General features: G+C 37.4%; 193 protein-coding genes, 6 tRNA genes, 1 other RNA gene, 2 pseudogenes and 3 CRISPR repeat arrays (1 of these 205 only partly in view). Of the genes and pseudogenes, 117 read left to right on the top strand and 85 right to left on the bottom strand.

Annotated elements, in window-relative coordinates:
• The first annotated feature begins 305 nt into the window (after positions 1–305).
• Both ACGH46_RS01815 and ACGH46_RS01810 read left to right on the top strand, forming a co-directional pair.
• Positions 306–516, top strand: a pseudogene (locus ACGH46_RS01815) (type II toxin-antitoxin system RelE family toxin).
• Positions 500–760 (top strand): helix-turn-helix domain-containing protein, encoded by a 261-nt coding sequence (locus ACGH46_RS01810; protein ID WP_267379425.1) that lies wholly within the window; start codon positions 500–502, stop codon positions 758–760. The pseudogene ACGH46_RS01815 and the gene ACGH46_RS01810 overlap by 17 nt, the downstream one beginning before the upstream one ends.
• Positions 761–923: 163 nt before the next feature.
• Here the strand turns inward: ACGH46_RS01810 and ACGH46_RS01805 are convergent, their stop codons facing one another.
• Positions 924–1,340, bottom strand: coding sequence for a hypothetical protein (locus tag ACGH46_RS01805; protein ID WP_065557897.1), 417 nt, complete (start codon positions 1,338–1,340; stop codon positions 924–926).
• A gap of 111 nt (positions 1,341–1,451) precedes the next feature.
• Positions 1,452–2,153: a CRISPR direct-repeat array (repeat unit 29 nt).
• Between the two features lie 470 nt (positions 2,154–2,623).
• A CRISPR array of direct repeats spans positions 2,624–3,508; the repeat unit is 29 nt; unit sequence CGGTTTATCCCTGTGTATACAGGGAACAC.
• A 234-nt stretch (positions 3,509–3,742) separates the two neighbouring features.
• Positions 3,743–4,411 (bottom strand): helix-turn-helix domain-containing protein, encoded by a 669-nt coding sequence (locus ACGH46_RS01800; protein ID WP_411603776.1) that lies wholly within the window; start codon positions 4,409–4,411, stop codon positions 3,743–3,745.
• Positions 4,412–4,649: 238 nt separating this feature from the next.
• On the opposite strand from ACGH46_RS01800, the gene ACGH46_RS01795 reads away from it, so the two are divergent.
• The 39 genes from ACGH46_RS01795 to ACGH46_RS01605 all read left to right on the top strand — a co-directional run bounded on the left by ACGH46_RS01795 (position 4,650) and on the right by ACGH46_RS01605 (position 33,622).
• Positions 4,650–4,862: a helix-turn-helix domain-containing protein gene (locus ACGH46_RS01795; protein WP_411603773.1), complete on the top strand. Its 213-nt coding sequence runs from the start codon at positions 4,650–4,652 to the stop codon at positions 4,860–4,862.
• Positions 4,863–4,873: 11 nt separating this feature from the next.
• Positions 4,874–6,844: a transposase domain-containing protein gene (locus ACGH46_RS01790; protein ID WP_411603770.1), complete on the top strand. Its 1,971-nt coding sequence runs from the start codon at positions 4,874–4,876 to the stop codon at positions 6,842–6,844.
• Between the two features lie 3 nt (positions 6,845–6,847).
• Complete coding sequence (locus ACGH46_RS01785; protein ID WP_411603767.1) at positions 6,848–7,753, top strand: AAA family ATPase; 906 nt, start codon at positions 6,848–6,850, stop codon at positions 7,751–7,753.
• Positions 7,754–8,034: 281 nt separating this feature from the next.
• Positions 8,035–8,325 carry a hypothetical protein gene (locus tag ACGH46_RS01780; RefSeq protein ID WP_411603764.1) on the top strand — a complete coding sequence of 97 codons (291 nt, stop codon included), beginning with the start codon at positions 8,035–8,037 and terminating at the stop codon, positions 8,323–8,325.
• A gap of 242 nt (positions 8,326–8,567) precedes the next feature.
• Positions 8,568–9,215 carry a DUF3164 family protein gene (locus ACGH46_RS01775; RefSeq protein ID WP_411603762.1) on the top strand — a complete coding sequence of 216 codons (648 nt, stop codon included), beginning with the start codon at positions 8,568–8,570 and terminating at the stop codon, positions 9,213–9,215.
• Between the two features lie 4 nt (positions 9,216–9,219).
• Entirely contained in the window at positions 9,220–10,044 is an 825-nt protein-coding gene (locus ACGH46_RS01770) for a hypothetical protein (RefSeq protein WP_411603758.1), read from the top strand.
• Between the two features lie 12 nt (positions 10,045–10,056).
• Positions 10,057–10,641 carry a gp16 family protein gene (locus tag ACGH46_RS01765; RefSeq protein ID WP_411603756.1) on the top strand — a complete coding sequence of 195 codons (585 nt, stop codon included), beginning with the start codon at positions 10,057–10,059 and terminating at the stop codon, positions 10,639–10,641.
• A complete protein-coding gene (locus ACGH46_RS01760; RefSeq protein ID WP_411603753.1) occupies positions 10,638–11,150 on the top strand; it encodes a hypothetical protein in 513 nt (170 codons plus the stop codon). The genes ACGH46_RS01765 and ACGH46_RS01760 overlap by 4 nt, the downstream gene beginning before the upstream one ends.
• Entirely contained in the window at positions 11,140–11,589 is a 450-nt protein-coding gene (locus ACGH46_RS01755; RefSeq protein ID WP_411603750.1) for a Mor transcription activator family protein, read from the top strand. The genes ACGH46_RS01760 and ACGH46_RS01755 overlap by 11 nt, the downstream gene beginning before the upstream one ends.
• Positions 11,590–11,659: 70 nt before the next feature.
• The gene (locus ACGH46_RS01750) at positions 11,660–12,022 is read left to right on the top strand and encodes a D-Ala-D-Ala carboxypeptidase family metallohydrolase (RefSeq protein ID WP_411603748.1); all 363 of its coding nucleotides are present in this window, start codon (positions 11,660–11,662) and stop codon (positions 12,020–12,022) included.
• A gap of 328 nt (positions 12,023–12,350) precedes the next feature.
• Positions 12,351–12,518, top strand: coding sequence for a hypothetical protein (locus ACGH46_RS01745; RefSeq protein ID WP_411603745.1), 168 nt, complete (start codon positions 12,351–12,353; stop codon positions 12,516–12,518).
• A complete protein-coding gene (locus ACGH46_RS01740; RefSeq protein WP_411603743.1) occupies positions 12,502–12,876 on the top strand; it encodes a hypothetical protein in 375 nt (124 codons plus the stop codon). The genes ACGH46_RS01745 and ACGH46_RS01740 overlap by 17 nt, the downstream gene beginning before the upstream one ends.
• 152 nt (positions 12,877–13,028) lie before the next feature.
• Positions 13,029–13,250, top strand: a complete 222-nt coding sequence (locus ACGH46_RS01735) for a TraR/DksA C4-type zinc finger protein (protein ID WP_411603740.1) — start codon at positions 13,029–13,031, stop codon at positions 13,248–13,250.
• Positions 13,247–13,573 (top strand): DUF2730 family protein, encoded by a 327-nt coding sequence (locus ACGH46_RS01730; protein WP_411603737.1) that lies wholly within the window; start codon positions 13,247–13,249, stop codon positions 13,571–13,573. The genes ACGH46_RS01735 and ACGH46_RS01730 overlap by 4 nt, the downstream gene beginning before the upstream one ends.
• A complete protein-coding gene (locus tag ACGH46_RS01725; RefSeq protein ID WP_411603736.1) occupies positions 13,570–13,869 on the top strand; it encodes an ArsR family transcriptional regulator in 300 nt (99 codons plus the stop codon). The genes ACGH46_RS01730 and ACGH46_RS01725 overlap by 4 nt, the downstream gene beginning before the upstream one ends.
• Positions 13,862–14,431, top strand: a complete 570-nt coding sequence (locus tag ACGH46_RS01720; RefSeq protein WP_411603734.1) for a DUF3486 family protein — start codon at positions 13,862–13,864, stop codon at positions 14,429–14,431. The genes ACGH46_RS01725 and ACGH46_RS01720 overlap by 8 nt, the downstream gene beginning before the upstream one ends.
• Positions 14,431–16,008, top strand: coding sequence for a terminase large subunit domain-containing protein (locus ACGH46_RS01715; RefSeq protein WP_411603731.1), 1,578 nt, complete (start codon positions 14,431–14,433; stop codon positions 16,006–16,008). The genes ACGH46_RS01720 and ACGH46_RS01715 overlap by 1 nt, the downstream gene beginning before the upstream one ends.
• A complete protein-coding gene (locus tag ACGH46_RS01710; RefSeq protein WP_411603730.1) occupies positions 16,008–17,558 on the top strand; it encodes a DUF935 domain-containing protein in 1,551 nt (516 codons plus the stop codon). Before ACGH46_RS01715 ends, ACGH46_RS01710 begins: the two co-directional genes overlap by 1 nt.
• Positions 17,551–18,855 carry a phage minor head protein gene (locus tag ACGH46_RS01705; protein WP_411603727.1) on the top strand — a complete coding sequence of 435 codons (1,305 nt, stop codon included), beginning with the start codon at positions 17,551–17,553 and terminating at the stop codon, positions 18,853–18,855. The genes ACGH46_RS01710 and ACGH46_RS01705 overlap by 8 nt, the downstream gene beginning before the upstream one ends.
• Positions 18,856–19,008: 153 nt before the next feature.
• A complete protein-coding gene (locus tag ACGH46_RS01700) occupies positions 19,009–19,482 on the top strand; it encodes a phage virion morphogenesis protein (RefSeq protein ID WP_411603725.1) in 474 nt (157 codons plus the stop codon).
• Between the two features lie 171 nt (positions 19,483–19,653).
• Positions 19,654–20,874, top strand: a complete 1,221-nt coding sequence (locus tag ACGH46_RS01695; protein ID WP_411603722.1) for a phage protease — start codon at positions 19,654–19,656, stop codon at positions 20,872–20,874.
• Complete coding sequence (locus ACGH46_RS01690) at positions 20,864–21,745, top strand: Mu-like prophage major head subunit gpT family protein (protein WP_411603719.1); 882 nt, start codon at positions 20,864–20,866, stop codon at positions 21,743–21,745. The genes ACGH46_RS01695 and ACGH46_RS01690 overlap by 11 nt, the downstream gene beginning before the upstream one ends.
• A gap of 10 nt (positions 21,746–21,755) precedes the next feature.
• Positions 21,756–22,280, top strand: a complete 525-nt coding sequence (locus ACGH46_RS01685) for an HI1506-related protein (protein ID WP_411603718.1) — start codon at positions 21,756–21,758, stop codon at positions 22,278–22,280.
• A 1-nt stretch (position 22,281) separates the two neighbouring features.
• A complete protein-coding gene (locus ACGH46_RS01680; RefSeq protein ID WP_411603715.1) occupies positions 22,282–22,731 on the top strand; it encodes a gp436 family protein in 450 nt (149 codons plus the stop codon).
• Positions 22,731–23,282, top strand: coding sequence for a phage protein Gp37 (locus ACGH46_RS01675; RefSeq protein WP_411603713.1), 552 nt, complete (start codon positions 22,731–22,733; stop codon positions 23,280–23,282). The genes ACGH46_RS01680 and ACGH46_RS01675 overlap by 1 nt, the downstream gene beginning before the upstream one ends.
• The gene (locus tag ACGH46_RS01670; RefSeq protein ID WP_411603711.1) at positions 23,275–23,451 is read left to right on the top strand and encodes a DUF2635 domain-containing protein; all 177 of its coding nucleotides are present in this window, start codon (positions 23,275–23,277) and stop codon (positions 23,449–23,451) included. Before ACGH46_RS01675 ends, ACGH46_RS01670 begins: the two co-directional genes overlap by 8 nt.
• Complete coding sequence (locus tag ACGH46_RS01665) at positions 23,451–24,917, top strand: phage tail sheath C-terminal domain-containing protein (protein ID WP_411603787.1); 1,467 nt, start codon at positions 23,451–23,453, stop codon at positions 24,915–24,917. Before ACGH46_RS01670 ends, ACGH46_RS01665 begins: the two co-directional genes overlap by 1 nt.
• 12 nt (positions 24,918–24,929) lie before the next feature.
• On the top strand, positions 24,930–25,277 hold the full coding sequence (locus tag ACGH46_RS01660) for a phage tail tube protein (protein WP_411603709.1): 348 nt from the start codon (positions 24,930–24,932) through the stop codon (positions 25,275–25,277).
• Positions 25,278–25,616 carry a phage tail assembly protein gene (locus ACGH46_RS01655; protein ID WP_411603706.1) on the top strand — a complete coding sequence of 113 codons (339 nt, stop codon included), beginning with the start codon at positions 25,278–25,280 and terminating at the stop codon, positions 25,614–25,616.
• 4 nt (positions 25,617–25,620) lie between these two features.
• Positions 25,621–25,761, top strand: coding sequence for a hypothetical protein (locus ACGH46_RS01650; RefSeq protein ID WP_411603703.1), 141 nt, complete (start codon positions 25,621–25,623; stop codon positions 25,759–25,761).
• On the top strand, positions 25,745–27,568 hold the full coding sequence (locus tag ACGH46_RS01645; RefSeq protein ID WP_411603700.1) for a hypothetical protein: 1,824 nt from the start codon (positions 25,745–25,747) through the stop codon (positions 27,566–27,568). The genes ACGH46_RS01650 and ACGH46_RS01645 overlap by 17 nt, the downstream gene beginning before the upstream one ends.
• Positions 27,568–28,899 carry a DNA circularization protein gene (locus ACGH46_RS01640; protein WP_411603697.1) on the top strand — a complete coding sequence of 444 codons (1,332 nt, stop codon included), beginning with the start codon at positions 27,568–27,570 and terminating at the stop codon, positions 28,897–28,899. The genes ACGH46_RS01645 and ACGH46_RS01640 overlap by 1 nt, the downstream gene beginning before the upstream one ends.
• On the top strand, positions 28,892–29,959 hold the full coding sequence (locus ACGH46_RS01635; RefSeq protein ID WP_411603696.1) for a phage baseplate assembly protein: 1,068 nt from the start codon (positions 28,892–28,894) through the stop codon (positions 29,957–29,959). Before ACGH46_RS01640 ends, ACGH46_RS01635 begins: the two co-directional genes overlap by 8 nt.
• Complete coding sequence (locus ACGH46_RS01630) at positions 29,950–30,516, top strand: phage baseplate assembly protein V (protein WP_411598806.1); 567 nt, start codon at positions 29,950–29,952, stop codon at positions 30,514–30,516. Before ACGH46_RS01635 ends, ACGH46_RS01630 begins: the two co-directional genes overlap by 10 nt.
• 4 nt (positions 30,517–30,520) lie before the next feature.
• Entirely contained in the window at positions 30,521–30,937 is a 417-nt protein-coding gene (locus tag ACGH46_RS01625; protein ID WP_411598807.1) for a phage GP46 family protein, read from the top strand.
• A gap of 11 nt (positions 30,938–30,948) precedes the next feature.
• Positions 30,949–32,007 (top strand): baseplate J/gp47 family protein, encoded by a 1,059-nt coding sequence (locus ACGH46_RS01620; protein ID WP_411603693.1) that lies wholly within the window; start codon positions 30,949–30,951, stop codon positions 32,005–32,007.
• Positions 31,998–32,579 carry a YmfQ family protein gene (locus ACGH46_RS01615; RefSeq protein ID WP_411603690.1) on the top strand — a complete coding sequence of 194 codons (582 nt, stop codon included), beginning with the start codon at positions 31,998–32,000 and terminating at the stop codon, positions 32,577–32,579. The genes ACGH46_RS01620 and ACGH46_RS01615 overlap by 10 nt, the downstream gene beginning before the upstream one ends.
• Positions 32,579–33,220 (top strand): hypothetical protein, encoded by a 642-nt coding sequence (locus tag ACGH46_RS01610; protein WP_411603687.1) that lies wholly within the window; start codon positions 32,579–32,581, stop codon positions 33,218–33,220. Before ACGH46_RS01615 ends, ACGH46_RS01610 begins: the two co-directional genes overlap by 1 nt.
• 6 nt (positions 33,221–33,226) lie before the next feature.
• Positions 33,227–33,622, top strand: a complete 396-nt coding sequence (locus ACGH46_RS01605; protein WP_411598810.1) for a tail fiber assembly protein — start codon at positions 33,227–33,229, stop codon at positions 33,620–33,622.
• 627 nt (positions 33,623–34,249) lie between these two features.
• Here ACGH46_RS01605 and birA read toward each other — a convergent pair.
• The 3 genes from birA to murB are packed head-to-tail and all read right to left on the bottom strand — an operon-like array spanning position 34,250 to position 37,343.
• Positions 34,250–35,203, bottom strand: coding sequence for a bifunctional biotin--[acetyl-CoA-carboxylase] ligase/biotin operon repressor BirA (gene birA, locus ACGH46_RS01600; protein WP_411603684.1), 954 nt, complete (start codon positions 35,201–35,203; stop codon positions 34,250–34,252).
• Entirely contained in the window at positions 35,178–36,320 is a 1,143-nt protein-coding gene (locus ACGH46_RS01595) for an MFS transporter (protein ID WP_411603681.1), read from the bottom strand. The genes birA and ACGH46_RS01595 overlap by 26 nt, the downstream gene beginning before the upstream one ends.
• A 12-nt stretch (positions 36,321–36,332) precedes the next feature.
• Positions 36,333–37,343: a UDP-N-acetylmuramate dehydrogenase gene (gene murB, locus ACGH46_RS01590; protein ID WP_411603785.1), complete on the bottom strand. Its 1,011-nt coding sequence runs from the start codon at positions 37,341–37,343 to the stop codon at positions 36,333–36,335.
• A 598-nt stretch (positions 37,344–37,941) separates the two neighbouring features.
• Between murB and ACGH46_RS01585 the strand changes: the two genes are divergently transcribed.
• From ACGH46_RS01585 to ACGH46_RS01540, 10 genes are all read left to right on the top strand, one after another.
• Positions 37,942–39,171, top strand: coding sequence for a phosphopentomutase (locus ACGH46_RS01585; protein ID WP_411603678.1), 1,230 nt, complete (start codon positions 37,942–37,944; stop codon positions 39,169–39,171).
• 41 nt (positions 39,172–39,212) lie between these two features.
• On the top strand, positions 39,213–39,929 hold the full coding sequence (deoD, locus tag ACGH46_RS01580) for a purine-nucleoside phosphorylase (RefSeq protein ID WP_267379417.1): 717 nt from the start codon (positions 39,213–39,215) through the stop codon (positions 39,927–39,929).
• 199 nt (positions 39,930–40,128) lie between these two features.
• A complete protein-coding gene (locus tag ACGH46_RS01575) occupies positions 40,129–41,394 on the top strand; it encodes a nucleoside permease (protein WP_411597096.1) in 1,266 nt (421 codons plus the stop codon).
• 339 nt (positions 41,395–41,733) lie between these two features.
• Positions 41,734–42,921, top strand: coding sequence for an adenosine deaminase (gene add, locus ACGH46_RS01570; RefSeq protein WP_411603676.1), 1,188 nt, complete (start codon positions 41,734–41,736; stop codon positions 42,919–42,921).
• Between the two features lie 9 nt (positions 42,922–42,930).
• Positions 42,931–44,907: a bifunctional 2',3'-cyclic-nucleotide 2'-phosphodiesterase/3'-nucleotidase gene (locus ACGH46_RS01565; RefSeq protein ID WP_411603673.1), complete on the top strand. Its 1,977-nt coding sequence runs from the start codon at positions 42,931–42,933 to the stop codon at positions 44,905–44,907.
• 29 nt (positions 44,908–44,936) lie between these two features.
• Positions 44,937–45,332 (top strand): cytidine deaminase, encoded by a 396-nt coding sequence (locus tag ACGH46_RS01560; protein ID WP_267351102.1) that lies wholly within the window; start codon positions 44,937–44,939, stop codon positions 45,330–45,332.
• Between the two features lie 176 nt (positions 45,333–45,508).
• Positions 45,509–46,810 carry a pyrimidine-nucleoside phosphorylase gene (locus ACGH46_RS01555; protein ID WP_411603671.1) on the top strand — a complete coding sequence of 434 codons (1,302 nt, stop codon included), beginning with the start codon at positions 45,509–45,511 and terminating at the stop codon, positions 46,808–46,810.
• Between the two features lie 29 nt (positions 46,811–46,839).
• A complete protein-coding gene (gene ushA / locus ACGH46_RS01550; RefSeq protein ID WP_411603669.1) occupies positions 46,840–48,525 on the top strand; it encodes a bifunctional UDP-sugar hydrolase/5'-nucleotidase UshA in 1,686 nt (561 codons plus the stop codon).
• A 55-nt stretch (positions 48,526–48,580) separates the two neighbouring features.
• Positions 48,581–50,128, top strand: a complete 1,548-nt coding sequence (locus tag ACGH46_RS01545) for a YjjI family glycine radical enzyme (protein ID WP_411603666.1) — start codon at positions 48,581–48,583, stop codon at positions 50,126–50,128.
• Positions 50,103–50,972, top strand: coding sequence for a YjjW family glycine radical enzyme activase (locus tag ACGH46_RS01540; RefSeq protein ID WP_411603664.1), 870 nt, complete (start codon positions 50,103–50,105; stop codon positions 50,970–50,972). Before ACGH46_RS01545 ends, ACGH46_RS01540 begins: the two co-directional genes overlap by 26 nt.
• A gap of 230 nt (positions 50,973–51,202) precedes the next feature.
• Here the strand turns inward: ACGH46_RS01540 and ACGH46_RS01535 are convergent, their stop codons facing one another.
• Positions 51,203–52,654, bottom strand: coding sequence for a hypothetical protein (locus ACGH46_RS01535; RefSeq protein ID WP_411603661.1), 1,452 nt, complete (start codon positions 52,652–52,654; stop codon positions 51,203–51,205).
• A 763-nt stretch (positions 52,655–53,417) separates the two neighbouring features.
• Positions 53,418–55,590, bottom strand: a pseudogene (locus ACGH46_RS01530) (Tex family protein); the annotation flags it as partial.
• 44 nt (positions 55,591–55,634) lie between these two features.
• On the opposite strand from ACGH46_RS01530, the gene greB reads away from it, so the two are divergent.
• From greB to ACGH46_RS01515, 3 genes are all read left to right on the top strand, one after another.
• Positions 55,635–56,117, top strand: a complete 483-nt coding sequence (gene greB / locus ACGH46_RS01525; protein ID WP_411603659.1) for a transcription elongation factor GreB — start codon at positions 55,635–55,637, stop codon at positions 56,115–56,117.
• Between the two features lie 40 nt (positions 56,118–56,157).
• A complete protein-coding gene (locus tag ACGH46_RS01520) occupies positions 56,158–56,730 on the top strand; it encodes a hypothetical protein (RefSeq protein ID WP_411603656.1) in 573 nt (190 codons plus the stop codon).
• A 96-nt stretch (positions 56,731–56,826) separates the two neighbouring features.
• Positions 56,827–57,933, top strand: coding sequence for a YcbX family protein (locus ACGH46_RS01515; RefSeq protein ID WP_411603654.1), 1,107 nt, complete (start codon positions 56,827–56,829; stop codon positions 57,931–57,933).
• A 373-nt stretch (positions 57,934–58,306) separates the two neighbouring features.
• Here ACGH46_RS01515 and ACGH46_RS01510 read toward each other — a convergent pair whose 3' ends face one another.
• Both ACGH46_RS01510 and ilvC read right to left on the bottom strand, forming a co-directional pair.
• Positions 58,307–58,876: a cell division protein ZapC gene (locus ACGH46_RS01510; RefSeq protein WP_267351085.1), complete on the bottom strand. Its 570-nt coding sequence runs from the start codon at positions 58,874–58,876 to the stop codon at positions 58,307–58,309.
• A 310-nt stretch (positions 58,877–59,186) separates the two neighbouring features.
• Entirely contained in the window at positions 59,187–60,665 is a 1,479-nt protein-coding gene (gene ilvC, locus ACGH46_RS01505; RefSeq protein ID WP_411603651.1) for a ketol-acid reductoisomerase, read from the bottom strand.
• A 177-nt stretch (positions 60,666–60,842) separates the two neighbouring features.
• On the opposite strand from ilvC, the gene ACGH46_RS01500 reads away from it, so the two are divergent.
• The 7 genes from ACGH46_RS01500 to ruvC all read left to right on the top strand — a co-directional run bounded on the left by ACGH46_RS01500 (position 60,843) and on the right by ruvC (position 66,141).
• Entirely contained in the window at positions 60,843–61,079 is a 237-nt protein-coding gene (locus tag ACGH46_RS01500) for a YhdT family protein (RefSeq protein ID WP_267379389.1), read from the top strand.
• Positions 61,080–61,086: 7 nt separating this feature from the next.
• Positions 61,087–62,538 (top strand): sodium/pantothenate symporter, encoded by a 1,452-nt coding sequence (panF, locus tag ACGH46_RS01495; protein ID WP_411603648.1) that lies wholly within the window; start codon positions 61,087–61,089, stop codon positions 62,536–62,538.
• Positions 62,513–63,379, top strand: a complete 867-nt coding sequence (prmA, locus tag ACGH46_RS01490) for a 50S ribosomal protein L11 methyltransferase (RefSeq protein ID WP_267351078.1) — start codon at positions 62,513–62,515, stop codon at positions 63,377–63,379. Before panF ends, prmA begins: the two co-directional genes overlap by 26 nt.
• Before the next feature lie 36 nt (positions 63,380–63,415).
• Positions 63,416–64,423 carry a tRNA dihydrouridine synthase DusB gene (gene dusB / locus ACGH46_RS01485; RefSeq protein WP_267351076.1) on the top strand — a complete coding sequence of 336 codons (1,008 nt, stop codon included), beginning with the start codon at positions 63,416–63,418 and terminating at the stop codon, positions 64,421–64,423.
• A 7-nt stretch (positions 64,424–64,430) separates the two neighbouring features.
• Positions 64,431–64,727, top strand: a complete 297-nt coding sequence (gene fis / locus ACGH46_RS01480; RefSeq protein WP_025315996.1) for a DNA-binding transcriptional regulator Fis — start codon at positions 64,431–64,433, stop codon at positions 64,725–64,727.
• Between the two features lie 182 nt (positions 64,728–64,909).
• Positions 64,910–65,653 carry a YebC/PmpR family DNA-binding transcriptional regulator gene (locus tag ACGH46_RS01475; RefSeq protein ID WP_065557873.1) on the top strand — a complete coding sequence of 248 codons (744 nt, stop codon included), beginning with the start codon at positions 64,910–64,912 and terminating at the stop codon, positions 65,651–65,653.
• Complete coding sequence (gene ruvC, locus ACGH46_RS01470; RefSeq protein WP_065557872.1) at positions 65,653–66,141, top strand: crossover junction endodeoxyribonuclease RuvC; 489 nt, start codon at positions 65,653–65,655, stop codon at positions 66,139–66,141. Before ACGH46_RS01475 ends, ruvC begins: the two co-directional genes overlap by 1 nt.
• Before the next feature lie 287 nt (positions 66,142–66,428).
• Here the strand turns inward: ruvC and ACGH46_RS01465 are convergent, their stop codons facing one another.
• Together ACGH46_RS01465 and ACGH46_RS01460 are read right to left on the bottom strand one after the other, a co-directional pair.
• Complete coding sequence (locus tag ACGH46_RS01465) at positions 66,429–69,641, bottom strand: efflux RND transporter permease subunit (RefSeq protein WP_411603645.1); 3,213 nt, start codon at positions 69,639–69,641, stop codon at positions 66,429–66,431.
• Positions 69,642–69,660: 19 nt separating this feature from the next.
• The gene (locus tag ACGH46_RS01460) at positions 69,661–70,857 is read right to left on the bottom strand and encodes an efflux RND transporter periplasmic adaptor subunit (RefSeq protein WP_267351066.1); all 1,197 of its coding nucleotides are present in this window, start codon (positions 70,855–70,857) and stop codon (positions 69,661–69,663) included.
• Between the two features lie 410 nt (positions 70,858–71,267).
• Between ACGH46_RS01460 and zipA the strand changes: the two genes are divergently transcribed.
• The 4 genes from zipA (at position 71,268) to ACGH46_RS01440 (ending at position 75,269) form a co-directional block, all read left to right on the top strand.
• Positions 71,268–72,227: a cell division protein ZipA gene (gene zipA / locus ACGH46_RS01455; RefSeq protein WP_411603644.1), complete on the top strand. Its 960-nt coding sequence runs from the start codon at positions 71,268–71,270 to the stop codon at positions 72,225–72,227.
• Between the two features lie 192 nt (positions 72,228–72,419).
• Entirely contained in the window at positions 72,420–74,492 is a 2,073-nt protein-coding gene (gene ligA / locus ACGH46_RS01450) for an NAD-dependent DNA ligase LigA (RefSeq protein ID WP_267351062.1), read from the top strand.
• A gap of 63 nt (positions 74,493–74,555) precedes the next feature.
• Positions 74,556–75,071, top strand: a complete 516-nt coding sequence (gene luxS, locus ACGH46_RS01445; protein ID WP_267379371.1) for an S-ribosylhomocysteine lyase — start codon at positions 74,556–74,558, stop codon at positions 75,069–75,071.
• Positions 75,072–75,080: 9 nt separating this feature from the next.
• Entirely contained in the window at positions 75,081–75,269 is a 189-nt protein-coding gene (locus ACGH46_RS01440; protein ID WP_267351059.1) for a 2-hydroxymuconate tautomerase, read from the top strand.
• A gap of 208 nt (positions 75,270–75,477) precedes the next feature.
• Here the strand turns inward: ACGH46_RS01440 and ribA are convergent, their stop codons facing one another.
• Positions 75,478–76,083 (bottom strand): GTP cyclohydrolase II, encoded by a 606-nt coding sequence (gene ribA / locus ACGH46_RS01435; RefSeq protein ID WP_411603642.1) that lies wholly within the window; start codon positions 76,081–76,083, stop codon positions 75,478–75,480.
• A gap of 102 nt (positions 76,084–76,185) precedes the next feature.
• Between ribA and ACGH46_RS01430 the strand changes: the two genes are divergently transcribed.
• The 6 genes from ACGH46_RS01430 to ACGH46_RS01405 all read left to right on the top strand — a co-directional run bounded on the left by ACGH46_RS01430 (position 76,186) and on the right by ACGH46_RS01405 (position 82,025).
• A complete protein-coding gene (locus tag ACGH46_RS01430; protein WP_267379366.1) occupies positions 76,186–76,911 on the top strand; it encodes a phosphatase PAP2 family protein in 726 nt (241 codons plus the stop codon).
• A 127-nt stretch (positions 76,912–77,038) separates the two neighbouring features.
• A complete protein-coding gene (locus ACGH46_RS01425; RefSeq protein WP_267351055.1) occupies positions 77,039–77,344 on the top strand; it encodes a LapA family protein in 306 nt (101 codons plus the stop codon).
• Positions 77,345–77,356: 12 nt separating this feature from the next.
• Complete coding sequence (gene lapB / locus ACGH46_RS01420; protein ID WP_267379363.1) at positions 77,357–78,535, top strand: lipopolysaccharide assembly protein LapB; 1,179 nt, start codon at positions 77,357–77,359, stop codon at positions 78,533–78,535.
• Between the two features lie 12 nt (positions 78,536–78,547).
• The gene (locus tag ACGH46_RS01415) at positions 78,548–79,330 is read left to right on the top strand and encodes a YchF/TatD family DNA exonuclease (protein ID WP_411603638.1); all 783 of its coding nucleotides are present in this window, start codon (positions 78,548–78,550) and stop codon (positions 79,328–79,330) included.
• On the top strand, positions 79,323–80,432 hold the full coding sequence (locus ACGH46_RS01410) for a cupin domain-containing protein (protein WP_267351050.1): 1,110 nt from the start codon (positions 79,323–79,325) through the stop codon (positions 80,430–80,432). Before ACGH46_RS01415 ends, ACGH46_RS01410 begins: the two co-directional genes overlap by 8 nt.
• Before the next feature lie 351 nt (positions 80,433–80,783).
• Positions 80,784–82,025, top strand: a complete 1,242-nt coding sequence (locus ACGH46_RS01405; protein ID WP_411590703.1) for an MFS transporter — start codon at positions 80,784–80,786, stop codon at positions 82,023–82,025.
• Between the two features lie 100 nt (positions 82,026–82,125).
• Here ACGH46_RS01405 and ACGH46_RS01400 read toward each other — a convergent pair whose 3' ends face one another.
• The 4 genes from ACGH46_RS01400 to ACGH46_RS01385 all read right to left on the bottom strand — a co-directional run bounded on the left by ACGH46_RS01400 (position 82,126) and on the right by ACGH46_RS01385 (position 85,314).
• The gene (locus ACGH46_RS01400) at positions 82,126–82,485 is read right to left on the bottom strand and encodes a hypothetical protein (protein ID WP_411603635.1); all 360 of its coding nucleotides are present in this window, start codon (positions 82,483–82,485) and stop codon (positions 82,126–82,128) included.
• A 413-nt stretch (positions 82,486–82,898) separates the two neighbouring features.
• A complete protein-coding gene (locus tag ACGH46_RS01395) occupies positions 82,899–83,429 on the bottom strand; it encodes a hypothetical protein (protein ID WP_411603632.1) in 531 nt (176 codons plus the stop codon).
• Between the two features lie 139 nt (positions 83,430–83,568).
• Entirely contained in the window at positions 83,569–84,456 is an 888-nt protein-coding gene (locus ACGH46_RS01390; protein ID WP_267351044.1) for an SDR family oxidoreductase, read from the bottom strand.
• Between the two features lie 405 nt (positions 84,457–84,861).
• A complete protein-coding gene (locus tag ACGH46_RS01385) occupies positions 84,862–85,314 on the bottom strand; it encodes a hypothetical protein (protein ID WP_411603629.1) in 453 nt (150 codons plus the stop codon).
• 470 nt (positions 85,315–85,784) lie between these two features.
• Between ACGH46_RS01385 and ilvG the strand changes: the two genes are divergently transcribed.
• The 6 genes from ilvG to ACGH46_RS01355 all read left to right on the top strand — a co-directional run bounded on the left by ilvG (position 85,785) and on the right by ACGH46_RS01355 (position 93,406).
• Positions 85,785–87,461: an acetolactate synthase 2 catalytic subunit gene (gene ilvG / locus ACGH46_RS01380; RefSeq protein WP_411603626.1), complete on the top strand. Its 1,677-nt coding sequence runs from the start codon at positions 85,785–85,787 to the stop codon at positions 87,459–87,461.
• A 3-nt stretch (positions 87,462–87,464) separates the two neighbouring features.
• Complete coding sequence (gene ilvM / locus ACGH46_RS01375; protein ID WP_267351038.1) at positions 87,465–87,698, top strand: acetolactate synthase 2 small subunit; 234 nt, start codon at positions 87,465–87,467, stop codon at positions 87,696–87,698.
• A gap of 167 nt (positions 87,699–87,865) precedes the next feature.
• On the top strand, positions 87,866–88,795 hold the full coding sequence (locus tag ACGH46_RS01370) for a branched-chain amino acid transaminase (RefSeq protein ID WP_267351037.1): 930 nt from the start codon (positions 87,866–87,868) through the stop codon (positions 88,793–88,795).
• 137 nt (positions 88,796–88,932) lie between these two features.
• Complete coding sequence (ilvD, locus tag ACGH46_RS01365; protein ID WP_411603622.1) at positions 88,933–90,783, top strand: dihydroxy-acid dehydratase; 1,851 nt, start codon at positions 88,933–88,935, stop codon at positions 90,781–90,783.
• Positions 90,784–90,785: 2 nt separating this feature from the next.
• The gene (gene ilvA, locus ACGH46_RS01360) at positions 90,786–92,324 is read left to right on the top strand and encodes a threonine ammonia-lyase, biosynthetic (RefSeq protein WP_411603620.1); all 1,539 of its coding nucleotides are present in this window, start codon (positions 90,786–90,788) and stop codon (positions 92,322–92,324) included.
• Positions 92,325–92,425: 101 nt separating this feature from the next.
• Positions 92,426–93,406, top strand: a complete 981-nt coding sequence (locus tag ACGH46_RS01355; protein ID WP_411603617.1) for a Gfo/Idh/MocA family protein — start codon at positions 92,426–92,428, stop codon at positions 93,404–93,406.
• A 128-nt stretch (positions 93,407–93,534) separates the two neighbouring features.
• On the opposite strand, the gene ACGH46_RS01350 is transcribed toward ACGH46_RS01355, so the two are convergent.
• Together ACGH46_RS01350 and ACGH46_RS01345 are read right to left on the bottom strand one after the other, a co-directional pair.
• The gene (locus tag ACGH46_RS01350) at positions 93,535–94,455 is read right to left on the bottom strand and encodes an L-lactate dehydrogenase (protein WP_220215396.1); all 921 of its coding nucleotides are present in this window, start codon (positions 94,453–94,455) and stop codon (positions 93,535–93,537) included.
• A 373-nt stretch (positions 94,456–94,828) separates the two neighbouring features.
• Positions 94,829–95,761: a WYL domain-containing protein gene (locus ACGH46_RS01345; protein WP_411603614.1), complete on the bottom strand. Its 933-nt coding sequence runs from the start codon at positions 95,759–95,761 to the stop codon at positions 94,829–94,831.
• Positions 95,762–95,873: 112 nt separating this feature from the next.
• Between ACGH46_RS01345 and ACGH46_RS01340 the strand changes: the two genes are divergently transcribed.
• From ACGH46_RS01340 to ACGH46_RS01320, 5 genes are all read left to right on the top strand, one after another.
• Entirely contained in the window at positions 95,874–96,047 is a 174-nt protein-coding gene (locus tag ACGH46_RS01340; protein WP_411603612.1) for a hypothetical protein, read from the top strand.
• A gap of 194 nt (positions 96,048–96,241) precedes the next feature.
• A complete protein-coding gene (locus ACGH46_RS01335; RefSeq protein ID WP_411603609.1) occupies positions 96,242–97,267 on the top strand; it encodes a CBASS cGAMP-activated phospholipase in 1,026 nt (341 codons plus the stop codon).
• Positions 97,268–97,295: 28 nt separating this feature from the next.
• The gene (locus ACGH46_RS01330) at positions 97,296–98,480 is read left to right on the top strand and encodes a CBASS cGAMP synthase (protein ID WP_411603606.1); all 1,185 of its coding nucleotides are present in this window, start codon (positions 97,296–97,298) and stop codon (positions 98,478–98,480) included.
• Position 98,481: 1 nt separating this feature from the next.
• The gene (locus ACGH46_RS01325) at positions 98,482–98,964 is read left to right on the top strand and encodes a Mov34/MPN/PAD-1 family protein (protein ID WP_411603604.1); all 483 of its coding nucleotides are present in this window, start codon (positions 98,482–98,484) and stop codon (positions 98,962–98,964) included.
• Positions 98,965–98,966: 2 nt separating this feature from the next.
• Positions 98,967–100,799, top strand: coding sequence for a ThiF family adenylyltransferase (locus tag ACGH46_RS01320; protein WP_411603601.1), 1,833 nt, complete (start codon positions 98,967–98,969; stop codon positions 100,797–100,799).
• 475 nt (positions 100,800–101,274) lie between these two features.
• A CRISPR array of direct repeats spans positions 101,275–102,341; the repeat unit is 29 nt; unit sequence CGGTTTATCCCTGTGTATACAGGGAACAC.
• Between the two features lie 566 nt (positions 102,342–102,907).
• Here the strand turns inward: ACGH46_RS01320 and ACGH46_RS01315 are convergent.
• The 21 genes from ACGH46_RS01315 to tssB form a co-directional block, all read right to left on the bottom strand.
• Positions 102,908–103,525, bottom strand: a complete 618-nt coding sequence (locus ACGH46_RS01315; RefSeq protein WP_411603599.1) for a hypothetical protein — start codon at positions 103,523–103,525, stop codon at positions 102,908–102,910.
• Positions 103,526–103,586: 61 nt separating this feature from the next.
• Positions 103,587–103,772, bottom strand: a complete 186-nt coding sequence (locus ACGH46_RS01310) for a helix-turn-helix domain-containing protein (protein ID WP_411603596.1) — start codon at positions 103,770–103,772, stop codon at positions 103,587–103,589.
• Positions 103,773–103,920: 148 nt separating this feature from the next.
• A complete protein-coding gene (locus tag ACGH46_RS01305; protein ID WP_411603594.1) occupies positions 103,921–105,036 on the bottom strand; it encodes a hypothetical protein in 1,116 nt (371 codons plus the stop codon).
• Positions 105,037–105,168: 132 nt separating this feature from the next.
• The gene (locus tag ACGH46_RS01300) at positions 105,169–106,326 is read right to left on the bottom strand and encodes a hypothetical protein (RefSeq protein WP_411603591.1); all 1,158 of its coding nucleotides are present in this window, start codon (positions 106,324–106,326) and stop codon (positions 105,169–105,171) included.
• Positions 106,326–107,339 (bottom strand): hypothetical protein, encoded by a 1,014-nt coding sequence (locus ACGH46_RS01295; protein WP_411603590.1) that lies wholly within the window; start codon positions 107,337–107,339, stop codon positions 106,326–106,328. Before ACGH46_RS01295 ends, ACGH46_RS01300 begins: the two co-directional genes overlap by 1 nt.
• Positions 107,340–107,345: 6 nt before the next feature.
• On the bottom strand, positions 107,346–109,952 hold the full coding sequence (locus tag ACGH46_RS01290; protein ID WP_411603587.1) for a type VI secretion system Vgr family protein: 2,607 nt from the start codon (positions 109,950–109,952) through the stop codon (positions 107,346–107,348).
• Between the two features lie 25 nt (positions 109,953–109,977).
• Positions 109,978–110,403: a type VI secretion system baseplate subunit TssE gene (gene tssE, locus ACGH46_RS01285; protein WP_267350477.1), complete on the bottom strand. Its 426-nt coding sequence runs from the start codon at positions 110,401–110,403 to the stop codon at positions 109,978–109,980.
• Complete coding sequence (gene tssJ / locus ACGH46_RS01280; RefSeq protein ID WP_267360663.1) at positions 110,404–110,919, bottom strand: type VI secretion system lipoprotein TssJ; 516 nt, start codon at positions 110,917–110,919, stop codon at positions 110,404–110,406.
• A gap of 2 nt (positions 110,920–110,921) precedes the next feature.
• A complete protein-coding gene (gene tssG, locus ACGH46_RS01275) occupies positions 110,922–111,983 on the bottom strand; it encodes a type VI secretion system baseplate subunit TssG (RefSeq protein ID WP_267350481.1) in 1,062 nt (353 codons plus the stop codon).
• Positions 111,947–113,710, bottom strand: a complete 1,764-nt coding sequence (gene tssF / locus ACGH46_RS01270) for a type VI secretion system baseplate subunit TssF (protein WP_267350483.1) — start codon at positions 113,708–113,710, stop codon at positions 111,947–111,949. The genes tssG and tssF overlap by 37 nt, the downstream gene beginning before the upstream one ends.
• 97 nt (positions 113,711–113,807) lie before the next feature.
• On the bottom strand, positions 113,808–115,424 hold the full coding sequence (gene tssA / locus ACGH46_RS01265) for a type VI secretion system protein TssA (protein WP_267350485.1): 1,617 nt from the start codon (positions 115,422–115,424) through the stop codon (positions 113,808–113,810).
• Between the two features lie 21 nt (positions 115,425–115,445).
• Positions 115,446–118,787, bottom strand: a complete 3,342-nt coding sequence (locus tag ACGH46_RS01260; protein ID WP_267360661.1) for an ImcF-related family protein — start codon at positions 118,785–118,787, stop codon at positions 115,446–115,448.
• A 19-nt stretch (positions 118,788–118,806) separates the two neighbouring features.
• Positions 118,807–119,931 (bottom strand): hypothetical protein, encoded by a 1,125-nt coding sequence (locus tag ACGH46_RS01255; RefSeq protein WP_267350488.1) that lies wholly within the window; start codon positions 119,929–119,931, stop codon positions 118,807–118,809.
• 4 nt (positions 119,932–119,935) lie between these two features.
• A complete protein-coding gene (locus ACGH46_RS01250) occupies positions 119,936–120,202 on the bottom strand; it encodes a PAAR domain-containing protein (protein ID WP_267350490.1) in 267 nt (88 codons plus the stop codon).
• Between the two features lie 585 nt (positions 120,203–120,787).
• The gene (gene tssH, locus ACGH46_RS01245) at positions 120,788–123,658 is read right to left on the bottom strand and encodes a type VI secretion system ATPase TssH (RefSeq protein ID WP_267350491.1); all 2,871 of its coding nucleotides are present in this window, start codon (positions 123,656–123,658) and stop codon (positions 120,788–120,790) included.
• Positions 123,659–123,728: 70 nt separating this feature from the next.
• Positions 123,729–124,217, bottom strand: coding sequence for an Hcp family type VI secretion system effector (locus ACGH46_RS01240; protein ID WP_065559516.1), 489 nt, complete (start codon positions 124,215–124,217; stop codon positions 123,729–123,731).
• 35 nt (positions 124,218–124,252) lie between these two features.
• Complete coding sequence (locus tag ACGH46_RS01235) at positions 124,253–126,013, bottom strand: OmpA family protein (protein ID WP_267360659.1); 1,761 nt, start codon at positions 126,011–126,013, stop codon at positions 124,253–124,255.
• Positions 126,014–126,024: 11 nt separating this feature from the next.
• Positions 126,025–126,690 (bottom strand): type VI secretion system protein TssL, short form, encoded by a 666-nt coding sequence (tssL, locus tag ACGH46_RS01230; protein ID WP_267350495.1) that lies wholly within the window; start codon positions 126,688–126,690, stop codon positions 126,025–126,027.
• 9 nt (positions 126,691–126,699) lie between these two features.
• Entirely contained in the window at positions 126,700–128,052 is a 1,353-nt protein-coding gene (tssK, locus tag ACGH46_RS01225; RefSeq protein ID WP_267360657.1) for a type VI secretion system baseplate subunit TssK, read from the bottom strand.
• Between the two features lie 52 nt (positions 128,053–128,104).
• Complete coding sequence (gene tssC / locus ACGH46_RS01220) at positions 128,105–129,637, bottom strand: type VI secretion system contractile sheath large subunit (RefSeq protein ID WP_267350500.1); 1,533 nt, start codon at positions 129,635–129,637, stop codon at positions 128,105–128,107.
• A 71-nt stretch (positions 129,638–129,708) separates the two neighbouring features.
• Positions 129,709–130,209 carry a type VI secretion system contractile sheath small subunit gene (tssB, locus tag ACGH46_RS01215; RefSeq protein ID WP_065559521.1) on the bottom strand — a complete coding sequence of 167 codons (501 nt, stop codon included), beginning with the start codon at positions 130,207–130,209 and terminating at the stop codon, positions 129,709–129,711.
• Between the two features lie 601 nt (positions 130,210–130,810).
• Between tssB and ACGH46_RS01210 the strand changes: the two genes are divergently transcribed.
• The 4 genes from ACGH46_RS01210 to ACGH46_RS01195 are packed head-to-tail and all read left to right on the top strand — an operon-like array spanning position 130,811 to position 134,321.
• Positions 130,811–131,731: a metal ABC transporter substrate-binding protein gene (locus tag ACGH46_RS01210; protein ID WP_267360655.1), complete on the top strand. Its 921-nt coding sequence runs from the start codon at positions 130,811–130,813 to the stop codon at positions 131,729–131,731.
• Positions 131,731–132,627, top strand: a complete 897-nt coding sequence (locus ACGH46_RS01205) for a manganese/iron ABC transporter ATP-binding protein (RefSeq protein WP_267350505.1) — start codon at positions 131,731–131,733, stop codon at positions 132,625–132,627. Before ACGH46_RS01210 ends, ACGH46_RS01205 begins: the two co-directional genes overlap by 1 nt.
• Positions 132,628–133,488, top strand: coding sequence for a metal ABC transporter permease (locus tag ACGH46_RS01200; protein WP_267350507.1), 861 nt, complete (start codon positions 132,628–132,630; stop codon positions 133,486–133,488).
• Between the two features lie 2 nt (positions 133,489–133,490).
• Positions 133,491–134,321: a metal ABC transporter permease gene (locus ACGH46_RS01195; RefSeq protein ID WP_411603583.1), complete on the top strand. Its 831-nt coding sequence runs from the start codon at positions 133,491–133,493 to the stop codon at positions 134,319–134,321.
• Positions 134,322–134,397: 76 nt separating this feature from the next.
• Here ACGH46_RS01195 and dnaB read toward each other — a convergent pair whose 3' ends face one another.
• From dnaB to ACGH46_RS01180, 3 genes are all read right to left on the bottom strand, one after another.
• Positions 134,398–135,807 carry a replicative DNA helicase gene (gene dnaB / locus ACGH46_RS01190; protein WP_411597208.1) on the bottom strand — a complete coding sequence of 470 codons (1,410 nt, stop codon included), beginning with the start codon at positions 135,805–135,807 and terminating at the stop codon, positions 134,398–134,400.
• Between the two features lie 62 nt (positions 135,808–135,869).
• The gene (truA, locus tag ACGH46_RS01185; protein ID WP_411603580.1) at positions 135,870–136,661 is read right to left on the bottom strand and encodes a tRNA pseudouridine(38-40) synthase TruA; all 792 of its coding nucleotides are present in this window, start codon (positions 136,659–136,661) and stop codon (positions 135,870–135,872) included.
• Positions 136,648–137,667 carry an aspartate-semialdehyde dehydrogenase gene (locus ACGH46_RS01180; RefSeq protein ID WP_267350513.1) on the bottom strand — a complete coding sequence of 340 codons (1,020 nt, stop codon included), beginning with the start codon at positions 137,665–137,667 and terminating at the stop codon, positions 136,648–136,650. Before ACGH46_RS01180 ends, truA begins: the two co-directional genes overlap by 14 nt.
• Positions 137,668–137,844: 177 nt before the next feature.
• Here ACGH46_RS01180 and ACGH46_RS01175 point away from each other — a divergent pair, with 177 nt between their 5' ends.
• On the top strand, positions 137,845–138,894 hold the full coding sequence (locus tag ACGH46_RS01175; protein ID WP_411597196.1) for a LacI family DNA-binding transcriptional regulator: 1,050 nt from the start codon (positions 137,845–137,847) through the stop codon (positions 138,892–138,894).
• Between the two features lie 71 nt (positions 138,895–138,965).
• Here ACGH46_RS01175 and truB read toward each other — a convergent pair whose 3' ends face one another.
• The 11 genes from truB to ACGH46_RS01120 form a co-directional block, all read right to left on the bottom strand.
• Complete coding sequence (gene truB / locus ACGH46_RS01170; protein ID WP_267360646.1) at positions 138,966–139,880, bottom strand: tRNA pseudouridine(55) synthase TruB; 915 nt, start codon at positions 139,878–139,880, stop codon at positions 138,966–138,968.
• A 67-nt stretch (positions 139,881–139,947) separates the two neighbouring features.
• On the bottom strand, positions 139,948–140,325 hold the full coding sequence (gene rbfA, locus ACGH46_RS01165; protein ID WP_411603577.1) for a 30S ribosome-binding factor RbfA: 378 nt from the start codon (positions 140,323–140,325) through the stop codon (positions 139,948–139,950).
• Between the two features lie 69 nt (positions 140,326–140,394).
• Positions 140,395–143,061, bottom strand: a complete 2,667-nt coding sequence (infB, locus tag ACGH46_RS01160; RefSeq protein WP_411589987.1) for a translation initiation factor IF-2 — start codon at positions 143,059–143,061, stop codon at positions 140,395–140,397.
• A gap of 17 nt (positions 143,062–143,078) precedes the next feature.
• The gene (nusA, locus tag ACGH46_RS01155) at positions 143,079–144,554 is read right to left on the bottom strand and encodes a transcription termination factor NusA (protein WP_411603574.1); all 1,476 of its coding nucleotides are present in this window, start codon (positions 144,552–144,554) and stop codon (positions 143,079–143,081) included.
• Positions 144,555–144,570: 16 nt separating this feature from the next.
• On the bottom strand, positions 144,571–145,032 hold the full coding sequence (rimP, locus tag ACGH46_RS01150) for a ribosome maturation factor RimP (RefSeq protein WP_065559534.1): 462 nt from the start codon (positions 145,030–145,032) through the stop codon (positions 144,571–144,573).
• Between the two features lie 189 nt (positions 145,033–145,221).
• A tRNA-Met gene (locus tag ACGH46_RS01145) sits at positions 145,222–145,298 on the bottom strand.
• 236 nt (positions 145,299–145,534) lie between these two features.
• On the bottom strand, positions 145,535–146,341 hold the full coding sequence (trpA, locus tag ACGH46_RS01140; RefSeq protein ID WP_411603572.1) for a tryptophan synthase subunit alpha: 807 nt from the start codon (positions 146,339–146,341) through the stop codon (positions 145,535–145,537).
• Positions 146,338–147,531 (bottom strand): tryptophan synthase subunit beta, encoded by a 1,194-nt coding sequence (gene trpB, locus ACGH46_RS01135; RefSeq protein WP_411603569.1) that lies wholly within the window; start codon positions 147,529–147,531, stop codon positions 146,338–146,340. The genes trpA and trpB overlap by 4 nt, the downstream gene beginning before the upstream one ends.
• A 22-nt stretch (positions 147,532–147,553) precedes the next feature.
• Positions 147,554–148,936, bottom strand: coding sequence for a bifunctional indole-3-glycerol-phosphate synthase TrpC/phosphoribosylanthranilate isomerase TrpF (gene trpCF / locus ACGH46_RS01130; protein ID WP_411603566.1), 1,383 nt, complete (start codon positions 148,934–148,936; stop codon positions 147,554–147,556).
• Between the two features lie 13 nt (positions 148,937–148,949).
• Complete coding sequence (trpD, locus tag ACGH46_RS01125; RefSeq protein ID WP_267379267.1) at positions 148,950–150,581, bottom strand: bifunctional anthranilate synthase glutamate amidotransferase component TrpG/anthranilate phosphoribosyltransferase TrpD; 1,632 nt, start codon at positions 150,579–150,581, stop codon at positions 148,950–148,952.
• Positions 150,581–152,143 carry an anthranilate synthase component 1 gene (locus ACGH46_RS01120; RefSeq protein ID WP_267361042.1) on the bottom strand — a complete coding sequence of 521 codons (1,563 nt, stop codon included), beginning with the start codon at positions 152,141–152,143 and terminating at the stop codon, positions 150,581–150,583. The genes trpD and ACGH46_RS01120 overlap by 1 nt, the downstream gene beginning before the upstream one ends.
• Before the next feature lie 361 nt (positions 152,144–152,504).
• Between ACGH46_RS01120 and ACGH46_RS01115 the strand changes: the two genes are divergently transcribed.
• Positions 152,505–153,422 carry an SPFH domain-containing protein gene (locus ACGH46_RS01115; RefSeq protein ID WP_065559539.1) on the top strand — a complete coding sequence of 306 codons (918 nt, stop codon included), beginning with the start codon at positions 152,505–152,507 and terminating at the stop codon, positions 153,420–153,422.
• Between the two features lie 95 nt (positions 153,423–153,517).
• Positions 153,518–153,979 (top strand): NfeD family protein, encoded by a 462-nt coding sequence (locus ACGH46_RS01110; RefSeq protein ID WP_267350526.1) that lies wholly within the window; start codon positions 153,518–153,520, stop codon positions 153,977–153,979.
• 508 nt (positions 153,980–154,487) lie between these two features.
• Here the strand turns inward: ACGH46_RS01110 and ACGH46_RS01105 are convergent.
• The 6 genes from ACGH46_RS01105 to dapD form a co-directional block, all read right to left on the bottom strand.
• Positions 154,488–156,638, bottom strand: a complete 2,151-nt coding sequence (locus ACGH46_RS01105; protein ID WP_411589998.1) for a carbon starvation CstA family protein — start codon at positions 156,636–156,638, stop codon at positions 154,488–154,490.
• A gap of 292 nt (positions 156,639–156,930) precedes the next feature.
• On the bottom strand, positions 156,931–157,650 hold the full coding sequence (gene btsR, locus ACGH46_RS01100) for a two-component system response regulator BtsR (protein WP_411603563.1): 720 nt from the start codon (positions 157,648–157,650) through the stop codon (positions 156,931–156,933).
• The gene (locus tag ACGH46_RS01095) at positions 157,650–159,344 is read right to left on the bottom strand and encodes a sensor histidine kinase (protein WP_267361046.1); all 1,695 of its coding nucleotides are present in this window, start codon (positions 159,342–159,344) and stop codon (positions 157,650–157,652) included. The genes btsR and ACGH46_RS01095 overlap by 1 nt, the downstream gene beginning before the upstream one ends.
• Before the next feature lie 54 nt (positions 159,345–159,398).
• On the bottom strand, positions 159,399–161,672 hold the full coding sequence (gene bglX / locus ACGH46_RS01090; RefSeq protein ID WP_411603561.1) for a beta-glucosidase BglX: 2,274 nt from the start codon (positions 161,670–161,672) through the stop codon (positions 159,399–159,401).
• A gap of 225 nt (positions 161,673–161,897) precedes the next feature.
• On the bottom strand, positions 161,898–162,389 hold the full coding sequence (locus ACGH46_RS01085; protein ID WP_267350533.1) for a YajQ family cyclic di-GMP-binding protein: 492 nt from the start codon (positions 162,387–162,389) through the stop codon (positions 161,898–161,900).
• Between the two features lie 102 nt (positions 162,390–162,491).
• Entirely contained in the window at positions 162,492–163,316 is an 825-nt protein-coding gene (gene dapD / locus ACGH46_RS01080) for a 2,3,4,5-tetrahydropyridine-2,6-dicarboxylate N-succinyltransferase (RefSeq protein WP_411597185.1), read from the bottom strand.
• 219 nt (positions 163,317–163,535) lie between these two features.
• Here dapD and ACGH46_RS01075 point away from each other — a divergent pair, with 219 nt between their 5' ends.
• From ACGH46_RS01075 to ACGH46_RS01060, 4 genes are read left to right on the top strand one after another with little or no spacing between them, the layout of a single operon-like run.
• Positions 163,536–164,015 (top strand): prepilin-type N-terminal cleavage/methylation domain-containing protein, encoded by a 480-nt coding sequence (locus ACGH46_RS01075; RefSeq protein ID WP_411603558.1) that lies wholly within the window; start codon positions 163,536–163,538, stop codon positions 164,013–164,015.
• Complete coding sequence (locus ACGH46_RS01070) at positions 164,009–164,569, top strand: prepilin peptidase-dependent protein (RefSeq protein WP_411603555.1); 561 nt, start codon at positions 164,009–164,011, stop codon at positions 164,567–164,569. The genes ACGH46_RS01075 and ACGH46_RS01070 overlap by 7 nt, the downstream gene beginning before the upstream one ends.
• On the top strand, positions 164,556–164,987 hold the full coding sequence (locus ACGH46_RS01065; protein ID WP_411603553.1) for a DUF2509 family protein: 432 nt from the start codon (positions 164,556–164,558) through the stop codon (positions 164,985–164,987). Before ACGH46_RS01070 ends, ACGH46_RS01065 begins: the two co-directional genes overlap by 14 nt.
• On the top strand, positions 164,974–165,300 hold the full coding sequence (locus tag ACGH46_RS01060; RefSeq protein ID WP_411603551.1) for a prepilin-type N-terminal cleavage/methylation domain-containing protein: 327 nt from the start codon (positions 164,974–164,976) through the stop codon (positions 165,298–165,300). The genes ACGH46_RS01065 and ACGH46_RS01060 overlap by 14 nt, the downstream gene beginning before the upstream one ends.
• A gap of 3 nt (positions 165,301–165,303) precedes the next feature.
• Here ACGH46_RS01060 and ACGH46_RS01055 read toward each other — a convergent pair whose 3' ends face one another.
• A complete protein-coding gene (locus ACGH46_RS01055; protein WP_411603548.1) occupies positions 165,304–166,059 on the bottom strand; it encodes an alpha/beta fold hydrolase in 756 nt (251 codons plus the stop codon).
• A 130-nt stretch (positions 166,060–166,189) separates the two neighbouring features.
• Between ACGH46_RS01055 and ACGH46_RS01050 the strand changes: the two genes are divergently transcribed.
• From ACGH46_RS01050 to ACGH46_RS00985, 14 genes are all read left to right on the top strand, one after another.
• Entirely contained in the window at positions 166,190–168,133 is a 1,944-nt protein-coding gene (locus ACGH46_RS01050; protein ID WP_411603545.1) for an exoribonuclease II, read from the top strand.
• Between the two features lie 228 nt (positions 168,134–168,361).
• The gene (locus ACGH46_RS01045; protein WP_065559551.1) at positions 168,362–168,598 is read left to right on the top strand and encodes a YecH family metal-binding protein; all 237 of its coding nucleotides are present in this window, start codon (positions 168,362–168,364) and stop codon (positions 168,596–168,598) included.
• Positions 168,599–168,748: 150 nt separating this feature from the next.
• Entirely contained in the window at positions 168,749–169,414 is a 666-nt protein-coding gene (locus ACGH46_RS01040) for a hypothetical protein (RefSeq protein WP_267361060.1), read from the top strand.
• 18 nt (positions 169,415–169,432) lie between these two features.
• Positions 169,433–170,995, top strand: coding sequence for a glucan biosynthesis protein G (locus tag ACGH46_RS01035; protein ID WP_411603542.1), 1,563 nt, complete (start codon positions 169,433–169,435; stop codon positions 170,993–170,995).
• Between the two features lie 10 nt (positions 170,996–171,005).
• Entirely contained in the window at positions 171,006–173,363 is a 2,358-nt protein-coding gene (gene mdoH, locus ACGH46_RS01030) for a glucans biosynthesis glucosyltransferase MdoH (RefSeq protein ID WP_411603539.1), read from the top strand.
• A gap of 62 nt (positions 173,364–173,425) precedes the next feature.
• Positions 173,426–174,400, top strand: coding sequence for an elongation factor P--(R)-beta-lysine ligase (gene epmA / locus ACGH46_RS01025; RefSeq protein ID WP_267361064.1), 975 nt, complete (start codon positions 173,426–173,428; stop codon positions 174,398–174,400).
• Between the two features lie 2 nt (positions 174,401–174,402).
• Positions 174,403–175,770: a DNA recombination protein RmuC gene (gene rmuC / locus ACGH46_RS01020; RefSeq protein WP_411603536.1), complete on the top strand. Its 1,368-nt coding sequence runs from the start codon at positions 174,403–174,405 to the stop codon at positions 175,768–175,770.
• A gap of 130 nt (positions 175,771–175,900) precedes the next feature.
• On the top strand, positions 175,901–176,146 hold the full coding sequence (gene xseB, locus ACGH46_RS01015) for an exodeoxyribonuclease VII small subunit (protein WP_065559557.1): 246 nt from the start codon (positions 175,901–175,903) through the stop codon (positions 176,144–176,146).
• Positions 176,136–177,008, top strand: a complete 873-nt coding sequence (ispA, locus tag ACGH46_RS01010) for a (2E,6E)-farnesyl diphosphate synthase (RefSeq protein ID WP_411603533.1) — start codon at positions 176,136–176,138, stop codon at positions 177,006–177,008. Before xseB ends, ispA begins: the two co-directional genes overlap by 11 nt.
• A gap of 15 nt (positions 177,009–177,023) precedes the next feature.
• The gene (dxs, locus tag ACGH46_RS01005; protein WP_411590082.1) at positions 177,024–178,886 is read left to right on the top strand and encodes a 1-deoxy-D-xylulose-5-phosphate synthase; all 1,863 of its coding nucleotides are present in this window, start codon (positions 177,024–177,026) and stop codon (positions 178,884–178,886) included.
• A 7-nt stretch (positions 178,887–178,893) separates the two neighbouring features.
• The gene (gene zapA / locus ACGH46_RS01000; RefSeq protein WP_065559560.1) at positions 178,894–179,187 is read left to right on the top strand and encodes a cell division protein ZapA; all 294 of its coding nucleotides are present in this window, start codon (positions 178,894–178,896) and stop codon (positions 179,185–179,187) included.
• Between the two features lie 56 nt (positions 179,188–179,243).
• Positions 179,244–179,426, top strand: a non-coding RNA gene (ssrS, locus tag ACGH46_RS00995) — 6S RNA.
• Positions 179,427–179,450: 24 nt separating this feature from the next.
• Complete coding sequence (locus ACGH46_RS00990; protein WP_411603531.1) at positions 179,451–179,996, top strand: 5-formyltetrahydrofolate cyclo-ligase; 546 nt, start codon at positions 179,451–179,453, stop codon at positions 179,994–179,996.
• A 294-nt stretch (positions 179,997–180,290) separates the two neighbouring features.
• The gene (locus ACGH46_RS00985; RefSeq protein WP_267361072.1) at positions 180,291–181,751 is read left to right on the top strand and encodes a catalase; all 1,461 of its coding nucleotides are present in this window, start codon (positions 180,291–180,293) and stop codon (positions 181,749–181,751) included.
• A 270-nt stretch (positions 181,752–182,021) separates the two neighbouring features.
• Here ACGH46_RS00985 and rlmB read toward each other — a convergent pair whose 3' ends face one another.
• The 12 genes from rlmB to ACGH46_RS00925 all read right to left on the bottom strand — a co-directional run bounded on the left by rlmB (position 182,022) and on the right by ACGH46_RS00925 (position 198,159).
• On the bottom strand, positions 182,022–182,774 hold the full coding sequence (rlmB, locus tag ACGH46_RS00980) for a 23S rRNA (guanosine(2251)-2'-O)-methyltransferase RlmB (RefSeq protein WP_411603528.1): 753 nt from the start codon (positions 182,772–182,774) through the stop codon (positions 182,022–182,024).
• Positions 182,775–185,204: a ribonuclease R gene (rnr, locus tag ACGH46_RS00975; protein WP_411603525.1), complete on the bottom strand. Its 2,430-nt coding sequence runs from the start codon at positions 185,202–185,204 to the stop codon at positions 182,775–182,777.
• Positions 185,205–185,403: 199 nt separating this feature from the next.
• A complete protein-coding gene (purD, locus tag ACGH46_RS00970) occupies positions 185,404–186,696 on the bottom strand; it encodes a phosphoribosylamine--glycine ligase (RefSeq protein ID WP_411603523.1) in 1,293 nt (430 codons plus the stop codon).
• A 45-nt stretch (positions 186,697–186,741) separates the two neighbouring features.
• Positions 186,742–188,334, bottom strand: coding sequence for a bifunctional phosphoribosylaminoimidazolecarboxamide formyltransferase/IMP cyclohydrolase (gene purH, locus ACGH46_RS00965; RefSeq protein WP_411603521.1), 1,593 nt, complete (start codon positions 188,332–188,334; stop codon positions 186,742–186,744).
• Between the two features lie 384 nt (positions 188,335–188,718).
• Positions 188,719–189,624, bottom strand: a complete 906-nt coding sequence (era, locus tag ACGH46_RS00960) for a GTPase Era (RefSeq protein WP_411603518.1) — start codon at positions 189,622–189,624, stop codon at positions 188,719–188,721.
• On the bottom strand, positions 189,621–190,301 hold the full coding sequence (rnc, locus tag ACGH46_RS00955; RefSeq protein WP_267361084.1) for a ribonuclease III: 681 nt from the start codon (positions 190,299–190,301) through the stop codon (positions 189,621–189,623). The genes era and rnc overlap by 4 nt, the downstream gene beginning before the upstream one ends.
• Positions 190,302–190,306: 5 nt before the next feature.
• A complete protein-coding gene (lepB, locus tag ACGH46_RS00950; protein WP_411603516.1) occupies positions 190,307–191,308 on the bottom strand; it encodes a signal peptidase I in 1,002 nt (333 codons plus the stop codon).
• A gap of 20 nt (positions 191,309–191,328) precedes the next feature.
• The gene (gene lepA / locus ACGH46_RS00945; protein WP_267379205.1) at positions 191,329–193,125 is read right to left on the bottom strand and encodes a translation elongation factor 4; all 1,797 of its coding nucleotides are present in this window, start codon (positions 193,123–193,125) and stop codon (positions 191,329–191,331) included.
• Between the two features lie 155 nt (positions 193,126–193,280).
• Complete coding sequence (locus ACGH46_RS00940) at positions 193,281–194,267, bottom strand: MucB/RseB C-terminal domain-containing protein (RefSeq protein ID WP_411597168.1); 987 nt, start codon at positions 194,265–194,267, stop codon at positions 193,281–193,283.
• Positions 194,268–194,273: 6 nt separating this feature from the next.
• Positions 194,274–194,834 carry an RseA family anti-sigma factor gene (locus ACGH46_RS00935; RefSeq protein WP_267350581.1) on the bottom strand — a complete coding sequence of 187 codons (561 nt, stop codon included), beginning with the start codon at positions 194,832–194,834 and terminating at the stop codon, positions 194,274–194,276.
• A gap of 43 nt (positions 194,835–194,877) precedes the next feature.
• Positions 194,878–195,450: an RNA polymerase sigma factor RpoE gene (gene rpoE / locus ACGH46_RS00930; RefSeq protein WP_267350583.1), complete on the bottom strand. Its 573-nt coding sequence runs from the start codon at positions 195,448–195,450 to the stop codon at positions 194,878–194,880.
• 216 nt (positions 195,451–195,666) lie between these two features.
• Entirely contained in the window at positions 195,667–198,159 is a 2,493-nt protein-coding gene (locus ACGH46_RS00925) for a class I adenylate cyclase (RefSeq protein WP_411603514.1), read from the bottom strand.
• A gap of 90 nt (positions 198,160–198,249) precedes the next feature.
• Between ACGH46_RS00925 and ACGH46_RS00920 the strand changes: the two genes are divergently transcribed.
• The 3 genes from ACGH46_RS00920 to ACGH46_RS00910 all read left to right on the top strand — a co-directional run bounded on the left by ACGH46_RS00920 (position 198,250) and on the right by ACGH46_RS00910 (position 201,726).
• On the top strand, positions 198,250–198,861 hold the full coding sequence (locus ACGH46_RS00920; RefSeq protein ID WP_411603512.1) for an NUDIX hydrolase: 612 nt from the start codon (positions 198,250–198,252) through the stop codon (positions 198,859–198,861).
• A gap of 337 nt (positions 198,862–199,198) precedes the next feature.
• Positions 199,199–199,999 carry a YdgH/BhsA/McbA-like domain containing protein gene (locus ACGH46_RS00915; RefSeq protein WP_267350588.1) on the top strand — a complete coding sequence of 267 codons (801 nt, stop codon included), beginning with the start codon at positions 199,199–199,201 and terminating at the stop codon, positions 199,997–199,999.
• A gap of 233 nt (positions 200,000–200,232) precedes the next feature.
• Positions 200,233–201,726 carry a hypothetical protein gene (locus ACGH46_RS00910; RefSeq protein ID WP_411603511.1) on the top strand — a complete coding sequence of 498 codons (1,494 nt, stop codon included), beginning with the start codon at positions 200,233–200,235 and terminating at the stop codon, positions 201,724–201,726.
• A gap of 212 nt (positions 201,727–201,938) precedes the next feature.
• Here ACGH46_RS00910 and ACGH46_RS00905 read toward each other — a convergent pair.
• The 7 genes from ACGH46_RS00905 to ACGH46_RS00875 form a co-directional block, all read right to left on the bottom strand.
• Positions 201,939–202,013 (bottom strand) — tRNA-Gln (locus ACGH46_RS00905).
• 26 nt (positions 202,014–202,039) lie between these two features.
• Positions 202,040–202,125: transfer RNA gene (locus ACGH46_RS00900), tRNA-Leu, on the bottom strand.
• Positions 202,126–202,200: 75 nt separating this feature from the next.
• Positions 202,201–202,275, bottom strand: a tRNA-Gln gene (locus ACGH46_RS00895).
• Between the two features lie 25 nt (positions 202,276–202,300).
• Positions 202,301–202,385, bottom strand: a tRNA-Leu gene (locus tag ACGH46_RS00890).
• A 37-nt stretch (positions 202,386–202,422) separates the two neighbouring features.
• Positions 202,423–202,499, bottom strand: a tRNA-Met gene (locus tag ACGH46_RS00885).
• Between the two features lie 96 nt (positions 202,500–202,595).
• On the bottom strand, positions 202,596–203,714 hold the full coding sequence (locus tag ACGH46_RS00880; RefSeq protein ID WP_411603509.1) for a multifunctional CCA tRNA nucleotidyl transferase/2'3'-cyclic phosphodiesterase/2'nucleotidase/phosphatase: 1,119 nt from the start codon (positions 203,712–203,714) through the stop codon (positions 202,596–202,598).
• A complete protein-coding gene (locus tag ACGH46_RS00875) occupies positions 203,715–204,329 on the bottom strand; it encodes a TIGR04211 family SH3 domain-containing protein (protein ID WP_267350594.1) in 615 nt (204 codons plus the stop codon). It abuts the gene before it with no gap.
• A 234-nt stretch (positions 204,330–204,563) separates the two neighbouring features.
• On the opposite strand from ACGH46_RS00875, the gene ACGH46_RS00870 reads away from it, so the two are divergent.
• Complete coding sequence (locus ACGH46_RS00870; protein WP_411603507.1) at positions 204,564–206,681, top strand: alpha-galactosidase; 2,118 nt, start codon at positions 204,564–204,566, stop codon at positions 206,679–206,681.
• Between the two features lie 427 nt (positions 206,682–207,108).
• Positions 207,109–208,113, top strand: coding sequence for a substrate-binding domain-containing protein (locus tag ACGH46_RS00865; RefSeq protein ID WP_267379188.1), 1,005 nt, complete (start codon positions 207,109–207,111; stop codon positions 208,111–208,113).
• Between the two features lie 93 nt (positions 208,114–208,206).
• Here ACGH46_RS00865 and ACGH46_RS00860 read toward each other — a convergent pair whose 3' ends face one another.
• Genes ACGH46_RS00860 through ACGH46_RS00840 form a run of 5 tightly spaced genes read right to left on the bottom strand, consistent with a single transcriptional unit; the run spans position 208,207 to position 212,517 of the window.
• On the bottom strand, positions 208,207–208,929 hold the full coding sequence (locus ACGH46_RS00860; protein ID WP_411603505.1) for a hypothetical protein: 723 nt from the start codon (positions 208,927–208,929) through the stop codon (positions 208,207–208,209).
• The gene (locus ACGH46_RS00855) at positions 208,929–210,080 is read right to left on the bottom strand and encodes a beta-ketoacyl synthase N-terminal-like domain-containing protein (RefSeq protein ID WP_267361100.1); all 1,152 of its coding nucleotides are present in this window, start codon (positions 210,078–210,080) and stop codon (positions 208,929–208,931) included. Before ACGH46_RS00855 ends, ACGH46_RS00860 begins: the two co-directional genes overlap by 1 nt.
• Before the next feature lie 4 nt (positions 210,081–210,084).
• Positions 210,085–210,351 carry an acyl carrier protein gene (locus tag ACGH46_RS00850; RefSeq protein ID WP_267350604.1) on the bottom strand — a complete coding sequence of 89 codons (267 nt, stop codon included), beginning with the start codon at positions 210,349–210,351 and terminating at the stop codon, positions 210,085–210,087.
• A 35-nt stretch (positions 210,352–210,386) separates the two neighbouring features.
• Positions 210,387–211,598, bottom strand: coding sequence for an ABC transporter permease (locus ACGH46_RS00845; RefSeq protein ID WP_411603501.1), 1,212 nt, complete (start codon positions 211,596–211,598; stop codon positions 210,387–210,389).
• Positions 211,579–212,517, bottom strand: a complete 939-nt coding sequence (locus ACGH46_RS00840) for an ABC transporter ATP-binding protein (protein WP_411599138.1) — start codon at positions 212,515–212,517, stop codon at positions 211,579–211,581. Before ACGH46_RS00840 ends, ACGH46_RS00845 begins: the two co-directional genes overlap by 20 nt.
• A 118-nt stretch (positions 212,518–212,635) precedes the next feature.
• On the opposite strand from ACGH46_RS00840, the gene ACGH46_RS00835 reads away from it, so the two are divergent.
• Genes ACGH46_RS00835 through ACGH46_RS00820 form a run of 4 tightly spaced genes read left to right on the top strand, consistent with a single transcriptional unit; the run spans position 212,636 to position 216,253 of the window.
• Positions 212,636–213,556 (top strand): dialkylrecorsinol condensing enzyme, encoded by a 921-nt coding sequence (locus ACGH46_RS00835; protein ID WP_267350610.1) that lies wholly within the window; start codon positions 212,636–212,638, stop codon positions 213,554–213,556.
• A gap of 17 nt (positions 213,557–213,573) precedes the next feature.
• A complete protein-coding gene (locus ACGH46_RS00830; protein WP_411603498.1) occupies positions 213,574–214,749 on the top strand; it encodes a beta-ketoacyl-ACP synthase III in 1,176 nt (391 codons plus the stop codon).
• A gap of 5 nt (positions 214,750–214,754) precedes the next feature.
• Complete coding sequence (locus tag ACGH46_RS00825; RefSeq protein WP_267379166.1) at positions 214,755–215,186, top strand: hypothetical protein; 432 nt, start codon at positions 214,755–214,757, stop codon at positions 215,184–215,186.
• 41 nt (positions 215,187–215,227) lie between these two features.
• Positions 215,228–216,253, top strand: a complete 1,026-nt coding sequence (locus ACGH46_RS00820; protein WP_411603496.1) for a BtrH N-terminal domain-containing protein — start codon at positions 215,228–215,230, stop codon at positions 216,251–216,253.
• Positions 216,254–216,377: 124 nt separating this feature from the next.
• Here ACGH46_RS00820 and ACGH46_RS00815 read toward each other — a convergent pair whose 3' ends face one another.
• Positions 216,378–218,090 carry a carbohydrate porin gene (locus tag ACGH46_RS00815; RefSeq protein WP_411603493.1) on the bottom strand — a complete coding sequence of 571 codons (1,713 nt, stop codon included), beginning with the start codon at positions 218,088–218,090 and terminating at the stop codon, positions 216,378–216,380.
• 428 nt (positions 218,091–218,518) lie between these two features.
• On the opposite strand from ACGH46_RS00815, the gene ACGH46_RS00810 reads away from it, so the two are divergent.
• Positions 218,519–220,710, top strand: the 5' portion of a protein-coding gene (locus tag ACGH46_RS00810) for a beta-galactosidase (protein ID WP_411603490.1). The gene runs 898 nt beyond the window's last position; 2,192 of the gene's 3,090 nt are visible here — the first part of the coding sequence; its start codon is at positions 218,519–218,521; its stop codon lies beyond the right edge, outside the window.

Genomic DNA, 220,710 nt, shown 5'->3' with positions numbered 1-220,710 from the left:
ACCCAATAACCGAATATTTACAAGCCAAACCAGACGATAGTTTTGCAGAAGGACGATTAAAAAACAGCTTAGAAGGATTGTTAGTAGGCGGCTTAGCCGAACCCTTAACCCGTTCACTACGCTTATTAAAATACGCCCGCATCAAAATAACTGGCACTGAAGTCAGAGCGAAAGTACATCATAAAATTGAAGCGGTAGAGGTTGAATTAAAAAAATTAGATTTAAATAATACTGGAAATAATCAGATTATTAATGGATATGAACATCTTGAACTTTCTGATAGACATTTGTTAGATAGACTAAGTATTCCTAAAGCAACAGGTAACTCGCTTTTTACAGGGACAAGAGCTGAAGCATTAGCTGATATGCCTAATTGTGCTAATGTAAAGGCGCTGACTAATCATAAATATCAATACAGATTGCGAGTAGGAAATTATCGAGTTTTTTAATTTTGATGGTGTTATCCTTATTGTTTCTGTTGAAGAGGAGAAAAAGCTCGATGAACGCACGTACTAATATACAATTTATTAATAATGAACTCGGGCAACCTCAATTTGTGGTTATGCCGTATACTCAATATTTAGAGTTATCAAAATCCAAGCAGATTGACACTGAAGCAGGCGTACCAAGTGAGGTGGTAAACATGGTTTTTGATAATAACTATTCACCAGCTCAAGCATGGCGTAAATATTTGAATTTATCCCAAGTTGATGTTGCGAATAGGATTGGCATCAGCCAATCGGCGTATTCTCAATATTAAAAAATCCAAAAGTTAAGGAAATCAACGCGAATTAAAATTGCTGAGGCCCTACAAATTAAGCCTGAGCTACTAGATTTTTAAATAAAACCCTCTTAAAGGGTTTTATTTACTTTCTCCTTTTGAATAACTTTTTATACCATTTTCCTATGGTTGATTAGTCCATTTAAAACGCTGTTCTATAAATACCATATCCACCATTTAAAGAATGAGCAATCCTATATGTTAAAACTTGGTTTTTCTCAACATCCCCTTCAACCTCAACCAGACCACCACCACAAATGTTATTAGCTATCATGCTAAAAACTCTCTTCCCAATCCGAGGATAAATTGTGATTTTTTCAGATGGGTTTAAATCAGCAATTTTAACACCATCAACATAAAGAGAATCGGAACATGCGCTACTTACAAAGCCTTTATCTCTTTTTATAATAACTGTTCCTGAATCTTCTTTTTTTTCAAAAATGTTTTGGTTGTATATTCGCTTTTGAGGAACGTTTACCGCTTCATCATTAGACACCGGTGACGATGAACACCCTACCAACATAAAACCAATTATCCCAAACAATACAATTTTTTTCATACTATCTCCTTGATTTTTGGATAATGGTATGAAATTCATGCTTTTAAATCAACGTTTATTTAGTAGCCCTTCCAGTCACTGCTCATATTGAATTTGAAAGAGGATTGCTACCGGTTTATCCCTATGTGTATAGGGAACACACTCGAATAACATTTTTAATTACCTGTAATCGCGGTTTATCCCTATGTATATAGGGAACACTTTAAAACTCAGATTGTCTGGTAATCTATCGTCGGTTTATCCCTATGTATATAGGGAACACATGATTTTGACGTTTTTTTTATTTAACACAGGAGGTTTATCCCTATGTATATAGGGAACACAAATTATGAATTTGGTTATGATCTGGTTGATACGGTTTATCCCTATGTATATAGGGAACACGATATGGTCATTGTTATGTATAAATAAACAGTACGGTTTATCCCTATGTATATAGGGAACACTTCACGTAAGCTATTGGTCATTTCATTAAAACCGGTTTATCCCTATGTATATAGGGAACACATTTATCAAAATTTTCGTTATATTCGGCGTCACGGTTTATCCCTATGTATATAGGGAACACGCTAATTCCAGTTTAACCGCTGTTAATTGAATATGGTTTATCCCTATGTATATAGGGAACACATGGTTTCAATTGGTAGTTTATATCCCCTCGCCGGTTTATCCCTATGTATATAGGGAACACAATTTGCTTCTAATTTTTAAAGTTTAACTTATCGGTTTATCCCTATGTATATAGGGAACACCAGCACGGTAAATTCAGTGTTTGGCTCAAACTCGGTTTATCCCTATGTATATAGGGAACACTCTAATTATAACCTATTGTTTATTAATTAAAATAGGGAGGTGTAAAATTCTACCGATTTTTTGTTGTTTTTTTAGGCAATTTAGTTTAATACACATTAGGAATGTAATTTTATAATTATCATATACTTACTTGCAATCATGGAGTTTTTTTAACGGAAACTCTTTTGCAATTTTTACTGCGCACCGAGCAATTCTTGAGAACAAGATAACATGTTACTTTTTGGTAGATGATTTTAACGAACGACTTTATATTGATCTTACCTTTAGCTTCTTGTTTTATTCGGCTTTATGCCGAATGTTATAACCATTAATACGTAGACAGACGTTATAACAATAGTTAGAAGTTTTATAACAGAAAAAATAATTAGGAGTTTGAACAAAGCATTAATTTTTAGATCTTTGAAAATAATGGCTATCCCTATGTATTTAAGGAACACAATAATTTTAAAGATAACCCTATTTGAGGGGGAACGATTTATCCCTATGTGCATAGGGAACACGCACATCTAAGAATTTCGGCGTTTAATTCTATTCGGTTTATCCCTGTGTATACAGGGAACACAGTGTTGCTAAAGTGTATGCTGATTGAATATCCGGTTTATCCCTGTGTATACAAGGAACACACTGAGCGTCGGGCACCGGCTGATCTGTCAATCGGTTTATCCCTGTGTATACAGAGAACACCTTTTCGGCAATATCGGATTCTTCGGAATCGGCGGTTTATCCCTGTGTATACAGGGAACACAAATTGGGTGACGGGATTATACCGGTTAAATGCGGTTTATCCCTGTGTATACAGGGAACACATTTGTGGTCGCAGGTTGCTTCATGATAAGTACGGTTTATCCCTGTGTATACAGGGAACACGTGTATTTGCCTCACGCCTAGCTTTGCCTAACCGGTTTATCCCTGTGTATACAGGGAACACCGCATCAAAAAAATTACGTAACTGACGTATTTCGGTTTATCCCTGTGTATACAGGGAACACTCTGCTATAGAAACATTCGGACCCAATCCAAACGGTTTATCCCTGTGTATACAGGGAACACATAATTGTATTTGGATTTTAGCAGTTAGGTCTCGGTTTATCCCTGTGTATACAGGGAACACATCAAAAATAGAATCAACAATATACCGATCCCCGGTTTATCCCTGTGTATACAGGGAACACAATTAACGCTGGGGAATCTATTATCTAAATATCGGTTTATCCCTGTGTATACAGGGAACACAGGCTGAGGATATTGCAGCATATGCGACCGCCCGGTTTATCCCTGTGTATACAGGGAACACCATTTTTTCCACCTTAATAACAAGTTCTAATTCGGTTTATCCCTGTGTATACAGGGAACACGCGCAGTGTAATGAACCACTAATAATGAAAATATCGGGATTAAATAAAAATTTGCGGGAATAAATGGGACGGATATTGGTGGAAACTGGGATTGTAGAAATTAAAAAAATAAAATGTCAAAAAAACCAAAATGAAAATAAAAACACAAACCGGCTCGAAATTTTCGTTGAGCACGATAACGCCGGTTAGCCGTTTAAATTGAATTTAAAAAACGTTTAAAAACTCCTCCCTCTTTTATTTTTTTGATAGCACGCGTTCCAATTTTGCGATGACCCTAAATGTGGGTTCGTCTTTAGGGGTTATCGTAAACGACTGATATTGTGCGTTATCACTGATAATGTTGTACGATGCTGTCACGGGGTTGTATTGCAGTCGTTTAACCATTAATACATTGTTAAATAAAATTACGTAGATGCCATCCAGCGGTCGTTGTAGTTCGGTTTCATTATAGACGCTAACCATGAGAGTATCACCGTTGTTAATCGTGTCTGTCATGCTGTCGTCGGTTGCTGTAAATGTTGCTAGTTGTGCGTTTGCCAATCCTTGTTGCTCCACGAAATCCTTGGCTAATATAATTCGTGCTATACCGTTCGTCTTAACGTTTAAATCACCATTATCAGCAGTTTCAACACTCAGATCTCCAACCATAACATAGTTATCAAAAAAATCATTATTGACTGGTATTCTATTGTATTTGGCTGAAGGCTCCTGCAGCTTGTTGTCGAAATCTTTATCCTTATTAAGAATGCTCGAAACTTCGTATTCATATACGCGCCCCTTTACCCCCAAGACTCTCCTGCGCTTCCAATTTTCGGTTTTCGCCTTATAGGTTACGCCTTGAATTGTTGACGGCATTCCATTCGTGGCAACAATGTCCTTTAATTGCACCCATAATTCTTTCATTCAAACCTCTCAGATTTAAAAATCACTTTAAATTAAAAAACAAATCTTTAAACTAAAATTAATTAATATATATCAATTGCTTAAATTAAAAACTAAAAATAAATTAAATTTTTTGATTTAAAGAGTATTGACTTAAAAACCAGCTTGATTTAAAGTAACTTTAAATCAAGACGTAACGCAATCTTAAAAACTTGCGAACTAACTTTATATATTTACATAAAACGACGGAGAAATAAATATGAATCGACAGGACTGGCACCCAGAGGATATTAAATGTGCGCTTCGCAAAAAACGAATTACCCTGAGAGGTCTTTCAGTTGGGGCTGGGTTAGCCCCGTGCACGTTAAATAACGCCCTTAGAGTCTCTTACCCTAAGGCTGAGCGCATAATCGCTAGCGCGCTTGGACTTGAGCCGAGAGACATTTGGCCGTCTCGTTATCAATATAAATAATGAGGTGCGCCATGTGGCTTACAGCACAGGAATTGAGTCAAATTTCAGGTATGCCAAATACTGTTCAAGGTGTTTTGTATAAGGCTAAAACCGAAAATTGGAAGCGTAGGAGAGTCTTGGGGGTAAAGGGGCGCGTATATGAATACAACCTCTTCTCTTTATCTATACACGATCAGGCTCGCATATTGAAATCGAAAAACAAAATGCTGGTCGGTGGTAATCAGATCGTGGATAGACCTAATTCAACAGAAAAAAATTATTGTGCAGAGGCGTTGTGGACGCGCTGGGAACGCGTAACTGACAGGCAAAAATCCGACGCCAAAAAACGAGCTGCTGCAGTTATCGACGTCCGTCAATTGGTTGGTTCGGGAACTAAAACGACCGAGGCGATCGAGACTGTTGCCAACGCCCACGGGGAGGCTGTTGGTAGCGTGTGGCGCTGGTATTTCAGAACGAGAAAATTAGATCAGTCTGATTTGTTGCCAGCGTTAATATCCGGTCACGCAACACGTAATAATACCTCTCGACATTTTGATATGACGGCCGATGCGTGGGATTTTTTTGTGGCCAGTTATTTCAGACCCGAACGCCCTGCATTTAACACGTGTTATCAATTATTGTGCGACGTCGCCAGCGAGCGGGGTTGGAAAATCCCGTCATTATCCAGCGTTCGCCGTAAAATTGAGCGAGAAATTACCCCGCAACAACGCGTACTGTGGCGTGAGGGTGAATACGCATTGATGCAATTATACCCTGCTCAGCAACGCAGTGTTGAGGAGTTGAGTGCGCTAGAGTGGATTAATGGGGACGGCTATTTGCATAACGTGTTTGTTCGCTGGCACAACGGCGAGATTTTGCGTCCTAAAACGTGGATTTGGCAGGATGTTCGCACCCGTAAAATACTGGCGTATTACTGTGACGTTTCAGAAAACAGCGATTCAATTCGATTGTCGTTGGCTGACGTTATTGAGCGGTATGGTGTTCCTCGGCACGTCACCATCGATAACACGCGGGCGGCAGCCAATAAATGGTTGACTGGGGGCGTGCCAAACCGCTACCGATTCCGAATTAAACCCGACGAGCCGCTGGGTATTATTCCTCTGCTGGGTATCCAATTGCACTGGTCTAGCGTAATGCTGGGTCGTGGGCACGGTCAGGCTAAACCAATTGAGAGAGCATTTTCACACGGTGGGCTGGGTGAATTGGTTGATAAACACCCGCTGCTGGCTGGTGCATATACAGGTGCGAACGTGCTCGAAAAACCGGACAACTACAACAGCAAAAATGCCGTCGACGTTACCGTTTTCCTCCGTGCACTCGAACAGGGTATTGCAATGTTTAACAGTAAACCTAATCGTAATACTGAGGTCTGTGGTGGTGTAATGTCGTTTGATGACGCGTTTAACGCGGGCTACCAGTCCAGTGTGGTTAGGCGAGCTACAGCTGAACAGCGTCGGCTGTTGCTGCTCCCGTCCGAGGCTGTCACGGTTCGTCACGACGGCACGTTTACAATTGACGCGGGGGGTTCAATCCGTGGTGCTAAAAACCGTTATTACAACGAGCGGCTGATTGGTATCAGACCGAATAAAATCGTTGTCCGATTCGATCCTCGCAATTTGCACGAGCATGTTCTGGTTTACACGCTCGACGGGCGGTTTATCTGTGACGCCAAATGTCTGGATAGGGTTGCGTTCGGCGACACCCAGTCAGCCCGAGAACATAAACGCGAACGCACGCAATTTGTTAAACGACACAAAGAGGCGGCTAAAAATCAAAAACGTATGTCGATTTTAGAGGTTCAGGCAATGATGCCAAACGTTGAGTTGTCCGAACGCACAGAATCTGGAGCGATTGAGATTCTACAGGCAGTGAATGCGGAAACGGTGGCAGATTCTGATAACGACAATTTGGCTGACGTGATTGATTTTGAATCTGCATTCCAATTGGGACTAAAAAAACTAACAGAAATGAGCGAGGAATGATGAATGTTTACTGATATCAGAAACGAGGTGCGGTCAACTGTTGAGGGGGGTGAAAAATATAGCGTTATAGCTAAACAGTCCGGCATATCACCCACAACCCTCAGTCAGTTTATTAACGGTTCGTATGCTGGGGATAATCAGCGTGTTGCGGATAAATTGGCGGTTTGGCTGGCGGATAGACGCACAGCAGGCAGTCTGAGAGTAGCACCGAATTTTGTTAGAACGCCAACCAGTAAAAAAATTTTCAGCGCACTGGATTACGCAAAAATCTCTGGGGTTTTTGTGGTTATCTACGGTAACAGCGGGGTTGGAAAAACGAACGCAATCACTGAATACGCAAAAAAACCGAACACGTGGTTGATTACCGCGCGCCCATCGTCATCTCGGCTGCTTGAGTGTCTGAGCGACATTGCGTACGCGCTCGAACTGGATTACGCGCCCAAACGTGTTGGCGCACTCAGTAGTCACATTTGCCGAAAATTACGAGGCACTCAGGGGCTGCTAATTGTTGACGAAGCTGACCACCTGCCCTACGACGTTTTGGAGGAAATTCGGCTAATTCAGGAAATGACAGGCGTCGGAGTTGTGCTCTGCGGTAATCACCAGATTTATTCAAAATTGTCAGGGGGAGGTACACGTAAAACTGATTTTGCACGACTGTTTTCGCGTATCGCAAAAAAATTAGCGATTCTCAACGTTACTGCCGATGATATCGACGCTATCGCCGACGCGTGGGGTATTGACGGCGAACGTGAGCGCAAATTGGTGCACGAATTAGGGCGACGAGCAGGGGCGTTACGTATTATTAAAACAACCCTCTCACTAGCTGCAATACTGGCAAATAGTAGTAATTCGGCAATTAGCGAGGTGCACATTAGTGCGGCAATTAGGGATTTGGAGGGGGTTTAATCATGGGTTCGAATAGCGAAATAGCGTCAACAATGAGCACCGTTTCTCAGGTGGTGTCTCAGCTCACCAGTGACGGTTTTTTGGTTAACAGGGTGATTGTTGGAAACGCTCAGCGCCCCACTATTTTTTTATTTGTTAACGACAGGTGTCGGGCGCTGATTAGTTCAGGTCGGGCACACTATCGGTATATAGGGAATCACTGCCGGATTAAACAGGGTGCGTTCGAGTTCGGTGGTTGTTGTGTTGTTTGGTCTGAGAATTTAATTAATTAGGAGGTCATTATGTTTGGATCCAGTGGGGGCTGGCGTCAGTATACCGCCGGTGAAATTGCCGCGGCGTTAATCGACGTTTCGGCGGTTGCGTTAAAAATGGCGCGAGAGGGGTTTGCGATTCAAAAAATCAGTGTTACTCAGGGCGGTTGTGCGCCAGAGATTCAACTATTTAACAATGACGCGTGTCAGCAATTGTTGCGGACAGGTGTTGCGAGTTTGGGGTGGGCTGACAGTGATGGTTTGCATCGTAACGGTTTTTTTTATCAGCACGGTTGTAGATTTGTGTGGAGCGAGAGGTGATTATGAGAGTTTCAAAAAAAACAGATCGACTAATAGGCGTCTTTAGCGTTGCGTTAACCCGTAATGCTGCTGACGACGGGTTTGACGTTTATGTGACCGGCGAGTCATTTGGTGGAGAGCACAGGGGCACGGCGGATCTGATACGGCGCTGTATAGTAGACGCCCTAACAGAATTCAGTCAGGGTCACATCAACACTGACAATCACAGTACTACACATTAATCAAATTGAGGAGTGATGAATATGAATAACGAAAACGAATTTTATAAACAGTACACTAGCGAACAGGTGGTTGCAGGCTACTGGCGAGACGCGAGAGGTACCCTAGTCCCAGAATCAATGATTAGAGGGATTGACAGGGAGCGCGAGCAGGTTGTGGCTGAAATTATTGAGCACGCAAAAATGCTTAACAGGGAGTTGTCACTTTTCAAGGGGAAAATTTTGGGGGACATTGAGGCTTTTGTTGAGTTATCTGCCGAGCAGTATAATGTTAACGTTGGAGGTGCTCGGGGCAACGTGACGCTATTTAGTTTTGACGGTAGATACAAAGTTCAGCGCGCAGTTTACGATTGCGTTGCACCTGACGAGCGCGTTTTGGCTGCAAAACAGCTGATTATTGATTGCGTTAATAGCTGGGCTGAAAACGCCAGACCTGAGCTAAAAACCGTGGTGAGTAGAGCGTTTGCCACTGATAAAAACGGCAGTTTGAGATTGGGTCGATTACTGGAATTACGACGACTGGATATTCAGGACGAACGCTGGTGTCGCGCAATGGTCGCGCTGGACGTGTCGTTGCAGGTTGTGGGTAATCGCACCTATGTTCGAATCTACGAACGAGTCGGAGATAGCGACGAATATCGCCCGCTATCGTTAGGTGTGTCGGGGGTTTGATATTATGCAGTTGTCCAGAACCTTTAGTAGCTATACCCCTGTTCGTCTCAATGTTTTATCGTCAGGCGGAGGTGTGCAGTCTAACGCAATAATATGTTTAATGTTTACGGGAGCGCTGCCGCGCGCCGACCTAGTTGTTATGTCGGACACTGAGAGGGAATCGTCAGCCGCGCTGGATTACCAGCGCGAATATATGCAGCCTATTTGTGATGAAATGGGTATTCCATATCACATTGTCAAAAAATCAGATTACACGGACGTTGATTTGTATCAGCCTAGCAATGGTGCAGTATTAGCTGGATATTTTTCCGAGCTCAACGGTAGAAAATTCGACGGAACCTGTTACGGCAAACAGCCATCATATTGCTCAACTAGGTGGAAACGCGAGGTGGTCGAGCGATTTCTGAACGATAAATTTGGTACTGACGAGCTGACGCGTCGGGGGGGGGGGGATATGTGGATGGGGATATCGATTGATGAGATTCGCCGCGTAAAAATAACCACAGGCAAATGGCGCAGAGTTTACCCGTTGTGCGAAATGTTATTGAGTCGTCGAGACGCAATCCAAATAGTTGAAAATTGTGGGTTGCCCACCCCGCCACGCTCTGCGTGCTGGATGTGCCCCAATCGTCACGATAGCGAGTGGCTGTGGATGAGGAATAATTGTCCGGAGGATTTCAGGCGGGCATGTGAACACGAGCGAGAAATACAAATCGAGCACCCTCATTTGTGGCTAACCAAATATGGCGTGCCATTGGAAACGGCGCCATTTGACCAAAACAGCCCTCAGCTAGATTTTTTTTGCAATTCAGGCATGTGCCACAATTAACGGGGGTTTGACGTGACTAAAAATCAATTAATTCAGTTGATTCATATAGCCCAGTCCCAGTTGGGACTGGACGACGAGACGTATCGCGCCCTGCTCGTTACTGAGACTCAAAAACGCTCGTGCGCTAAAATGGCAAAATCCGAACTGGAACGTGTTTATGAGGCACTGAAAACTCGCGGGTTTAAATATACAGGTGTGAAAAAACGACATCCTGCGCCAGCTGTCAGGGTGTCTGACAGGCGGGGTGATATAAAAAAAATTCGCGGGATTTGGATTACTATGGGGCATCAGGGATTTATTTCCGATTCCCGAGATGCTGCGCTCGATGTGTTTGTCGAGCGTATGACCAGAAAATTTACGGGCGGATTGGGCATTAAAAATCACGCGTGGCTGGATCCCAATTTGGCGGCGCATGTTTTGGAATCGCTAAAAAAATGGCACACTCGTGAAATTGTTGAACGGTTATCACTGGTTAGCGGGGTGCGGTATAATAACGGTGTTTTATATCTGCCAGACAACACCTCGTACAATGGGTACGACAAAATCACTCAGCTATACGAGGCAGTAATTAATCAGAAATACAGGAGGGGCAAATGAAGTTAGGACGCTGCCCAATCTGTCACTCCGACCTGCATCTAGATGCCCTCATTGAGGACGCGGCGGGTCGTGAGGTGCTGGCCATGCTGCTCAAATTTACACACAGCTGCGCCCGCCCTCTCGTTGCCTATCTCGGGCTATTTCGCCCCGCCAAATCTAACCTGAGTAATTCTCGAACAGCAAAATTAATGGGCGAGGTATTAGATCAGTTTAAACCGAGTCGGCATCTCGCGCACGCACTCAGTGAGACTGTCCGGCAGATTCAAAAAAAACGTGCTGGTAGCGGTGACGTTAAACCGCTATCGAATCACAATTATCTAAAAACGGTATACGATTCAACTAGCAATTTGTTTTTGTACTCAGAGGCTGGTGGGGAGGCTGCCCCCGTCAGAGAGGGTAACGAGGTTTATTTTGAACAAATGTACCGTGCCGGTGCTGATTTTTCCAAAATTCAGGTTGCCGGTGCGCAGGAGTGGTTGGCAAACAGGAGACAAAAAAATGACGGATGATAGAACTAATAATTTGCAATTGTTCGATGACGACCACGCGGAATTTGGTGCAATGCTCGATACGCTGGACGGTATACCCGACGTTGTGGCGCTCAGAAAAAACTGGCCTAAATTGTTGTCAGAATTTGTGGATTTATTCTATTCTGAGCTACGCAGGCAGGGGTTGTCTGAGGCGCAGGCTATCGTGGCAGCGCCAAAATTGGCTGGCGTTCTGGGTAATTATTTTGGCGGTCGTGTTTGTTATATCCCCAGTGGTGAGCGGTTACAACAGGCAATTCGGGATAATCGGATTTTTCTGGATTATCAGGTTGGTAACGGTGATATTATTCCACTGGCCAAAAAATACCGGTTAACAGACAGTCACATTTATTCTATTATACGTGAGCAGTTGGCGCTGCACAGACGACGAAATCAGCCTGACATGTTCGAAAAATCTTAGATCCGCCACAAACCCAATCAACCTACCATATCAACTACCCTATCAATATCAATCATTGATAGGGTAAAAAATGAAACAACAATTATCATCCCATTTTAAACGCAGTGAATTTGTGTGTCGCTGTGGGTGCAGCGGGTTCCTGTGCGCATACGAGTTAATAGATGTTCTGGAAAACGTCCGCATGCATTTTAATTCACCGGTTGTTGTCAATAGTGGTTTTCGTTGTGTTCAGCACAATAAAAATGTCGGGGGGCAACCGAATAGCCGGCACCTGCGTGGTGACGCGGCAGATATAACTGTCAGGGGGGTTGCACCCAAATTGGTCGCCGATTATCTGGAGTCACAGTACCCAGACAAATACGGTATTGGACGTTATCGTACGTTTACTCACATTGACGTGCGCCCTACTCTCAGTCGTTGGGGTCGCAATTGATGATTGAATCAGCGTACACAATTGCTGAGTACACAAAAATGTACCCAATATTGCGCAACCCTCGATTTTTGGCGGTATTCGAATTTGCTCGCGAGTTCGCCATGAGCCGTGCGTTACACGGCGAGGACTGTCGGAACGTGCCAATATATAGCCACGACGCTACCTATCAATCGGTTTTTACCCGTGGGTGGCGTAGCGTGAGTGCGCAGGACGTCAGGCTACAACGAGCGTTAAATGAGGTCAAAAAATGAAAAAAATTCTTGAATTAATCACGAATCCGGCAACGGGTCGTTTGTCGTCGTCAGACTGTGCTGTGTGTCTGGCGTTCGTGGTGTCAACAATTGTTGTGCTGTGGCAGGCTGTCAATTATCAACCCAACGAGTTACTGCTGGGTGCGTATCTGGCGGCGTGGGTTACGCAGTCACAGACGAGTAAACGTGCTGCAATAAAACGAGACGCTAACAGTCGACGAGGTGGAGATGGGTATTTTGATTAGCACGCTGAGAAAAATTCCGACCTCTCTATTTGTTATCGCTCTCCTGTCGCTCATTAGTTTCTACTGGATGCAGCGGAGTGTGAATTTGGAAAACGAATTAGCGCAAATGTCTGAGCGTCACACTGCTGAGCGACTGGTCGCGGCTAACGCGTATAACGCCGAATTGCAACGGCAGGCTGCTCTTAATGACGAATTGACGAGGCAGTTAATTGATCGGCAAAATCAGATTACAACACAGTTACAACAATTGGAGAGTTCAATAGATGGTGCGATTAAAAACGATGGCAATATTTATAACGGCATTGGCGCTGACAGCCTGTGCGTCTATAGACGGGCGTACGGTTACAATTGCAAATAGCCAGCCACCAACATCGGCGCTGGTATTGCCGGCTAAACCAGCACCACCGACAAACGGTCAGCCGGCGGAGCTGCTGAGGTTTGCAACGCAATACGGCGCATACTGTCAGCGGTTGGAGAACAATATAAAAACGATTGCAGAATGGAGTGAGAATGGCGGATTTAGTGGACAACGGCGGTGAAACAGAACAGCTGTTGAGAGACATTGAAATTAATAATTGTATTAACAAAACGCTACCACAGCGTATTGGTGATAATTGTGTTGATTGTGACGAGCCAATACCGTCTGAGCGACTGAACGCGGGCGGCCACATCGTTCGCTGTATTGATTGTCAGCATGCATATGAGTTACTGAAAAAACGGGGGCGGTTGTGATTGATTTTTTGCGTCAACATTGGTCAACAATCAGTTCAATTGGGGCATGCTCCGTTTCAGTATTAGTGGCGTTTTTGGCAACAAAATTTGCCAGACGTGAGGAGTTGAACACTGTTGCTGAGGACGTGTCCAGACTAAAACGGGACGTCTCGGTAATTCAGGGGCAACTTGAGTCAATGCCGACCAAAGACGATATCCACAAGCTGAATCTTGAAATATCAGGGTTGCGTGGCGACATTAAAGAAATAAAACCGGAACTTGCTAGCGTCAAACGTATCAGTAATTTGTTGCTGGAAAATGAGCTGAAGGAAATTAAAAAATGAGTTTTAGGCAATTATTAGATGAAGATCGGCGGTTGGTTGCGCTCCGTGCTTTATGTGATTGTGGTGGTTCAGCAAACGAATCCGTGTTGCAGACCTGCCTAGATCAGTACGGGCACCGCATTAGTCGAGATTTGATGCGCTCGTATATGGGTTGGCTGGCGGAGCAAGGATTGATTAAGTTGCAAGATATCGCTGGGTGCTATGTTGCTGATATCACGGGGCGCGGGGAAGATGTTGCGACAGGTCGGGCAACTGTTGTTGGTGTAAAAAAACCACGAGCTAGTGATTATGACTAAAACTACACGCGGGCGACCATCAAAAATAGATTTGTTGCCACAGTATATTAGGGATGAGCTGCACAAATTATTGCGTGACAGGGGGTTGACGCAGCAGGATATTCGTGCCGCCGTTAATGAGTTAATAGATGAGCACGGATTGAGCGCCGACATGAAGCTCTCCCGCACCGGACTGAATCGCTACGCAACCAGAATGGAGGAGATGGGTGCAAAAATCCGACAATCGCGAGAGGTGGCCGAGGCGTGGACAGCCAAATTAGGGGACGCTCCTACGTCTGACGTAGGGAAACTACTGCAGGAAATTGTCAGGACATTGGCGTTTGAAACATCAATGCACATGAGCGAATCGGATAAAGCAGCGGAACCTAAAGCGCTCGCGCAAATGGCGCTTGCGATTCAAAGAGTCGAGCAAGCGGCAATGGCCAGTCACAAACGAGAGCGGGAAATTAGAGAGGCATTTGCCGCAGAGGTTGCTGAATCGACTGAGCACGCAGTTAGATCCGCCGGTATGAGCGCAGAAACAGCACAAAGTATTAAGCAGATGATTTTAGGTATTGCGTAATGAGTGAGTTTAGGACTGATTTAACTGATATTTCAGCCTCCGTTAACGCTATTTTAAATAGTGAGTTTAGCCCTGAGGATGTGCTGCTCGGTTATCAAAAGCGCTGGATTGCTGATGATTCGATTTTAAAGGTCGCTGAAAAGTCTCGACGTACGGGTCTTACATGGGCGGAGGCTTGCGATGCAACATTGACGGGCGCAATGAGTCGTGATGCTGGCGGACGCAACACGTTCTATGTCGGCTCATCAAAAGATATGGCTCGCGAGTTTATTGATGCGTGCGCAATGTGGGCAAGGGCGTTTAATTATGCTGTTAGTGAAATTGTTGAAGAATCGTTGATTATTGAGAACGAGCGCACTGATATTTTAACGTTCGTGGTCTATTTCTCAAGTGGTTTTAAAATTCAGGCGCTTTCGTCAAACCCCAAAAATTTGCGGGGTATGCAGGGTAATGTGGTTATCGATGAAGCTGCATTCCACGAGTATCTGCCGGAACTGCTAAAAGCAGCCATGGCGCTCACAATGTGGGGTGCAAAAGTTCGTATCATCTCCACTCATAATGGAACGGAAAATGATTTTAATGAGCTGATTCAGGAAATCAGGAAGGGTGTTCGCAAAGGCTCGGTGCACACAATTACGCTCGATAGTGCATGCAAGGACGGGCTTTATCGCCGAATTTGTCAGATTAATCATGCTCGGTGGTCACAGGCAAAGGAAGATGAATGGAAAGCCGATTTATTAAAAGGTTGCTTTACTGAAGATGACGCGCTTGAAGAGTATTCTTGTGTGCCAAAAAATGGCGCAGGTGCATACATTCCGCGTGTGCTTATTGATAACGCGGCTCGCGCTGAGCATAGCGTTATACGTTATGAGATGCCTGAGGGGCATATGCTTTGGACAGAGCCGGCGCGAACAACGGAAGTGATAACTTTCTTCAATGAAAAAATTAAGCCGCTGCTTGATGAGCTCGATAAAAATGTTCGACACGCGTACGGGCAGGACTTTGCGCGAAGCGGTGACCGCTCAACAATTGCAATCGAAAGCATCGAGCAAAATACAGCTCGTAAGATGCGATTAACAATAGAGCTGCATGACGTGCCGTACAATCAGCAGCGTGAGCTTGCTTTTTTAATTATCAATAGCACGCCGCGGATAACCGGCATTGCGATAGATGCAACCGGTAACGGCGGGTACCTCGGCGAAGCATTGCTGCTGCAATACGGTCAATCCATGGTTGATGCTGTGCACACTACGGAGAATTTTTATCGGGAATGGTCACCGAAATATAAATCGCTCTACGAGTCAGGCTATATCGAAATACCCAAAGACGAGGACATTATTGTTGATCAGCGGCACCTGAAGATAATTCAGGGTGTACCAAAAATTGATAAGTCACGGGATAAGGGTCGTGACGGCAAAAAGCGGCATGGTGATAGCTGTGTTGCCTACATTATGGCTGTTCGCGCAAGTTACTTGGAGGGTTTTGTCGCTGAGTTTATTGCGTTGCCTAATAAGCACGAAAAGCACAATTATGATGAAGATGATGACTATGGAAAATATGAAAGAGGATGCTGGTAATGAATGAGATGATAAAGGTGATGAAAAGCGATTTACCGTCCCAGCAACAAACAAAAAGCGATGCGCGTATTATTCAGATTCAACAGCGATTTAGTGAGCACCCGTCCAGCGGACTAACGCCATTTCAGGCGGCGGTGATTCTGAAAGAAGCCGAACAAGGCAACATTATGGCGCAGTGCGCGCTGGCAGAAGATATGGAAGAAAAAGACACGCATATCCTGTCTGAATTAGCCAAACGCCGTCGAGCTGTGCAGCGATTAAGTTTTAGTGTTGTGCCACCGCTGAACCCGTCCAAAGAAGAGCAGCGCGATACTGACATGCTGAATGAAGTCCTTGACTCGTTCACGTGGCTTGACGATTTCATCTTTGACGGCACTGACGCCATTTTGAAGGGATTTAGCTGTCAGGAGTTCACGGGCTGGGAACGTGCTGATGATTTAATTGTGCCGTCCGGCATTGAGTGGATTGACCCGAGCACATTTCAGGTTAACCCCAACAATCGCAACGAACTGCGACTATCTGACGGCAGCTATGAGGGGGTTGAGCTGCAACCATTTAATTGGGTCAGACATATTTCACGTTCTAAATCGGGGTATTTGGCTCGTACAGGGCTGGTTCGTACGCTGATATGGCCATTCATTTTTAAAAACTATTCAGTCAGAGATCTGGCTGAATTTTTGGAAATTTATGGTATACCGATTCGATTGGGTAGCTACCCAGCCGGTGCAACAGAGGATGAGAAACGCACTCTGTTGCGGGCTGTCATGTCGATTGGGCATAACGCAGGTGGTATTATACCGAGCGGCATGTCAATTGATTTTCAATCTGCCGCTAATGGAACATCTGACCCGTTTTTGGCTATGAATAATCTGATGGAACGAGCGCAGTCAAAAGCTATTCTGGGGGGCACCCTGACTAGTCAGGCGGACGGAGCGACCAGCACCAACGCGCTCGGCAATGTGCATAATGAGGTGCGCGTTGAGGTTTGTTATAGTGATGCCAAACAACTAGCAGCAACAATTACTCGTGATTTGATTCAGCCTCTTTACAGCCTAAATGGCGTGTCGTTCTCGAATCCGCGCAGGCACCCTCGTTTTGAGTTTGATATCACGCAGGCTGAGGATATTGCAGCGTATGCGACCGCTCTCCCCGCGCTGGTTGGTCTGGGTATGAGGATACCGCGCTCATGGGCGCACGATAGACTGCAAATACCTGAGGCGCAGGACGGAGAAGAGATATTGCAATCGGTTCAGTTACCATCCTCAGCCTTTTTGACTGCCAATCACAGCAACGGAATCGCTGCATTAAATGCAGAGCGTCAACCTGCTGACCCGTTGAGCGCAGCCCCTGCTGCTATTACCGGCGACGAGTGGCGACAGGCTGTCGACCCTATTTTGCAGCCAATCGTCGATATTATTATGCAAAACGATTTGGCGACAGCTAAATCCCAAATCGAGGCGCTCTACAGTAATTTGGATGACGAGCAGCTACAGGATATTATCGCCAGAGGGGTTTTTGTTGCTCAGATGTGGGGGCGACTGAATGCCTGATATCGATTTAGGTTATGCAATGAAATTGGAGCCCAAATTAGCTGTCGACTATTTTCGCAGTAAAGGGTACCAATTCTCGTGGAATTGGCAGGAGATGTCAATGCAGGCGCACTCTCAGGCATTTACAGTCGCCAAGGCGACCTCGCTGGATGTATTGGAGTCGGTTCGTTTGGAACTCGACAGAGCGTTAGCAACAGGAACAACTGAGCATGAGTTCAAAAAAAATCTAAGGCCGGTTTTAGAAAAGCTCGGCTGGTGGGGAAAAAAAATTGATATTAATGGCGAGGTGCAGCTCGGCAGTCCGCGGCGTCTGAGTGTTATTTATCGCACTAACCTCGCCACTGCATATCAGGCTGGGCGTTATCAGCAACAGCTAGCTAGTAGCGAGACGCATCCGTACTGGCAGTATGTTGCAACAATGGACAGCCAAACACGGACAGCTCATGCTGCGTTGCATTTGCGGGTATTTCGATACGACGACCCAATCTGGCAAAAATTATACCCGCCCAACGGCTGGGGGTGTCGTTGCCGTGTTCGTGCATTAACTCGGGCGCAGGTGGAGCGTGAGGGTTTGATTATTGAATCTAGCGCAGGAAAATTGGACACGTACAACGTAAATTCAGGTGTTGATGACGCAACTGGCGAGATTTACCAGTCAGAGGTTACGGAATTTAAATCGGGTGGTCAGACAACTAGAACTGATGCCGGATGGTCGGGTAATGTTGGTAGCGCCGCAATGGGTTCGGATGTCAACATTGCCAAAAAGCTCACAATATTACGCAATAGAAAATTGCGCCAGCAGGTCATTCAATCATTAAATAATGCGCCTGCTCGTCGTGACGCGTTTGCGCAGTGGGTTGGCAATATTTTAACGACGAGGCGAGCGGGTAATGCACTGCAACCGCTCGGTTTTATGACCGACGATGTAGCTGAGCGGGTTAGAGCGATATCGGGCGTAGAGCCGGCTAGATTGTTTGTGATGAGTGAAAAAAACGTACTGCATGCTGATAGTATGAAACACCGGAAAACAGGTGTCGGATTGACACTGCGGGATTATCAGTCATTGCCCGAGTTAATTAATAACCCTCAGGCTGTTTTGTGGGATGTGAAAAAAAATAATCTACTATATATATCAAGTGGCGACAGTCTAATGAAGGTGGTCGTTAATGCGCCGTACAAATTGAGGGGGCAGCAGGACGTCCTAGATGTAATTATCAACGCCTACAGGGTTAATCTGACCGATTTGAGGCGAGGTATTGCTGGCGGTTTGTATCAGATCCTGAGTGGGGGTATTTAAAAACGCCTCCGTCAAAAAAATGGAATGAAATACTGAACAGAGGCGTACTGTGGTGGGAGTCGAACCTACATAAACGTGTGACGCTATGCGTTTACGCCGAATTACCGTTATTCGTACACAGATGATGACTAATATAAAACGAAATCAGATAATATGCAACTTGATTATAAATTTAGTGACGAGGCGATACAGGCTAGCATAAAACGTCTGCAGGGGCTCGGGGCAGACATGACGCCAATTACCCGAGGAGTGGCAGCTGTTCTGGCTAGTGAGGCTGAGGTCTCATTTCAGCACGAGCAGGATCCAACTACGGGGCAAAAATGGCGTCCCCTCACCCCTCAATATGCCGAAAAATTGGCGGCACGAGGATTGACTGGGAAAATGCTCAATCGCACAATGGGCGGGCTCGCAACCTCGTTAACCACGGATTTCGATGCTGTTAGTGCTGTTATCGGTTCAAATAAAATTTATGCGGCAATTCACCAATTGGGTGGCACCCCTGACATGTCGGCCGCTCCTGCAGCTGTTCCTGCGCGCCCGTACATGGGGTTGTCTCAATACGGCATCAGGGATATTATCGATATAATTAATACAACGCTCTCTAACGCAATCAACACCAAAACGTGAGCGTAGATATTCCCCAAATTATTTAAACGTTTTTGGTGTTTTTTAAACGGGTTTTAAATTAGGTTTGTACCCTCTATCTCTGCAATATCCCCCTCTCCTATATATTGTCTGTTAAAAAATATTTGAAACACCACAAATCCAAAAAAAAATCACACCCGCTATTCTGGCGTTATGAAAACGAAAAATAACCAAACAAAAACAAAAAATAGTGTTGCCATTTTATCGGCAGACCTGAATTTATCGTCAGATAACGACGGCTGGTATCAACTGCTGCCGGCTGGAAAATTCAAGGCTCGTGACGGCAGACCGTTTGACGTACCTGACGGACACTGGTATCTGGATGAGGCTGTGGCAGCAGCGTTTATTCAGAAAACAATTGTTGAGAGCAACAACAAACCAATTTTAATTGATTATGACCATTTAACGCTGCATAGGCAGGAACACGGGCAGAAGACGCCTGCTGCTGGCTGGATTGCGCACCCGTCCGACGACGTAAAATGGCGCTCTGACGGTATTTATATACGCCCACACTGGACACCAATTGCCAGAGCTGAGATTGATAATCGAGAATTTAACGAGTTGTCGGCTGTATTTGAATACGATAGGGAGACGGGACAACCAATATATTTGAGAATGGCGGCAATCACAAACGATCCGGGCCTGCTCGGTATCCAATCGCTGGCCGCACTCACTGCTGAATTTATTAATAATGACCAACTGGAGGGGGATGTAATGAATGAATTGTTAAGAACAATTCTGCAATCGCTAGGCGTGATTTCGTCAGACAACGATATTGATATCACTGCCGATAATGTTCAGCGCTATGCGGAACAGGCCGTTGAGGCTATTGCTAATTTGAAAACGACGGCTGAGGCGGCTGTAAATATTAAGGAGGTGGTCGATACGACAGAGGGCTCTAGTGCAATCGCCGAGCGGGCACAGGATATTGTAGCGGAAAACGCTGACGAAATCGCCGAAACTGAAAAACTGATTGCGGAGGCGGAATTGTCCAGTATTGACCTGAGCAAATATGTGCCGGCACCAACGTACCGAGCTGCAATGCGCCAGCTGGCCGCATTGAGCGCAAATAACGCTCAGCTATCAGCGGAGCAGTTAATTAATAACGCACGCAATCAGGGAAAAATTCTGGCTAGCGAGGTGCCCTACTATCATGGAGTGGCTCGCCAGCAGGGTATAGCTGCGCTCAGCGCGCTGATTGACGGACGCCGCCCTCTAGCTGCACTAACCGCGCGTCAAACCAGCACAGTCGCGGTACGTAAATCAAATTCGCAGGCGGAATTGACAGCGTCTGATTTGCAGGTGATTGCGGCGACTGGGGTCAATCGGGACGATTATTTGAAAACCAAACAGGAGATGATTAATGAAAATTAACCCGCAGAATTTGCGTTCAATTTATACAGCTGTTAATACCGCATTTAATGGTGGTCGGGACTCGTATCAGCAATTGTATCGACAAATAGCGACCGTTGTGCCGTCAAATAATCTGACCGAGGATTACAGTTGGATCGGTGAATTTGCTCGATTTAGAGAGTGGGTTGGTGAGCGTGACGTAAAAAAAATGTCGGCCAACCGGTACACGTTAACTAATATTAAATTTGAGGCGACCGAGGGGATTCCTGCTGAATACGTTGAGGACGATAACTACGGGTTATTAATGCCCAAATTCCAGGACATGGGATATGCAGCCGCAACACATCCGGACGAGCTGACGTTCGGATTAATCAGTCAGGGTTTTGAGCGACAATGTTACGATGGGCAGAATTTTTTTGACGCAGATCACCCCGTCGGTGATGCAAGCGTATCGAATATGCAGGCTGGTAGCGGGGCACCGTGGTTTTTACTCGATACACGCCGACCACTAAAACCGCTAATTTTTCAGAATCGACGTGAATATCGTCTGCAACAAAAAAATGACCCCGCAACCAGTGATAGGGTTTTTATGACCGATGAGCTGCTCTATGGTGTTGACGCTCGTGTTGCGGCAGGGTTTGGGTTTTGGCAGCAGGCGTTTGGTTCACGGGCTGAGCTCGTTGAGGATAATTTTAATGACGCGATTTCAGCAATGATGGGGTTCAGATCTGAGCAGGGGCGAAAACTGGGTATTAATCCTAATCTATTGGTTGTTGGCCCTAAAAATCGTGCTGCAGCCAAACGAGTAGTGGATGCTGAAAATAAAGTTCATGGCGAGAGCAATATCAACTATCGAGCTGTTGATGTGCTGGTTGTGCCGTGGCTGGACTAGGAGGGTTTTAATGGGAAACATAAACAGCATTGCGGGTGTTGAGATTGTTAATGCTCGCCATGACGGCTATCGACGTGCGGGACTGGCTCTCAGTCGAGGTAAAAATAGATTTACGAATTTGACGGTTGAGCAGATTAATGCGCTGCAAGCGGATTCTGCTCTGACCGTGACAATTATTGAGGGGGGAGATATTAATGAAATATTTGATGATGCTGGTCGCCCTGCTACTGACGCTACTGGTAATTCAGCAGGTCTGGAATCGCGTGGTGCCAGCGGAAAAACTGCGGGTGCGGCTGAGGATTCAGGAGGCGCTGACGAGGACGATGCTAAAATTCCGTCAATTTCTCAACCGCATATTGAACTGTCTCAGGCGGTTGTGGTTGCCCTAGCAGAAAGTGACGAGGCTGTTTATTTCAATAGCGATGGCTCACCCAGAATCACAAAATGGCGCGAAGTAACTGGTAACGTTGAGTTAACTAAGGGTGACGTCATCGAAGCGATTGAGATGTTCGAAACCGCAAAATCTGGAGAATAAAATGGCGTACGCAACAGTGCAAGACGTATACAGTAGATACAGTAAAACAGTTATCAATCAGTTAGCTGACAGTAAAATTGACATTGATGAGGCAACTGGCGAGCCGTTGCAAACGCGTGAACAAATTATTAGTAATGCGATTCTGGATGCGTCGGCCGCGATTGACGGCTATATCAGTGGGCGAGTTTCGCTACCCATTGACAAAATCCCCGCTGTATTAGTCCGCGCTGCGTGCGTACTGGCGTATTACAATCTGGCTGACAATGTTGCAACGGAAAAAGCCGAGAAAGATAAAGATGATATCATCAGATTCCTTGAAAAAGTTGCTGCAGGTCAAATCAGTTTAGGGTTGTCGATTGATAACTCGAAATTGGATGAAGTTGGTGAGGTTGCAGTAATCACCAGCGCCGGCTCGGTCTGGGCTCGCGGTCGTTCGAGGGGGTTTATCTGATGAGGCGGCTATCCCCTACTGCTGCGCTGGAGCGGGAATTAATCGATTGTGTCAGAGAGCATTTTACCGGTGAAATAAAAACGGTTGAGGCGCTCGGTGGTGCGTGGACTGACGAGACACTGCGTACGTTGTTGAGGGTGGCACCTGCAATTTACGTCGCGTTTATCGGTAATTCCCAGAGCGATCTACGCGATTGCGTGCGTCAAACGTGGGCGTTATTCGTGTCAGTTAACGTGCTAAACGGGGTTCGAATTGAGCCTGAACGAGCGTTTTTAATTCACGACTATCTGATTAGGCTGCTCAATAATCGGCGATTCAATTGTGCTGCGCGTGCAATGCGTTTTGCTCAATCGGCGAATTTGTTCAGCGATTTATCAGCAAAACGGGGGTTATTTGTTTACGGCGTTTATTTCACGGTCGACGTGCCATTGCCGTCAGATGACGAGCACCACACAATCGACAATTTTGTTACCTATTATCACAAATTTATATCAGTAGCGCCCAATTGGGAATTGCTAAACACATTACCACAGGATGATAAAGATGATTGAATTTTGCATTAAACCGGCTAACGGCGTCACAGTTCGTGACCCTGAAACGCTGGTGCCACTAGCACAGGCTGGTGAGTATAAACCGAAAAATAGTTATTGGTTACGCCGATTAAACGATGGTGATGTCATTGTCGTTGATCAGATAGCTAAAAAGAAAAGAGGCGAATGATGGCAGTTTCATTTAATACAATACCCAACACGGTGCGTGTACCGCTGGCGTACGTTGAATTTGATAATTCACAGGCGATTACAGGAACACCGGTTAAAAATAATAAAACGTTGGTGCTAGGTCTGCGTCTGCCGACAGGGAATATTGCTGCCGGTCAACCTGTTCGTATAACACGTAGCGAGCAGGCCGTGACGGCGTTTGGTCGGGGGTCGATGCTCGCTGAAATGCTGTGTGCGTTTATGCGCGCAAATCCCTACAGCGATTTATATGCACTGGCGCTCGACGACGTTGCCGACCCAGTGTGTTCGACGGGGAAAATAACCGTTACTGGCACGTGTAGCGCTGCTGGACAAATTGCGCTACTAGTTGCCGGTGTGCGGGTTCCCGTGACCGCTCGTGCAAACGATACGTCCGCAACAATTGCAAATAAAATTGCTACAGCGGTTAACGCTAATGCCGCCCTGCCCGTTACAGCCAGTGTGTCTGGCTCTGAGGTGACACTGACGTGTCGCTGGGGTGGTATCACGGGTAACGACGTGGACGTTCGTGTTAATTATTTTACGGGTGAAACGGTGCCGGCAGGAATTGCGGTTGACGTTTCAGGTATGGCTGGGGGTGTGGGTAATCCGGACGTATCGCAGGCTATTGCGGCGTTGGGTGACACGTGGTGGACAGATATTGTTAATCCGTTTACAGACACCAATAACCTGAATTTGCTCAGTGAGGAGCTGCAATCGCGCTGGGGCGGTATTCGTCAAATTGACGGTTTATGCTGGATTGCGTATCGTGGCACACACGCACAGGCCAGCACATTTGCGTTATCACGCAACGATTATCTGTTTACCTGTATACCGACCAATATATCGCCAGAGCCGCCGTATATCTGGGCGTCTGTTAACGCTGCGGTGTGTACGTACGCGCTAAATATTGACCCAGCACGACCTGTCCAAACATTGGAGTTGACCGGTATTAAACCGCCAGCGGTCGCCGATCGCTGGCAGTGGAATGAGCGAAACCTGCATTTATTTGACGGGCTGAGCGCGTATAACGTTAACGCCAACGGGGCTGTTCAGTTAGATCGGGTTATCACGATGTATCGCGTGAATAAATATAACGTCGAGGATCCGAGCTATCTGGACGTTGAGACTATTAAAACGTTGTCGTATATACGCTACGCAATACGGGCGCGCATCACGCAGCGTTTTCCACGTCATAAATTGGCTGACGACGGTACTCGGTTTGGTGTTGGTCAGGCGATGGTCACGCCGTCAGTTATCAGGGCTGAGCTAATTGCGCTATTCACCGAATTGGAATCGGCAGGGTTGGTCGAAAATTTTGACGCGTATAAAAGTTCGTTGATTGTGGAACGTGACGCTAATGACAGAAATCGAATTAACGTACTGAGCAATGACGATCTGGTTAATCAGTTCAGAATCTATGCGCATTCAATTCAATTTTTATTGTAACTAGGGGGAATTATGCAATTTCAGGGTACTGCGGTTATTAGAATCAACGGGCGTGAAATTAAATCACTGACTGGTGCAACATTTACAACTGGCGGATTTACACGTCAACCGGTTCGGGGAGCGCGGGTATACGGTTTTAATCAGACACCGACAGAGGCAGTGGTCAATCTGACAATCCCCAATAGTGCGGATACCTCAGTTGACGAGCTGAATAACATAACTGACGCGACAATCACTATCACGCCTGACGCCGGCAGACAATGGTTAATGCCGAACGCGTGGTCGAACGGTAACGCCAGTATTAACAGTGAGGGGAATATCAGTTGTGGTTTTTCGTCGTGCGAGGCAAAGGAGATTTAAATGGAGATTAAATTAACGAGCGGTTTACAAATCGGAGATGAGCGTGTCACTACGTTAACGTTACGCAGATTAACTACGGGTGATCTGCTCGATAGTGAGATGGCGGCAGAACAGGTTAGGTTAACGCCACAGGGGCACCAGCTCATTGCGAGCGCTGCGGTTATGTCCGCTGAATTGTACCGCCGTAGTGTTGCAAAAATTGGTGATTTGGATGGCCCGCTATCAATGGGCCAACTCAAATCGTTATCACTGACCGATTACAATTTGCTGAGAAACGCGTACGACGCACTCAATAATTCGGTTGTAGAGGTGGCTGAATATAGCGCTGAGGGGCGATAAGCTAATGCTCGTTCGCAGGCTCGAACGGGCAGCGCTCGCGCTCAGCGCTCGTGTAAATGCAGCCCCAGATTGGGTGTTGGGGTTGCCGTTAAATCGGTTTTATCGGTATTTAATGTGGACGTTTAAAAATGACAGTGCAAAATAAGGCTCAATTTGTTGTTGATTTAACTGGTAACGTTGCACAGCGAGCCAAATCGTTTGGTAGCTCAATTTCAGCGATGGGCCGGACGGGCTCCCGTTCAATGCAAATGTTGTCGTCAGCAATGTCTGCGTCAAACAGGATGTTAGATAAATTTGACAATAGATTGGTCGGATTTGCAACAGGCGGCGGTTTAGTCATGGCTGCCAAACGAGTTGGCGACTGGCAACAACAACTCACAGAGCTCGGCACGAGCTACAACCTGACCGCAAAACAGTCTGACGAATTTTTAAATGCTGTATATGCAGCGGGTACAGTATACAAAATGCCGTATCGCGACGTTATCACCGCATTAGATAAAATTCTCGAACGCACCAACGATGTGTCGGGTAGTGTCAGTAATGTTGATAATATCGCTAAAGCAATCAGGGGGCTCGGTTTAAGTGCTGACGAAGCCGGAGCTCATGTCGCACAATTGATGAATAAAGGCTTCACGCCTGACGGCATTAATCAATTATTTAACGGTGTTGCATCGGCGTCGAAAATTGGCACAGGGAATATTAGGGAGCAATTTGCAGGCGTTGTTGAGCTGACAAAAAACACGCAATGGCAATCGCCAGAGCAGTTAATGCAGTTGTTGGCAATCCAGCGTCTAAGTGATTCGCAACTCGGTAATAGCGCCGATGCTGCGTCAGCGTTAAAATCGTTTGCCGACACCATCAGAGATAAGAAGGCTCAGCAAATATTAAAATTAAACGGAATTGATGTTTATTCAGATGCGAATAAGTCGCAATTTAAAGATCCTACGCAACTACTACTGGAAATCGGCAATCGCTCCAGATTCAAGGATCACAATTTAAAAACCGTATTTCCAGAAAAACTGATAAAAACAACTCAGGCATTTGCAAATTCTGAGCAGCAACAAAAGCTGTTGGCCGGTGTGAAAATTGAGGGCGATTTGCTCGATGAAAAAGTGAGTAAAAACGTCAATACATTCAATGGTGCGTTGACGTCACTAACTAACGCTGGAGAGCGCTGGGCTCAATTGAAATTAGCTAAACCGATCCAGGATCTGGCTGATGCGATTAATTCCCTCACCCCCGAACAGTTGGACGCGTACACCAGCAAACTCGAAACGGGTGTCAAAATTATTGGTGGAGCGATTGCTGCGAGATACGTCTATAGGGGGTATCGAGGTGTTAAAAATATGCTGGGTGGACACAAATTAGGGGGCGCTATTGATTCGGCGGTGTCGTCAGCTGGTGCGACACCTGTGTTCGTAACCAACTGGCCCAGTGATTTTTCGGGCGCTGGTGGTAATAATCGGGGGAAAGGTTTTGGTTTTGGGCGAAATAACGCAAAATCACTCAATGTCGTTGCAGCTGCTGCCGAATTACTGATAAACAGACCGTCGATTGACGAGCTGCCGGAGACCCACCAGTTGCGACGATTGCAGGAAATGCGTGAGCACCCTGAGAGGTTTTACGATTTGGGTAACGAGCAAACATGGCGCAGGCACCTGTTTAATCCTGAGATAGATAATTCGCTGCAAAATTTTGACAGAAAATTAACTCACGCGCTCACGTCGGCAATCGACGCTGTAGTTCCGACAGAGGCTAGCGCGAACAGAGCGGTTAACGGCAATATCCCAATTCTGGCTGGTGCAAATAACGGTCGTTCAGAAATTGTACTGAAAATCGAGCCCGCCAACGGGCTGACGGTTAAAACAAAATCGGTCGATAATATTGCCAGCACTGATATTGTTGTTAATACAGGTAAAACGTACAGTATGTACGGTGGGGGGGCGTATTAATGCTGGATATTTTGAGGGGAGGTGGCACAAAAAACATCGGCAGAGGATCGTTTCGTGGGGTGCCGTTTTACGTTATCGATGAAGCTGCGCGCACGGGTGGCAATCGGCTGATCCGGCACGAATATCCGTTGCGCGACGTTGGTCTGGTCGAGAATATGGGGCGAACCACTGCGTCAACAACAATTAACGTTGTTGTTGTGGGTGACGATTGTAGGCAGCAGGCTGACACGCTGATTGACGCACTGGATAGTTCGGAATCTGGGGAGTTGCAACACCCAGATTTCAAAACACAGCAAGTTTATATTGAGACGTGGAGCTCACGAACTGTCGCGAGCGAACAGCGGGTTGTCTATTTTTCTGTAACGTTTGTTCCGGATACGGACGAACAATCCCCTGTCGCCACACCAAACGGTATATCAATAATGGGCGCACTGTCTGATGTTCTCGGTGAGGGTCTGGTGAGTGATTTTGTTCGTGTTTTTGACGCTGTTGGTGAGGCCGTGTTATTTATCGAGGACTGTCTGGCGTACGGAGAGGCAATCGCCAACGGTATCACCAACGCGATTCGTGGCGCAATTGGTGGGTCTGGTCTGTCGTCGTTACTGGGCAGAGTTAAATCGTATCAGGCGTCACTGAGGAATTTGTTTAAATCCCCCCAGATTGTAGCTCGTGAGCTGAGGGGATTGTTGGGTGGTATCGAGGGATTGTGTCGTGATAACAGGCAAAATAAAAATACCAATCAGGTTGTCGAGCAATTGGGGCTGGCGCGTCGGAATATAGTAACACCACCCGCAGCACTGCTGGTCGAATCAGGTACGAGCACCACCCAAATACTCGAATCAGTTGAGTTAAATGTCAAAAATGCGACTGCGACTAAATCCAGAAACGTCGTAACCGACGCGTTGCAGTTGCTGGTTGATATGGTTATCGCCACTGAGGTTGCAAAAATCGCAGTGCAGGACGCGGCTAATGCCGTCAAAACGCAGCAGCCAGAAATTATTGTGACATATAACGACTGCCAGCGCGTAATCGGGGAGCACGGCAATAAACTGCAGGAACTGATTATTGCTAGTAGCGATGCGTATTGGTATAAATCAGCGCAGGCACTCAGGGACGTTCGGCAGGCGTTTGTTGCCCAGCTGGAGGCGTTATCGATAAAGCTACCTGCTGGCAAAATTATCGCGTTGTCGCAAACCGAGCCAGCGCTGGTGGCTCTTTATCGTGAGACCGGTAACGCTGCCCCCGTTGGGCAATTTATACGCAGAAACGGACTGAGACACCCAACGTTTGCAGTTGGTGGCACTAGCTATGAGGTGATTGAAAATGAATAACGGGCCAGTTGTTGAGCTCTATATTGGCCATTTGATATATAGTGGCTGGACAGATGTGCGTATCACGCGTGGTATTGAGGATATGAGCGGCTCGTTTAGTCTGCAGCTCACGTCAAAAATTACTGTCAGTGACGGAAATATTCAGGTCGGTGCTGAATGTTACGTGGAAATTAACAATAACAGAGTAATAACGGGATATATCGATGACGTTGTAATTAATATTAGTGATACCGAGCACACAATAACGGTTACAGGTCGAGACAAAGTCGCCGACCTAATTGATTGTGCAGCAATTCACGCCTCGGGACGCTGGCGCAATGCGTCGCTACAAAAAATTGCGACGGATTTGTGTGGGGCGTTCGGTATTAATGTTGTCTGGAATGTGGACGATGGCGAGGCTGGAGAGGTGTTTAGGTGGCTGCAGATAGAGCCTGGCGAAACCGTGTTTGAGATACTGGCCAGAGCTGCGCGTCAACGAGGGGTTATACTGACCAGTGACGTTTACGGGAATCTCGTATTCACGGGAGCAGGCAAAAAAAACATCTCCATATTAACGTTAGGTGACAATATCAAAAATTTGTGTATAACCCGCTCGTGGCGCGACAGATTTAGTCTGTATCGAGTTATCGGCGATTGTGCGGGGGGGGCAATTTGGGGTGAAACTCAAACCGCAACCCAGTCAACCGCAGTTTACGCCAACGCTGTTGATGAGTTGGTCACCCGTTACCGCCCTACAATTATCGTATCTGACGATAACCTCAATAAAAAAAGTGCGACGGTACGGGCCAACTGGGAGCGTCGTCGAGCCGCCGCACACGGACAGCAGTTTTCAGTTACCGTTCAGGGTTGGCTGTATGACGACGTCAATTTGTGGCTGCCAAACCACATGGTTTTTTTGACCGCTGAAACGTACGGATTGTTTGCTGAGGAGTTGCTGATTATAGAGGTTGAGTTCGGCGTCGGTAACGACGATGGTATGACAACAAAATTATTGTTGATGCCTCGCGACGGATTCCTCGCCCCCGCAGAGCCAGAAAAGCGGAGTGCAATATGGAGATAAAAATGTTTAGTCAGTTAAAGCGAAAGCTGCAGCTATTGGTTTCGCGTGCGGTTGTTAATATTGTCAACGATTCGTTCAAACAGCAAAACGTGCAGGTTAGTCTGCTATCCGGTGAAACAGCTGACGATGTTGAGCGATTTCAGAACTACGGGCACACGTCAGTGCCACCGACGGGCTCTGAGGCGATAATGCTCTCTGTGGGCGGAAAACGCCAGCATCTGGTCGCTGTTGCTGTTGATAACAAAACCGCTAGGCTAAAAGACCTGAAAATTGCAGACAGCGCTGTTTATCATGCTGAGGGGCACTACCTACTACTGACAGAGGAGCAATTAGTAAAAATGTTGTGCAAAAATTTGCACGTAATAGCTGATGAATTAATTTTGTTTGAAACGCCGCAAACCCAGTTTACGGGGAACGTGCGTATTATGGGTGGATATAGCGTGACAACAGGTACGAGCACCGCATCAGATCATATCAGTGGCAACGTTAGTTTTTTGAATCACGTGCACTATTGTCAGAAATGCGGGACAACAACGTCAAAACCAATGGTTGGGTAATGTGATGCAATTGACATGGGATGCCTATGCGGCAGATATCGATTATATTCACGGTAATGAGGTGTTAACGAATATTATCATATCGCTGTTTACAGATGCCAGAGCGCACGCAGACGACGTCCTGCCAGACGGCGGCACAGACCGTCGTGGTTGGTGGGGTGATACGTTCAGTAACAGAAAAATTGGCTCACGTTTATGGTTACTCAGTCGGGAAAAGCAGCTGTCGTCAGTCCTGCGGCGAGCACAGGAGTATGCTGCAGAATCACTGCAATGGATGGTCGAGGAGAATTTGGTAAAATCCGTCGAGGTCGTTGCAACAAATCCGTCGCGTGGCGTTTTAATGTTGACGGTTCGACCTGTCCTGTTGAGTGACGCTGACGTTCCGGAGTATTCGTTCACAGCAGTTTTAAATAGTATTTAGATGAGGTTTAAATGTCGTACACACCACCCAGATTAACGGAGTTAATTAAACGGACGGCGGAGGATTTCCGTGCCGTCGGAATTCAGTCGTTATTGATTGAATCAATTGCGATGGCCCACGCGGGGCAGGTGAACGGATTGTATGAGTTTTTGGGTTGGATATCGCGTCAGATTGTGCCACATCTCGCTGATGACGAAATCCTGCTGCTGTTTTGTCAGTTTTGGGGGGTTCAACGAAAAATGCCCGCCCGCTCGTCAGGGCGATTAAAATTGACTGTTCGAGGGGATGCTGCAATTACTGCGGGCACTCAGTGGCAAACAGAATCCGGATTTATCGTTGAGTGCGTTCAGTCTGCCCTGTTGGGTGCGGGAATATCGACAGTAGAGGTTACTGCTGTGACTGAGGGCGCGTTAGGTAATATGGATGGCGGCACTAAATTTGAATTGATTTCGCCTGTTGCAAACGTTGAGAGTGCGGCAATTTTGGATTCAGCGGGGCTGACTGGGGGCGCTGATATTGAAAGCATTAGCTCGTTGCGTACGCGATTGTTGTTTCGTGTCCAATATCCGCCGTCGGGTGGTAACCGGTGGGACTATATCCGGTGGGCACGAGAATGCGCCGGTGTTACGCGTGCGTGGTGTGTTCCGGCGCCAATGTATTGCAATTATGTGATAGTCCTGTTTGTGCTGGATGAACGACCGAATATTGTGCCCACTGACAGCGATCTGGCTCGTGTGCGTGAACATATAAATGGACACGTCAATCCGGTTACAAATCAGTTTGAGGGTAAACCACCAGCAGCAGAGTTAATTGTTCGTGCGCCAGTAATCAAACCGATTAACCCGCAGATCCGATTATTTCCGGACACGCCCGAAACGCGAGCCGCAGTTCATCAATCGTTGACTGAATTGTTAAATGGATCACAATTGGGCGAAAATTTTTACCTGTCCCACATACGCGCGGCAGTTTCAAATACAACAGGCGTTATTGACCACAGAATTAATCTGGTCGAGGACGTTGAGGTGAATAACGATGAACTGGCTGTGTTAGGGGTAATTACGTGGCTCTGAAACCGTCGGACTATCAGCGCGCTGGACTGCAATTACTGCCGAATGGTTACGCGTGGAATAAAGAGGTGGACAGCGAAAACGCCAGACTGCAATTGGGATTTGGTCACGAATTTTCACGTGTTGAATCAACCGCAGAATCGCTATTGCGGGAGGTGCTACCCAGTGAATCAATGTGGTTACTGGCAGAATGGGAGGCGTTTGCGGGACTACCTGACTGTACCACTGACGAAACAGCAACTATCGATACGCGCCACCACGCGCTATCTGCAAAACTGCGGATGTCGCCGTCGCTGTGCGCCCTATTTCTGGAAAAAATTGCGGCTGATCGAGGGTATAAAATTAAGATAGTGGATAAACACCCCCATCATTGTCTGCGCAGTGTGAATTATCCGCTGAATCCGTGGCGTAACTGGTGGGTGGCGTATGTACAGGTTTTTAACCGTGCGTCACGTTGTATGACAGTATTAGACGGTGTTCAAACCTATCTACGGGTCAGCGATTACGGCGATTTGGAGTGTCTGCTGGAACGATATAAGCCGGCGCACGTCAATTTAATTTACGAGGAGATGTGATGTTTCACCTAGATAACAATAGTGGCATCGATGTAATGCCGACAATCAAACAAACGTCATCAAGAATGGAAAAGTGGTTTACTGAGGGAGATGCTCAAACACCACCTAGTTATCCTGGCGCAGACTGGTTTAATATTGTTCAGGCTGAATTGCTGAATGTATTGGGTGCGGCTGGGATTCAGCCTGTAAAAAGTGAGCTAGGCCAGTTGAGTGCGGCTGTCAGGTCGTTGGTGTCAGCTGGTGCGTTTTTGCCAGCCCAAAAATCCGATGACGTAAATTATCAGGTTGACAGAATCGTCAATTTTTCGAGACGCCCAATGCTCAATGGTTCTGATGTGGTGGTTAAATCGGATTTTGTGTATGAGGTGACGCCGTCCACCACTGTTTTGAGGCGCGCTGATGGGTTAATTATTCAGCATTTCAGAGCTAGCTACCACGCAGGGCACGGTGAGATCGGCACGGTTGTTTCACTGCCGGTGGCGTTTCCAACAGGGTTTTATTTTGTGATGTGTGGTGATGGATATAACGGCTGTCACTCTGTTAGCGCAGTTCCGAATTCGCTATCGTCCGTGAGAATTTGGGGTAAAAATGACGGTGTGTATACAGATTCGTCAGTGCAAATGATGGCTATCGGGAGGTAGGATAACGTGATTTATTACAATGCGACAAATAACGGGTTTTATGTTAACGAAATTAATGAGATTCCTAGTGAATCGGTTGAGATAACTGCAGAATTACACGCAGAATTAATGCAAAAACAGTCAGAGGGGTTCACTATTAAGCCGGATGAAAATGGTGCTCCTGTAGCCGTTAAACCCACTCTGAATACCGATGAAATCAGGGCGGTGAATAAAGCTAGAAAGAGCCAGCTAATTAGCTATGCCAGTCAGCAGCTCTCAATACTACAGGATGTTGTTGAATTCAGTGAGGCCACTGATAATGATATAGCTCAATTAATAGAGTGGAGACGATATCGAGTTGCGTTATCCAAAATTGATGCTGATGTTGGTCATGAAATAGAATGGCCAGAACAGCCAGTCTAAGTTTTGCTATTGGTAAATTCGGTTAGTGCGATAATAATTTGGGTTGTCGCGTTGACCGGATTTTATTTTCGTTGTGGCGGGCGCGCTACACGCAGGCAAATGAGCGTTTTGCTATTGAGCGCGGTTTATCCCTGTGTATACAGGGAACACGTATAATTTACGTTATGTTGAGCGTGAATCCTCGGTTTATCCCTGTGTATACAGGGAACACCCTAATTATAACCTATTGTTTATTAATTAAAATAGCAAAGTTTAAAATTCTACCAACTTTTTTGTTGTTTTTTTATTCAGTTGGGTTTTAGATATTTTATAAAAATTAATTTATATTAATCAATTAGTTAATTGAATTCAACAAGGAGTTAGATGCGCCTATTCTTCTTGTAATTTATTCGTGCACCGACCAATTTCTAATTACAAGGTCATTTCTCGCTTTTGGGAATGGATTTTAATGAATTGCAGTGAAATATTTTCCTTTTTGGACTTTGTCACATTCTACTTGTTAACTAACAGGGTACAGCCATTAACTCACTTTGCAGAATTTTTACCAAAAAGTGAAAAGTTAATAAACATGATATTTATTGAATTTTAGAAGAATTTATTGTCCCTGTGTATACAGGGAACAATTTGTTACTCATCACTTCGTAATGAGATTTCACCACCAATATATGCTTGAATTTTGCCATTTTGTTCAAGCAGTAAAGCACCTTGATCATTTATACCTTTTGCTACACCTCGAATCACATCATCACCAATGAGTAATTTAACAGGACGATGGATAAAATTATCGAGATGATTCCAATCATCAATAAAAAATGCTAATCCATTTTTTTCAAATTTTTCTAAATTTTCCCGTAATGTTTTTGCAATTTTGGCAACCAATAAATTACGATTGATGTTCCCTAAATTAGCCCATTTTTGATTGACAATATTTGGGTCGGGATTGGTCATGTTTAAATTAACACCGATACCAATCACAACATGAGCACAATCTCCAGTTTTACCGGCTAATTCGACCAAGATACCTGCTAATTTTTGGTCATTTAGATAGAGATCATTAGGCCATTTTACTTTAATATCTTGACCCGATAATTCACGTAAAGCCTGCGTAACAACAATACCCACAACTAGACTTAGTCCCATTGCTGCTGCAATGCCTTGCTCTAATCGCCAATACATTGAAAAATAGAGATTGGTACCAAAAGGTGAAAACCATTGACGCCCCCGTCTTCCTCGTGCTTTTGACTGAAATTCGGCTATACAGCAATCTCCCGATTTTAAATCGGGTATTTTATTCAGCATGTATTGGTTAGTTGAGTCGATAATTGGTAAAATTTCAACACGACTATCAGCTTGGTAATACTGATCTATCTTGGATTTATTAAATAAGTCCATCGGTATTTTTAAACTATAGCCTTTACCTTGTATCGAGGATAATTCAATTCCCCATTCACGGAGCACTTTAATATATTTGTTTATTCCGGCACGCGTAATACCAAAATCAGACGCTAGCTCTTCGCCGGAATGAAAATTTCCGTCGGCTAGAATTTCAATTAATTTAAGGGGATTTTGATAACTGCGCATTCGCTCCTCGCTTGTAGACTAATAAAATAATAAAATAAAGTGAAATTATAGCAAAACTGATGAATAAATAAGAGTTATTGGTTATATCCATGACATAAGCAATGATCGCCGGCGCAATAAGACTTCCTAACGTATTGGTTAATAACATTGCTTGATTCATTGATACAATATCTTGTTTTCGTACACAAGAACAAGCCCATGCCATGGATATTGGATAAATCGTGTAGATGGTTGTGCCTAATAAAATAATGGCAAACACATCAAATAAATTAAATACCAATAATAAGCAAGCAACTAACATGATTAAAGATTCAATCAGTAACACCACTCGACGGCCATATTTATCTGCACACCAATTAGCAGGAAGTTGCGCAATAACGCCAGACAAAATAAGTAAAATCATCCAATTAGCGACTTGGCTATCGCTATACCCTAAATGTGAATAGTAGACAGGTAATAATGAATATAAAGAACCAATTAACATGCCCGCAATCATACAACCGATAAGCCCTATCCGAGAAGGCTTATGTAAAATCATTGGAACAATATTTAAACCGCTTTTCTTTCTTTTTGGTAATTTATAGTGAGTAAGCAAAATAAATAAAATAGCCAATGCCATTAATAGTGTAATAACCAGTCCAAAATAGAGTACTTCTTGCGGAAAATATCTTAACAACGCTTGCCCTAACACCGTACCAATATAGTAAGTTGTTAAATAAACCGCTAGCATTTTTCCTCGTGTACGTACTGTTCCGGTGACTAAAATGCAACTTTCAATCACAACCCATGTCACCGCACAAGCGATACCAATCATAAAACGCCATATTGCCCAACTATAAAAATCCATTGAAAAACTTAAGCCAATGGTGGCAATAGCGAAAAGTAAACAACTATAGGTATAAGTATAACGAGCATTAAAATGACTAATTAACCAGTTTGCCATGATTGTACCAAGCAAGTTACCAGCAAAATAACTCGATCCCACCAGACCAATTTGCCCTAACGAAAATTGGTCTTTTTCTAACCACAGTGGTACTTGGGTATTTAATGCTGATAAAGCGATTGTAACAAAGAGTAAACTTGTTAATAAAATCGGAAATGAATAAGAGTGTTTCATAGTTCAAAATGATTATAAAAAATTGTCTACATCAATTTCGCCTGTTGCACCGATAAAGCGGATTTCAGGTGATAGACGTATTGAAAATTTATTTAAAACGGCGTTTCTAACATGACATGCTAAATCAACTACATCTTGTGCCGTTGCCTTATTGATATTAACTAAAACCAATGCTTGTTGTTGATGAACAGCAGCACCACCAATCTGATAGCCTTTTAAACCACACTGATCGATTAACCAACCAGCGGCTAATTTAACTTGATTGTTTGATTGTGGGTATATTGGCATTGCCGGGTAGATTTCAATTAGTTTGTCGGCAATAACTTTATCCACCACTGGATTTTTAAAAAAACTGCCACCATTACCAAGTAAGTTAGGATCGGGTAGTTTACTGCGACGAATTTCACACACTTTATCAAAAATCATTTTAGGCGTGACAGTTTTAGCATCAAAGTTTTTTAATTCACCATAAGTGAGTACTGGCTGCCACTGTTTTGCTAATTTTATACCGACATAAATTACCGCATATCCTTGAGAATAGTGTTGTTTAAAAATGCTTTCACGGTATCCGTATTGCCCGTCAGTCACGGTGATAATATTACCGGTTGCAAGTTCAAGCAATTCAACATAGTCAGCAACTTTTTGAAATTCAACACCATAAGCACCGATATTTTGAATTGGTGCAGAGCCGATACAGCCCGGTATAAGCGCTAAATTTTCTAGACCAGCAATATTTTGTGTGATCGTTTTTGTTACGATATCATGCCAGTTTTCTCCTGCGCCTATTTTTAACAACCATTCGTTTTCCGTTTCAGTTATGGTAATACCTTTAATGCGGTTAACGATAATTGTGCCTTCAAAATCACAAGTAAAAAGGGTATTACTCCCCTCGCCTATAATCATAATCGGTTGATTAACATTATCATTCCAAACATTTTGTAGTTCCAATACGCTCGATACCGTGATGACATGTTTAGCAAAAACTTCAAGACCAAAAGTATTCGGGATTTTTTGATTCATTATTCACTACCTTTATTTTTTATAATTAACTTCATCCTAAATGGGCAAACTAACGTGTATTAATTAAATTGGTATTTATTTTGTGTTAATGTCTAAAGTTAGCTTTCAGGATTTTATATAACGTCATTCCTTAAATGGGCTATGCTAATATGATGTGAATTAGTTAACATCTTGTTAAATAATTGAGATATTAAATAGTTCATTTTAACACAACACCTTTGAGATTTGATTCATCATAATTAAATTTATCATTTAATTTCTTCAATAATAATTTTCTGCAAATTGCTTAACAAAACATTATTTAATCGCTCTATTAGCGAATATGTCATAATATTTTTTACAAAATCCGTTAATATTAATCAAATAATCAGCTAAAACGATGCTTAAATCTTTTCTGTTTTTTTTTATCATGTATTATAACTAACCTGAAAACCTTTTATTATAAAGGGCTCAAAAAATAGTTTTAATCGTTAAAAAAATTTTTTTGTTACACAATTGACTTTAATAAAGTAAGCAAATGTGTGCTAGATCACAATATTAGCAATCGTTATTTCATAACATGGTTGCCAAGCTTAGTGATATTTGAGATTTAGAGGAAATTATGAAAAGAGTTTTTATTATGATCCTCGATTCCTTTGGAATTGGTGGAGCCGAAGATGCAAAAAAATATGGAGATGAAGGATCGAATACATTAGGTCATATTGCCGAAGCCTGTGCATTAGGTCAAGCCGATAAAGGACGCCAAGGTCCATTAAAATTACCTAATTTAGCTAAGCTAGGCTTAATCGAAGCAGCCTACGAATCGACCGGTTATTATCCCCAAGGAATGCGCACAGAAGGTGAAATAATCGGTTCTTATGGCTACGCTAGTGAAATTTCTTCGGGTAAAGATACACCATCAGGACATTGGGAAATAGCTGGCGTTCCTGTACTTTTTGATTGGGGCTACTTTTCCAACACCACCAATAGTTTTCCTCAAGAATTATTAGATAAAATTGTAAAGCGCGCCAACCTATCTGGTTATTTAGGTAACTGCCATTCATCAGGAACTATTATTCTAGATGAGCTAGGTGAAGAACATATGACAAGTGGCAAACCGATATTTTATACTTCAGCCGACTCAGTTTTTCAAATAGCGTGTCATGAAGAAACATTCGGCTTAGATAGATTATATGAAATCTGCGAAATCGCGCGTGATGAACTGAATAAAGGCAATTATAACATTGGGCGTGTGATTGCCAGACCCTTTGTCGGTAAAAAAGCGGGTGAATTTGTCCGTACTGGTAACCGCCACGATTTAGCCGTTGAACCACCGGCTCCAACCATGATAAAAAAACTGGTTGATGAAAAACAAGGCACTGTCGTGTCAATCGGTAAAATTGCTGATATTTATGCTCATGTTGGTATTACAAAAAAAGTCAAAGCAACCGGTATTGAAGCCCTTTTCAATGCATCAATTGAAGAGATAAAACAAGCCAAAGATAATACGATTGTATTTACTAACTTTGTTGATTTTGACTCATCTTATGGTCATCGACGTGATGTTGCCGGTTACGCTGCTGCGCTGGAATATTTTGATTCTCGCTTACCCGAAATGTTAGATCTTATCGAACCGGGTGATCTACTGATTATCAGTGCAGATCATGGATGCGATCCAACTTGGGCTGGCACAGATCATACTCGTGAACATATTCCAGTCATCGTTTACGGTGATAGTGTTCCTGTTGGTTCCTTAGGGCATCGTAAAACCTTTGCTGATATCGGTCAAAGTGTTGCCGATTATTTTGATTTATCACCAATGGAATATGGGCAATCTTTTATCAAAAAATAGGTAACAGAAATTTATTTTTCAAAAACTTTCAGGAGAAATTAATGTCTACCCCACACATTAACGCAATTGAAAATGCTTTTGCAGAAACTGTCTTAATGCCAGGCGATCCATTACGAGCAAAATTTATTGCAGAAACCTTTTTAGAAAATGCACAAGAAGTGACCAATGTAAGAGCGATGTTAGGTTTTACTGGCTATTATAAAGGTCAAAAAGTTTCTGTTATGGGGCATGGAATGGGCATTCCATCTTGTTCTATCTATACAACAGAATTAATAAAATTTTATGGTGTAAAAAATATCATTCGTGTCGGTTCATGTGGTGCGATTAGCCCAAATGTAAACATTGGCGATGTGATTATTGGTATGGGTGCTTGCACAGATTCTAAAGTTAATCGTATTCGTTTTAAGGATCATGATTTTGCAGCTATTGCCGATTTTGATCTTACTTGCCACGCTGTAAGTGCAGCCAAAAAATTAGGTGTTAATGTAAAAGTGGGTAACCTCTTTTCAGCTGATCTTTTTTATAGTGTTGAACCCGAACTGTTTGATGTAATGGAAAAATACAACATTTTAGGGGTTGAAATGGAAGCAGCAGGAATTTATGGGGTTGCCGCGGAATATGGTGCCAAAGCATTAGCTATTTGTACAGTATCTGATCATATACGTAAAGGCGAAGCCATGACAGCTGAACAGCGTCAACTTGGTTTTAAAGAAATGATCACCGTTGCGTTAGAATCGGTTTTATTAAACCAAAACTAAAATGGCAGAATGACTGCCATTTTTTTTAATTACTCAAAATTGTTAATGACTGAACTACATCATCAAAAGTGTTCAGTCAAAAAAAATTTTTTCGGTTTCACGCAATATCGCTGTACAACAGGTTGAAGTTGCAATCAATTTATTGATTATATTTTAGGTAAGAAGTTATGAAAAAGATCGCATTGAATAAGGAATTGAAATGAATACTAAGTTACAACTAAAAGTTATATTTTTTATGCAATTTTTTATTTGGGGATGTTGGTTAATCACCTTCGGTTCTTACATGAATGATGTTTTATCCTTTTCAAGAACAGATATTGGATTAGTGTATGGTTCAATGGGGTTAGCATCGCTATTTATGCCGGGTTTATTAGGTGTAGTTGCAGATAGATGGATCCCTGCTAATCGCTTATACATGCTTTGTCATTTAATTGGTGCAATTACATTATGCATTGCTGCATTAATTACTTCACCCTCTATGATGATGATTGTCATGCTTATTCATTGTTTAGCTTTCATGCCTACCATTGCGATATCAAACTCAATAGCTTATTCATGTATCGAATCTAAAGGGCTTGATGTCATCGCTGAATTTCCCGGCATTCGAATATTTGGCACAATTGGCTTTATTGTTGCCATGTGGTTAGTTAGCTTTTTAAAATTTGATCTTAGTAACATGCAACTATACACAGCGGCAGCCGGTTCAGTCGTATTATGTCTGGTGTCGTTAACACTCCCTTTGATTCCGACATCAAAAAATGCAATCAAAGAAAAATCGCTTATCAGTTCGTTAGGATTAGATGCACTTGTCTTATTTAAGCAACCAAGAATGGCAATATTCTTCCTGTTTGCGGTCTTATTAGGTGGAATTTTACAAATTACCAATACTTTTGGTGACCAATTCCTACGAGACTTTAGAAACATTCCGATCTATGAAACGAGTTTAGTTGTGAAATACCCGTCAGTCTTATTGTCGATTTCACAAATATCGGAAGTCGTATTTATCTTATTTGTACCTTTCTTTATGAAAAGATTAGGCATCAAATATGTAATGTTGATTAGTATTCTAGCTTGGGTTGCGCGTTTTGGTCTTTTTGCCTATGGCGACCCATCACCAATTGGCTTTGTATTACTGTTACTCTCGATGATAGTTTATGGTTGTGCATTTGATTTCTATAATATTTCTGGCTCCATGTATGTCGAAAAATCGGTATCGCCAAGTATACGTAACAGTGCTCAAGGTCTATTTATGATAATGACTAATGGTATTGGTGCTTATTTAGGTTCGGTGATTAGCGGAATTGTCGCCGAACACTATACGCAAATCATTGATGAAAAACAGATCACAGATTGGCATACCGTATGGCTCATTTTTGCTGGATATGCACTGGTGCTGGCTGTCATATTTATGGTCATATTTAAAAATGACACCAATGAACAAAAAACAGCCGAGGCCGTTAATTAATTGTTATTAAGAAGTATCATTCAATCACAGAAGGATAATGATCATTGTCCTTCTGATTGAATCAAAAACAAGCATATTGATTAAGCTAACGTTTAAAATTACCCTTTTTAACCTTGAGATAATGTAATTAATCAGCGTGATACTGTTTAAAATAAAACGATACCTATCTCACAAAATAAAAATTGGTCACACAAAAAGTATGGAAATAAGATACCTGATCAAGGTAAAATAGATAACAACGCAATTAGCAAAGCTAAAATGCCATTAATCTATCACTATTTGTGTTAAGCGACCTAATAGTGGGAGCCGAGAAAGCACATTAAAAAGATAACTTATCAAATGAATAAACCATTGCTTCCTAAAGTGATATTACATGAACATGTTGAAGGTAGTATTACCCCTTTTATGGCTAAAAAGTTAGCTGATAAAAATCATATTACCTTCCCATCTTCGTTATGCTATCAATCGGGTGAATATGATGCTAACGAATATAAAAATGGGCGATATCGTTATGATGAAACTGATTTTGTTCAGTTTATTCAAACCTATGATACTGTCTCAAATTTTGTAAAAACCCCCGAAGATTATTACCTTATTACTTATGATTTTCTTTATCGAAATGCCAAACAGGGGCTAATCTATTGCGAACTCTTTCTTTCTCCTTATCACATTTGCGCAACAGAAGAACAGGGTGAAATAATCTGGGATGAAGAGCAATTTCATCAAACCTTACAGCAAATGGATGCCGCCATAACTGACGTACAAAAAGAATTTAATATTACCGTAAGATATCATGTGATTGGTGTTAGGCATTTAGGGGCGAAAACAGTACATGATACCCTATTATTTATTGAAAAAAACCCTCACCCATTTATTACCGGTTTTAATATTGCTGGTAATGAAAAAGCCGGTCACTTCGATGATTTTCAAACCTCACACCAATTAGCCCAAAAACTCAATTTAAAAAAATCTTATCATGCTGGCGAAATAGAATCCGCAGCAAGCATTATTCAAGCTCTTAAACATGGTGCAGATAGGATTGGACATGGCATTCGAGCGATTGAAGATCAGGAATTAATCAACGAATTAGTTCGACGCAACATAACATTAGAAGTTGCGTTAACCAGTAACCGCATTTTAGTCAATGAGTTACATGGGGATATCCATCATCACCCGGTAAGACAGCTTTATGATCAGGGTTTACGAATTACCTTAAATACCGATGACGCAGGCATTTTTGGTACTGACATCGAAAAAGAATATTGTTTAGCCCAATCTATCTTTCACTTTACTCGTTTAGAATTGCTCGATATTACACTGTGTGGAATTGATGCGGCGTTTGTTGAAGATTTGCAAAAAGCACGGTTGACGGATTATGTACTATCCTGTTTCACCACCGATGATCAGCTATCATTACAAACAGCAATCAATGAAAATAATTATCACCCAGCCATTATTAAACGATTTATTCATTACCAACATTTATTATTAAAACGGATGAAAAATAGCATTACCGGAAATAAATAGGAGATCCATATGTTAAAAAATAAATTCACTTTCACCTTATTAACCCTATTGATTTCTGGCACGCTCCATGCAGCAACAGTAGATTTAAGAATTATCGAAACAACCGATCTGCATGGCAATATGATGAATTTTGACTATTTTAAAGATCAATCTGTCGATACCTTTGGATTCGCTAAAACCGCCAATTTAATTCATCAAGCTCGCAATGAAGTCAAAAACAGTGTACTGGTTGATAATGGCGATTTAATTCAAGGAAGTCCTATGGCAGATTATACTGTCAATAAAGGGCTTAAAAATGGTGAGACCCACCCTGTCTATAAAGCCATGAACACGTTAAATTATACCGTTGGTAACATAGGTAATCACGAGTTTAACTTTGGTTTAGACTTCCTGCAAAAAAGCCTTGCCGGTGCTAAATTTCCTTATATTAATGCCAATGTCTATGATGCAACGACCGGGCAGCCCTTTTTTAAACAATATATTATTGTCGACACGCCGGTTATTGATCGAGAAGGTAATCAACACACTATTAAAATTGGTTATATAGGATTTGTTCCACCTCAAATTATGCAATGGGATAAATTAAATTTGGATGGAAAAGTCGAAGTTAAAGACATCACAGAAACAGCCAAACAGTTAGTTCCGCAAATGAAAAAAGAAGGAGCTAATATCATTATCGCCATTCCGCATTCGGGTGTTTCTGCTGAACCTTATAAAGCATTAGCCGAAAACTCGGTATACTATTTAAGTCAAGTAGAGGGTATTAATGCTATTATGTTTGGTCATTCACATGGCGTGTTTCCAAGCGACGATTTTAAATCATTACCGAATACTAATATTGAAACCGGCAATATAAATCATGTGCCTGCCGTTATGCCCGGACAATGGGGAAGCCATTTGGGCGTTGTTGATTTAGTCCTAAATGGTGACAATTCAAATTGGCAAGTGACTTCAGGTAAATCTCAAGCTCGCCCAATTTATGACATGAAAACCAAAAAAGCACTGGTTGATGCCGATCAACATATTACTCATGTACTAAAGGAAGATCACCAAGGTACACGTGAATTTGTCGGAAAACCGATTGGGAAAATTGATAGTGATATCACCAGTTATTTGGCTTTAGTTCAAGATACCACGGCATTACAAATTATAAGTGATGCGCAAATTGCATATGTAAAACAGTTTATTCAAGGTGACCCAGATCTTGATGGTTTACCGGTTTTATCGGCTATTGCCCCGTTCAAGGCTGGCGGTAGAAAAAACGATCCAACTGCTTTTGTTGATGTAAAAAAAGGCGATCTTACATTTAGAAATGCAGCGGATATCTACTTATACCCTAACCTGTTATCAGTCGTCCAAGTGACCGGCAAAGAGGTCAAAGAGTGGCTTGAATGTTCGGCAGGGGTATATAATCAAATTGATACGAAAGTCACGACACCGCAGTACTTAATAGATTGGGATCATTTCAGAACGTATAATTTCGATACGATTGATGGCGTAAATTACCAAATTGATATTACTCAGCCTGCTCGCTACGATGGCAATTGCCAACTAATCAATGCGCAGTCTGAACGAATTAAAAATTTAACCTATCAACAAAAACCAATTGATCCTCATCAAACCTTCTTGATAGCAACAAATAATTATCGTGCTTATACCGGTGCGTTTCCGGGAACGGGAAGCAAAAATGTTAAATTTAATTCACCCGATGATTTAAGAGTGATTTTATCGGCTTATATCACTAACACCACCCATAAAAATGGGGAGGTAAAGGTGGCAGTCGATAATAACTGGCAAATTGCCCCGATAACCAGTAATACCAAATTAGATATTCGTTTTGAATCATCACCAACTGAAGCAGCCAAAGCAGTTATCGAAAAACATTCGTTATATCCAACAAGCTATGTGGAAAAAGATAATCTAGGATTTGGGGTTTATCGTCTGGATTTACAATCACCGATGAATGTGCAATCTAAACATCAATAGAACAAGGTATAACTAACAGGATTATCATGATGAAAATTGAAAAACTAATCGAACTGGCTAAAACCGCACGTTCTAACGCTTACGTACCTTATTCTAAATTTCAAGTTGGTGCGGTACTCATTACTGAAGATGACGAGGTCATTTTAGGTTGCAATGTTGAAAATGCATCGTACGGATTGGCTAACTGTGCCGAACGAACCGCTATTTTCAAAGCCGTTTCAGAAGGCAAACGCAAATTTAAAAAATTAGTTGTCATTGGCGATACCCACGAACCTATTTCACCCTGTGGAGCCTGTCGCCAAGTAATAAGTGAATTTTGCGCTAAAGATATGCCCGTAATTTTGACAAATATGCAAGGAAAAATACAAGAAACAACCGTTGGTGAGTTATTACCTTGGTCATTTTCACCCAGTGATTTAGACTAGAAACATTCTTATAATAAAAAATTATCACTAAAAATGAGTAAAAATGACAATGTCATGTCGTATTAAATTATACAATTTATGCGCAAAAATGTTGACTGATTTAAACGTCGTTTAACATCAAATAAACAGACCAAGGTAATATTAACCTAATATATTGACATTAAGAGAGAAGATTAATGAGATTTGTAGATATTATTGAAAAAAAACGTGATGGTCATCCACTAACAACTGAAGAAATCCAATTTTTTATTACCAATTATACCAATGGCACTATCCCTGATTATCAAGTGAGTGCTCTATTAATGGCTATCTACTATCAAGGCATGACGTCAAAAGAGTGTGCTGATTTAACCACAGCGATGATGCATTCGGGTGATACTGTCGATCTCTCTTCAATTCAAGGTATCAAAGTTGATAAACATTCCACAGGTGGCGTTGGCGATACGACTACCCTTGTGCTTGCCCCATTAGTGGCAGCCGTTGGTGTACCGGTTGCTAAAATGTCCGGGCGAGGACTTGGTTACACAGGGGGTACCAATGACAAATTTGAGTCAATCCCTGGATTTAAAATGGAATTAGATAAGCAAGAATTTATTGTTCAAGTCAATCAAAAAGGTGTGTCAGTTATTGGACAATCGGGTAATTTAACGCCTGCTGATAAAAAACTTTATTCCCTTCGTGATGTTACCGGTACGGTCAATTCAATTCCACTTATTGCTAGTTCGATTATGAGCAAAAAGTTAGCTGCAGGTGCCGATGCAATTGTTTTAGATGTGAAAACCGGTGATGGCGCACTGATGCGAGAGATGGCAGATTCAGAAAAATTAGCTTATGAAATGGTCAAGATCGGCAATCAAATTGGACGAAGAACCATGGCGATAATTTCGGATATGTCACAACCGCTTGGATTTGCAATTGGTAATGCGCTAGAAGTAAAAGAAGCCATTGATACCTTAAAAGGTCAAGGTCCTTCAGATTTAACAGAATTAGTACTGACATTGGGCAGCCAAATGGTAGTGTTAGCGAATAAAGCGAAAACGCTTGATGAAGCACGAGTAAAACTTCAAGAGGCAATAAACAATGGCAAAGCGATTGAAAAATTCAAAACTTTAATTGAAGCGCAAGGTGGTGATAGCTCAGTGGTTGATCACCCTGAAAAATTAGCAAGTGCCCCTTACCAAATCGCCTTACCAGCACTTAAATCGGGTTATGTTTCTCGTATTGTTGCCGATCAAATCGGAATCGCAGCGATGCAATTAGGTGCAGGACGTGCAACGAAGGACGATATCATCGATCCTGCGGTAGGTATTGTGTTACATAAAAAAGTCGGCGATAAAGTGGAACAAGGCGAAGCTTTACTTACCATCCACGCTAGCACTGACAAACTAGATGCGATCAAACAAAAACTGTATGACAATATCACTATTAGTGATAATGCGCACGTGCCAACATTAATTTATAAGGTCATTACGGAGTAGTGATTGTCTATAAGGAATTAGGAGACACCATGTATTATTTAAATATAACTAAAAAACTATCACTAGCCCTTGCTTTGGGACTATTTTCGGTCAATGCAATAGCAGATGCTATCACGCAACAGCCAATAGCCCATTCTTGGAAAGAGAATCAACCCTATCAATTCACCATTTTACATACAAACGATCATCATGGTCGTTTTTGGCAAAATGAAATTGGTGAATATGGGCTTGCCGCTCAAAAAACGGTGGTAGATGACATCAGAAGAGAAGTTACCGCCAAAGGTGGAACATTATTACTTTTGTCAGGTGGTGATATTAATACAGGTGTGCCCGAATCTGATGTACTTCAAGCTAAACCGGATTTTATTGGCATGAACGAAATAGGCTATGATGCTATGGCTGTTGGTAATCATGAATTTGATCATCCGTTATCTATCATTCGTGAACAGCAACAATTGGCACATTTTCCTTTTTTGTCTGCTAATACTTACTTCAAAGGCACGGATAATCGTGTCTTTGATGCCTATAAAATGTTTGACTTAAATGGTATCCGAGTTGCCGTTTTTGGTCTTACCACTGATGATACCATTTATCTCGCTTCACCCATGAATACGCAAGGTGTTGAGTTTCGCCAAACATTACCTGAAGCACAAAAAGTGATTGCTCAAATTCAACAAAACGAACACCCAGATATGATTATCGCCGTGACCCATATGGGACACTACGAAAATGGTGAACACGGTTCAATGGCGCCGGGTGATGTAGAATTAGCCCGAGGCTTAAAATCGGGCGAATTAAATATGATTGTAGGTGGACATTCTCAAAATCCGGTTTGTATGGCAAGTGCAAATAAACGAGTCACTGAATATGTTCCCGGTACACCCTGCGCACCAGATCAACAAAATGGGACTTGGATAGTACAGGCTCACGAATGGGGAAAATATGTAGGTCGAGCAGATTTTGAATTTCTAAATGGAAAATTGACACTTAAAAATTATCAATTAATTCCTATTAACCTTAAAAAAGAAGTGGATAATGGCAACGACACTAAACGCCTTGAGTTTTACACCACTGAGATCCCTCAAGATCCACAACTATTGCAGATATTGCAACCTTATCAAGAACAAGGCAGAAAAAAACTGTCAATTAAAAGCGGCGAATTGGTCGGTCGACTTGAAGGCGATCGCCATATTGTCCGATATCAGCAAAGTAATTTAGGACAATTATTACTCAGTGCTTTTATTGAAAAGACAGGTGCAGACTTGGGTATCTTATCGGGTGGGATGATTCGAGATTCATTGATTGAAGGCGATATTGCTTATCGAGATATTCTTAAAGTTGAACCTTTTGGCAATAGTGTGGTTTATGTCGAGTTAACCGGACGTGAATTGATTGACTACCTTAACGTTGCATTGAGCAAAAAGCAAGGATCGGGTGGCTTTACTCATCTAAGAAATATTACCTTAACGCGCTCAGGTGAAAATATTGAAAATGTCAAAATCAATCAACAATTCATTGACTTACAAAAGAAGTATCGTCTGGTGACATTGGATTTTTTAGCGATGGGCGGAGACGGCTATCCGATAATCAACACATTACCTACTTATGTGGATACTGGTTATCGTGATGCAGATGTTGTAAAACAGTATTTTGAAACTCATTCGCCAATTAATGCTGCTGATTATGAACCAATACGCATGATTATCGAAAAATAATCATTAGGTTCACCATTTAAATTAAATAAATTTGCTTTTTAGTATCGAGGTTAATATGCACATGACAGAGTTTCAAAGCAGTTGTTATCAAATCGTCACCGATCCTAATTTATCACCCAAACAGAAAGCCAACTTATTGGCATTAGCGGCAGAAAATAATCTGCCTTATGTTGAGCTTGATAATGAAACCCGAAAAGCGTTAGACGAAAATGTTATTTGTGATATGTTTGAGGGTCATGCGCCTTATAAGCCTCGATATGTATTACCTGATTATGCTAAATTTCTTAAACAAGGCTCTGAGTGGTTAGAACTTGACCCCGCCAAAACGTTTGATGATGCCTTAAATATGCTGACTATTGCTTATCATCATGTACCATCCGTTACCGGCATGCCTGTTTATCTGGGTTGTTTAGATCAAATATTGTTACCCTATGTTGGGGATCTCACTGAAGATGAACTTTATCAACGATTAAGACATTTTTGGATAATGTTAGATCGTAATTTACCTGATGCTTTTATGCATGCCAACATTGGACCAACTGATAATGTTATTTGTCGTCTGATTTTACGTGTGGACAAAGAACTCAAACAAGTTGCACCAAATTTAACCTTTATCTATGATGAAAACATCACACCAGAAACCTTACTATCCGTTGCAATAGGCAATATTTGCGAAACGGCTAAACCTCACATCGCCAATAATCAGATGATTCAAAAAGATTTTGATGAAAAAGGCTATGGCGTTGTCAGCTGTTATAACTCCTTACCTATCGCTGGTGGTGGCAGTACCCTATCAAGAATCAACTTAAAAGAAGTGGCAAAGCGCAGCCAACATATTGATGATTTTCTGCAAAATACGTTACCCTATTACTGCCAACTACAATTAAATTTAATCAAAGCCCGTTCAGCCTTTTTGTACGAAAAATCAAACTTTTTTCAAAATAGTTTTTTAGTAAAAGAAGGGTTAATTGATGCCAACCGATTTGCACCCATGTTTGGTATTTATGCTATGGCTGAAGCGATTAATATATTACAAGAAAAATCGAACTTAGCGGGTCGCTATGGTGTCGATGAAGATGCTAATGAACTGGCTACCACCATTTCTAAACAATTAGCCGACTTTATTAATCATCATAAAATTAACCATGCTTGGCAAGGTAAAGCTATGTTACATGCTCAATCTGGCATCAGTACGGATAGAGGCACTACACCGGGCTTACGAATTCCTTATGGTCACGAGCCGGATCCTGTTACCCATATTATGGCACTGTTTAAACATCACCATTATTATACATCAGGCATTAGTGATATTTTAACGATTGATGAAACCATTAAAAATAATCCTTCCGCTTTACTGCAAATTTGTAAAGCGGCATTTCAATTTGGCTTCCGAGAGTTTACCGCCAATATTAGTGGTAATGATCTGGTACGAGTAACGGGCTACATGGTGAGATTATCAGATATCAAAAAATATAAAGAAGAAGGTTCACGGATTAATACCACATTTTTAGGTAGTGAAGCCGCACAAGATACCGTTAATAATAGCTATTTATGCCGTACACCACGGGTGATCAGTCATGAACAAGTCATGGGCAATCGTTAATAAACTTTTACCCTTTTCTTGCGTTGATGGGCCGGGAAACCGATTAGTTATATTTTTACAAGGCTGTAATTTTAAATGCTTAAATTGCCACAATCCTTATACCATTTCACTATGTCAGGATTGTGGTGACTGTGTCGCCACATGTCCACATCAGGCGTTAACATTTAGTCATCATCAAGTTATTTGGCAGACATCAACTTGCCAGCAATGTGATACTTGCCTTCAGACTTGCCAATATCACTCAACACCAATGACTTACCGATATAGTGTTGAGGATATATTAAACATCATTCGCAAATACCTTCCCTTTTTAAATGGTATTACGCTCAGTGGCGGGGAAGCGACCATTCAATTACCTTTTATTGAAAAACTGTTTCATGCCATTAAACATGCCGATGACTTAAAACATTTAACCTGTTTTATTGATAGCAATGGTTATTTATCTCAAACGGGTTGGCAAAAAGTAGTGAATGTCATGGATGGTGCGATGATTGATCTTAAAGCTTGGGATACCCAAGTTCATAAAAAGTTAACCGGCAGAGATAATCATCGAGTCATAAAAACAATAGAATATCTTTCCAAGATCCATAAATTACACGAAGTCAGATTCTTGATCATCCCAACTCATACGGATCTTCAAAATAAGGCAGAACAAATCGCGCACTTTTTATTGGCGTTGGATCCGAGTATCAGAGTGAGAATCAATGCTTTTCACCACCATGGTGTCCAAGGAGTAGCCAAAACATGGGAACCAGCATCAAAACAACATGTCGAAAATTTTGCTACTGAGTTAAAACAATTTGGGCTGAAAAATATTATTTTGCCCACTGTTTACTTATCATGATAATTAAATAGTTTTGATTAATGTGAAAATAGCCAGAATATCTGAATCGTGACGAGTTAATTAAAAGACCGATATAATGATCATTATCTTTATGATTGTGAAATTTTTACAATAAAAATGAGCAGGTTTTTAGATCTGCTCATTTAGTGGAAACCCAAAATTAAATTTAAAGATATTATCTTATTACTTTAACTGCGCTTTTTGAAAAAGCAGATAATTTTATATATTCTCTAATATTTAACACATAAGGTATATGCTATATCTGGTTCAACAATAACGTTACCTTCTACAATCCCTACACTGTAGTATCGATTATTTCCATATATATCTTTTACTGATGATTGTTCACTGGTGAAATAGAAATCATAATAGATGAAATTTTTCAAATTTGACAAACCATTTAACATATCTCGACCAATAATATCTAAAGGTGCATAGAAGTAGACTTTACCCCATTCTGGTGTTAATCCTTCACCAATTGCTCTTTTGTACCCATTATCTTTTACATAATAGTTATCATTAGTGGTTGGCGTGTAAGCTAAAGACGAGTTTGTAATCTCAGCTCGTGTTGGCAATCTATCATTATTGTTTTGACATAATCTATTTGAATTTTGCCAATTACCCGGAAGGTTATTTAAGAAATATAACCAATGTTTTATAGAAAAAGTATAATAAAACTGTGCTAGCGTTCGATTATTCGTCACTAATATGACAAATTTATCACCTTGACCAGGTACATTGTCAGTAAATTTAAATTCACTTTTAGAATCAGCATTTGAATCACGAGCAGTATTAACCAATGAATTATTTGGATTTTTGACCAAGGTATAACTATAATCAGATATTGGATTGACAGGTACAATTCTGAAACGAGCTTCCGGAAAAGCATAAGTTGGGAAATAATTACCATTTTGATCTTTTGCAGTGGCCTTAAAGCCTTGATGAATAGTAAATTGATCGCTGTTATAAGAAGGATTAACATCTATTGTATCAGCACCATAAGGCGCATAGTTCCCACCTTCATCCCAACCATTGTGAGTAATCAAAGCCAGTATACCGGGTCTGATAAAACAGATACCGTCATCAGCACTTACTTCAAATGTTTTTGATACTTCTCTTGGTTCTGAAGTATCAGGCTCACCGTACTGAGTTTTAGCAATAAATTGAATCGTCACTTTTACCGATGATTTTGCATTAGCCGTAGATGAATTACACACATCACTACCCAAAAATGCTGTAGAATCAGAAGGAATAACATTATTGTTCTGGTCGCGCCACTCAGCATTAATCGATTGAATGATAAAACTATCGCTGGTAGCTAATTTATCACCATCCACATCATTGATATCACTTTCATTTAAACTTGAAGTATCAACAGCAAATGAATACAGACTAGGTGAAGTATTGTAGGCAACAGAAATCTTATTGGCAGGCCCCGGCGAAACAATTGCCGGATCAAGACCATCAATGTTTAATTTGAATTGAATTCCGTTTAAGACTTTGGTGTCAGCGGTTTCAAGAATATCTGGTGGATTACCGTGAATATATTCCACAGTGGTCGTAGAAACAGATAATCCTGCTAAAGCAATGCGACAAAAAAGCCCAAAAATAGCAATAACGGCAATATTCAATATAAATTGCATCAAATAAAGTTTTTTGGAAACAAACATATCACTATTCATGCTAATTCCTCTACCCATAAGCTTGTCTATAAGTTGAAACAAAGTTATTGATTTGAAGTTTTAGTGAACGACAAATTTATCAAAACATTGATAAAATTGTTACCGATTACATTTTAAATTTATTATAAAATTGCATACACGCTAAAAACTATTCGAAAGTTGTAAAATTGCATTCATATAAAGATCTATTTTGTTGAATAAATTGAAAAAATGGACTATATCGTTCTAAAAACAGTGCAATATTCTAGTATTGTTAACTAGTCTTTTTAAGAATATTAAATTAAGGAGTGCTATATAATAGATCAGGTTAAAACAGTTTAATTGCACTAACCATTTGATTAATTACAGATAACTGATTGTGCAAGACTACAAATAACTGAATCAATTGTGTATAGTATATAATAATATGAGTAATATGGAATAACTAAATATTGATTTATCATTATTTAATAGCTTTCAGATGAATATTGGATGGAAAAATACACAAGCTAAATAAGTTAACCTAACTGATTTTATTTTTAACCATTGTATTTATTATTAGTAATTTTATTAAAATGTTATGAAATAAACATTAAACAAAAAGAAGGCGTTAGCCTCCTTTTCGTTTTATGGAACACATATTAACGCCGCTATTTTCCCTTTTTAAAAGCTGCGGCAAAAGCATTACCCATTGCACTATTGGTCATAGGCGTTGACTGTGTATTTTTAGCCGTGCTGGTTGATTTGTTAATTCTTGATTTAGCACCTTCAGAGTTTGGCGTTGTTGGATCATCAAGTCGCATCGATAAAGCAATACGTTTGCGCGCAATATCGACTTCCATCACTTTAACTTTGACAATATCACCGGCTTTAACTACGCTTCGAGGATCTTCAACAAACTTATCAGATAAGGCTGATATATGCACTAACCCATCTTGATGTACACCAATGTCAACAAATGCACCAAAGTTAGTCACATTTGTTACCGCACCTTCCATGACCATGCCCACTTTCAAATCGTCCATGGTTTCGATATTATCGGCAAATTGAGCTGTTTTAAATTCAGGCCGTGGATCGCGTCCGGGTTTATCAAGTTCTTTGATAATATCGGTCACGGTTGGCACACCAAAATGGTCATCAACATAATCAACTGCTTTGAGTGAGTTTAAATATTTCGAGTCACCTAAAATCTCTTTTAATGATTTATGATTTTTATCTAAAATGCGTTCCACAACCGGATAAGCTTCGGGGTGAACAGCAGATGCATCAAGTGGATTGTCTCCATCCATAATACGCAAAAATCCAGCGCATTGTTCATAGGCTTTAGGCCCAAGGCGTGAAACTTTTAATAACTGTTTACGATTAGAAAATTGTCCATTTTCATTACGCCAATTGACAATATTTTGTGCAATAACTTTATTCAGTCCCGCTATGCGAGCTAACAGCATCATCGAAGCCGTATTTAAATTTACGCCAACGGCATTTACGCCATCTTCCACAACAGCATCCAGTTTTTTAGCGAGCTGAGTTTGGCTAACATCATGTTGATACTGACCAACACCAATTGATTTTGGATCAATTTTTACCAGTTCGGCTAGTGGATCTTGTAGTCGGCGAGCTATCGATACCGCACCACGTATTGATACATCCAAATCAGGAAATTCTTGAGCGGCTAGCTCAGATGCGGAATAGACCGATGCTCCTGCTTCACTTACAATGACTTTTTGACCTTTGACTTCAGGATATTTTTTTTGTACATCGAGATAAAAACGTTCGGTTTCACGCGATGCCGTGCCATTACCAATCGCCACTAATTCAACTTGGTATTTAATGCATAGCGCCGCAACAATCATTGCAGCTTTATCCGCTTGCCCAGTATGCGGATAAATTGTTTCAGTTGCGACTAATTTACCCGTTGCGTCAACAACAGCAATTTTTACGCCTGTTCGTAATCCTGGATCCATTCCCATGGTAACTTTCATCCCTGCCGGCGCAGCCATTAACATATCATGCAAATTAGCGGCAAACACATTGATCGCTTCTTCCTCAGCCTGCTCACGTAAAGTGGTCATCAGTTCGGTTTCCATGTGCATTAAAATCTTAATTCGCCATGTCCAATTAATAACTGCTTTACGCCATTTATCTGCAGGTTGATCATTAAAATGAATCCCTAAATGCTCAGTAATAATTTGCTCGCAATAGCTCTCTTTTGGCGTTTCTTCAAATTGCGGATCGGCGTTAAGTGAAAGTTGTAAAAAGCCTTCATTTCGTCCTCTGAACATCGCTAAAGCACGATGAGAAGGCACTTTTGAAATCAGTTCGCTTTGCGCAAAATAATCACGAAATTTTGCTCCTTCTTCTTCTTTACCTGCAACCACTTGCGAAACTAAATGCGCATTATTCCATAGATAATGGCGCACCTTAGCCAGTAATGCCGCATCTTCGGCAAATCGTTCCATTAAGATGTATCGTGCCCCATCCAATGCAGATTTGGTATCGACGATTCCTTTTTCAGAATTGAAGAATTTTTCCGCTTCGCTATCAGGATCAAGTGATGGATTATTCCATAACGCATCGGCCAATGGTTCAAGTCCTGCTTCAATAGCAATTTGTCCCCGTGTACGGCGTTTAGGTTTATAGGGTAGATAGAGATCTTCAAGTTCAGTTTTACTAAGTGTTTGGGTAATTTTTTGACTCAGTTCTGGGGTGAGTTTTCCTTGTTCCTCAATTGACTTTAATATCGTTTGTTTACGATCTTCAAGTTCTCGCAGATAACCTAACCGACTATCTAAAGTACGTAGTTGGGTATCATCTAACCCACCGGTCACTTCTTTACGATAACGCGCAATAAAAGGAACAGTGCTTCCTTCATCTAATAATTGAATAGCAGCTAAAACTTGTTCTGGTTTTACTGTCAATTCACCCGCTATAATATGGCTTATTTGATTATTTATCATGATATCTCTGTATATCTCGTCGATTAACGGAATGTAAACTTATTATGCAAAAAGCTAATTATATAACAAGAGAGGGCTACTTGGCACTCGATCGTGAATTGAAATATTTATGGAAAGAAAAAAGACCCCGTGTTACTCAAGCTGTATCTGATGCGGCAGCCCTTGGCGATCGGAGTGAAAATGCAGAATATATTTATGGAAAACGACGATTGCGTGAAATTGACAGACGAGTACGATTTTTAACAAAACGCCTAGAAATATTAACCATTATCGATCCTGATCCAAGGCAAGAAGGCAAAGTATTTTTTGGTGCTTGGGTTAAACTAGAAGATGAATCCGGTCACGTACAAATTTACCGCATTGTGGGAGCCGATGAATTTGATCCTAAAAAAAATTGGATTTCTATTAATAGTCCTGTTGCCAGAGCGTTAATTGGTCATAAAGTTGACGATGAAATATCAGTAATGACACCTAGTGGTAAAACTTATTTTTTTATCCTTGAAATTAGCTATACTCCAATTACATAACATTTTAACAAATTAATCATTAAGGAATTAGGGGGTTGGTATGAAAAGAAGAAAAATTTTGTTTTTTCAATGCATATTTTTTTTAATAATATTACTAATAATAATTTTTTATTATTTTTTTCAACTCAATAATAGAACATCCTCAGTACCATATACTGAATTAACCTTAAAATTTGATCCAGTCGAATTTGGCAAATTAGATGCTTTCTTTAAGAGACTTAATCAAGATGGATTCAATCAAGATGAACGACTCTATTTTGAACGATCCGGCTCGGTTCGCTTCTCTGATTGTAATTCGAATCAATATTATCAATTTAATGGATCTGGTATAAAATGGTACGGTTTTAAAAGTAATACCCGTATTTACAATAAATATTATCCTTCTTTTTCTGTTTTGATATTAACATTTGATTCTACGATTGAAGCTGAAAAATATAAGAAAATAATTGAAAAATCAGAGCTTCAATTAAATCCTGGTTACCACTGCGGAGTAAATAAAGGTCCTCATGCTATCATAACTAAAGGACATTTCGTTTATTACATTTCTTCTGCTAATATTTTCCTAGACTATGTAGTAAAATATGCTAAAGTTCTACAAGATCTGCCTATGTAGCCAATCGATTATTTATAGGCGTATTATCTAGAGCCTATAAATTACGATGAATTCAGTTTACAATTAAGATCATTTTTACTCATCACTTTATTTATTATGAGCGCTGTCAGTCAACTATTTATCTATCCGATTAAATCGCTTGCAGGTATTCCCCTAAATACGTCGAATGTTGTTGAAGGGGGATTCAAATATGATCGTGTATTGATGATTAGTGAACCTGACGGAACATTTATCACCGCAAGACAATTTCCTGAGCTTTTAAAACTAAAAACAGCTATAGTTAACAACAGTATTGTTGTTTCAACGTCAAATAACGAATCAATAGCAATTCAATTTGATGAATTTATTGAAACTAATGAACCAACCGAAGTTTGGGGTAACCATTTTACGTCTCATATTGCACCAATCAGACTAAACCAATTTTTTAGTCACATTCTTCAAAAAAATGTGCAACTGCGTTGGATTGGCACTAATTTGACAAGACGAACAAAACGATATCCTCAAACACCGGTAAGCTTTGCAGATGGCTATCCTTATCTACTATTGAATGAAGCATCATTCAATTATTTACAACAAAGATGCTTGGAAAAGCTCGATATTCAGCAGTTTCGAAGCAATATCATCATTCAAGGTGCGCTTCCTTTTGCCGAAGATGGCTGGAAAACAATCAAAATTGGCGATGTCATTTTTGATATCGTTAAACCGTGTAGTCGCTGTGTACTTACCACTTTTAATATTAATACAGCAAAGCCTTTAGCAAATAATGAACCACTCAATACGCTCCGCTATTTTCGGACTGATGAGCAAGGGGAAATAGATTTTGGAATGAATATGATAGCTCGCAATGTCGGATCAATATCAATTGACGATCCTGTTGAGATACTTGAAAGGCAACCGACCAAAAAGTATTTAAAATCTTTTCCCGAAAATAATCAGTTTAACCACGAACAGTGTAATATTACTTTTGAGAACAAGACAATCAAAGGAAATCAACAACAGACTATTTTAGAACAACTGGAACAACATAATATTACTCTCCCTTATTCATGCAGAGTTGGAATTTGTGGTAAATGTGCAGTGGTATTAAAACAAGGAAAAGTGAATCCTCTTACTCAATCAGCAATAAAACGCGATCAACGTATTTTAGCTTGTAGTTGTATACCTGAGGGTGATATCAAAATTGAATTAATAAAAAAACCTTAATGAGCATTGGTTATAGAATCCTGGTTTATCAATAATAAATCGTTAATTATTGATTAAAATGGTTGATTGACACTTAATAAATTATTACCCCGCTATGATGATAAGTTAGCCTGCCAATCAATACGCGAATAATGTTATGTGGCTTCATTTTAAAACCGTTGATGCTAAATGCTATCCTTTAAAGTCATTTGTATTCAGTTTTAAAGCGTTCAACTGAGACACCGTAACGAAATGCCGTTTAAGTCATCGATTAAACAGGTCAATACATTGCCTGCTTCACAACCTGTTGTGAATAACAAAATCAAAATATAGCAGGTTTAAATCGAAATTAAGTCTTACTGACAAGACAATAGTCGGATTAGAATGGTATTGTTTACGAAATAGCTTCTAACTTAAGGTCTATCAACGAACTCTCATCCATGACATTTTTTTGGATTGGCGCCAGTCGATCATTCATCACTTTAATTGCTTCGGAAAAATAAAATGTTTTATTCATTGCCACAAATGTAGGTTGAGCAATAATACACAGTGAAGCATTTTCACCCGCTTCAACGACTAATAAAAAAACCCGTTGATCACCTTCTTGCATGCTGACTTCAACAATGTCCGCTAATTTAGGACGATATAGCTTAGGTTGTTGGCAAAAATACCAACTTTTTGGCATTTGAGGTTTAATAAAATTAGCCGCAACAATGGCATTAATGGATAATTCAATCTTTTGCGAGTCAGTTAATGCCAATATTTGACAACTATCATAAAATTGATAATAGGATGTTGCATCACTCACTGAAAATGGAAATTCCCTAAAAACATCAGGAATTAACATTTTACTGGAATAACATGAACGAAATAACATATCGTTTGATACTTCAAGCATCAAACTATCATATTGATTATCAAAATACCAACGCCAACAATCAGTTGGTCGAAAAGCAATTTTCATTGATATGTTATCCCTCCATAAAATTAAAAAATTACATAAAAGATAACATAATTTAGGTAAAAAATAAATAAAAAAGTAAAATAAAATTTATTTAATTATATAATTTTTAAAAATTTTAGTGATCCATTATCAAGATCAAAACGATCTAAGTTAGATCCTTTTGATCCCATTTGCGATCCTTTAAGATCACATCAAATTTAATACTAAAATTTAACTTTAACAAACCAGCCATTTTTTCTAACATTTATCCATAAAAAAAGGTGCAATTAAGCACCTTTTTACGACCAAGCCAATTTGGCTAATTGATTGATTAACTGGCAACATTGATACGTTTCATATCCGTCATATAGCTTCTTAATTTACGGCCAATAATTTCAATTGGGTGATGACGAATTTCATCATTTACATCACGTAATTGCGCATTATCAACGCTACCTTCTGGGATCGCTTTACCAAGATCGCCCGATTGTAACATTGGCATAAATTTTTCTTTTAATAATGGGATCGCTGCATTAGCGAAAAGATAATTACCATATTCAGCAGTATCAGATATCACCACATTCATTTCGTATAAACGCTTACGGGCAATCGTATTGGCAATTAAAGGAAGTTCATGTAAGGATTCATAATAAGCTGATTCTGGTAAAATACCTGACTCAAGCATGGTTTCAAAAGCAAGTTCAACCCCAGCTTTTACCATAGCGACCATGACTACACCCTGATCAAAGTAGGCTTGTTCATCAATTTTACCTTGGTATTCAGCGGCTTTTTCAAAGGCTGTTTCACCGGTTTCTTTACGCCATTTTAATAAGTTAGCATCATCATTTGCCCAGTCTTTCATCATGGTTGCTGAAAATTCACCCGAAATAATATCATCCATATGTTTACGATAAAGATCAGTCATGATCACTTTTAATTCTTTAGCTAATGCATTAGCGCGTAACTTAGCCGGATTCGACAAGCGATCCATCATTAAGGTAATACCACCTTGTTTCAATGCTTCGGTAATGGTTTCCCAACCAAATTGTAATAATTTACATGCATAAGCCGGATCCACACCGTCTGCCACAAGTTTATCAAAACAAAGTAATGACCCTGTTTGCAACATACCGCAAAGGATCGTTTGTTCTCCCATAAGATCAGATTTAACTTCAGCAACAAATGAAGACTGTAAAACACCAGCACGATGTCCACCGGTAGCCGCCGCCCATGCTTTGGCGATAGCTAAACCTTCACCTTTAGGATCGTTTTCAGGGTGAACGGCGATCAGAGTCGGAACACCAAATCCTCGTTTATACTCTTCACGTACCTCTGTTCCTGGACACTTTGGCGCAACCATGACAACCGTGATATCAGGACGAATTTTTTCGCCAACTTCAACAATATTAAAACCATGAGAATAACCTAAAGCGGCTCCCTGTTTCATCAATGGTTGTACTGCTTTTACTACCGCTGAGTGTTGTTTGTCAGGTGTTAAATTAATCACTAAATCAGCTGTAAGAATTAACTCTTCATAACTGCCTACTTTAAATCCATTTTCAGTTGCTTTTTTCCATGAAGGACGCTTTTCTGCAATCGCTTCTTTACGTAAAGCATAGGCAATATCAAGTCCTGAATCCCGCATATTTAAACCTTGATTCAGACCTTGCGCACCACATCCTACTATTACAATTTTTTTGCCTTTTAAAAAATCGGCTTCTGATGCAAATTCATCACGAGCCATAAAACGGCATTGTCCAAGTTGGTGTAATTTTTCACGTAAATTTAGAGTATTAAAATAGTTTGACATTAGGATCTCCATTAATTTATTTGTCATAATCGAATTGTCCAACACTATAACTGAATTTAATTATTGCGAAAATTGATATATTTAAAAAATCATATTGCATAAAATGCAATATACTTGCTAAATGTAATGCTTTCTTTTACTCTAAGCCACTATTTAATTATTGATAAATTATTCAATATGGATACACGATATAAGCAAGCAAATAAAGAAGCTAAGCTTTCACTGTTATTAACAATTATTTATCTTCTTGGCTGGATTGTTTGTGCTTACGGCGCTGGCGATAGAACTGGCTTTTTGGGGCTTCCATTATGGTTTGAATTATCCTGCATTATGGTACCTGTCGGGTTTATTTTATTATGCTGGATCGTTGTAAAATTTCATTTCAAAAACATCTCATTAGAACAAACTAAGTGATCAAACAATGCATTTAGATATTATATTACCGCTAGTCATCTATCTTATTTTTGTGTTTGCCTTATCTATCTATGCTTATGTTAAACGCAAAAAAGTCAATCAATTTACTGATTACTTTATTGGTAATCGAACAATGGGGGGATTTTTGCTCGCCATGACACTGGCGGCAACTTACATCAGTGCCAGTTCGTTTATAGGGGGTCCCGGTGCTGCTTATAAATACGGACTAGGCTGGGTATTGTTGTCTATGATTCAAGTCCCTACTGTTTTGCTATCTCTGGGAATTTTGGGCAAAAAATTTGCCATTCTAGCGCGCAAGTATAATGCTATTACGCTAAGTGATATGCTCTATGCTCATTATAAAAGTAAAACCATTGTCTGGTTTGCCAGTATTGCTTTAGTCGTCGCCTTTGTCGGTGCAATGACTGTCCAGTTTGTCGGTGGTGCCCGATTATTAGAATCTTCAGTAGGCATACCTTATAAAGTCGGTCTACTTATTTTCGGTATTGGTACGGTGATATATACTGCATTTGGTGGATTTCGAGCAAGTATCTTAAACGATGCTTTCCAAGGTTTAGTGATGATCATTGGCTCAATTTTACTTTTAACCGCCATTATTTATGCTGGTGGTGGATTAACGGCTATTATTGAGCGTTTAAAAGAAATTGATCCTGCATTATTAACCCCACAAGGCCCTGGCAATTTTATGGACTTTCCATTTATGGCATCATTCTGGATTTTAGTCTGTTTTGGTGTGGTTGGTTTACCGCATACAGCAGTACGTTGTATGGCGTATAAAGACAGTAAAGCGGTACATCGGGGCATCATTATCGGTACGATTGTTGTTACAGTTATTATGTTAACCATGCACCTTTCTGGTGCACTTGGGCGAGCAATTATTGATGATTTAACCATTCCCGATCAAATTGTCCCAACTTTAATTATTAAAGTGATGTCGCCACTCGCAGCAGGCATCTTTTTGGCTGCTCCTCTGGCTGCGATTATGTCAACCATTAACGCACAACTGTTACAAGTCTCTTCAGTGATTATAAAAGATCTGTTTTTAAGCATAAAACCTGAAACAAAATGCAGTGACAAAACCTTAACGCGAATATCAGTTATCATTACCTTTATTTTTGGCGCACTGCTCATTTTAGCAGCTTGGAATCCACCGGATATGATAATTTGGTTAAATTTACTTGCTTTTGGTGGGCTGGAAGCGGTATTTTTATGGCCTTTGGTACTTGGCTTATATTGGAAGAAAGCTAATGCAACTGGCGCATTATGTTCAATGTTTGCTGGAGCCATTAGTTATACCTTTTTAGCCGCTTATAACATTAAAATTTGTTCTTTCCATCCAATTGTTCCTTCATTAATTATTGGATTGGTTGTTTTTATCATCGCCAATATATTTGGTAACTTAAGGAAAAATTATGCCTTGGATTCAACTCAAAATTAACACAACAAGTGATCTTGCTGAACCAATAAGTGAGCTTTTGGAAGAATCAGGGGCGTTATCTGTCACATTTCAAGATACCTATGATACGCCTGTGTATGAACCCTTACCCGGTGAAACAAAACTTTGGGGTAATACAGATGTAATTGGGCTTTACGATGCTCAAACTGATTTAGATGAATTGAAAGCAATATTAAATCTTGATCAATATTCTTATAAATTCGAACAATTAGAGGATAAAGATTGGGAACGCGAGTGGATGGACAATTTTCATCCTATGCAATTTGGTCAACGCTTATGGATTTGTCCAAGTTGGCGCCCAGTCCCTGATCCTAATGCGATCAATGTTATGTTAGATCCAGGTTTAGCTTTTGGAACAGGTACCCACCCTACCACTGCGTTATGTCTTAAATGGCTTGATAGCTTAGACTTAAAAGATAAATTAGTGATTGATTACGGTTGTGGTTCGGGAATTCTCGCCATTGCTGCACTAAAACTAGGAGCAAAACGTGTCATCGGCATTGACATTGATCCTCAAGCTATTCAAGCCAGTCGAGATAATGCAGAACGTAACAATGTAAGTCATGACATTGAACTTTATTTAACTGAAGATATTCCTGATAATTTACAAGCTGATGTTTTAGTCGCCAACATTTTGGCTGGACCACTAAAAGAACTTGAACCTAATATCAATAGTCTGATTAAACCAGCGGGATTACTTGGATTATCGGGTATTTTGACTTCTCAATCTCAAAGCGTCTGTACCGCTTACCAACCCCATTTTGATCTTGATCCCGTCGCTGAGCAAGAAGAATGGTGTCGAATTACTGGCAAAAAAAAGTAAAAAAATGACATTACCCCCTTTTAAGTTCGAGAAAAAATGCGTAATATAGCCGACCTTAAATTACTAAGCATTGGTAAGGTCACATTAAGAAATAATTTAATCGCCGCACCAATGGCAGGAATTAGTGACAGACCATTTCGAAATTTATGCTACCAGTTTGGTGCTGGTCTGACTATTTCAGAGATGTTTTTAGCTAATTCAGATGTTTGGCAAACAGATAAATCTGCTTTAAGAATGGTCTCAACGCAAGATTTGGGCATTCGCGCAGTACAAATAGTGGGTGCCGATCCTGACGAAATGGCTAAAGCGGCAGAATTTAATGCCAAACATGGGGCTGAGTTAATTGACATTAACATGGGATGCCCTGCAAAAAAGGTTAATAAAAAATTGGCAGGTTCTGCTTTAATGCAGTACCCGCAATTAATTGAACAGATTTTGCAAAAAGTTGTTGGTGCCGTTGATGTGCCAGTAACATTAAAAATGCGGACTGGATGGGATAAAAATCATAGAAATTGCATTGAAATCGCACAAATTGCGCAGGATTGTGGCGTAAAGGCGATTACTATTCACGGGCGCACCCGTGAATGTCTATTTAAGGGTGTAGCTGAATATGAATCAATTAAAGCAGTGAAAAAAAAGGTATCCATTCCAGTCATTGCTAATGGTGATATTTGCACCCCTGAACAGGCAAAAGATGTTTTTCAATATACGCAAGCTGATGCTATAATGATCGGCCGAGCGGCACAAGGGCGACCTTGGATATTTGAAGAAATTGCATTCTATTTAACACATGGAAAGTTACAAAAAGAAAAGACAGTTGATGAAGTTGAACAAATCGTTTTTACGCACCTTGAAGAACTTTATCAATTTTACGGAGAATACAAAGGATTACGGATTGCCAGAAAGCATGTAAATTGGTATACCAAGAATTATGCTGATAGCGATCATTTTAGGCGCTTATTTAGTGTACTTAGCACCACCAGTGAGCAAGCTAGAACACTAAAAGCATTTTTTAGTCAAATTAGAAACAACAAAAAGAGTTAAGAATACTATGTCAGAACAACGCGTTACAGCTGCAGCACTAAAATTTACAACTGTAAACTCTCAAGACCAAATAACACAAAAACCTTTGCGAGATTCTGTCAAGCAAGCTTTAAAAAACTATTTATCACAACTTAATGGTGAAGATCCTAATGATCTATATGAATTAGTGTTAGCTGAAGTTGAACACCCATTCCTTGATATGGTTATGCAATATACACGTGGTAATCAAACTCGAGCGGCTAATATGCTCGGTATTAACCGTGGTACACTACGTAAAAAATTAAAACAATATGGAATGAGCTAATCGAACTGATATTGATAAGTTTATTTCATACAAAAAAAGCACCTGTTTATTAGGTGCTTTTTTGTTTTTATAACAATAAAAAATCACACGGATTAAAAATCAATACACATATTGATAATGAATTTTAAACAAATGTTTGTTAAAATACGCTGATTTTTAAATTATCTAATCTGGAGAATTCTATGGCAGGTCATAGTAAGTGGGCCAATACCAAACATCGTAAAGCGGCGCAAGATGCTAAACGCGGTAAAATTTTTACTAAAATTATTCGAGAACTTGTAACGGCAGCCAAACTAGGTGGTGGCGATCCAGCGTCAAATCCTCGTTTACGTGCAGCAATGGATAAAGCACTATCAAATAATATGACACGCGATACCATGAATCGTGCTATTGCGCGTGGTGTAGGTGGTGAAGATGATAGTGATATGGAAACCATCATCTATGAAGGTTATGGCCCTGCAGGTACTGCCGTCATGGTTGAATGCCTAAGTGATAACCGTAATCGTACAGTATCAGAAGTACGTCATGCTTTCACCAAAACTGGGGGTAATTTAGGTACTGACGGTTCTGTATCCTATTTGTTTACCAAAAAAGGCGTTATTTCTTATCCTACAGGTACAGATGAAGACAAAGTAATGGATGCAGCTTTAGAAGCTGGAGCTGATGATGTTGTCACTTATGATGATGGTGCAATTGATGTCTTTACCACACCAGAATCATTTGGCGAAGTAAAAGATGCACTTGATGCAGCAGGTTTAGTTGCTGAATCAGCTGAAGTATCAATGATTCCTGCGACCAAAGTTGATCTTGATATTGATTCTGCACCAAAATTATTACGTTTGATCGACATGCTTGAAGATTGTGATGATGTTCAAGAAGTATACCATAATGGTGAAGTTTCGGACGAAGTTGCTGCCGCTCTTTAATGTCTATCATTCTTGGCATAGATCCTGGTTCTCGTTTGACGGGTTACGGTGTAATTCGTCAAACAGGACGACAATTAACCTATCTTGGTAGTGGTTGTATTCGTACAGCCGTCGATGATTTACCAACTCGATTAAAACGCATTTATGCAGGTGTTAGCGAAATCATCTTACAATTCCAACCGGATATGTTCGCTATCGAACAAGTCTTTATGGCACGTAATGCCGATTCAGCATTAAAGTTAGGGCAAGCGAGAGGCTCAGCTATTGTTGCTGCGGTCAACAACGATTTACCTGTTTTTGAATATGCGGCTCGTTTAGTAAAACAAAGTGTAGTAGGCACAGGGGCAGCCGATAAAAAGCAAGTCCAACACATGGTCAAACTCTTGTTAAAATTACCCGCCAGTCCACAAGCCGATGCCGCTGACGCATTAGCTATCGCAATTACTCATGCCCATATGAGTCGACATCTAGTCAAATCTATTAAATAATCTTAATTAGACGATATTACCCTTGCAAAATAGCGCGATCAGCTAACTTAAATAATAACTGATGCATCTAAATATCAATAGTAAACCGACAATGTTATTTAATCATTGAATCAATTTTTTACCTTGTTATTTACTATGAGATCATATTTTGATAATGATAAGATTAAAAACTCAACAAAAAGCACGATTTTATCGTGCTTTTTGTTGGTTATCTTATTAATAAGATTTCGACTTTTTTTAGCACATCCTAGCTGGTGCTAAGATATGCTTTTCAATTTTCCAAGTCACTATTTTTGGTCAGTGTTGTGCGAAAAATTACGTGGTAAAACGACCTTATTTTTATGTTTAGTAAACATTTTAGTAATAAATAAGAAGAATAATGGTACATAGAATATCGCTAAGAATGTTGCTGTTAACATACCACCAATTACCCCTGTACCTACCGCGTTTTGGCTTGCTGAACCTGCACCACTATTTAATGCTAAAGGTAACACCCCTAAAATAAAGGCGAACGATGTCATTAAAATTGGGCGTAAACGTAATCGACAAGCTTCAAGTGTTGCATCAATCAGCGATTTACCTTCTTTTTCTAAAGCATCTTTTGCAAATTCAACAATTAATATCGCATTTTTCGCAGACAGTCCCATTGTGGTTAATAGACCGACAATAAAGTAAATATCATTATCAAGTCCTCTAAACATTGTTGCAACCACCGTTCCTAAAATACCAAGTGGAATCACAAATAGTATTGAAATTGGTACACTCCAACTTTCGTACAATGCAGCTAATGCCAAGAACACGACAATAATAGAGATTATATAAAGTGTTGTTGTTTGCGATCCTGTTTGACGTTCTTGATAAGAAATATCTGTCCAGTCAAACGTAAAGCCTTTTGGTAAGTCTTTTGATAGCTGTTCCATTATTGCCATAGCTTGACCAGAACTTAAGCCCGGCGCAGCAGATCCACTAATTCCCATTGCAGCAACACCATCATAACGAACAAGTGATGGTGAACCATAGCTTTTTGAAGTAGTCGCAAATGCATCATAAGGAACCATTTGACCTTTTTGATTTTTTACATGCCAATAACTAAAATCATCAGGCAACATTCGATAAGCCGCTTCAGATTGAAGGTACACTTTTTTGACTCGGTTATTATAGACAAAGTCATCGATATAAGCAGAACCTAATGCGGTAGATAATACTGTATTGACGCTACTGACAGAAACACCAAGCGCTTGAGCTGTTTCGAAATCCACATTAATTTTATACTGAGGAACATCTAACATACTGCCCGGACGCACTTGTTGAAGTTCTGGTCTTTTCGATGCTTGTCCTAAGATTTGATAAAAAGCACCCATTAAAGCTTCATGCCCTTGTCCTGAAGTGTCTTTTAGCATATAGGAGAAACCATTAGCCATCCCTAAAGACGGAACCGCTGGTAAGTTAGCAATAATCACTCGACCTTCAGTTATGGTAGATGCAAAGCCCCAACCACTGCCAACTAAAGCATCCACTTTTTGATCAGGGCGTTTACGCTCATCCCAATCTTTTAACCGAACAAATCCAAGTCCCATATTTTGTCCACGACCTACCATACTAAACCCTGCAACAGTAAAGACTTCTTTAACAGAATCAGCTTTCTTTTCCATATAAAACTGAGTTGTCTTATTCAATACTGACATGGTTTGTTCTAATGTTGATCCGGGTGGTAATTCGACCATGACAATCAATACCCCCTGATCTTCATTAGGTAAAAACCCTGTTGGTAAGCGGTTAAATCCAAATATTAATCCAACAATGATAACGATATAACAAGCAAAGGCAATTAATGGATAACGTATTACTTTAATTACGCCTTTCTCATAAGTATGCAGTCCTTTGTTATAAAATTTATTAAACGCGCCAAAGAATAGTTTGGTTCCTTTATCACACCAGCTAAATGGTGGAATCGCGAGTAATTTTTCCCCAAACGTTGATTTTTTGTTTTTACTTTTTGATGGTGCTTTTAAAATCTGAGCACAAAGTGCAGGCGTTAAAACGATTGCCATAATCACAGACAATGACATCGAGGTAACAATGGTAATTGAGAATTGACGATAAATTCCCCCTGCTGCACCACCATAAAATGCCATAGGTACAAATACAGCAGATAATACAACGGCAATACCAATTAAAGCAGAGGTTATCTGTTCCATTGATTTAACCGTTGCATCATACGGCGACAATCCTTCATCATGCATGATACGCTCAACGTTTTCGATAACGACGATAGCATCATCGACCAGTAACCCGATAGCTAACACCATAGCAAACATCGACAACGTATTTATGGTAAATCCACAAATATATAAGATTGCAAACGTTCCTAACAATACAACCGGAACGGTAATGGTTGGTATGAGAGTTGAGCGAAGATTTTGCAAAAATATATACATGACGATAACAACTAACACAATTGCTTCAATCAGAGTATGCACAACATTACTGATAGATAATTTAACAAATGGTGTTGTATCGTATGGATAGGCAAATTTAATATCTTCTGGGAAGATTGCCGATAATTCTTCGATTTTCTTATCAACCAATTCAGAGGTATCTAATTGGTTTGCGCCTGTTGCCAGATAAATAGCTAAACCAGCCGATGCTTTACCGTCATAGCGAGAGATAAAATTATAATCAGATGCACCAATTTCAACGTTAGCAACATCTTTTAATAAAATATTAGAACCGTCGGTATTGACCCGAACTAAAATATTTTGAAATTGTTCCGGTGTTTTTAAACGAGATTGAGCCGTTATCGTTGCATTAAGTTCCTGACCTTCAGTTGAAGGTAATGCACCCAATTGCCCTGCAGTTACTTGAGCGTTTTGAGCTTGAATTGCCGCAATAATTTCTTCAATTGACATGTTGAAATAATTGAGTTTATTTGGGTCAAGCCAAATACGCATTGCATATTCAGAGCCAAATAAAGTGGTATCACCAACACCTTGAACACGACGGATCGGATCTTGCACAGTCGAATAAATAAAGTCAGCAATATCTGCTTGAGTCTTTTGGGGGTTCGTTGAGTAAAAACCAATAACTTTTAAGAAGTTAGTATTATTTTTAGCAACTGAAACACCATTTTTTTGAACACTTTCAGGTAAACGAGACTTAATACTTTCAACTTTATTTAACACTTGCACTTGCGCAAAATCAGGATTCGTTCCCGGCGCAAACGTCAACGTAGTTTGAACAACACCTTGCGCACTACTGGTTGATTTCATATAGATTAAATTATCTATCCCAGTCAGATTTTGTTCGATTAACTGTGTAACGGTGTTTTCAATAGTTTGTGCATCTGCACCAGGATAAGCCGCTGAAACAGTAACAGCAGGAGGAGCAATATCGGGGTATTGTTCAACTGCTAGCAGTTTTATACATAGTGCCCCGCCTAGCATCATCATGATAGCTATTACCCATGCAAAAACGGGTCTATCAATAAAAAACTTAGCCATAATTAAATCTACCCCTGTTTTATTTCACGCTGTTTTTGATAATATTATCTAACTGTTCTTGAGTAAGAGTAGCTGGTTCACCAACAATTTGGCCTGTCATTGGTTTACCCATTTCAACTGCCGTTAAATTAAGTAAACCCGTCGTGATAACTTGTTCACCAATATCAATACCTTTCGTCACTACCCAATAACCATTGATACCAGTATAAACTTGAATATCTTGACGATATTCAATCGTATTATCTGGTTTAAGGATTTTTGCTGTATATTGGCCTTTACCATTACTCGTAATACCTTGTTGAGGAACGAGTTTTGCATTTTTAATATAGCCTAAAGTCAATTGAGGTTTGACAAACATACCGGGCAAAATTTTGCCATCTTGATTTGGAAATTCAGATCTGAGGGTAACGGTACCTGTCGTTTCATTCACCGTCATATCAGAAAATTTGATACTCCCTGCTACGTCATATTTCGAACCGTCATTAAAATAAAGTTCAACATTATTTCCTTTCGCTGGTTCAAAAATCACGTTTTGATCTTGATTATATTTATTGTAACGCGTTGCTGCTTCTGTCATATCAACATAAATAGGATCAAGTTTTTGAACTAAAGCTAACGCTGTTGCTTGACCTGCTGAAACTAATGCACCTTCAGTGACACTTGATTTACCAATATAGCCATCAATAGGGGAATAGACTTTAGTATAATCTAAATTAACTTTAGCGGTATGTTCAGCTGCTTGAGCAACAAGTACACTAGCTTCTGCCTGCTGAGCATCTGCCGCCGCTTTATCATAATCTTGCTGACTAATGGATTTGGTTTTTAATAAACCGGCATAACGTTTTAAAGTCAGCTGGGCAATACTAGCATTGGCTTTAGCACTTGCTACACTTGCAACAGCACTGTCATAGTTAGCTTGATAGATAGCAGGATCGATTTGATAAAGTGATTGCCCTGCTTTTACATTTGAGCTTTCTTCAAATTCTCGTTTTAAAACGATGCCACTTACTTGAGGTCTAATTTCAGCAATTTGCGAAGCGACAACTCGACCGGGTAAACCAATCTTTAAAGTGTAATTCAATGGCTCTACTTTAAACACCGTAACTTTTGGTATCTGATTATTACCGCCTTGTGATTTGTTATCATCGCAGCTTGACAGTAAAAATAAGCTGGTGAGCGCTACCGGAATGGTGAGTAATAGCTTGTTAAATCTCATATAAAATTGACCTCAATCAACAAAATTGTTATTTTTAATAATTATAAATCTTATTTAAAAGTAACCGATGATTTTACAAAAAATATGCATAAATTGTAAGTATCTTTACAGGTTAATAGCACAGAGTTCTAAAAATTAAAATCTAACATTATTAATAAAAAAATATATACCGATAATTATGATTATTGGCAGAAATAAAGTAATATATGCTTATTGATTTTTAGTGCGAAAGAATTAGGCTTGATAAGATGACACAATCAAAGGCATTTATGTACTGACAATCAATTGAATTTTTTTAATTTGCAAAGAAAAAGTAATTATTTTACATTGTGGTACTCCGTAATCACTTCATTCGATTCTTTTATTGAGTGATTTGAGTCTTTATTTAATTTAATTCTGAGATGGTTATTATGGATAATTTACGTATTGTTCTGATTGTTATTGCATCCTTGGTCATTATTGCATTATTGATACATGGATTATGGATTAATAAAAAGGAACGTTCTTCTCTGTTTAATTCAGATAAAAAAAGGAATATTAACCCTATTGCTCAACAGCAAACAGACATTTATATGGATGAAATAGAAGAAGATGATGTAATACTGATTAACCCCAAAAATAAAAAAACAACAACACCGCATGTTGAAATTGTTGAGATCATTGAAAAAGAAGCACCTCCTCAACAAGAGGATTTATTTAGTCATCAACCGATAGACGAACCAGAAGAAGATACTATCCCTGAACCAGTGATTAATCTTAATCAGGATCTCTTTGAAAATGAACCATTAGAAGAAAAAGTCGAAACAGAAAGTCAACTTGAAAAAACAGAAGCAATCACAATAAGTGAAGAAATTCATGAAGTTGAACCTGTTAAGCAAAACGAAGTTTTGAACGCTGAATCATCAGCTGACCATCATGAATCTGAAAAAGCAAACATCGACCATGAAGAAGATAAAACAGAAATCATTGTGTTAAATGTAACTGGCATTAATGGTCGATTATTACAAGGTGATGTATTACTTGCCAGTATTATGCAATCAGGTTTTCAATTCGGTGATATGCGAATTTTTCATCGCCATGTCGATCCTGCGGGCAACGGTCCTGTTTTATTTAGTTTAGCAAATATGGTTAATCCAGGCTATTTGGATCCTGAGACCATGCACGAATTTACCACACCTGGCGTTTCAATTTTTATGATTGCACCGACACAAGGAAACAATCAGCAAAATTTTAAACTCATGTTACAAACAGCACAACGTATAGCCGATGATGTTAATGGTGTTGTCTTAGATGATTCCCAACACATGCTAACACCACAAAAAATCGATAGCTACAAAGAACGCATCAAAAAAGCGTGCAACGAAATATAACCCAAATATAATAATAATTTTATCAACACCACCAACATTAGTTGGTGGTAAATGGACGGGAAATAAAAAGATTCTGATCCGATTGTTAACGATATTCACCATGATGAACATATTGATTTAATCAAGTCATTCATACTTGATTGGTGTCTAATAACATTTAAAAATCTTACTTTAAATTAAGAGTATACTAACATGTCACTATCTAATTTACCCGAAAACCTTACCCATGATTCACAACAAAAAGTCATCACTGAAGTTCAATCTTTACGTGATAAGATAAGACATCATGAATATTGTTATTATGTCTTAGATGCGCCTGAAATTCCGGATGCGGAATATGACAAATTGATAAAACAGCTTCAAACTATTGAACAGCAGCATCCCGAATTGATTACTCCTGACTCCCCTACTCAAAGGGTTGGCGGTGCTCCCCTATCTCAATTTGCCTCGATAAAACATGAGATACCAATGTTATCTTTAGATAATGTTTTTGATGAGACAAGTTTTATTGCCTTCAATAAAAGAGTAAAAGATCGCTTACACTTAAAAGAAAATGAACCGGTAGAATATTGTTGTGAATTAAAATTAGATGGATTAGCGGTAAGTTTACTTTATGAAGATGGTCAATTTGTACAAGCTGCAACCCGAGGAGACGGCACAACAGGAGAAGACATTACCGCCAATGTCAAAACCATAAAAACCATTCCACTGGTTTTAAGAGGAGAGCAGATACCAAGACGCTTAGAAGTTCGAGGTGAAGTGTTCATGTCTCACAAGGGCTTTGCCAAACTCAATGCTGAAGCAGAAAAACGAAACGAAAAAGTCTTTGCAAATCCTCGTAATGCAGCCGCTGGCTCTCTGAGACAATTAGACCCTAAAATTACAGCTAAAAGACCTTTATCGTTTTTCTGTTATGGTTTAGGTGTTATTGAAGGTGCCAATCTGCCTAATACGCATTATGACCGTTTAATGCAACTTAAAACTTGGGGATTACCTGTTAGTGATAAAGTTCAAGTGCGAAAAGGTGCGCAAGCTGCTTTAGATTACTTTAAACAAATTGGTGAAGAGCGCATGTCATTGGATTTTGACATAGACGGTGTGGTCATCAAAGTAAACAGTATCGCTTTACAAGAAGAACTCGGCTTTGTTGCCCGTGCTCCTCGTTGGGCAACGGCGTTTAAGTTTCCCGCGCAAGAAGAAATCACCCAATTAAATAAAGTTGACTTTCAAGTCGGTAGAACAGGCGCAATTACACCTGTTGCAAGACTAGAACCGGTATCTGTTGCAGGTGTGATTGTCAGTAATGCAACTTTGCATAACAGTGATGAAATCGCCCGATTAGGTGTCCGTGAAGGTGACTATGTTTCTATACGCCGTGCAGGTGATGTGATTCCTAAAATTGTATCGGTCATATTAGATCGAAGACCAGCCGACACCAAAGCGATTATCTTTCCAACCCACTGCCCGATTTGTGGTTCGCTAATTGTTCGCGATGAAGGGCAAGCGGTATCTCGCTGTGCAGGTGGACTTATTTGTCCAGCACAACGAAAAGAAGCGCTTAAACATTTTGTATCCCGTCGAGCCATGAATGTGGAAGGAATGGGTGATAGACTAATTGAACAGTTAGTGGATAAAGATTATGTTAAAACACCCGCAGATCTTTATAGACTCACGGTACCATTACTATGTTCGTTAGATAAAGTAGGCGATAAATCGGCTAAAAATTTATTAGCAGCACTTGATACATCGAAAAACACAACTTTAAGCCGCTTTATTTTTGCGCTTGGTATACCAAATGTCGGTGAAGTGACGGCTGAAAATTTAGCTAACCAATTTGGTAATTTAACGGCAATTGAAAATGCATCACTTGAACAACTACAATTAGTTAATGATATTGGTGTGGTTATTGCTGAAAGCATCATTGATTTTTTCCAAGAACCCCATAACCGCGACGTAATAGAACAGTTAACCAGTGATGACATTGGTATTCATTGGCAAGACACCAATCCCCAAGCACAAACAATGGCAACCGATTCACCTTTTTCGGGTAAAACGATTGTTTTAACCGGGACTTTATCTGTTTTAACACGTGATGAAGCCAAAGATAAATTAAAACAACTTGGTGCCAAAGTGACGGGAAGCGTATCAAAAAATACTGATCTGGTGATTGCCGGTGAATCTGCCGGTTCAAAATTAGAAAAAGCGCAACAACTTGGCATTAAAGTCATTGATGAACAAGAGATGTTAAGTTTGCTAAATGAATAAGATTGTTTGGACTTGTCCAGTTATAAAGACTATAACTGGCAACTCAACACCAAGGAGAAATTTATGCCATTATTAGATAGTTTTAAAGTAGATCATACTAAAATGAAAGCCCCTTTTGTCCGCGTTGCAAAAACGATGGTAACCCCAAAAGGCGATAATATCACTGTGTTTGATCTTCGTTTTACTATTCCAAATAAAGCACTATTACCCGAAAAAGGGATCCATACTTTAGAACATCTATTTGCAGGGTTTATGCGCGATCATCTAAACAGTGATACTGTTGAAATTATTGATATTTCGCCAATGGGATGTCGCACAGGATTTTACATGAGCTTAATCGGTCAACCTGATGAATCGCTCGTTGTTGATGCTTGGCTCAAATCCATGCATGATGTCCTCAGTGTAACATCACAAAACCAAATACCCGAATTAAACGAATACCAATGTGGCACATACAAGATGCATTCATTGGATGAAGCCAAGGCTATTGCTGAAAATATAATTCACTCAGGTATCGGTATTTGTCATAATCAAGATATCGCATTAACCGACGCTCAACTTGCCACAATGGGTCACTAGGAGTTTTTTATGCCAAATGTTGTCATCGATTTTTTAGAAGGTCGTACTATTGAACAAAAACGAGAAATGGCGAAACGTGTAACGGAAGCGATTGTTCAAACGCTTAATTGTAAGCCTGAAGCAGTACAAATTATTATGCACGAATTATCCAAAGATCAGCTAGCAAATGGCGGTGAGCTAAGAATTGATAAGGAATAATACTTTTTTAATTCTGTTATTAATAGTGATTAATCCAGCTCTATACTCGACATCTATTGCATAACAAAATAGTACGCAAATCTAAAAAAACCTCAAAAAATCATCACTAATTTTTTGAGGTTTAAATATATCAATTATTTTTGCTTTAACTAGTGTTGACCATTTTTCATGCCACATCCTACCAATTATCAATAATGTAAAAATGTGTTTAATGATCGCAGTGATGAAGATGAAGCAAATGTCCCATTTTATTAGCTTTGGTTTCTAAATAGTGTTCGTTATTTGGATTCTCGCCTACTTCCAAAGGAACTCTTTCTGTAACTTGAATTCCAGCTTGTTCTAACACTCTTATCTTTTCAGGATTATTAGTTAGTAAACGAATTTGTGATACACCAAGCAGTGTCAGCATATCAGCACAAAGTTTAAAATCACGCTCATCAGCAGCAAATCCTAACTGCTCATTCGCTTCCACCGTATCAAGCCCTTGGTCTTGCAGGGCATAAGCTCTAATTTTATTTAATAAACCGATATTACGCCCTTCTTGCCGATGATAGATTAAAATGCCTTGACCTTCTTTTGCAATTTGTTTTAAAGCTGCTTCTAATTGAAAACCACAATCACACCGTAAACTAAATAACGCATCACCCGTTAAACACTCCGAATGCACTCTGGTTAAAACAGATGTTGCCTCTGAAATGTCACCAAAAACTAATGCGACGTGATCCTTGCCAGTTGCAATTTCTTCAAAACCTACCATAGTGAAACAACCCCATGGTGTTGGTAGTTTCGCTTCTGCGACATGTTTTAATTGCATTATTATCTCCGTATTAAATGAATAACATAAACGAGAATCTATTAAAAATAAACCACATTTATGATAAAATAGACAGCACAATATGCTTAGTTGAGTTTTTAAATGGGGTTAGTTATAAAAAAAACAATAGCTGCATTGGCTATTTTTTTAGTCGTACCATTGTTTATTATAGTCATAAATTGGCATTGGCTACCAGACACATTGAACGATAAATCAGAATATTTTTTTTGGGTTACTGAAACAGCAAGTTACCCATGGGCAATAATAACATCAATATTTTATTTCATTTTATTTTGTGCTTTGCTAGTCAGCAAAACAGATAAAATGTTAAAAAAGATTGTATTAGTATGGTTGGTTCTCGTGAGTGCTGTCCTCAGCGGACAAGTGATAAAATCTATCATAAAATCACAAACAGCAGAATCAAGACCTTATGTAATATGGATAACAAAAGAACATAATAAAACTGACCAATATTTTTATTCATTAACCAAGCCAGAAAGAGCCGCTTTTATCAAAGAATCATTAATCAATTCATCTACAATACCGAATTGGTTATCCAAACACTGGCAAAATGAAACAGGGTATTCTTTTCCCTCTGGTCATACACTATTTGCAGCAACATTTGCTTTTTTAGCCATTGTGCTACTTAACTTCAGGCGTAATTATATCTTTATATCGTTGATTGTGATATGGACGGTATTAATAGAAATAAGTCGATTATTACTAGGTATGCATACTCCTATAGATTTAATATTATCCGTCATCATTGGTTGGGGTATTGCATTAATCTGCTATTTTTATGCTAAAAAATGGCATATAGTAACGTAATCATTTACCCAGTTTTTGCGTTACTAAATGATTTAATGCCTTTAGATAAATCGGTAACAGGTTGTTTAACCGATAAATGGATAACAATAAAGAATAAAAAGTATTAAAAAGAAGAAAGGTCAACATTATGAAATTAATTTTATCGATTATATTGATTATTGCTATTTTTGCATTGTCTATTGCTTTAGGTGCAGCCAATGATCAAGTGGTGACATTTAATTATTTAGTTGCTAAATCAGAATTACGCTTATCTGTTCTGCTGGCAATTTTATTTGGCAGTGGTTTTCTGGTAGGTTGGTTTGTCACGGGTTACTTCTTTTTAAAATCGAAATTACAACACTCATCAACTAAACGCAAACTAAACAAATTACAAAAAAAGTATGATGAAGATATCGCAATAAATCAAAAAGCAACATTAACAAAAATTAATTAAGAATAGACGATTATGTTTGAACTGTTATTTCTGTTACTTCCTATCGCAGCCGCTTACGGTTGGTATATGGGTGACAGAAATGCAAAACAAAAATACTTAAACCAATCCAACCGGCTATCGCGCGAATATGTTGATGGCTTAAACTTTCTTTTATCAAATCAAAAAGATAAAGCTGTTGATTTGTTTTTAGATATGTTAAAAGAAGATGACAGCACCCTTGAGGCTCATTTAACTTTAGGAAACTTATTCCGTTCACGTGGTGAAGTTGATAGAGCCATACGCATTCATCAATCTTTAATGGAAAGTTCAGCATTGACGTTCGAACAACGCCTATTGGCAATACAGCAACTAGGGCGAGATTATATGGTTGCCGGTTTTTATGATCGTGCCGAAGAAATGTTCTTACAGTTAATTGATGAAGATGATTTTCAACAATATGCATTACAACAATTGATTATCATTTATCAATCAACCAGTGAATGGATCAATGCGATTAATGCAGCCTCTAAATTAGTCAGATTAGGTAACATTAAATACAAGACAGATATTGCACAATTTTATTGCGAGTTAGCCGCTATTGCTATGTCTGCTGATGATATGGAAAAAGCTTATAACCTGTTACAAAAATCAGCTGCCGCTGATGCTAAATGTGCGCGTACCTCGCTCATGCTGGGTCGGGTATTAATGATACAAAACAAGAAAGAACAAGCCATTGAATCATTCAAACAAATTTTAACGCAAGATAAAGCCTTTATCGGTGAGGCATTACCTTTATTAAAAACATGTTATTTAGAATTAAATCAACCCGAACAGTTTAAACAATTTTTACAATTATGCGTTAATCAAGATAGTGGCAATGTTGCTGAATTAATGCTTGCCGATATAGTCGAAAAACAAAGCGGACTTGATGCTGCCCAAAACTACATGTATCGGGAATTACTCAAACACCCTAATTTAAAAGGGTTTTATCGATTGATGAATTACCACGTAGCCGATGCCGAAGAAGGTCGAGCAAAAGAAAGTCTTTCACTTTTACGTAAAATGGTTGGCGAACAGATCAAAACCGTCCCTAATTATCGCTGTATTAAATGCGGGTTTACGGTCAATTCCATTTACTGGCTATGTCCTGCTTGTCGTTCTTGGTCAACCATAAAACCTGTTCGTGATTTTGAACAACATTCAGATAATTAATAAGAGCTTTATATGTATTTAATTGATTCTCACTGCCATTTAGATAGCTTAGATTTTAGCAACAAATCGATTGATGAAGTATTGCAAGACGCAATACGTAACGATGTTAAACACTGCTTAAGTGTAGCAACCACGCTTTCAGGCTATGAATCGATGAGAGATTTTTTAAAACCCTATACTAAACAGTGCTCATTTTCATGCGGTATTCATCCTCTTAATTTAGAAGAAGAAAGCTATGACGCCGATCGCTTTGAAACATTGGCAAGCCAAGATAATGTAATTGCGCTGGGCGAAACTGGGCTTGATTATTACTATCAACAAGATAATCTTGAACAACAACAAGCAAACTTCAAGGAACATATTCGGTTAGGTCGTAAACTCAATAAACCTATCATTGTTCATACACGCAATGCACGCCAAGATACCTTAAGAATCTTAAAAGAAGAGCATGTTTATTCTGGGGTCTTACACTGTTTTACCGAAGATATCGATACGGCCAAACAATTGCTAGATATCGGTTTTTATATCTCTTTTTCGGGCATTATCACCTTCAAAAATGCTGAATCATTACGTGAAGTTGCCAGATATGTCCCCATGGATCGTATTTTAGTTGAAACCGATTCACCTTATTTAGCACCTGTTCCCTATCGAGGGAAAGAAAACCAGCCAGCTTATGTTCGTGAAGTTGCTGACTATTTGGCAGTATTGAAAGGTGTTTCTATAGACGAAATAGCACAACAAACAACGAATAACTTTTGTCAATTATTTAATTTACAAGGGGCGTTACATGAGTAATAAGTTAACTATAGATTGGGATGATTTTTTAACGAATTATTGGCAAAAAAAGCCAGTTATTTTACGTGATGCTTTTAAACACTTTGTTGATCCTATCACGCCTGAAGAACTTGCAGGTTTAGCGATGGAAGAAGAGATTGATAGCCGAATAGTTACCAACAAAAATGGGAAATGGGATGCCCAATTTGGTCCTTTTATCGACTTTAGCCATTTAGGTGAAAACCATTGGAGTTTGCTGGTACAAGCAGTTGACCACTGGCATGAACAAGCAGCCACCTTAGTTGCCCCTTTTAAATGCTTGCCTCAATGGCAATTTGAAGATCTGATGATTTCTTACGCAACAGATAAAGCAGGCGTGGGGCCTCACATTGACAATTATGATGTATTTATCATACAAGGCAAGGGATGCCGACGTTGGCAAGTTGGCGACCGAAACGAACACTACAAACAATTTAGTGCTCACAAAGCATTGCTACATGTTGAAAGTTATCAACCCATCATTGACGAAGAAATTACAGCAGGCGATATTCTGTATATACCGATAGGCTTTCCACATAATGGTGTCTCAATCGGCGAATCGCTAAGTTATTCAGTCGGTTTTAGAACCCAAACGTCTCAAGAACTATTAAGTGGCTTTGCCGATTATGTTATCGACAACCTACCCAATGGCATATTTTATCAAGATCCCAACTTAACATTACCTAAAGATTCCTATCGAATACAATCCTATGAATTAGAAAAATTACAAAACCAGATAATTGAACTGGTTAGAACGCCTAAACTCTTTAACGATTGGTTTGGTAAACACATTACTATTCCAATGCATGAATTAAATATTGTTCCTGTCGAGCCACCATATCAATTTGATGAATTTGTCTCGCTTTTAAAAACTAATAATCTGTGCCGAGTTCCGAGCATACGCATTCTAAAAGTAGGTGATTATGGCTATATTCATGGTGAAAAAATCCATTTGCCGATGCCGGTTATTGATCTTTTATGCCAAGAAGAAGAGCTTTATTATGAACAGCTAGAAGATGAATCGACTTTAAAGGTCATTTTGGATTTAGTCAATAAAGGCTATTGGTATTTTATCGAAGACTAATCAAGATTATCCGCTGGGGGAACACTCAGCGGAAATTAGCTATCAATCATTTAAATTTAAAAACTAAGATTTACTTAATAAATCATCTATACCCTGTCACGATTCTTTACACAAAATAAAATTATCACTAGTTGATGCATCCTTTAATATTTTTATATATAAAGTTACTTACAAGAAATGATTATTTTCTAGCAAATAACCAATTGTAAAGGCTTTTAGCTTGGATTTTTAAAGTTTTTAAGTATATACTTTGCACCGCTTTTAAACGACCTTATTGAATTAGCCTACAACCTATTTTAAAAGCTAAAGTTTAAATAAGTAACTCACTATTCACAATCATTAGAGGTAAATATGAAAACTGCGATAGACCCAATTAAACAAGCTGAAAGTGAAACTGGATCCACCACAGCTTATCAAAAAAGAACGCTTTTTGCCTCTACAGTCGGCTATGCATTAGATGGTTTGGATATGATGATTTTAGGGGTCTGTTTTACCCTAATTCAAGCAACTTTTAATCTAACCAAAACCGATTTAGGAACATTAACTTCAGTAACATTATTAGGTGCTGTACTGGGCGGAATTCTTTTTGGAACCTTAGCAGACAAATATGGTCGTGTTAAAGTCTTTTCATGGACAATTATCATATTTTCTGTATTTACCGGGCTGTGTGCTATTTCACCAAATTATGAAAGCTTTTTAGTTTTCCGTTTTTTAAGTGGTCTTGGACTAGGTGGAGAATTTGGCATTGGCATGACGTTGGTGTCAGAAACATGGCCAAAGCATAAACGTTCAAGAGCGACATCGATTGTTGCGTTAGGATTTCAGTTAGGCATTATACTGGCAACCTTAACGGTAAATTTTGTAGGAGAAGCACACGGTTGGCGTTGGGCTTTTGCTGTCGGAGTACTTCCTGCTTTGTTTGTTGCCTGGACACGTAAAGGATTGAAAGAGCCAGAAATTTGGCAATCATTAAAAGATCAAAACAAAAATAAAATTGCATTAGGTAAACTATTTAAAAATGTCAAAACATCAGCAACCACGGTTGGTTTAACCATTGCTTGTGCCGTACAAAACTTTGGTTTTTATGGCATCATGACTTGGATGCCAACCATGATCGCTACCGAACGTGGTTTATCATTCAAAAATACGCTATTTTGGACGATATCCACCACAATTGGTATGTCATTAGGTATCTTAATTTTTGGTTGGCTATGTGACAAATTTGGACGCCGTCCTTCTTATATTGTCTTTCTATTAGTTTCAGCGTTATCTATCTGGTTTTACTTTCAACAGACCGATATGATCGTTTTGATTTTATTTGGTTCAGTCATTGGCTTTTTCGTCAACGGCATGATGGGGGGTTATGGGGCATTACTGGCCGAACATTATCCGACAGACGCTCGTTCAAGTGCTGAAAACATTATCTTTAATGTTGGACGAGGCATTGCTGGCGTATCACAAGTCTTAATTGCTTATTTAGCGACAGTTTATTCAATAAGCTACGCACTAGCGCTATTATCTGCGGCTTATCTATTATCCGCTGCTGCATTTATGTTTTTAATTCCTGAAACAAAAGGAAAAACGTTAGAATAGTTTTTTATTATTACAGGGCTTATTAGCCCTGTAATAAAACTGCTCAACATAGCAAAATATTATGTTGCACACAAAAGTGAATAGTTCAGTGCAATGACAATTATTTTGTACAATCTGTTGATTTGACGTTAATGGATAACATTTTTTTATTATTCAAGTAATAATCATATCGAATACCATCCATGAATATTTCTTTAAAATGAGCAATACCTTTGTTATCAGAACAATAAAGCTCAAGAATCTCTGTGCGAGATGATTGTTCAAACTCTGGTGAGGTTAATTCTACTTCTTCAATATTTTTTATTTCGTATTTATATATAAACTGATCGTTGTCCTTTAAAACATCCACTAACGTAAAATTCTCATCATAAACAATAGGAAGTTGTTTTTTCATTGAATCAATAACTATACGTTGATTTTTTTCTTTATAGCTCCCACTATCACAACCAAATAGCGCCAAACTCCATACCAATAATGCAGATATTTTTTTTATATTTCATGCTATTACCCATAAGTAAAATTAATATTATTTTGTTTTTTCCATTTTAAATAAAACAATTAATAAAAAAATAAAAAGTCCCTATATAATTTGAATAAGGATTTTAATTTATATGGTTAAAATTTTACAACATAAAATATATTCTTATTTTAATAGTAAGCGTCAATATCAATACACTGTGTTAATTAAACTTTAGGTAATAACCTGATCGTTATCTTCTATCATTAGAAAATCATCATTTAATTAACTAACATAAATACATCATTTTGAGTTGATAATCTTCATTTTTTAAAATGATATTTAGATTCACATCTTTCTCAATAAACAAAATAAAAAAAGGGCTATTAATAGCCCTTTTCACCTTAATCGATACTCTACAATTTACCATCACAATCACTTGGTTTGAGATTAAGTGTTAATGCGTTACTATTATTAATATAGTAAGTATGTGTAGCACCTTCAGGGAAAGCAAGTCTTAATGCTTTCTTCATTAAATCTGTACTACAATAATCGGTGAGTAAATTATTTAATAATGTCTTTTGAGTATTCTCAACTTTTAAATCATCTGGCGTCACACCTTTGACATCATATTTATAATTAATCGTGTTGTTTTCTTTGGATACATCCACCAGCGAAGTATTCTGATCAATATTCATTGGTAATGTTTGTTTAATATTTTTAATCACCGCATCTTGTGCAAGATTATAGTTACCCTCTTTTAACTTATTCAATATATCGTTACTTTCTGCTTTTGCTTGTTCAAAATAATCTTGTGTTTTATCGCTGATATCTGCACCTGTTTGCTGTACTTTCTGTTTAATATCATCAACAGTCGATTTAGAATTATCACAGTTAACTAAAAAAACACCTAATAATGCAAGCGTGATTACTTTAAAAAATTTCATTTTTTTGCCTTTATTCTAAGTTAAGTTTTAACACTATTATGAACAATGCATAATAGAACGTGATTTAAGATGTCTAGCTTAAAAATTTTTTGTAATAAAAGAGCCTGAGCAGCTCTTTTATCACGATATAAACATAAGATTAATTAGTATGCTCACCACCCGTTACACCATAAGTTTCTGCAGTGGTATAACTTGACTCTTCTGAAGCTAAATGTACATAAACCCCTGCAAGTTCAACCGGTTGCCCTGCTCTTTTAAGTGGTGTTTCTTTACCAAATTCAGGAATTGCATCGCTGAGTTGTCCGCCACAAACTTGTAACGGCGTCCAAACCGGACCGGGTGCAACACTATTAGCACGAATACCTTTACTTGCTAATTGCTTAGCTAATGCTTTTGTAAAAGCGATAATTGCCGATTTAGTTGAAGCATAATCTAATAATGTTGGACCTGGTTGGAAGGCTTGAACAGATGAAGTAGTAATAATTGTCGATCCTGGTTTTAAATAACCTAATGCCGCTTTAGTTACCCAAAATAGCGAAAAGACATTAATTTCGAACGTTTTGCGAATTTGCTCTGTAGTCAGATCCATAATATCAGCAACCGCAGTTTGTTTACCTGCAACCAATGTTAGATTATCTAACCCACCAAGTTTATGATGAGCTTCATCCACCATTTTTTTACAAAACGCTTCATCACTTAAATCGCCGGGTATCAATACGGCTTTACGTCCGGCAGCTTCAATAACTTTTGCCACATCTTCAGCATCTTTTTGCTCATCAGGATGATAATTGATCGCTACATCTGCCCCTTCTTTGGCATACGCGATTGCCGCTGCACGACCAATACCCGAATCGCCACCTGTGACCAACATTTTAAGACCTTCTAAACGTTGATGACCTTTATAGCTTTTTTCACCACAGTCAGGAATCGGATTCATCTCACATTGCAAACCGGGCGCTTTCTGTTTTTGTTTTGGAAATTTTTCATGATAATATTTGGTCGTTGGATTACAGGTTTGTTTACTCATAATTTTCTCCTAAGTTAAACACATACATGTTCATAAACGATAAATAACTTAAACAAAATCAATTAACAATGACAAAACCGTACAACTTGAAAAAAGTAGAAACGAATCAATTAACAATATTGATAAATAAGATGAATAGAGATAAAAAACTTAAATATTATTTTTAAAAATCATTAATCTGTGACGAACTGAATTCAAACATAATATTAACTGTGGCTGTCCATAAGTAACGGGGCGAGAATACAATTTATCAATCAACAAGAAGAAAATGCATAGAATTTGATAAACGATCTCAGTTTAACAAATAAACGTTTATTAAGCCAGTACACAACAAATTAATCTCAATTTTGCAAAACTTAATGACCTATGATTGTTTGATTAAAAGGATAAATTATCAATAAACGATCATTTATCTGTCAGACAATCATCCGGATTAAGTTCAACAATAATGATCTCTTCATTATCGATGAAGTAATGATAGTGGGCGCCATTTGGAAACACATTTTTCAGTTCTTTCATTTGTGGCACATTTTGGCAATAATCATCAAGTAAATTACTGCGTAAAGTATCAAGCGTCGACGTTAATAATAGTGCCTGTTTTGGTGTGTTTTTTACGCGGTATTTATAATGGATAATATTATTGTCAGCAAAAACATCAAATAGCGTTGTCAATTCATCAATTTCAATCGGTAACTCGTTTTTAACCGCATTAATTTCTAAATTTTGAGAGGCGAGTAAATCATTATTAGGTTTTGTTGAACTGTCAGCAGAGGAATGATTTGACGCGGGCTTAGCATTATCACAATTAAGTAACACAAAACCAAAACTTATTAACACTATTATCTTTAATATGTTCATACATATTTCGCCTTTTTTTATTTTAAACGTGTATTTTTGATATTAAACAGGATAAATAAGCAGATAAAAACGATTAATGATTAACATTTATACACTAATCTTTGAAAAATGCCAATTAAAAACTCGTGTCATAATCAAATCTTTTTAGACATCAATCTTTATTATTTTAAAACTTCTTGCAATCGCAAAAGCAAGACTCTAAAAAAACCAAAAAAAACAGTTGAATTTTTTTCTAAAACGAGTATTTTGTTAAGAATACTTACTCAAAGAAGCAAAAAAATTTAAATAAAACGTATGAATTTTTCACTTATTATCGTCCTCATCAACATTCTTGTCAGCGTGGTCATTATTCCAGCGCGGGGGCGTTCTTTGAGTTAAAAAAGCTTCATAGTTAACCCAAAACCCCCGCTCCAAAAAGCGGGGGTTTTTTTATGAGCAATGCAAATACCTGAAAAAAGAGCGAGGAATAAATGTTAGGAACACAGTGGATAGTAAAAACCTTAAAAGAAAAAGGCGTTACCACCGTATTTGGGTATCCTGGTGGACAAATTATGCCTCTGTATGATGCCCTTTATGATGGCGGTATTGAACATGTGTTATGTCGTCACGAACAAGGTGCAGCAATGGCTGCTATAGGTTACGCAAGGGCAACAGGCAAAACAGGGGTATGTATTGCCACATCGGGGCCGGGAGCAACCAATATTATCACGGGACTTGCAGATGCGTTGATTGATTCAGTTCCAATCGTTGCAATAACGGGTCAAGTACCTAATAACTTAATCGGTACTGATGCCTTTCAAGAAGTTGACGTATTAGGTTTGTCATTGGCGTGTACTAAACACAGTTATTTAATTGATGATGCGCATGACTTACCCAATATATTCGAGGAGGCATTTACCTTAGCCAACTCAGGCAGACCGGGACCAATATTGATTGACGTTCCGAAAGATATCCAGCTTGCCGACTTAGATTACCAACAATATTTAACCAACCACACTTCTCAAAGTTATCTCAACAAATCAAAATCCTTTGTTATCTCTTCTGATGATATAAAATTAACTAAAGCGATGATTCAAGATGCCAAAAAACCCATGCTTTATATTGGTGGTGGGGTTGGGCTTTCTGGCGCGATATCAGAATTAAGAGAATTTATGGAAATGACTCAAATTCCGAGCGTTTCAACCTTAAAAGGATTAGGGGCTGCTGATATCAATAATCCCTATTATTTAGGATTAATTGGTATGCATGGTTCTAAAGCAGCGAACTTAGCCGTGCAAGAGTGTGATCTATTAATTGCGTTAGGGGTACGATTTGATGACCGTGTTACCGGAAACCTGAATGAATTTGCTCGCCATGCTAAAGTCATTCATATTGATATCGATCAGGCTGAAATTAATAAATTAAAGCAAACGCATTTAGGGTTACAAGGCGATATCAAACAAGTCTTACCTTTAATTCACCAAACCGTATCGATAGAAGATTGGCACAAAAGAATAGACCAATTACGAAAAGCGTATCCAACTCGCTATGATCATCCGGGCAAACCTATCTATGCCCCTGCGTTACTCAAAAGCCTTTCTGAACAAAAAACAGCTACCACAATTGTCACTACCGATGTTGGTCAACATCAAATGTGGACAGCTCAGCATATGCAATTTAACCACCCACAAAACTTTATTACTTCTAGTGGACTTGGCACAATGGGATTTGGTTTACCAGCTGCCATTGGAGCTCAACTAGCAAGACCAAATGATTGTGTGATATGCATTTCTGGCGATGGCTCTTTTATGATGAATGTTCAAGAGCTGACCACAATTAAACGCAAAAAATTACCGATTAAGATTGTATTAATTGATAATCAACGTTTAGGCATGGTTAGACAATGGCAAGAACTCTTTTTCAATCAAAGATACAGCGAAACCAATTTATCAGACAATCCTGATTTTTTAATGCTAGCTAAAGCCTTCGATATCGACGGACAAAGAATTACCCAAAAATCAGAAATTCAACGCGCCATCGATGCGCTATTAAATTCTACAGGTGCCTATTTATTACATGTGTGTATCGATGAGCTTGAAAACGTGTGGCCTCTTGTTCCACCTGGCGCTGCCAATGAAAATATGTTAGATAACAACAGTAAGGAGTAAAGGATGAGTAATAAAGAACAGCATCAATTTACTATCACCGCTTATGATAAATTAGGAACACTTGAGCGTATCTTACGGGTTATACGCCACCGTGGTGGTCACATAAAACAGATGCAAATGCAGACTAAAGATGATCAGATACTATCATTATCTTTAGCATTAACAACAAAACGCCCTATTTCAGCACTACTTAATCAGATCGACAAATTGGTAGACGTGATATCGATTGAAATATAGTTATTTTCAATAATAAATCATGATGAAATAATAAGTTAAATTTATAAAAGTATACACTTTAGCAGTTAAACAAAATCGATAGTATAGTATAATGCTTGACCGTTTATTGTTGAAAGCACCGAGCTATATCTATGCTAAACAAAAGTAAAATTTAAGAGGAAATAAAAATGAGTTCTACAGCAAAATCGGATTATATTTGGTTCAATGGTGAAATGGTTCCATGGGCAGATGCTAAAATTCATGTCATGTCTCATGCTTTACATTATGGTACTTCAGTTTTTGAAGGAGTTCGTTGTTATAAAACTCATCAAGGCCCTGCTATTTTCCGTCATAAAGAACACGCACAACGATTGCTAAATTCAGCCAAAATATACCGTTTTCCTGTTCCTTACACGATTGAAGAAATCATGGAAGCAACGCGTCAAACTATCAAGAAAAATAACTTAGAAAGTGCCTATATTCGTCCTCTTGTATTTATTGGTGATGTCGGTATGGGCGTTAATCCCCCTGCTGGTTATCAAACTGATGTCATGATTGCCGCTTTCCCTTGGGGTGCCTATTTAGGTGAAGATGCATTAGATCAAGGAATTGATGCGATGGTTTCTTCATGGAATCGTGTCGCATCCAATACCATTCCGGCAGCAGCAAAAGCTGGGGGCAACTACTTATCATCATTATTAATTGGCTCAGAAGCTCGTGCTAATGGTTTCCAAGAAGGGATTGCCTTAGATGTACATGGTCATCTTTCAGAAGGTGCGGGTGAAAATCTATTTATCATTAAAGACGGTGTACTATTCACCCCTGTATTATCTTGCTCTGCACTTCCTGGTATCACTCGTGATGCCGTATTAACGCTTGCTCGTGATTTGGGTATCGAAGTCCGTGAACAAATTTTATCGCGCGAATCACTCTATTTAGCTGACGAAGTCTTTATGACCGGTACCGCTGCCGAAATTACACCTGTACGAAGCGTTGACCGCATTCAAGTGGGTATTGGACGTTGTGGCCCAATCACTAAACAGATCCAACAAACATTCTTCGGGTTATTTAACGGTAAAACAGAAGATAAATATGGTTGGTTAGATATTATTAAATAATATCTCAAAAAATCCGCTAACTAATACGGCGGATAAATACTTTTTGTAATGCGATGCACATCAAAACATGATGGACTCATCAAAATGATAAACCGATTAAATCGGTCGCAAGTATAATAAGAACTTGGGAGCAACAAATGCCTAGATATCGATCAGCTACCTCCGTTGAAGGCAGAAACATGGCAGGAGCGCGCGCTTTATGGCGTGCTACTGGCGTAAAAAATGAAGATTTTGGTAAACCTATTATCGCCGTCGTAAACTCATTTACTCAGTTTGTACCGGGACACGTCCATCTTAAAGACATAGGACAACTAGTGGCTAAACAAATTGAAGCATCAGGTGGTATTGCTAAAGAGTTTAATACCATTGCAGTAGATGACGGTATTGCAATGGGGCATGGTGGTATGCTTTATTCGTTACCTTCACGTGAACTTATTGCCGATTCTGTAGAATACATGGTCAATGCGCACTGTGCTGATGCGATGATCTGCATCTCCAACTGTGACAAAATCACCCCCGGTATGTTAATGGCATCACTCCGTTTAAATATCCCAACGGTTTTTGTGTCTGGTGGCCCTATGGAAGCCGGGAAAACCAAGCTTTCAGATCAAATCATCAAACTTGATCTTGTTGATGCCATGATTCAAAGCGCCAATCCCAATGTCAGTGACGCAGACAGTAAAGCGATTGAAGAATCAGCTTGTCCGACGTGTGGCTCATGTTCAGGCATGTTTACAGCGAATTCAATGAACTGCTTAACCGAAGCTTTAGGGCTTTCGTTACCCGGTAATGGATCCCTCATTGCCACTCACAAGCAACGTGAACAACTCTTTTTAAAAGCGGCCAAACGCATAGTTGAAATTACCAAACGTTATTACGAACATGATGATGAATCTTATCTACCAAGAGCCATCGCCACCAAAGCAGCCTATGAAAATGCCATGTCACTCGATATTGCGATGGGAGGCTCGACCAATACCGTTTTACACTTGCTTGCAACAGCGCAAGAAGGCGAAATTGATTTTACGATGTCAGATATCGATCGACTATCTCGTCAAGTACCGCATCTGTGTAAAGTTGCGCCAAGTACAGCAAAATACCACATGGAAGATGTACACAGAGCAGGCGGTGTGGTATCCATCATGTCAGAACTTGACAAAGCAGGACTACTAAATCGCAATGTTCACAATGTGCTTGGATTATCATTACAAGAAACCTTTGCACAATATGACATTACGCAAACCCAAGATGAAGAAGTAAAAAAAATGTATCGTAGTGGGCCGGCTGGCATTCGTACAACGAAAGCATTTTCACAAGATTGTTATTGGGACACACTGGATGACGATCGGAAAAATGGTTGTATTCGTGACAAAGCGCATGCTTATAGCCAAGACGGCGGACTTGCCACACTCTATGGTAATGTTGCCCAAGATGGTGCTATCGTAAAAACAGCCAGTGTTGCTGCTGAAAATCTTGTTTTTAGAGGGCCTGCAAAAGTATTTGAAAGCCAAGAAGATGCAGTTGATGCTATTTTAGGTGGAAAAATAGTTGAAGGCGATGTCGTTGTGATCATCTATGAAGGTCCAAAAGGTGGACCTGGAATGCAAGAAATGCTCTACCCTACTAGCTATTTAAAATCAATGGGACTTGGTAAAGCTTGTGCACTCATTACTGACGGTAGATTTTCAGGCGGATCATCAGGCTTATCCATTGGACATATTTCACCAGAAGCGGCTAACGGTGGCGTAATTGGTCTGGTACGTAATGGCGATATTATCGATATTGACATTCCTAATCGAAAATTAGTTTTAGATGTGCCTGAAGATGAACTAGAACGTCGTCGGGTGGCAGAGCTCACTCGTGGCGACAAAGCATTTACCCCTCATAATCGTGACCGCTATGTGTCGTTTGCCTTAAAAGCTTACGCAAGTTTAGCGACCAGTGCTGATAAAGGTGCTGTCCGCGATAAAAGTAAACTAGGTGGCTAAAAGTGAAACAACAAACAATACTGACTGGTGCTGATTATTTAAAAGCAACGCTTTGCAGTGCCGTATACGATGTGGCGCAAGTCACACCGCTGGAAAAAATGGATAAACTATCTGCCAGACTAAACAATCAGATATTTGTCAAACGTGAAGATCGTCAGCTAGTGCACAGTTTTAAAATTCGAGGTGCACAAGCGATGATCGCCAGTCTTTCCCCAGAAGAGCGACAATGTGGCGTTATTGCTGCTTCAGCTGGAAACCACGCACAAGGTGTGGCATTTTCAGCGAGCAAATTAGGTATAAAATCGCTCATTGTTATGCCGTTAACGACAGCGGACATCAAAGTAGAAGCAGTAAAAGGATTCGGTGGTGAAGTTTTACTTTATGGTGCGAATTTTGACGAAGCCAAAGCCAAAGCCTTAGAATTAGCCAAAGAACAACGACGCATTTTTATTCCCCCTTTTGATCACCCACTGGTGATTGCCGGACAAGGCAGTATTGCCATGGAACTGTTGCAACAAAATGCCAAACTCGATCGCATATTTGTCCCCGTTGGCGGTGGTGGGCTTGCAGCAGGTGTTGCAGTCTTAATTAAACAAATAATGCCATCGATTAAAGTCATTGCAGTTGAACCTGAAGATGCTGCCTGTTTAAAAGCCGCCTTAGATGCTGGTCACCCAGTTGATTTAAATCGAGTAGGTTTATTTGCTGAAGGGGTTGCCGTTAAACGAATCGGCGATGAAACATTCAGACTTTGCCAACAATATATCGATGATATTATTACTGTTGATAGCGATGAAATTTGTGCAGCTGTCAAAGATTTATTTGATGATGTTCGTGCCATTGCAGAACCATCGGGTGCGGTCGCACTGGCGGGACTGAAAAAATACGTTGAAAAACACAATATTCAAGGTGAAAACCTTGCTCATATCTTATCGGGAGCTAATTTAAACTTCCATAATTTACGTTATGTGTCAGAACGCTGTGAATTAGGTGAAAAACGAGAAGTCTTAATCGCCGTGACGATTCCGGAGAAAAAAGGCAGTTTCCTAAAATTTTGTCAAATCTTGGGGGGGCGTTCAGTCACCGAATTTAATTATCGCTATCATGATGAAGAATCGGCATGCATTTTTGTGGGTGTTAAAATCACTAAAAATAGTGAAAAAGATGACATCATGCAACAACTCACTTCAGCCGGTTATCCCGTGGTTGATCTGACTGATGATGAAATGGCTAAATTGCATGTTCGCTATATGATTGGTGGCAAGCCTTGTCAGCCAATTCAAGAACAAGTTTACAGCTTTGAATTCCCAGAATCGCAAGGGGCATTACTCAAATTCTTACAAACACTTGGTACTAACTGGAATATCTCAATGTTCCATTACCGAAGTCATGGGACTGATTATGGTCGCGTTCTTGCCGCATTTGAAATTGATCAAACCAATAGCCATGATTTTGGTAAACACTTAACCAAATTAGGTTATGGTTTCCATAACGAAACCGAAAATCCATCGTTAAAACTCTTTTTAACCAATTCGCATTAAATAAAGGAAGACTATTCACTTTTACGGGCGTTAATTAAAGTGGATAGTCTCTAAATCCTAACCAAATAGTTTAAACTTTTAAAAAAATAGATAGATTAACCATGATTAAATTAGCAACAATTGGAACCAATTGGATCACTGAAAAATTCATTGATGCGGCATTACAAACTAAACAATATCAATTAACCGCTATCTATTCCCGTGATATCAATAAAGCCAATGAACTGGCAAAAAAATACCAAGTTAATACGGTATTTGATAAGCTCACTGAGCTCGCTCAATATGCCAATGTCGACGTTGTTTACATTGCCAGCCCAAACTCACTCCATTTTGAACAAGCCAAATTGATGTTGGAAAATAATAAAGACGTAATATGTGAAAAACCATTAACCTCGAATTTGATGGAAACTCAAACATTAATTAACATTGCCAAACAACATAAAAAACTCATTTTTGAGGCTCTTAAAACCGTTTATTTGCCCAATTATCAATTAATTCGGGATTATCTTCCAAAGTTAGGAAGAATTCGCAAAGCACTACTTAACTACTGTCAATATTCCAGCCGTTACGAAAGTTATTTAAATGGCAATAATCCCAACACGTTTAATCCCACCTTTTCAAATGGTTCTATAATGGATATTGGAGTTTACCCACTCAATTTTGGACTAGGATTATGGGGATATCCCAATAAAATAAATGCCAGTGCGACAAAACTTGCGTCAGTTGTCGATGCGCATGGCAGTGTCTTACTTAATTATGACGATTTTGAGGTCATCATTTGGCATTCAAAAGTCAGTAACTCTTATCTTCCTAGTGAAATTCAAGGCGAAAATGGATCGCTTATTATTGAAAATCTTGCCACTTGTGAGCGCATTATTTATCAACCAAGAATTGGTGAAAAAAAAGAAATCACCCTTACACAACACAATAATGATATGTATGACGAAGCGAAAGAATTCGCTAAGCTATATCAACAACGCAACGTAGATCATAACGGTTTAGCCTATTCGATACTATCATCAACAATCTTGACTGAAATCAGAAAGCAAACTGGTGTGGTGTTTCCTGCCGATCAACATTAAAGATCTTTAGAATATACAAAATGAAATAATAAGTTGCCAAACCTTTATAGCAGAACGCTAACTAATATTAGCGTTCTGGGTGATATATCCGTTGACTGAGTATAAAACAACTATCCGACCAAACACGCTTATTTAATATGTGCAATATAACCCTTAATAATCTCGACACTATTTTTAAATAACTGCTTTTCATTATCTGAAAAATCTAACTCAATAATTTTTTTGATACCATGCTGATCTAAAATCGCAGGTACACCTATTGCCACATCTTGATAACCATACTCCCCATGTAAAATACAACTTAATGCTAACGCACGATGGCTGTTAGTAAAAATATGCTGACAAATTTCAGTAATCGTACTGGCGATACCATATTCGGTACAATGCTTAAATTTAGCTATTTCAAAACCTTTATTCTTCGCTTTGCTGCCAATATCATTAAAATCGATTCTATTTTTTTCGAGATGATTAAGGTTAATGCCATAAACCGATGAATGCGACCAAACGGGAAATTGTGAATCGCCATGCTCGCCAACAATAAACGCATCGATACTTTGTGGACCAATATCCATTTGTTCCCCCAATAAACGACGCAATCTTACTGTATCAAGCCAAACCCCAGTACCAATTATCCGATGACGAGGTAAACCTGATAATTGCCAAACTTGGTAAGTAATCGCATCACAAGGGTTAGTCGCCACTAAAAAAATCCCTTTAAAACCATTTTTCATCATATCGGGCACAATCGTTGCAACAATTTTTGACGTACCAGCTAGCTCCTCCGCTCGGCTTTTTTGCGCTAATCCCGAAGTAACCGTAATAATCGCAATATCAATATCAGCACAATCATTGGCATCACGTAAACTGACTTTAATCATGTTTTGCCGATAAGCAGCCGCATCTAATAAATCCTGAGCATGACCATAAGCCCGATCTTTATTTACATCAACCAGTACAATTTCTTCACAAATACCACGATTAACCAAGGTATAAGCCGTCGTGGAACCCACATTCCCTACTCCAATAATCATGACTTTACGTAGTTTCATAATAAACTCCAATTATTTGAAAAATGAAATAAAATCAATAGAAATACAGATACGAAAGGGTTTGTTATCACAGCGTTAGTATTGCATATTCTTGTGTAAACGGGGAATAGTTTTCTTATGTTAATGGTGTTAGTGTTGAAGCTGTTTTATTGTATTAGAACACTAAATCTAGTTTGGCGGTATTATCTGCCGATTCGGTTTTTTTCAGTATATATATAGCGATGTCGGATCCGGTAATTAATAAAATAAATTTTTCTGATATATCAAGGTATTTCAATTATGACCGGATTTTTATATTTACAAAAAAATCCAGTAATTTATGATATTAATTAGAATAAATCCGATAATTTATAAAAAAATAAATCTAATTTTTTTATAAAAAAGTTTTTTTAGGTGCTAATTTTTTTATACTTTCTATATTTTTCAATTGTTCAATATTTTTTAAATATAAATGGTGAGTTTGATGATCTAAATATATATCACCTATAGAGCAATCAACACTCCATGCAAATAAAAAATATCCGGCAACGGCTTTCCTTACAGTACATTTTAACTCTCCTCTAATCATTTTATATTCATATTCAATTATATTCTTATGAAGTAGTTTTGGATGAGGAATAATTATTAAATCAATGAATTCATTCCATTCAGTATCTTTATCTTGAGTTTCTATTGGTTCAATTTGATATTCTGGTAAACATTCTGACTCTATAATTCTAGAGGTTGAAAAAGTTATAAAATTTTCTCGCACTCTATCATAAGCCCTTATATAAGTTCTTAATCCGTCATCCATAATAGAATGTGGGATTATTTTTCTTATTGTTTCTCTACCTTGATTTAATGATAAATATTTTATTTGTACCACCAGTTTATTCATTATTGCAGTTGTTATTGGAGCTAGTGCTTTTTGTTCAGGTAAACTTAATCGTTTAAATCGATAAGTAATAAAGCTACTTTGGTTTGGATATGTTTCTTGCTTTAACCAGAATAAAGCTTCCTCATCGGTTAAGTTATAGAGTTGTTGAAATGTTTCTTTAATCCTATTTTTTTTTGTTTTACTATCAAAAAAACAATTTTTATTATTACTTAAGTCGCTATACGATTTTATGTCACGAGTGGCAGTGGCTTCTTTAACGTTAAACTTAGACATAATATCAGATCTAGATATTTCACCTTTATATAACAAAGAAAATTCAATGTATCGTAATCTATCTCTTATGTTATCCGACAATAATTCAATATTATTCATTTTATTTTTTAGCGCCAATATTAATTTAATGCATACTATATATTGTGTTTTATTCATTGTAAAGATCTTTATGACTCCAAAAACAAGATCAAAATGATCTTGACTTGTTTTTAGCCAGTTGATAGCATAATAGTGTGATAATTTTGTCACGTATTGCAAGGAAAATGATATGGCAACAAATAAACCATATGGTGATGGTCACCGAATAGGGGCCGTGAAGGGGCGGAGTCAATTCCAGCACCCATCAGGGCATTGGATAAAAAGAAACACTGATACCGGAAAAATTATGGATGTTAAAACATCTAACTCTAACCCATTTAAAGGGGTTAGAAAAGAAAAGTAATTTTTTGATATATTAAGAAAATAGTATAAAGGTAATTATAATTAATGGCTAAATTGCCGTTTAGCCATTTTTATATACGCTAATAAATATAATGTAGTTAACTAAAATTATCTCGCTACTTTACTACAATATAAACCTTAATACTATTTTTAATTAATAAAAGATATAAAAATAACATTTTGCAAGGGAATTTTATGAAAAAAAAAGAAAATAAAGAAAGATTTCGTATTTTAGCATTGTCTGGCGGAGGATATCGTGGGCTTTATACCGCTAAGGTACTTGCGGATATTGAGGAATATTTAAACGATCAATCTGATAGTAAAGATCGCTATATTTATATTGGAGAATATTTTGATTTAGTTACAGGTACTTCGATTGGAGGGATATTAGCCTTAGCAGTTGCATATCGTATAAAAATGAAAGATGTAGTAAAACTTTTTAAGGAAAAAGGAGCAACTATTTTTTGTAAACAAAAAAGGAGTTTTTGGAAGATAGTAAAGGCTAAATATACTCAAGATGGTTTGACAAAGGTCCTGAAGGAATGGTTCGGGGATAATACAATTGTTGATTTGAAAAATAATGTTGTTATACCTGCAATAGATTATAGTCAGGGTAGACCAGTTACTTTCAAAACACCTCATCATCCTAACTTTGTTCGAGATTGGAAATTAAAAATCAAAGATGTAGCATTGTGTACATCTGCCGCTCCAACTTTTTTTAAAAGGCATTCTATTGATAAAAATGAGTATGTTGATGGTGGTTTATTTGCTAATAACCCAGCACTTATTGGGTTACATGAAGCTGAATTCTTTTTTAAAAAGAAGATAGAAGATATATATATGCTGTCAATCGGTACATTGTCTGATCAAAAAAACATGAATCCATCTACGAATAAACTTGGGGGATTCTCTGATTGGGGGGAAGGTAACATTCTTAATGCAGCTAAGAATATTATTGATTTAACATTCAGTGCTCAGCAACAGTTTATGTTGCAATTAGTTACACACAGAATGTCGGATTATCCAGATCATTTTTTCCAAATAGATGAAAAACTAGTAAATGCATCTGCGAATTATGTTGCATTGGATGCAACAGATACTCATGCTCAACAAGTATTAGAATCAAATGGAATGCAATCAGCGAAAAAAGCCCTAGGTATTGAAGAGATTAGAGTTTTTTTTGATTTACCTGCAACTTCTCCAATTAGATTCAATCGTTAAAATAATGTTAATTAAGGATGAGGAAAATATGTCAAATAATTTACACAATGTATTTCGTTCAAGACCCAGTGGATTTGTTAATAAAATAAAACCAACTGAAGTTCAAAGAAACTACTTAAATGAATGTAGAGTAAAAGTTAGACGAAAAATTAAGCAAGGATTAAGTTCGTTTATTTCTGAATATACTGATTTTTTAGTATCTCCAAAATTTCGAATTCAAGGATCTTGGGCTTATGGAACTTGTAATCAACCCGCAAATCCACAACAAGAAATGGATATTGATTATGGTGTTTATTTACCTTCTAGTTTATTTAATAATGAGAGATCTGACTCACTTGCTAAAAAATATTTTAAAGCAGTTGAGGTTTTATTGATAGATTTAGCAAAAGAAGAACGATGGCAAATCGATTCGTCTAAAGAGACGTGTGTAAGATTAAAATTACAACATCAATCTCATATGGATATTCCTTTGTATATAGTTCCTGATGATATGTTTAACGATCTAGAAGAAAAGAATCAAATGATTTCGGAAGCGAGTTTAGCTGCGGATCAAAAAATGAGTATAAATAGCGTTTATTATTGTGGTTTAGAAAGTTTTTCATATGAAGATAGACTAATAAAATTAGACAAGATAACAAAAATTCATATGGCTATAAGATCCGGAGGATGGAAAGAAAGTGATTGTGAAATTATTCGTAAATGGTATTCAGATTTTCTTTCTAAACAAGAGGATAAAGGACGGCAATTGAGATATATTGCACGTTATTTAAAAGCTTGGAGAGACTATATATTTCTTGAGGGTGGTCCTAGCTCTATTTTATTAATGGTTATAGCTAATCGATATTATTCTTACAAAGAAAACCGAGATGATATAGCTTTATTAAATGTTATAAAATTCCTACCTCAAGCATTAAAAAATGCAGTAATAGAACCATCGATACCAGAACATGAAAATGAAGATTTTAATAGAATTCCGTTAGACAAAAGAGCCGAATGTGCAGAAAAAGCTCAAAACTTATATAATCACTTAAAAACATCTATTAGTGTTAGTGATCCAAATAATGCAATTAGTTTTTTAAGATTCTCTTTTGGTAATAGAATTCCAACTGATATATCGTTAATTACAATAGATTCAGGAACAGATAGTTATTTTTCAGAATCACCGAAAAGAGTGGATAAACCTAATATTCTTCTTCCTGTAACGGGAGGTTAATTTGTATTACGAATGGATGAACCTAAAATTAGACTATTTTATTCGAATTGATCGCTCGGTCATGGATATTATTAATAATTATAGACAATCTGTATCTAATAATCTTCCAGAAGGCTGTGGAATAATTATTGGTGAAGTCAGAAATAAATCTTTGTGGGTAAAGGATATATCTGTACCTTGTGCTAGTGATATAAGGTCTCGTTATCAATTTTTAAGAACAGTAGATGGACATCAATTGTTCTTAAATAATTTGCATAATATATCTGGAGGTTATCTACGTTATATCGGCGAGTGGCACACTCATCCTGAGTTATACCCAAAGCCATCTAACGCTGATTATCTTGGATGGTCAGTATTAGTTGCAAACACTGAATTCAGTAGTAGCCATAAATTATTTTGGATTGCATCATCTAAAGATTATGAAGATGATTGGTTACAATTAATCTTTGGTGGCCAATATTATTCGTTATCTAGGGTAAAGTAAATATGACTACAAATATTACAGATATCTATATTTTGCTTGATGAGATTGGTTATAAGCTATTTACCAATGATCAAATTAATTTAGAAGATAAGATCTGGCAAAAAAAAATAAACCTATGTGGTATCAGTATTCAATTATTTTTAGAATTTAAAAATTGGAATTACCTAACACTACCATCAATATATATTCCTATGAAGGATTTTAAGAAATTAAGTGATAAAATTCAGCATATTAAATTTCCTTTGCCACATTTTAGTTTAGAAGGAAAAAAAGAATGGAATAATGAGGATTTCATGTGTGGATTTTGCTATGCACTACATGACAGAATTGAATTACCTCGACATCAATTTTATACGATGATTAAGTATATTGAAGATCAATGCCTAAAAGTACTTAATATACTTATAAATAACAAATCATTTAGAAAAGAGGTAAGTAAAGAGTTTTATAATATATGGAGATCTATTGCCTCATATAGTGCTTCATCCTATCAATATGCTTTAAAAACGGAAGATAATTTTTCTAATTTATTCATTGCTACTAAAGTCCCTGATGATATTACCCAAACGTATAACACTAATTTTTTCTTATTATCAAAGAACAATGAATCTTATAAACATCGCGTATTTAAAACAAAAGTTATTTTTATAAAAATTACGGATGGAAGAAAAATTCCTCTATTATATAACTTTTTTTCAGATTTATTCTTTGTTTCCTTATCCAATGTACTCTCTTTCCTTAAGGAATGGTCAATTCAAGGATATAACCTATTTTTGGATGTCTTAAAAAAAAATATAGGTCATAATATATTAGACAATGATTTTCTGAGTCTATGCTTTACTTATAGGGATCATACATATGCAATTAGTTTTGCCTGGAAAAATAAATATTTTAATAAAATAGTAAATAATAATTTAATGCATAAATCATTAAATATTTCAGTATTATGCAGCGTAGTAGATTCTTTAGATATGAATTCAGTCATAAATAGAAATATAAAAAATATTCAATCCAAAACCCTAAAAAATAAGAGAATAATGCAAGTCGGTGTTGGTGCTATTGGGGGATATCTTGCCGATGGAATAGTAAAAATTGGTGCAGGGATCTCTGAAAAGATAAATCGCGACCATAAATTATTACTTGTTGATAAAGATACTTTAAGCCCTGATAATTTAGGCCGCCACATATTAGGATATCGCTTTTTATCTTTTCCGAAAACTGTGGCAATGAAAGAATATATAGAAGAGCAATATGGTAAAAATTTTCCAAATATTATTTCAATCAATTCTAGTATTGATTTACTAACAGATAATGAAATTAATAAACATAATAATTTGAATTTAATTATTGATGCAACAGGATCATTAGAAGTAGCAGAATATATTAATGAACAGGTATTAAAAATACCATTATTTCAGCGTCCTCATGTGTTACATTTGTGGATTTATGGTAATGGTGAATGCGTGCAAGGCTTATGGGTAGATCCAAAAGTTAGAGAGAATTTAGGTGGGTGTATTAATTGCTTACATCTCTCTGGGTTTAATAAAAATGATCCTGATCTTTCTCCTTTAAAAGATATAGATTTTCAAAAAATTGTAGTGGAAGGTCCTTGTGCAGCATATACACCTTATGCTGTTTCTGCTGGAATGAATGCGGCTTCTTTAGGAATAGATATGATTTTAGAGTGGTTGAATACTAGTATTGTAGAGATGAATTATCAAACTAGATATAATTCAGCATATCATGGGAATAAGATTTCAAATATGCAATTAAGAAGGCAGCCTAGATGTCCCCATTGTCATGAAAAATTAGCTTTAAGCAAATATGAAAATTAAGAGCTCTGCTGATATTTTATTTTGTTAATGTAAAATGTCTGAGGAGTAATTTTTTATACACTACTTGTGTTAATTGGCATTCTAATTTCCTATAGCCAGCATCAATTGTATCTAGCTTTTTCATCAATTTTTTTGATGAAATTCCTTCTTCTTTAGCAAATTTAGATAAAATAATATAATTTTTTATTGAATATGTTGATATTATCTTTAGTGATCCAACGAGTATTATTTCCTTCAATTATGGTATATGGCATAAGTTCATAATTAACCAGATCATAAGCAAACTGTTGACTAATTCTTAGATGCTTGGCCATTTGTGGAATTGTCATATAAGTATGTTGTCTAGTTTTTTAATTGATCCAGCTAATAAGCTCTTTTGTTGGAATATGAATATTTCTTAGTGTCGACTTATCGATTTCTAGTATAAATAAATGTAATTTTTGATTTATCACTGCATTAATAATTTCGTTATATGCGGTTTATCCCTGTGTATACAGGGAACACTGACGATCAGCGTACCAGTTGTTTCCATTCTCCGGTTTATCCCTGTGTATACAGGGAACACAACACCAGCCATTATTTGCCACTTATAACGTACGGTTTATCCCTGTGTATACAGGGAACACGGGTTATCAAGAATTAACTGAAGAGCTAATCGCGGTTTATCCCTGTGTATACAGGGAACACTTTTTTGTTTTTAATGTGCTCATATCAACAGCCGGTTTATCCCTGTGTATACAGGGAACACTCCTTTTTATCCAACAAACCCGCATCAATCCTCGGTTTATCCCTGTGTATACAGGGAACACTTTACTGATTTGACGACCTAACCATCTAAATGCGGTTTATCCCTGTGTATACAGGGAACACTATCAAACACACCTACGTAAATTTTGATGTCGCGGTTTATCCCTGTGTATACAGGGAACACACCTACATAGTAACTCATCGCAGCACTGTATACGGTTTATCCCTGTGTATACAGGGAACACAGGGAATAGCTCCTCCTCCGTTAGCCCAGTCGCGGTTTATCCCTGTGTATACAGGGAACACTGTTTATACAGAGCCGCTAATCTGCGACAACTCGGTTTATCCCTGTGTATACAGGGAACACGAACTCAGCGAGTACCCCGTTGGCTCATATGCGGGTTTATCCCTGTGTATACAGGGAACACTAATGCACCGGTTTGCTAAACCGCAGGGGGTTCGGTTTATCCCTGTGTATACAGGGAACACTTTTAGTGAGTTTTGATAAATTAATTTTTTTGCGGTTTATCCCTGTGTATACAGGGAACACAGCACTTAAATATGGATTTTTTTCCTCTTTTTCGGTTTATCCCTGTGTATACAGGGAACACTATAATCTATTAACTGGTTTGTTATTGGACGGCAGGTTTATCCCTGTGTATACAGGGAACACTGTACTCGGTTTAATCTGAGTTAATTTAAAATCGGTTTATCCCTGTGTATACAGGGAACACTTTGGTCGAGTGATTCTAAAATCCCAGAAAATCGGTTTATCCCTGTGTATACAGGGAACACTCTAATTATAACCTATTGTTTATTAAATAAAATAGGAGCATGTAAAATTCTACCGGCTTTTTGTTGTTTTTTTAGGCACTTTGTTTCAAGACGCATTTTAAATGTAATTTAATATTTATCAAATAGTTACGTATATTCAAAACGATTTTTTAATGGCACACACTTTTATAATTTTTCAGTGCACCGACCAATTTTGTTGACTACATCAAATCTTATTTTTTGGTGTTTGATTTTGACGAACTATTCAATATTGATCTTGCAATTGCGTCTTTGCTTTATTCAGCATGATCTCGCATGTAATAACTATTAACTAAATTGGTAGAAGTTATAATAAAAAAATAGTCTGGAATTTTACCTATAAATAAACTTTTGGATCTTTCAAAAACGGTTATCCTTTAATATATACAAAGAACACGTTTTGATGTATGTAAGTGTGATATATTAAATGAAAACAAATAATAGCTAAAGTTTAAAAAATATACCGTTTGATTATTTTCCGTTCTCGTTAACCAATTGATAATAAAGATAATTTTAATGAGGGTATTAAAAAGAGACTTTTTCATTGCTTATTTATTTTTATCAAATCCTATGGGGATACTAGGATCTGTTAAATCTAGTTGAATATCTAAAAAATCAAGGGAATGTATTTTTGTATAATAAAAACCTCTTTCAAGTTCTGCCCACATTTCTTTTGATTTATATCTAAGTTCTGGAAATAATACTCCTCTATAAGTATGAACCCAAATAAGAATCCCACTTGCAAAAACAGTATTGTTTTCTTTCTGTAATTTTATCGCTTTATCTTCGAGAAGGATTAATAAATTTGGATAAGCGCTTAATGTTATAATTGGATCTAACAAATTAATACCATCTTTTAACATTTTATTTTTTAAATCAAAAGTTAATGCTAATACAGAACCAATTTCTTTACTATCCATACCCTTAATTATTAATATAAATCTTTCTATTTCTTTTGTGGCAATTTTTAATTTCTTATTATATGACTTAGGTATAACCAAATTAGATTTTAAATTCACTATAATAGAAAAAAGTTTATTAAAGAAAACTTTTATATAATTATAAAAGAAAACTTTTACATAATTATAAAAGAAAGCTTTTGCATAATAATAAAAGAAAACAATAGTAATAAAAAATAAAAAAAGTAACTTTAAATTATCGTTCATGATTTAACCTATAATTCTGCATGCCTCCGTTCAAACAACTCGATAAATGATCGGTTTATCACTATGTGTATCGGTAACAATTACTCACTCTTAAGATATGTGCCAATAAATCGAGGTCTTTTGGCTTGTTGGTTCCGTTTTCCCATTTAGAAACAGCTGCCCTTGACATGTTACCCATTTTTTTTCCGATCTCTGCCTGGCTCAATCCCCGTTTACATCTAGCTATTTTTATTCGTTCTCCAAGCATTTTTACTCCGATATGCTATTTATCGTTAACACAGATATAAACGGTTTATCTAAATATATTAGCAATAAATTATGTATTGGTTTCATCATTAATGAGACGATTAACCCTTTATACAGGGAACACATTCACTACAACATATTTAATCAAACTAAGGTTTAGGGTGAAAATCATCTATCTGATCTCGCCATTCATTGTAATCCCAAGTTACAATTTTAGTTTTCAGCGTTTCCAAATAATCGAATGCCACTTGTTTTTCGGCTGGGGTAAGCTGTTGCTCTAAACGATTTTGGATTTCTTTGTTATATTCCCAAACCGGTGGTAGTTGATAAGCATGCCATGCTAAATTGTTGCCTATCTCGATAATTTTTTGTTTTGCATAATCACTTAACCGTGACCAGGCATAGGCTTTAACCGGATCTTGCTCCCGTCCTAAACCATATAAATAGGCTTCAGTCATGCGCAATATGCCTATAATTGAGCTATGCTCTGCCATTAGCTGGGCATAATCTATCGCCTGTTTTAAATCGTCTGATTTTAATGCTCTGCGGTATTCGGTTAATTTATTCAGTTGTTTATATTTCTGATCTTTATAATGACGACCTTGTTGAAATAACATACGGGCTATTAAATCTTCGTAGCAATGATAGCCTCCTTCAATGGCATAGTTTAAATATTCAATACTTTTTTCTAATTGTTCATCGGTACTTGGTCGCATGATTCCTTGTTCATCAAACCAGTGAGGTGCGTAACTAAAAGACTTTTTATATGCAAAATACGGGTATTTTAAATCAGCAAACTTATCCCATAAGTACCATTGTATTTTAGAACTTTTAAACACCTCTGGTTCTACTAACGGGTTACCAGCACTATCCACTAACTTATCCCGATACTTGCGCATAAATTCTGTAAATGAGATCATCCCTTCTTCTTTGTTATCTTCATCAAAGTGTTTCTGCCAAGTAAGGAGAGAGTAATAATATGGCATGGCATTTTTATCCCATTGCCAGGCATGTTTAAGAAATTTTATCAATTGGTCAGGATTAACCACACCATAAAATACGCCATCGTCAAATGCTGATTGATACAGCTTTTTAGCTTCGTCTATACGTAATAATTGATTTTCAGGAATGGTTGAAGAGTAAATTGTAAAGTCCATAGGTAAGTTTTCGGATTCAACAAAACCAACATTGACTTGGCTATCGAGTGATTGATTAAAATATAATTGATAAAGGCTAATAACCATTATCACACTCATTGCTAGCATGACTATTTTGAACCTTGAACGTTTCAATTTTCTATTCTTCATACGCTATTCTCTGCACTAAAATTCACGCTATCCAGATTAATCATTATTATTCAACCTTAAATTTTACTGACTACAATATAGTCAAATAAATTACGGTTTAGGATGAAAATCATCTATTTGATCGCGCCATTTATTATAATTCCAAGTGACCACTTTGGTTTTCAGCGTTTCCAAATAATCTAATGCCGCTTGTTTTTCGGCTGGGGTAAGCTGTTGTTCTAAACGATTTTGGATTTCTTTGTTATATTCCCAAACTGGTGGTAGTTGATAAGCATGCCATGCTGAATTCTTGCCTATCTCGATAATTTTTTGTTTTGCATAATCACTTAACCGTGACCAGGCATAGGCTTTAACCGGATCTTGCTCCCGTCCTAAACCATATAAATAGGCTTCAGTCATGCGCAATATGCCTATAATTGAGCTATGCTCGGCCATTAGCTGCGCATAATCTATCGCCTGTTTTAAATCGTCTGATTTTAATGCTCTGCGGTATTCGGTTAATTTATTCAGTTGTTTATATTTCTGATCTTTATAGTGTTCTCCTTGCTGAAATAACATACGGGCTATTAAATTTTCGTAGCAATGATAGCCTCCTTCAATGGCATAGTTTAAATATTCAATACTTTTTTCTAATTGTTCATCGGTACTTGGTCGCATCATTCCTTGTTCATCAAACCAACGAGGCGCGTAATTAAAAGACTTGTTATATGCAAAATACGGGTATTTTAAATCAGCAAACTTATCCCATAAGTACCATTGTATTTTAGAACTTTTAAACACCTCTGGTTCAACTAACGGGTTACCAGCACTATCCACTAACTTATCCCGATATTTGCGCATAAATTCTGTAAATGAGATCATCCCTTCTTCTTTGTTATCTTCATCAAAATGTTTCTGCCAAGTAAGGAGAGAGTAATAATATGGCATGGCATTTTTATCCCATTGCCAGGCATGTTTTAGAAATTTTATCAATTGGTCAGGATTAACCACACCATAAAATACGCCATCGTCAAATGCTGATTCATACAGCTTTTTAGCTTCGTGGATCCGTAATAATTGATTTTCAGGAATGGTTGAAGAGTAAATTGTAAAGTCCATAGGTACATTTTCCCGTTGATTATGTTCACTGTTTAGATTTTGCATATTGTTTTTATAAAAACAAATCGAACCAATAACAAAACAAATTCCAATTACAAATGCTATAACATTTTTCGGTATCAATTTTGTTATTCTATTTAAATCATTCATTAATTATACTCCAAATCATTTTGATTAAAGACGTCCACTTCGACAATACGATCTTCTAATTCGCCATGATTAAATACTCGGCATGGAAGAATTTGACTATTATTTCCAAGCTTCTCTATTTCTTCATAAATTGGATATAACCTTGGTAGATCTAAATTATTTTCTTTGACAAAATTTTCATATTTTTCCTTTAAATCTTTTATTCTATGTCCGCTCCAAATTCCTAGATCAGCATACCCCCATAAAACTGACGGTTTATGTCTGAAATTATCAACCCAATTTTTTAAAGAATTAGATTTATATTTTATTTGCTCATTAATTGAATTATAAACTTCTTTTTTTGAAATTTCTGTATAGCTACCATCGAACTGATCTACGTCATAACAAATATCACTGCCACAATAAGAAGGCAGTTCAACCCTTGTAAAACTCGCATAAGTCACTTGTCCTAAACAACGAGTTTCTTGTAATTCTGAAATGGTTTTCGCTAAACAAATTTGATTTTTTATTTTTTCTTTATTTTTCGTATCTTCATAAGCGGCACCCCGACAGGAGTGTAAAACAAAAATGCCCTCATTTGGGTGCCAGGGTAAACGCTCCATGTTATCATTTTCGTCAAAGTAAATTTTATTGTCTTCCCTAAAAGTCAAATATTCTTCGCCACCATGACCAAAATAATGAACTTGCCATAATGCGTATTTATTTGCTGTTTCAGGGTTGGTAAGTTCGTTATATAACTTTGTCCATTCCGCTTTAAATTGTGGTGGATGTTCGAAACCTTTTATAATTCTAACTTCAGCATCGGGGTATTTAAACTTTAATCGTTCTTTTTTAAATTCGGCAGCTTTTAAAAAGTCCGGAGCTCCCCCACCACCATAAGAAAATAATACAAATAAAGGCGTTGGTACATTTTTTAGCACGACTTCTTGAACAGCAATATTTCCACCTTCAGGTTTTGTTGTTTGGGCGGTAAATACAGCCCCACTTTCTGATTTTCCCTTGTCATTAGCCATAATTAACTACCTGCTTATTATTTCTATGGTTATTGTTTCGTTTTCATTTATAGTATGAAATGCTTTTGTATATCCTTTTTCATCTGTTTTACCTTGCACTTTTCTACCGTCAGGCAGCGTGGCAATGTAAGGCTCGTTGGCATAGATTTTTCCGGTTTCATCTTTGCAAATAAATTTCACGGCATAATCACCTATCATATCGGGCAACGCTAACAAGGCGCTATTTATCGTTGTTGCCCCCATTTTTTGTAGGACATTACACTTCATGTACACATTATTCGGTGTGCCCAGAACAATGCCTTTTTCGCTAATTTCAATATACGAACCGCCACACATTAAGGTGATTTTTTTGCTGGCGGTTAATGTCATTTTGCCGTCTACACTGTCAATGTTGACATTTTGTTTCGCTGCCATATTGAGGTTGGCATTTTGGGCTTGTATGTCAATATCCCCTTGATTGGCAAAGACCTTCATCCCCGATTTGTGAGCAAATAACCCTATCGCATCGCCCGATGTTAGTGTGATGTTTTTTAATGCCGTGATGTCAGTCTGGTTTTCAGCGGTGACACTCACGCTGTTACCGGTTGATAGCTGGATGTTTTCAGGACTGGTTAACGCAATACCTTGCTGAGCGTAAGCTAATATGCCACTTTGCGCCAGCTCAGTTAAGTTTGCCTTGAGCTGGTCTTGGCTGTCGGTGTCAGCGCCGTGGGCTTCGGCTTGGTTGGCGGCATTTTGTAGTGATTTGGCAATCGATAAGGCGTTTTCTATCTGGCTAATTGCGCCTTGCATATCCAGTTGTTTGCCCTGCGCTTTCGGCTCGGTCTGGCTGGTCAGGTATAAGCCTTTTTCAGCCGCTATCGCCCCCCATTCATCAGTGCGCAGTTCAAACCCTTCACCCCGTAATTCTTTTTTTTGGTTGACTAAGTGACCCAGATTAAGTTGCGTTTTGCCGTATTCGGTCGCCAGCTTGATATGCTCTTGTCCCCGTTTGTCATCCATGCGCAATTTGTTATTGGTAGGGGTACGAATCACGTTACGGTGTTTGTTTATGGTGGTGACATGGTCGGGGTGGGCACTGTCGTGCATGGCATGGGCGATATACGGGCGGTCAGGATTACCGTCCATAAAGGCCATGGCGACTTCCGTGCCGTCAATTAACGGAAAATGAAAGCCATAAGTGCCTCCGGCATACGGTTTTGCCAGTCTTACCCATAAACTTTCATTGCCTGCTTTCCACGCTTTCAGGTCATAGTTAAATTTCACCCGATACCGACCCTGGGTATCAATATAGCCGTAGGTGTCATTGTCGGGACTGGTCACCCGTGCCGGTAAAGTCCCCCCGATTTGTGGCCAGGCTATCGGTTTGGGGCGGTATGGTTTTAATACCTGATACGGGATAGCGGTAAAATGTAACTCGTAAGCATCCGTGCGGTTGCCTTGCCCTTCCACACTTAATATTATCACCCCGTCAGCAATATCAACTAACGGACTGCCTTTAATCTGTATACGTTGCCCCGGTGTCAGGTGATAGCGGTTGCTTTTGCCACTAATCACGATTTTTTCACTGATTGCCTGTTCGTGCCGTATTCGGGCATACCATTGTCCGCTTTCGGTGATAGTATTCGGGTCGTTTGAGTCTTCGTTATCGTTATCTGCCTCACCGTTCAGCTTATCTTCTTGTCCGTTACTTCTCAGCCCTTTGTAGTGTTCGCCATAACGGTAATCCGTGCCATAGGTGGTGCTGTCTTTTGGCTGGCTGTTCACGTCACCGTGTAAATTCGCTTTCGCATCGCGGTAGTTGTAATCCTGCACTTTAACCGATGACTCCACCACCCGACTGCGTAACCGGATATCCCAGATACTTTCTGCTCCACCATCCAGCGTCCCGCTCGGTAACCGGTAATCAATATCGCTGACCTGCTCATAACCTTGTTCGTAATCGCTTATCACCATTACATCGCAATTGTGCTCAGCATGCGTTTCAAATCGAAACCAGACACCAATATCTGCCAGCAGACGCTGGATAAAGCTTAAGTCACTTTCCTGCCATTGGGTGATAAATTCACGTTCAGGGTAGCTGCTGTTTAATTCAAGACGGTAATCGATGCCGGTAAAACCATGACTGCGTAGCACTTCTTCAACCACACTAATTACACTTTGGTTTTGGTATATCGCATTATTGCGATTTAAAGCTAATCTGGCTAAACGAGGTGATAACACTATCTGATAATGTGCCTGCTCTTTACTGACCGATAACAAACTAAAACGGGTAATAACGCCATATATTTTGCGTAAGTCACTCTCAACAGGCAGGTCACTTAGGGAACGAATCGCTGTTGCCAGCACATTTTTAACCGCAGGATTAAAGGAAAATGATGCTTTTTGATTGAGTATATCATCGGGCGATAAGGTTTTATCCGGGCTGGTAAAGTCAATGGTGTAATGCCATGGCTGGTTGAGCTGTTCATCACCTTGTACGTGTAAAACAGAAATTGGCGAAATCAAATTATCAACCGTTAAGGTGTAGCGATTGTGGCTTACCTCGCCCGTTAATTCATTCAGTAAACTTTCACCGACTTGATTGATAAGGGTGGTTAATTTGTTCGCCATGGGTTACTCCTTTGTATTTTCGACATTAAGTACGTGTCGTTTTTTTGGTATATCTTAATTGTGCTTTGCCATCAGGCATAAAGTAGGTGCCGTATTTAACAAGTCCACCTTCTTTGAAATAACAGACTAATTCATAACTGAGAACCATTGAGTCATTATTTTTTTCATCGATATTGATATTAATCGATTCAAGTCGTGGTTCATAAATAAGTAGTGTTTGTTCTATAGCTCTCATTAATACATAAGCTGATGACGGTAATGCTTGAAAGATAGTAGACATGTCCGGTAACCCATAATCAGGCATATGGTTAATAGCCCCTGCCCGACTATTTAAGATACGTTCAATGTTATCCATTACACTTATAATCGTTTGTTCTTTTTCGTCTATATCATCCACTGGGATGCCAGATTCGAAATAGCCATATAAGATGTCATATAATGATGCGCTCATTTACTTTTCTTCCACAAGTTTAATGGTATATTGACTAGCAATAATTTCACGTGGTTCAGTTATATAAAGATCACCCCGCTCCAAGACTAATCGCCAAGTGTTATCTTTTAAATTCGGCTCTTTGAAAAGTGCTATAATTCCAACCGCATCGGCTTTTTTGTCAAATGGGATATCAATTGAAATAGCAGTATCGGGTTTTAATACGACTTCTTTACTTTCAATCAGTGATTCTTGTAAGATTTCACTATCATTATCAACCAGTTCTTGATAGGTGGCTGTATTGAAATTATCGACATCTTTTAATTGATAAATGCGAATTACAACAGGTGATGATCGACTATCATCATCTACATTGAGTTCTGCTCTTGCTTTAAGATCTAAATGTAACGTTCTGACATTCCATTTAAAAACAGAATCTGTGATTTCAACTGCTGTTTCACTTACGCTTTGGGCAATACCACAGCCCGCTAGCGAAATAATTAACAAACTTGCAATTAATGTTTTGATTATTCTCATTTTTAGTCCTTTGTTTGATATGCTCGATAATCAACGCCTGAATAACTTCCCAAATTGACTTTGATTTCGTCTTGAATGGGTTGATTATTTTCGTCAGTTTTATTAAAAGATGCAGTTAATCCTAATCTGCTATTTTTTGATTTTAATTGACTTCTTGGTAGAAAAATTCGTTTAATACACAGCGTTATTTTAGCATCTACTCGATAGCCTAAATAAGTGCGTAATAATGCTAAGATGTCATGGAATAATTGTCCGTCAGGCAATAACTCAGCAATTTGATGTTCGTGTTGTGGCGTTATTGAAATATGAATACTTTGATTGCACTCTTTGAAGCGTGAACCCAATGTTCCACCACCATCTAACCCAATTCGATTAGGTTCCTTTCCACCTAATTTTGCAGGATTATCTATTGATTGCCAAACAGGATAAAATTCACTGACATCAACTTTGGCATCATCAACCATAACTCGAATAAGTCCAACAATCCCTTCTGCTGTTCGTGTTTTTTGTGACATTAGTCCAAGTAATGCAAAAAAACGTGATAATGGCGTGCCAATTTGCTCTCTTATACCTTTGATTCCTAACCCAATTAAACCAAATAAACATTGGGATACGGGGTCTCGTCCTCCTTCTATGTAGCTTGCCGGATAGTGGTACTTTAACCAAATGCGATAAAATTGTGTGATGACTCTGTGATTGAACATGTCAAGAAAGTCAGTCATAACTTGATAGTTTTCATCACGACGAATAATGTTATCAATCAAACCTAGTGGTAATACGGCATCAACACCATATAGACCTAAAAATCGCGTTCTTACCGTTGTTGGACGGTTGATATAAGGTGCTTTCTCAATATATTTTAGTTCACTAGCCGGAAATGACATATCCACCGAAGGCGCAAATCGTAACGGATCAGCCGCAGGCGATTCATGTTTCCCTAATATCGGATCTACTGAATACATTTGCTCAAGTAACTGACAAAAACGATAAAAATTGATTCTTGGCAGTTCTTTTTCAAGCATTTGCATTAAAGGGCTGTTTTCGATGCTTTGCTCTGATTCCATACTATTTTGTTTCCTGTAGGTAGACTGATAATAACCAACTGCGTAAATAAATTGACATCAGCATATAAGGCAAAAAATTGATGTAATAATTCACCAAATAACATGACATCACCCTCACCCGAAAATTGAAAACTATTGATAGTGACCTCAATTTCTATACCCCGTTGTAACATGCCTTTAACGGTTCGCTTAATCATGCGATGAGTGACCTCAACTATGCCTTCAAGGCGTCTTCTATTTAATTCGTTGTCCGTCCAGTCGTATAGCGCTAAAGTTCCTCGTAAGACTTCGGCATTCATTAACGATAAGTAATTTGGTGCAAGATGCGATAATATTCGCCAATAAAAACGATCTTCTGTTGGCGGATAACAAGGCATTGTCGGTGAACAAAGATTGCGTACTTTGGCAATACTACTATTTGAATCAAGAAGACTATGAATGCGTGCATTGCGTAGTGCTTTACGTGGTAGCATTCCATTGGTTCCTGTGACTCTTAATGATAAAGTTTCGGTTTCAAGGATTTCGTTTTTATCCCATATTTTTCCACCTAAGATTAGCCATGTGTCATGTAGCCCCGAAGGCCCTTTTCTCACACGTGTGTGATAATACCGTTCCGGTGCGTCGTGACGTAACATTCCACCACGGTGTTTAAAGCTGGTAAATGGTACATAACGATATCGTCCATCATTGGTGATCGCTTCTACATTTTCAACTGAATAAACTTCTATATGCCCGTCCTGTCTTAACAGTGGTCTTAGTAGGTATTCACTTTCTAGCTGATTAACAACAATGGGATCCGCTTCCATGTCAAACAGGTTGATAACAGGGACACAATGCAAACGAATGTTATCATGCCCAAATGGCATGTCGCTTGGCCATGTTTGATTGAGCGTTAATTCTATATCGATATAAGTACATGCTTCTGATATATTGCTTGTTTTTAAACCATGTAAGTCAACAAACATAAATTTTTCACGAAATGCAAAATATTCCAATAGTAGTTGATATCCTGAAAACGCATTATCTGGTTTGAGCCATAGGCGATCTTCTTCACTGAATCCTACTGGTGTAATTTTTCCATCAAGCGTAACTCGTGTTTCTGGATCATCTGAGTAACGAACATGTATTTGTCCTACTTGCTGAGTCAATGCATGATGTAAAGTTGATGCAATTGGTGCATCAGCATTTAGGTACAGGCGTAAACATGATAAATCTAACTGTTCTTTATCCGCCAATTCGCTAAAACCTATACGGATAGTTATCATGCTTCGTCCATCGTGATTAAGCCCTAAAGTCACTTGATTAACTTTTATTGGCTGTAATGTCACTTCTTGAGTTGTACGAAATGGGCATTTAGTGCCAACTTGTCCAAGTGGCTCGGTTTGTACTTGCAGGCCTTTAGGGATCACTTCTTGACGTGATAGCGTTGTATAATTTGGTGTTAATTCGACAATCGATAATGATGGAATCAAACGTAAATAATGTGGCCAAAGTAAGGTGACTAAGCTTTCTGTTAGTTCAGGTAAATCGTCATCAATTTTTTGGCGTAACCGTCCTGTTAAAAAGGCAAAACCTTCAAATAATCGTTCTACATATGGGTCACGGTCTCCGACACGATCTAAGTTTAAAAAACTTGCCCTATCAGGATGTATTTTAGCAAATTCTTTTCCGGCTTCTCGCAAATATCGCATTTCCGATTCGTAATAGCGTAAAATTAAATCATCCATTGTTAATCTCTTTCATTGTTGTGTTATTTTCACTTGGTTAATTGTTTTTATTACAAAATTTGTATTATTCATTATTTCATTTTTTGATGCTGCCTTTTTACATCATGCTAAGTGCCCGTGCAGGATCAAGCTGCATTAATTCATGTTGTAACAGATCTATTTTTTCTGATAATTCAACTTTTATACCATCTTTTAATTGATTTTTTTGCTTTAATAGCTTTAATAAAAATCGTTTAACATCAAAGATTAGCTCTGGTTCCCAGTCAAGCAATGTCATTGATTGTTGTTGGTTATTTAAGCCAATCAATAATTTTAATGCAATTTCTTGTTTACCCAGTTGTTCAGCTACTCTTGCTTGCGTATATTGCAGTAAATATCGCTGTTTAGGTGAGCGTAATGTTGGCAAATTTTGTAACCATTGAAATGCTTTTTCCAACGTTTCAGACTGCGCTAATTCGTATGCTTGTTTTTCTATTTCGTTCCAATCGTTTTCACCAGAAATCGATATTGGCGCAATACTGTCACCTTCATCTAAATGATGAATTCTTGCATTGGTTGCAATCCAACTAAGTGTTTCATCATCGGCAAAAGGTGTGCCATTATCGAATGAAAGCCGTTCTATGCCATTCAATCTTTCTAACATCAAACCTATATCAGTTAGAAATATATCCGCCCAAGCTTGATGTGGTGCCCCCATTTTTTGTAGTGACATAATCGTTGCTCGCTGAAGGTCTAACCAAAAATGATTAGCACCTTCCATGAATGCAGCTTCTACACGCTCAAATAGTTCAGACCACTGCTGTTGAATTATCAATCGACTAATATTTTGTTTTAGTTCTGCTCTTGGCGCTGGTAAGCGAGTACGTCCTCGATGATCTGCTGGCGGTAAATCGACAATGGTATCCCAACGTAATATTCGTAAAAAGCGACCAGCAGCAAGATATCCTTCTGGCTTTTCGCGTAAAAAAGCCGCCATTTTACGAGCTTGATCCAGTAAATCTCGTTGAGAACCAATTTTGACATCTGTCATTTTTGGAAAAGATTCGGCCGTTGTTTCAGACGAAGCTAAGGATGATGACGATGTCGATTCTTCTGGTTGTGAACTTCTAACTTGTTGTTTTAAGTTATTACTAAAAAAATGTACGAGAGCTGATAAATCAGGTGCTTCAATAGCTTGATCAGGGTTTTCACTGACAAAAAGTGTTTTGATTGTACTATCTAATTCATTTAATGCAACAATGATACGTGACAGGCATTCGTCAGAAATTGGTTGTAATTGGGTAAGTTGATCAATAAATTTTGCATTAGCCAACCATTCAATCGCATTTTTGCGGACATTATGCCGTGATGGATAAATATTTGTTCCGAATTTTTCAAGTAAGCCGGCTAATAATTCAACACCGTCCGCATATCCTTCTGCGCCGTCAAGATGTAATCGGGCTAGGCAATAATAAGTTGCCACTCGAATATCCTTACTGCTCTGTTTTAATATGTTTTCACTTTCAGTGACAATCAATTCATAATCAATACCTGATAGTTTGGCGATTTCTTCTTTTATTTCTTGAAAAGTATCGTGGTAAGTTAAATCTTCACCTGTAGGTTTTTCTGGACTAATTGGTTCTAGCCAATCCGCCCATTGTTGGGTTAAATTTTTTTTGACTGATTCAGTTGAATCTTGTGTTCCAAATAAACGATTTAACAATTGGCTAAACATAATAATTTTCCATCATTTTAATTAATTTTCAAATACTCTGGTTGGTAAGGTGAAATTACGCAATTTTAACAACGTTAGTGGCCCTTGCCCCAATTGTGTCCTTAATACATATCGTAATTTACCTTCGTCAGATACTTTCCAAACTAGTTCATAACGACTTGAATCAAGCGCTTTTACAGATGCTTTTTCAAGTAGTCTTATAAGTGCCCAATCACCATTGTAGTAATCAAATAGTTTTAACCCTGCCTCATCAGAACTCCAACTGAGTTGAGAAAAAGGTGAATAGCCATCCCCTGGCCAATTGAAGCGTTGCCATGTTGGGGCTTGATTGAAGTATTCTAGTTTTTGTTTATTGATGATTAATTCAGTACGAACAATTTTGTTACCACTACGTGGCATTAAATCGAACGATAAGGTTACATCACCTGATGTGATCAATTCGGATGATAAATCATTAAATAACTCTAATGCATCAAGAAATTTTGGTGAGAAGTTAAGACCTTGAGCATTCACGGTATTGACTATCCAACGTCCGCCTTTCTTTTCTAATACACCGTTTAGTTCATTTATAATAAAGTTATCAATAATTCCAGTATCACTTCGTAAAAAACGAGCAAGTTCAGCTAATGATGCTTCATTTTCACTATTTTTGAATGGATAACGACCCGCAAATGACTTTTCCCATTGATTGACAATGTAATTTTGCCAAATTTCATTAAAACTTTCTGTTGCAGGTGTTAATACAACCTGCCAAGACTGCTCAAGCGGTTGTTTAAATAAGCTATGACCAAAACCTGACCATTCATTACCTAAATTAGCTGCAATTAGATTTCCATAATCTCGAGTTTCGGTTAAGTCAACTGAAGTCCCTTTAAATACGCTTTTTGCAAGTCCTTGCATCATTGCTTTAGGATCAGCGCTATTGGTCACATTTTGTAATTTTAAGCGAACTTGTGTTACTCGAGATAAGTAAGTCTGTAATGAAAGACTATTACTGTTTTCATTTTTTATTAGATTTACAATTGGTGAAAAAGTAGCTGTTAAAGGCCCCGATGCTTCATTATTGGCTATAGGAATAATAGATTGGTTTCTTTTGCCCATAATTTGTTGAGCAGTACGAATTAAATTATCCGATATGCCATCACCTGAATAATCAACTTCAGATTGATATTTAACTACATTGATAAGTGCAATTAGTGGTGATTGGCGATTATCAGCGAGTAACGTTAACTGTTCAATGACATCAGAAACATTGTTAGCTGGCTGCCATTGGATGTTATTTAGAAAATAAGCCCATGATGCTCCATATTCGCTAAAGTAGCGATCTTTCAACTGCTGTTTTAATACATTAGGTGATATTGACGCAATTAAATTGCTTTGGCTCCCTTCCCCTAATACCCAGTCAATTTGTTCTTTGCGTGATTTAGCCGCATCATTTATCTCATCTTTAATGGTTTCTTCCCATGCTTTTCGGGTAAATATACCAGGCACTTCTACATCATTGATAAAAAGTATATTACTGTCAATACCATCAAGCAGTTGATTTAAATTTAGGTTATTGTATTGCTGACTTGCACGTTGAATTATGTCTTGATAAAGCGTATTAACAGCATTTTGAACACCAATTTTATTAATTAATATTTTTTGTACGCCATTTACTAAACGTTTATCTTCTTGTAATGCCCAGTTAGGATTATTTTTTAAGACTTGTCCCCAAAAACGGACAAGATCGGGCATTAATCGTTGCCAATCTCCATCACTAATACCTTCCGGTGCTCGCCATTTATCTGAGGCAAACTGGCTTAAATATATACCATCACTTTTATCGGGATGACTTAGCATTAAATAAGCTTTTAAAAAGTCATATGCAGAATCTACTAATTTCAAACGTTCAGGACTATCCGGTGGAAGTTCTGTTAATAGCGTTAAGTAGTCAGTCATTAACGTATGAAATGGTGTTGCAATATTGCGTGAGTTGGTAACTTTATAAGTAAGCCATAATTTACTGAGTAGCTGATCATTATGGTTTAATCCAAATCGATACGATAATGGTGCGCCATGTTGTTTACGATGTAATAATTGCTCAATGCGTTGTTGCAATTCAAATTGTGTCTGTAATTTTGTCTTATAATTTTTATTTACCGAATCATCAGCCTGTTTTGCCAGTTCAATACTTCCGTTAATAAGAAATGCATTTTGAAGATAAGATGTGATTAATCCTACTCCTGTAACGAGTATTGCACCTAATATCGCGCAGTTAATAATTAGTCCCCATTGAATGCCCATTCGTCGACCTGACTGTAACTTTGCATCTTCACTGATCGATTCCCATGTTGGCGTCATAGTCAAATAGTTATTTAAGTACGGGATTTCATCATTGGATAAGACTTGATGTGGTGTAAAAAATAATCCACGTATTCGTGGCGAATAGGGAAGTGCTGTCAATGAACTTAAATAACGTTGAATATTAGTAATATTACCTTTTACTAAATCTTGACTTAATTTAAGTAAAAACGAATATGTCGTTTTTTCTTTAATTTGCTGTATACCACGTTTGCTACATTCTGAAGCTAGTTGATTAAGTGATAACACCACAGAATCCATTGATTCTTTATTTAATGTAGGAAATATCAGACCAACGCTTTGCTCGATTCGTCCTGCTTGTGACCATTCGGTTTCTTCCGTTGAGATAAGATAAAGCGGCGAAGACCACTTTAAAATTTTATCTCGAGATTTAAATTGTAATACTGCCTTTTCAATAATTGATTGTTGTTGACGGTTATTGACAAGATAATTTTTAGGCACCACCCAAATTACCGCATTTAATGGTTTTCGTGAAAATGGTAAAAATCGAGAAAGGTGTTTTTTTAAAGCTTGTAACCATGGGATATTAAGTTCATCTTCAATATCTCCACCATAAATCATTAATGTCTTATCATTCAATTGCCATTGTTCTTGAGGTAAGCGAGGAAAAACGCTTTCTATGTCATTTGATTTTCCAAGAACCAGACATTTACGAATTTTGTAGCGCCAAAATATACCTGTAATGTAACGACATTTTTTTTGTATATCGATAAATTCAGAAAATGGAATTACTTTTTTCGTTTTTTTATCTGTTTCAGCAGGATTAAGTGATTCTCTTTTCGCTTTATCTTTTGCTGCTAGTCGTCGACTATTCGTTATTATGGAAGGCGTTAAAAGTAAGCCTAATAAAAATAGCATACAATATATCCAAATTTCTATTTTATGTCCTAATGTTTTGTAACCTAGGTCATCACCCCAAATAGATAGTCCTATAGCTATTGATATGGCCCCTAATAAAATAATGAAAATTAATCCAATTCGTTTCCATTTATTTCTCATTTAACACACCTTTCCTTTTTTATACATTTTTTATCACAGAAAATTGCCATTGGTGTTGGCTTTCTGAAACAATTAAATTATTGTTCTGAGTTATACTCATCATTTCACATGTAAGTGCTAATGCTAACCAATAAGTAAGTTCTGTTGACTTACCGACAAAACTTTCAAGTGAATATATATGTTCTGGTGAAATCTCATGTAGCGTTAATTCTTTAGCCACATCAGCTTTTTGTTTATTACTTATATTGGTTACCCAAAGTTGATTTATTGTTTTAAGTGCACTTTGCATTTCGACCATTTGATTCAGACCTTCTTCTAAATCATTAGCAATCATTGGTCTTAAGATTTCTATCTTTGCAAAATCCAATTTTAAATCTTCGTAATAGTCTTTATTAAGCAGTAAAAAACTGGCCAAAAAAGCAGACCCTTCTGATTTTTGATTATTAATTATAATTAGCTCTAAACCTGAATCTGGTGTATCAATATTTTCTACTATTTTTTTTATATTAGTGTTACGAAAAAGAATTTGCTGTTGTAAAGTAAATTTATTTTCTATGTTAGATGCTCGAATAGCTTGATTTATTTCGTTATCAATAGGTTGATAAGACTTGTCTGATGAATAAACTGTAATATGCAATGTTTCAGATTTAGGCAATAGAGCCAGTATTTTATTAAATTTGATGAATAGATCTTCAAGCTTGTGCTTCAATTCAAATGTTTCTTCAAATTCAAGCGATTTGTTGATCTGAGAATCTATATTGATCTCATCATCGAATATTTTTCTTGCATTGACATTACTAACTAAATAATAATAACTTTCAAGAACAACTAATGATTTCATTGCCCAATTTTGCCAATTATTATCAATAGTTTGTTGTTCATTTTGCCATATTTCATATTCTTCTTGTGCTAAACCATAAAGATATATTCGTACGCCAAATGCCGAACCTCCAATTATAGTTGGTATTAAAATTACGCCAGCCCAGTAAGTGAATTGAGTCGCAAAGCTTTTATCTGGCCATAAGGCTGCAAGTATTAACGCGGTAATTATAATTAATACAACAAAAAAAATTCCCCATTTTGCACGACTAAAACTTATAGGTTGTTTTACTATATTTGTAACATTTGGTTTAGGCCAAGACATAATATTATTCCATCTCCGATGTACTAATTGTCGAAATTACTTTACAGCCACAGGCACAAGCACATTGATCTACGACGACTTGCTTTCCATCCGAATAACTTCTTTCAACACCTTCAATAATAGGATTGACTCCGTGCCCTTTTTTTGGGCAACTTACCAAATCACCGACTAAAGCAACGGGTTTGCCTTCAACAATCATGGTGGATGAAGCAGTAATTACATTACCTCCATGAGTAGTCGGATCACCTAATCTCACTACATTTTTAGCCATCTTTGATTCCTTTATTATTCATTTATTGGTGTTTCATTTTTTATGCAACCATCGGATATTGTATAAAATTTGCAAATTAATTTTTTTCGATCACTTTATGTTCATTATCAGTATCGAGTTAATACCCTTAAGTTATAATTTATATGCAAATAACATTATTTTTGGGTTATTAACTAACACTATTATTACAATTTTATTTTTATAACTGTTTGCTATGAATCACTATTTATTTTTAATTATTACTTTAGCCAAAGTATTTTCTTTTATCTTAGTCAGCTTTTAATCACCATAATTAATTTATTATTTGTTGGTATATAATTCTTATTTTGAAGTTTATTATTGGTGATATAAGTAATTGTTTAATATCATGTAAAATTAAAATATTCATAAATTTCAATTCATTAAAACAGAAATTAGTAAAAAGCATTCATACTTCAACCTAACATCAAAATCATGTGTGACATCATTCAGTATCGCTACAATTTTACTAAGATAATGTTAACCGAAAAGATTGATGAACACTTTCACTGTTTTATCATTTTGTAAAACGCTAACGATTTTATTCGTTAACGTTTTACTTACTTATTAGGCTTTTTTGGTAGCCTTCTCTTTCTTATCTTTAGTATTTTCTGCTTGTTTAGCTTTAGTTGTTTTAACCGTCTTAGCTTTAGCAGGCTTAGCTTCTGCCTGTTTGGTTTCAACTGATTTTGTTTTAGCAGATTTTGCTTTAGTTTGCTCACTTTCCCATTCAAGTACGATTCCTTCTGATTCGTCAAAATCAAGGATTAACGTTGGTACTTGATTGTTAGTTGTACTGCTTCGTTGTAGTAATAAATTTGATACCACAGGTAAAATTTGTTGATTTAAGATACTGTCAATGTTTCGTGCTCCTGTATCTGGTAGTAAACACGCTGATACCAAAGTGTCGTAAAGTTTTTCGCCCACATTAAATACAATTTTGTAATGTTTTTGTAGTCGGCTGGCAACTTTATTGAGTTTCATTTCAACAATTTTGCGTAATGCGTCTTTACCAAGTGGTGTATAGATTACTGTTTGGAAACGTGCTAATAATGCCGGTTGGAAATGTTCACGAATGATCGGACGTAGAAGTTCTTGTTGTGTCGCAATATCGGCATCTGGCATTTCTTCGAAAAGCGCCATAAGCTCATCACTACCTAAATTAGATGTCATTAATATTAAGGTATTACGGAAATCGATTTCACGACCTTCACCGTCACGCATAAAGCCACGATCAAAGACTTGATAGAATAAGTTAAGTACATCACGATGTGCTTTTTCAACTTCGTCCAGTAACACAACACTGTATGGTCGTTTTCGAACGGCTTCGGTTAATACCCCACCTTGACCATAACCTACGTATCCCGGAGGTGATCCTTTAAGTTGTGATACGGTGTGCGCTTCTTGGTATTCTGACATGTTAATGGTTACCAGTGATTGTTCACCACCAAATAGGGTATCTGCTAATGCTAAAGCTGTTTCGGTTTTACCAACACCTGACGGACCAACTAATAAAAATACGCCCATTGGTGCATCTTCAGATGTCAGTCCAGTTTTTGCTGCACGAATACGTTTAGCTAATTCAAACAGGGCATTATCTTGTCCCACAACACGTTGACGTAAATCATCTTCAAGCGCAAGTAAGTGGCTTTGCTCATCTTTTAGTAAACTTTCTAATGGAACACCTGTCCAGTCTGATATAACGGATGAGACTGTGCGACTGTCAACATCAAGTGAAAGTAATGGGTTATGACCTTGTAGCTCATTTAATTCTTGCTGAGCATCGCTGAGTTTTTTAAGTAGCTTGCTATCTGATTTATTCGTCAGTTTTTGACGTAATTCTATCAATGTTTCAATTTGTTTTTTCTCTTTTTCAAATTGAGTTTGTTGAATAGTTAATTTGTCTTGTAGTTTGGCTAACTGGATGTCTATTTCTTTTAAGCGATCGCTCGTTAAATTTTCACCTAATGCCAGATCTGCGTTAATTGCATCTTGTTCAATTTTTAGTGAAGCAATTTTAGCTTCAAGCTGTGTAATTGATTCTGGTATCGTATCTAGCCCCATACGTACACGTGCTGACGCTGTATCAAGCAGGTCAACCGCTTTATCGGGCAGTTGACGTCCACTGATATAACGTCTTGATAGTGAAACGGCTGTTTTGACAGCTTCGTCTAGGATATGTACACCATGGTGTTTAGCATAACGTGATTTTAAGCCACGCAACATTAAACATGCTCGATCGTCATCAGGTTCGTCTACTTTGACCATTTGGAAACGACGCTCTAAAGCGGCATCTTTTTCAAAATATTGTTTGTATTCAGACCATGTTGTCGCTGCAATAGTGCGTAGTTCTCCACGTGCTAATGCAGGTTTTAGTAAGTTTGCCGCATCTGCGCCACCGGCTGAATTACCTGCGCCGATAATAGTATGAGCTTCGTCAATAAATAGCAATATTGGGGTTGGAGACTGTTGAACAGCATCAATCACATTTTTTAATCTTTGTTCAAATTCACCTTTTACGCCAGCTCCAGCTTGTAATAATCCAAGATCTAACGTTAGGATGCTAACATCCGCAAGATTTTTTGGTACGTTTCCTTCAGCAATTCGAAGTGCTAAACCTTCAACTAGCGCAGTTTTACCTACCCCTGGTTCACCGACAAGAATTGGGTTATTTTTACGACGACGGGATAGAATATCGACCATTTGTCTGATTTCACTGTCACGACCAAAAACGGGATCAATTTTACCTGATTTGGCTTTTTCAGTGACATTTTCGGTAAAACGTTCAAGCGCCGCTTGATGATGCTTTTGTTGAGCGATTTGTTTATCATTATTATTTGTAGCATCATTCGCATCGTTTTTTTGTGTTTTGTTTGCAGCGATTGTTGAGTTCGCTGTTGAATCAATACCAAAACTGTCTGTAGCGCTGATCGCTGTATCGGATTGATAGCTGTATTGGTTAGCTGGATTTTCGTCCGAAGTTTCATCCAATTGTAATCGCATTTTTTGCAATGAAACCGGCGATAAACTAAGTAGTTGCCATGCATCTTGAGCTTTTAAGCAATGTGGCATTTCTTGCAATGCTTGCAATATATGAACTGAGCGAATAACTTCTTCATGATTTTCTAGCGACGCTTTTAACCATGCTGATTGCATTACAGCTATCAACGATGGCGATAAACTTGGTTTTGTGTTAATAGTATGCGGTAGTGCGTCTAGATAATTGAGTAATCCAGTCCAAATTTTATCCATATCGAGTTGATAATGTCTTGAAATTATCGTTATGTCACCTGAACCCTGTTCTAGTAATTTTAATAACCAATGTTCAAGTGTAATTTCGGTATGTGCTCGTGTTTGGCATAATCCAGCCGCAGCTTCAAGCGATTTCGCACAGTACGGATTTAGTCGTCTTAATAAAACAGAGGGATCAGCTATCATTACTATTTCTTTCCTTAATCATTAATAAAATAAATACAGCCCCTATAAATAGGGACTGTGTAAGTTAAAATTAACCTCGGCTTTCTACCCAGCTGTCTGAGTGGATGATGTTGCCATCTTTATAAGTCCAAGTAATTTTTTCATAACGAAGTTCAATACGTTCTAAGTGGTTGTATTGTTCTTTCGTTGGATCTTTGATGTTGTGCATTTCAGGTTTAACAGATACGACTTTTACACCGTCCATTAATGTATTGAAATATTCAACTTCTTGTCCTGCATCGTTGATTTTGTACCATTTGATCTCAACTGATTTTAAGTTTTGACCAGTAGTTACAGCTTTGTATAGGTAAGGTGAAGATGCATCAACTTCTTTAACAAATTCAAGTGCTTTATGTACACGAGTTCCTGTTAATTTACCTGTATTACCATCGGTTGGGATGTATACTCGGTGATCGAATTCAACCACTTCTACACTTCCTTCACGACCAACAACGGTTACAGAACCTTTGATTTCGGCACCGCCGTCATCTTTTAAAAACATATAAGCTGGTACAGCCATTGTTTATCTCCTTTTATTGTTTTTGTTTCACACTCTTAGTTTTCATTCGTCAAAATACATGTTGACGCCTGAGGAACTAAATTTATTTCTACCCTTCGGTTTTTTGCACGATTTTCTGGAGTATCGTTATCCACTAAAGGTTTTTTTGCACCATACCCTTGGATGGCGAAACAGGTTTCTGGTATGTCACTCGCTTTTAATATCCAATCACGTACTGACATGGCTCGATTAAATGATAGTTGTTGATTTTTGGTTTCATCGCCAACTGAGTCGGTATGACCCGTTATGATCATTAACCAACCTGTACCAGGATTTGCATTAATCTGTTTTTGTATTTCCATTAATGCATTAATTAGTACTTTTTCTGAACCCGATTTTAGACTTGCTTGTCCACTTTCAAATAACGCCAAGCTATCTAGACGAATTGGCGGAGGTGGTTCTTTAACAATAACCTGGGTTTTTTCAACGATCACTTTTTCAGGCTCTGGTGGTTTTGCTACGTAGTCACTCATGGCTACATTGAGCGGTTCAACAAGCTGTAATCCACGATATAATCCCATTCCTAAACGAATAGGTTCACCTTTAGCATAGTATTCATTTAGCATTGTTTTATCATTTCGTAGTACTTCAAGTGCCTCTTTTTTCTCATCATAATTGCCCATTGGAACTAAATGGTAATGATGAATATCATTCTGAATTCTATCGATTAATTTGATGTTATTCCAAAATGACGCCCCCATACTTCCCATTAAAAATAATGATGTGATCATGATTAAACCACAGATCATGGAACTAATAGGCGAAAATGGGTATGCAATTGGCATAAATTTAACTAATGCATCTGGCGGGGTGACACCGTCTTGTATTTTATGCGTATTTGGTAATGATAAACTTGTCGCATTTTCCCATATTTTTTGCATGAGATTATCGTGAACAATCGATTGATTGGTAGGATAGATTGCTACACCAGTCGGTACACATTTAGCAATAGGTTGCTTGTCATTAACTAAAGTGGTTAATACTACGTCTTCAATCCAACTTTCTGTTTCACTTAAAAATGGTCGAAGTCTTAATCGTCGTTCACGTTCATCTGTTGGAATTTTGATGTCATTAACCCAATTTGTAATTGGCGACAAATAACGATCTAACAAGTATAATTTTTGATTTAATAATTGAAACCAATATACAGGTAATGGGTTATTTTCATCATAGATTAAGTCGTTCAGTCCAACATGTGTTGAAAGATAGACAGGCATTTGGTATTTAGCTATTCGACAAGTATCCACCCATGATTGACGAAATGCTTGTAGTTTAGCTACGAATAAGCCCTGTTTGTCTTCTGTTTCTGGTGTTAAGGCAAGGAAAATACCTACACGACCAAGCATATCAGGCCATTTCGCCACTAATGAATCGTAAACTATCGGTAGATGTGAAAATTCATCAACGTAGATCCAAACTGCTTCAGACGAAACTAATACATTAGATTCGGCAAGCGATAAATCATCAGGAAAAAAATCTTTAGCCGCGCTACCCGTAACCATGAGTATTGGTAAACGATAACGCTGTCTTGCCGGTAATAAATCAAGTTTTTGAGTTAAAAATTGGATATTTGCTGTTGATGATGCTAGCACTCGTCGATAACGTCGCATTTGCCAAAGAAAACCTCCGGCAATAGCAAAGACGAGAATCGATCCAAGTATTTTCCAGCCAATTGTTATTGGTAGGAAAACAAACAATAATAATAAACTCAATACGACTGCATATATAATTTGAATGCGCTTAGGGTAATCGCTCATAATAAACCTTTTTAACCAACAAGTTGCTTAACCAAGTTGTCTAGTTGATTATCCAATAAAAAGTAAAGCCCAATAACGACAATAACCGATACGACAGTACAAGCTAGTAGAATGGTTTTTCTAAACTGATAACGATATGTTTTGGTCTGTTCAATGATTGGATATGATTGTTCTGGCTCATATTCTCGTAGAGCTTCACGTAGCGCGAGTATCAGGTGCTCTCGTTCCATTTGAGGTCTATCAAGATAACAGCCTTGGAAACCAAGTCCTAATACTCGGTCAAAACAAGCTAAAACAATTCCTTCTTTTTTATCAGCTTTTAAGCGAGAACGAATTTTATCGAATAGATCATCACCCGCGCTGTGCGTGTTAAAATAGATAACTTGTAATGGCGAACCTAACCATTCATCATAGTCTTGATTTTTCGGATTATCTCGATGACAAAGTAATACAGTTTCATCTAATAAAGCACATAAAGCATAACTGATATCATCAATTACATCTTGGCTATACTGCGCTTGATGTAATTTTTCTCGTACGGTTATAACTTGTTGTTTACAAATTTCGTACAATTTATGTCCTGATGGAATATCAGCTTTAGCTTTTAACTGCACTACAACTAAGATGGAATCTCGTAATAATTCATCAATAACAATTGGTTTTGATTCTATACTCATAATTTGATCCTATGACCGCAATACGGCAAACAATTCCAAAGAAATATCAGGCATTGCACGTGGTACATAAAATTCACAACAGCGTGTAAGCAACATATTTTTTGCCGCTTCATGTGAAAGATCTAGTGCAAAATATTGATTATCCAAACGTACCGGTATAGCTGCCGGAACATGGCTCAATGCTTTAATTGGAATACCAGATAACGCAGAATGAATGATTTGTCTAACATCATCAGGTGCACCTGCTTTACATAAGATTGGGAACCGCGATTGTAATTGATGACCAGGCATACTTGAACGAACAGAAAGATAGAAATCAGCATCTTCAACAAGACGTGAGTCATTTAATCGTCCTGTCCATAGTGTGTCTTTGTCATGAACCAATTCAATTTTAATTACTCGAGAAGGTAAGCTTTCTTCCAGTAAGTTGCGTACTAATCCAAATAATGGAGGGAAAACTTCATTAAGATTATTATGTTGATAAGCTGGAATACCATCTACATTATTTAAAAGCGAGAAAGTTAATAATGCACCGGTTAGTGCTATTAATGTTTGATAAAGCTTTTCAGGATGAATCGTTGGATTATCACGCAAAAATTTGAGTTGAGGCTCATAAGTATTTAATGCATTTAACAACCAAAATAATGACACATCAGCGGTGGCAAATTCTGCCATTTGTTGATTTCGCTCATGACGCATTCCTGTTAAATGTTGCCGTTTGGCTTGCATTTGAACACATAATAATTCAAGTTCTTTAACTAATGTTCCACTTTGTGTATGCAGGTTTAACATTGGTGGAAGATATTCTTGATCCAGTACAAATCGCCCGTTAAGATCTCGTTTTAATCGTGCTATAGGACAGGTTAGATAATCACTTTGATTTTCAAAATCAAATAAGAATGTTAACGCATAATGCTCTACAGATATAGTTTCGACATTTTGCCCCAATAAATCGGTAACTTCTACCCAATCTTGTCTATAACGCAGTGGGCGTTCAAGACGTTGATTTTCTTGTAAACAGTTACCCCCGTTGGCTTGTAGTAACGGTATACCAATAAAAACGGTTACTTCTTCAAGCTCGACCGGTATATCGGTATTTAATATTCTTGCTTCCGGTAGTTTATCTGCTATATCCGTATTGATGACAACACCATCAGAAAATCGGATACTTATTGATTCTGCTTGTAATCGATCGAAGGTTAGTGCCTGCAAATCAATAGATAGGTTTTCAATTCCCCATGGGTTAGCCACCGCTAGAGTGGCTAATTTTTGTGAAGTGAATTGATCCCACAACGCTTGTTGTTGAAATTGTTGAGGCGTCAGAAAGACGCCTTCATTCCATAAAGGACGAAATATTTTCATGTGTCCTAACACTCCTTAATAGATATTAATGAAATCAAGTAAAAGCTAATACTTATGATTTAGCTTTTGGCATCTGTGATACCATTGATAAATTAATATCCATTCCTTCGATTTGGAAATGAGGAATTAAGAATGTTTTAACACGGAAGAATCCTGGATTATCTTCAATATCTTCAACAATGACTTTTGCTTCTCTTAATGGGTGAGCCGCTTGAACTTCATCACTTGGATCAGTCATTTCAGTGACAAGGTTGCTTATCCATTTATTTAATTCAAGTTCTAACATACGGCGGTCTTTAGTTGCACCGATATTTTCACGTTGAATAACTTTTAAGTAATGAGCAATTCGTGACAATAAGAAGATATAAGGTAAACGAGCATTAATACGGCTGTTTGCTGTTGCTTCTTTTGTATCATAAAGTGCTGGTTTTTGCGTTGAGTTCGCAGAGAAGAAACATGCATAATCTCTATTTTTATAGAAAGATAATGGGATGAATCCTAAATTAGCAAATTCAAATTCGCGTGTTTCAGGGATAAGCACTTCGGTAGGAATTTTTACTTGATTACCAGTACCTAAATCATAAAGGTGAATTGGTAAATCTTCAACTAGTCCACCTGCTTGCGGTCCACGAATTTGTACACACCAACCATTACGAATAAAGCTTTGAGTCATGTTTGCTGCAAACGCATAGGATGCATTAGTCCATAAATAACGGTTGTGATCAAGTCCTTTTACATCTTCAACATAATTGAAGCTGCGTACCGGTATTGTATCTGGTCCATATGGCAGACGAGCAAGTACTCTTGGTAAAGTCAAGCCGATGTAGCGTGAATCATCAGTTTCACGGAAGCTGTTCCATTTAGTGTATTCTGCACGGTCGAAATAGTTGCCAATATCTTTAATTGCGGCAACTTCTTCCATGGTTTCTTTACCAAAGAATTTTGGACCAACAGAGCTTACAAATGGCATATGTGCAGCAGCTGCAACTTTAGAAATATTACGTAACAATGAGATGTCTTGTGAACTACGATCAAACTCATAATTTGAAATTGTTACACCAATTGGTTCGCCACCCGGTGTGTCATATTCTTGAATATAGGTATGACGATAGAAACCTGTTTGGATAATTTCTGGCGCATCTTCGAAATCTTGGCGAAGATCTTCTTTTGAAACATCTAAAAGTTCAATTTTGACATTACGACGGAAATCAGTACGGTCAACTAAGAATTTTAAACCACGCCATGTTCCTTCGATTTCTTGGAACGTTTCGTGATGCATAATAGCATCAAGTTGACGACTTAATTTTTGGTCTATTTGACTGATGTGATAATCTAATAGGTGTTTATCTAATTTTTCAATCTTTTGCGATGAACTTTGAATCAATTTTAATAAAATATTGATTGCCATTGTGACACGTTCATCTTGTGAAGCTTCAAATAATACTTCGTTATCTTCAAATTTATCAATTTCACCCGCTTTTTTGATTGGACTTAGATTGATTTTATCGAATAAAGATTGGTAAACACTACCATTCTCTTCTACTACGGTTGCTTTACTAGCATTGCTTTGTTTTTGTACGTTCATTACTTTTATCTCTTAATTTTTATCAAACTTTATATTTTGCTGTGCAAATTGAGTTTTGATTGATTAAAATTTTATTTTTTACTTTCAGATACAATTGATTCTAATTCAGCACGGAGCTCATCAGAGAGTTGTTGATCTTTCACTATTTTTTCAAGTTCATAGCGGAAAGTAGCGTTATCTAATAGATTTGATTTCAAATCTCTTAATAGATTGCGCATTGCAAGTAAAGAACGTAGTTGTGGGATTTTTTTAGCGACTTGTTCTGGTGAAAAATCTTTCATAGATTCAAACACCAAATCAACACTGATGTCACTACCATCATCTGCAAGTGTATTAGGTACACTTATTTTAGCTTCTGGTCTAAAATCGTTTAACACTGCATCGAAATTATTTTTATTAATCGATACTTTTTCTTTTTCAGAAAGTGAACGTTTGTCTTTTCCACGACCATAATCGCCAATTGACAATATTTTAAGTGGTAGTTCAACTTTCTTTGAGGCTCCGCCAGTGTGTAAATCTAAACTGATATTTACGCGGGCAGCTGGGACTTCATTTTGATAACTGTTTGACATAATTTCTCCTAAATTTCCATTCCCTTTAAAGGCTAAAATAAATAATTACCCTTAAGTTGTGAATAAATTACACGATTTACGAATTAATTACAATCTTAACGCTTAAATTAATTAATTTTTTCATAAAGAAATTTTTTTAAAATTTGCTTATTTTTCTAGCAAAATAAAGGGTTTTTATGATGTCACAGATATGAACTGATGGATTGTTTTTTAATCATTTTTAAATAAATTTTATTAAATTTAATGCTAATTCAACTTTTAAAATGTTTTTTAAATTTTTTTAACTATAGTTAACTCAATAAATCAATTATTAAAATAGCTATTATTCTAATAGATAAGGCTATCTCCTTTTTCAATAAATATTTATTTAAAATACGTTATCTAATAATTTAAAAATTGACTAAATTAAACAAATTTATTTGACTTTAGCGACTTAAATGATAATAATTCTCATTAACATTTAAAGTGTATTTATTTTTATCACTTTATTAGATAGTTAAAGGAAGCTATTATGAAAAGGATTTCTTTTTAGCTTTCACGTTTTCCTTGATTTCTCGGTATCTTGAAGATGATTGAGTATATTATTAAATAGGAGTTGCTAATGAAATTCAATTCTATCAAAAGTCGTAAAACTTTATTAAATTTAATTTTTACATCATTAATTATTCTTACTGGCGTGGCTAACTCTGCAATCGCTGAAGAAAAAAAATTTAAAGTTGTTACGACATTTACCGTGATTCAAGATATCGCACAAAATATTGCGGGCGATGCAGCGATAGTTGAGTCAATCACTAAAGTTGGTGCCGAGATTCATGAATATGATCCAACCCCTCAAGATATTACCAAAGCACTTTCTGCCGATTTAGTATTATGGAATGGACTTAATTTAGAACTTTGGTTTAAACGTTTTTTTGAAGATATTAAAGATGTTCCTTCGGTTACGGTAACAGAAGGAATTGACCCTATGCCGATTCAGGAAGGAAGTTATAAAGGTAATCCTAATCCACATGCTTGGATGTCTCCGACACTTGCTTTAACTTATATTGAAAATATTCGTGCTGCTTTTGTTAAATATGATCCGAAACATGCCGATATTTACAATAAGAATGCTGCCGATTATGTTGCTAAGATTAAAGCTCTTGATGCGCCTTTAAGGGAACGCCTAGCCAAAATTCCAGAATCTCAGCGTTGGTTAGTCACCAGTGAAGGGGCTTTTAGTTATTTGGCAAGAGATTATAATCTTAAAGAAGCGTATTTGTGGCCGATTAATGCTGAGCAGCAAGGCACACCTAAACAAGTTAAAAATCTGATTGATACGGTTCGTAAAAATAATATTCCGGTTGTTTTTAGTGAAAGTACGATTTCGGATAAACCGGCTAAGCAGGTAAGTAAAGAGACAGGTGCTAAGTATGGAGGTGTGTTATATGTTGATTCACTTTCAACTAAAGATGGCCCAGTACCAACCTATATCGATTTATTAAAAGTGACTGTTGAAACAATAGCTAAGGGGTTTGAAAACTGATGACTCAAATTTGCCTAAACGTTGATGATATTACTGTGACTTATAATAATGGTCACACTGCTATTCATGATGCAAGTTTTAGCTTACATGGTGGCACTATATGTGCACTGGTTGGCGTTAATGGTAGTGGTAAATCTACACTGTTTAAAAGCATTATGGGAATGATACGACCAACTAAGGGACAAGTGACTTTTAATAATACGCCTGTAAAACAAGCATTAAAACAAAATATTATTGCTTATGTACCCCAAACGGAAGAGGTTGATTGGGATTTTCCTGTGTTAGTGTCTGACGTAGTAATGATGGGACGTTATGGACATATGTCTTTTTTACGTATTCCAAGTAAAGAGGATAAAAGACAAGTTGATATTGCCCTAAAGCGTGTAGATATGCTCGAATTTAAACATCGACAAATTGGCGAGCTTTCTGGCGGTCAAAAAAAACGTGTATTTTTAGCCAGAGCGTTAGCTCAACAAGGTAAAGTACTTTTATTAGATGAGCCTTTTACTGGGGTTGATGTTAAAACAGAAAATGCCATTATTGAACTTTTGAAGGATCTTCGTGATGAGGGGCATTTAATTTTAGTTTCTACCCATAATTTAGGTAGTGTGCCTGAATTTTGTGATCAAGTTGTTTTGATTAATCAAACTGTTCTTGCTTTTGGATCAACCCAATCCACTTTTACCCCTCAAAATTTAATGACTACTTTTGGCGGTGCTTTGCGTTATTTAAGTCTTTCGGGTGAAAAGTTACATGAAGATGAAGATCCTCGCAAGGTATCTATTTTAACCGATGATGAACGTGCAGCAATATTTTATGGTGAAGGTAAAGATGATTCCCCTCATCAAGATTTACTTGTTGAACATCATGATCATGAACCAAAAGGACAGCAATAAATGGAACTCCTTCTTGAACCATTTAGTTATGACTTTATGCTAAAAGCCATCTGGGTAAGTAGCATTGTCGGCGCAGCTTGTGCTTTTTTATCTGCCTTTTTAATGTTAAAGGGCTGGTCATTAATGGGCGATGCTTTATCTCATTCAGTGGTCCCTGGTGTTGCCGGAGCTTATGCACTGGGTTTACCTTATTCGGTAGGCGCTTTTTTTACGGGATTATTGGCAGCACTTTCTATTACCATGGTAAGAGCAATGACCCGATTAAAAGAAGATGCCATTATTGGTTTTATTTTTTCTACTTTTTTTGCGATTGGTTTATTAATTCTTTCATTAAATCCGACTTCTATTAATGCCCAGACAATTATTTTTGGTAATATTTTAGGTATTGATGATAGTGATATGTGGCAAGTGCAGATTATCATACTGGTTTCAGTTGTACTTTTATTATTATTCTGGAAGGATTTATTAGTTGTGTTTTTTGATGAAATTCATGCCAGATCAATCGGTTTAAGACCTTTACCTTTAAAAATCCTTTTTTTTACTATTTTAAGTGCTTGCACAGTTGCAGCTTTACAAACGGTTGGGGCAATTTTAGTTATTGCAATGGTTGTCACGCCCGGTGCAACCGCTTATTTGCTGACTAATCGATTTTCACATTTATTGATTATTTCGGTAATAATTGGTGCACTAACCAGTGCTATTGGAGCGTGGTTTAGTTACTTTTTAAATGGTGAAACAGGTGGCGTTATTGTCACATTGCAAACGTTAGTTTTTATTTTTGCTTTTTTATTTGCGCCTAAACAAGGATTAATTTCTAATCGCCGAAAAATTAGACAACTTCGCTTAAGTAAAGGGGATTAAGTATGGCTGATATAGGGTATTTTATTTTTCATCCTTTTACAATTCCTCTTATGCAAAGAGCCATTTTAGCCGCGCTTGCAACCGGTATAGTTTGTGCCCTACTATCGTGCTTTTTGGTTTTGAAAGGGTGGTCATTGATGGGCGATGCTATATCACATGCAGTATTACCCGGTATTGTACTTGCCTTCTTAGCCGGAATTCCCATTATTATCGGGGCTTTTGTGTCAGGTTTATTTTGCTCAGTCGCTACCGGTTATATAAAAGAAAACAGCCGAATTAAAGAAGATACCGTCATGGGAATTGTGTTTTCCGGTATGTTTGCATTCGGTTTAGTGTTATTTTCTAAAGTTGATACGTCACAACATTTGAACCATATCTTATTTGGTAGTGTACTTGGTACAAGTTATGCAGAATTAATACAGATTATTTTTATTGCTGCTGTTGTGTCTATTATTGTTATCATTAAGCGTCGTGATCTCATGCTTTATTGTTTTGATCCTGTTCAAGCAAGAGTGGTTGGATTACCCGTTCGATTATTACATTATGGATTACTGAGTATTCTAGCTTTAACTATTGTAGGATCGCTAAAAGCAGCTGGGGTTATATTGGTCATTGCTATGTTGATTGCGCCGGGTATTACTGCTTTTTTAATCAGTAAACGATTTGAAAGAATGTTAGTTATTGCGGTGTTAATTTCTGTCTTTTCAACCGTTATGGGAACATTGATCAGTTATCATTTAGATGCATCTACCAGTGCTTGCATTGTGATTCTACAAGCTACTATTTTTGTTTTTACACAAAGTTATGCCTATATTAAAAGCCGTCAAAATTAACCATTAATAAAATTGCGTAAATGTGACATGTTAGTCGTTATAACATTTACGCAATTTTCGCTTTGGAATTTTTTAACTATTCATCATCCATATATTTGCTGGAATCAGCATAATTATCAAAGCGTGAAAATTGACCTTGGAATTTTAATCTTACTTTACCTATTGGACCATTACGCTGTTTACCTAAAATAATTTCGGCAATTCCTTTGTGTTCAGATGCTTCGTTATACACTTCATCACGATAAATAAACATGATTACATCGGCATCTTGTTCAATCGATCCGGATTCACGTAAATCCGAATTCACTGGTCTTTTATCTGCCCGTTGTTCAAGACTACGATTTAACTGTGATAGTGCAACAACCGGAATTTGTAATTCTTTTGCTAATGCTTTTAATGATCGTGATATTTCAGCAATTTCCAACGTTCGATTTTCAGACATATTCGGTACACGCATCAGCTGTAGATAATCGACCATGATCATACTTAACCCTTTATGTTCCCGATAAATACGTCTGGCACGTGAACGTAATTCCATTGGCGTTAATCCGGAAGAGTCATCGATATAAATATTTTTCTTTTCAAGCAAAATACCCATGGTACTTGAAATACGAGCCCAATCATCATCTTGTAATTGACCAGTACGAATACGTGTTTGGTCTACTCGAGAAAGTGAAGCGAGCATACGCATCATAATTTGTTCTGAAGGCATTTCTAAACTAAATATTAATACCGGTTTTTCTTGCATCATTGCTGCATTTTCACACAAATTCATGGCGAAAGTTGTTTTTCCCATAGAAGGACGTGCGGCAATAATGATTAAATCTGAACGTTGCAAGCCAGCTGTCTTTTTGTCTAAATCAAGAAAACCTGTAGAAACACCAGTCACACCATCATGTGGGCGTTGGAAAAGTTCTTCGATTTTAGCAACCGTCGCTTCCAGCACTTCAGTTATGCTTTTTGGCCCCTCTCCTTGCTTGGTACGGCTTTCAGCAATTTGAAAGATTTTACTTTCAGCTAAATCCAATATTTCACTACTGTCTCGCCCTTCTGTCGCATAACAGTTATCTGCAATCTCATTTGATGCGCTGATAAGTTCACGCAATATAGCTTGTTGCCGAATAATATCACTATATGCCACAACATTGATGGCGCTCGGAGTGTTTTTGGATAATTCAGCTAAATAAGCAAATCCCCCCACGTCAGCAAGCAAATCCTTACTTTCTAAACTTTCTGAAAGCGTAATTAAATCTATTGGTGTTCCTTTACCCACTAAAATATGCATTTCAGCGAAGATAAGTTGATGATGACGTGAATAAAAATCCCGTTCGGTTATCATTTCAGCAACGACATCCCAACGCTGATTATCCAGCATTAAACTACCGAGAACAGCTTGCTCTGCCTCTATGGAATGGGGAGGCAATTTTAAGCTATGTAGTTTTGCGTTTTTCGCATTTTGATTATTACCGTCTTTATTGGTAATGATTTCATCAGTATTCATTAGATTCATCTTTTTTAATTTAATTCATATTTGAGCTTATCATTTAGCTAGCTCAAAAATAAGGGGCCTAATGCAAGATTAGGTATTTGATATTCTAGTGGATAATCCACCTGAACTAAATACAAACCTTCCGGTTTTGCTGTTGCTGCCGCCCGTGTTCTATCTTTAGCTTTCAATAAATCATCAATCCATTGCGGCTTTTGATTTTCAGCGCCAACTTCTAGCAAACTGCCGACGATATTCCTTACCATATGATGTACGAATGCATTCGCTTTTATATCCACAATCACATAGTCACCCTGTCTGGTTACACTAATTTGATGAATGTTTCGCCAAGGCGTTAACGACTGACATTGTGCGGCTCTAAATGATGAAAAGTCGTTTTCTCCTAACAGATATTGTGCAGCTTCATGCATGAGCTTTTCATTAAGGGGTAAATAGTAATGCGTAACCCCTTTTGATAAAATTGCTGGACGGTAACGGTGATTATAAATCACATAACGATAACGTCGAGCAGTTGCGCTGAATCTTGCATGAAAACTTTCCGCAACAGGTTGAGACCACCGCACCGCAATATTTGATGGTAAGTGGGAATTGACCCCCATTGTCCAAGCACTGTGAGATCGTTGTGCTTTTGTTTCAAAGTGAATAACTTGTCCTGTTGCATGGACCCCCGCATCCGTTCGACCTGCACAAAAAACCATAATAGGCTCATCGGCGATAACCGATAAAGCAGACTCTAATCTTTCTTGGACTGAATCAACGGATTGTTGGCGTTGCCAACCAAAATATCCACTGCCATCATATTCAATACCCAGTGCAATTTTAGAGGTAGTCATTAATCAGCATCTCAAGCGTCTGGATGAGCATTATTCCACCTAAATAGCGAATATTATCAGCAACTGACCAAAATTGGATTTGTTCATAATGACCAAAACTATGCCTTAAATTGGATAATTTAATCGTCAAATTAGATTCTGATTCGGCATTAACTTCAGTAACAGGAGTTGAAAGCGTATCCCCTTGTAATTCAACACCATATTCGCTAAAACGTGCCATATCTAATTCAATCGGTAAACTGCTAGAAACATTTACCGCTTGAGCAAGTCCATAAAATACCGGAACAATAACAGATTCAATCGATATTGGCAGTTGATAATTATTGATAACTTTACGAATCTGATTTATCAGTGATTTTTCACCGTATGATGAATTATCAGATTCATGTGAAATAGGCAACAGATTGAAAGCAAGCTGTTTGTCGAATAAGTCATTATCAACAGGCATTCCATTTAATAATCGAGCACTTTGACCAGCCAGTTCTTCAACGCCTGGTTTGCCATACATTGAAGAGGGAATGAAACTTGTTACATGCAAATTAGTGAGTAACTCGATATCCGTTAAAGGTGCAACACAGCGAAGTAATTGAGAAACGGGGGCACTGGCTACCGCAATAATGTTTTCGTTACGGTATTCAGCTAAAACATGATTGTTCACTTGTGGCACAATCAGTGGAATATGATCTTGATCAGCAAAGTAGCCACTTGCATCAATCACAATGCATCCTGCTTGTGCTGCTTGTTGAGCATATTTTTCACTGGTTTTCGCACCTGCGACAAAAAAAGCAAAATGGCATTGACTAAAGTCCATTTGAGCACTATCAATAACCGTTAAATTTTTACCTGCAAATCGAATAATCTCGCCAGCACTGTTATCACTGCCGACTAGGTAGAGATTATCAATTTCAATACTATGATTTTTTTGAGTATACTCTTGCAGTAACTCAATGAGCGCAGAACCTACTTGTCCTGTCGCACCAACAATGGCAATATTCCATGCTGACATATATAAACCCAATCAATAAAATTTATCGAAGATTATAACATTATATTTGTGAGGATAGCTGAAAAAAAAGAGCTATTAATTTTGGAAGCGAGATCGACAAATTCATTTTTTATCCGTTACACATTATAAAATTATGATTAAAGTGATGCACCATGTTACACGTTAAAATCCTATTTTATGAATAAAGTTACTTTAGCTGTGATTGCCCAAAAGGCAAATTTATCAATTGCGTCCGTGTCAAGAGTATTAAACACGCCCAATTTAACTTCTGCATTAACACAATCACGTGTTTATAAAGCAATTGAGGAGTTGGGGATTGATACACCCTTTAATACTAAACCCTATCATGTAGAGTGTGAAACGCAAAAAATTTTAATTATTGATAATCAATTATTCTCGCAAAGTTTAATCAATATTGGTTTAGAAAGTGGTTTAAAAGAAGCGGGATACCAATTTTTTTATTTACGCTTCGCCTATTCCAGCCCAAATGATATTCATCATTTAATTCGATATGCAACCCAAAACATTTTTGATGGTATCGTGATCATTAATGATGCTCCCTATTTAGATATCCTCAAAAACTACAAATCCACCTTACCACCTATTATTTTAGTTAACCATTTTTCGCTTGATTTTAATTGCGTTTATTTCGATCACTTGACCATAGCCTATAATATTACTCAATATTTAGTGCATCAAATACATAAAAAAATTGCAGTTATCATCAATGACAGTCATAAAAAGAGTTCAACTCTTTTTTTACAAGGTTATCAGCAAGCCCTTCTGAGGTCTAACATTAAGTTTGATCCTAATTACCTAATTCATCATTGCTTTAGTTATGAGCAAGGGCGTTCGGCTATCAAAAAATTAATTGAAAGTAACAAACCACCCACTGCGATTATTTGCTCGGATAATATTCATTTAAATTATTTGGATGAACAATATTATGATCAAAAAAATTCTCAACACCCTTTTGCTGCGGTACTGGGAATATTGCATCAAGTGAATCAAAGCAAGGAGCAGCTAACGACCCCTATCGCTATTACTTATATTAATCATTCAAAAGATCGTCAATATAATGAATTAGACCAGCTTAGCCGAATTTATAAACCTTTAGCTAAAATGGGAAGAAAATCAGCCCGTTTACTTTGTGACATACTCAAACAAAAAACTGCATCAACTTTGCAATACCACCTTGTTGAAACAGAATCCCTATTTATTAACTAGTCTATAATTAAACATCGTCGCTATTATTAATAGTAGCAGAACGTTTATTTCTGTTGGATTCTGTTTTATGACTATGATGATATCAATCGTTTTGGTGAGAGTTTATTTTTTATCTGAACGCCCGCCCCGATAAATGTTTGATCTTGATAAATCCTGACTAACGTTTCTTGAGGTGAAGTTATCTCATCGTTAATGACCGTATCTATTTCTATCGTTCGACCTAATAAAATATGCTTACCTTGTTGTTCAGTGAGTGTGACCTTTGGGTACGCATTCATTGGGCTATCTACTGGCATTAACAAAGCATCTTTATCAGCTAAATTGTGTAGTGCATCTAAAGTTACCATTTGTTGAATGGGATAATTAGAAACTTGCAGACGTCTTAAATAAATGACATGTGCACCACAACCTAGTAATTCTCCTAAATCATCAATAATCGTTCGAATATACGTTCCCTTAGAGCAATGTATTTCTAAAGTTAATTCATGAGTATTGGCATCAAATTGGATAAATTGATTTTCGTAAACGGTAATGGGTCTTGCTTCTCGTTCAATGACAATGCCTTGCCGAGCATATTCATAAAGTGGTTTACCTTGGTGCTTTAATGCTGAAAACATGGTTGGCACTTGTAAAATATCCCCACGAAAATGCGTTAACGCTTCATCAATTTGTGATTGAGTAATATTGACAGGTTTAGAACAGATGATTTGACCGTCTGCATCTGACGTATCTGTTCGTTCACCTAGTTTAGCAATAACTTGATATCGTTTATCAGAATCTAACAAATATTGAGAAAATTTGGTCGCTTCACCAAAACAGATGGGTAACATGCCTGTCGCTAAAGGATCGAGCGCACCTGTATGCCCTGCTTTTTTAGCGTTAAAGAGTCTTTTGACTTTTTGCAAAGCATCATTCGAGGTCATGCCTTGCGGCTTATCTAATAACAAAACGCCGTGAAGTTCACGGCGAATTTTTTTAATATTCATTGTTAATTTCTTTATCTTAAAAAATAAAACCAACTAGATTTAGTTTAAAATCATGGCATTTTTTATGTTAATCTTTATGACGTTCGTTATCCTGTTTGATAACATCAGAGACTAAACTAGACATTTGCATACCTTTAACCAATGATTCATCATAAAAGAATTTGATTTCAGGAATAATGCGTAAACGCATTGCTTTGCCTATTAAAGTTCGAATATATCCTTTCGCATCATTGAGTACGGTTAGACCTTGTTCAATAATTTGCGGATCATCATCATTTAAAAAAGTTACAAATACTTTCGCGTAGGAAAGGTCGCGTGAGATATCAACACCCGAAACAGTAACCATGCCTAGACGTGGATCTTTGATTTCGCGTTGTAGTATGATTGCAATCTCTTTTTGCAATTCATGTCCAACACGAGAAGAGCGATTAAATGCTTTTGCCATATCTATTTTCCTTAAAATATGAATAAGCAAGGCATAAACCTTGCTTATAACATGGTAATGTCATCGTTATTAAATTGTACGCTTGATTTCGATAGTTTCAAAGACTTCGATTGAATCCCCAACACGAACATCATTATAGTTACGTACACCAATACCACATTCCATACCGTTACGAACTTCATTAACGTCATCTTTAAAGCGACGTAGTGATTCAAGTTCGCCTTCATAAATAACCACGTTATCACGTAAAACACGGATTGGATTATGACGTTTAACCACACCTTCAGTAACCATACAACCAGCGATTGCACCAAATTTAGGTGATTTAAACACATCACGGACTTCGGCAAGACCAATAATTTCTTGTTTGTACTCTGGAGCTAGCATACCACTCATGGCTTGTTTCACTTCATCAATCAGATCATAAATAACTGAATAGTAGCGAAGGTCTAAATTTTCTGTTTCAATCACTTTACGAGCTGAAGCATCGGCACGTACGTTAAAGCCTAAAATTATGGCATTAGAAGCCGCAGCAAGCGATGCGTCCGTTTCGGTAATTCCACCAACACCCGAACCAATAATTTTAACTTTAACTTCATCGGTTGAGAGTTTAAGTAGTGAGTCAGAAATCGCCTCAACCGAACCTTGAACGTCGGCTTTTAGCACGATATTAAGTTCAGATACATCACCTTCAGTCATGTTAGTAAACATGTTTTCGAGTTTCGCTTTTTGTTGTCGAGCAAGTTTAACGTCACGGAATTTTCCTTGACGATATAATGCCACTTCACGTGCTTTCTTTTCATCACGTACAACTGTTGCTTCATCACCAGCAGAAGGTACGCCCGATAGACCTAAAATCTCAACAGGAATTGATGGACCTGCTTCGGTCACTTCTTTACCTAATTCGTTGCGCATTGCACGAATACGACCATATTCAAACCCACATAGAACGATATCGCCTTTACGTAATGTTCCTGATTGAACAAGTACTGTAGCAACAGAACCACGACCTTTATCAAGGAATGATTCAATAACCACACCACTAGCCATACCGGTTTCGTAAGCTGTGAGTTCAAGCACTTCCGCTTGTAACAAAATGGCTTCAAGCAGTTGATCTATACCTGTTCCTGCTTTAGCTGATACATGAACAAATTGTGTGTCTCCACCCCAATCTTCTGACATGACACCATATTGTGCAAGTTCACCTTTTACACGTTCTGGATCGGCTTCGGGTTTATCGATTTTGTTTACGGCAACAACCATAGGTACATTTGCAGCTTTAGCATGTTGGATTGCTTCGATAGTTTGAGGCATGACGCCATCATCAGCTGCCACGACAAGAACAACAATATCAGTTGCTCTTGCACCACGAGCACGCATTGAAGTAAATGCCGCATGTCCCGGTGTATCTAAGAAAGTGATCTCACCATTTGCTGTTTTAACATGATAAGCACCGATATGCTGAGTAATACCACCTGCTTCGCCTGAGGCAACTTTTGCTTTACGAATATAGTCAAGCAATGAAGTTTTACCATGATCTACATGTCCCATAATGGTCACAACTGGAGCCCGTGACACTTTTTCCGCACCCGTATCACGATCACTCATTAAAGATTCTTCAAGTTCGTTTTCACGACGAAGAACGACTTTGTGTCCCATTTCTTCAGCCACTAGCTGAGCTGTTTCCTGATCGATAACCTGATTAATGGTTGCCATTGCCCCCATTTTCATCATCGTTTTGATAACTTCTGAACCTTTTACTGCCATTTTGTTAGCGAGTTCAGCAACGGTAATCGTTTCACCGATAACCACATCTCGGTTAACCGCTTGTACAGGTTTATTAAAACTTTGTTGTAAGGTACTTTTACCTTTCTTTTTATTATTACCACGAGTAACAGCACGTGCTTCTTCACGTTCTGCTTTACCTTCAGATAATTTGCTGCCTTTTTTCTGTTTGGTCTGTTTTGCATTACGACCTCGACCACGTGCGCTTTCAACTTCACGGTCGGTATCGTCTTCTGCTGCGCGTGCAAATTTAGACGTAGTAACATGATAATCTTCTTCATCACCATTGTTGTCATTGTCATTATCATCAGCATCACTATATTGTTCTGCTAATTTTCGCGCTTCTTCAGCCATGCGTTTAGCTTCGGCTTCTAGTTTGCGACGATTTTCTTCTTCAGCTTTACGTTTAATTTCGTTAGCTTCGGCTTCAAGACGCGCTTTTTCTTCTTGTGCTTTTTTTACCTTAGGTGTCACTGGTTGTTCTGCTGCTTTTTCAGCTTCTTTCGCTTTTGCTTCTTGTGCACGTTTTTCAGCTTCGGCCTCTTCACGTTTTTTGGCTTCTTGAGCAGCTAATTGTGCTTGCGCTTCAGCTTCTTTACGTGCTTTTAATTCAGCTTCCTGTTTGGCTTTGCGTTCAGCTTCAAGTCGTGCTTTTTCAAGTTCAGCAGGATCTTGCTTAACAATTGTACGTTTTTTGCGTACTTCTATTTTAATTTCTTTGCTTTTGCCACCGCCACTCGATACATTCAAGGTAGAATGTGTTTTACGTTGTAACGTTAATTTTGTTGGGCCTTGCTGAGGATTTAGATGCGCAAGCAAAGCTTCTTTTTCCTTTTGTGTAACAGTATCTGTTGCAGTTTTTTTAATACCTGCATCAGCAAACTGTTGCAAAAGTGTTTGCACTGGAGTATTTATCTCTTGAGCCAGTGTTTCGATTGATACTTTGGTCATGTATTACTATCCCTCAATTATTCATTTGCAAACCAACAAATATTACGAGCAGCCATAATAAAGTCGCCAGCTTGATTACTTGTTAAACCTTCAATCCCGACTAGATCATCTGTACCTTGTTCAGCTAAGTCTTCCAAGGTGATTACATCATGTTGGGCTAATTGATAGGCTAATTCTTGTGTCATACCTGGCAAATCTAATAAATCTTGCGCAGGTCGTTTATCACCACTATTAGCTAATGCTATTGTAGTTAATGCATCTTTGGCTCTATTTCTTAATGCTTCAACGAGTTCTTCATCAAGTTCTTCTATTTCAAGCAATTCATCAACAGGAACGTAAGCAAGTTCTTCCAGTGAAGTAAATCCTTCTTCTACTAAAAGTTTTGCTAACTCTTCATCAATGTCCAGATGTTTAATCATATTATTAATTGCTGCAAATGATTCTGCATGATGCTTTTCTTGCAAATCTTCGGTACTCATGACATTTAATGTCCAGCCGGTCAGCTGCGAAGCTAAACGAATATTTTGACCGTTACGACCAATTGCCTGTGGTAAAGTATCAGCATTAACAGCAACATCCATTGTATGTTTATCTTCATCAACAACAATAGAAACTACATCGGCAGGCGCCATAGCATTAATTACAAATTGTGCCGGATTGTCATCCCATAAAACGATATCTATACGCTCACCACCAAATTCATTGGATACAGCCTGAACACGCGCACCACGCATCCCAACACAAGCACCAACAGGATCGATACGACGATCATTACTGCTTACTGCGATTTTAGCGCGTGAGCCTGGATCACGAGCAACACCTTTAATATCAATCATTTCTTCACCAATTTCTGGTACTTCAATGCGGAATAACTCTTCCATCATTTGTGGATTTGAACGACTGATACAAAGTTGTGCCGGTTTATTATCTTGTTCAACTAAATATAAGATCCCGCGAACCCTATCGCCTATACGAAAGTTTTCGCGTGGTAACATATCATGGCGGGACATCATCGCATCAGCATTATTTCCTAAGTCAAGGATAACACTATCACGATTAGTCTTTTTAACTATTCCCGTTACGATATCGCCGATTCGATTTCTAAACATGTCGATAACCATCGCACGTTCAGCTTCACGAACTTTTTGCACAATCACTTGTTTGGCTGTTTGCGTAGTAATACGGTCGAAGGCAACTGATTCTATCTGCTCTTGAACGTAATCACCAATTTTTACTGAAGGATCTTCGTATTGCGCAGCTTCTAAAGTCATTTCTTTCGTCGGTTGAGTGACTTCGTTCACAACAAGCCAACGACGGAATGTGTCATAATCACCCGTTTTGTGATCAATCTTAACGACAACATCAATATCAACTGTATGTTTCTTTTTGGTTGCCGTCGCTAATGCGGTTTCTAACGCTTCAAAAATTTTATCTCGCGTAAGTGCTTTTTCATTTGATACCGCTTCAACAACAGCTAAAATTTCTTTATTCATCCTTTACACCCGTACTCTATTTAAGGTTAAAATTAGGTACAATGTTTGCTTTTTGTATATTACTAAAAGCAAATACCTCATCATTATTATCAACTGTTAATGTAATCATCTCATTATCAATGGATTTAATATGTCCTTTCCATTTACGACGATTAGCAACAGGGATACGTAAACTCATCGTAATTTCTTCACCAATAAAACGTTTATAATGCTCAAGCGTGAATAATGGTCTGTCCATACCTGGTGATGAGACTTCAAGATTGTAGGCATCTTTGATAGGATCTTCGACATCAAGTACCGCACTAATTTGTCGGCTAACATCAGCACAATCATCAACAGAAATACCCTCTTCACTATCAATATAAACTCGTAACACTGGGTAACGGCCACGGATATATTCAATACCGACTAATTCAAAACCAAGCGCATTAACAGGCTCTTGAATGATATCGGTCAATTGTTGCTCTATATTAGCCAAACAAACCTCCACTGCAGAAAATAAAAAAGGGCATGAAGCCCAACATTCCTTAAAAACTTACGCTTAAATCGAAACGTAAAAAAACCTCGACATGCGAGGCTTACATTTAAAACTAACTATAATGAAGCCACTTGTTTCGAACTTTCATGCAATAATAACAGGATAAATGGTTATGGATGAAAAGTTAAGTGGTTGCGGGGGCTGGATTTGAACCAACGACCTTCGGGTTATGAGCCCGACGAGCTACCAAGCTGCTCCACCCCGCGATAGATGGTTGATGAGTATACTATATTTTGAAAAAAATGCAACTGAAAATCACGCTTTTTTAACAGTTTTACTTGAAGTTATTGAAATATTTCAGATAGTCATTTTGTCTTATTTTTTTAATTACTCACATTAAATTACATTATAATATTTTCTAATGAAATCATAAGGATTTCCGCTGATTTTTCAGCGGAAAACCGTGTTTTTGTGATTAATATTAAATAACGATTTTTGGAGGCTATTTTATAGTTGCATTTTTCATTTTATTGACAAAAATGGCTAATTCATGCAACATTTTTTGAGGGGTATCCAAATGTTGCTCAATAATTTTGACTGTCGCAGAACCAGCAATTGCTCCCGCTGCTCCCGATTTAATTGCTTCACTCACTTGGTTAGGATCAGATATACCAAATCCTTGAATAGCAGGAGGTGCATTAAATTCAATGAGTTTTTTCAATAAATGGGTAAGGGGTTTATTGGCACGATTTTCAGTTCCTGTAACACCAGCGCGAGACACCAAATAAGTATACCCTTTACCATATTTAGCAATATTTTTAATCACTTCATCATCGGCATTAGGTGGACAAATAAATATAGGGGCAATACCATTTTTTTCAGCTGAGCCTATAAACTCTTGCGCATACTCAACAGGTAAATCTGCAATCAATACTGAATCTATCCCTGCTTTAGCGCACTTGGCATAGAAGTTATCAATACCATTTTTGAACACTAAGTTAGCATAGATGAGTAATCCAATAGGAATATGAGTATTATCATGTCGAATTTTGGTTAAAATTTCAAAGCATTTATCAACGGTGATACCGCCTTGAAATGCTCGTATATTGGCGTTTTGAATGGTGGGACCATCCGCCATAGGATCTGAAAATGGAATACCAAGTTCCAACGCATCAGCACCCGCATCAATTAATGTTTGAATTATTTGTAATGAGAGCTTTGGATTGGGATCACCAACGGGAACAAAAGGAACAAATGCACCTCGTTTTTCTTGCTTTAACTTATCAAATAGTTTTTGATAGCGGCTCATTCGACTTCTCCTTTTGCTTTTAAAATATCATAAACAGTAAAGATATCTTTATCGCCACGACCAGATAAATTGACAATTAATAACTGTTCTTTGTTTGGATTTTCTTTGATCATCTTAATAGCGTAAGCTAAGGCATGCGATGACTCTAATGCGGGGATTATGCCTTCACTACGTGATAGAGCTTTAAAGGCCGCTAATGCTTCGTCATCAGTAATCGATACATAATCAGCCCGTCCAATACTGTCTAAATATGCATGTTGAGGCCCTACCGACGGAAAATCCAAACCCGCAGATATCGAGTAAGATTCTTCAATTTGTCCTTCATCAGTTTGCATCATTGGCGATTTCATCCCAAAATAAATGCCTAGTTTACCATGTTTTAATGATGCGCCATGCTCGCCACTTTCAATACCATGACCACCCGGTTCAACACCAATTAATCTGACCGATTTATCTTCAATAAAATTGGCAAACATTCCAATAGCGTTTGACCCCCCTCCAACACAAGCAATGACAGCATCAGGCAAGCGACCTTCTTTTTCTAAAATTTGCTGTTTTGCTTCACGGCTGATCATTTGTTGAAACTCTCGGACAATGGTCGGAAACGGATGCGGTCCGGCAGCTGTGCCTAACATATAATGTGCTTTTTCATAACTACCTGACCAGTCTCGTAATGCTTCGTTACAAGCATCTTTCAATGTTGCAGAACCCGTTTCAACAGGAATGACTGTTGCGCCCATTAAACGCATTCTAAAGACATTGGGTGCTTGGCGCTTAACATCTTTTGCCCCCATATAAATGCGGCATTTTAGACCTAATAGTGCGCATGCTAAAGCCGATGCAACGCCATGTTGCCCTGCACCGGTTTCGGCGATTATTTCCGTTTTTCCCATTCTTTTGGCTAGTAAAGCTTGCCCTAATACTTGATTTGTTTTGTGTGCCCCACCATGCACAAGATCTTCTCGTTTTAAATAGAGTTTAGTTTTCGTACCCTCCGTTAAATTTTTACATAATGTGAGTGCTGTAGGTCGACCTGCATAGTTAACTAACAAATCGTTAAACTCTTTTTGGAAGCTGGGATCGTTGATCGCAGAGATAAAAGCATCCTCAAGTTGTTCAAGTACAGGCATCAATATTTGAGGGACATATTGCCCGCCAAATTCTCCAAAATAAGGATTTAATTTAGACATAACCATTCCTTTTTAAAATTAATTAAATTTGTTCAAATACGGCTTTAATTTTCTGTTTATCTTTAATACCAGCATACATTTCCACACCGGAATTAATATCAACGCCAATAACCTTAGTGGCTAATGCAGATTTGACATTTTGTGGATTTATACCACCCGCTAAAATCACATTATTTAAATCCAGTCCATTTAGTAATGACCAATCAAAATGTTGTCCTGTTCCCCCTGCTCCATGATCAAAGATATAGCGACTGATTAGCGGATGATGATGTTCTGGGATGACATTGCTAATACTTAGCGCTTTCCAGATTTGACAGGATTGAGGCAGCTGTTGACGTAAGGTTTGTAAATAGTCTTCATCTTCATCGCCATGTAATTGAACGGCATAAAGTGATAATTGTTTGGCAATTTGACTTACTTGCTCGATGTCTTCATTTTTAAACACACCAACCCAATTAAGTGGAGCCACTGACATAAGCGAACGCGCTTTAATGGGTGGAATATAGCGTGGTGATTGGGGGACAAAAATTAATCCACCATAAACAGCGCCAGCTTGATAAGCCGCAACAGCATCTTCTGTTCGCGTCAAACCACATACTTTATTTTCACCTAGCATAACTTTTCGAATCGCTATCGCTAAGTTAGATTCCGACATTAATGCACTTCCAATTAAAAAACCATTAGCAAATTGACTGAGTTCTTTCACCTGATTATGGGTGTATATACCTGATTCACTGATAATGATGCGATCCGTCGGAATTGTTTTAGACAAATTCTTGACCCGATTTAAATCGACACTTAAATCACGTAAATTACGATTATTTATACCGATGACTTTAGCACCAAGTTCAATGGCTCGTTCGACTTCTTTTTCAGTACTCGCTTCAGTTAGTACACCCATATTAAGTTGATGAGCAATCTGACTTAAATGACGATATTCATCATCGGTAACAACAGATAGCATTAATAAAATAGCATCTGCTTGATAATAACGCGCTAAATAGATTTGGTATTCGTCAATAATAAAATCTTTACATAGAACGGGTTGTGTCACTTCGTTGCGAACAATTGGCAAAAATTCAAAACGACCTTGAAAGTATTTTTCATCAGTCAGTACAGAAATAGCCGAAGCATAATCTTTATAGACTTTAGCAATACTCGCTGGATCAAAATCGTTACGAATTAAGCCTTTTGAAGGCGACGCTTTTTTACACTCTAAAATAAACACCGTTTTAGGCTGATTTAAGGCTTGATAAAAATCACGATCACTTGGTTTAATTTCTGATTGAAATGTGTCTAGTGGTTTTTGTTTTTTTTGTTCGATTAGCCATTGCTTTTTATCATCAATGATCTGTTTTAAAACAGTCGCCATTTCAACATTTTCGGTTAATGTATTTACAACCATGTTACTCTCCATTTTACCTTGCTGCTAATTGTTGTAACAGCGTATAGGCTTTGCCACTATGCATCATATCAATTGCTTGCTGCGCATTTTGTTTTAAATCTGACTGACCAAACAAGCTCATTAACATGGCGACATTAGCAGCAATGGCTGCTTCATGCGCCGGTTTACCATGCCCTTGTAAAATGGCAATTAACATATCACGATTCATTTCTGGTGTGCCGCCTTCAATGTCTTTTAAGGTATACTGTTTTAGCCCAAAATCTTGTGGCATCAAAGTAAAATAGCGAATTTCGCCATTTCGAACTTCAGCCACTTGGGTTTCACCATGAATAGCAACTTCATCCATTCCAGAGCCATGAACGACATAAGCATGAGTATAACCGAGCATTTTTAGCGTTTCAGCAATTGGTTTGATTAAATCGGGATGATAAACTCCTAATAAAATACGTTTTGGTCTGGACGGATTTATCAACGGCCCAAGCACATTGAAAATAGTCCTTGTTTTTAATTGCTGACGTACGGGCGCAGCATGACGAAAGCCTGAATGATATTGTTGAGCAAATAAAAAACAGACCCCCAATTCATCTAATGCTTTACGAGATGCTTCCGCAGGCATATTTAACTTTATCCCTAAAGCGGATAATACATCGGACGATCCCGATTTACTTGATACACCACGATTACCATGCTTAGCCACTTTATAGCCTAATGCTGCTGCAACAAAAGCGCTTGCTGTGGAGATATTAATACTATTGGTGCCATCGCCACCGGTTCCCACAATATCGGTAAAGTCATAATCGGGAATATCAAAACTATCCGCATTTTCCAGCAAGGCTTGAGCAGCGCCAGCAATTTCATCAGGTTTTTCACCCCTTACTTTCATGCTAATCACCGCAGTTGCTAAAACGGTTGGTTCAATTTTGCCTTGAATAATAAGATTAAATAGAATTTTACTCTCATTTTGGGTTAATGTTTGTCCTAAATACAATTTATTAATAATAGGTTGAATGTTGTATTCTTGTTTATCAATAATGGCCTCAGGTTTCGATTGTGACTCTGATTGTGGTGGATTGAGTGCCCACTCAATCGTTTGTTCTAACAATTTTACACCTTGAATCGTTAAAATTGATTCGGGATGAAATTGAAAGCCATAAACCCGATCATGATCATTGCGCACCGCCATTACAATATTATTACAAAGTGCATTAATGGTAAGTGTATTTGGAATATTTTCGCCTTTTAATGAATGGTATCGAGCAACAGGTAGTGGGTTGGGTAACCCTTTAAACATAGCTTGTTCATCGTGTTCAATAAGCGATGCTTTACCATGTAATATATCACCTGCTGGTACAATACTTCCCCCATAGGACTCGACAATTGCTTGATGACCAAGACAGATACCAATTATTGGCAATTTTCCTTTCAGACGCTTAAGTAGTTCTGGCATGCATCCTGCTTCGCTTGGCGTACCGGGACCTGGTGATAGCATTAAAATAGGATTTTGCATTTGAGATAATTTTTCAATAATGACGTCGGCTGGAATCGTATTACGATAAACAGTGACACAATGTTTGCTATTACGCAGTTGATCGACTAAGTTATAAGTAAAGGAATCAACATTATCAATAAATAAAATATTAGCCATTAAAATACACCTTCTACATGATGTGCTGCCATAATCGCACGAACAACGGCACGAGCTTTATTACGTGACTCATCAGACTCAAATTGTGGTTCTGAATCTAACACTACCCCCCCACCTGCTTGAACGGTTGCAATTCCTGCTTCCACGTAGGCACTACGAATGACTATGCAAGTATCCAAATCGCCATTGGCGGTAAAATATCCAACCGCTCCACCGTAACTACCTCGTTTAATTTTTTCCGATTCAGCAATTAATTGCATGGCTCGAACTTTCGGCGCTCCCGTTAACGTTCCCATATTCATTGTTGCTTGATAAGCATGTAAGGCATCCAAATCATGTCTTAATTGTCCCACCACTCTTGATACCAAATGCATAACAAAAGAGTAACGATCAACTTTTAATAATTCTTTAGTATAGCGAGTACCGGGTTGACATATACGCGCTAAATCATTACGGGCTAAGTCAACTAACATTAAATGTTCTGCTAACTCTTTCTTATCGGTACGCATATCAAGTTCTAATCGACTGTCTAAATCATAATCAATTTCACCATTCGCCGTTAATCCTCGAGGGCGAGTACCAGCAATCGGGTAGATTTCAACTTGATTTGTCGCTTTAGTATATTTAAGCGCGCTTTCAGGTGATGCCCCAAACAAGACAAAATCACGATCTTGCATATAAAACATATATGGACTTGGATTATTATTTTTTAGCACTTGATAAGCCGATAATGGAGCTGGGCAAGGTAACGTAAAACGTCTGGAAGGCACTGCCTGAAAAATTTCGCCTTGTTGGATAGCATCTTGCATTTTTTTTACAACCGTATTGAAATCGTCATCACTTTTATTACACGTAACATCAATGCTTGCCAGTGATTGAGTTTGAATTGGTTTCATCGGCTTGCTTAATCTCGCATCTAATTCAGCTAAACGATGAGTTAAGCGAGATATTTCAATCTGATCTGACGTAAAAGCGGTAGCCTTCAAAATTGATACATGATCTTGATGATTAATTTCTAATAGGGTTTCCGCTAAATAGAAACAAAAATCTTGGCAACGTTGTTCTGTTGGTAAAATAGGTAAGTTTTCAAATCCTGCCACCAAGTCATAACAAAATAACCCACCAACAAATATGACATCCGAGCTACTTTGTTCAGGGATATTTACTATTTTAAGTAAAGTTCTTAACGCATCGAAAATCGATAGCGACTTTAAACGAGAATCCTCATCTTGCAGGCTATCAATCGTTGGAAAACTCAAGGTTAATTTTTGGGAATGATCGAATATTTTAATGACCTTTTCGTCAAAAGCATGGTGCAATAAAGGTAACAACTTTTCACCATTAGTGGTCAAGGCTTCAAAAGTCACTTGCGTGTTTATTGCCGAGATACGTAATGCACTATCAACAATCATGACACTTTTAATACCTTGCTTATTATCAATTTCAGCCGATTCGAGCAATAACGTTGCAGGACGATTTTCACATAATTGGTTAAATACTAACGTCGGATCTTGATGATAACAAATAGTTTTAGTTAGCTGGGTTAAAGTTGGCTTATTCATTGTCGACTCACTATTATCAAATTTTTATTTAATTTTTTTATCATTAATTCAAAACTAAAAAACCCGCTTTAAGCGGGTTTATGAAAAAAACAGATAATCACATCACCCGAAATAGCTAATGTGCCACCGACCAAAGCCTATGAATGAATAAATAACTAGGTATAAGTACTGTAATGTCATCATCATTATCTGTTTAATATATTTTGTACTATTAAACTAGTTCATTAGTGTGTTGTCAACAATTAAATTTAAGTAAAGTATCGATAATCGTTTTAATATAAATAAGTTAATAATAACTAGTCAAAATAGAAATTTATCATTAAAATAGCCCCGAATTCTAATTACTAAGGAAATGTTGTCTATGCCTACTTTTTACATCGTTATTGGCGTTATCGTTATACTTGCTTTAATTACTGTATTAAAAGCCATTACTATTGTTCCGCAAGGTTTTCAATATACTATAGAGCGCTTTGGTAAATATACCCATACTCTTGAACCCGGATTAAATATCATTATTCCATTTATGGATGGTGTGGGACGAAAAATTAATATGATGGAACAAGTGCTTGATATTCCATCACAAGAAGTAATTTCAAAAGATAATGCGAATGTGCAAATTGATGCGGTTTGTTTTATCCAAGTACAAGATGCAGCAAGAGCCGCTTATCAAGTTAATCAATTAGAGCGTGCTGTGATTAACTTAATGATGACCAATATACGTACTGTACTGGGTAGTATGGAACTTGATGAAATGTTATCACAACGTGATCATATTAACTCAAAATTATTGGGTATTGTCGATGATGCAACTAGCCCTTGGGGGATTAAAATTACCCGTATTGAAATTCGTGACGTTCGTCCACCTGCTGAATTAATTGCAGCTATGAATGCTCAAATGAAAGCAGAACGTAATAAGCGTGCTGAAATTCTTGAAGCAGAAGGGGTGCGTCAAGCGGCTATTTTACGTTCTGAAGGTGAAAAACAATCTGAAATTTTGAAAGCTGAAGGTGAAAGAGAAGCCGCATTCTTACAAGCTGAAGCGCGTGAACGTGCCGCTGAAGCTGAAGCAAAAGCGACACAAATGGTGTCCCAAGCAATTGCAGCAGGGAATATTAATGCGATTAACTACTTCGTTGCCCAAAAATATACCGAAGCATTACAACAAATCGGTTCATCAGATAACAGTAAAGTTATTATGATGCCACTTGATGCATCTAATTTAATCGGCAGTATTGGTGGTATTGCAGAATTAATTAAAGAATCAAAAACTAATTCATAATAATTTTTCGATAATTATGCCTCTAATTTAGCGAATTTATACAGTGCTAAAGCAGAGGCATTATTTTAATTTTTATAAAATGAAAGGTAAAAATAATGGCTGATTTTTTTACAGTTATTTATAACTCTCCTCAATGGATTTTCATTGCCTTAGGCGTTATTTTTCTGATTGCCGAATTATTGGGTATAGGTGGATATGCACTTTGGTGTGGAATTTCAGCCATTTGTGTGGGAATAATAGCTTGGGTAATTCCATTATCTTGGCCAACTTTATGGTTCTTATTTTCAATTTTTACGGTCGTTTCTGTTTATCTCTGGTATGTCTGGCTTAAAAGCAAAGGAAAACATCGTTCAAGTAAAAACCAAATTAATCAACCTCAACAAGACTTAATTGGTATTAAAACCGTTGTCACTGATGCAATTATTAATGGTACTGGTCGAGTTAAAATTAAAGATGGCACATGGTCAGCTAGATGTAATCAAGATTTACCAGTAGGTCAATCCGTTATTGTTACTTCTGTCGATGGAATAATTTTAAGTGTTGAACCTATCATTTAAAATGTTTTCATATCATATTTGAAAAACAAATATCAGAAAAATAACATTGAGAAGATGATTGAAATTTGTAAAGAAAATAAGATTTATATATGGAAAGATGATACCCAAAATGCACCAAAATTTATGCATTCTTTATTGTGTAACAAAGCAGTATCATTGATTCGATACTATTAATCTTAACATTCATTTATCCTATTAGCCAATAATCATTATTGGCTAATTTTTTTAGTTAATAAACCGCAAATATTTGTCATAACAGTGACGATAAATTGTTCACCTTCCTTTGACTTATCGATGCGATATGCTATCCCACTGGTAATGACATATAGAGAGTTATGCCGACAACGCTAAATTTCTTAATTTAACAAGTTTTATTTAGAATATTGTAAGCATTTTTTCATTGCAAAAATAGAAAAGCCCAACAATGTCTCATTGTTGAGCTTTAACTAAAATAATTGGAGTTTACTATCGAGAGGTAATATCACTATGACATCTCGCTCCAGACCACTTAATGTGACATAGAAGTTTTAACACCACCTTCTGGTATAGGAACATAAGCGGTTTCTTTATCTGTTCTTTGTTTATTGTTGCGAACTTTAAGCGCGGTTTTAATACCAAAGAAGATAATCGTGTATACCACAAGTAAGAATAAAATACTTAATCCTGCATTGGTATAATTATTGATAATAATATGATGCATATTATCAATTTGTTGAGCAGTTAACTCTTTACTACCTTCAGCAATTTGACGTTTATATTCATTAGCTAAATAGAAGAAGCCTTCTAATTGAGGATTATCACTGAATAATTTTAGACCTAATGCCCATGTTGTACAGATTAACAACCAAATTGCCGGAATGATCGTGACCCAAATGTATTGCGCACGTTTCATTTTAATCAATACGACTGTTGCTAAAATCAGCGCGACAGCAGCTAACATTTGATTAGATATACCGAATAGTGGCCATAAACTCTTCACACCACCTAATGGGTCAACAACGCCTTGATAGAGGAGATATCCCCATAATCCTACACACCCCAGCGTACCAATAAAGCCGGCGATAAGTGAGTCTGTTTTTTTCAAGAACGGTACAAAATTACCTAATAAATCTTGTAACATAAATCGACCTGAACGTGTTCCTGCATCAAGCGCCGTTAAAATAAATAGGGCTTCAAACAAAATACCGAAATGATACCAAAAGCCCATATTCGCTCCTGGTAATATTTGGTTGAATACATAAGCAATCCCTACCGCTAGCGTTGGTGCACCACCTGCACGATTCAAGACGGACGGTTCACCTATGTCTTTGGCGGTTTGTAGGATTTGTTCAGGAGAGATCACAAAGCCCCATGAACTCACTGTCGCAGCTGCATGAACGGTGACATCTTTTAATTGCGCCATTATCATTGGTGCATCATCAGTCCCCAATTTATGCAAATCAGGCATTGTAATCCCTAATCCTGCTGGCGGAGTATTCATCGCAAAATAGAGACCAGGCTCAATAATTGAAGCTGCTACTAACGCCATTATGGCGACAAATGACTCCATTAACATTGCACCATATCCGATAAAGCGTGCGTCTTTTTCGTTAGCTAATAATTTAGGCGTGGTACCAGAAGAAATAAGCGCATGGAATCCAGAAACCGCACCACAAGCTATCGTAATAAATAAGAATGGAAATAATGATCCCTTCCAAACAGGGCCCGTCCCATCAACATATTGTGTTACATCTGGCATTTTTAAATCAGGATTTAATATGACTATTCCTATTGCTAAACCAACAATGACGCCAATTTTCAAAAACGTCGCTAAATAATCACGTGGTGCCAATATTAACCATACAGGTAACATCGCAGAGATAAAGGCATAACCGACTAGCACATAAGTGATCGTTGTGTCTTTAAATGTTAACGCTGGTCCCCAGTAAGGATCGTGAGCAATAACGCCCCCAAACCAAATGGATAATATAAGTAAAACAATGCCAATGACTGAGATTTCAAGAACTCGACCGGGTCTTAAAAATCGCATATAGATACCCATAAACAGCGCAATAGGTACGGTTGAACACACCGTGAAAACACCCCAAGGACTTTCTGCTAATGCTTTCACAACAATTAACGCTAAAACCGCTAAAATGATAAGCATAATCAAAAAGCAACCAAATAAGGCGATAGCACCAGGAATTGGCCCCATCTCGCTTTTAATCATTTCACCCAATGAAGAACCATTACGGCGAGATGAAAGGAAAAGTACCATAAAATCTTGTACTGCGCCAGCAAAAACAACACCAGCAAGTAGCCAAAGTGTACCAGGCAAATAACCAACTTGTGCAGCAAGAACGGGACCAACTAGTGGACCTGCACCAGCTATAGCAGCAAAATGGTGACCAAATAAAACATATTTATTGGTTGGAACATAATTTAGTCCGTCGTTATTAATGACAGCAGGCGTTGCTCGAGTAGGATCTAATCGCATAACCTTATTAGCGATATAAAGGCTATAATATCGATAAGCAACTAAATATACAGATACAGCAGCAGCAACAATCCATAATGCACTGATGTGTTCACCTCGCCGTAATGCAACAACTGCTAGACAGCATGCACCAACAAAAGCAAGAATGACCCAAGGAATATGCTTTAATATTTTATTATTCATAATGATTCTCTTTTTGGGTTTTAAGATTATAAAAACGATACTTAACACCATTAAAATGCTACTTGGCTTGGTGTTTGGATAAATAAAAAACAATTTTTTTACTATCTTCCACTATTCCTTACCTATTTTATGGTTTTGAGTATACCTTTGTGACTTATATATCAAGCTTATAGTAAATTTTTGTTGATAAGAATGGTATCGCTATTTAAGCCATAGGTTGAATGGCAACAATGAGTGGTTAAAATCAGTCAATGAGCGGTTTAATAAAATTTACATAAATCGATAATTGAAATCATAATCCTAACATTTCTTTGAGTGATTTTAGATATCGACGACTAACAGGGACTGAAATATCGTTATTTAAAATAATACTTACTCCCGCTGATTCATTAAAGCGAATCTCTTTGAGTTTTTTTAAATTAACTAAGTATTGTCTGTGACATCGAATAAGAGGGGTTTTATCTTCTAATGTCTTTAAAGTTAACTCAGTAAAATATTCATCATTGTTTTGATTAAATACATAGATACCACTTATTTTGGAAGCGATATAAAATACATCATCTAAATTTAATAAATAGATACGGTTATGACCAACACAAGGGATATAATCTAAATTTTGATTAACCATATCTAAATGCTTTACATTATTAGGTAATTGATGTTGATGTAAACGGCATAGTGTTTTATTGAGACGGTCTTGTTCTACCGGTTTAAGTAAATAATCAAAGGCTTGTTCTTCAAAAGCTTTAACGGCAAATTCACTGTATGCAGTTAAGAAGACAATGCTAGGCATCGTCTGGGGATCAAGCATCGATAACATTTCAAACCCATTTATTTTGGGCATATGTATATCTAAAAATACCACGTCAGGTTGTAGGCGGTGTATTTTACTGATTGCTTCCATTGCATTATGACACTCAGCAATAATAGCAACATCGGGATCTTTTTCGAGCAAACAACGTAAATTTTCACGTGCAGGGAGTTCATCATCCACAATAATAACATTTAACATTAACTAATTACATCCTCTTGCAATGGTAGTGATAATATCACTTTCGTATATTCGTCAGGTTGACAAAAAATTGCTAAACCATATCTTTCACCATAACGAATATGAATTCTTTTATCGACTAAATTTAGTCCTAATCCTTTCATATCTTTTTTATTTTCTCGATAATTACCCGCATTATCGATGACTTCTAAATACAATGTTAAATCTTTTGTATAAGCATTTATACTTACTTTTCCTTCACCAATCAATTGGGAAGTACCATGTTTTATGGCATTTTCAACGATTGGTTGCAATGAAAATGCAGGAAGACGAGCATTTTCTAAATCTGCTGGGATATGAATATCAAGCGTGAGTTGATCCATAAAACGCATTTTTTCAATTTGTAAATAAGCATTAACATGCTCTATTTCATCTTTGAGCGTAACTATTTCGTCCGTTCTTTTAAGATTTTTTCGAAAAAATGTCGATAGATTTTGCACCAGCTCAGACGCTTGCACTTTATCACGCCGAATAACCGCGACTAGCGTATTTAAGGCATTAAATAAGAAATGTGGATTAACTTGAGCGTGTAATAACTTAATTTCGGTTTTAGACAATAATTGTTTGTAATGCTCATTTTGACCCGCTAGTATTTGTGCCGATAATAAACTGGCTATCCCTTCCCCTAATGTTCGATTGATTGAACTAAATAAAGTATTTTTTGCCTCATATAATTTAATCGTACCAACGACAGTATTATTTTCACCTCGCAGTGGAATTACCAGCGTTGATCCAAGACGGCAATTTTTATTAATTGAACATTGATACGGTAAATGTGCGCCATCCAGATATTGTACTTCATTTTTTTCAATAGCTTCTAAAGTACTATTTGACGTGATCAGTGTACCCGGTAAATGGTGATCATCTCCAATTCCAATAAAAGCCAAGATTTTTTCTCTGTCTGTAATGGAAACCGCACCAATATCCAACTCTTGATAAATAATTTCTGCCACTTTTGTACTATTTTCTTGATTGAAACCATCACGTAACAGCCCCTCAGTGCTCACTGCAATTTGTAATGCTTTTGCCGAAAAAGCCGAAGTATAGCGTTCGAAAATAGCTCGTCGATCCAATAAAATTCGCATAAACATCGCTGAACCAATACTATTGGCGATAATCATGGGCGCTGCAATACTTTTTACCGCATGTAAAACAGTATCAAAAGGGCGTGAAATTAATAATACTAAAATCATTTCAAGCGATTCGACCAATAAACCCAGCACGCCGACTAACAAAGGATTATAGATAAGATCAACCCGACCTTTTTTCATTAACGCGTAATGCAATAATCCACTGATTAGCCCAATTAATATAGTCGATAACATACAACTTTCAGCCGTTATTCCCCCCAATGTATAGCGGTGAATTCCCCCTGTCACACCGACTAAAAAACCAACCATAGGACCACCAAGAAGACCACCTAAGATCGCCCCGATAGCACGGGTATTTGCAATAGTATCTTCAATGTGAAGTCCAAAATAGCTCCCCATAATACAAAACAGTGAGAAGATAAAATAGCAAACTAATTTATGCGGTAAATGCACTGTGACTTGCATGAGAGGAATAACAATTGGGGTTTTACTTAGTAAATAGGCAATAACTAAATAAACACACATCTGTTGTAAAAGTTGTAGAATTAGATCGAATTCAAGCATAATTTAAATCTATTAAGCCTATCCCACTAACGAAGGTTAATGGGATAAAAAAGTTTAGTTATTCAATAAAGTAAAAGTTTGTTTGTTTTGTGTAGTTGAATCCGAGCCAATAAACACATTAAATTTACCTGGCTCTGCCACATATTGCATTTTGTCATTCCAAAATTTTAACATTTCAGGCTTAATAATAAAGTGCACTTCTCCTTTTTCATGTGCTTTCAATGTAATGCTCTCAAAGCCTTTTAGCTCTTTAACGGGTCTACTTACCGAAGCAGTCACATCTTGTAAGTAAAGTTGAACGGTTTGAGTACCTTCCCTGTTTCCTGTATTTTCAACTATTGCTGTCACAATAATTTGACCATTTTGTTGCATTTCTGTCGCTGAAAGAGAAAAAGTGATGTTGAAATCAGTATAACTTAGTCCATAGCCAAAAGAGAACAAAGGTTCATTAGGACTGTCCAAATAAGATGTCGTGTATTTCCCCATATTCTCCGTTCCGTGTGGGCGACCTGTGTTTAAATGGCTGTAATAGACAGGTATCTGTCCAACATTACGTGGAAATGACATAGGTAATTTTCCAGACGGATTATAATCGCCAAACAATACATCAGCAATGGCATTACCGCCTTCTGTACCTAAAAACCATGTTTCAAGCATCGCATCGGCTTGTTGAAATTCATCGACTAATGTTAACGGGCGACCATTCATTAAAGCAATAACAAGGGGTTTACCGGTTGCTTTAAGTGCTCGAAGTAATCTTTTTTGACTTTCAGGAAGGGAAATATCTGTTCGACTTGACGACTCATGTGCCATTCCTTGCGCTTCACCAACGAAAGCGACAACAACATCTGCATTTTTCGCTAATTCGACCGCTTCACTAATCATCTTTTCAACAGGTCTGTCATCAAATTTTGCCGTAACTTCGTAAAGATTTAAGAATTTAAATAGTGCGGGATCATCCGAAAGATTAGCACCCAATGCATAACTGACATTTTTGGGGTTGTTTATTGCGTGATTAATGCCTTCCAAGGGAGTCACGGCTAAATTAGCTCGACCTGCACCCGACCAACTCCCTAATATATCGCGTTTGGAGTCTGCTAGTGGACCAATAACCGCAATTTTTTGATCTTTAGATAAAGGTAAAACCTTATTATCATTTTTTAATAACACAATACTGCGTCGTGCCACTTCTCTGGCTTCTTTTCGATGTAATCGATTATCAGCAAACATCGTTTCAATGTCTAAGTTTGGATCTAAATTACGATGAGGGTGACGAAACAATCCCATATCATATTTAAGTGACAACACGTGTCGACATGCATTGTTAATATCATCTTCACTCAATGCCCCTTCTTTGATCAGTTGAGGGATAAATTGAAGAAAATATTCATCATTCATACTAACATCAATACCGGCTTTAATTGCGATTCGAACAGCATCTTTGGCATCACTGGCAACACCATGATTAATCAGTTCCCGAATTGCACCATGATCGCTAATGACTACGCCATTAAAATGCCATTGATGACGTAGCACATCGGTCAAAAGCCAATGATTTGCGGTAGCCGGAACACCATTTACCGTAACCAGCGATACCATAATAGCTTGGCTTCCTGCATCTATTGCCGCTTTGTAGGGAACCAGATATTCTTGAAACATTTTTCGTTCACTCATATCGGTACTATTGTATTCTCGCCCACCTTCAACCGCACCATAAAGCGCAAAGTGTTTAACGGTTGTCACCAACGAATTTTTTTCCGCCAAAGACGGCTTTTGCATTTGTTCAACAAAAATCCGCCCAGCTTCTGAAGTAAGATAAGGATCTTCACCAAAACCTTCAGAAACTCTACCCCATCGTGGGTCTCGGGTAATATCAACCATAGGAGCCCAAGTAATATTAAGTCCATCAGAAGTAGCTTCATCAGCGGAAACTTGTGCGATAAGAGCCATTGCTTGGCGATCCCAAGTAGAGGCAATACCTAAATTGATTGGAAACACAGTGCGATGACCATGCACAATGTCAAATCCTAATAATAACGGGATCTTGTTAGGTGATTTTAAAGCACGATCTTGCATTCGTGACAAGTCAGGCTCGACAACAGTATTAAATATCCCCCCAATTTCGCCAGCTTCAATTTGATCTAAGACTTTATCGAGTGTGAGTTCTCCGCCCACACTGATTAAACGCAATTGTCCAACCTTCTGTTCAATGGTCATTTTTGATAATAGCGCATCAATAAAGGCTTTTTTATCCTCGCTATTTTCATTTTGCGCAAGAATAGAAGAAGAGAAGAGACACATGAATAACAATAAGATTAATTTTTTCATCATTAGGTTCGCTGTCACTGTCGTTGTGAGGATTAAAATAAGAATAGAATAGCTGAATCGCTAAAAAAAATCTCAATCTTTACTAAATTTGTGAAAATCAACTTTATGATAGTATGGTGAAATTTTTTAGTAATAATAAGAAAAAATGAGGATTATGCTAAAATGAAGACCAGATATTCAATAAGCAAACTTGCCGACAACATTATCGGCAAATTTAAGCGTTGTTTAGTCTCGAAAATTGGTAAATTGAAAAGGTTGTCCTAATTCACCATTCTTGACTAAAGCCATTGTCGCTTGTAAATCATCACGAGACTTACCAGTTACACGAACTTGATCACCTTGAACTTGAGCTTGAACTTTAATTTTACTATCTTTAATTAATTTCACTATTTTTTTAGCTAACTCTTTATCAATACCTTGCTTCAGTTTGACGGTGATACTGTAAAGCTTACCGCTATGCTCCAATTCTTCAGGAATGTCTAAAGCACCGCCATCAATACCACGTTTAGCCAATTTATCTCGTAAGATATCAAGAAGTTGCTGAACTTGAAACTCAGATTGACTGGTGGCTTTAATTGTCTCGTTTTTTTCGTTCAATTCAAACGAAGCTTCAACATTTTTAAAATCCCAGCGCGTGGTCAATTCACGTGACGCGTTCTCGACGCCATTTTTCACTTCTGGCATTTGGATTTCTGATACGATATCGAAAGAAGGCATAAACTCTCCTCTTCAAAAGATTAAAAATATAAATAGAATTCTAAGAAAAATACAAAGATATATGCCACTTAGTTAGTGGCATTTTTAAGTGCGATTAAAAAATTAATCGATAGTACGAAGTAACTCATTGATACCCACTTTTCCTAAAGTTTTGGCATCCACTTTCTTAACAATAACGGCACAATAAAGGCTATATTTACCATCTTTAGTTGGTAAGTTACCGGAAACAACAACAGAACCTGCAGGCACACGACCATAATGAACTTCACCGGTTGCACGATCATAAATTTTGGTACTTTGCCCAATAAATACGCCCATTGAAATAACCGAACCTTCTTCAACTACCACGCCTTCTACAATCTCACTACGGGCACCGATAAAGCAGTTATCTTCAATAATCGTTGGATTTGCTTGTAATGGCTCTAAGACTCCACCAATACCTACACCACCAGACAAATGAACATTTTTACCAATTTGGGCACATGAACCAACAGTAACCCAGGTATCAACCATTGTTCCTTCATCAACATAAGCACCAATATTAACATAAGATGGCATTAATACGGTGTTACGAGCGACATAAGCCCCTTTACGCGCAATGGCAGACGGAACAACACGAAAACCCTCTTGCGCAAATCTAGCTTCATCATAGTCAGCAAATTTTAACGGCACTTTATCGTAATAATTAGTTGGACCAGCATTGATCAACTGATTTTCGTTAATACGAAACGAGAGCAATACAGCTTTTTTCAACCATTGATGGGTGACCCACTCACCATTAATTTTTTCAGCGACACGCATTTTTCCGCTATCTAATAGATGAATACATTGATTAATTGCATCACGTGTAACAGCATCTACATTGGATGGTGTGATTTCCGCACGACGTTCAAATGCGGCGTCAATAATAGTTTGTAATTGTTGCATCTCTTGTTTCCTTTAACTTTTAAGTCCGTTGGCAAATTTAATCAGGATTGACAGTATAATATAATATCCGGCACTTTTTAAGCGGTTTGTCATATCATCTTAATACTGTTTAATAAAAAGGACATTAATTTGTGAAATGTGTTCCAATTTTGACAATAAAAAATCGTTATTTGAATGTCATTATTTACTATCATCATATCGCTAATTTAACCAATATGTATGATGCAAAATTCAGGATTTTCTTTATTAGAGTTGCTCGTTGTTGTGGGCATTTGTGCCATATTTGCTTCCATTGGTGTAACACAATGGAAAACGTTACAATTTAAAGAAGAATTACTTACCACCACTAAACAATTAACGCATTTTTTTAACGAAGTGCAAATTAACGCATACACTTATAATCATACTTATCATTTCTATCTTTTTTCCTCGCCTTGGTGTTTAGTTGCCAGTAAAGGCGATAAACCCAATTCCTGTATGGAGAGTGAATTACGATATATTAAACCCAACAATTCGGTGGAAATAAGCGGTTTAACCAATAAAAAAATCATTTCCTTTTGGGGACGAAGAAACATGGCACAAACAGCTTCTTTAAAACTTCATAATCAGATAGGCGAAACAAAAATTTTTATCTCATTTCGAGGAAGGGTTCGCTTTTGTTATGAGCAAGGTTATCTATCCGGTATGCCTCCATGTTAAAACAATCAGGATTTTCGCTATTTGAAGTATTAATCTGTTTAATGATAGCAAGTTTAATTTTGATTGGCACAAGTCAATGTTATCAACAACTCCAAATGCGGCTAAGTGATGATTATTTAAAATCACATTTACAACAAACAGTTCACCAAGCACTGGCTGGCTTATCTAAAGATATTAAGCGTGCTGGGTTTACGCATCATATTTCTACAGAAATAAAATTTAAACCCATTGAAATTAATGATCGACAAGATTGTATTGTTATTCGTTATGACAGTGGATTAGGTGATAATGGGAGTCGCAAATCTTTATATTCTACTTATTTTGATGTCTTTACTTTTCGCTATCACCAAAATAATCTTGAATACAAACACGCAGCTACAAAATGTGATGGTTTGAATTGGCAACGCCTGTTTGATCCAAATGATGTGAGTGTCACTCAATTTAGTATCAAGCAACGCAGTCAGACAATTGAAATAAAGTTAACTGCTGAATTAAAAAAACATGCTCATATTCAATATCACCTTACCAAGATAATCAAAAATGAAAACAGGTAATCGTTTTGTTAATCAATCGGGATTTAGTGCTATTGTTATGGTGATTATTTTAATGATAATAGGCTTATCTTTATTGTTCGGATTTCATATTTTAGTTGCATCATGGCAAAAAATTGCCATGACAGAAAGACGATACTATCAACAATTTAATACCGCCAGTTCATCATTAAGTTGGGCAATAACGCAACGTTGGCAGCGCCCTAAACCCCATTGGCAATGCCAACATGAGCTAAATTTACAATTAAAAGTTTGTATTAAACAATCGAACTTGAGTCACGATAATGCCATTTTAGTACGAGGAGAAGCTAATGGATTTTTTCTTTATACTTTAGCGCATTTAGACAACTACAGACTCATCGTTCATAAAGGACAGTGGCTTGATTATTGCCCAGAGAAAAGAAGTCATGATTGTGAATAAACATGCTGGCGGTTTTAGTTTGATTGAAGTATTGATCGCCTCACTACTATTTTCAATCATTCTTCTTAGTTTTATGCAGTTGGAAAAAGCCTTATTTCATCAGCGCCATTACATTACCAACAAACTACATGCTGATCAGGTTATCTTCCAATTACTCGATAGCTATCCTGATATTGCCCAACATATTATTCCAACACATTGGACATATCACGTACAAAATAAAACGTACAATAATCAATGTACATTGGTCATCATAACAATAACAATACCTAATTATGATAAAAATGAGCAACAACGATTATTTTGCCAATAACAATTAAATTTTATTTTCGATAAACTCATGCAATGCCGTTAATACTTGAGCGGTTTTTTCAGCATGAACATTGTGACCTGCCCCTTCAATAGTTACAATTTTAGCCTGTGGAAATTGCGAAAACAGTGTATCCAAATATTGATCAGCTATGTATGTTGAATTCCCACCACGAATAAATAAAATGGGTTTCATACTGGGCGCGTCTGCTTGCCAATCACTTAAATCAGAATAATTTTTAACAATAATGTTAGCATTAAATAGCCAGTGATCGTTTTTAAATGATTTTAATAAAAAATAGATAGTCGCTGTATTCACACCTTGTTGCTCCATAATATGCATAATCTGTTTTTTATCAGTAATATGCTGTGAACAACACTTTTCTAATGATTGAATAACATCAAAATTAGGCGACTGTAAATATTTTACGGGTGCAATATCCATGACGACAACTTTCTGTATAATTTCAGGCACAATTCGAATTAATTGCATTGCCACTTTTCCACCCATTGAATGGCCGACAATTATAAGATTTTTCAATTGTAATTCATGACAAAGCTCAGCAACATCATTAGCCATAGCGTCATAATTCATTTCATCTGACCACGGCGAAAGTCCGTGATTACGCAGATCGACCTGAATAGTTTGATAATGCGGAGCAAAATCTTTTGCTAACATATTCAAATTATCCAAGCTACCAAACATACCATGCAAAAATAAAATAGGCTGTCCTTCGCCCTGAATTTTATAGTTTAGTTTCATATTTCCACTCTAATATTTATGTTTAAAATTTATTCCAATAGTTGATAATAATTTAGTGATTAATTCTGTAACAATATAAGCTATAAATGTGTTAGAATTCAGCACTTATTTTCATTATATATTAAGTCATATGTTTCAAAATAACCCATTACTCGCACAACTAAAGCAAGAGCTTCATCAACAAACGCCACGCATTGAAGGCACAGTCCGAGCCCATGAGAAGGGATTCGGTTTTTTAGACGTTGATAACAAAACCAGTTATTTTATACCAATGGCTAAAATGAAAACCGTTTGTCATGGCGACAAAGTTTCTGGAATCGTTGTCAAAAACAACGATAAAGAATCTTTTGAACCTGAAGTATTACTTGAAAGCGCATTAGAATCATTTATTGGAAGAATAAGTTTCCAAGACCGTTCAATGGTTATCTATCCAGAAAACATGCCTAGTAGTTTTTCGATCCCCTGCAAAGTAAATAGTCAACTTCAACAAAAATTGAAAGAAAATGACTGGGTCGTTGCAACACTAATTTCACATCCTTTGAACGCAGACAAAAAAAAATTTGTTGCAGCCATTACCGACTTCATCGTTGAAGATGATTCAAAATACAAATTATGGCTTAAAACACTAGCACGTTATAATTTAGAAACAACAGTTCCGCAAGCTGATACTTTATCGATTATTGAAAAAGAGCTTGAAAATCGTCAAGATTTAACTGACATCTGTTTTTTTACCATAGATAGTGAAAACACTCAAGATATGGATGATGCGATTTCGGTTAATATGGATGAACAAGGTAATTTTAATCTTCATGTCGCCATTGCCGATCCCACAGCATTTGTCTTGAAAGATAGTGATATTGATAATATTGCAAAAATGAGGAATTTTACGACCTACCTTCCCGATTTCAATATCCCAATGTTACCTAAAGAGTTAGCCGATGATTTATGTTCTTTGCAAGCGAATGTAAAACGCCCGGCAATGGTCTGCAAGCTAAAAGTTGATTCATCAGGGAATATCTTATTTGATAGCATCAGTTTTACCTCTGCTTGGATAGAATCGAAAGCCAAACTTGCTTATCACAATGTTTCTGACTTCTTGGAAAACAATGAGCAATTATCTTCAAGTCATTCATCTTTACCCGAACAACTTAATATTTTAGCCAATTTAGCTAAGGTCAGAATAAATTGGCGACAAGAAAATGCACTTGTTTTTAAGGATGTAACCGACTACCGTTTCGTACTTGATGAAAATCGCCAAGTTGAAGCTATTATAAAAGAACCGCGTCGCATCGCTAATCAAATTGTTGAAGAAGTCATGGTGATTGCAAACCAAGCATTAACCACGATGTTAAATGAAAAAATTGGTTTTGGTATTTATAATATTCACACCGGTTTTGACACCAAATATCTGGATCAAATATTAAAAATTCTAGCCGACAACGGGATAACTGAGTTTGATAAAACGTCACTAACTTCGTTTGCAGGTTATATAAAACTTCGTCGCATCATTGATAATGATCCGTTTTTAGCAATGCGATTACGAAAATTCCAAAGTCCGGCTGATTTTTCAATTGAACCTCAACCTCATTTTGGATTGGGATTTGACGCTTATGCAACTTGGACATCACCAATTCGTAAATATGGCGATATGGTTAATCATCGTTTATTGAAAGCTTATATGCGCCAGGAAGCGTTAACACCACCGGATACAAATCAACTCAAAACCATGAATGAACGGCGAAAAATGTTAAGATTGGCAGAACGAGATATGGCCGAAAATCTATTTGCTCAATACTTATCAGATAAAATTGGTCAAACATACACAGCTGAAATTGTGGATATCAATCGTGGCGGTGCCAGAGTTCGTCTTACCGATATTGGTGCTTATGCTTTTTTACCTTTATCCATGCTACATTCTGTAAGGGAAGAAATCGTTTCATTACCCGATGAAGGCGTGATTAAAATAAACGATAACATCGGTTATAAACTCACTGATATTATCCCTGTTTCTATCTTTCAAGTAAAAAATGAAAATCAATCAATTATCGTTAAATTAACAAATATTAATGAATAATTAAAAATATGATGCCTTGCAGATTAATGATAATTAATCTTTACCTAATGCTGTAATTATTTAGCATCAAGGCATCATATATTGACAATATCTTAACGATTAAATCCTTTTGTTTCGTGATAAGATCTGATATCTTTCCCAACCTTGTTAAAACATTGCTTTTATAAGATAAATGGGTTATAAAAGTGTCGTTGTTATAGCATTAATCGGTAACATCAAGAGGGATTTATGGTATCAATTCATGGTCATGAAGTTTTACAAATGATGGAAGGGAATAGCTACACAGAATTATCTCTACTGGCAGCTATTGAACAACGATTTGGAAAACATGCTAAATTTCATACTTGCTCTAAAACAGATATGAATGCATCTGAACTGATTGCTTTTTTGAAAGCGAAAGCAAAATTTTCACCTGTAACAAATACGCAATTTACAGTTAATATTCAGAAGATCTGTCACCACTAATGATAAAGTTGTAAGTTCTATCACATTTTTTACAAAAAAATACGTCGTTATAAAGTGTTATTATAAAAAAAAGTATATAATTTTTTTAATAATAGCTATATAGCATCCTATTGAATTATAACTCAAGAATAAGTTCATGGAATTTTATATATGAAAATAAGTAATATTTTAACATGTGCCATTGTTGCTATTCTTGTTTCAAGTTGCGCACTTCGATCTGATTTGTCACAGAAAAAAGCTGAAGGGAATACTGAAACAGATCAATTATTGGCTTTACAAAATAAAACTGAATATAACAATCCCTATGTTGTTAATGCAAAAAATCAACTAGCTCAATTAATTGGCAACAAAAATTTTAATAACTATGTTATTAAGCGAGGATTGCTAACGTGTAAAAATGATAATAATTCAGCCTTTTGTGTTTTAAATTTTTATTTGACTGAATATTATAAGCTGAAATCTGATCTGCAACTCAAAAAAATAACTGAAGAAAACGAAGCTGAGCGTCAAATTGAACTGAATAAAATCAAGGCATCTCGCAGCAATATCAAAAATTATTGTGATCTTTCTGCTGATTTTGTCTCGGCAATTTATACAAAAGATACAACCAAGATTGCCAACTACTATCAACCCTTATTTAAAATGTCTGAGCAAGATATGTCAGCACTCTATTCTAAAATCAATAAAGATAATTATGCTCACTTTTTGATTGACCAAAACCCAAGCATTATTTTAGAAATGAAAAACGATTATGTTGAAAAGTGTTTAGGCAATCCAAAAGATAATATTATTAATTATTTCAATATATTTAGATAAACCCAATGTGAGTATTTTATGCACAATTTATTGCCAAACAGCCAATTTTATAAAACAGTCACATGCAAAATTTTTTGCGTGTGTGCTGTTTCGTTAATTAGCTTTTCTTCTTGGGCATTTTCGTATGAGGATGTGATAAACAAAGCTAAAGACTTGTCAAAAAAAGCTTATCAGCAACCATCCAAAAATATCCCGAGTGAACTTGCATCATTACAATTTGCAGATTATCAGAAAATTCAATTTAATCATCAAAAAGCTTATTGGAATGATGAAGATACTCGTTTTAAACTTGAGTTTTATCATGAAGGTATGTATTTCGATACCCCCGTTAAGATTAATGAGGTCGTCAATAATCACGCTCAAGAAATAAAATATGATCCTAGTTATTTTGACCTTAGTCAGATTCACTTAGATAAATTAGATACTAAAAATTTAGGCTTTGCGGGATTTAAAGTACATTATCCTATCAATTCGCCAACAAAAACCGATGATGAAGTTTTTACTGCACTCGGTGGTAGTTACTTTCGGGCAATAGGTAAAAACCAAATCTATGGTCTTTCAGCGAGAGGGCTTGCTATCGATACAGGTGAAATATCGGGAGAAGAGTTTCCTCGTTTTAAAGAATTTTGGATAGAAAGACCCGAACCGAATCAGAAACATTTAGTGATTTATGCGCTTCTTGATTCATCTAGTGTAACAGGTGCATACAAAATAACGTTAATCCCAAGTGTTGATACCACTGTCACGGTTGAAGCTAAAGTTTTCTTCCGTACATCAGTAAAAAAACTTGGTGTTGCACCCTTAACCAGTATGTTTTTATACGGGCCAAATCAACCTTCGCCAATTTTGAATTATCGCCCTGCTATGCATGATTCTAATGGGTTATCCATTTTAACCAACAATAATGAATGGATTTGGCGTCCGTTAAACAATCCTAAACGTCTATCGTTTTCATCTTATAGCTTGGAAAACCCTAAACAATTTGGCTTGATTCAACGTGATAATGGTTTTCAAGATTACCAAGACCTTGACGACCATTATGAGCAAAGACCAAGTGTTTGGACAGAAATTCTTGGCGATTGGCAAAAAGGTCGTGTGGAACTCGTTGAAATACCGACCGCCGATGAAACTAACGATAATATCGTAACGTTCTGGGTTCCGAAAAAACAGTACAATGCTGGTGATGTTCTTGATATTAGCTATCGATTACACTATACGTTAAATGATCGGCAACGTTACCCAAGTAATGTTGCCAGAGCAGTTAGTACGCGTTTATCGCTAGGCGATATCAAACAGGCAAATCTAATTCGTAAACTTGATGGTTCTAATGCTTACGTCATTGATTTTGCAGGACCTCAATTATCCAATAAAATACCTGTTAAGGTGATTTCAAGTATCACCAATGGATCGATTGTTAGCACAGACTCACAATATAATTCGGTCACGAAAGGATGGCGTGTCATTGTAAGGTTTAATGTTGAAGATAACAAAAAAGCCACTGATATTCGTATTCAATTAGCTTCTGAGAAAACTAACGAAATTTTATCCGAAACATGGAGTGGTCAATACCCTGCACAATAGTGATAATCCTATGAAAAATGATTACTTTTCACATCTTTCTGACGCCGATAACTGGTGTCAGAAATCAAATGAACAGGAAATGCCTTCTGATGATGTGGCATTTTTGAAGTATCGCTTGCATCAAATTAGTGATACTCGTGATTTTAATGATGACAGAAAGCAACAACCTACCTATCCAGACATTGAGCGTGTAGCAATCCAACCTCAAATTTGGAATAAACCTTTCAAAGCAAAATCCAAGCCAAATAGAAGTTTTATTGCCACAATTCGGCGTTTGATCATGTTTTTGTTGATTGCCATTCAAACTTATTTAGGCACAAATTATTTATCTTCTTTGCTACCCTATCAAAGTTGGGACAAAATTAATTTTATGGCTAATTGGCAGCTAAATCCTGAACTGGCAATATATAACGTGATTCCCTATATTATTCAAGGAATTATAATAGTCCTGTTTGCTATCTTGTTTTGTTGGATCTCAATTGGTTTTTGGACAAGTATTATGGGATTAATTTTGGCGGTCATAGGTAAAGATCGATTCACCATACCGATTCCAACTGATCCTGCATCCCATATTGACAATACGCATCGCACTGCTTTAGTTATGCCAATTTGTAATGAAGATGTGGCACGTGTTTTTGCCGGATTAGAAGCAACTTACCAATCACTCGTCGAAACCGGTCATGCCGCATGTTGTGACTTTTACATTTTAAGTGATACCAATGATCCCGATCTTTATGTTAATGAACTGAAAGCTTGGGCTGATTTCAACGCTAAAAAAGCCGATAACGGCTGTCAAATTTTTTACCGTCACCGCAAACGCCGCGTAAAACGTAAAAGTGGTAACATCGATGATTTTTGTCGTCGTTGGGGTCATTTATATGAATATATGATGATTCTTGATGCAGACAGTATTATGACTGGCGACTGTATTTTAAAAATGATTGCCATGATGGAAATGACACCTAATGCAGGTATTTTGCAATCCCCTCCGAAGTCAGTCAGAATGAAAACACTCTATGGGCGTATTCAACAATTCGCTAATCAAATATATAGTGATATATTTTGTTCAGGTACTCACTTTTGGCAATTGGGTGAAGCACAATATTGGGGACATAATGCGATGATTCGTTTAAAACCCTTTATTGAACACTGTATTTTATCACCTTTACAAAAACGTAAAGGGCCTCTTCATATATTGTCACACGATCTTGTGGAAGCGACATTAATGCGACGGGCTGGTTATGGAGTTTGGATTGCTTATAATCTTAATGGTAGCTATGAAGAGCTTCCTGGCAACATGATTGAAGATCTTAAACGAGATAATCGCTGGTGTATGGGAAATCTAATCAATTTAAGATTAATCTTTAAAAGTGGAATTACCTTTACCCACCGCATTATGTTTTTGACCAGTGGTATGGCTTATATTTCGTCACTTTTATGGTTGGTCTTTTTAATCTTTTCTACATTATTATTATTGGTATTTAACATTTCAGAACCGCAATATTTTTACCAATCCAATCAATTTTATCCTACTTGGCCTAAATGGGATGAACAGTTAGCAATAAGACTATTATCGACAACGTTAATATTATTATTTGCGCCAAAATTTTTTAGCTATGGTATTATCATTGCCAAAACCAGAGCAAAAGACGTAGGTGGAATTTTTAAATTAACCTTATCTATCCTTATTGAAATGATATGGTCGATGATTTTAGCCCCTATCCGCATGATATTTCATAGTAAATTTGTGGTAAAAGCATGGTTGGGTAGTAAAATCCAGTGGAAATCCCCTTCACGAAATGATGACGCGTTAACATGGGGCGAGTCATTCTATTTTTGCTGGCCACTGTCAATATTAGGTATTATTTGGTTAGCGATAATAATTTGGCTCAACCCGCAATTTACCTATTGGTACATTGCAATCCTGATACCGTTAACTATTTCTCCATTGGTTATTCGTATTTCGGGTCTTTCTAGTGTGGGAATCAAAGCTCAAAAAGCAGGTTTATTTTTAACCCCTGAAGAAACGCATCCAACTCGTGCCGTCACATTGACAGACGATTATTTACAACAAACCGAGGCTGCTTTTGTGCAACATGGCTTTATTATGGCACTTGTAGATCCGGTTTATAATGCGCTGGCATGTGCATTATCTACTTCACGTCATTTAGCGAATGAAAAAAATCAATTAGTACGTGACGAATTAGTTCATCACTATTTACACACAGATCTTGAAAAAATTAGTAAAGAACAACAATTGGCAATTTTAGAAGATCCTTTCATCCTTTCTCAATTGCATCGCCATATTTGGCTGCAACAAGAAAAATACGACAATTTGTTCCAATTATGGCAAAATGAGCGTCAATAGTAATTTATAGGGCTTTAGCCCTATTTCTTTTTTATGAATTATCAACCCTCATGGATTTTTTTATGACTTGGCAACCTTCTGCATCTATCACTAACCTTCTTAAGCGCGCAAAAATCGTTTCTCAAGTAAGACAATTCTTTGCTGACCGATGTATTTTAGAAGTTGAAACTCCAACTTTAAGCCAATATGCTGTCACGGATGTGCATTTAAGTTCCTTTGATACCACTTTTTATAAACCAGGCGAATTTGAACTATCTCAAGGACAAAAAATGACGCTCATTACCAGTCCTGAATACCATATGAAACGCTTACTGGCTGCGGGCAGTGGTCCTATTTATCAAATCTGTAAATCCTTTCGTAATCATGAAGAAGTGAGTCGAATTCACAATCCCGAGTTTACTATGCTTGAATGGTATCGAATTCAATTTGATATGATGCAAATGATCAACGAAGTCGACGATCTATTACAATACGTCTTAGATTGTGAGCCTGCTGAAAGGATTTCATACCAAAAAGCTTTTCAACGTCATTTAAATATCGACCCGCTCGAAGCAGATCACCAAACATTAATTACTGCCGCAAATCAACTCAACATGGGTATAAAAACTGAAGATTATGATCGAGATTCATTATTACAGTGCTTGTTTACCTTAGGCGTTGAACCGCATATCGGGAAAGATAGACCCATAGCTGTCTTTAATTTTCCTGCTTCTCAAGCAGCATTAGCCACTATCAGTTCCGAAGATCATCGTGTTGCAAGTCGTTTTGAGTTCTATTATAAAGGTGTAGAACTTGCCAATGGATTTAAAGAACTGACAAATGCGCAAGAACAAAAGCTACGATTTGAACAAAATAATCTGGATCGCACCAAATTAAACTTACCACAACAAAATATTGATGTTGAATTATTAGCAGCAATGGAAGCAGGATTGCCTGATTGTGCAGGCGTTGCGGTAGGATTAGATCGCCTAATCATGCTAGCGCTTGAGTCTCAAAGCTTAGCGGATGTGGTATCATTTACTTTTGAAAGGGCTTAATTATGCTTGCTGCGTTGGGATTAATTGATTGGATTGCAATTATTTTTTGTTGTGTATCCTTAATTTTATTGATAATCGTTTTTAAGTACCAATTTACCAGCCATAATCTCAAACAATTATTTGATATTCAATTGTCACAGAAAAAAGAGGAATTGCAGACTCTTGTCAAACAAGTCATGCAGTTAGAAAATGAACTTAATGCGTATCGACAACAACACGTTGCTCAAAATATGAAAATTAGCGAACTGAAAACTCGCTTAGAAGAAACGCTTAATTCTGCGCATGAACGTCAAACTATTCTTGAACAAAGCGAGCAACGTCTTACAACCCAATTTGAAAACTTAGCTAACCGCATATTTGAACACAGTGGTAAAAAAATTGAACAACAAAATAAACAAAGTTTAGATTTTTTATTGTCACCACTTAAAGAGCAGTTAGAAGGCTTTAAAAAACAAGTTCAAGATAGTTTTGGTCAAGAAGCGAAAGAGCGTCATACACTGACACACGAAATTCGTAATTTGCAGCAACTCAATGAGCTTATGACTAAAGAAGCGATTAATCTTACTAATGCCTTAAAAGGAAATAATAAAACTCAAGGAAATTGGGGTGAATTTATCCTCAGTCAAATTTTGGATAATTCTGGATTACGTTTAGGTTATGAATATGAAACACAAGTAAATCTAACCAATGACGATAATCGACGATTACAGCCTGATGTCATTGTACATTTACCTCAAGGTGGTGATGTTGTGATTGATTCAAAAGTCACCCTTGTTGCTTATGAGCGCTATTTTAATGGCGAAGATGAGGTCATCAAAGCTAAAGCCATGTCAGACCACTTGATAGCAGTCCGTAATCATCTTAAACAACTTAGCCAAAAAGACTATCATAAACTTATCGGCATTAATTCGTTAGATTATATTCTGATGTTTATTCCTGTCGAACCTGCTTTTTTATGTGCCATAGATCAGGATCCCTCATTAATCAATGAGGCACTAAAAAATAATATTATGATAGTCAGTCCAACCACGCTTTTAGTGGCACTGCGAACTATTCATAATCTATGGCGATTTGAATATCAAAATCGCAATGCCGAATTAATTGCCGATAGAGCAAGTAAACTTTATGATAAAGTCCGTGGTTTTGTTGAGGATATGGAAAATTTGGGTAACTGTTTAGATAAAGCACAACAAACATTTCAAAATTCAATGAATAAATTGGCTAAAGGACGAGGTAACGTCATTGGTCAAATTGAAAAATTTCGGGAATTAGGTGTTGAAGTTAAAAAACCGATCGATCCTGATCTTGCTTTAGTGTCACTAGATGAATTGGAGCAGAAGCAAGAGACTATTTCAAATCAATCATTATAAGTAGGTATTGTATTGATAATGAAGAACGTCAGGCATTGAAGATCGCTAAATGCTAGAATATACAGATAAAGTGTCATTCACCATTCTTAAAATAACGTGTATACTTACTGAGTAAAAAGAGGATTACCTTATGCCCAAAAAAACGACTAAAGAACCGAGTTTTGAAGAAACACTGAAACAGCTTGAAACTATCGTCACACATTTAGAAAATGGTGACCTCCCCCTAGATGAAGCATTGAATGAATTTGAAAAAGGGGTCAAGCTTGCCAGAGCGGGTCAAAAACAGTTAAAACAAGCAGAGCAACGGATACAAATTTTATTATCTGAAAATAGTGATGCTGAATTGTCAGATTTTTTAGTGGATGATGATGAATAACTTAAAAACGTTGCAAGATCGTATTGATGCTTTTTTAACGTCGTATTTATCAGAAAAATCGGCATCGACTTTGCAACAAGCTATGAGTTACAGTTTACTTGCTGGTGGTAAGCGAATACGCCCTATTTTAGTCTATTTAACAGGTCAAATGTTTGGTTGTCCACTTGCTAATTTGGACGAACCGGCAGCCGCAATTGAATCGATCCATACCTATTCGCTTATTCATGATGACCTACCTGCTATGGATAATGATGATTTACGGCGAGGTAAACCTACTTGCCATATTCAATTTAATGAAGCACAGGCTATTTTAGCCGGAGACGCATTACAATCATTAGCATTTACATTATTAGCTGAAAGCCAATTCCTCGATGATCAAGCCAAAATTAGAATGATAACCGAGCTGGCACAAGCAAGTGGTTTAGATGGGATGTGTTTAGGACAATCACTTGATTTACAAGCTGAACACCAATCGATATCACTTGAGCATTTACAAAAAATTCACTGCTACAAAACTGGCGCTTTGATAAAAGCAGCGATACGCTTAGGCGCCTATGCGAGCGGTAATCAAGCTATCCCTTATTATGCTAATTTAGATCATTATTCAAAGGCAATTGGACTTGCTTTTCAAATTCAAGATGACATTTTAGATATTATTGGCGAACAAGCCATTATGGGAAAACGACAAGGTTCAGATATTGCACATGAAAAAAGCACTTATCCGTCCTTAATGGGATTAAAAAATGCGCAACAGTTGACACAACAACTTTATCAACAAGCTATCGATAGTGTGAAGCAAATACCTTATAATAGTAAGCCATTACAAGACCTTGCTAGTTATATTATTAATCGTAATAGTTAACACACTCACTCAATAATAAAGATGAATTTAGATAATTATCCGCTATTAAAACAAATTAACTCTCCAACCGATCTTAGGCGCTATCCGCTTTCGCAATTATCTGCGATTTGTCGTGAGCTTAGGCAATTTTTGTTAACTAGTGTAAGTCAATCCAGTGGACATTTAGCTTCCGGTCTTGGCGTAGTTGAATTAACGGTCGCCCTCCATTACGTTTATCATACGCCATTCGATAAAATTATTTGGGATGTTGGACATCAAGCCTATCCACATAAAATTTTAACGGGTCGCCGTGATCAGATGCTGACTATTCGCCAAAAAGACGGCATACATTCTTTTCCACATCGAGAAGAAAGCGAATATGACGTATTAACTACAGGACATTCTTCAACTTCAATCAGTGCAGCATTGGGTATTGCCATTAGTGAACAAAAAAAACAATCAGGTCAAAAAGTTGCAGCCATTATCGGAGACGGTGCATTAACAGCAGGCATGGCATTTGAAGCAATGAATCATGCAGGTCATATCAAACCCGATATGTTAGTGATTATAAATGATAATGATATGTCCATTTCTGAAAATACCGGAGCATTAAATCAACATTTAACGCAAATTCTATCCAGTAAGGCCTATACTTCTTTTCGAGAAAGTGGCAAACGTGTTCTTTCCAATATTCCGCCATTAAAAGAGTTAGTTAAAAAAACAGAAGAACATTTAAAAGGTTTAATCACTCCTGCCATTTTATTTGAAGAACTGGGTTTTAATTACATTGGCCCCATTGACGGACATGATATTGAAAATTTAGTCTCCACATTACAAAGAGTGCGACAATTAAAAGGTCCTCAGTTATTGCATGTCATTACACAAAAAGGGAAAGGCTATGAGCCTGCTGAAAAGAACCCGACACTCTGGCATGGTGTACCAAAGTTTGATCCTATTGATGGAACTTTCCCGTTAGATAAAAAAATTGCACCCACCTATTCGCAAGTTTTTGGTGAATGGCTGTGTGAAATGGCAGAAAAGGACGAGCGATTGATCGCTATTACCCCCGCAATGAGTGAAGGTTCTGGTATGACTGAATTTGCTAAACGTTATCCCAACCAGTTTTATGATGTGGCTATTGCTGAGCAACATGCGGTAACGTTAGCGGCAGGTTTTGCTATTAGTGACTTTAAACCGATTGTGGCAATCTATTCTACTTTTTTACAACGTGCTTATGATCAAGTTATTCATGATATTGCAATACAAAATCTGCCTGTTTTGTTTGCAATAGATCGCGCGGGGATCGTGGGTGCAGATGGAGAAACCCATCAAGGGGCATTTGATTTAAGTTTTTTAAGATGTATACCAAATCTAGTTATCATGACACCAAGTGATGAAAATGAATGTCGTCAAATGCTATATACTGGCTATCTTCATCAAGGGCCTGCAGCGGTACGTTATCCTCGAGGAGAAGGAACAGGAACACCGCTAGCACCTTTAAATGCCATTCCATTAGGTCAATCTAAGGTATGCCGAGAAGGCGAAAAAATAGCTTTACTCAATTTTGGCACATTACTCCCTGAAGTTTTACAAGCTGCCGAGCAAATTAATGCTACAGTTATTGATATGCGCTTTGTAAAACCATTAGATGAGAAAGTACTTTTGCAGATTAGCCAAACCCATAATATACTAGTCACAATAGAAGAAAATAGTATTAAAGGCGGAGCAGGAAGTAGCATCAATGAATTCCTGTTATCGAAAAAAATAAAATGTGATATTTTAAACATTGGATTACCTGACAGGTTTATTCCACAAGGATCACAAAGTGAAATTAGGGCTGAAATGGGATTAAACTCAGAACATATTATCGATAAAATCAATAAATTTATAAATCAATAGGTAAAATATGGAAACTCAAGCTGTCACTATTCAAATTTTTGGACGAACGTTAAAATTTAATTGTCCAGTTGATGAAGTGGACGCCCTCAATAATGCTGCGAGAGATCTCGATCTACGCTTGACAAATTTACGTGAAAAATCACCACAAGTTGGAAGTGATCAACTAATTATGACGGCTGCACTGAATATCTCTTACGAACTGACTAAAGAAAAAGAAAAGAGTGATCAGTTTAGTGGTCGCTTAAAATTATTACAACAGTTACTTGATTCGGCTTTAAACTCTAACAATGAATCACTCTAATTGTAAATTTAATAAAAATACTATTGTATGATTTTTCAAATTTTGTATTATGTTACCCATCTCTGGGATGTTCGCGATTAAGGGTTAGTCCCCTGAGCCGATATTCTTTACTTTAGAATGATGTGACTTTTAATTGGTGTGTATGCCTTAATGTTAAGGAAACCTAAAAATTAAAACACGTTGTTCACCTTGAACCTTGGGTTCAAGGGTTACGACCCTAACGACATCTTGGAGTTTTCCTTTTCTTCATAAGTGATAACTTAATGAACATCCGACAGATTATTCGCCAAAAAAGGCGTCAATTATCGCCTCATGAACGTCAAATTGCCCAGCAACGTATTTACCAAAAAATTGCTGATCATACTGCGATTGGTCAAGCCAAGAATATCGCAATATTTCTCTCTTTTGATGGCGAAATTGAAACTAAACCTATTATTGAATATTTATGGCAGCAAAATAAATCTGTCTATTTACCGATAATTCATCCTTTTGTACCTACTCACTTACTTTTTATTCAATACACCCCTTACAGTCAATTAATCAAAAATAAGTATGGTATCTTAGAACCCGCTTTAAATGTATTAGATGTCATTCCCCATCAAAAATTGGATATTGTTTTCACTCCTTTAGTTGCATTCGATGATCGAGGTTATCGTTTAGGAATGGGTGGCGGATTTTATGATCGTTTGTTAGCTAATTATAAAGCAGACCAAATTTTACCGATTGGTTTAGGGTTTGCCTGCCAAAAAGTTCAGCAACTAAGCAATCAACCTTGGGATATCCAATTACCTCAAATCATTTATGCCTGAATCACCTTTACAATTATATTAAAAAAAGTGATTGAAATTTGTATCATTTAAAATTGAATAGTTGTATACTTATTTACGCTTCATTTCTTAACTTTGTTTTTTTAAACAATGGCTATTCAAAAGTAATAATTTGTAAATTACAATCTTTCTTTTTACAGTATGTTATTCATCCTTTTAGTTCTTTTTTTGTTTTGTATTATTGTTTCATACTCAAGTCTTAGGGAATAAATATTCTAACTCATGGTGGAATTTTATTTCTTAAGACTTTTTTTTATAATAAAAAGGAGTGTAGCAATGTCAGAAAAAAAAGCCTTAACCACCAACAATGGAGCACCAATAGCCGATAATCAAAATTCCCGTACCGCAGGTCCTCGAGGCCCTGTATTAATTGATGATTATCAGCTTATTGAGAAATTAGCACAATTTAATCGTGAGAACATTCCTGAAAGACGTGTACATGCTAAGGGTTCGGGTGCACATGGTACATTTACCGTGACTAATGATATCACTCAATATACTTATGCCAGTATTTTTGCCAAAGTGGGAAAACAAACTCCCGTGTTTGCCCGATTTTCAACTGTTGGTGGTGAACGAGGTTCATCCGATACAGCCCGTGATCCTAGGGGATTTTCTGTAAAATTTTATACCGATCAAGGTAACTGGGATATTGTTGGCAACAATACACCGGTATTTTTTATACGTGATGCCCTCAAATTCCCAGATTTTATTCATACCCAAAAACGTGATCCTAAAACCAACTTAAAAGATCCGCAAATGATGTGGGATTTTTGGTCTTTGTCACCGGAATCACTTCATCAAGTCACCATTCTGTTCTCTGACCGTGGTATTCCTGACGGCTTTAGACATATGCATGGTTTTGGTAGTCATACTTACAGTATTATTAATAAAGATAATGTTCGCACTTGGGTTAAATGGCATTTTAGAACGGAACAAGGTATTAAAAATATCCATCCTAAAAAAGCAGCCGAATTAGATGGTAGTAATCCCGACTCAGCACAAGAAGATTTATTTAATGCAATTGAACGCGGTGACTATCCTAAATGGCGCCTTTACATGCAGGTAATGACTGAAGAACAAGCCAATCATCATCCTGAAAACCCTTTTGATGTGACAAAAGTGTGGTCACAAAAACAGTATCCATTAATTGAAGTGGGCGTAATGGAACTTAATCGTAATCCAGAAAACTATTTTGCTGAAGTTGAACAAGCCGCATTTGAACCAAGTAATGTCGTGCCTGGAACGGGGTTATCGCCAGATAAGATGTTACAAGGGCGAATTTTTGCTTATGCCGATGCACATCGTTATCGTATAGGCACAAACTACCAACAATTACCGATCAATGCGCCGAAATGTCCGGTACACAATTATCAACGTGATGGAGCTATGCGCTTTTATACACCAGATAATGCGCCTAATTATGAGCCAAATAGTGTTGATAGCGCACCTAAACAACAACCACAATATGCTGAGCCACCGATGCATGTGCCTGCTGGTACAATGGATAGACATGATCATCGTGTTGACGATGATTACTATTCACAGCCACGCGCATTATTCAATTTAATGCGTCCCGATCAAAAACAGCTCCTGATTGATAATATTGTCGGTTCAATGAAAAACGTTGATCGTGATATCCAAATTAGACAACTTAAACACTTTTATAAAGTCCACCCTGATTATGGTTCTGGTGTTGCCAATGGGTTAGGAATTGAAATCGATCTTATCAAAAGTTAGTTCACCTTATAACCACAGTGCCGACTTTGCTTAATCGGCACTGTATGGTTAATAAATTTAGCGCTAAGTTAAATAAACAGGCTATTTATTTGTATTTACTTTTATTTTGGCTGGCGAACAGGACTTAACTCTATTGTTGAAAATTCATAGATAAATATAAAACTGTTTTGATGGTTATTTGGAAGAATTTCTTGAGAAAACAATCAAATATTGTTTTATTTACTGCTTGGTTAGTGGTTTAACTAAACCAAGCTTATTGTCCTTTTTTAACTACTTATTTTTTTGTCTGACTATCTCAAATAAGCAAACGCCCGTTGCTACCGAGACATTCAGCGATGACACAATTCCCGCCATTGGAATACTGACCAATTCGTCACAATGTTCTTTGGTTAAACGTCGCATGCCTTCCCCTTCTGCGCCCATAACCAGAGCCAATGGAATATTTGTTGATGATTTGTAAAAGTCAGTTTGATAAAGTGTGTGTTCTGCTTCTCCAGCTGTGCCCACAATCCACACATGATACTCATCTTGTAACATTCGCATGGTACGAGCTAAATTGGTTACCCGAACAACAGGGATACTTTCAGCTGCTCCACAAGCCACTTTTTGTGCCGTCGAATTAAGCGGAGCCGAACGATCTTTCGGGACAATAATAAAATTAACCCCTGCGGCGTCTGCTGTTCTGATGCAGGCACCAAGATTATGTGGATCTGTTACGCCATCTAAAATCAGAATAACGGGATTGGGTTGCTGTTCAACTAGTAATGGAATGTCATTTTCTTGATAGGTACGACAGGGTTTTACTATTGCTAAAATACCTTGATGTACACCATTTTTAGATTTGTCATCTAACCACTGGCGATGGGTTATTTTCACGATTAAACCAAGTTGTTCTATTTCATGCACAAGACTATTAAGACGTTTATCTTCCCGCCCTTTGGCGATGTAAACCTCAATAATTCTTTCAGGGGCACGTGTTAAAAGTGCTTCTATAGCATGGATACCGTAAACTGTTTCACTCATCTATTTTTTACTCTTTACTTTCTTACTTTTAGCCGTTTTACTTGTTGATGTCGATGCGATTTGAACCGCATTTTTATCTACCTTTTTGCGCTTTCCTTTATTTTTATTTGTCGCTTTCACCTTTTTTCTAACGCTGCCACTCACTACTTGTTTTTTGCTTTTACGCTTTTTAGCCGGTGCAATATCGTTATTATTTTTATCATTTAGCTGTTTAGCCTTAGTTTTTGCGGTTTTACCATGACGCTTAGGCTTATTATTACTACTGACCAAGGCAAAATCAATTTTTCTTTCTTCAGGATTAACATTTTCTACTTTAACGCTAACTTTATCACCTAAACGGTAACTGTAATGGGTATTTTCACCAATTAAACGATTTCGAGATGCGTCATATATATAATAATCATTTTCAAGCGATGAAACATGTACCAAACCGTCTATAAACAGATCATCTAATCTGACAAAAAACCCGAAGTTCACAACACTTGATATGGTACCATTAAAGACTTCACCCACATGATCTTGCATATAATCGCACTTGAGCCAATCAACCACATCACGCACTGCCTCATCGGCTCGACGTTCAGTCAGTGAACAATGTTCGCCAAAATAGAGCATTTCGTTAATGGTATAACGATGCCCGCCTGTCTTACTGGTTTTATGCTGTTCATTGGCTAATATCCACTTAATAGTTCGATGTAACAGTAAATCAGGGTAACGTCGAATTGGCGAGGTAAAATGACCATACTCTTCAAGTGCAAGCCCAAAATGACCCCGATTTTCTGGATCATAAATCGCTTGTTTCATCGAACGTAAAATAACTGTCTGTAACATATCACTATCAATACGATCTTCAATCGCTAGCATCAATTCGGCAATATCTTTTGATTTTGGATTACCACCGCCACCTAACGATAATCCTAGTTCTTGTAAGATGCTACGTAAGTTATTCATTCGCTCTTCATCAGGACGATCATGAACACGAAACAAAGCAGGTACGTCCGCTTCAATCACCAGTTTTGCTGCTGCAACATTAGCTAAAATCATACACTCTTCAATAATTTTATGTGCATCATTACGTTGTGCTAACTCAATACTTTCGATCCGTTTATCGGCATTGAAAATGAATTTCGGTTCTTCCGATTCAAAACCAATCGCTCCACGAGCAATTCGTGACTTATCCAATATTTTGTATAAGCCATATAGGTTTTCTAAATGTGGCACTAAATCATGGTAATGTTGACGTAGTTCTTTATCACCGTCTAAAATTTTTGCAACTTTCGTGTAAGTCAATCTGGCATGTGAATTCATCACAGCGTCGTAAAATTGATAACCGGTCAAACGGCCTTTGTTTGATACGGTCATTTCACAAACTAAACATAGTCTATCTACCTGTGGATTAAGCGAACAAAGTCCATTTGATAAAGCTTCAGGCAACATCGGCACGACACGAGAAGGAAAATACACCGATGTACCGCGTAAGCAGGCTTCTTTATCAAGTGCTTTATCGGATCTGACGTAATAACTGACATCGGCTATTGCCACCCATAATCGGTAACCTCCACCACGATTTTTTTGGCAATACACGGCATCATCAAAATCACGTGCATCTTCACCATCAATGGTAACTAAAGGTAGATCCCGTAAATCTTTACGCCCTTTTTTGGCTTTTTCGGGCACTTCATCACCAAATTTACTCACCTCTTTTTCAACGGCTTTAGGAAATTCATATGGGATTTCATGATTACGAAGAGCAATATCTATGGCTAAGTTAGTCCCCATGATTTCACCAAGGACTTCTTTAATGACACCGACCGCTTTTTGACGACGTTCTGGGCGTTGTTGTAACTCAACAACGACGACCGTTCCCATGCGTACTGTGCGTTTCGGTTTACCAGTGATTAAAATATCAAAATTTAAGCGACTATCATCAGGCACCACAAATCCAACGCCTTGTTCAATAAAGTAACGACCAACAATTAAATTACTGCGAGGCTCTAAAATACGCACAACACGTGCTTCTGTTTTTCCACGATATTGATTACTCAGTGGTTGGGCTAAAATTACATCACCTTGTAAGACTTTTTTCATCTGTTCTGGCGATAAAAAGTAATCTTCAGGTTTTCCTTCAACACGTAAAAAGCCAAAACCATCACGATGTGCAATCACCTTCCCCTTAACCATATCTAACTTTTCAGGCAATGCATAACATTTACGGCGTGTAAACACGACTTGACCATCGCGTTCCATTGCACGTAAGCGGCGATGTAGTGCTTCTTTTTGTTCTTCATTTTTAATGGAAACGGCTTGGGCAATTTTTTCTAAATTAGCAGGCTTCGCCTCTTTGGTTAGATAATCTAATATTAATTCGCGACTGGCTATCGGTGAATCATATTTCTGCGCTTCTCGTTCATAGAATGGATCGTTTATCATAAGGAATATCCAGAGATCATATTTAATCGGTAGCATAACATAGAGTTATGTAACTTAAAATAAACATTCCTTTTTACTACTAATCTTTATCGATATAATTTACATAGCTAAACAAAACTAAATTATTAACATCAAAACCAAATCTAATTCGCCATTTCTAAGCCTATAAATGATATAAATTCAATTATGTTTTACTCATCTATTTAGTGTTTTTTTCACGCTCAATGGCGCGATAACCGATATCATGACGATAAAAACAGCCGTGCCAATGGATTTTATCAACTTGTTGATAAGCACGTTGCTGAGCTTCCAATACCGTATCTCCTAAAGCAGTGACACAAAGTACACGACCACCGTTAGTTAACACATGCCCTTTTTCAAAACTCGTACCTGCATGGAAGACTTTACAATCAGCTGTCGATTCAGTAGGTAAACCAATGATTGTATCTTGGGTATTATATTCACCCGGATAACCACCAGCAGCCATAACGACACCTAATGCAGGTCTTCGATCCCAGTTGGATTTAACCGTACTTAATTGACCATTTACCGCCGCCAAACATAACTCAATCAAGTCTGATTGCATACGCATCATAATGGGTTGGGTTTCGGGATCGCCAAAACGACAATTAAATTCAATCACTTTAGGATTACCCTGTTTATCAATCATTAAGCCTGCATACAAAAAACCAACATAAACATTGCCTTCTTGAGCCATGCCATTTACGGTTGGATAGATAATTTGTTCCATAACTTTGGTAAATACCTCATCTGTCACAACAGGTGCTGGAGAGTAAGCGCCCATTCCCCCCGTATTTAAACCCGTATCACCGTCACCGACTCGCTTGTGATCTTGACTTGTTGCCATTGGCTCGACATGCTTGCCATCAACCATGACAATAAAACTAGCTTCTTCGCCCGTTAAAAATTCTTCGATAACCACTCGATGACCCGCATCACCAAATGCATTACCCGCTAGCATATCGCGTACAGCATTTTCAGCTTCTTCAAGGGTCATGGCGACAATAACCCCTTTACCGGCCGCTAGCCCGTCGGCTTTAATCACAATGGGAGCGCATTTTTCACGTATATAGGCAATGGCAGGATCAATTTCAGTAAAAGTTTGATATTCAGCTGTGGGGATTTGGTGACGCGCTAAAAAATCTTTAGTAAAAGCTTTAGAACCTTCTAGCTGAGCTGCCGATTTAGTTGGCCCAAAAATGTTTAATCCAGCTTTTTGAAAACTATCAACAACACCAAGTACTAATGGGACTTCAGGCCCCACTATAGTTAAATCAATTTGCTGTTGCTGGGCAAAATTAAGTAATCCACTAATATCATTTGCTTTGATATTAATATTTTCTAAATTAGGCTCAAGTGCTGTACCTGCATTACCCGGTGCGACAAAAACTTTTGTAACTAAAGGGGACTGTGCCGCTTTCCATGCTAAAGCATGCTCACGACCACCATTACCAATAACTAATACTTTCATACCCATTCCTTTAATTTGTTCTTAACTGACATTTATATTATACGATCAATGTCTAAAATGACGCATATTAGTAAAAATCATTGCAATATTATGTTCATTAGCAGCTTGAATAACCTCATCATCACGGATAGATCCACCTGGTTGAATGACACAAGTTACCCCTACTTTAGCCGCAGCATCAATGCCGTCTCTGAATGGAAAAAATGCATCAGATGCGACCACACAGCCCGCTACTTCTAAATTTTCATCTTTCGCTTTTATACCGGCTATTTTAGCCGAATACACACGACTCATTTGTCCTGCTCCAATTCCAATGGTCATGTTGTCTTTGGCATAAACAATGGCATTTGATTTAACAAACTTAGCCACTTTCCAGCAAAACAGTGCATCTGATAGTTCTTTTTTAGTTGGTTGCCGTTTGGTCACCACTGTCAATTGATTTTCGTTGACCATACTTAAGTCATGTTCTTGAACTAAGAGTCCACCATTTACTCGTTTAAAATCTAAACGACTATTCGATGATTGCGACCATTGACCACATGCTAATACCCGTACATTTTTTTTTGTCTGCATTATGGCAAGTGCATCTTCATTAATTGACGGTGCTATAATCACTTCTACAAATTGGTTTTCTATAACTCTGGTTGCCGTTTTTGAATCTAAAGGACGATTAAAAGCAATAATCCCACCAAAAGCAGACGTTGGATCGGTTTTAAACGCATTTAAGTAAGCATTCAAAAGGGTGTCACTCACAGCCACTCCGCAAGGATTAGCGTGTTTGACAATCACACACGCTGGCTCATCAAATGATTTAACGCATTCAAGTGCTGCATCCGCATCCGCAATATTGTTATAAGAAAGTGCCTTACCTTGTAATTGTTTAGCGGTCGCTATCGATGCGTCGTTTATATCTTCATCAATATAAAAAGCTGCTTTTTGATGTGCATTTTCACCATAACGCATGTCCTGCTTTTTGATAAATTGAAGATTCAATGTTCGTGGAAATTGTCCAGACACTTTATCGGTTTCACCATAATAAGGCGGCACTAACTGCCCAAAATAATTGGCAATCATGCCATCATATTTTGCTGTGTGTTCAAAAGCTTTAATCGCCAAATTGAAACGATATGGGTAGCTAAGAGAATTATCTTGCTGATCAAGCAATTCAATAATGGTCGCATAGTCATTGTAATCAACAACAATAGCGACATCTTGATGATTTTTAGCCGCTGCACGTACCATGGTGGGGCCACCAATATCAATATTTTCAACGGCATCTTCTAAACGGCAATCTGATTTAGCGACGGTGTCAGCAAAGGGATACAAGTTAACCACGACCATATCAATCGGTGCAATTTGATGTTGATGCATCACATCATCATCTAAACCTCGCCGCCCTAAAATTCCACCATGAATTTTAGGATGAAGCGTTTTGACTCTTCCTTCCATCATCTCAGGAAATCCAGTATAGTCTGAAACCTCAATGACGGGAATATTGTGTTTCATAAGCAATTTAGCGGTACCGCCCGTAGAAAGAAGTTCAACGTTTCGTTGATGAAGAGCTTGGGCAAATTCGATAATACCGGTTTTGTCAGATACGCTAAGTAAAGCGCGATGAATAGGTCGAAACTGCTGCATGATGGGGCTCCGAAGTTAATACTTTAAATCCAAATCAATTGAATCGGTATTATATAGAAAAGCATCATCGATGTTTAGTGATTAGTTTATATTCTGATAAATTTAATTATATCCTGCAAAGCGAATCTAACATTTTAAGCCTAGCATATGGAGCATTTGAAAATTTACCTTGAAAAATAGAACAAGCTTTTTTAGCTATAAAAGTGATCTGATTTTAAAAAATAAAGAGTATTGTTTGATTGGTAGTAACCGAAAAATTGATAAATAGGTAGTTCTAATGTATTCCTATCGCAATAAAATTTATTTGGTTAAAAAATGAGTTATCAATAAAGCGGAATAAGCTAAACTAAATTGATAACTCATTAAATAACCAAGCAATAAGGTTTAATCGTCACTATAGCCAAGACTGCGTAATGCACGCTCGTCATCAGCCCAACCCGCTTTGACTTTAACCCATAACTCTAAATGAACCTTGGTATCAAAAAAAGATTGCATATCTTTACGCGCTTCAATCCCAATTTTTTTGATCTTTTCACCTTTATTGCCGATAACCATTTTCTTTTGACCATCACGTTCGACCAATATTAGACCATTGATTCGATACATGCCAGTTCGTTCATCAACTTTGAATTGTTCGATTTCAACGGTTACCGAATAAGGCAATTCATCCCCTAAAAAACGCATTAATTTTTCACGAATGATTTCAGATGCCATAAACCGTTGCGATCGGTCAGTAATGTAATCTTCTGGAAAATGGTGTTCACCAACCGGTAAATGTTTTTTCACAATATCTTTGATGATATCAATGCCTTCACCCTTTTCAGCGCTAATTGGTACGACATCAAGAAAATTGATTTTTTGGCTGATTTCTTGAATATGAGGTAACAATTGGGTTTTATCGGTAACATTATCAATTTTATTAATCACTAATAAGACTGGCGACTTACAATCTTTCAATTTGTTAGCAACCATTTCGTCATCATCTGTCCAGTGTGTCCCCTCAACGACAAAAATCACCAACTCTACATCACCAATAGAACTAGTCGCCGCTCGATTCATAAGGCGATTAATGGCTCTTTTTTCTTCAATGTGAAGACCGGGTGTATCGATATAAATTATTTGGTCATTATCTTGAGTATCAATGCCCACTATACGATGACGTGTTGTTTGAGCTTTACGCGAGGTAATAGAAACTTTTTGACCTAATAATTGATTTAATAATGTTGATTTGCCGACGTTTGGTCGACCTACGATGGCAACGAATCCATAATGTTGTGTTGTTTCTGTCATTTTATACCTAATTGATTGAGTGCTTGTTGAGCAGCAGCTTGTTCGGCTTTACGGCGACTAAGTCCTCGCCCTAAATATTGATGATCATCATTTTCAAGTTTGCATTGAATCAAAAATTCTTGCTCGTGTTTATCACCTGTAACTTCAAGGATCAAATAACAGGGACGTTCTTGATGTATCCCTTGCAAGTATTCTTGAAGTCTTGTTTTCGCATCTTTTTGTTTCACACCCGGCTTAATTTCTGCTAACCGGCTCTGATACCAAGACAGTATTAACCGCCTGACATTTTCAATATTACTATCTAAATAGATCGCACCAATAATGGCTTCAACCGCATCAGCAATAATTGATTCCCGACGAAAACCACCGCTTTTTAATTCACCTTGTCCTAAAGTCAGATAATTTCCTAAATTAAATGCTTTGCCTATTTCAGCCAATGTTGTGCCACAAACTAAGCTTGCTCGCATCTGACTTAAATCACCTTCATCTTGCTGTTTAAATCGATGAAAAAGATCGTCTGCAATGGCAAAGCTTAAAATAGAATCGCCTAGAAACTCTAGGCGTTCGTTATGTCGTTTATTCGCACTTCGATGAGTTAAGGCTAATTCAAGTAATGAAAGGTTTTGAAACTGATAGCCAATCGACTGTTGCAATGATTTTAAATTTTTAATACTCATGGCGACTAGTGTATGCCTCCAATACGGCTAAAGCGAATACCCGTAGGCCATTCATCGGGTTGTTTTTCAAAGCTAATCCATATTGCTGTCGCTTTACCAACGAAGTTTGATTCAGGCACAAATCCAAAATAACGGCTGTCGCCACTGTTATCACGATTATCACCCATCATAAAGTAATTGCCTTCTGGTACAACCCAAGTCGCAAGCGGTTGTCCATTTTGATGGAAGAAGTATTGAGGTTTTTCAATTATGTTTTCCGTTGTTAAAATATCGTGTGGTTCATCACCCAGTGTTTCTTGCTGTATGTTTATATTTAATGATTCGACAGAGTTTGAATCAGCAATACCTTTTTCTTTATACTGTTCTAAAGTATAAAAATTAGGCCCTGATTTGAATTGCTGATAAACTTGTTTCCAATTACTTAATTTTGGTTCACTGTAATGTAAATCCAGTGGTTGCGTTTTTTGCCCTACACAGTTGGTATCACTACTTTGGCAAGCAGGATAAATAAAGAGTTTTTTGTCTTGAACTGAGTAAACAATTTTATCACCTGGCAAGCCAACTACACGCTTAATTAAATCAATTTTTGAACCATCTGGGTGTTTAAAAACGGCAACATCTCCTCGTTTAGGATGCCCTGTCGATATAATGACCGTATTAGTAATGGGATCACGCAATCCATAAGAATATTTCTGAACAGCAATAAAATCACCAATCAAAAGTGTCTGCATCATCGAACCAGACGGAATCTGAAACGGTTCATATAGAAACGAGCGGATGAAAAATACAACAAAAAGAACGGGGAAAAATGAGGCTAAATTCTCTACCCAACCTTTTGGTTTACCGACTTGAGCCAGCACTTTTCCATCGATTTCACCATTGCATTGTTTACGGACTTCCTCAACTTTACGCTGTCTTGCAGGCTTCCAGCGGTATTTTTCTAAAAACCAAAAGATACCTGTTATCAATGTTGCTATTGTTAATATGATGGCGAATGTATTAGCCATTTTTTTTCCTCTTTTACTGGTTAATCTTTACCGACATGTAAAATAGCTAAAAACGCTTCTTGTGGTAATTCAACATTACCCACTTGTTTCATGCGTTTTTTACCCTCTTTTTGCTTTTGTAAAAGTTTTTTCTTACGACTAACGTCACCACCATAACATTTTGCTAATACATTTTTACGTAATTGCTTAACGGTTGAACGAGCAATGATATGATTTCCGATTGCTGCTTGAATAGCAATATCAAATTGTTGACGTGGAATTAAATCTTTCATTTTTTCAACTAATTCGCGACCGCGATAAGGTGCATTGTCCTTATGAGTGATTAACGCTAACGCATCAACACGTTCTCCGTTAATAAGTACATCTAACCTGACCATATCGGCAACTTGGAAACGTTTGAAACTGTAATCCAATGAAGCATAACCACGAGAAGTTGACTTTAACTTGTCAAAGAAATCTAAAACCACTTCGGTCATAGGGATTTCATAGGTTAGCGACACCTGATTTCCATGATAAACCATATGCGTTTGTACCCCACGCTTTTCAACACAAAGTGTAATAACATTGCCAAGATAAGTCTGTGGTACCAAAATGTTACACTCAGCAATAGGCTCACGCAATTCTTGAATATTGTTAACAGCAGGTAGTTTAGCAGGGCTGTCAACATAGATTATCTCGTTTGACGTTGTCAGCACTTCGTAAACTACTGTTGGCGCTGTCGTAATCAAATCTAAGTTGTATTCACGCTCTAACCGCTCTTGAATGATTTCCATGTGTAATAATCCAAGGAAACCACAACGGAAACCAAACCCTAATGCACCTGAGTTTTCTGGCTCATAAAATAGCGATGCATCATTTAGGCTTAGTTTTCCAAGTGCATCACGAAAGGCTTCATAATCATCCGAACTAGTCGGGAATAACCCAGCATAAACCTGGGGTTTTACTTTTTTGAACCCCGGTAATGGGTTTTCTGCTGGTGTTTTAGCAGATGTTAATGTATCACCAACAGGAGCCCCTAAAATATCTTTAATTGCACAGACAACCCAACCTACTTCACCACATTGTAAACAGGTTTTGTCGACTTGTTTTGGGGTAAATATTCCAAGGCGATCAACATTGTAAGTCATACCTGTGCTCATCACTTTGATTTTATCCCCTTTCTTTAATTCACCATTTTTAATGCGAATTAAAGACACAACACCAAGATAATTATCAAACCATGAATCAATTATCAATGCCTGCAAAGGTGCATTTGAATCGCCTTCAGGTGGCGGAATATCATTAACCAATTGTTCGAGTACATCAATAACCCCCACACCTGTTTTTGCTGAACAGCGAACAGCATTAGAGGCATCAATACCAACAATATCTTCGATTTCTTCTGCCACACGTTCCGGCTCAGCAGCGGGCAAATCAATTTTATTTAGCACTGGGACAACTTCAAGATTCATATCTAAAGCGGTATAACAGTTTGCCAGAGTTTGTGCTTCAACGCCTTGACCTGCATCAACCACTAACAGCGCCCCTTCACAAGCCGCTAACGATCGCGATACTTCGTAAGAGAAGTCAACATGACCGGGGGTGTCAATAAAATTAAGCTGATATGTCTCACCATTTTTTGCATGATAATCGAGCGTAACACTTTGTGCTTTAATTGTTATACCACGTTCACGTTCAAGATCCATTGAATCTAAAACTTGTGCTGCCATTTCACGATCAGACAGACCTCCACAAATTTGTATGATGCGGTCTGAAAGTGTAGATTTACCATGGTCAATATGAGCAATAATTGAAAAATTGCGGATATTTTTATTCATATCAATAAATTATATTTTGTATTTTAGTTGTAAACAATTAACTATTTAAATACCGAATAGTGATAAACAGTATCTCATAATAATTATAAAGCTAGAAAGAGTAGCATTTTACACATTTATCACTGCTAAGCATAGCGTTATCGAGAAGTTAACCACTATTTCTCAATAATATTTTGTGCAATACGTTCTATAGTCGTTCGCGGTAGATTACCAATAATGATAATATTCTTTTTAGCAATATTGGTTGAAAAAATGGTTCGTCCACCTTGTTGGATAAACTGATTAGCCTGATTTGCTTTTTCGGAAGAAACATTGACCGTAAATGAAAAAACGCCATCTGAAAAAAGCTTTGTAGCTATATCTGAATTATAAAAATTGACATTATATGCTGCCACTTCTTTAAATCCTTTAGGTAGCCATGCTAATCGCCATGAATCGAGTACGTTTTCTTGTTTTTCAATAGATAATAAAATAGGGTAGCTTCGAGTTTCGATGTATTCCTTTACTGCTTTTTTATCAAAATTTTCGTCGAGATCGACTACCTTAAGTTGGCTGATAATTTCGCTATGTTGATCTAATAAATCTATACGAATCGGTAGGTAAATTTCATCATCAACCCAAATAACATAGCTATAACGATCTTTATCTTTTGCGACCATTTTAACCAATTGTACGCTACGATTTGCTGTCCGTGTTTTTCCTAATAAAGTAAAGTCATATACATCGGTAAGTTCATTAAAATCGTTATATATAATATCTGGGAAAGCCTCAACAATTCGTGAACTGCTTATCGAAAAAGACTCGCTATCCGGTTGGAAGTAGCTAATGACGTTTTCATGTAAAATAATTTCTCTCGCAGCACCTTCAAGATAAAGTAACAACGCTTTGACATCTTTTTTATTTTCCGCACCTAAATGCGTATATTCATATGTACTAACGTATTGATTTTTATCTTGTGATAAGAAGTGAATTTGATAATCTTGAGTTTGCACTGCCTTGCTCATTTTATTAAGCAGAGCGACAGGATCATTATTTTCACTAGCTTGAATTGACAGGGACATTAGCAGAAAAAACAGACTAGCAAATATATAGCTACTCTGTTTTATCATTGTTTGGAAATTTGAATAAAATTTTAATTTCATTTCGGATTACTGAGCATTTAACCTTTTTTGCAGTTCATAATCTTGTACAAGTAATCTGATTTTATCATATTGTCTTTTTTCTAGAAGTTGCTGATCATTCTGTTGCTGTAGTCCTCCAACAGGAGCAACATTGACACCAACAGGGATGGTATTTAAAGTTGGGATATTACTATCACTATCAGATTGACGTTGTTGATATTGTACACCCGCAATAATCGCTAAAGTAACGCAAGCAGCAAGACCAACTTGACTGACTTTTGCCATGACGTCTTTGAGACGAATCCAAATAAGATTTTGTTTATTTGGTCGCGATATTTCATCCTGATTAGGTTGATTGGTTAATTTGTTATAGATATCTTCTTTAGCAATGGCGTTTGCCACTTGTTTAGAAATATCCAAAGTTAATGCGCTACTATGCAAGTCACCACGCATTGCTTCTCTGGCAATATGATAGCGATGCCAACATGATTGAAGGCTTTCATCATTTGATATTTCATCAATGAAATGATCACTTGTAAACTCGCCATCCATAAGCAATGAAAGTTGCTCTTTCTGTTCAATTCGCATAGTAGATACCTTAAATTTATGACTACTCATTATCATTTTGTATTCAACCAATTAATGGTTTTAATTTTTCATCAATCGCATCTCTTGCTCTAAAAATGCGTGATCTCACTGTTCCAACCGGCGTATCCATTATTTCTGCAATCTCCTCATAACTTAAACCATCAATTTCACGTAATGTAATTGCTATTCTTAAATCATCAGGAAGCGCATCAATTGCTTCAAATACGGCTTTTTTAACTTCATCAGAAAGCGCTAAATTCTCAGGATTATCAAGATCCCTGAGCGAATCAGCTCCTTCATAACTTTCCGCCTCGCTTGCATCAATATCCGATGAAGGTGGTCTTCGACCTTGAGACGTTAAATAATTCTTTGCTGTGTTAACCGCTATGCGGTATAACCATGTGTAAAAAACACTTTCCCCTTTAAATAAGCTTAACGAACGATAAGCTTTGATAAAGGTTTCTTGTACAACATCTGGCACTTCAGAAGCGAGTACATAACGAGAAACCAAGTGAGACAATTTATTTTGATAACGAACCACAAGTAAATTGAACGCATTTTTATCTCCGTTTAATACACGGTCAACTAAAACTTGGTCTGTTACTTGCTCCCCCATTAAAGGCCATTCCTCATTATGTTAATAACTGTTGCTCGGCCAAAACGCTGCACTCACACAGTTAGATTCTTAAATTAAAAAAAAGTTCCATTATTTTAATAGAAATTTTAATTTGGGATCTATTAATAATTAGATTAAAGTTTTTTAAAATTAAAACCAGTTGATTTATTTAACTATTTTTCATAACACTATTGTGTAATGACATTTTAAATAATGCTAATTTAATAAAAAGATCTCACGCTTACCAGCATCATTATAGGTGATTTGGTAGAATTGAGGTAGATTAAAATTGACTGAACTACTCGTTTTAAAGGTAAAACGATCATCGGATAGCACATAAAAATCATTTATATCTTTAACCATACTCTCCTTTGTGCCGTTGCAATTACGGTAAATTTCTATTTGGTTATTTTCATTCAAAATGTAAAGATCGAATCCTGAATCGGTATCTTCAAAAAAGAATTGAATGATTCCCTCATAGGCAACACTGTCAATTTCTTTTGGTAACTCATTTGTTTGATCCAAAATATTTAACGGGCGACCTTGTACTTTATTGTTCGATACTGCCCCATAAAAATCGATTGCATTATCAAACTGATGAAAAGAGACCCCTAACCTTTCAAAAAAGAGATACCATGAAGAACCACCTATCCGTAATGGTTTAACCTGTGTCGAATTATTTTGTGTCGTGGTTAATCGTAATTCTATACACTCATCCATTAATGTTTTCATTTGTTGCTTAATTTCATTACCTAAATATTTACTGTAGCAAAAAATTTCCATAGGATTAGGTAAATCCGCATCTTTGTGCATGCGATTTAATAACGTTTTAATCGCTTCCAGTACGCACAACGCTCCGCTAAAATGTAGTACACGTATTTCATTCCATGAATTGCGATAAAGCAAATCAACCGATCCCACTAAACTTAACTCTTTTTTTCCGTAATTTAACACATTGTTGCTAAACTCAAATTCAAAATCTAGATTAGTACTAGGATCATCTTCAAGATTTAACATGATTGCTAAATGACGAATTTCACAAGGCCCATATAACTGTTCTTCCGTCGCCTTTGGAATTTCTATAGGAAAATATTCTTTTAAGTTTTCAATTAATTTATTGATTTTCGAGTTATCTCTTTTTTCACCGTCATGACAGTAAAATTGAGTTTTATCTGAGATTAAGCCATTAAAATAACACCAACCGACTAGTTTAACCAGATATTTACTATATTCTAAATATTGATGACCTGAAATTGAGTTTAATACCGGTTTTTGATTATACACATACCAACCAGCACGATTAATTCTATCTTCTTTTACGTGGATAAACGTTAATGCTTGTTCTTGCAAATTATTAGCAATATTTAACTTTAACGTCGTTATTTTTCCGGGTAATACTTCAAAAGAAGCGTAAAGCTTACGAGTTAATATTGCCATATCTTGTGGACTAATGAGAGAATCCAAATTATTACGGCGCCCAAAATTAAGTAAATTTCGGTATCCTGTCATCATGGTTTGCAGTAATATTTCATGCATTTCTCGAACTTGCTCTATCTTCCAAGTATGACTCGCATCCAATTTAGCTAAACGCTCTGACGTCCAGCCCCACTCTTTTACCAGATCATTCAAAACGTCCCGACGCCATGAAACAGCTTTTTTTGTTTGAGAAAGTTTTTCGTTTACTTTTAGATAAAAACAGATTCTGATCAGATCCAGCCTTTCAAAATCTTTAATCTCGATTAAATATTGAGTGATCCTATCTAAAAGCATATAGTAAGAATCTAAATTTATTCCCTTTTGAGTTAGCGATTTTTGGATACATTCTCGCATTTCATAAGCTATGGGTCTATTTTGCGGATATATCCAAGAATAAGCTTCTAGTAGTAACGTTTTGAGCACCGCTTTAAAAGGAGAATCGATACTTTTGTAGAGTTGCCATAAACTGGCTCCAAAATACTCTTCAGCAGAAAGACCTGTTAAAGGTCCAAAATCGATCCACTCTTCCCGCTTAATTAGCTTTGAATCAACCAAAGCATTCACACACTGTTCATAAGTCGAATAGCTAACGTTATTCACGGTGAAGTTATAGGGCACCACAAACCATAACAGATATTTTCCTGCTAATAGTGTGGCTGTTCGATAAAATTCCTCAAGTAATAAAATGTGTTGCGCAGAACCACAATTTTCCCCCATTAAACATTCATGATGTTTATTGATGAAGCGATCCACATCAACGACAAATAAGGTTAATTTTACATTTAGTTCTTTAGCCCAATTTTCGACTAAACGACATTTTTCAATTAAGGCTTGCTTTCTTTTTTCGGATAAATTATTTTCAATACAAAGCCAAATATCTAAATCGGATTCGACTGATTGTCCAATGGAACATGTACTACCCATGGAGTAGAGTGCCGATATTTCGGGATTGTTCACATTTGGAATAGCCTCAAATTCAAAACAGTTCTTGAGTTGCGAACAAATCTCATCGGTTGTCTGGTAATAAGCGATTCCTGATGGAGTATCTTCAGCAAGATAGCCAGGCAATTTAGGGTGATGAAAATGAAAAATGGCGGGTAGCAAAGAAAATACACGTTGAAACTCAATTGACATCCCAGTCAAAGCACGTTCATGTTTTAGATGAACAAGATCTTTAAGTTCTTTTTTTATGTTATTAATATAATATAGCATAACTTTATCTGGATGAAACACGTGTACTCCTAACGGACTGCCTCAATCTAACATTTTATGAGTAGAAGGTAAATAGAATAAAAAATATAAAAATTTGTTAAGTGAACTATTATGATAACAATAGAAAAAATTACGAATCAATTTAAAACAAATAGTAACGCGAGCTCGATTGATAACAAAGCTGCAGTACTTTTACCCATTATTAACGATGGCAAACAACCTCAATTGTTATTTCAGGTCAGATCGAACAAACTTAAATGGCAACCAGGCGATATCTGTTTTCCTGGCGGTCGGGTAGAATTGACTGACTTAGATCCAGAATATACCGCAAAAAGAGAAACATTTGAAGAATTAGGTATCCCAATGAGTCAAATGACTATTTTAGGAAAAATGCCTAAATTTATCGCCACATTGGGGCTAGTCATTTATCCGTTTGTTGCAAAAATAGATTCCCTTGATAATTTACAGCTTAATCGTTATGAGGTCGAACAAATATTTACCGTACCGATTGATTGGTTTATTGAAAATCCCCCGCAACAAGCTGTAATGCTAATCGGGCATAAACCATCAGATAACTTTCCTTTTCATCTATTACCAAATATCCGCTCTGACTGGCAAAAAAGATCGGAGCATAATATCTTGTATTATTCATATAATAATCGTATTATTTGGGGATTAACTGCCCAAATTTTATCTAATTTTATCAATACAATTAGTCGTTAGTTAAAATGGATAACTCGAAACCAATTTAATTATTCATTTAATTAAAGCTTTTTTTGTAGCAATTTGTAGTAATTTTAGCAATTAATGCTAAACAATATGTCCATGTAACAAAAAATCCTTGAGAATCACTCAGTAAATATTTTAAATAGATAGCGTTGTTTAATTTATCTCTCGTTAACAACTTTACGTCTGAACACTTTTGAAAGTTAAAAAAAGACAACATCTGAGAGCTACTTAAGATTTCTACACTCTCTATTAAAGATTTCATCTCTACCCATTGAATAATTGTTAAACATTGATTATTAATTTCAATCATTTAAAAAATAAGGGTATTATCATGAAACGTTTCAATAAATCATCGATCGCATTAGCTGTAGTATTATCGTTACCGTTCGTTAGTGTTTATGCTGCCTTACCTTTAACCGATGAAGAAAGTAGTAATTTAATTCCAATGAAAGAGATTTCGGTAACAGGTAATTATTTGCAAGCGCAAAATGCGGAAGATGATATTTCAAAAGCAGCCGATGAAGCTGGAGCTAAGTATTATCATATTAAAGCACTTGAAGCGGCAGAAACATCAAGCTCAGCTGATTCTGCTATTGTCTATGCTGATATTTATCAATCTAATGCACCGATTGCATTAAATAAAGAAGAAACAACTTATAATGGTATAGTTGCTTATGAACGTAACAAAGCACTTTATTATTTACCATTTGAAGTTGTCAAATTTAAAGGAAGTTTTAACAACACATCTGAAATCACCACTGAAGCAAGTAAAATCGCAGCAGATAAAGATGCTTATGCCTTTTATATCAGCTCTATCGAGCCTTCTAATCTAAAAAATCAATCTCAAGATGTTGAAGTTGCTTTATATAAAAAAGATGCGCCAGTAAGAGATTATATCGTTACCAAAGCAATTGAAGGTGAAGATGCTTATGAAATCAGTAGTGATGCATTTAAAACGATGAAACCTTATACCACAATTGTTTTCCATGGCGTCTTTAACAACACTACTGAAATAAGTGCTGCTGCACAGAAACATGCAATTGCAAATGGCGCTCAATTTTATTACGTGAAAGAGGTATCAACCAACCCAGCCAATACAGCACAAACAGTTTATGTTAATTTATATAAATAAAATATCTTAATTGCATTTTCCACGTGTTAGAGAACTCAATCACTTTAACCCGTGGAAAACATAAAATCTTACAATACTTAAATAGTGAATAATGCTGTTTAAATAGCCAACCTTTATCTGTTTAATAATTTATTTGTTAAAAACATATATCTAAATTCATTACAAAACATAATTTTAAGAAACACCTGATTTTTCTCATTTTCAATCACTGCATTAAAACGGTTGGGAAACGTATGTTATTAAAAAATGTTAGGATTAAACGATATATCAATGTTACGAAAAAAATATTAAAACACAGTTCTTTTGTCATCATTTTTGTTAGTTCAACAACTGATGCACTCAGTGCTAAAACAGCGCAAGTTATTCAAGGCACTGCGCCTTATTTTACTCAAGCTGACAAAGTAGGGGTTGAAGGTGCTCGTGATTACGATAAAGCAAATTTTATTTATTTTGGTGTTAAATTCAAAGGTGCAACGTATTCGGGAATGAATGATCTAAACATGGCGATAAAACAATCTGGATTTTCCGCCGTCGATCCAAACACAACCACACCCAATCAACTGTTAGCGCTGTTAAAATCCAGTTATGGATTAGAGGGGACTATACTTCCATTTAACCCTTTGTTAGTTGCCGATGATAGGAATAATGTTGCTGATGATGAAGGTGATATTCCAATTAAAATAAATCCTCCTGATGCAGGATTAAAAATCGATTGGTTTTATCGCTCTATCAATCAATCTTTTTTGTTGCTGGAATCAGATAGAAATAGAACTTTTTGTGAATTGGCTCGATTAGGTTGGAATCCCTATATTCGAATATCAGGCCCTGTTGTTTTAGTGACCGAATTTGGAGAACCAAACTTCAGAGTTTATGCATCGCCTAAACGGGACTTTTTTATTTATAATGCAATTAGACCCACCGTATGCGCAGCCAAACCTTCTATTGCTTACTCATTTGTTTTTGAAGGTCGGGATTATACAGGAGACTGGGCTAAACTAACTTGGGGTGAAAATAATGAATATACGTATGACTCTGGTCTGGTTAATAAGGTGCGTTCAAAAGGTTTTCCAACAACTGGGTTTGACCATGCTCAATTCACCATGTCTTTTGCAGGTGTTCCATTTGATTTATCCACCATTTCAACATCGACAAATTCAAATGGTGTAAATCTGACAACTAATCTTCTTAAAAACAATGATATTGATGACTACTTAGTTAATACTTCTCTGCAATTTCATTTATCCGGAAAAGCGATCGACAAGCCTACTTTTTCAATCAAGTCCAATGGGAACGAAATATACACTTTTACAATTAATAAATGGTTTGCTACGTCTGATTTAAATGCAACCACTTATGACCAAAGTGCACAAGCTTGCCAAGGCAATTATGTTGTTCCAACGATTGAAGACTTTACCAATAGTGATCAAACAATTATCACTTCTGGAGCATGTAAATCAGATAACAACTCTAACAATTGTCTGGCAATTAAGAGTAATCATTATTATCGAAAAGTTGGAAAGAGTCTTTTTGCTGAATGGGGCGATATCACCAATGAACAAAACCAGTATTACCATGCTTATCCAGGTAATAACTTTCCTAAAAATATTTTATATTGGACATCGGAAGAAAGAGATACTAATCATCAATATGCAGTGGGGCCATCTATTGGTGCGATTGAATGGTTAGCGAAAGATGAACCGATCAATTTTGTTTGTGTGCTTAAATGATAACGCGTCTGTTCGAGGATTTTGCTGTAATCATACGCTTATTTGAACTGATGATTTAAAAAATAATAGTGATAAATTGATTTTTTTAAAATATAAAATATTGAAGTTTACTGAAGCGATGCCAATTTGAACAAAATTTATTGAAATTTAAATTTAGATCTTATTGGAAAATAGAAACGATTGATTCTTTGTAATAAGAAAAGAAGAATAAATGGCTGGGGTACCAGGATTCGAACCTGGGCATGGCGGGATCAAAACCCGCTGCCTTACCGCTTGGCTATACCCCAATATTATTCAGGAAAAAGATATCTAGTGGTACGGGTAGTGAGATTTGAACTCGCACACCTTTTCGGAACTAGAACCTGAATCTAGCGCATCTACCAATTCCGCCATACCCGTATTGGAATACTCAAGAAAGTAACAAACAGAGATAAAACAGATTAACTAATAGATATCAAAATATGCAGATTGGAATGGCTGGGGTACCAGGATTCGAACCTGGGCGTGGCGGGATCAAAACCCGCTGCCTTACCGCTTGGCTATACCCCAATAAAGGATAACATTAAGATTAAAATGGTGCGGGTGAAGGGACTTGAACCCCCACGCCTCGCGGCGCCAGAACCTAAATCTGGTGCGTCTACCAATTTCGCCACACCCGCATGATATACTTCCGGTAAAAGTATAACTTAATCTTAATGGTGGCTACGACGGGATTCGAACCTGTGACCCCATCATTATGAGTGATGTGCTCTAACCAGCTGAGCTACGTAGCCATTTCATTCGCAACGTCATAACCAACACTGCGAGGCGCATTATGCTTGTGTTGAGGCAAATCGTCAACCCTTTTTTTTAGATATTTTAAAAAAAAGTTATGATTGATTAAGTTGCAAGCGAATCCAGTTTAATATCACTTCAATTCGCCTTTTTTGCAACTCAAGATTAATGGATTGTCCAGTAAACCCTTGAGCAATAATTTCCTGCACATTCACACTATAGGCTAAATTATAAGCATGTTCAAGATATTGAGCTTGCGGATAAGTTGCGCTTTCATTGAAAGCTTCACTGGCAATAATCAATTGCTTTAAATGATGAGGATGACGCCAAACATCAATACCATTTAATAATTCTAAAATTTGTGAAGCGCTTTGCACTGTTATATGACTAACAACCTTTCTGTATTGTTGAACTATTTTGGCAATTTTAGAAAATGAAGTTGGTGCTTTTATCTGTTTACATAAACGTTCAACGGAATCTTTACTGATTAAATCACCACATAAAACGCCAAAACGCACAGTTAACTCATGGGTAAGTTTTACTGATTTTTTTAAAGCATAGATTATATTGGTCGTTAACACTAATTCAGGAAATAAAATTTGAAGTGCTCCGCATTGCTCAAGGACTTGGAAATAAATTTGTGGATTTTCGCTGGCTAATGCTTTTTCCGTTTCTTTCCACACTCTTTCAGGAGTGAGATAGCTTATTTCGCCTATGGATATCATCTCTTTCATAAGATCCATTGTTTCTTGAGCGATTGTAAATCCTAAATGATGATACCGAGCAGCAAAACGGGCTACGCGTAAAACACGTAAGGGATCTTCGCGAAAAGCACTTGAAACATGACGCAACAATCTTTGATTAATATCATCTACGCCATGGTAAGGATCGACAATATTCCCCTGCTCATCCATGGCAATAGCATTAATGGTGAGATCCCGACGAATTAAATCTTGTTCTAAGGTAATTTCTTTACTGAAATCACAAATAAAGCCACAATACCCTTTTCCTGATTTACGTTCAGTACGCGCTAAAGCATATTCTTCTTTCGTTTTTGGATGTAAAAATACCGGAAAGTCTCGACCGACTTGCTCAAAACCTAACAAAATAAGTTCTTCGGGGGTTGCGCCAACGACAACCCAATCTCGATCGAAAACTGGCAGACCTAATAATCTATCCCGAACTGCTCCACCAACAAGATAGACTTCACTCATCTAACGCATCCAACGGTCTTTTTTACTTCGGCGAGGCATAATAATAGGTAAAATAAGACCTAAGATAAGTCCACCACCTGCAACAAGACCACCATAAGTAAACCAAGTCACAATTAAGTCACGTCGCTTATCATCTACTTGATTTAACATTGAGTCTAACATTGCTGCTTGTTCTTTTACTTGTTTCTCCAATTCGATATTTTTATTTTTCAAGTTCTGAACTAATTCTTCTGAGGTTCGTAATTGTTGCACATAGTCGGTCACTAATTTCTGTTGATATTTATCCGCATTATCAACTTTATCTTTGTATTCGGCTATTTTAGCTTCCAAATAAGGAATACGCTCTTTAAGGCTTGGTGTATCGCTTAATTTATTGGTTTCGATCCATGCCACATTGCCACTTTTCAGCAGCAGCTTAGTGTATTTACCATCCGCACTTCTTTCAAGCGCATTGACTTTTGAACCACTTTTGATCGTATTTGTGAAAGCATGTTGTTGGCTAGGACCACGACGTAAGTAAACATCAACCTCATCAATAACATATTTATCAACAGCATTTGCACTAAAAGCAACTGCAATAAGAGAAATTAAGGTAAAAATATTTTGTTTCTTCATAAAATTTCAACTAATCATCCATAAATAATTACATAATAACATAAAAATTGGATATTTCGCATAATCATTTTACATTTTATGTTTCTTAATTATCCAATACTTAATTCGCCTCATCAATTGAAAACGATTACATTTTTATGCGATCTTAATCACAGATTAAAAAATTTATTATTTAAATAAAAGAGAATAATCGCTAATTTATATTTAGCAAAGCAATTAACAATGGGAGATATTATGAACTGCCGTCTTAGCAATAAAAATTTAGATATTCTTATTCGAACAAAACCCTATGCAGAATTATGTTATTTTGGTAAACGATTACATGATGATCACATTGAAAATTATGATTTATTTATTCTGGCAGTGCCAAATTCACGCATTGATGTTCACGTCCCTTTTACTCTCTGTCCAGAAGAAGGATTAGGTAATTTTAGTACGCCAGGATTAGAAGGACACAGGAATGGAAAAGATTGGTCTCCCGTATTTGTTACCAAAGATGTAAAAAAATCAGACAATCAAATAACAATTATCAGTGAAGACAGTATCGCAAAATTACGTTTAACCAGTCAGTTTATTTTGGATGATTGTGGGGTATTACAATGTCAAAATAGCCTGACCAACTTAGGTGAAGAACCTTATTCAGTCAATCGATTATCAATAACGCTTCCTATTCCTGAACGTGCACAAGAATTAATGGCTTTTAGTGGACGCTGGATTAAAGAATTTTTTCCTCACAGAACAAAAATTGAACATTGTAGCTATTTACAAGAAAATCGCCGAGGAAGAACTTCACATGAATATTTCCCTGGTATGATTGTTGGTACCACAGGGTTTAAAGAACAAACAGGCGAAGTTTGGGGAATTCATTTAGGTTGGAGTGGTAATCATCGTATCCAAGTTGCGGTTAAAAGTAATGGTAAACGCTTTATTCAAGCCGAAGCATTATATAGCGCAGGCGAAATATCGCTCGCCCAAGGTGAAACCCTTACAACACCATGGCTATATGCCACTTACAGTGATGAAGGTTTAAATAAAATGAGTCACCACTTTCATCAATTTCTGCGTAACAATATTATCACCTTTCCACAAAATAAAGCACGTCCTGTTCATCTTAATACTTGGGAAGGTATCTTTTTTGACCATAATCCAGATTACATTATGAAAATGGCAAGTAAAGCGGCACAAATGGGCGTTGAGCGCTTTATTATCGACGACGGTTGGTTTGGCAAGCGTGATGACGATTACCAAGGTTTAGGTGATTGGTACCTTGATGAACGAAAATACCCCAATGGACTTGAACCGGTTATCGAGCACGTGAAAAATTTGGGCATGGAATTTGGTATTTGGGTTGAGCCTGAAATGATCAACAAAAACTCGGATTTATATCGAGCACATCCTGATTGGCTACTTGAGTTATCGGGTTATCAACAACCTGAAGGACGTCATCAATATTTATTAGATTTGCAAAATCCTGCTGTTATTGATTATTTACTTGAAAGATTAATATGGTTACTGGGTAGTTATGATATTGATTATATCAAATGGGATATGAATCGAGAAATTGTTCAAGCGGGTCACAATGGCAATCCAGCTATTGTTGGACAAACAAAAGCATTGTATCGTTTACTCGATATTTTACGAGAAAAATTTCCGAACGTAGAAATCGAATCATGTTCATCAGGGGGGGGACGGATAGATTATGAAATATTAAAACGAACACAACGATTCTGGACTTCAGATTCTAACGATGCATTAGACAGACAAATCATTCAACGCGGAATGAGTTATTTCTTCCCGCCAGAAGTCATGGGCGCACATATTGGTGGCGCTTTGTGTCATACAACTTATCGTGAACTGAACATGAATCTTAGGGGATTAACTGCTTTATTTGGTCATATGGGCGTTGAACTTGACCCCGTAAAAGAATCAGAAGTTGAACAGCATGCATTTGCACATTATATTGGACTACATAAACAATTACGAAATTTATTGCATAATGGTAACAATTATCGATTGGATGTTGATGACAGCAATGCAATGCAAAGTTATGGAGTAGTAAGCCAAGATAAAAATGATGCTGCGTTTATCATTGCCCAATTAACCTTACCAACTTATGCTTTAAGTGGTAACTTACGCTTGACTGGTCTACTGCCCGAAAAACAATATTTGATTGAAATACTTGATCTACCTGATAATATTGATCCGAAAATAAATGGACATGTAATGAAAGCTCTACCTTATTGGATGGACAACAAAACGATATTATCAGGCGACTGGTTAATGCAAATTGGACTACCTTTACCCGTTTTAGATCCTGCAACAGCAATGTTAATTAGAGTGGTAGCTCAATAAAAACTTTTGACTTACAAAGCACACAATAAATTTACAAAAAATTAATATTTTTTTGAAAATAACAAGGGGAAAAAGGCCATAATGCAATTTTCCCTTTGTATTAAATTAAGTTTGTATGATCAGAATTTAATCGAATTATTGGCAAATAGTTTTTTTTCCTTTATTATAATTAGTTAGGAATAATAAATAGTTATAGTCAATTATTAAGAGAAACAAACTGGATCAACTAAAAGAAGTTTTAAGATGTAAGTAAAGTAAAAGATATTTTAGTACAGATTACTTCCCGCTTTACAAATACTTTTCATTTTTATTTCGTTGGTAGTCTACATAGCTCTATATTGGCAATCTTAAATTATAAAAATTTACATGAAATAAATTTAGTTTGAGTAATTATTTTAGCGATAGTAATTTAATAAAAGGTTTTTTTATGGCGACAATAAAAGATGTTGCATATTTAGCTGAAGTTTCAGTTGCAACGGTATCCCGAGTTATAAATAATGCAAATAATGTAAGTAAAAATACACGTGAAGTCGTAAAAAAAGCCATGGAGACATTAAACTATTATCCAGATGCTAACGCTCGCGCATTATCTCAACAACACTCTAATACAATTGGCATTGTGGTCGCCGATGTGTCCGACCCTTTTTTTGGGGCGATGGTTAGCACGGTTGAAAAAGTAGCTTATCGAACTGGTCATTTTTTGCTAATTGGCAATGGATACCATAAAGAAAAACAAGAATACAATGCCATTACTCAGCTTATTGAGCACCGCTGTAAATCATTAGTTGTTCATGCCAAAATACTTTCCGATGAAACACTCATAAAATTGATGCAACAAGTGCCAGGCATGGTTATCATCAATCGTATAGTGAAAGGGTTTGAAGCACGTTGTATTGCACTTGATGACCGTTATGGCTCGTATATCGCGGTCAAACATTTAATTCAAAATGGACATACGAAAATAGGTTATTTATGTTCGAATCACGAAATTTCAGACGCTTCAGATCGACTAAATGGTTATAAAGATGCGTTGAGTGAATTTAATATCGAGATAGAACAGAATCTAATTACCTACTCTTCGCCTGATGAAATAGGTGGAGAAGAAGCCATGAAATCCTTATTAGAAAGGAATCGAAACATCACCGCTATAGCCTGTTATAATGATTCTATGGCTGCGGGTGCCATGTCAGTCCTGTATGATAATGATTTAAAAATCCCAGCTGATATTTCTGTTATTGGGTTTGATGATTTATTAATGGCTAATTATTTACATCCTAAACTGACAACGGTTCGGTATCCTTTACAAGCAATGGCAGAACAAGCAGCTGAGCTTGCCTTATCCCTCGCTAAAGGAGAGGCTCCCTCAAATAACTTAATTAATATTTTTACCCCAACATTAACTAAACGTTATTCTGTCAATTCTATAGGCTAAGGTAGAAATAAACATTCAATAAAGCGTTTCAATATTAGCGGCTTAACAATAAAGAAAAATGTTAAGCCACGATTAAATAATCGTATTGAACAATCAATGTTTATGTAAAGGTAATTTTTTTATTAATAATAATTTATTTAATATCAGATCAACCGAAATTACATCGCAATTTAGTTGGCTATTTAAATCAAACGTTTTTAAAACATAATCATAAAAATAATTCGCATGGGTCATTATTGGTTGATTGCTGACATCACCCTGGCAAGGTTTGTTGGCAATGGTTAAACTGGCTAAAGCTGAAGTATCAGGATGCCGAGTCAACAATAACCAAAAACTGCCTTCTTTAGAATATTCATCATAACGACGTGATTCATAACACCACCCCACCAATGCCTGATCAACCACACCTTGTTGTAAATCCGTAATGGCTGGGAGTAAAATCTGTGACCAATTACAAATATCTGTCGAAATAAAAAGATTGGGTCCATTCACTTTCAAAGCATCAGCGACATAAAAAGAAATCGCATTATTTATGCTATTAATAAAATTAAATGGTCGTGGTGTTTTACGTTGAAAAATATCCATCTCCAGTTCATACATATTACTGGGTGAACTAAAAATTGAGGTCACATACACGCCACAATGAGCATTAATCTTTTCTATGGAAAGCGCACCTAACAATGATAACAACGCTAAACGACTTGTACGTCGACTATTAATATTAAATTGCTGTTTAAGCAAATTTTTTAACTTACTTTCTTCACTATGGCTCTCTGCGATAAACTGCGATGTACTGAGTAAAAAAACACTTTGCATTATTCTGTTATCTCCAACAATAACACAGCGTTATTACCGCCAAATCCAATACAATTTAATAAATAATAACCTTGAGGATAAGGTTTTGAAATGTCTGTAAAACCATTTGTATAAATAGGTTCAGATTGCGCCATGTGATAATTTGGATAACTAGGCGTCTGTTTTGATTCGAATATCAACAATAATATTATCATCTCAAGTACACCAGATGCCCCTAATGTATGACCAAGATAAGGTTTAAAAAATATTAACGGTTTTCGCTCTGTAAAAGCATTTGTTAAGCTATCAAGTTCAACTTTATCATTCATTGGACTACCTGTCGCATGAGTTTTAATAGCAACAATATCGGTTTCAGTCACATCGAATTGCGTTAACGTGTCTTTAATGAGTGTGCTAACATTTTTAGGATCCGTTGTGGTAATATTAGAGGTATCACATATCGTTTTACCGCCTTTTAAGATAAATTGATTATTGTTTGCTAATCGTGGTTGATTGCTTAATGCAATACAACCAATCCCCTCCCCTAAAATAAGTCCTTGGCTAACACTTAAAAATGGTGGTTGATAATTATTTGTTAGTAATCCTAAAGCATTAAATCCTTCTAAAGTGATAGAATTGAATGATTCAAATCCCACAATGATTGCCCGTTCAATTATGCCTTGGGAAATGTAATTTTTTGCATAAAGTAATGCATTAGAACTTGAAGTACAAGACGTCGCAACATTGATCACATTAAGATTTTTCCATTTTAATTTAAGTTGTTCTGCTATTTCATTTAAAGAAAAAGGTTGGTGATAACATGCTTCTGTTAATTCTGATAATTCCTTATTAAAAAAAGTAATTTCATGCGAAGACATTGCAAAAGAAGTGGAAGCTAAAAAAATTGGGATTTGTTCCAATTCTGATTCTTGCCACTGACACGCCTGTAAAGTTTGCAGAATTTGAAATACTATACGATCAACAATTTCAGTTAAACTTAGCCGTTTTTTATCAAAGGCTGGAAAATAATTAACAGATAGTGATTCACTTGCTGTATTTAAAGGAATCAATTTAGGTTTTCTTGGATGAAAAAGAATATTGCTAATAATCTCATGGCAGTTATCACCTTGTGCGCACACCGCAGAAAAACCATTAATGTAAACATTGTCCATAATATTATTTTTTTATTTGCTCAAGTACATATTTATTGAGTTTCGAAACCGTGACCATATGTATTCTTACTTCTCGGTCACCTTGTAAACGAACGCCAAATTGCTCTTTTAACGCTACGCAAATTTGTAATGCATCTAAAGAATCTAAATTTAATCGACTGGTAGGCCCAAACAGCGGCTCATTATCTGTTAACTCCTCGGCAGTTAAGATATCTTCTTTTTCAGATTCGGTAATAATTAACTGTTTTAATTTAAAAATTAAATTATCCAAATTTAACCTCTTGTTTTTATTATTTAATTAAAAATTTATAAATGCTTATTATTTAATTGCCGATAGTAAATAATTCCTGCTAGCAATAAAAAAATTAGCGCAAAACCTATTAACGACAACCATTGTGGTAATATTTGTACAAAATCATACTGATCAAGCAAAAGATTATGAAAGCCTTTCAAAGCCCAAGACATAGGCGAAATTAAACAAATTATTTGCATGGTTTCGGGCATCATATAACTCGGTACCATAATACCGCCTAAGGCTGCCATAATAATATTTCCCCCACCACCTAATACCACAGCATGTTCTGCCGATTTTGCAAGTACGCTAACTAACAGTGCATATCCCAAAGCAGATAAACTAATTGCTATCGATAACAATGCATAGTTCCAATAAGCGCCTTCTAAAACAAATCCTGTAATATTGATTAAAGGTAAAATATAAATACCTAACAAAATCATGCCAATAAACTGTAATTGATTAATCAAAAAATAAGGTAACAATTTTGCGATAAGTAATGAAAATGCCGATGATTTTGCTAGTCGTAATCGAATAATAGTGTTCGTTTGTTTTTCACAAGTCATGACATTTGATAAAGGAATCATGATAAAAAACATACCAAAAATTAACCAAGCAGGAACACTTTGTTGTACCGAACTCGGTTTAACCACTTTAGTGCCTTCTACATTGATGAACTCTTCAGTGATTATTTTTCCTGACAAATAGTCATCTAGTTGTTGTTGCCGTTTTATTTCGATTGCATCTTCATCCATTATAGAAGAATCATTGTTTGGCGTTGAAAAAATATCTTTAAGCCGCAGCTGTAAATAACTTTTCTGGATAATTGTTTGTAAATTCATCAATCTTAATTGATCGATCCCCGCTAAGGTTATTAATGCTAAAGGCGATTCATTACTCAAATTTTCGGTATTTTGATTGGAATTAATTAATAAAAAATCATAATTTCCCTCGATTAATTTAGCTTTTGCATTATCCTTATCAGCTATATCAAAAAAATCAACATTCATATTTTCTTGATTGCCCAAAATCACTATTAACTGCGAGTTCAATAAATTGGATGATTCACCGACTAAGGCTATTTTAGTATTTTGATTGAAATCATCACGTTGGCTTAATGCCACAGACATAATGAACATAAACAACATAGGCATAATAAAAAGAACAGCTATACCATGTAAATCACGACTCAACAGACGAAATTCTTTAGCGATTGCAGCTAGCATTGCTTTGCCCTCCATGCCTCAATACTGACTTATTCAAGAAGTCCAAATAAAATGACTCTAAAGAACCATGACCATACTGAATATTTTGTATTTGGTATTGTTGAAATTCTTGTAATATTGTTGTGATCTGCTCAGGCGATGAATCAATGACAACTGTTTGCATTGGGGTATGTCGAATTAAAGTGGCATTAAATTGGTCAAGCACATGTGAAGGCACACTTTGCGCTAACGTGATAATACATTGTTGTTGAGCATGTTGTGTCAATATCTGATCAATGGAATGGCAATACAAAATTTTACCGCTCTCCATAATGGCAATTTTTTGACATAAACTTTCTATTTCGTGTAGATAATGAGAAGTGTAAATGACAGTTACCCCTTCTTTAGTTAATTGCTTCACACTGTCTAATATAAATTGGCGGGATGCAGGATCAACCCCGACCGTAATTTCATCCATAAAAATTAGCGTTGGCGAGTTAATTAGCCCTATAGCAAAATTTAATCGACGTTTTAATCCACCCGACAAATTCGCTGACAACTTATTTTTATAGTCTAAAATATCGACTTTTTTCATCAATGAAATTAGAAAATTAGGATCTTTAATTTTATACAACGAAGCAAAAAATTGTAAATTCTCGAAAACCGTCAATTGAGGATAAAAAGCATATTCTTGTGGAATTAAAGAAATACGTTGCAACTGTTGACGTGACAACTGAGAGAAGATCTGATTATTAAGATAAATTTGCCCGGATTGTAATGAAAGTAAACCCGACATTAATGATATCAATGTTGTTTTGCCGGCGCCATTAGGCCCTAATAATCCAAAGCATGTGCCGGATTCAATTTCTAAATTAATATCACACACCGCATAATTATTAGCATTTTTATAGCGATGAGTTACATTTTGGAGCTTTAACATAAAATTCTTTAAAATAATTTTAATTTTTATAAACAGAATGTTAACATATTATGCTATTATAACAAAATGCATGTTAGGTAAACAATTAACGCTAAAATCTAATAAATCAATTATAACAATGAGTAATAAAAAAAACGTTCTATTAGTGTACTATTCACAAACGGGTCAATTAACACAACTTACTAGACATTTCGTATCACCTTTAGCTAATCATGAAGATATTAATTTAGAAACGCTTGCTATTGAACCTCAACAAGCCTATTCTTTTCCATGGTCTTTTAACCACTTTTTTAATATTTTTCCAGAAACGGTTCATTTAATGCCTTCACCCATTGTTGCCCCACAATTTAAACAGCAAAAATATGATTTAATCATTCTAGCTTATACTGTGTGGTTTTTATCCCCTTCTCAGCCTATCACCGCATTTTTACAAGATAAAAACACGCAACAACTCTTAGCCGATACCCCTGTTGTCACGTTAATTGGATGTCGCAACATGTGGTTAATGGCACAAGAAACCGTGAAGAAATACTTAAAAGAAGCAAATGCTAATTTAGTTGACAATGTTGTTCGCATAGATAGCTGTGGCGGGCCTGCAAGTTTTATTGCTACACCGCTTTGGATGTTTACGGGGAAAAAACAGCCCGTACGTTGGCTACCGAAAGCGGGCATATCTGATGAGGACATTAATGATTGTGCTAAATATGGTGAAAAAATTAAAACCGTATTGCTAACACAACCCAAAATCACTGAGCCAATGTTAAAAAACATGGGGGCAGTCAAAGTCAATGAACGTTTGATTCTTAGTGAAAAATTTGGTTATCGCAGCTTCTATTTATGGGGCAAACTGATCATTAAAGCAGGTAAAATCGCTCGACCACTTCGTCAAGGTTTACTTTATTTTTATATTATTTTCTTGGTAGTAATCATTTTAACCGTTGTGCCAATTAGTGCACTGATCAAAACATTACTATCCCCATGGTTAAAAAACAAAATCAGTAAACAAAAACATTTATTTAGTTGGCCTTCAGGCGAATAAAATATAAGAGTAAGACAATGAAAACACATAATGTTTATATTAATAAAATTGCCGCATTTTTACCGAATAATCCTGTTGATAATTCATCCATGGAAAATGTCCTTGGACAAGTTGGTCACAAACCGTCCAGAGCAAGAGCAATTATTTTAAAAAGTAATGGGATAAAAACGCGATACTATGCGATTGACCCGCACACTCGTCAGGCAACACATAGCAATGCCAATTTAGCAGCACTAGCCATAAAGTTATTGTTCAAAGATAACCATCAATTTGGTATAAATGAAATGACTTTTTTAGCCTGTGGTACTTCTTATCCAGATCAGATTATGCCTGGTCATGGAGTCATGGTTCATGGCGAACTCAATGAAACTCATCCTTGCGAAGTTCACAGCAGCTCAGGTGTTTGTGTTGCAGGTATGTCAGCACTGAAACACACGTTTAATGCTGTAAAAGTTGGTGATCATTGTACCGCCGTTAGTTGTGCATCTGAAACTGCATCTGCTGTAATGAGAAGTGAGAACTTTGAAGCAGAAATCGAACAAAAAGTGAAAGCGTTGTCTACACAACCTGAACTGGCCTTTGAAAAAGATTTTTTACGTTGGATGCTATCTGATGGAGCTGGGGCTATGCTATTGAGTAGTAAGCCAAATAGTCATCAATTATCATTAAAAATTCACTGGATTGATATTTTATCCTACGCAAATGAGATGCCAGCATGCATGTATGCAGGCGGTGACTACTATCAGGATCAGTTCACAGGTTGGAAGCAATTTACTCAACTTGATCAACAAAATCAAAGTTTGTTAAGTGTTAAACAGAATGTAAAAATGCTAAATGAAAATATTGTTAAGTATACCGTTGAAAAGATGCTTGCTAACTCAATTAAAAAACATGATTTGAAAAAAAATGATATCGATTATTTTTTACCTCATTACTCTTCTCATTATTTTCGTGAAAAACTCTATCAAGGATTGATAAATATTGATTTTGAAATTCCTTATGAAAAATGGTTTACCAATCTTACTTCAAAAGGTAACACAGGTTCAGCTTCTATCTATATTATACTTGAGGAATTTTTGCGGACGCATTCACTCAAGCATGGGCAAAAAATATTATGCTATATCCCAGAAAGTGGACGATTCTCATCTTGTTTTATGTTACTTGAAGTCATTGATGCTAACCAAGAGAATTAGAATTTATGGATATTAACCAAATTCCACAAGATAAAAGTAAAACTTATGGCGGTCATGCCAAAGTGGTTTATGCTGTTAAAAATGGAAGTTATACAAAAGCAACTACTAGCGGTTGGGAAGATGAAGAGTTTGTAACATTACAAGCTGTAGATGCATTAGCAGAACAAACTCAGTTGGCTTTTCATGCAGTGAAGAATGAACAACGCTCATCACTCTTTTACTATATGTTTTTATATCGTCATGATATCACTAGCCTTGCTCAAACAAGTGGTTTTTTTCGTTGGCAAATCAAACGGCACTTCAAACCTCAGGTTTTCAAAAAATTATCAGATAAAAAATTAAATCGTTATGCACAAGTCTTTAATTTATCCATTGAACAGCTAAAACAGCTTCCGACTGAAGATAATCAAACGCAAAACAATTATCCATTTAAATAAACTTATTAGACTTTGTATAATCATAATAATCAGGCAACATAATGACAATTCATCATTTTCAACATCAGCACACCGCACACTGTGAAAGCGGTGTTATGTCGACGCTACTCAAGCACCACGGTTTTGATTACAGTGAACCCATGCTCTTTGGTTTATCTTCTGCACTTACATTTGCCTATTTACCGATTATAAAACTTTCGGGTATGCCACTCATCGCTTATCGTATGCCACCAAAAACAATTATTCGTAATTCTTGCAAACGATTAGGCATTAAACTGAACATGCAAAAATTTGTCTCCGCAACACAAGGCATGCAAAAATTGGATCAAGCATTAGACAACAATCAATTAGTTGGACTACAAACTTCTGTTTTTTGGTTACCTTACATTCCCGATGCTTTGCGCTTTCATTTCAATGCGCATAATATTCTTGTCTATGGGAAAGAAGCAGAACAATATTTGATTAGTGATCCTGTTATGGAATTACCAGTTCAATGCTCAGCGTCAGACTTGGAACGGGCTCGTTTTGCTAAAGGTGCATTGGCAGGAAAAGGATTAATGTATACATTAGAAGATGCCCAAAAACAGGATCACCCTGTAAATCTATCACAAGTGATTCGCAGTGCAATCCTTAAAAATGCGCGCCAAATGCAAGCCCCTTTACCTTTTATTGGTATTAAAGGTATTCATCTTTTAGCTAATCGAATTCAAAAACTAAAAAATTCGATGAAAAGTGATCAATATAAAAAACTTTATCTAGGTCATATTGTTAGAATGCAGGAGGAAATCGGAACAGGTGGAGCTGGTTTTCGTTATATGTATGCTTCATTTCTTCAAGAGGCAGCAGATCATTTCTCATCAAATCACAAACCATTATTGATTGAGGCTGCCGATAATATGACTAATATTGGCGATGCGTGGCGTAAATTTGCTAGCCGTACGGTAAAATTATGCCGAAATTTGAACGAAACTGGATTTAATGAGGTATCTGAGTTATTACACCAAGTTGCCGATAGTGAAAAAAAATGTTGGCGATCACTCAGTCAAAGTATCAAAAAAATAGCTTGAGCAGCTAATAATGATAGGTTATTTTGGTGTCCAGAAACAAATGATAAGGGCTTTTAAAAAAATTTAAATGTCGAAAAATAGAGACCTATTATCACGAATTTAGGTCTCTATTTCATCACTTAAATTAAAACCACACTTCAGTTTGCACCCCAAAACTAATTTGATGTTTTTTACCATTAAATTCAAATTTACTAATATCATTATTTAATGACTCAATATACGATAGATAGAAACGAATATCGGGACGAGAGGATAAAATACTTTCACCTACTTTAAATGAATGATACAGGGTTGTTTTGTAGCCTTCTTCTTTATAAGTTCGACCATTAACTTTATTTTTTTGTTTAAAGTAACCAATTTCAATACCACTTTGATTGTATTGATCCCAAATATAAGCAGGTCTTACTGCTGATTTAAAACTGGTAAAATCTGTATGAGGTAAGTTTAAATCATAAGAATAAACATCTTTACCTGTTGTTAAAGCTAATGCATGCGCCACGATAATATTATCAGAAAAATACGCTTCACCTTCAGAAACTAATCGATAAGCCTTACCTCCAGTGTGTTTACCTATATAATCATTATCAGCATTAGCGGCAAATTCTGGATTATTGGTATTGATATTGCCCAAATGTGAAGCGACTGAATTGGTTGCAGTCTGTAGCGTTAGCTGATTAAAACCACCAAAAAAGTTATTTTGACGTAGAACAACACTACCTAACCAAGCATTTTTAACAGTGATATCATCTTGTAGTTTCGATTTGTTCGGCGCTGAGTATCGGGCATTAACAGCAAACAATGCATCTTGCCATAATGGGATATCTCGGTAACGCAATTCAATTTCATTGATATCAACTTCTTCACGCCTTACTTTAGCTATATCTGTTCCCGCTGTTTTTTTATTGACCTTAACATTCACATCAGCACGTAACAATGCTAAATCTAGCTTTCCTACGCCAATTTCCAAATTTTCAATACCGACACCCCCACCAGCTGGCGATTTTTGGGTTTTCCAATCAAGCATTTGAATTTCATTATACGGTAAAGAGTGCTTACCTACCCACAAAGTCGCTTCAGGAAAAAGAGGAACAAATCCTTTGGTGGCTAAGTATATATCAGAAAATTGCATGATATTGTCGTCTTGCGTATTAAACAATCCAGCCGCTTTATCGGTTGCCACATTACCATCAATCATAACAATTGCATCCACTCGACGACCATCTTGATCATACACTTTTTGTCTGAAGACAAGATCGTACCACCCCCCATATTCGTTCCCAAATCGTCCTAGAGCGCCTTCGGCATAATTTTTGGGTTTACCATTCATCGAAGTTGACCAACCACCACGAAAATACCCATTAAAGGAAAATCCAATTTCTTCTTTAATATAATCTTTGAATTCTGTTAACGTAAACGATTTTTTAGTGGCAATATTACTATTCTGTTCTTCATTAGTTTGGCTATCAGTGACTAACACAATTGCGTTATTGTTAGTAGGATGCGTAACACTAACAGGTTGTAGATTAACTGATTTTTGTTGTTTAAGTGCGGCGGTTTGTATTTTTATCTCTTTTTGTTGATTGCTTATCACTAACTGTTGCTTTTCTAAATTAAGACTTAACTCAGCAATTTGCTTATTCGATTCAATCAGCTGTTTTTTCAAATCAATAGATTCATTACTCAGCGCAATTAATTTTTGCTCTAATAAATTAATTCTTGCCTCTAACTCATCTTGAGTAGCAGCTATCGCATTAGGCAAATAAAATAAACCGAGCATGGTAATTAAAACAATTCGCTTAGGCTTTACTTTTATTAATGATTTTGTTAGATATTTCATTTTTCTCTACTCATAATTTAATTGTTCATTCATTAGTCTTATAAATTTAAGACAAAAAAAAACCTAAAGAATAGGTAACAACAACTATTCTTTAGGTTTTGCCCGCTTAATATCGGTAGCAATCCAAAAGCTAATAATTAGCGTTTTCAATATAACAAATAAAAAAATGGTTTCAAAAATAAAATCCTGATGTTGTGACTTAAGTCACAGTAATTAAAAGTTATTTAAAGATAAAAAATGTAACCGTAAACAAAAAAAAATAAACAGAATTAAGAAACTTACAATTTTATACATGATTCCGATTAGACAAATGTTATATTGTTCACTGTTGTATGTCCTAATTTAGTTATAATAATTCGCATTCAAAAATTGGTTAGATTAACGTAAATCATTTAGTACTAAATTGTTAAGATTAAAATGGTGAAAAAATGAATCTCTCTTTAGATACAATCATAAGTAGAAATGATTGGAATAATTTATCAGTTCTTAGTATTAATAGGCTTCCGACACATTCTAAATTCCACAGTTGGCGTGATAAATTACAAGCTAAAAATAATATTGATTCAGAATCAATATTATCTTTAAATGGGGATTGGTTTTTTAGCTATTTTGATAACCCCAAACACGTTCCGGAATCATGGTTAGAAAGAGAGATAGACACCAATACCATTCCCGTTCCATCTAATTGGCAATTACACGGTTACGATGCACCAATTTACACCAATATACGTTATCCATTTCCTTATAATCCCCCTTTTGTTCCTAACGATAATCCAACAGGTTGTTATTCTCGTTATATCAATATTACGCAAGCATGGTTAGATAAAGGGGAAACTAGAATCATTTTTGACGGTGTTAGTTCTGCTTTTCATCTTTGGTGTAATGGTCAATGGGTGGGTTATTCACAAGACAGTCGAATCGCTGCGGAATTTGACTTAACCCCTTACTTAAAAGTTGGGCAAAACAGAATAGCAGTCTTAGTTTTAAAATGGTGTGATGGAAGTTATCTTGAAGATCAAGATATGTGGCGATTAAGCGGTATTTTTCGAAATGTTTCGCTACTTAATAAACCTAAATCACACCTAAAAAATATCCAAATTAAGACAGAACTTGATGCCTGTTATCGGAATGCTACGTTATCGATACAAGTTGACGTAAAACACAATGACAATATGGATCAATTAAATATTGGCATTGAATTATGGAAAAATAGCGATTTGATTTCCGGACAATTTCAACTGATTGGTACCGAACCCATTGATGAAAAAGGGGGCTATCATGATCGCCTGTTTTGTCATATTCCAGTTATTTCACCTGAATTATGGAGTGCTGAAACACCTAATCTTTATCGTGTCGTAATCAGTTTATATCATAAAAAATCTGGGCTTATTGAATCCGAAGCTTATAATATTGGTTTCCGAGTGGTTGAGATCAAACATGGTCAGCTTTGTATTAATGGTCAACCTTTACTTATTAAAGGAACCAATCGCCATGAGTTTTATCCGGATCAAGGCTATGCTCTCACTGAAGAAGCCATGCTTCATGATATAAAACTGATTAAACAACACAACTTCAATGCAGTACGTTGCAGTCATTATCCCAATGATCCTCGTTGGTACGAACTTTGTGATCAGTATGGACTTTATTTAGTCGATGAGGCGAATATAGAATCTCACGGCATGTTCCCTATGTCCCGTTTATCAGATGACCCCTATTGGCTCGCAGCATACAGTGAACGGGTTACACGCATGGTGCAACGAGATCGCAATCACCCATCTATTATTATCTGGTCACTTGGGAATGAATCCGGGCACGGTTCATCACATGATGCACTGTATGCTTGGATCAAAAGTAATGATCCAACTCGCCCCGTTCAATATGAAGGAGGAGGCGCAGATACGGCTGCCACCGATATTATTTGCCCTATGTACGCTCGAGTCGATCAGGATCAACTTCATCCAAAGGTACCTAAATGGGCTATAAAAAAATGGATATCCCTGCCCGATGAAAACCGCCCACTTATTTTATGTGAATATGCACATGCTATGGGAAATAGTCTTGGTGCTTTTTATAAATATTGGCAAGCATTTAGGCAATATCCAAGATTACAAGGTGGTTTTATTTGGGAATGGGCAGACCATGGTCTTCGTTGCCAAACATCATCAGGAGAAAGTTATTGGGCTTATGGCGGTGATTTTGGCGAGGCTTACCACGATAGGCAATTTTGCTTGGACGGCTTAGTTTTTCCCGATCGAAAACCGCATCCAAGCTTAATTGAAGCCAAAAAAGTTCAGCAACCTTTTCAATTCAAACTCATTAGTCAAAAACCTTTAGTTGTCGAAATAACCAACGAATATTTGTTTCGACGTACTGATAATGAACTATTACAATGGGAGATCTTAATCGATGGTAATAAACAACGAAGTGGTCAAATTACCCTTGATATGCAACCAGATAGTACAATCAGAATAAAATTACTTGATAGCTTACCTAACTATATCAATTGTGAAGATGTTCATCTTTCTGTCATTATTATCCAAAAAGAAGAAACTCCATGGTCACCAATTGGTCATCTTGTCGCTTGGGAACAATGGCAACTTGAGAATGTCTTTATTCCGCC

The organism is Gilliamella sp. CG22, from assembly GCF_046635725.1.
Lineage (GTDB): Bacteria > Pseudomonadota > Gammaproteobacteria > Enterobacterales > Orbaceae > Gilliamella > Gilliamella apicola_I.
This window is presented reverse-complemented; position numbering and strand designations above follow the sequence as displayed.

Bases quoted from the DNA above. Each gene is read 5' to 3' on its own strand.
- ACGH46_RS01255 (WP_267350488.1), bottom strand. From the start codon at position 119,931: ATGTCTTGGCCTAAACCAAATGTTACAAATATAGTAAAACAACCTATA.
- ACGH46_RS01425 (WP_267351055.1), top strand. From the start codon at position 77,039: ATGAAATTAATTTTATCGATTATATTGATTATTGCTATTTTTGCATTG.
- ACGH46_RS01345 (WP_411603614.1), bottom strand. From the start codon at position 95,761: ATGAATAAAACACAATATATAGTATGCATTAAATTAATATTGGCGCTA.
- ACGH46_RS01695 (WP_411603722.1), top strand. From the start codon at position 19,654: ATGAAAACGAAAAATAACCAAACAAAAACAAAAAATAGTGTTGCCATT.
- ACGH46_RS01105 (WP_411589998.1), bottom strand. From the start codon at position 156,638: ATGAATAATAAAATATTAAAGCATATTCCTTGGGTCATTCTTGCTTTT.
- ribA (WP_411603642.1), bottom strand. From the start codon at position 76,083: ATGCAATTAAAACATGTCGCAGAAGCGAAACTACCAACACCATGGGGT.
- ACGH46_RS00920 (WP_411603512.1), top strand. From the start codon at position 198,250: ATGATAACAATAGAAAAAATTACGAATCAATTTAAAACAAATAGTAAC.
- ACGH46_RS01260 (WP_267360661.1), bottom strand. From the start codon at position 118,787: ATGAGAAATAAATGGAAACGAATTGGATTAATTTTCATTATTTTATTA.
- ACGH46_RS01110 (WP_267350526.1), top strand. From the start codon at position 153,518: ATGGCTGATTTTTTTACAGTTATTTATAACTCTCCTCAATGGATTTTC.
- ACGH46_RS01055 (WP_411603548.1), bottom strand. From the start codon at position 166,059: ATGAAACTAAACTATAAAATTCAGGGCGAAGGACAGCCTATTTTATTT.
- ACGH46_RS00910 (WP_411603511.1), top strand. From the start codon at position 200,233: ATGTTATTAAAAAATGTTAGGATTAAACGATATATCAATGTTACGAAA.
- ACGH46_RS01290 (WP_411603587.1), bottom strand. From the start codon at position 109,952: ATGGCGAACAAATTAACCACCCTTATCAATCAAGTCGGTGAAAGTTTA.
- ispA (WP_411603533.1), top strand. From the start codon at position 176,136: ATGATGAATAACTTAAAAACGTTGCAAGATCGTATTGATGCTTTTTTA.
- truA (WP_411603580.1), bottom strand. From the start codon at position 136,661: ATGACTACCTCTAAAATTGCACTGGGTATTGAATATGATGGCAGTGGA.
- zapA (WP_065559560.1), top strand. From the start codon at position 178,894: ATGGAAACTCAAGCTGTCACTATTCAAATTTTTGGACGAACGTTAAAA.
- ACGH46_RS00880 (WP_411603509.1), bottom strand. From the start codon at position 203,714: ATGAGTGAAGTCTATCTTGTTGGTGGAGCAGTTCGGGATAGATTATTA.
- ACGH46_RS01650 (WP_411603703.1), top strand. From the start codon at position 25,621: ATGCTCGTTCGCAGGCTCGAACGGGCAGCGCTCGCGCTCAGCGCTCGT.
- ACGH46_RS01385 (WP_411603629.1), bottom strand. From the start codon at position 85,314: ATGAACATATTAAAGATAATAGTGTTAATAAGTTTTGGTTTTGTGTTA.
- lepB (WP_411603516.1), bottom strand. From the start codon at position 191,308: ATGGCTAATACATTCGCCATCATATTAACAATAGCAACATTGATAACA.
- ACGH46_RS01195 (WP_411603583.1), top strand. From the start codon at position 133,491: ATGGCTGATATAGGGTATTTTATTTTTCATCCTTTTACAATTCCTCTT.
- tssE (WP_267350477.1), bottom strand. From the start codon at position 110,403: ATGAGCGCATCATTATATGACATCTTATATGGCTATTTCGAATCTGGC.
- ACGH46_RS01635 (WP_411603696.1), top strand. From the start codon at position 28,892: ATGAATAACGGGCCAGTTGTTGAGCTCTATATTGGCCATTTGATATAT.
- ACGH46_RS00860 (WP_411603505.1), bottom strand. From the start codon at position 208,929: ATGCAAAGTGTTTTTTTACTCAGTACATCGCAGTTTATCGCAGAGAGC.
- ACGH46_RS00985 (WP_267361072.1), top strand. From the start codon at position 180,291: ATGTCAGAAAAAAAAGCCTTAACCACCAACAATGGAGCACCAATAGCC.
- tssJ (WP_267360663.1), bottom strand. From the start codon at position 110,919: ATGAGAATAATCAAAACATTAATTGCAAGTTTGTTAATTATTTCGCTA.
- greB (WP_411603659.1), top strand. From the start codon at position 55,635: ATGCAAAAAGCTAATTATATAACAAGAGAGGGCTACTTGGCACTCGAT.
- ACGH46_RS01685 (WP_411603718.1), top strand. From the start codon at position 21,756: ATGGGAAACATAAACAGCATTGCGGGTGTTGAGATTGTTAATGCTCGC.
- ACGH46_RS01575 (WP_411597096.1), top strand. From the start codon at position 40,129: ATGAATACTAAGTTACAACTAAAAGTTATATTTTTTATGCAATTTTTT.
- ACGH46_RS01770 (WP_411603758.1), top strand. From the start codon at position 9,220: ATGCAGTTGTCCAGAACCTTTAGTAGCTATACCCCTGTTCGTCTCAAT.
- ACGH46_RS00915 (WP_267350588.1), top strand. From the start codon at position 199,199: ATGAAACGTTTCAATAAATCATCGATCGCATTAGCTGTAGTATTATCG.
- ACGH46_RS01465 (WP_411603645.1), bottom strand. From the start codon at position 69,641: ATGGCTAAGTTTTTTATTGATAGACCCGTTTTTGCATGGGTAATAGCT.
- ACGH46_RS01415 (WP_411603638.1), top strand. From the start codon at position 78,548: ATGTATTTAATTGATTCTCACTGCCATTTAGATAGCTTAGATTTTAGC.
- ACGH46_RS01340 (WP_411603612.1), top strand. From the start codon at position 95,874: ATGGCAACAAATAAACCATATGGTGATGGTCACCGAATAGGGGCCGTG.
- purD (WP_411603523.1), bottom strand. From the start codon at position 186,696: ATGAAAGTATTAGTTATTGGTAATGGTGGTCGTGAGCATGCTTTAGCA.
- ACGH46_RS00825 (WP_267379166.1), top strand. From the start codon at position 214,755: ATGGATATTAACCAAATTCCACAAGATAAAAGTAAAACTTATGGCGGT.
- ACGH46_RS01460 (WP_267351066.1), bottom strand. From the start codon at position 70,857: ATGAGATTTAACAAGCTATTACTCACCATTCCGGTAGCGCTCACCAGC.
- ACGH46_RS01760 (WP_411603753.1), top strand. From the start codon at position 10,638: ATGAAGTTAGGACGCTGCCCAATCTGTCACTCCGACCTGCATCTAGAT.
- ACGH46_RS01535 (WP_411603661.1), bottom strand. From the start codon at position 52,654: ATGAATAGTGATATGTTTGTTTCCAAAAAACTTTATTTGATGCAATTT.
- ACGH46_RS01430 (WP_267379366.1), top strand. From the start codon at position 76,186: ATGGGGTTAGTTATAAAAAAAACAATAGCTGCATTGGCTATTTTTTTA.
- mdoH (WP_411603539.1), top strand. From the start codon at position 171,006: ATGAAAAATGATTACTTTTCACATCTTTCTGACGCCGATAACTGGTGT.
- nusA (WP_411603574.1), bottom strand. From the start codon at position 144,554: ATGAATAAAGAAATTTTAGCTGTTGTTGAAGCGGTATCAAATGAAAAA.
- ACGH46_RS01715 (WP_411603731.1), top strand. From the start codon at position 14,431: ATGAGTGAGTTTAGGACTGATTTAACTGATATTTCAGCCTCCGTTAAC.
- ACGH46_RS01775 (WP_411603762.1), top strand. From the start codon at position 8,568: ATGAATAACGAAAACGAATTTTATAAACAGTACACTAGCGAACAGGTG.
- ACGH46_RS01625 (WP_411598807.1), top strand. From the start codon at position 30,521: ATGCAATTGACATGGGATGCCTATGCGGCAGATATCGATTATATTCAC.
- ACGH46_RS01755 (WP_411603750.1), top strand. From the start codon at position 11,140: ATGACGGATGATAGAACTAATAATTTGCAATTGTTCGATGACGACCAC.
- epmA (WP_267361064.1), top strand. From the start codon at position 173,426: ATGACTTGGCAACCTTCTGCATCTATCACTAACCTTCTTAAGCGCGCA.
- ACGH46_RS00830 (WP_411603498.1), top strand. From the start codon at position 213,574: ATGAAAACACATAATGTTTATATTAATAAAATTGCCGCATTTTTACCG.
- tssF (WP_267350483.1), bottom strand. From the start codon at position 113,710: ATGGATGATTTAATTTTACGCTATTACGAATCGGAAATGCGATATTTG.
- panF (WP_411603648.1), top strand. From the start codon at position 61,087: ATGCATTTAGATATTATATTACCGCTAGTCATCTATCTTATTTTTGTG.
- tssA (WP_267350485.1), bottom strand. From the start codon at position 115,424: ATGTTTAGCCAATTGTTAAATCGTTTATTTGGAACACAAGATTCAACT.
- ACGH46_RS01050 (WP_411603545.1), top strand. From the start codon at position 166,190: ATGTTTCAAAATAACCCATTACTCGCACAACTAAAGCAAGAGCTTCAT.
- ACGH46_RS01305 (WP_411603594.1), bottom strand. From the start codon at position 105,036: ATGCTAGCAATGAGTGTGATAATGGTTATTAGCCTTTATCAATTATAT.
- ACGH46_RS01670 (WP_411603711.1), top strand. From the start codon at position 23,275: ATGATTGAATTTTGCATTAAACCGGCTAACGGCGTCACAGTTCGTGAC.
- infB (WP_411589987.1), bottom strand. From the start codon at position 143,061: ATGACCAAAGTATCAATCGAAACACTGGCTCAAGAGATAAATACTCCA.
- rnr (WP_411603525.1), bottom strand. From the start codon at position 185,204: ATGATAAACGATCCATTCTATGAACGAGAAGCGCAGAAATATGATTCA.
- ACGH46_RS01720 (WP_411603734.1), top strand. From the start codon at position 13,862: ATGACTAAAACTACACGCGGGCGACCATCAAAAATAGATTTGTTGCCA.
- ACGH46_RS01120 (WP_267361042.1), bottom strand. From the start codon at position 152,143: ATGAATAAGCCAACTTTAACCCAGCTAACTAAAACTATTTGTTATCAT.
- rpoE (WP_267350583.1), bottom strand. From the start codon at position 195,450: ATGGGGGAGCAAGTAACAGACCAAGTTTTAGTTGACCGTGTATTAAAC.
- dapD (WP_411597185.1), bottom strand. From the start codon at position 163,316: ATGCAACAATTACAAACTATTATTGACGCCGCATTTGAACGTCGTGCG.
- ACGH46_RS01200 (WP_267350507.1), top strand. From the start codon at position 132,628: ATGGAACTCCTTCTTGAACCATTTAGTTATGACTTTATGCTAAAAGCC.
- ACGH46_RS01690 (WP_411603719.1), top strand. From the start codon at position 20,864: ATGAAAATTAACCCGCAGAATTTGCGTTCAATTTATACAGCTGTTAAT.
- ACGH46_RS00845 (WP_411603501.1), bottom strand. From the start codon at position 211,598: ATGCTAGCTGCAATCGCTAAAGAATTTCGTCTGTTGAGTCGTGATTTA.
- rlmB (WP_411603528.1), bottom strand. From the start codon at position 182,774: ATGAGTGAAACAGTTTACGGTATCCATGCTATAGAAGCACTTTTAACA.
- ACGH46_RS01440 (WP_267351059.1), top strand. From the start codon at position 75,081: ATGCCAAATGTTGTCATCGATTTTTTAGAAGGTCGTACTATTGAACAA.
- ACGH46_RS01240 (WP_065559516.1), bottom strand. From the start codon at position 124,217: ATGGCTGTACCAGCTTATATGTTTTTAAAAGATGACGGCGGTGCCGAA.
- rnc (WP_267361084.1), bottom strand. From the start codon at position 190,301: ATGAGTATTAAAAATTTAAAATCATTGCAACAGTCGATTGGCTATCAG.
- luxS (WP_267379371.1), top strand. From the start codon at position 74,556: ATGCCATTATTAGATAGTTTTAAAGTAGATCATACTAAAATGAAAGCC.
- ACGH46_RS01085 (WP_267350533.1), bottom strand. From the start codon at position 162,389: ATGCCTTCTTTCGATATCGTATCAGAAATCCAAATGCCAGAAGTGAAA.
- ACGH46_RS01795 (WP_411603773.1), top strand. From the start codon at position 4,650: ATGAATCGACAGGACTGGCACCCAGAGGATATTAAATGTGCGCTTCGC.
- ACGH46_RS01560 (WP_267351102.1), top strand. From the start codon at position 44,937: ATGAAAATTGAAAAACTAATCGAACTGGCTAAAACCGCACGTTCTAAC.
- ilvC (WP_411603651.1), bottom strand. From the start codon at position 60,665: ATGTCAAACTATTTTAATACTCTAAATTTACGTGAAAAATTACACCAA.
- ACGH46_RS00855 (WP_267361100.1), bottom strand. From the start codon at position 210,080: ATGGACAATGTTTACATTAATGGTTTTTCTGCGGTGTGCGCACAAGGT.
- ilvM (WP_267351038.1), top strand. From the start codon at position 87,465: ATGAGTAATAAAGAACAGCATCAATTTACTATCACCGCTTATGATAAA.
- ACGH46_RS01810 (WP_267379425.1), top strand. From the start codon at position 500: ATGAACGCACGTACTAATATACAATTTATTAATAATGAACTCGGGCAA.
- tssH (WP_267350491.1), bottom strand. From the start codon at position 123,658: ATGATAGCTGATCCCTCTGTTTTATTAAGACGACTAAATCCGTACTGT.
- ACGH46_RS01300 (WP_411603591.1), bottom strand. From the start codon at position 106,326: ATGAATGATTTAAATAGAATAACAAAATTGATACCGAAAAATGTTATA.
- ACGH46_RS01540 (WP_411603664.1), top strand. From the start codon at position 50,103: ATGAACAAGTCATGGGCAATCGTTAATAAACTTTTACCCTTTTCTTGC.
- ACGH46_RS00865 (WP_267379188.1), top strand. From the start codon at position 207,109: ATGGCGACAATAAAAGATGTTGCATATTTAGCTGAAGTTTCAGTTGCA.
- ACGH46_RS01205 (WP_267350505.1), top strand. From the start codon at position 131,731: ATGACTCAAATTTGCCTAAACGTTGATGATATTACTGTGACTTATAAT.
- tssB (WP_065559521.1), bottom strand. From the start codon at position 130,209: ATGTCAAACAGTTATCAAAATGAAGTCCCAGCTGCCCGCGTAAATATC.
- tssL (WP_267350495.1), bottom strand. From the start codon at position 126,690: ATGAGTATAGAATCAAAACCAATTGTTATTGATGAATTATTACGAGAT.
- ACGH46_RS01405 (WP_411590703.1), top strand. From the start codon at position 80,784: ATGAAAACTGCGATAGACCCAATTAAACAAGCTGAAAGTGAAACTGGA.
- ACGH46_RS01210 (WP_267360655.1), top strand. From the start codon at position 130,811: ATGAAATTCAATTCTATCAAAAGTCGTAAAACTTTATTAAATTTAATT.
- ACGH46_RS01660 (WP_411603709.1), top strand. From the start codon at position 24,930: ATGCAATTTCAGGGTACTGCGGTTATTAGAATCAACGGGCGTGAAATT.
- ACGH46_RS01725 (WP_411603736.1), top strand. From the start codon at position 13,570: ATGAGTTTTAGGCAATTATTAGATGAAGATCGGCGGTTGGTTGCGCTC.
- birA (WP_411603684.1), bottom strand. From the start codon at position 35,203: ATGCGCAGTTATCAAAATCCCCTTAAATTAATTGAAATTCTAGCCGAC.
- btsR (WP_411603563.1), bottom strand. From the start codon at position 157,650: ATGTTAAATGTTATTATTGTGGATGATGAACTCCCTGCACGTGAAAAT.
- ACGH46_RS01180 (WP_267350513.1), bottom strand. From the start codon at position 137,667: ATGTCAGCATGGAATATTGCCATTGTTGGTGCGACAGGACAAGTAGGT.
- ACGH46_RS01250 (WP_267350490.1), bottom strand. From the start codon at position 120,202: ATGGCTAAAAATGTAGTGAGATTAGGTGATCCGACTACTCATGGAGGT.
- ACGH46_RS01035 (WP_411603542.1), top strand. From the start codon at position 169,433: ATGCACAATTTATTGCCAAACAGCCAATTTTATAAAACAGTCACATGC.
- trpCF (WP_411603566.1), bottom strand. From the start codon at position 148,936: ATGGTTGTAAATACATTAACCGAAAATGTTGAAATGGCGACTGTTTTA.
- ACGH46_RS01610 (WP_411603687.1), top strand. From the start codon at position 32,579: ATGTTTCACCTAGATAACAATAGTGGCATCGATGTAATGCCGACAATC.
- ACGH46_RS01740 (WP_411603743.1), top strand. From the start codon at position 12,502: ATGGGTATTTTGATTAGCACGCTGAGAAAAATTCCGACCTCTCTATTT.
- ACGH46_RS00820 (WP_411603496.1), top strand. From the start codon at position 215,228: ATGACAATTCATCATTTTCAACATCAGCACACCGCACACTGTGAAAGC.
- ACGH46_RS01780 (WP_411603764.1), top strand. From the start codon at position 8,035: ATGTTTGGATCCAGTGGGGGCTGGCGTCAGTATACCGCCGGTGAAATT.
- add (WP_411603676.1), top strand. From the start codon at position 41,734: ATGAATAAACCATTGCTTCCTAAAGTGATATTACATGAACATGTTGAA.
- ACGH46_RS01040 (WP_267361060.1), top strand. From the start codon at position 168,749: ATGAAAATAAGTAATATTTTAACATGTGCCATTGTTGCTATTCTTGTT.
- tssC (WP_267350500.1), bottom strand. From the start codon at position 129,637: ATGAACGTACAAAAACAAAGCAATGCTAGTAAAGCAACCGTAGTAGAA.
- ACGH46_RS01565 (WP_411603673.1), top strand. From the start codon at position 42,931: ATGTTAAAAAATAAATTCACTTTCACCTTATTAACCCTATTGATTTCT.
- ACGH46_RS01785 (WP_411603767.1), top strand. From the start codon at position 6,848: ATGTTTACTGATATCAGAAACGAGGTGCGGTCAACTGTTGAGGGGGGT.
- ligA (WP_267351062.1), top strand. From the start codon at position 72,420: ATGTCACTATCTAATTTACCCGAAAACCTTACCCATGATTCACAACAA.
- ACGH46_RS01315 (WP_411603599.1), bottom strand. From the start codon at position 103,525: ATGAACGATAATTTAAAGTTACTTTTTTTATTTTTTATTACTATTGTT.
- ACGH46_RS01585 (WP_411603678.1), top strand. From the start codon at position 37,942: ATGAAAAGAGTTTTTATTATGATCCTCGATTCCTTTGGAATTGGTGGA.
- ACGH46_RS01095 (WP_267361046.1), bottom strand. From the start codon at position 159,344: ATGCTTGAATTCGATCTAATTCTACAACTTTTACAACAGATGTGTGTT.
- truB (WP_267360646.1), bottom strand. From the start codon at position 139,880: ATGAATATTAAAAAAATTCGCCGTGAACTTCACGGCGTTTTGTTATTA.
- ACGH46_RS01310 (WP_411603596.1), bottom strand. From the start codon at position 103,772: ATGCTTGGAGAACGAATAAAAATAGCTAGATGTAAACGGGGATTGAGC.
- ACGH46_RS01700 (WP_411603725.1), top strand. From the start codon at position 19,009: ATGCAACTTGATTATAAATTTAGTGACGAGGCGATACAGGCTAGCATA.
- ilvD (WP_411603622.1), top strand. From the start codon at position 88,933: ATGCCTAGATATCGATCAGCTACCTCCGTTGAAGGCAGAAACATGGCA.
- ACGH46_RS01735 (WP_411603740.1), top strand. From the start codon at position 13,029: ATGGCGGATTTAGTGGACAACGGCGGTGAAACAGAACAGCTGTTGAGA.
- ACGH46_RS01175 (WP_411597196.1), top strand. From the start codon at position 137,845: ATGAATAAAGTTACTTTAGCTGTGATTGCCCAAAAGGCAAATTTATCA.
- ACGH46_RS01075 (WP_411603558.1), top strand. From the start codon at position 163,536: ATGATGCAAAATTCAGGATTTTCTTTATTAGAGTTGCTCGTTGTTGTG.
- rmuC (WP_411603536.1), top strand. From the start codon at position 174,403: ATGCTTGCTGCGTTGGGATTAATTGATTGGATTGCAATTATTTTTTGT.
- dusB (WP_267351076.1), top strand. From the start codon at position 63,416: ATGCGTAATATAGCCGACCTTAAATTACTAAGCATTGGTAAGGTCACA.
- ACGH46_RS01645 (WP_411603700.1), top strand. From the start codon at position 25,745: ATGACAGTGCAAAATAAGGCTCAATTTGTTGTTGATTTAACTGGTAAC.
- ACGH46_RS01395 (WP_411603632.1), bottom strand. From the start codon at position 83,429: ATGAAATTTTTTAAAGTAATCACGCTTGCATTATTAGGTGTTTTTTTA.
- ACGH46_RS01475 (WP_065557873.1), top strand. From the start codon at position 64,910: ATGGCAGGTCATAGTAAGTGGGCCAATACCAAACATCGTAAAGCGGCG.
- ACGH46_RS01640 (WP_411603697.1), top strand. From the start codon at position 27,568: ATGCTGGATATTTTGAGGGGAGGTGGCACAAAAAACATCGGCAGAGGA.
- ACGH46_RS00935 (WP_267350581.1), bottom strand. From the start codon at position 194,834: ATGCGAATTGAACAGAAAGAGCAACTTTCATTGCTTATGGATGGCGAG.
- ACGH46_RS01510 (WP_267351085.1), bottom strand. From the start codon at position 58,876: ATGAAAATTGCTTTTCGACCAACTGATTGTTGGCGTTGGTATTTTGAT.
- ACGH46_RS01790 (WP_411603770.1), top strand. From the start codon at position 4,874: ATGTGGCTTACAGCACAGGAATTGAGTCAAATTTCAGGTATGCCAAAT.
- bglX (WP_411603561.1), bottom strand. From the start codon at position 161,672: ATGAAAAAATTAATCTTATTGTTATTCATGTGTCTCTTCTCTTCTTCT.
- ACGH46_RS01065 (WP_411603553.1), top strand. From the start codon at position 164,556: ATGAAAACAGGTAATCGTTTTGTTAATCAATCGGGATTTAGTGCTATT.
- ushA (WP_411603669.1), top strand. From the start codon at position 46,840: ATGTATTATTTAAATATAACTAAAAAACTATCACTAGCCCTTGCTTTG.
- ACGH46_RS01545 (WP_411603666.1), top strand. From the start codon at position 48,581: ATGCACATGACAGAGTTTCAAAGCAGTTGTTATCAAATCGTCACCGAT.
- ACGH46_RS00940 (WP_411597168.1), bottom strand. From the start codon at position 194,267: ATGAAATTAAAATTTTATTCAAATTTCCAAACAATGATAAAACAGAGT.
- ACGH46_RS00875 (WP_267350594.1), bottom strand. From the start codon at position 204,329: ATGAAGAAACAAAATATTTTTACCTTAATTTCTCTTATTGCAGTTGCT.
- ACGH46_RS01750 (WP_411603748.1), top strand. From the start codon at position 11,660: ATGAAACAACAATTATCATCCCATTTTAAACGCAGTGAATTTGTGTGT.
- ACGH46_RS01335 (WP_411603609.1), top strand. From the start codon at position 96,242: ATGAAAAAAAAAGAAAATAAAGAAAGATTTCGTATTTTAGCATTGTCT.
- ACGH46_RS01235 (WP_267360659.1), bottom strand. From the start codon at position 126,013: ATGAGCGATTACCCTAAGCGCATTCAAATTATATATGCAGTCGTATTG.
- ACGH46_RS01060 (WP_411603551.1), top strand. From the start codon at position 164,974: ATGATTGTGAATAAACATGCTGGCGGTTTTAGTTTGATTGAAGTATTG.
- ACGH46_RS01390 (WP_267351044.1), bottom strand. From the start codon at position 84,456: ATGAGTAAACAAACCTGTAATCCAACGACCAAATATTATCATGAAAAA.
- ACGH46_RS01655 (WP_411603706.1), top strand. From the start codon at position 25,278: ATGGAGATTAAATTAACGAGCGGTTTACAAATCGGAGATGAGCGTGTC.
- ACGH46_RS01115 (WP_065559539.1), top strand. From the start codon at position 152,505: ATGCCTACTTTTTACATCGTTATTGGCGTTATCGTTATACTTGCTTTA.
- ACGH46_RS01350 (WP_220215396.1), bottom strand. From the start codon at position 94,455: ATGAAACTACGTAAAGTCATGATTATTGGAGTAGGGAATGTGGGTTCC.
- ACGH46_RS00990 (WP_411603531.1), top strand. From the start codon at position 179,451: ATGAACATCCGACAGATTATTCGCCAAAAAAGGCGTCAATTATCGCCT.
- fis (WP_025315996.1), top strand. From the start codon at position 64,431: ATGTCAGAACAACGCGTTACAGCTGCAGCACTAAAATTTACAACTGTA.
- lapB (WP_267379363.1), top strand. From the start codon at position 77,357: ATGTTTGAACTGTTATTTCTGTTACTTCCTATCGCAGCCGCTTACGGT.
- ACGH46_RS01355 (WP_411603617.1), top strand. From the start codon at position 92,426: ATGATTAAATTAGCAACAATTGGAACCAATTGGATCACTGAAAAATTC.
- purH (WP_411603521.1), bottom strand. From the start codon at position 188,334: ATGCAGCAGTTTCGACCTATTCATCGCGCTTTACTTAGCGTATCTGAC.
- ACGH46_RS01675 (WP_411603713.1), top strand. From the start codon at position 22,731: ATGAGGCGGCTATCCCCTACTGCTGCGCTGGAGCGGGAATTAATCGAT.
- ACGH46_RS01665 (WP_411603787.1), top strand. From the start codon at position 23,451: ATGGCAGTTTCATTTAATACAATACCCAACACGGTGCGTGTACCGCTG.
- ACGH46_RS00840 (WP_411599138.1), bottom strand. From the start codon at position 212,517: ATGTTAAAGCTCCAAAATGTAACTCATCGCTATAAAAATGCTAATAAT.
- ACGH46_RS01805 (WP_065557897.1), bottom strand. From the start codon at position 1,340: ATGAAAAAAATTGTATTGTTTGGGATAATTGGTTTTATGTTGGTAGGG.
- ACGH46_RS01555 (WP_411603671.1), top strand. From the start codon at position 45,509: ATGAGATTTGTAGATATTATTGAAAAAAAACGTGATGGTCATCCACTA.
- zipA (WP_411603644.1), top strand. From the start codon at position 71,268: ATGGATAATTTACGTATTGTTCTGATTGTTATTGCATCCTTGGTCATT.
- tssK (WP_267360657.1), bottom strand. From the start codon at position 128,052: ATGAAAATATTTCGTCCTTTATGGAATGAAGGCGTCTTTCTGACGCCT.
- rbfA (WP_411603577.1), bottom strand. From the start codon at position 140,325: ATGGCAAAAGCATTTAATCGCTCTTCTCGTGTTGGACATGAATTGCAA.
- ACGH46_RS01705 (WP_411603727.1), top strand. From the start codon at position 17,551: ATGCCTGATATCGATTTAGGTTATGCAATGAAATTGGAGCCCAAATTA.
- xseB (WP_065559557.1), top strand. From the start codon at position 175,901: ATGCCCAAAAAAACGACTAAAGAACCGAGTTTTGAAGAAACACTGAAA.
- lepA (WP_267379205.1), bottom strand. From the start codon at position 193,125: ATGAATAAAAATATCCGCAATTTTTCAATTATTGCTCATATTGACCAT.
- ACGH46_RS01500 (WP_267379389.1), top strand. From the start codon at position 60,843: ATGGATACACGATATAAGCAAGCAAATAAAGAAGCTAAGCTTTCACTG.
- trpB (WP_411603569.1), bottom strand. From the start codon at position 147,531: ATGTCTAAATTAAATCCTTATTTTGGAGAATTTGGCGGGCAATATGTC.
- ACGH46_RS01680 (WP_411603715.1), top strand. From the start codon at position 22,282: ATGGCGTACGCAACAGTGCAAGACGTATACAGTAGATACAGTAAAACA.
- ACGH46_RS01630 (WP_411598806.1), top strand. From the start codon at position 29,950: ATGGAGATAAAAATGTTTAGTCAGTTAAAGCGAAAGCTGCAGCTATTG.
- tssG (WP_267350481.1), bottom strand. From the start codon at position 111,983: ATGGAATCAGAGCAAAGCATCGAAAACAGCCCTTTAATGCAAATGCTT.
- ACGH46_RS01070 (WP_411603555.1), top strand. From the start codon at position 164,009: ATGTTAAAACAATCAGGATTTTCGCTATTTGAAGTATTAATCTGTTTA.
- ACGH46_RS01330 (WP_411603606.1), top strand. From the start codon at position 97,296: ATGTCAAATAATTTACACAATGTATTTCGTTCAAGACCCAGTGGATTT.
- ACGH46_RS00815 (WP_411603493.1), bottom strand. From the start codon at position 218,090: ATGAAATATCTAACAAAATCATTAATAAAAGTAAAGCCTAAGCGAATT.
- trpA (WP_411603572.1), bottom strand. From the start codon at position 146,341: ATGAGCCGCTATCAAAAACTATTTGATAAGTTAAAGCAAGAAAAACGA.
- ACGH46_RS00870 (WP_411603507.1), top strand. From the start codon at position 204,564: ATGAACTGCCGTCTTAGCAATAAAAATTTAGATATTCTTATTCGAACA.
- ACGH46_RS01520 (WP_411603656.1), top strand. From the start codon at position 56,158: ATGAAAAGAAGAAAAATTTTGTTTTTTCAATGCATATTTTTTTTAATA.
- ACGH46_RS00835 (WP_267350610.1), top strand. From the start codon at position 212,636: ATGAGTAATAAAAAAAACGTTCTATTAGTGTACTATTCACAAACGGGT.
- ACGH46_RS01295 (WP_411603590.1), bottom strand. From the start codon at position 107,339: ATGGCTAATGACAAGGGAAAATCAGAAAGTGGGGCTGTATTTACCGCC.
- ACGH46_RS01515 (WP_411603654.1), top strand. From the start codon at position 56,827: ATGAGCGCTGTCAGTCAACTATTTATCTATCCGATTAAATCGCTTGCA.
- ACGH46_RS01370 (WP_267351037.1), top strand. From the start codon at position 87,866: ATGAGTTCTACAGCAAAATCGGATTATATTTGGTTCAATGGTGAAATG.
- ACGH46_RS01045 (WP_065559551.1), top strand. From the start codon at position 168,362: ATGGTATCAATTCATGGTCATGAAGTTTTACAAATGATGGAAGGGAAT.
- ACGH46_RS01710 (WP_411603730.1), top strand. From the start codon at position 16,008: ATGAATGAGATGATAAAGGTGATGAAAAGCGATTTACCGTCCCAGCAA.
- era (WP_411603518.1), bottom strand. From the start codon at position 189,624: ATGACAGAAACAACACAACATTATGGATTCGTTGCCATCGTAGGTCGA.
- ACGH46_RS01410 (WP_267351050.1), top strand. From the start codon at position 79,323: ATGAGTAATAAGTTAACTATAGATTGGGATGATTTTTTAACGAATTAT.
- ilvG (WP_411603626.1), top strand. From the start codon at position 85,785: ATGTTAGGAACACAGTGGATAGTAAAAACCTTAAAAGAAAAAGGCGTT.
- ACGH46_RS01620 (WP_411603693.1), top strand. From the start codon at position 30,949: ATGTCGTACACACCACCCAGATTAACGGAGTTAATTAAACGGACGGCG.
- deoD (WP_267379417.1), top strand. From the start codon at position 39,213: ATGTCTACCCCACACATTAACGCAATTGAAAATGCTTTTGCAGAAACT.
- trpD (WP_267379267.1), bottom strand. From the start codon at position 150,581: ATGGCTAATATTTTATTTATTGATAATGTTGATTCCTTTACTTATAAC.
- ACGH46_RS01800 (WP_411603776.1), bottom strand. From the start codon at position 4,411: ATGAAAGAATTATGGGTGCAATTAAAGGACATTGTTGCCACGAATGGA.
- ruvC (WP_065557872.1), top strand. From the start codon at position 65,653: ATGTCTATCATTCTTGGCATAGATCCTGGTTCTCGTTTGACGGGTTAC.
- ACGH46_RS01320 (WP_411603601.1), top strand. From the start codon at position 98,967: ATGACTACAAATATTACAGATATCTATATTTTGCTTGATGAGATTGGT.
- ACGH46_RS01595 (WP_411603681.1), bottom strand. From the start codon at position 36,320: ATGAAACACTCTTATTCATTTCCGATTTTATTAACAAGTTTACTCTTT.
- prmA (WP_267351078.1), top strand. From the start codon at position 62,513: ATGCCTTGGATTCAACTCAAAATTAACACAACAAGTGATCTTGCTGAA.